Annotated in this window: 187 protein-coding genes, 5 tRNA genes, 1 pseudogene and 3 riboswitches (1 of these 196 cut by a window edge); of the genes and pseudogenes, 111 read left to right on the top strand and 82 right to left on the bottom strand. The window is 45.4% G+C overall.

Annotation, left to right across the window (positions count from 1 at the left end; all coding sequences use genetic code 11):
- Window positions 1-121: 121 nt before the first annotated feature.
- The 39 genes from SHAL_RS18835 (at window position 122) to SHAL_RS18640 (ending at window position 38,778) form a co-directional block, all read left to right on the top strand.
- A tRNA-Gly gene (locus tag SHAL_RS18835) sits at window positions 122-197 on the top strand.
- A 48-nt stretch (window positions 198-245) separates the two neighbouring features.
- Window positions 246-321: transfer RNA gene (locus SHAL_RS18830), tRNA-Gly, on the top strand.
- 47 nt (window positions 322-368) lie between these two features.
- Window positions 369-444: transfer RNA gene (locus SHAL_RS18825), tRNA-Gly, on the top strand.
- A 47-nt stretch (window positions 445-491) separates the two neighbouring features.
- Window positions 492-567 (top strand) — tRNA-Gly (locus tag SHAL_RS18820).
- A 14-nt stretch (window positions 568-581) separates the two neighbouring features.
- Window positions 582-657: transfer RNA gene (locus SHAL_RS18815), tRNA-Gly, on the top strand.
- A 615-nt stretch (window positions 658-1,272) separates the two neighbouring features.
- On the top strand, window positions 1,273-1,728 hold the full coding sequence (locus SHAL_RS18810) for a hypothetical protein (RefSeq protein ID WP_012278700.1): 456 nt from the start codon (window positions 1,273-1,275) through the stop codon (window positions 1,726-1,728).
- Between the two features lie 206 nt (window positions 1,729-1,934).
- Window positions 1,935-3,413 (top strand): bifunctional ADP-dependent NAD(P)H-hydrate dehydratase/NAD(P)H-hydrate epimerase, encoded by a 1,479-nt coding sequence (locus SHAL_RS18805; protein WP_012278699.1) that lies wholly within the window; start codon window positions 1,935-1,937, stop codon window positions 3,411-3,413.
- 90 nt (window positions 3,414-3,503) lie between these two features.
- Window positions 3,504-3,971: a tRNA (adenosine(37)-N6)-threonylcarbamoyltransferase complex ATPase subunit type 1 TsaE gene (gene tsaE, locus SHAL_RS18800; protein ID WP_041416587.1), complete on the top strand. Its 468-nt coding sequence runs from the start codon at window positions 3,504-3,506 to the stop codon at window positions 3,969-3,971.
- Window positions 3,955-5,277 carry an N-acetylmuramoyl-L-alanine amidase gene (locus tag SHAL_RS18795; protein ID WP_012278697.1) on the top strand — a complete coding sequence of 441 codons (1,323 nt, stop codon included), beginning with the start codon at window positions 3,955-3,957 and terminating at the stop codon, window positions 5,275-5,277. Before tsaE ends, SHAL_RS18795 begins: the two co-directional genes overlap by 17 nt.
- A gap of 17 nt (window positions 5,278-5,294) precedes the next feature.
- Complete coding sequence (mutL, locus tag SHAL_RS18790) at window positions 5,295-7,208, top strand: DNA mismatch repair endonuclease MutL (RefSeq protein WP_012278696.1); 1,914 nt, start codon at window positions 5,295-5,297, stop codon at window positions 7,206-7,208.
- Window positions 7,198-8,124 (top strand): tRNA (adenosine(37)-N6)-dimethylallyltransferase MiaA, encoded by a 927-nt coding sequence (miaA, locus tag SHAL_RS18785; RefSeq protein ID WP_012278695.1) that lies wholly within the window; start codon window positions 7,198-7,200, stop codon window positions 8,122-8,124. Before mutL ends, miaA begins: the two co-directional genes overlap by 11 nt.
- A 93-nt stretch (window positions 8,125-8,217) precedes the next feature.
- Window positions 8,218-8,496, top strand: a complete 279-nt coding sequence (gene hfq / locus SHAL_RS18780; RefSeq protein WP_012278694.1) for an RNA chaperone Hfq — start codon at window positions 8,218-8,220, stop codon at window positions 8,494-8,496.
- A gap of 20 nt (window positions 8,497-8,516) precedes the next feature.
- On the top strand, window positions 8,517-9,812 hold the full coding sequence (hflX, locus tag SHAL_RS18775) for a ribosome rescue GTPase HflX (RefSeq protein WP_012278693.1): 1,296 nt from the start codon (window positions 8,517-8,519) through the stop codon (window positions 9,810-9,812).
- Between the two features lie 49 nt (window positions 9,813-9,861).
- Window positions 9,862-11,007 (top strand): FtsH protease activity modulator HflK, encoded by a 1,146-nt coding sequence (gene hflK / locus SHAL_RS18770; RefSeq protein WP_012278692.1) that lies wholly within the window; start codon window positions 9,862-9,864, stop codon window positions 11,005-11,007.
- A gap of 3 nt (window positions 11,008-11,010) precedes the next feature.
- Window positions 11,011-11,889 (top strand): protease modulator HflC, encoded by an 879-nt coding sequence (hflC, locus tag SHAL_RS18765; RefSeq protein ID WP_012278691.1) that lies wholly within the window; start codon window positions 11,011-11,013, stop codon window positions 11,887-11,889.
- A 412-nt stretch (window positions 11,890-12,301) separates the two neighbouring features.
- Window positions 12,302-12,892, top strand: a complete 591-nt coding sequence (gene petA / locus SHAL_RS18755) for a ubiquinol-cytochrome c reductase iron-sulfur subunit (protein ID WP_012278690.1) — start codon at window positions 12,302-12,304, stop codon at window positions 12,890-12,892.
- Window positions 12,892-14,106: a cytochrome b gene (locus tag SHAL_RS18750; RefSeq protein WP_012278689.1), complete on the top strand. Its 1,215-nt coding sequence runs from the start codon at window positions 12,892-12,894 to the stop codon at window positions 14,104-14,106. The genes petA and SHAL_RS18750 overlap by 1 nt, the downstream gene beginning before the upstream one ends.
- Window positions 14,106-14,801 (top strand): cytochrome c1, encoded by a 696-nt coding sequence (locus SHAL_RS18745; RefSeq protein ID WP_012278688.1) that lies wholly within the window; start codon window positions 14,106-14,108, stop codon window positions 14,799-14,801. The genes SHAL_RS18750 and SHAL_RS18745 overlap by 1 nt, the downstream gene beginning before the upstream one ends.
- Before the next feature lie 109 nt (window positions 14,802-14,910).
- The gene (gene sspA, locus SHAL_RS18740; protein WP_012156731.1) at window positions 14,911-15,540 is read left to right on the top strand and encodes a stringent starvation protein SspA; all 630 of its coding nucleotides are present in this window, start codon (window positions 14,911-14,913) and stop codon (window positions 15,538-15,540) included.
- On the top strand, window positions 15,540-16,010 hold the full coding sequence (locus SHAL_RS18735) for a ClpXP protease specificity-enhancing factor (RefSeq protein ID WP_012278687.1): 471 nt from the start codon (window positions 15,540-15,542) through the stop codon (window positions 16,008-16,010). The genes sspA and SHAL_RS18735 overlap by 1 nt, the downstream gene beginning before the upstream one ends.
- 491 nt (window positions 16,011-16,501) lie before the next feature.
- On the top strand, window positions 16,502-18,538 hold the full coding sequence (locus SHAL_RS18730; RefSeq protein WP_012278686.1) for a TonB-dependent receptor plug domain-containing protein: 2,037 nt from the start codon (window positions 16,502-16,504) through the stop codon (window positions 18,536-18,538).
- Between the two features lie 9 nt (window positions 18,539-18,547).
- The gene (locus SHAL_RS18725) at window positions 18,548-19,546 is read left to right on the top strand and encodes an ABC transporter substrate-binding protein (protein ID WP_012278685.1); all 999 of its coding nucleotides are present in this window, start codon (window positions 18,548-18,550) and stop codon (window positions 19,544-19,546) included.
- A complete protein-coding gene (locus SHAL_RS18720) occupies window positions 19,537-20,583 on the top strand; it encodes a FecCD family ABC transporter permease (RefSeq protein ID WP_012278684.1) in 1,047 nt (348 codons plus the stop codon). The genes SHAL_RS18725 and SHAL_RS18720 overlap by 10 nt, the downstream gene beginning before the upstream one ends.
- The gene (locus SHAL_RS18715) at window positions 20,583-21,893 is read left to right on the top strand and encodes an ATP-binding cassette domain-containing protein (protein WP_012278683.1); all 1,311 of its coding nucleotides are present in this window, start codon (window positions 20,583-20,585) and stop codon (window positions 21,891-21,893) included. The genes SHAL_RS18720 and SHAL_RS18715 overlap by 1 nt, the downstream gene beginning before the upstream one ends.
- Before the next feature lie 29 nt (window positions 21,894-21,922).
- Window positions 21,923-22,615, top strand: coding sequence for a hypothetical protein (locus SHAL_RS18710; RefSeq protein WP_012278682.1), 693 nt, complete (start codon window positions 21,923-21,925; stop codon window positions 22,613-22,615).
- A complete protein-coding gene (locus SHAL_RS18705; protein WP_012278681.1) occupies window positions 22,612-23,436 on the top strand; it encodes a hypothetical protein in 825 nt (274 codons plus the stop codon). Before SHAL_RS18710 ends, SHAL_RS18705 begins: the two co-directional genes overlap by 4 nt.
- Entirely contained in the window at window positions 23,433-24,221 is a 789-nt protein-coding gene (locus SHAL_RS18700; protein WP_012278680.1) for a DUF3450 domain-containing protein, read from the top strand. Before SHAL_RS18705 ends, SHAL_RS18700 begins: the two co-directional genes overlap by 4 nt.
- Window positions 24,221-25,678, top strand: a complete 1,458-nt coding sequence (locus SHAL_RS18695) for a MotA/TolQ/ExbB proton channel family protein (protein ID WP_012278679.1) — start codon at window positions 24,221-24,223, stop codon at window positions 25,676-25,678. The genes SHAL_RS18700 and SHAL_RS18695 overlap by 1 nt, the downstream gene beginning before the upstream one ends.
- Window positions 25,665-26,183, top strand: coding sequence for a MotA/TolQ/ExbB proton channel family protein (locus SHAL_RS18690; RefSeq protein ID WP_012278678.1), 519 nt, complete (start codon window positions 25,665-25,667; stop codon window positions 26,181-26,183). Before SHAL_RS18695 ends, SHAL_RS18690 begins: the two co-directional genes overlap by 14 nt.
- Window positions 26,176-26,577: an ExbD/TolR family protein gene (locus tag SHAL_RS18685; protein ID WP_012278677.1), complete on the top strand. Its 402-nt coding sequence runs from the start codon at window positions 26,176-26,178 to the stop codon at window positions 26,575-26,577. Before SHAL_RS18690 ends, SHAL_RS18685 begins: the two co-directional genes overlap by 8 nt.
- The gene (locus tag SHAL_RS18680) at window positions 26,577-27,218 is read left to right on the top strand and encodes an energy transducer TonB (RefSeq protein ID WP_012278676.1); all 642 of its coding nucleotides are present in this window, start codon (window positions 26,577-26,579) and stop codon (window positions 27,216-27,218) included. The genes SHAL_RS18685 and SHAL_RS18680 overlap by 1 nt, the downstream gene beginning before the upstream one ends.
- 2 nt (window positions 27,219-27,220) lie before the next feature.
- Window positions 27,221-28,507, top strand: a complete 1,287-nt coding sequence (locus SHAL_RS18675; RefSeq protein ID WP_012278675.1) for a tetratricopeptide repeat protein — start codon at window positions 27,221-27,223, stop codon at window positions 28,505-28,507.
- 72 nt (window positions 28,508-28,579) lie between these two features.
- Window positions 28,580-29,152, top strand: coding sequence for an anthranilate synthase component II (locus SHAL_RS18670; protein WP_012278674.1), 573 nt, complete (start codon window positions 28,580-28,582; stop codon window positions 29,150-29,152).
- Window positions 29,153-29,503: 351 nt separating this feature from the next.
- The gene (locus SHAL_RS18665; protein ID WP_012278673.1) at window positions 29,504-32,008 is read left to right on the top strand and encodes a S9 family peptidase; all 2,505 of its coding nucleotides are present in this window, start codon (window positions 29,504-29,506) and stop codon (window positions 32,006-32,008) included.
- 184 nt (window positions 32,009-32,192) lie between these two features.
- Window positions 32,193-33,335: an HDOD domain-containing protein gene (locus SHAL_RS18660; protein WP_012278672.1), complete on the top strand. Its 1,143-nt coding sequence runs from the start codon at window positions 32,193-32,195 to the stop codon at window positions 33,333-33,335.
- Between the two features lie 659 nt (window positions 33,336-33,994).
- Entirely contained in the window at window positions 33,995-35,212 is a 1,218-nt protein-coding gene (locus SHAL_RS18655) for an aspartate aminotransferase family protein (protein ID WP_012278671.1), read from the top strand.
- 133 nt (window positions 35,213-35,345) lie between these two features.
- Complete coding sequence (astA, locus tag SHAL_RS18650) at window positions 35,346-36,365, top strand: arginine N-succinyltransferase (RefSeq protein ID WP_012278670.1); 1,020 nt, start codon at window positions 35,346-35,348, stop codon at window positions 36,363-36,365.
- Between the two features lie 9 nt (window positions 36,366-36,374).
- A complete protein-coding gene (gene astD / locus SHAL_RS18645) occupies window positions 36,375-37,835 on the top strand; it encodes a succinylglutamate-semialdehyde dehydrogenase (protein ID WP_012278669.1) in 1,461 nt (486 codons plus the stop codon).
- A gap of 142 nt (window positions 37,836-37,977) precedes the next feature.
- A complete protein-coding gene (locus SHAL_RS18640) occupies window positions 37,978-38,778 on the top strand; it encodes a DUF1338 domain-containing protein (protein WP_012278668.1) in 801 nt (266 codons plus the stop codon).
- Between the two features lie 160 nt (window positions 38,779-38,938).
- Here SHAL_RS18640 and SHAL_RS18635 read toward each other — a convergent pair whose 3' ends face one another.
- The 4 genes from SHAL_RS18635 to crp form a co-directional block, all read right to left on the bottom strand.
- Window positions 38,939-40,264 (bottom strand): ATP-binding protein, encoded by a 1,326-nt coding sequence (locus SHAL_RS18635; RefSeq protein ID WP_012278667.1) that lies wholly within the window; start codon window positions 40,262-40,264, stop codon window positions 38,939-38,941.
- Window positions 40,261-40,935, bottom strand: coding sequence for a response regulator transcription factor (locus SHAL_RS18630; RefSeq protein WP_012278666.1), 675 nt, complete (start codon window positions 40,933-40,935; stop codon window positions 40,261-40,263). Before SHAL_RS18630 ends, SHAL_RS18635 begins: the two co-directional genes overlap by 4 nt.
- Before the next feature lie 109 nt (window positions 40,936-41,044).
- Window positions 41,045-41,380 carry a PepSY domain-containing protein gene (locus tag SHAL_RS18625; protein WP_012278665.1) on the bottom strand — a complete coding sequence of 112 codons (336 nt, stop codon included), beginning with the start codon at window positions 41,378-41,380 and terminating at the stop codon, window positions 41,045-41,047.
- Between the two features lie 83 nt (window positions 41,381-41,463).
- Window positions 41,464-42,099, bottom strand: a complete 636-nt coding sequence (gene crp, locus SHAL_RS18620; protein ID WP_012278664.1) for a cAMP-activated global transcriptional regulator CRP — start codon at window positions 42,097-42,099, stop codon at window positions 41,464-41,466.
- Window positions 42,100-42,553: 454 nt separating this feature from the next.
- Here crp and SHAL_RS18615 point away from each other — a divergent pair, with 454 nt between their 5' ends.
- Window positions 42,554-43,336, top strand: coding sequence for a tetratricopeptide repeat protein (locus SHAL_RS18615; protein WP_012278663.1), 783 nt, complete (start codon window positions 42,554-42,556; stop codon window positions 43,334-43,336).
- A gap of 664 nt (window positions 43,337-44,000) precedes the next feature.
- Here the strand turns inward: SHAL_RS18615 and SHAL_RS18610 are convergent.
- The 3 genes from SHAL_RS18610 to SHAL_RS18600 all read right to left on the bottom strand — a co-directional run bounded on the left by SHAL_RS18610 (window position 44,001) and on the right by SHAL_RS18600 (window position 46,269).
- Window positions 44,001-44,888 (bottom strand): phosphoribulokinase, encoded by an 888-nt coding sequence (locus SHAL_RS18610; protein WP_012278662.1) that lies wholly within the window; start codon window positions 44,886-44,888, stop codon window positions 44,001-44,003.
- 152 nt (window positions 44,889-45,040) lie between these two features.
- Complete coding sequence (locus tag SHAL_RS18605) at window positions 45,041-45,295, bottom strand: YheU family protein (protein ID WP_012278661.1); 255 nt, start codon at window positions 45,293-45,295, stop codon at window positions 45,041-45,043.
- On the bottom strand, window positions 45,289-46,269 hold the full coding sequence (locus SHAL_RS18600) for a hydrolase (RefSeq protein ID WP_012278660.1): 981 nt from the start codon (window positions 46,267-46,269) through the stop codon (window positions 45,289-45,291). The genes SHAL_RS18605 and SHAL_RS18600 overlap by 7 nt, the downstream gene beginning before the upstream one ends.
- Window positions 46,270-46,436: 167 nt before the next feature.
- Between SHAL_RS18600 and SHAL_RS18595 the strand changes: the two genes are divergently transcribed.
- On the top strand, window positions 46,437-46,955 hold the full coding sequence (locus tag SHAL_RS18595; protein WP_012278659.1) for a hypothetical protein: 519 nt from the start codon (window positions 46,437-46,439) through the stop codon (window positions 46,953-46,955).
- Between the two features lie 48 nt (window positions 46,956-47,003).
- Window positions 47,004-48,599 carry a GMC family oxidoreductase gene (locus SHAL_RS18590; protein WP_012278658.1) on the top strand — a complete coding sequence of 532 codons (1,596 nt, stop codon included), beginning with the start codon at window positions 47,004-47,006 and terminating at the stop codon, window positions 48,597-48,599.
- Between the two features lie 226 nt (window positions 48,600-48,825).
- Here SHAL_RS18590 and SHAL_RS18585 read toward each other — a convergent pair whose 3' ends face one another.
- Together SHAL_RS18585 and SHAL_RS18580 are read right to left on the bottom strand one after the other, a co-directional pair.
- Complete coding sequence (locus SHAL_RS18585; RefSeq protein WP_041416580.1) at window positions 48,826-49,281, bottom strand: TIGR02444 family protein; 456 nt, start codon at window positions 49,279-49,281, stop codon at window positions 48,826-48,828.
- A 108-nt stretch (window positions 49,282-49,389) separates the two neighbouring features.
- Window positions 49,390-51,300: an ABC transporter ATP-binding protein gene (locus tag SHAL_RS18580; protein ID WP_041416578.1), complete on the bottom strand. Its 1,911-nt coding sequence runs from the start codon at window positions 51,298-51,300 to the stop codon at window positions 49,390-49,392.
- Between the two features lie 153 nt (window positions 51,301-51,453).
- Here SHAL_RS18580 and SHAL_RS18575 point away from each other — a divergent pair, with 153 nt between their 5' ends.
- The 3 genes from SHAL_RS18575 to dbpA all read left to right on the top strand — a co-directional run bounded on the left by SHAL_RS18575 (window position 51,454) and on the right by dbpA (window position 54,327).
- Window positions 51,454-51,672: a YheV family putative zinc ribbon protein gene (locus SHAL_RS18575; RefSeq protein WP_012278655.1), complete on the top strand. Its 219-nt coding sequence runs from the start codon at window positions 51,454-51,456 to the stop codon at window positions 51,670-51,672.
- 163 nt (window positions 51,673-51,835) lie between these two features.
- On the top strand, window positions 51,836-52,531 hold the full coding sequence (locus SHAL_RS18570) for a DUF3313 domain-containing protein (protein WP_012278654.1): 696 nt from the start codon (window positions 51,836-51,838) through the stop codon (window positions 52,529-52,531).
- A 386-nt stretch (window positions 52,532-52,917) separates the two neighbouring features.
- The gene (dbpA, locus tag SHAL_RS18565; RefSeq protein ID WP_012278653.1) at window positions 52,918-54,327 is read left to right on the top strand and encodes an ATP-dependent RNA helicase DbpA; all 1,410 of its coding nucleotides are present in this window, start codon (window positions 52,918-52,920) and stop codon (window positions 54,325-54,327) included.
- A 205-nt stretch (window positions 54,328-54,532) separates the two neighbouring features.
- Here the strand turns inward: dbpA and SHAL_RS18560 are convergent, their stop codons facing one another.
- Window positions 54,533-56,011 (bottom strand): DEAD/DEAH box helicase, encoded by a 1,479-nt coding sequence (locus SHAL_RS18560; protein ID WP_012278652.1) that lies wholly within the window; start codon window positions 56,009-56,011, stop codon window positions 54,533-54,535.
- Between the two features lie 334 nt (window positions 56,012-56,345).
- Here SHAL_RS18560 and SHAL_RS23680 point away from each other — a divergent pair.
- The 4 genes and pseudogenes from SHAL_RS23680 to cydC all read left to right on the top strand — a co-directional run.
- Window positions 56,346-56,411: pseudogene (locus SHAL_RS23680) on the top strand (DUF3565 domain-containing protein); the annotation flags it as partial.
- Between the two features lie 289 nt (window positions 56,412-56,700).
- Complete coding sequence (locus tag SHAL_RS18555; RefSeq protein ID WP_012278651.1) at window positions 56,701-57,048, top strand: DUF3622 domain-containing protein; 348 nt, start codon at window positions 56,701-56,703, stop codon at window positions 57,046-57,048.
- A gap of 368 nt (window positions 57,049-57,416) precedes the next feature.
- Complete coding sequence (gene cydD, locus SHAL_RS18550; RefSeq protein ID WP_012278650.1) at window positions 57,417-59,213, top strand: heme ABC transporter permease/ATP-binding protein CydD; 1,797 nt, start codon at window positions 57,417-57,419, stop codon at window positions 59,211-59,213.
- Window positions 59,210-60,949 carry a heme ABC transporter ATP-binding protein/permease CydC gene (gene cydC / locus SHAL_RS18545; RefSeq protein WP_012278649.1) on the top strand — a complete coding sequence of 580 codons (1,740 nt, stop codon included), beginning with the start codon at window positions 59,210-59,212 and terminating at the stop codon, window positions 60,947-60,949. The genes cydD and cydC overlap by 4 nt, the downstream gene beginning before the upstream one ends.
- Before the next feature lie 93 nt (window positions 60,950-61,042).
- Here the strand turns inward: cydC and SHAL_RS18540 are convergent, their stop codons facing one another.
- The 6 genes from SHAL_RS18540 to SHAL_RS18515 form a co-directional block, all read right to left on the bottom strand.
- The gene (locus SHAL_RS18540; protein WP_041416116.1) at window positions 61,043-62,923 is read right to left on the bottom strand and encodes a methyl-accepting chemotaxis protein; all 1,881 of its coding nucleotides are present in this window, start codon (window positions 62,921-62,923) and stop codon (window positions 61,043-61,045) included.
- A gap of 99 nt (window positions 62,924-63,022) precedes the next feature.
- On the bottom strand, window positions 63,023-64,903 hold the full coding sequence (locus SHAL_RS18535) for a methyl-accepting chemotaxis protein (protein WP_012278647.1): 1,881 nt from the start codon (window positions 64,901-64,903) through the stop codon (window positions 63,023-63,025).
- 353 nt (window positions 64,904-65,256) lie between these two features.
- Complete coding sequence (putA, locus tag SHAL_RS18530) at window positions 65,257-68,451, bottom strand: bifunctional proline dehydrogenase/L-glutamate gamma-semialdehyde dehydrogenase PutA (protein WP_012278646.1); 3,195 nt, start codon at window positions 68,449-68,451, stop codon at window positions 65,257-65,259.
- Between the two features lie 538 nt (window positions 68,452-68,989).
- On the bottom strand, window positions 68,990-69,535 hold the full coding sequence (locus tag SHAL_RS18525; RefSeq protein ID WP_083758346.1) for a TIGR04211 family SH3 domain-containing protein: 546 nt from the start codon (window positions 69,533-69,535) through the stop codon (window positions 68,990-68,992).
- A 192-nt stretch (window positions 69,536-69,727) separates the two neighbouring features.
- Complete coding sequence (locus SHAL_RS18520) at window positions 69,728-70,996, bottom strand: inorganic phosphate transporter (RefSeq protein WP_012278644.1); 1,269 nt, start codon at window positions 70,994-70,996, stop codon at window positions 69,728-69,730.
- A gap of 24 nt (window positions 70,997-71,020) precedes the next feature.
- Window positions 71,021-71,701: a TIGR00153 family protein gene (locus SHAL_RS18515; protein ID WP_012278643.1), complete on the bottom strand. Its 681-nt coding sequence runs from the start codon at window positions 71,699-71,701 to the stop codon at window positions 71,021-71,023.
- 232 nt (window positions 71,702-71,933) lie between these two features.
- On the opposite strand from SHAL_RS18515, the gene SHAL_RS18510 reads away from it, so the two are divergent.
- The gene (locus SHAL_RS18510; RefSeq protein ID WP_012278642.1) at window positions 71,934-73,421 is read left to right on the top strand and encodes a CYTH domain-containing protein; all 1,488 of its coding nucleotides are present in this window, start codon (window positions 71,934-71,936) and stop codon (window positions 73,419-73,421) included.
- Between the two features lie 109 nt (window positions 73,422-73,530).
- Here the strand turns inward: SHAL_RS18510 and SHAL_RS18505 are convergent, their stop codons facing one another.
- From SHAL_RS18505 to SHAL_RS18470, 8 genes are all read right to left on the bottom strand, one after another.
- On the bottom strand, window positions 73,531-74,343 hold the full coding sequence (locus SHAL_RS18505) for a potassium channel family protein (RefSeq protein WP_012278641.1): 813 nt from the start codon (window positions 74,341-74,343) through the stop codon (window positions 73,531-73,533).
- A 58-nt stretch (window positions 74,344-74,401) separates the two neighbouring features.
- The gene (locus SHAL_RS18500; protein ID WP_012278640.1) at window positions 74,402-74,731 is read right to left on the bottom strand and encodes a hypothetical protein; all 330 of its coding nucleotides are present in this window, start codon (window positions 74,729-74,731) and stop codon (window positions 74,402-74,404) included.
- A 118-nt stretch (window positions 74,732-74,849) separates the two neighbouring features.
- A complete protein-coding gene (locus SHAL_RS18495) occupies window positions 74,850-75,500 on the bottom strand; it encodes a hypothetical protein (protein ID WP_012278639.1) in 651 nt (216 codons plus the stop codon).
- A gap of 11 nt (window positions 75,501-75,511) precedes the next feature.
- Window positions 75,512-76,201, bottom strand: a complete 690-nt coding sequence (locus SHAL_RS18490; RefSeq protein ID WP_012278638.1) for a PspA/IM30 family protein — start codon at window positions 76,199-76,201, stop codon at window positions 75,512-75,514.
- Between the two features lie 12 nt (window positions 76,202-76,213).
- Entirely contained in the window at window positions 76,214-76,627 is a 414-nt protein-coding gene (locus SHAL_RS18485) for a YjfI family protein (RefSeq protein WP_012278637.1), read from the bottom strand.
- Between the two features lie 91 nt (window positions 76,628-76,718).
- The gene (locus SHAL_RS18480; RefSeq protein ID WP_012278636.1) at window positions 76,719-78,446 is read right to left on the bottom strand and encodes a polyamine aminopropyltransferase; all 1,728 of its coding nucleotides are present in this window, start codon (window positions 78,444-78,446) and stop codon (window positions 76,719-76,721) included.
- Between the two features lie 130 nt (window positions 78,447-78,576).
- The gene (locus SHAL_RS18475; protein WP_012278635.1) at window positions 78,577-79,476 is read right to left on the bottom strand and encodes a DUF350 domain-containing protein; all 900 of its coding nucleotides are present in this window, start codon (window positions 79,474-79,476) and stop codon (window positions 78,577-78,579) included.
- Between the two features lie 13 nt (window positions 79,477-79,489).
- Window positions 79,490-80,449 (bottom strand): hypothetical protein, encoded by a 960-nt coding sequence (locus SHAL_RS18470; protein ID WP_012278634.1) that lies wholly within the window; start codon window positions 80,447-80,449, stop codon window positions 79,490-79,492.
- A gap of 351 nt (window positions 80,450-80,800) precedes the next feature.
- On the opposite strand from SHAL_RS18470, the gene glnE reads away from it, so the two are divergent.
- From glnE to SHAL_RS18455, 3 genes are all read left to right on the top strand, one after another.
- On the top strand, window positions 80,801-83,674 hold the full coding sequence (gene glnE, locus SHAL_RS18465) for a bifunctional [glutamate--ammonia ligase]-adenylyl-L-tyrosine phosphorylase/[glutamate--ammonia-ligase] adenylyltransferase (protein WP_012278633.1): 2,874 nt from the start codon (window positions 80,801-80,803) through the stop codon (window positions 83,672-83,674).
- Between the two features lie 260 nt (window positions 83,675-83,934).
- Window positions 83,935-84,618 carry a DUF4347 domain-containing protein gene (locus SHAL_RS18460; RefSeq protein WP_012278632.1) on the top strand — a complete coding sequence of 228 codons (684 nt, stop codon included), beginning with the start codon at window positions 83,935-83,937 and terminating at the stop codon, window positions 84,616-84,618.
- A 172-nt stretch (window positions 84,619-84,790) separates the two neighbouring features.
- A complete protein-coding gene (locus SHAL_RS18455; RefSeq protein ID WP_012278631.1) occupies window positions 84,791-85,231 on the top strand; it encodes a hypothetical protein in 441 nt (146 codons plus the stop codon).
- A gap of 319 nt (window positions 85,232-85,550) precedes the next feature.
- Here SHAL_RS18455 and SHAL_RS18450 read toward each other — a convergent pair whose 3' ends face one another.
- Window positions 85,551-87,560, bottom strand: a complete 2,010-nt coding sequence (locus SHAL_RS18450) for an ATP-binding protein (RefSeq protein WP_012278630.1) — start codon at window positions 87,558-87,560, stop codon at window positions 85,551-85,553.
- Between the two features lie 740 nt (window positions 87,561-88,300).
- On the opposite strand from SHAL_RS18450, the gene SHAL_RS18445 reads away from it, so the two are divergent.
- The 3 genes from SHAL_RS18445 (at window position 88,301) to SHAL_RS18435 (ending at window position 90,302) form a co-directional block, all read left to right on the top strand.
- The gene (locus tag SHAL_RS18445; RefSeq protein WP_012278629.1) at window positions 88,301-88,807 is read left to right on the top strand and encodes a hypothetical protein; all 507 of its coding nucleotides are present in this window, start codon (window positions 88,301-88,303) and stop codon (window positions 88,805-88,807) included.
- Window positions 88,794-89,306 (top strand): DUF3592 domain-containing protein, encoded by a 513-nt coding sequence (locus SHAL_RS18440; RefSeq protein WP_041416111.1) that lies wholly within the window; start codon window positions 88,794-88,796, stop codon window positions 89,304-89,306. Before SHAL_RS18445 ends, SHAL_RS18440 begins: the two co-directional genes overlap by 14 nt.
- Window positions 89,307-89,591: 285 nt before the next feature.
- Complete coding sequence (locus SHAL_RS18435) at window positions 89,592-90,302, top strand: hypothetical protein (RefSeq protein ID WP_012278627.1); 711 nt, start codon at window positions 89,592-89,594, stop codon at window positions 90,300-90,302.
- A gap of 123 nt (window positions 90,303-90,425) precedes the next feature.
- On the opposite strand, the gene SHAL_RS18430 is transcribed toward SHAL_RS18435, so the two are convergent.
- From SHAL_RS18430 to dsdC, 3 genes are all read right to left on the bottom strand, one after another.
- A complete protein-coding gene (locus tag SHAL_RS18430; RefSeq protein WP_223296212.1) occupies window positions 90,426-91,181 on the bottom strand; it encodes a leucine-rich repeat domain-containing protein in 756 nt (251 codons plus the stop codon).
- A 187-nt stretch (window positions 91,182-91,368) separates the two neighbouring features.
- Window positions 91,369-91,638 carry a hypothetical protein gene (locus SHAL_RS18425; protein ID WP_012278625.1) on the bottom strand — a complete coding sequence of 90 codons (270 nt, stop codon included), beginning with the start codon at window positions 91,636-91,638 and terminating at the stop codon, window positions 91,369-91,371.
- Between the two features lie 110 nt (window positions 91,639-91,748).
- The gene (dsdC, locus tag SHAL_RS18420; RefSeq protein WP_012278624.1) at window positions 91,749-92,693 is read right to left on the bottom strand and encodes a DNA-binding transcriptional regulator DsdC; all 945 of its coding nucleotides are present in this window, start codon (window positions 92,691-92,693) and stop codon (window positions 91,749-91,751) included.
- Between the two features lie 254 nt (window positions 92,694-92,947).
- On the opposite strand from dsdC, the gene dsdX reads away from it, so the two are divergent.
- On the top strand, window positions 92,948-94,285 hold the full coding sequence (gene dsdX / locus SHAL_RS18415) for a D-serine transporter DsdX (RefSeq protein WP_012278623.1): 1,338 nt from the start codon (window positions 92,948-92,950) through the stop codon (window positions 94,283-94,285).
- A 22-nt stretch (window positions 94,286-94,307) separates the two neighbouring features.
- Complete coding sequence (gene dsdA / locus SHAL_RS18410) at window positions 94,308-95,630, top strand: D-serine ammonia-lyase (RefSeq protein WP_012278622.1); 1,323 nt, start codon at window positions 94,308-94,310, stop codon at window positions 95,628-95,630.
- A gap of 195 nt (window positions 95,631-95,825) precedes the next feature.
- On the opposite strand, the gene SHAL_RS18405 is transcribed toward dsdA, so the two are convergent.
- From SHAL_RS18405 to SHAL_RS18380, 7 genes are all read right to left on the bottom strand, one after another.
- A complete protein-coding gene (locus tag SHAL_RS18405; RefSeq protein ID WP_012278621.1) occupies window positions 95,826-96,542 on the bottom strand; it encodes a hypothetical protein in 717 nt (238 codons plus the stop codon).
- A gap of 10 nt (window positions 96,543-96,552) precedes the next feature.
- Complete coding sequence (gene parM, locus SHAL_RS18400) at window positions 96,553-97,566, bottom strand: plasmid segregation protein ParM domain-containing protein (protein WP_012278620.1); 1,014 nt, start codon at window positions 97,564-97,566, stop codon at window positions 96,553-96,555.
- 155 nt (window positions 97,567-97,721) lie between these two features.
- The gene (locus tag SHAL_RS18395; RefSeq protein WP_012278619.1) at window positions 97,722-99,344 is read right to left on the bottom strand and encodes a M16 family metallopeptidase; all 1,623 of its coding nucleotides are present in this window, start codon (window positions 99,342-99,344) and stop codon (window positions 97,722-97,724) included.
- Window positions 99,344-99,673: a hypothetical protein gene (locus SHAL_RS23505; protein WP_223296211.1), complete on the bottom strand. Its 330-nt coding sequence runs from the start codon at window positions 99,671-99,673 to the stop codon at window positions 99,344-99,346. The genes SHAL_RS18395 and SHAL_RS23505 overlap by 1 nt, the downstream gene beginning before the upstream one ends.
- Before the next feature lie 37 nt (window positions 99,674-99,710).
- Entirely contained in the window at window positions 99,711-100,820 is a 1,110-nt protein-coding gene (locus SHAL_RS18390) for a M16 family metallopeptidase (protein WP_223296210.1), read from the bottom strand.
- Window positions 100,821-100,967: 147 nt separating this feature from the next.
- Window positions 100,968-102,548, bottom strand: coding sequence for a nitric oxide reductase transcriptional regulator NorR (gene norR, locus SHAL_RS18385; protein WP_012278618.1), 1,581 nt, complete (start codon window positions 102,546-102,548; stop codon window positions 100,968-100,970).
- A 352-nt stretch (window positions 102,549-102,900) separates the two neighbouring features.
- Complete coding sequence (locus SHAL_RS18380) at window positions 102,901-105,195, bottom strand: nitric-oxide reductase large subunit (RefSeq protein ID WP_012278617.1); 2,295 nt, start codon at window positions 105,193-105,195, stop codon at window positions 102,901-102,903.
- 755 nt (window positions 105,196-105,950) lie between these two features.
- Between SHAL_RS18380 and SHAL_RS18375 the strand changes: the two genes are divergently transcribed.
- Both SHAL_RS18375 and SHAL_RS18370 read left to right on the top strand, forming a co-directional pair.
- Complete coding sequence (locus SHAL_RS18375; RefSeq protein ID WP_041416574.1) at window positions 105,951-106,394, top strand: DUF6789 family protein; 444 nt, start codon at window positions 105,951-105,953, stop codon at window positions 106,392-106,394.
- Between the two features lie 122 nt (window positions 106,395-106,516).
- Window positions 106,517-107,044, top strand: a complete 528-nt coding sequence (locus SHAL_RS18370; RefSeq protein WP_012278615.1) for an RNA polymerase sigma factor — start codon at window positions 106,517-106,519, stop codon at window positions 107,042-107,044.
- Window positions 107,045-107,442: 398 nt separating this feature from the next.
- Here SHAL_RS18370 and SHAL_RS18365 read toward each other — a convergent pair whose 3' ends face one another.
- The gene (locus SHAL_RS18365) at window positions 107,443-108,369 is read right to left on the bottom strand and encodes an LpxL/LpxP family Kdo(2)-lipid IV(A) lauroyl/palmitoleoyl acyltransferase (protein WP_012278614.1); all 927 of its coding nucleotides are present in this window, start codon (window positions 108,367-108,369) and stop codon (window positions 107,443-107,445) included.
- A 100-nt stretch (window positions 108,370-108,469) separates the two neighbouring features.
- Here SHAL_RS18365 and hldE point away from each other — a divergent pair, with 100 nt between their 5' ends.
- From hldE to SHAL_RS18350, 3 genes are all read left to right on the top strand, one after another.
- Window positions 108,470-109,900 (top strand): bifunctional D-glycero-beta-D-manno-heptose-7-phosphate kinase/D-glycero-beta-D-manno-heptose 1-phosphate adenylyltransferase HldE, encoded by a 1,431-nt coding sequence (gene hldE / locus SHAL_RS18360; protein ID WP_012278613.1) that lies wholly within the window; start codon window positions 108,470-108,472, stop codon window positions 109,898-109,900.
- Window positions 109,901-109,940: 40 nt separating this feature from the next.
- Window positions 109,941-110,831: a hypothetical protein gene (locus SHAL_RS18355; RefSeq protein ID WP_012278612.1), complete on the top strand. Its 891-nt coding sequence runs from the start codon at window positions 109,941-109,943 to the stop codon at window positions 110,829-110,831.
- Between the two features lie 95 nt (window positions 110,832-110,926).
- Window positions 110,927-111,403 carry a TetR family transcriptional regulator gene (locus tag SHAL_RS18350; protein WP_012278611.1) on the top strand — a complete coding sequence of 159 codons (477 nt, stop codon included), beginning with the start codon at window positions 110,927-110,929 and terminating at the stop codon, window positions 111,401-111,403.
- A 322-nt stretch (window positions 111,404-111,725) separates the two neighbouring features.
- On the opposite strand, the gene SHAL_RS18345 is transcribed toward SHAL_RS18350, so the two are convergent.
- The 4 genes from SHAL_RS18345 to SHAL_RS18330 form a co-directional block, all read right to left on the bottom strand.
- Entirely contained in the window at window positions 111,726-113,114 is a 1,389-nt protein-coding gene (locus SHAL_RS18345; RefSeq protein ID WP_012278610.1) for a MipA/OmpV family protein, read from the bottom strand.
- 180 nt (window positions 113,115-113,294) lie between these two features.
- Window positions 113,295-114,677 carry an NAD(P)(+) transhydrogenase (Re/Si-specific) subunit beta gene (locus SHAL_RS18340; RefSeq protein WP_012278609.1) on the bottom strand — a complete coding sequence of 461 codons (1,383 nt, stop codon included), beginning with the start codon at window positions 114,675-114,677 and terminating at the stop codon, window positions 113,295-113,297.
- A gap of 6 nt (window positions 114,678-114,683) precedes the next feature.
- Window positions 114,684-114,959 (bottom strand): NAD(P) transhydrogenase subunit alpha part 2, encoded by a 276-nt coding sequence (locus tag SHAL_RS18335; RefSeq protein ID WP_012278608.1) that lies wholly within the window; start codon window positions 114,957-114,959, stop codon window positions 114,684-114,686.
- The gene (locus tag SHAL_RS18330) at window positions 114,959-116,146 is read right to left on the bottom strand and encodes a Re/Si-specific NAD(P)(+) transhydrogenase subunit alpha (protein ID WP_041416571.1); all 1,188 of its coding nucleotides are present in this window, start codon (window positions 116,144-116,146) and stop codon (window positions 114,959-114,961) included. Before SHAL_RS18330 ends, SHAL_RS18335 begins: the two co-directional genes overlap by 1 nt.
- Window positions 116,147-116,491: 345 nt before the next feature.
- Between SHAL_RS18330 and SHAL_RS18325 the strand changes: the two genes are divergently transcribed.
- From SHAL_RS18325 to SHAL_RS18300, 6 genes are all read left to right on the top strand, one after another.
- Window positions 116,492-118,300 (top strand): assimilatory sulfite reductase (NADPH) flavoprotein subunit, encoded by a 1,809-nt coding sequence (locus SHAL_RS18325; RefSeq protein WP_012278606.1) that lies wholly within the window; start codon window positions 116,492-116,494, stop codon window positions 118,298-118,300.
- Window positions 118,301-118,383: 83 nt separating this feature from the next.
- The gene (gene cysI, locus SHAL_RS18320) at window positions 118,384-120,081 is read left to right on the top strand and encodes an assimilatory sulfite reductase (NADPH) hemoprotein subunit (protein WP_012278605.1); all 1,698 of its coding nucleotides are present in this window, start codon (window positions 118,384-118,386) and stop codon (window positions 120,079-120,081) included.
- Window positions 120,074-120,844: a phosphoadenylyl-sulfate reductase gene (locus tag SHAL_RS18315; RefSeq protein ID WP_012278604.1), complete on the top strand. Its 771-nt coding sequence runs from the start codon at window positions 120,074-120,076 to the stop codon at window positions 120,842-120,844. Before cysI ends, SHAL_RS18315 begins: the two co-directional genes overlap by 8 nt.
- A 726-nt stretch (window positions 120,845-121,570) precedes the next feature.
- The gene (locus tag SHAL_RS18310; protein WP_012278603.1) at window positions 121,571-123,295 is read left to right on the top strand and encodes a hypothetical protein; all 1,725 of its coding nucleotides are present in this window, start codon (window positions 121,571-121,573) and stop codon (window positions 123,293-123,295) included.
- Window positions 123,296-123,399: 104 nt separating this feature from the next.
- Window positions 123,400-123,822: a DUF3010 family protein gene (locus SHAL_RS18305; RefSeq protein WP_012278602.1), complete on the top strand. Its 423-nt coding sequence runs from the start codon at window positions 123,400-123,402 to the stop codon at window positions 123,820-123,822.
- Between the two features lie 121 nt (window positions 123,823-123,943).
- Window positions 123,944-124,492, top strand: a complete 549-nt coding sequence (locus SHAL_RS18300; RefSeq protein ID WP_012278601.1) for a peroxiredoxin family protein — start codon at window positions 123,944-123,946, stop codon at window positions 124,490-124,492.
- A gap of 125 nt (window positions 124,493-124,617) precedes the next feature.
- Here the strand turns inward: SHAL_RS18300 and SHAL_RS18295 are convergent, their stop codons facing one another.
- The 3 genes from SHAL_RS18295 to SHAL_RS18285 form a co-directional block, all read right to left on the bottom strand.
- On the bottom strand, window positions 124,618-125,478 hold the full coding sequence (locus SHAL_RS18295; protein ID WP_012278600.1) for a PA4780 family RIO1-like protein kinase: 861 nt from the start codon (window positions 125,476-125,478) through the stop codon (window positions 124,618-124,620).
- 96 nt (window positions 125,479-125,574) lie between these two features.
- A complete protein-coding gene (locus SHAL_RS18290; protein ID WP_012278599.1) occupies window positions 125,575-127,092 on the bottom strand; it encodes a hypothetical protein in 1,518 nt (505 codons plus the stop codon).
- Window positions 127,093-127,173: 81 nt separating this feature from the next.
- Window positions 127,174-128,139, bottom strand: a complete 966-nt coding sequence (locus SHAL_RS18285; RefSeq protein WP_012278598.1) for a phospholipase A — start codon at window positions 128,137-128,139, stop codon at window positions 127,174-127,176.
- A 413-nt stretch (window positions 128,140-128,552) separates the two neighbouring features.
- Here SHAL_RS18285 and cobA point away from each other — a divergent pair, with 413 nt between their 5' ends.
- The 5 genes from cobA to cysC all read left to right on the top strand — a co-directional run bounded on the left by cobA (window position 128,553) and on the right by cysC (window position 134,247).
- Complete coding sequence (cobA, locus tag SHAL_RS18280) at window positions 128,553-129,374, top strand: uroporphyrinogen-III C-methyltransferase (protein WP_012278597.1); 822 nt, start codon at window positions 128,553-128,555, stop codon at window positions 129,372-129,374.
- 26 nt (window positions 129,375-129,400) lie between these two features.
- A complete protein-coding gene (gene cysD / locus SHAL_RS18275; protein ID WP_012278596.1) occupies window positions 129,401-130,309 on the top strand; it encodes a sulfate adenylyltransferase subunit CysD in 909 nt (302 codons plus the stop codon).
- Between the two features lie 48 nt (window positions 130,310-130,357).
- A complete protein-coding gene (gene cysN / locus SHAL_RS18270) occupies window positions 130,358-131,797 on the top strand; it encodes a sulfate adenylyltransferase subunit CysN (protein ID WP_012278595.1) in 1,440 nt (479 codons plus the stop codon).
- Window positions 131,798-131,799: 2 nt separating this feature from the next.
- The gene (locus tag SHAL_RS18265; protein WP_012278594.1) at window positions 131,800-133,524 is read left to right on the top strand and encodes an SLC13 family permease; all 1,725 of its coding nucleotides are present in this window, start codon (window positions 131,800-131,802) and stop codon (window positions 133,522-133,524) included.
- Window positions 133,525-133,629: 105 nt separating this feature from the next.
- Window positions 133,630-134,247: an adenylyl-sulfate kinase gene (gene cysC, locus SHAL_RS18260; RefSeq protein ID WP_012278593.1), complete on the top strand. Its 618-nt coding sequence runs from the start codon at window positions 133,630-133,632 to the stop codon at window positions 134,245-134,247.
- Here cysC and SHAL_RS18255 read toward each other — a convergent pair.
- Entirely contained in the window at window positions 134,244-135,104 is an 861-nt protein-coding gene (locus tag SHAL_RS18255) for a TIGR03899 family protein (protein ID WP_012278592.1), read from the bottom strand. The two genes, cysC and SHAL_RS18255, sit on opposite strands and share 4 nt — an antisense overlap.
- A gap of 792 nt (window positions 135,105-135,896) precedes the next feature.
- Between SHAL_RS18255 and SHAL_RS18250 the strand changes: the two genes are divergently transcribed.
- From SHAL_RS18250 to SHAL_RS18220, 6 genes are all read left to right on the top strand, one after another.
- Entirely contained in the window at window positions 135,897-137,321 is a 1,425-nt protein-coding gene (locus SHAL_RS18250) for a porin family protein (RefSeq protein ID WP_012278591.1), read from the top strand.
- A 33-nt stretch (window positions 137,322-137,354) separates the two neighbouring features.
- Entirely contained in the window at window positions 137,355-138,503 is a 1,149-nt protein-coding gene (locus tag SHAL_RS18245; RefSeq protein WP_012278590.1) for an imelysin family protein, read from the top strand.
- Window positions 138,504-138,653: 150 nt separating this feature from the next.
- On the top strand, window positions 138,654-140,318 hold the full coding sequence (locus SHAL_RS18240; RefSeq protein WP_012278589.1) for a di-heme oxidoredictase family protein: 1,665 nt from the start codon (window positions 138,654-138,656) through the stop codon (window positions 140,316-140,318).
- Window positions 140,319-140,536: 218 nt separating this feature from the next.
- On the top strand, window positions 140,537-141,070 hold the full coding sequence (hemG, locus tag SHAL_RS18235) for a menaquinone-dependent protoporphyrinogen IX dehydrogenase (protein ID WP_012278588.1): 534 nt from the start codon (window positions 140,537-140,539) through the stop codon (window positions 141,068-141,070).
- 17 nt (window positions 141,071-141,087) lie between these two features.
- The gene (locus SHAL_RS18230; RefSeq protein WP_012278587.1) at window positions 141,088-141,618 is read left to right on the top strand and encodes a cytochrome b/b6 domain-containing protein; all 531 of its coding nucleotides are present in this window, start codon (window positions 141,088-141,090) and stop codon (window positions 141,616-141,618) included.
- 1,321 nt (window positions 141,619-142,939) lie between these two features.
- Window positions 142,940-143,953, top strand: a complete 1,014-nt coding sequence (locus SHAL_RS18220; protein ID WP_012278586.1) for a glycosyltransferase family 4 protein — start codon at window positions 142,940-142,942, stop codon at window positions 143,951-143,953.
- A gap of 81 nt (window positions 143,954-144,034) precedes the next feature.
- On the opposite strand, the gene SHAL_RS18215 is transcribed toward SHAL_RS18220, so the two are convergent.
- The gene (locus SHAL_RS18215) at window positions 144,035-144,694 is read right to left on the bottom strand and encodes a thiol:disulfide interchange protein DsbA/DsbL (protein ID WP_012278585.1); all 660 of its coding nucleotides are present in this window, start codon (window positions 144,692-144,694) and stop codon (window positions 144,035-144,037) included.
- A gap of 484 nt (window positions 144,695-145,178) precedes the next feature.
- Here SHAL_RS18215 and SHAL_RS18210 point away from each other — a divergent pair, with 484 nt between their 5' ends.
- The gene (locus tag SHAL_RS18210; protein WP_012278584.1) at window positions 145,179-146,009 is read left to right on the top strand and encodes a hypothetical protein; all 831 of its coding nucleotides are present in this window, start codon (window positions 145,179-145,181) and stop codon (window positions 146,007-146,009) included.
- Window positions 146,010-146,060: 51 nt separating this feature from the next.
- Here SHAL_RS18210 and SHAL_RS18205 read toward each other — a convergent pair whose 3' ends face one another.
- Both SHAL_RS18205 and SHAL_RS18200 read right to left on the bottom strand, forming a co-directional pair.
- Window positions 146,061-146,579: a hypothetical protein gene (locus SHAL_RS18205; RefSeq protein ID WP_012278583.1), complete on the bottom strand. Its 519-nt coding sequence runs from the start codon at window positions 146,577-146,579 to the stop codon at window positions 146,061-146,063.
- A gap of 60 nt (window positions 146,580-146,639) precedes the next feature.
- Window positions 146,640-147,392, bottom strand: coding sequence for a winged helix-turn-helix domain-containing protein (locus SHAL_RS18200; RefSeq protein ID WP_012278582.1), 753 nt, complete (start codon window positions 147,390-147,392; stop codon window positions 146,640-146,642).
- A 455-nt stretch (window positions 147,393-147,847) separates the two neighbouring features.
- Between SHAL_RS18200 and SHAL_RS18195 the strand changes: the two genes are divergently transcribed.
- A complete protein-coding gene (locus SHAL_RS18195; RefSeq protein ID WP_012278581.1) occupies window positions 147,848-148,669 on the top strand; it encodes a cytochrome c3 family protein in 822 nt (273 codons plus the stop codon).
- Between the two features lie 10 nt (window positions 148,670-148,679).
- On the top strand, window positions 148,680-149,216 hold the full coding sequence (locus tag SHAL_RS18190) for a hypothetical protein (RefSeq protein WP_012278580.1): 537 nt from the start codon (window positions 148,680-148,682) through the stop codon (window positions 149,214-149,216).
- Window positions 149,217-149,373: 157 nt separating this feature from the next.
- Here the strand turns inward: SHAL_RS18190 and SHAL_RS18185 are convergent, their stop codons facing one another.
- Complete coding sequence (locus SHAL_RS18185) at window positions 149,374-150,666, bottom strand: lipopolysaccharide biosynthesis protein (RefSeq protein WP_012278579.1); 1,293 nt, start codon at window positions 150,664-150,666, stop codon at window positions 149,374-149,376.
- A gap of 246 nt (window positions 150,667-150,912) precedes the next feature.
- Between SHAL_RS18185 and SHAL_RS18180 the strand changes: the two genes are divergently transcribed.
- From SHAL_RS18180 to SHAL_RS23335, 3 genes are read left to right on the top strand one after another with little or no spacing between them, the layout of a single operon-like run.
- On the top strand, window positions 150,913-151,512 hold the full coding sequence (locus SHAL_RS18180) for a hypothetical protein (RefSeq protein ID WP_012278578.1): 600 nt from the start codon (window positions 150,913-150,915) through the stop codon (window positions 151,510-151,512).
- A 41-nt stretch (window positions 151,513-151,553) separates the two neighbouring features.
- Entirely contained in the window at window positions 151,554-152,447 is an 894-nt protein-coding gene (locus tag SHAL_RS18175; protein ID WP_012278577.1) for a 3'-5' exonuclease, read from the top strand.
- Window positions 152,447-153,223, top strand: a complete 777-nt coding sequence (locus SHAL_RS23335) for a DUF3465 domain-containing protein (protein WP_012278576.1) — start codon at window positions 152,447-152,449, stop codon at window positions 153,221-153,223. Before SHAL_RS18175 ends, SHAL_RS23335 begins: the two co-directional genes overlap by 1 nt.
- Before the next feature lie 27 nt (window positions 153,224-153,250).
- Here SHAL_RS23335 and SHAL_RS18165 read toward each other — a convergent pair whose 3' ends face one another.
- Together SHAL_RS18165 and SHAL_RS18160 are read right to left on the bottom strand one after the other, a co-directional pair.
- The gene (locus SHAL_RS18165) at window positions 153,251-153,466 is read right to left on the bottom strand and encodes a ribosome alternative rescue factor ArfA (protein ID WP_012278575.1); all 216 of its coding nucleotides are present in this window, start codon (window positions 153,464-153,466) and stop codon (window positions 153,251-153,253) included.
- Window positions 153,467-153,649: 183 nt separating this feature from the next.
- On the bottom strand, window positions 153,650-154,714 hold the full coding sequence (locus SHAL_RS18160; RefSeq protein ID WP_012278574.1) for a permease: 1,065 nt from the start codon (window positions 154,712-154,714) through the stop codon (window positions 153,650-153,652).
- A 208-nt stretch (window positions 154,715-154,922) separates the two neighbouring features.
- Here SHAL_RS18160 and SHAL_RS18155 point away from each other — a divergent pair, with 208 nt between their 5' ends.
- The 3 genes from SHAL_RS18155 to SHAL_RS18145 all read left to right on the top strand — a co-directional run bounded on the left by SHAL_RS18155 (window position 154,923) and on the right by SHAL_RS18145 (window position 160,778).
- Window positions 154,923-155,816: a hypothetical protein gene (locus SHAL_RS18155; RefSeq protein ID WP_012278573.1), complete on the top strand. Its 894-nt coding sequence runs from the start codon at window positions 154,923-154,925 to the stop codon at window positions 155,814-155,816.
- A 367-nt stretch (window positions 155,817-156,183) separates the two neighbouring features.
- Window positions 156,184-157,566 carry a Na+/H+ antiporter NhaC family protein gene (locus SHAL_RS18150; RefSeq protein ID WP_012278572.1) on the top strand — a complete coding sequence of 461 codons (1,383 nt, stop codon included), beginning with the start codon at window positions 156,184-156,186 and terminating at the stop codon, window positions 157,564-157,566.
- 377 nt (window positions 157,567-157,943) lie between these two features.
- Window positions 157,944-160,778 carry a TonB-dependent receptor domain-containing protein gene (locus tag SHAL_RS18145; RefSeq protein ID WP_012278571.1) on the top strand — a complete coding sequence of 945 codons (2,835 nt, stop codon included), beginning with the start codon at window positions 157,944-157,946 and terminating at the stop codon, window positions 160,776-160,778.
- 190 nt (window positions 160,779-160,968) lie between these two features.
- Here SHAL_RS18145 and SHAL_RS18140 read toward each other — a convergent pair whose 3' ends face one another.
- Window positions 160,969-161,835 carry a LysR family transcriptional regulator gene (locus tag SHAL_RS18140; RefSeq protein WP_012278570.1) on the bottom strand — a complete coding sequence of 289 codons (867 nt, stop codon included), beginning with the start codon at window positions 161,833-161,835 and terminating at the stop codon, window positions 160,969-160,971.
- A 100-nt stretch (window positions 161,836-161,935) separates the two neighbouring features.
- On the opposite strand from SHAL_RS18140, the gene SHAL_RS18135 reads away from it, so the two are divergent.
- Complete coding sequence (locus tag SHAL_RS18135) at window positions 161,936-163,003, top strand: HlyD family secretion protein (RefSeq protein WP_012278569.1); 1,068 nt, start codon at window positions 161,936-161,938, stop codon at window positions 163,001-163,003.
- Window positions 163,004-163,048: 45 nt separating this feature from the next.
- Entirely contained in the window at window positions 163,049-164,110 is a 1,062-nt protein-coding gene (locus tag SHAL_RS18130) for a DUF2955 domain-containing protein (RefSeq protein ID WP_012278568.1), read from the top strand.
- Between the two features lie 66 nt (window positions 164,111-164,176).
- Here SHAL_RS18130 and SHAL_RS18125 read toward each other — a convergent pair whose 3' ends face one another.
- Window positions 164,177-165,427: an MFS transporter gene (locus SHAL_RS18125; protein ID WP_012278567.1), complete on the bottom strand. Its 1,251-nt coding sequence runs from the start codon at window positions 165,425-165,427 to the stop codon at window positions 164,177-164,179.
- Window positions 165,428-165,527: 100 nt separating this feature from the next.
- Here SHAL_RS18125 and SHAL_RS18120 point away from each other — a divergent pair, with 100 nt between their 5' ends.
- Together SHAL_RS18120 and SHAL_RS18115 are read left to right on the top strand one after the other, a co-directional pair.
- A complete protein-coding gene (locus SHAL_RS18120; protein ID WP_041416106.1) occupies window positions 165,528-166,316 on the top strand; it encodes an AraC family transcriptional regulator in 789 nt (262 codons plus the stop codon).
- Window positions 166,317-166,458: 142 nt separating this feature from the next.
- Window positions 166,459-166,986, top strand: a complete 528-nt coding sequence (locus tag SHAL_RS18115) for a hypothetical protein (RefSeq protein ID WP_012278565.1) — start codon at window positions 166,459-166,461, stop codon at window positions 166,984-166,986.
- A gap of 72 nt (window positions 166,987-167,058) precedes the next feature.
- On the opposite strand, the gene SHAL_RS18110 is transcribed toward SHAL_RS18115, so the two are convergent.
- Complete coding sequence (locus SHAL_RS18110; protein ID WP_223296209.1) at window positions 167,059-167,439, bottom strand: DUF2541 family protein; 381 nt, start codon at window positions 167,437-167,439, stop codon at window positions 167,059-167,061.
- Window positions 167,440-167,862: 423 nt separating this feature from the next.
- On the opposite strand from SHAL_RS18110, the gene SHAL_RS18105 reads away from it, so the two are divergent.
- On the top strand, window positions 167,863-169,164 hold the full coding sequence (locus SHAL_RS18105; RefSeq protein ID WP_012278563.1) for an NAD(P)/FAD-dependent oxidoreductase: 1,302 nt from the start codon (window positions 167,863-167,865) through the stop codon (window positions 169,162-169,164).
- Window positions 169,165-169,339: 175 nt separating this feature from the next.
- Here SHAL_RS18105 and SHAL_RS18100 read toward each other — a convergent pair whose 3' ends face one another.
- Window positions 169,340-169,636: a hypothetical protein gene (locus SHAL_RS18100; RefSeq protein ID WP_012278562.1), complete on the bottom strand. Its 297-nt coding sequence runs from the start codon at window positions 169,634-169,636 to the stop codon at window positions 169,340-169,342.
- A 384-nt stretch (window positions 169,637-170,020) separates the two neighbouring features.
- Here SHAL_RS18100 and SHAL_RS18095 point away from each other — a divergent pair, with 384 nt between their 5' ends.
- Window positions 170,021-170,626 carry a toxin-antitoxin system YwqK family antitoxin gene (locus SHAL_RS18095; protein WP_150102110.1) on the top strand — a complete coding sequence of 202 codons (606 nt, stop codon included), beginning with the start codon at window positions 170,021-170,023 and terminating at the stop codon, window positions 170,624-170,626.
- A gap of 47 nt (window positions 170,627-170,673) precedes the next feature.
- Window positions 170,674-171,858, top strand: coding sequence for a toxin-antitoxin system YwqK family antitoxin (locus SHAL_RS18090; RefSeq protein WP_150102109.1), 1,185 nt, complete (start codon window positions 170,674-170,676; stop codon window positions 171,856-171,858).
- Window positions 171,859-171,963: 105 nt separating this feature from the next.
- Here SHAL_RS18090 and SHAL_RS18085 read toward each other — a convergent pair whose 3' ends face one another.
- Entirely contained in the window at window positions 171,964-175,551 is a 3,588-nt protein-coding gene (locus tag SHAL_RS18085) for a hypothetical protein (protein ID WP_012278561.1), read from the bottom strand.
- Between the two features lie 430 nt (window positions 175,552-175,981).
- Between SHAL_RS18085 and SHAL_RS18080 the strand changes: the two genes are divergently transcribed.
- The 3 genes from SHAL_RS18080 (at window position 175,982) to SHAL_RS18070 (ending at window position 183,194) form a co-directional block, all read left to right on the top strand.
- Entirely contained in the window at window positions 175,982-177,817 is a 1,836-nt protein-coding gene (locus tag SHAL_RS18080; protein ID WP_012278560.1) for a carboxypeptidase-like regulatory domain-containing protein, read from the top strand.
- Window positions 177,818-178,122: 305 nt separating this feature from the next.
- Window positions 178,123-182,643 carry an SslE/AcfD family lipoprotein zinc metalloprotease gene (locus SHAL_RS18075; protein WP_012278559.1) on the top strand — a complete coding sequence of 1,507 codons (4,521 nt, stop codon included), beginning with the start codon at window positions 178,123-178,125 and terminating at the stop codon, window positions 182,641-182,643.
- 212 nt (window positions 182,644-182,855) lie between these two features.
- Window positions 182,856-183,194, top strand: a complete 339-nt coding sequence (locus SHAL_RS18070) for a zinc-ribbon domain-containing protein (protein ID WP_041416101.1) — start codon at window positions 182,856-182,858, stop codon at window positions 183,192-183,194.
- A 136-nt stretch (window positions 183,195-183,330) separates the two neighbouring features.
- On the opposite strand, the gene SHAL_RS18065 is transcribed toward SHAL_RS18070, so the two are convergent.
- The 10 genes from SHAL_RS18065 to SHAL_RS18020 form a co-directional block, all read right to left on the bottom strand.
- Window positions 183,331-185,373 (bottom strand): S9 family peptidase, encoded by a 2,043-nt coding sequence (locus SHAL_RS18065; RefSeq protein WP_012278557.1) that lies wholly within the window; start codon window positions 185,371-185,373, stop codon window positions 183,331-183,333.
- A gap of 289 nt (window positions 185,374-185,662) precedes the next feature.
- The gene (locus SHAL_RS18060) at window positions 185,663-186,322 is read right to left on the bottom strand and encodes a DUF2076 domain-containing protein (protein ID WP_012278556.1); all 660 of its coding nucleotides are present in this window, start codon (window positions 186,320-186,322) and stop codon (window positions 185,663-185,665) included.
- Between the two features lie 326 nt (window positions 186,323-186,648).
- The gene (locus SHAL_RS18055) at window positions 186,649-187,896 is read right to left on the bottom strand and encodes a NupC/NupG family nucleoside CNT transporter (RefSeq protein WP_012278555.1); all 1,248 of its coding nucleotides are present in this window, start codon (window positions 187,894-187,896) and stop codon (window positions 186,649-186,651) included.
- Between the two features lie 44 nt (window positions 187,897-187,940).
- Window positions 187,941-188,516 (bottom strand): NAD(P)H-dependent oxidoreductase, encoded by a 576-nt coding sequence (locus SHAL_RS18050; RefSeq protein ID WP_012278554.1) that lies wholly within the window; start codon window positions 188,514-188,516, stop codon window positions 187,941-187,943.
- Window positions 188,517-188,950: 434 nt separating this feature from the next.
- Window positions 188,951-189,442 carry a hypothetical protein gene (locus SHAL_RS18045; protein ID WP_012278553.1) on the bottom strand — a complete coding sequence of 164 codons (492 nt, stop codon included), beginning with the start codon at window positions 189,440-189,442 and terminating at the stop codon, window positions 188,951-188,953.
- A gap of 227 nt (window positions 189,443-189,669) precedes the next feature.
- Entirely contained in the window at window positions 189,670-190,149 is a 480-nt protein-coding gene (locus SHAL_RS18040) for an aminoacyl-tRNA deacylase (protein ID WP_012278552.1), read from the bottom strand.
- A gap of 233 nt (window positions 190,150-190,382) precedes the next feature.
- Window positions 190,383-191,108, bottom strand: a complete 726-nt coding sequence (locus tag SHAL_RS18035; protein ID WP_012278551.1) for an amino acid ABC transporter ATP-binding protein — start codon at window positions 191,106-191,108, stop codon at window positions 190,383-190,385.
- Complete coding sequence (locus SHAL_RS18030; RefSeq protein WP_012278550.1) at window positions 191,101-191,781, bottom strand: amino acid ABC transporter permease; 681 nt, start codon at window positions 191,779-191,781, stop codon at window positions 191,101-191,103. The genes SHAL_RS18035 and SHAL_RS18030 overlap by 8 nt, the downstream gene beginning before the upstream one ends.
- Window positions 191,782-191,788: 7 nt before the next feature.
- Window positions 191,789-192,526: a basic amino acid ABC transporter substrate-binding protein gene (locus SHAL_RS18025; RefSeq protein ID WP_012278549.1), complete on the bottom strand. Its 738-nt coding sequence runs from the start codon at window positions 192,524-192,526 to the stop codon at window positions 191,789-191,791.
- Window positions 192,527-192,979: 453 nt separating this feature from the next.
- Window positions 192,980-194,944, bottom strand: coding sequence for a M4 family metallopeptidase (locus SHAL_RS18020; RefSeq protein WP_012278548.1), 1,965 nt, complete (start codon window positions 194,942-194,944; stop codon window positions 192,980-192,982).
- 442 nt (window positions 194,945-195,386) lie between these two features.
- On the opposite strand from SHAL_RS18020, the gene SHAL_RS18015 reads away from it, so the two are divergent.
- Window positions 195,387-196,268 (top strand): hypothetical protein, encoded by an 882-nt coding sequence (locus tag SHAL_RS18015; RefSeq protein ID WP_012278547.1) that lies wholly within the window; start codon window positions 195,387-195,389, stop codon window positions 196,266-196,268.
- Window positions 196,269-196,449: 181 nt separating this feature from the next.
- On the opposite strand, the gene SHAL_RS18010 is transcribed toward SHAL_RS18015, so the two are convergent.
- Window positions 196,450-197,283: a leucine-rich repeat domain-containing protein gene (locus SHAL_RS18010; protein WP_012278546.1), complete on the bottom strand. Its 834-nt coding sequence runs from the start codon at window positions 197,281-197,283 to the stop codon at window positions 196,450-196,452.
- A 496-nt stretch (window positions 197,284-197,779) separates the two neighbouring features.
- Between SHAL_RS18010 and SHAL_RS18005 the strand changes: the two genes are divergently transcribed.
- On the top strand, window positions 197,780-198,454 hold the full coding sequence (locus SHAL_RS18005; RefSeq protein ID WP_012278545.1) for an RDD family protein: 675 nt from the start codon (window positions 197,780-197,782) through the stop codon (window positions 198,452-198,454).
- 100 nt (window positions 198,455-198,554) lie between these two features.
- Here the strand turns inward: SHAL_RS18005 and SHAL_RS18000 are convergent, their stop codons facing one another.
- The 5 genes from SHAL_RS18000 to SHAL_RS17980 form a co-directional block, all read right to left on the bottom strand.
- Complete coding sequence (locus tag SHAL_RS18000; RefSeq protein ID WP_012278544.1) at window positions 198,555-201,965, bottom strand: M66 family metalloprotease; 3,411 nt, start codon at window positions 201,963-201,965, stop codon at window positions 198,555-198,557.
- Window positions 201,966-202,068: 103 nt separating this feature from the next.
- A riboswitch (cyclic di-GMP riboswitch) is annotated at window positions 202,069-202,156 on the bottom strand.
- 715 nt (window positions 202,157-202,871) lie between these two features.
- Window positions 202,872-203,213 carry a TM2 domain-containing protein gene (locus tag SHAL_RS17995; RefSeq protein ID WP_012278543.1) on the bottom strand — a complete coding sequence of 114 codons (342 nt, stop codon included), beginning with the start codon at window positions 203,211-203,213 and terminating at the stop codon, window positions 202,872-202,874.
- Window positions 203,214-203,781: 568 nt separating this feature from the next.
- Window positions 203,782-204,777, bottom strand: coding sequence for an adenosine deaminase (add, locus tag SHAL_RS17990; RefSeq protein WP_012278542.1), 996 nt, complete (start codon window positions 204,775-204,777; stop codon window positions 203,782-203,784).
- Between the two features lie 90 nt (window positions 204,778-204,867).
- Window positions 204,868-204,967, bottom strand: a riboswitch (purine riboswitch).
- A gap of 166 nt (window positions 204,968-205,133) precedes the next feature.
- Window positions 205,134-205,382 carry an HP1242/YdcH family protein gene (locus tag SHAL_RS17985; protein ID WP_012278541.1) on the bottom strand — a complete coding sequence of 83 codons (249 nt, stop codon included), beginning with the start codon at window positions 205,380-205,382 and terminating at the stop codon, window positions 205,134-205,136.
- A 301-nt stretch (window positions 205,383-205,683) separates the two neighbouring features.
- Window positions 205,684-208,965, bottom strand: a complete 3,282-nt coding sequence (locus tag SHAL_RS17980; RefSeq protein WP_012278540.1) for a mechanosensitive ion channel domain-containing protein — start codon at window positions 208,963-208,965, stop codon at window positions 205,684-205,686.
- Window positions 208,966-209,510: 545 nt separating this feature from the next.
- Here SHAL_RS17980 and gfa point away from each other — a divergent pair.
- Window positions 209,511-210,110, top strand: coding sequence for an S-(hydroxymethyl)glutathione synthase (gene gfa / locus SHAL_RS17975; protein WP_012278539.1), 600 nt, complete (start codon window positions 209,511-209,513; stop codon window positions 210,108-210,110).
- A 447-nt stretch (window positions 210,111-210,557) separates the two neighbouring features.
- Window positions 210,558-211,298, top strand: coding sequence for a hypothetical protein (locus SHAL_RS17970; RefSeq protein ID WP_012278538.1), 741 nt, complete (start codon window positions 210,558-210,560; stop codon window positions 211,296-211,298).
- 186 nt (window positions 211,299-211,484) lie between these two features.
- Here the strand turns inward: SHAL_RS17970 and SHAL_RS23330 are convergent, their stop codons facing one another.
- The 11 genes from SHAL_RS23330 to metH form a co-directional block, all read right to left on the bottom strand.
- A complete protein-coding gene (locus SHAL_RS23330; protein WP_012278537.1) occupies window positions 211,485-211,631 on the bottom strand; it encodes a hypothetical protein in 147 nt (48 codons plus the stop codon).
- Between the two features lie 236 nt (window positions 211,632-211,867).
- A complete protein-coding gene (locus SHAL_RS17965; RefSeq protein ID WP_012278536.1) occupies window positions 211,868-213,106 on the bottom strand; it encodes a RidA family protein in 1,239 nt (412 codons plus the stop codon).
- Between the two features lie 243 nt (window positions 213,107-213,349).
- Window positions 213,350-213,973, bottom strand: coding sequence for an urease accessory protein UreG (ureG, locus tag SHAL_RS17960; RefSeq protein ID WP_012278535.1), 624 nt, complete (start codon window positions 213,971-213,973; stop codon window positions 213,350-213,352).
- A 115-nt stretch (window positions 213,974-214,088) separates the two neighbouring features.
- Window positions 214,089-214,772, bottom strand: coding sequence for an urease accessory protein UreF (locus SHAL_RS17955; protein WP_012278534.1), 684 nt, complete (start codon window positions 214,770-214,772; stop codon window positions 214,089-214,091).
- A gap of 3 nt (window positions 214,773-214,775) precedes the next feature.
- A complete protein-coding gene (gene ureE / locus SHAL_RS17950) occupies window positions 214,776-215,294 on the bottom strand; it encodes an urease accessory protein UreE (protein ID WP_012278533.1) in 519 nt (172 codons plus the stop codon).
- Window positions 215,295-215,371: 77 nt separating this feature from the next.
- On the bottom strand, window positions 215,372-217,075 hold the full coding sequence (gene ureC, locus SHAL_RS17945) for an urease subunit alpha (protein WP_012278532.1): 1,704 nt from the start codon (window positions 217,073-217,075) through the stop codon (window positions 215,372-215,374).
- Window positions 217,076-217,077: 2 nt separating this feature from the next.
- On the bottom strand, window positions 217,078-217,395 hold the full coding sequence (locus SHAL_RS17940) for an urease subunit beta (protein ID WP_012278531.1): 318 nt from the start codon (window positions 217,393-217,395) through the stop codon (window positions 217,078-217,080).
- Window positions 217,396-217,421: 26 nt separating this feature from the next.
- Window positions 217,422-217,724 (bottom strand): urease subunit gamma, encoded by a 303-nt coding sequence (gene ureA, locus SHAL_RS17935; RefSeq protein WP_012278530.1) that lies wholly within the window; start codon window positions 217,722-217,724, stop codon window positions 217,422-217,424.
- A 95-nt stretch (window positions 217,725-217,819) separates the two neighbouring features.
- Window positions 217,820-218,737, bottom strand: a complete 918-nt coding sequence (locus SHAL_RS17930; RefSeq protein WP_012278529.1) for an urease accessory protein UreD — start codon at window positions 218,735-218,737, stop codon at window positions 217,820-217,822.
- 247 nt (window positions 218,738-218,984) lie between these two features.
- Complete coding sequence (locus SHAL_RS23325; protein ID WP_086020040.1) at window positions 218,985-219,155, bottom strand: hypothetical protein; 171 nt, start codon at window positions 219,153-219,155, stop codon at window positions 218,985-218,987.
- A gap of 217 nt (window positions 219,156-219,372) precedes the next feature.
- The gene (gene metH / locus SHAL_RS17925) at window positions 219,373-223,155 is read right to left on the bottom strand and encodes a methionine synthase (RefSeq protein WP_012278528.1); all 3,783 of its coding nucleotides are present in this window, start codon (window positions 223,153-223,155) and stop codon (window positions 219,373-219,375) included.
- 240 nt (window positions 223,156-223,395) lie between these two features.
- On the opposite strand from metH, the gene SHAL_RS17920 reads away from it, so the two are divergent.
- From SHAL_RS17920 to SHAL_RS17890, 8 genes are all read left to right on the top strand, one after another.
- On the top strand, window positions 223,396-224,043 hold the full coding sequence (locus tag SHAL_RS17920; protein ID WP_012278527.1) for a histidine phosphatase family protein: 648 nt from the start codon (window positions 223,396-223,398) through the stop codon (window positions 224,041-224,043).
- A 427-nt stretch (window positions 224,044-224,470) separates the two neighbouring features.
- Window positions 224,471-224,623: riboswitch (cobalamin riboswitch) on the top strand.
- A gap of 129 nt (window positions 224,624-224,752) precedes the next feature.
- Window positions 224,753-225,682 carry an ABC transporter ATP-binding protein gene (locus tag SHAL_RS17915; protein WP_012278526.1) on the top strand — a complete coding sequence of 310 codons (930 nt, stop codon included), beginning with the start codon at window positions 224,753-224,755 and terminating at the stop codon, window positions 225,680-225,682.
- The gene (locus SHAL_RS17910; RefSeq protein ID WP_012278525.1) at window positions 225,675-226,730 is read left to right on the top strand and encodes a FecCD family ABC transporter permease; all 1,056 of its coding nucleotides are present in this window, start codon (window positions 225,675-225,677) and stop codon (window positions 226,728-226,730) included. Before SHAL_RS17915 ends, SHAL_RS17910 begins: the two co-directional genes overlap by 8 nt.
- Before the next feature lie 67 nt (window positions 226,731-226,797).
- A complete protein-coding gene (cobT, locus tag SHAL_RS17905; protein ID WP_012278524.1) occupies window positions 226,798-227,826 on the top strand; it encodes a nicotinate-nucleotide--dimethylbenzimidazole phosphoribosyltransferase in 1,029 nt (342 codons plus the stop codon).
- A 123-nt stretch (window positions 227,827-227,949) separates the two neighbouring features.
- Window positions 227,950-228,090 carry a hypothetical protein gene (locus SHAL_RS23320; RefSeq protein ID WP_012278523.1) on the top strand — a complete coding sequence of 47 codons (141 nt, stop codon included), beginning with the start codon at window positions 227,950-227,952 and terminating at the stop codon, window positions 228,088-228,090.
- A 216-nt stretch (window positions 228,091-228,306) separates the two neighbouring features.
- Complete coding sequence (locus SHAL_RS17900; protein ID WP_012278522.1) at window positions 228,307-229,086, top strand: adenosylcobinamide-GDP ribazoletransferase; 780 nt, start codon at window positions 228,307-228,309, stop codon at window positions 229,084-229,086.
- The gene (gene cobU, locus SHAL_RS17895) at window positions 229,083-229,613 is read left to right on the top strand and encodes a bifunctional adenosylcobinamide kinase/adenosylcobinamide-phosphate guanylyltransferase (RefSeq protein ID WP_012278521.1); all 531 of its coding nucleotides are present in this window, start codon (window positions 229,083-229,085) and stop codon (window positions 229,611-229,613) included. Before SHAL_RS17900 ends, cobU begins: the two co-directional genes overlap by 4 nt.
- A 72-nt stretch (window positions 229,614-229,685) precedes the next feature.
- Window positions 229,686-230,686 carry the 5' portion of a cobyric acid synthase gene (locus tag SHAL_RS17890; protein ID WP_083758345.1) on the top strand. Its footprint extends 541 nt past the window's final position, so only the first 1,001 of its 1,542 coding nucleotides appear in the window; it begins with the start codon at window positions 229,686-229,688; the stop codon falls past the right edge of the window.

The raw sequence follows: 230,686 nt of genomic DNA, 5'->3' as shown, positions 1-230,686 counted from the left end.
CAACTTTTCGAAGAGTGAAAGACTTTACGATTAGATTGAAATGCAACATTAGCTCAGTTGCTAAAGGAATCAACGATACCTTTAGTTCATGTTTACAGCTAAGCAGCAGTAAAAGATTTATGCGACATTAGCTCAGTTGGTAGAGCGATACCTTGCCAAGGTATAGGTCATCGGTTCGAACCCGATATGTCGCTCCAAATTTAAACTTATGGGAACACCAAGTCCGGTAAGTAAAAAAGATTTACGCGACATTAGCTCAGTTGGTAGAGCGATACCTTGCCAAGGTATAGGTCATCGGTTCGAACCCGATATGTCGCTCCAATTTAAACTTATTGGGAACACCAAGTCCGGTAAGTAAAAAGATTTACGCGACATTAGCTCAGTTGGTAGAGCGATACCTTGCCAAGGTATAGGTCATCGGTTCGAACCCGATATGTCGCTCCAATTTAAACTTATTGGGAACACCAACTCCGGTAAGTAAAAAGATTTACGCGACATTAGCTCAGTTGGTAGAGCGATACCTTGCCAAGGTATAGGTCATCGGTTCGAACCCGATATGTCGCTCCAATTTAAAGATTTATGCGACATTAGCTCAGTTGGTAGAGCGATACCTTGCCAAGGTATAGGTCATCGGTTCGAACCCGATATGTCGCTCCAATCTTCCTCCTCGAAATTCCTGATTAAATCTCAGCTGCAAATATTAATAAAGATAAAAAATGTTTATGCGACATTAGCTCAGTTGTGCTCGTAGAAAATGTTGATACCTCTTTTTTTGCCAAGGTATAGACCTGTTTGTTTAAAGAGCTGGCTCGAACCCACTCTCATTAAAATCAAAAGCTCGCTCCAATCTTCCTCGTAGAAATTCCTGATTAAATCTCAGCTGCAAATATTAATAAAGATCAAAAATGTTTATGTGGTATTAGCTCAGTTGTGCTCGTAGAAAATGTTGATCCCCTTTTTTCCAAGGTATAGACCTATTTGCATAAAGTGCTGGGTTCGAACTCATTCTTGTTTAAATCACTCTCGTTTAAATCAATGGCTCGCTCCAATCTTCCTCGTAGAAATTCCTGAATAAATCTCAAACCCAATCCAAACCACGCACGCCCATTACGTGATCGAGCGCTAGTTTCTTTAATAATGTCTAAACTAAGCGGTTTTGGTTTTTCTAAAGTTTGACAGTGTTCAAATATTGAGTCGACTTTTCATACCATAATTATCAAAGACTAAAATTTAGGCAAGTCACATAGAGTGGCTGATTTAGGAGAGCGATCAATGCGTATTCAACAACTCAGTGAACTTTTAGGTTATGTTGCAACATGCCGCATAGAAATGGCGCAGCTTTATAAGCGTTTACATACTCAAGCTGACTCTTCTCGAGTAAAGTTAATGTTAGAGTATTTTCAACAGCATGAGCGACACACCGCTGAGAAGTTAGAAAACTATATCGATGAAGCGCCTAAGAAAATTATTGATACTTGGTACAAAGATATTGTATTTGAAGATTTTATCGCTAATTGCCACCAGTTAACCTTGCCAGCGAGCATGAGTGAAGACGATGTATTAGAGCTGCATCTTGGTCTGGATAATCGTTTAATAGGCCTGTTAGAAAAAACGGCTAACTCTTCGGCGACTACTGAAACAAAAGGTGCGTTAGAGGATTTAGTGAGAGTGGAAAAAATTCAACAACAACGTCTAGTTCATAGCACTATTCGCATGGATGATATCTAACGGCTTATATCCGCTTAGCAATTATTCGCTTGGCAATCAGGCACCGGAAGGTGCCTTTTTTGATCGAATTTATTTACAACTTGCATAACTATAATTGTGGCAGATCAAACTTAGGTCATCTATTCGCTGTTATCGATTCATTTGCACTTAAGCCAAGGCCTTTAATCTACTAGATTAAATACAACCCATACATTAGGAACTGAAATATGAGTGAGCGAAACTTACAGACAACGCCTTTATTTCTAGCTGAGCAGATTAGAACAGCTGAAATTAATGCTGTTAATATTGGTAACGTGACCTTATATCAATTGGTTGAAAGAGCTGGAGCTGCTGCTTTTCAGTTGATAAGTGAAAGGCAAGCAAATGCAGATGAAATACTCGTTCTCGCGGGCCATGGCAATAACGGAGCCGATGCGTATGTGACGGCGGCCTTGCTATTGGAGGCTGGTTTTGACGTTATCTTGCAAGCAAGCACAGCGACTCGTCCAAGCGAAGAACTAAAACAGGCTATCCAATGCTTCATCAAGTCTGGTGGAGAGATCTGTGAGTTTAGTGAATCACAGATTGAACAGGCTGGGGTTATTGTAGATGGCTTGCTAGGAACTGGAGTTTGCGGAGAGCTAAATGCTGAGCTGGCAAACATTATTAATGCGGTAAATAGAAGTCATGCATGGGTGCTGAGTCTTGATGTTCCGTCTGGGCTTAATCCTGACGCGGGCAACTATACAACCACAGCAATAGAAGCGAATACCACTTTGACTTTTGCTGGTATTAAACAAGGCTTACTTACAGGAAAAGCCCGCCATTGCTGCGGTGAGCTGATCCTTGCTGAGTTAGGGCTCGGTGAGTTTTTAACTGTATCGAGTGCACAGCAGATGAGCTGTCAAACGCTGACTAATGCTTTTTTACCCCGCCGTAGGGATGCTCACAAAGGTGATTGCGGCAAAGTGTCGATAATCGGTGGCGACTACGGTATGGCTGGGGCGGTGCGGCTTGCGGCTGAAGGGTGCCTAAGAAGCGGAGCGGGTTTAGTTACCGTTATTTCAAGGCCTGAGCACCAACTTGTCGTGAGTGTAAGTCGACCAGAGCTGATGTTTTGGGGTTGTGAACTGGTCGACATGGAAGTTTACCTAAAATTAGGTTGGGCCTCAGTATTAGTCATAGGACCAGGGCTTGGGCTCAGTGATTGGGGTTATAACTTACTTAAGGCGGTTGATCTTAGTGATAAGCCCTGCGTGATTGATGCCGATGGTCTCAATCAGCTAAAGACAATGCCGATGACGGGCAAAGACTGGGTGCTGACGCCTCATCCAGGTGAGGCGGCGAGGTTGCTGGATCTGAGTATTACAGAAGTTGAGCAAGATAGGTTTAACGCCGTTAGGCTACTGCAGCAGAAATATGGCGGAGTGATTGTACTCAAAGGCCCTGGAACAATTATCTACAATGGTGACAAGTGTATTGTGGCTCCAGTGGGAAATCCAGGCTTAGCCAGTGGTGGTTGCGGTGATGTGCTTGCTGGTGTGATTGGTGGACTAATGGCGCAGGGGTACACGAGTATGGAAGCGGCTTGTCTAGGAGTTGTGATCCACGGAGATGCAGCTGATTTGGCGGCGAAATCAGGTGAGCGAGGCATGTTAGCTAGCGATTTGATGCCTTATATTCGTCAGTTAGTTAATGAAATCTAGTTTAGAAACCTAGATGATTAGGTTAAAGTACTGCATTCTACGCCCAATTTTATTTAGGACGCTTTTCGATTCAGAATGAATACGCAATCAATGATATTAAATTTAAATGATGAACAAGAAACAGTAGATTTAGGGACAAAGCTTGCAGGTCTTATTACTCCTCCTTTAACTGTTTATTTAAGCGGCGATCTTGGTGCGGGTAAGACGACCTTTAGCCGTGGACTTATTCAAAGTTTAGGGCATCAAGGAGCAGTAAAGAGCCCGACCTATACCTTGGTAGAACCCTATGAGTTAGATGCGTTAGACGTGTATCATTTCGATCTCTATCGTTTATATGATCCTGAAGAATTAGAGTTTATGGGGATCCGTGATTACTTTACCTCGCGCAGCTTATGTATCGTAGAGTGGCCTGATCGCGGCCATGGTTTATTACCCCCTGCTGATATACATATCCATATTAAATATGTTAATACTGGACGACAAGTCGAGTTACAGGCGCTTTCTTCTGAAGGTGAAAAAATATTAGCGGCCCTAAATCATAATGATAATAAACAGTAATATATTTAGACTTTTTTTACTTCTTGTTAGTTTTGGTGCTTCATTTTTTGCGCAGAGTGCGAATAAACTCGACAGCGTAAGAATTTGGGCTGCGCCAGAGTCGACGCGTATCGTATTCGATTTGAGCCAGTCTCCAGATTACAGCTATTTTACGCTGACAAATCCTTATCGCTTAGTCGTCGATTTAAAAAAGTCATCTAATAAAGTGGACTTAAATAAGATTAAAAACAACAGCAAATTGGTCAAAAAGGTGCGTAAGAGTACGCCACCGGAAAAGGGCACTTTGCGTTTAGTTATCGATCTCGTTAAGCCAGTAAAAGCCAATCTATTTGCACTGCCTGCAACAGCCCCATACGGTAATCGTTTGGTAGTTGATTTAGATAGCGGTGGTTCAACAGCTAAAAAACCTCCGGTGAGTAAGCCAAAAAATCAATTACGAGACGTGGTTATTGCGATTGACGCTGGTCATGGTGGTGAGGATCCCGGCTCTATTGGACCGACCGGCATATATGAGAAAAAGTTAGTATTAGAAATATCTAAAAAAGTTGCTCAAAAGATTAATGCGACACCAGGCATGCGAGCGGTTATGACGCGTACTGGTGACTATTTCGTTAACTTAAATAAGCGCTCTGAAATTGCTCGTAACAGTAAAGCTGACCTGCTGATTTCTATCCATGCAGACGCTTTTACCTCGCCTCAGCCTCAAGGTGCCTCGGTATGGGTATTGTCTATGCGCCGTGCCAACAGTGAAATTGGTCGCTGGTTAGAGCAAAAAGAGAAGCATTCTGAACTGCTCGGTGGTGCTGGTGAGATTATACAAAATACTGATAATGAACAGTATCTTGCGATGACTTTATTAGATATGTCGATGGACCGCTCTATGGCGATTAGCCATAACATCGCTGGAGATGTGTTATCTAATCTAGGGCGGGTGACAAAACTACATAAGCATAAGCCTGAATCTGCGAGCTTTGCTGTACTCAAGTCGCCAGACATTCCGTCTATTTTGGTCGAAACAGGGTTTATTTCTAACCCGAGGGAAGAGCGCCTATTATCGCAACGAGATCATCAAAATAATGTCGCCAAAGCCATCCATAAAGGCGTGATGAAGTATTTTGAAGCCAATCCTCCTGTGAATTCAATGTTGGCAAGTAAGAGCAGTGTTGAGCACAAGGTTTGCAGTGGTGAATCGTTATCCGTTATTGCCCATCGTTATCAGATCTCAATAAACAGTTTGAAGAAGGCAAATAACCTTAAATCAAATAGCATTCGAATCGGTCAGAGACTGATTATCCCCAGAGCTTAGGCTGTTAAGAGTAAACCATGGCTATAGAAAAGTTACCGCCTCAATTAGCAAACCAGATCGCTGCGGGCGAAGTGGTTGAGCGTCCTGCATCTGTCATCAAAGAGTTAGTTGAAAATAGTCTTGATGCAGGCGCAACACGAGTCGACATTGAGATAGAAAAAGGCGGTAGTAAGCTTATTCGGATCCGCGATAATGGATCCGGGATCCCGAAGGCGGATCTCTGTTTAGCACTTTCTCGGCACGCAACCTCTAAGCTTAAATCCCTCGACGATTTAGAGGCCATTTTAAGCTTTGGTTTTCGCGGTGAAGCCTTAGCGAGTATTAGCTCTGTTTCTCGTCTTATCTTAACCTCACGCACGGCAGAGCAAGCTGAAGCATGGCAAGCCCATGCAGAGGGAACAGAGATGGCGGTTAAAGTCCTGCCAGCTGCCCATCCGGTTGGCTCAACGGTAGAAGCGGTCGATCTTTTTTTTAATACGCCAGCTAGACGCCGCTTCTTAAAAAGTGACAAGACAGAGTTTACTCATATCGATGAGTGGCTAAAGCGTATTGCTTTGGCGAGACGAGATATCCATTTTACCCTTAAACACAACGGTAAAACGGTTCGAAATTATCGGCCAGCCAATACTGAGAGCCAGTATATCCAGCGTTTAGCTCTAGTTTGTGGTAAAGCATTTGCCGAGACTTGCCTGCGGATTGAATGCCAGCATAATGACTTAAGTTTGAGTGGTTATCTGCAATCACCCAGCTCCGCTAATGGGTACAGTGAAACTCAGTATTTTTATGTCAATGGTCGTTTAGTAAAAGACAGGCTAGTCAACCATGCGGTTCGTCAAGCCTTCGCACAGTATGCAGAAGGTGTCTCACCCGGTTATGTGCTAATGCTGGATCTTGATCCACACCAGGTCGATGTTAACGTGCATCCAGCTAAGCATGAAGTACGTTTCCATCAGAGCCGTTATGTGCATGATTTTATTCTGCAAGCGCTGCAATCTGCGATCTCTCAATCTATGGAACTAGCGCTCAATAATGAGCCAGAAATACAACAATCGCCTGATAGACAAGTGAGTCCGACTCGAGGAGCGGTAACTGCGCCCCTGTATTCTGAAAGTATTGAGCGTAAACCATCGGTTTCTTATGACGTGCGTGATAGTCACTCTGTTACTAATCAAAGGGATTATTCGAGCGGGAGTTCAAGCTACCGAAGTCCGCTGAAACCCTCTGCTCGAAATGGTGATGTTAGTTTACCCTCTCAAAGCAGTATTCGAGCTTATGGTGAACTGCTGAGCACACAAAGCAGTAGCACGCACAGTGATCGTGTTCTAAGTACTCAGCAAAATAATTATGCAGTCCGCTCTCCTGCAGGGAACCAAAATGGATTGGCAGCTTCTAACTCGCATGCGGCGAGTATGCCAGCGGTTATAGCGGGTGAATTTTGGGTGTTGGTTAGGGACGACAAAATATCGCTTTTAAGTATCTCTATGGTGGCAAGGGCAGTGCTAAAAGCTGAGATAGCAGCTAAGTTTTCACAAGGGCTAGTTGGTCAGCCATTATTGATGCCTGTCGCCGTTGCAGTTGATGATGATTGGTTAGCGATTATAGAAAATCGAGAACAGTTACTGCGAAAATTAGGAATTGAACTATCTATTCGTTTGGGGCAGTTGATTATTAAGAAAGTGCCCCCATATCTAAGAAACAGTCAATTAGCTGTTTTGATCCCTGAGTTATTGCAGTGGATTCAATTAGAATTACCAAGTGACGCTGCGGTTGTTAAGTGGCTTGCTGAACAAGGTGCGAACCGGTTTACCTCTGCAGGTGAAGCGTGGTTTGGCCTAAATGCCTTGCCTGATGATGTGCAACGCGAGCTTTATAATTTATCCCAAGATTTACCTTGGGAACAATGGATGAAAGAAAATCAGAGTGACCGATAATAAATCACAAAAAGTTATTACCTTAATGGGCCCTACTGCCTCTGGTAAAACCGCATTAGCGATTGAGCTTGTTAAGCAGTATAACTGTGAAATTATCTCTGTGGATTCAGCATTGATCTACAAAGAGATGGATATCGGCACCGCTAAGCCAGATGCTGCCGAACAAGCAGCCGCTCCCCATCGACTTATTGACATTATTGATCCGGCAAAGAGTTATTCTGCGGCGGACTTTAGACGCGATGCATTGGCTCAGATTGAAGATATTTTGAGTCGTGGAAAGACGCCATTGCTGGTCGGCGGTACCATGATGTACTTCAAGGCTTTGCTAGAGGGGTTGTCACCGCTTCCGGCGGCAGATGAAGTGGTTAGAGCGCAGATAGCTTGCGAAGCACAAGAGTTTGGCTGGCAAGCACTGCACGATCAATTAAGAGAAATAGATCCTGTTTCTGCTGAGCGAATTCATCCCAATGATCCACAGCGGCTCGCTAGAGCGCTGGAAGTCTATCGCATAAGTGGTCAGTCGTTAACTGAGTTAACTAAAACTAAATCTGAAGCATTCCCTTACGAAGCGGTGCAATTTGCGATTGCACCAAGTGACAGAAAGGTGTTACATAGAGCTATAGAAACTCGATTTAAAACCATGTTAACACTAGGGTTTACTGCTGAAGTTGAGCGTTTAAAGGCTCGAGGTGATTTGGATTTAGACCTGCCCTCAATGCGCTGTGTAGGATATAGGCAGTGTTGGCAGTATTTAGATGGTGAAATTGACTATGAAACTATGGTTGAAAAAGCTATTGTTGCTACTAGGCAATTAGCCAAACGTCAATTAACATGGTTACGCGGTTGGCCTGATTTAATATGGCTAGAAAGCGGAGCTGAAGATAATCTTGCGACAGTAATGCGACATAGTCGCTAGCTTATTAGCTGCCGCTGTATAATACTAAAACCAAAGATACAGTTTTATCGTATTAGAATAACTATTAATTTTAATTAAAAAGGAAATTAGAAAATGGCAAAGGGGCAATCTTTACAAGACCCATTTTTGAACGCATTACGTCGTGAACGCGTTCCAGTATCTATTTATCTTGTTAACGGCATTAAGCTTCAGGGGCAAGTTGAGTCTTTCGACCAGTTTGTTATTTTGCTTAAAAATACAGTAAGCCAGATGGTTTACAAGCATGCCATTTCTACCGTGGTACCTTCGCGTCCATTTAACGTGAGCAACCACCAAGCGACAAATGCTCAAGCTGGCTTTAACGCACAGCATGACGATGGCGACGACAAGTAATTTGTTAAGGAGATTGCTTTTTGTTTGATCGTTATGAGGCGGGAGAGAAAGCGGTACTTGTCCATATCGACTTTGCAGATGAGAAAAACCGTGAAGACTTAGATGAGTTGAAGCTTCTAGTTGAATCGGCTGGTGCTCAGTCTATTGGAGTGATCTCTGGAAGTCGCCGCTCACCTGACCGCAAGTTTTTTGTGGGTTCAGGTAAGGCTGAAGAATTAGCTGCGATGGTTGCGGCAACGGATGCCAATGTTGTGATTTTTAATCACGCATTAAGTCCAGCTCAAGAGCGAAATCTTGAGCGGCTGTGTGAGTGCCGAGTGCTCGACAGAACGACTTTGATCTTGGATATTTTTGCTCAAAGAGCGAGGACATTCGAGGGTAAGTTACAGGTGGAGCTAGCGCAATTGCGCCACATGTCAACGCGCCTGATCAGAGGCTGGACGCATCTAGAGCGTCAAAAAGGTGGTATTGGTCTTCGTGGGCCCGGCGAAACTCAATTAGAAACCGATAGGCGTCTATTGAGAGGCCGGATCAGCACGATCAATCGTCGTTTAGCAAAAGTTGATAAGCAGCGAGATCAGAGTCGTAGAGCACGACAACGAAGCGATATGTCAACCGTGTCTTTGGTGGGTTACACCAACGCAGGTAAGTCGACGTTATTTAACGGATTGACGACATCTGATGTGTACGCTGCAGATCAGCTGTTTGCGACGTTGGATCCAACACTGCGTAAGCTAGATTTGCCGGATGGTGCGGTTATTCTTGCCGATACCGTTGGCTTTATTAGGCATTTACCCCATGATTTAGTTGCAGCTTTTAAGGCAACACTGCAAGAAACACGACAGGCAGATCTACTTCTGCATGTTGTCGATAGTGCAGATGAAAAAATGGGTGATAACTTTAAGCAGGTTCAAAACGTGCTTAAAGAGATCGATGCTATAGAGATTCCACAGTTGATCGTATGCAATAAAATCGATCTATTGGATGAGGTAAAACCTCGCATCGACTACGATGATGAGGGGACACCGATTAGAGTCTGGGTTTCTGCTCAGCAGCACAAAGGCTTGGAATTAGTTGAAGAGGCGATAAACCAACTTGTTGGTAAGGCGATTCTGGAGCTAACCTTGCAAATCCCAGCTTCGGCGGGGCATTATCTCGGTCAGTTTTATAAACTGGATGTAATACAGCAGAAAGAGTATGACGATCTGGGGGACTGTATTATTTCTGTTCGCTTGTTGGAGGCCGATTGGCGCCGACTCGTAAAACAGAGCCAAGGTGAAATAGAGACTTTTGTCGTCGACCCTGTCGTCGCATAATTAAGTATTTTAGTAATCTCGTTTATTTCATACACTTATGGAGTACTAAATGGCTTGGAACGAGCCCGGTAACAAGGGTCAAGACCCTTGGGGAAATAAGGGTGGTAATGATAAAGGACCACCAGATCTAGATGAAGTTTTTCGTAATCTTTCGAAGCGCTTCGGCGGCAAAGGCAATGGTTCTGGTGGCAGCGTTAGCGGTGTCAGCTTAGTCATAGTCCTTGTTATTGCCGTTGTTGTATGGGGCCTATCGGGTTTCTATACAATAAAAGAAGCTGAGAAAGGGGTAGAGCTCCGTTTTGGTGCGTATATTGGTGAAGTTGATCCAGGCCTTCAATGGAAAGCCACTTTTATTGATGAAGTGACACCAGTAAACGTACAAACCGTTCGCTCAATTCCAGCTTCAGGAAGCATGCTGACAGCCGACGAGAACGTTGTTCTTGTACAGCTTGATGTTCAGTACCGAGTGAATAACGCTGAAAATTATTTGTATAGCGTAGTTGATGCAGACGCGAGTTTGCGTGAAGCGACAGACAGTGCGCTTCGCTATGTTATCGGCCATAACACTATGGATGATATCTTGACGACTGGTCGAGATAAAATTCGTCGTGATACATGGGATGAGATTGAGCGAATTATCAAGCCTTACAAACTAGGTATTATGGTTGTTGATGTGAACTTCTTGCCTGCACGTCCGCCAGAAGAGGTGAAAGACGCCTTTGATGACGCTATTGCAGCACAAGAGGATGAGCAGCGCTTTATTCGTGAAGCTGAAGCATACTCACGCCAGTTAGAGCCAAAGGTTCGTGGTACTGTGCAGCGTATGGATCAACAAGCAATTGCGTATAAGCAAAAAGTAACCCTAGAAGCACAAGGTAAGGTAGCTCGTTTCAATCAGTTACTACCTGAGTATCAAGCCGCACCAGAAGTGACTCGTGAGCGTATGTATTTTGATACGATGCAAGAGATTATGAGCGGTACAAGTAAAGTACTTATTGATGCTAAGAATAGCGGTAACTTGATGTATCTACCGTTAGACAAGCTGATGCAGAATAGCCAAGCGCATAAGTCTGCAAGTGCTAAGAGTAAACCGGCAACGTCTGTTATGTCAGTTAATAGTACAACTCATACTAACAGCAGTATTCCTCTTGATGGTCGCCCATCTCGAGGTGAACGTTCGTTGGGGAGGAACTAATTGATGGGTAGATTTACAGCGATAATCGTAGCGGTACTTATTGCGATCTCTTTATCTTCACTATTAGTTGTGAATGAAGGCGAGCGTGCCATCGTTTCTCGATTTGGTAAGGTACTAAAAGACGACGGTGTGACGCGTGTTTATGCTCCAGGACTTCATTTGAAGATCCCGATGCTTGATAAAATTAAGTATATGGATTCACGAGTGCAAACTTTGGATGGCGCAGCAGATCGCTTTGTAACGTCAGAGAAAAAAGACTTGATGGTCGATTCATACGTGAAGTGGCGCATTAAAGACTTTGAACGTTATTACCTTTCGACTAACGGTGGTATTAAGGCTAACGCTGAAACCTTGTTACAGCGTAAGATCAATAACGATCTTCGTACCGAGTTTGGTCGCAGAACCATTAAAGAGATTGTTTCTGGTAGCCGTGATGAGCTGCAATCAGATGCGCTTAAAAATGCTGCTGAGAGTGCTAAAGACTTAGGTGTTGAGGTAGTTGATGTGCGAGTTAAGCAGATTAACTTACCAGCAAACGTCAGTACCAGTATTTACCAGCGTATGCGTGCAGAACGTCAAGCTGTGGCTAAAGAGCATCGCGCTCAAGGTCAAGAGCAAGCGGAAATTATCCGTGCGAAGACTGACGCAAGTGTGACTATTCAGACTGCAGAAGCAGAGCGTAAAGCTTTGACTATTCGCGGTGAAGGTGACGCAGAAGCAGCTAAGATTTATGCCGATGCATATACTAAAGATCCTGAGTTCTTTAGCTTTATGCGAAGCTTAGATGCTTATAAAGCAAGTTTCTCTGGTAAGAATGACGTTATGGTGCTTGAGCCTGATAGTGAGTTCTTCAGATATATGAATAGTTCATCTGGAAAGTAGTTATTCTAAAGTTTTATAAAAAAGGTCTAACGCAAGTTAGGCCTTTTTTTATGCCTGTCTGATTTATGTTAGCCACTATTGTTTATTCCTAGCTCTTCAGTAGACTCAGTCCTTATCATCAGTAAAAATCAATAAATAGGTGTAAGTTGCTAATTTAGCAGGAGTTGAATAAGAGCTTTTAGAATGTTCTGCTAACGAAAATGACCATTTTTGTTGGTTGTAATGCATGCTTTTCATACGGAATAGGCATTAAAAGCAACATAGTTAACGAAGTTAAGTGTTTTAACTATGATCTGGCTCAAATTTTTGGCTATAATGGGCTGCTTCTCAAATTCGGATTTGAATTTCGGTTTAAATCTGCTTTGAAAAAGATAATAAAACAAAAATTCCAACACTCTCTGGAGACAAGTGGATGAGCAATGCGCCAGTCGATACCGGACGTCGCAGATTTCTGACCGTAGCCACCGCCGTAGTTGGTGGTGCTGGTGCCGCTGCTGTAGCGGTTCCGTTTATAAAGTCATGGAATCCGAGTGCCAAAGCGAAAGCTGCAGGTGCGCCGGTAGAAGTAAATATTAGTAAAGTAGAGCCAGGTCAACTTATTCGAGTTGAGTGGCGTGGTAAGCCTGTATGGGTTGTTCGTCGTACGCAGGAGATCTTAGATGGTCTACCAACACTCGATGCTCAGCTTCGCGATCCAGACTCTGTTGAACCACAGCAGCCTGCATACGCTCAAAACTCTGGACGTTCAATTAAGGCTGAGTACTTCATAGCCGTTGGCTTATGTACCCATCTAGGTTGTTCTCCAACTTACCTACCAGACACGTTTGGTGAGCAAGTAGAAGGGGTTGCCTCTGGCTTCTTCTGCCCTTGTCACGGTTCTAAGTTTGATATGGCTGGTCGTGTGTTCCAAGGTGTACCAGCACCATTAAACCTAGTTATTCCTCCACATCAATATATTGATGATAGCACCGTAATTATTGGTGTTGATACAGGAGCTGCGTAATGGTTAAGAATATTATTAACTGGATTGATGAACGCATTCCAATGACCGCGACGTACAATCGTCACGTCGGTCAATATGCGACACCAACCAACTTTAACTTCTGGTACTTCTTTGGCTCACTGGCCATGTTAGTACTGGTAAACCAGCTACTTACCGGTATCTGGCTAACAATGAACTACGTACCGACTGCTGAGGGTGCGTTTGCTTCAATTGAATACATCATGCGTGATGTTGAGTACGGTTGGTTGCTGCGATATATGCATTCCACCGGGGCCTCCGCTTTCTTTGTGGTGATCTATCTTCATATGTTCCGTGGTCTTATCTACGGCTCATACCAGAAACCTAGAGAGCTGTTGTGGCTATTCGGTATGCTTATCTTCCTCGTGTTGATGGCAGAGGCCTTTATGGGTTACCTACTGCCTTGGGGACAGATGTCTTACTGGGGTGCACAGGTCATTATCTCATTGTTCGGTGCAATCCCTGTTATTGGTGATGACCTAACATTGTGGATCCGTGGTGACTTTGTTGTGTCGGGTGCGACTCTAAACCGTTTCTTTGCATTGCACGTTATTGCGCTGCCGCTTGTACTTGTGGTTTTAGTATTCCTACACCTAATCGCACTACATGAAGTGGGTTCAAACAACCCAGATGGCATCGAAATTAAGAAGAACAAAGATGAGAATGGCTGGCCAAAAGATGGTATCCCATTCCACCCTTACTACACAGTGAAAGATATCATGGGCGTTGCTGGCTTCTTGATTGTCTTCTGTTATGTATTGTTCTTTATGCCTGAAGGCGGTGGTTACTTCCTTGAAAAGCCAAACTTTGAAGCGGCTAACCCAATGAAGACACCAGAGCATATTGCGCCAGTTTGGTACTTCACACCGTTCTACGCAATCTTGCGTGCTATCCCAGACAAGTTAATGGGTGTTATCGGCATGGGCTTAGCTATTGCAGTACTGTTTGTATTGCCATGGTTAGACCGTTGTAAGGTTAAGTCAATTCGTTACCGCAGCATGATCCACAAGGTGAACATCAGCCAGTTTGCTATTTCGTTCCTAGTATTGGGTTACTTAGGTGCGGTGCCAGCTACGCCTGCACTGACAATTGCTGCACGTATCTTCACTCTAACTTACTTTGGTTTCTTCTTATTCCTATGGGTTTACAGTAAGAATGAAAAGACTAAGCCGGTACCAGAGAGGTTGACACACTAATGAAAAAATTACTGATTGCATTAGTTGCATTGGTGCCAACCTTGGCTATCGCAGCCGGGGGCGGAGCACCTCTAGAGCAAGCTAATATTGACCTGAATGACCAGGAGTCTTTACAGCGTGGCTTGGATCTATTCCAAAATAACTGTGCAGGCTGTCATAGTACTCAGTATCAACGTTATGAGCGTGTCGCAACAGACTTAGGCATTCCGCTTGACGAGATGCGCGCCAAGTACTTACCTGAAGGCGCCAAGATTGGTGAGTTAATGGAGATCGCCATCCCAGATGCTGATGCAGCTAAGTGGTTCGGTGCTTCACCTCCTGACTTAACTTTGGTTGCCCGAGTACGTGGTGAAGATTGGATTTACTCATACCTTAAGGGTTTCTATAAAGATGAAAGCCGTCCTTTTGGTGTGAACAATACTATTTTCCCATTGGTAGGTATGCCGCATGTACTTGAAGGCCTACAAGGTCTTCCTGTTAAACAAGAAGATGGAACGTTAGTTGCTACTGGCGGTGCGCTATCAGCTGAAGAGTATGATCAAGTGGTAAAAGATATCACTGGATACTTGGTTTACTCTGGCGATCCTATCAAGCTTGAGCGTGAACGCTTAGGTTGGTGGGTGATGGGCTTCCTATTTATTTTCTTTGTTGTGGCCTACCTCTTAAAGAAAGAGTACTGGAAAGATGTACACTAACCCCAAATAAAGGTTAGAATGTATTATCCGCAAATTGTAAACGGGGAGCCTTGCTCCTCGTTTATGTTTGCATTTTTTGCTTTTTATTTGTGAATCCCGGAGGGTATCAATGGCTGTTGCTGCCAACAAACGCTCAATCATGACCCTGTATTCAGGTGCAGACGACCTTTATAGCCATCAAGTACGTATCGTGCTTGCTGAGAAAGGTGTAACCGTTGATGTTCTACAGGTTGATCCTAATGAGATCCCTGAAGACTTGATCGAGCTTAACCCGTACAACACAGTGCCAACTTTGGTAGACAGAGAGCTAGTGCTTTATAACTCTCGAATCATTATGGAATACCTAGATGAGCGTTTCCCTCATCCTCCACTAATGCCTGTTTATCCGGTTTCACGTGGTCAAACTCGTCTTTGGATGCACCGCATTGAAGAAGACTGGTATGCGCTTGTTGAGCGTATCAGAAAGGGTGACCGTGCTGATGCTGCTCGTAAAGAGCTACAAGAAGGCCTAACTGCTATTGCACCAATTTTTGGTGAAGTGCCTTACTTCATGAGTGAAGAATTTGGTCTAGCAGATTGCTACCTTGGCCCATTATTGTGGCGTTTACCTGTACTAGGTATTGAGCTTGATAGCCGTACAGCTAAAGATATCAAAGCTTACATGACACGTCTTTTTGATCGTGAATCATTTAAGGCTTCTTTAACTGAGACTGAGCGCGAAATGCGCATGGGTATCTAATGAAAGAGCTAACCCCGAATCGTCCATATTTATTAAGGGCTTATTATGACTGGTTGATGGATAACCAGCTAACGCCCCATGTTGTTGTCGACGCTTACGTGCCAGGCACTCAAGTACCACAACAATATGTTAAAGATGGCCAGATTGTACTTAATATTACCGAGAGTGCTGTAGGTGGACTACAGATCACTAATGAGTTTATTGAGTTCAGTGCGCGTTTTGGCGGTGTTCCTCAGCAAGTACTTTTGCCTATGGCTTCTATCGTCGCTATCTATGCCCGTGAAAATGGTGCAGGTACGGTTTTTGAACTTGAAGAAGCGTATCAGTTAGATGATGAGAACGAAGAGGAATCAGGGCTTTCAGTAGTACTGAAAGAACCTGAACCTGTAGTTGAAACTAGCGAACCAGAACCCGACAACGTTGAGGCTAAAGAGTCAAAACGACGCGGTCATTTAACCTTGGTTAAGTAAGTTTTAGTTTTATGAAAGCCAGTCTTTAGACTGGCTTTTTTGTGCCTGATTTTTATTAATTCTATTCGCTATAAAGTCGTTATCAATAGTCAATCGTGCGTCACAGTTCAATATACGTGGTTATTTTCCTCCTATCTCTACCTCCTAGAACATCTCCACAAAACTAACCGCTAACGAAGCTGTAAAAAAATCAAGTTTAGCAATTGCTGCATTAGCTTGTTAAAACAAGATGTTGCGGATTTATTTCAACCCGAGTAGACATATTATCTCGCCAACTTGTCCTGTTGCGACTATTTGTCCTTTGTGACTTGTAATTATATGGTGTTGTGTCGTTATTGGTTTTTTATTGAGTGATTGGTGTCTAGAGTTGAGTTTTGTAAATACTTATATCGTAAGATTAAGAATAAGATATGCGCGAATTTTCGGTGAAGCAGGTTCTTTATTGGTGTTAAAGGCTTGTGATCCCTACAACGAGCAGTTCGGAGTCTTCGGTGATCAAAACAAGAAATACTAAAATCGCAGTCATCATCAGTAGTTTGTTGGCATGCCAATACGCAGTGGCCAGTGATACAAATGACGTGTTCTCTCTCGGTGAGATTGTTGTTTCAGAGGAAACAGGCGTTAGAGATATCGCAATCAATAACACCATGACCGCAGAGCAAATTGAGCTGATAGGCGCAAAAACGGTCGCCGATGCACTCGACTATATACCTGGCGTACATGTAGCTCAATCAAGTAAGGGCGAGAAGTTTCTGACTATTCAGGGTTTTGAGCAAGATAAGGTGCTTATTTTGCTTGATGGTGTGCCTTACTATGAAACTAACTATGGTCAGTTAGACCTTAACCAAATACCTGCCAACATCATTGCAAAAATTGATGTGGTTAAAGGTGCGTCATCAGTGCTTTATGGTCCAAATGGTATGGGCGGTGTAGTCAACATCATCACCAAGAAAGGCCAAGAGGGGGTTAGTGGTGATCTACAAGCGTCTTTTGGTCAGATGGGTCAAAATTACCAGTCGGGTACACTTAGCTTAGGTAAGAACGGCTTTAGTCTATTTGCATCTGTCGATCACCGTGGCCGTGATGCGATGCGGATGTCTAATGACTTCGAACCAGTACTGTCCGATGTGAGAGACAAGTATGGCGACTTACCAAAGCAGATGATCGTTGAAGATGGTGGTAAACGTGAAAACTCGGCTTACGAGTCGACTAATATCTGGGTTCGTGGTGGTTACGCTAACGAAAATACCGAACTATTTGCCAGTGTATTTAGCTTAGACTCAGATCGTGAATTGCCCTATAACACCCGTAACAACAAGGTATTTAGTGACTTTAGTAGCTTTGCCGATATCTCCGAATATAAAGATACGGGGATGGATTTAAGTGGTTTACACCGCGTTAATGATTGGCTCACTGTTCGTGCATTAGGCTACTACCATATGCATAACGATAGTTATGACTCCTATAGCAATCCAGAAAAAGACGTCAAATTAGCGACCAGTAGCTTCAGTGACTACACAGCAGGTGGCGCCTTGTTTACCGATATGGTGTTAGCCGATTGGAACAGTTTAAGCCTGTCTGTAAACTTCAAGAATGATGTTCATAAGAAGAAAAATGTCGCATATATAGACACTGACCGTTCCCATGCTTATGAGCGCTCTCAACTCGATACCATTAGTTTGGCTGCTGAAGATACCATGACATTTGGTGCGCTAAATGTGGTTGCAGGTATCGCATGGCATAAACAAACGGTTGTTGAAGATCGTGACTACGATGCTGCATCGGGTGAGGATGGTTCAGATACTTTAGATCCTATGTTAGGTATGAGCTACACCTTAGATAATGCAGGTTTAATCTACGGTTCTATTGCGCAAAAAACTCGTTTCGCAACCTTTACCGAAATGTATGACGATACGGGAGCACGTCACGACATTAAACCGGAGCGTAATACGAGCTATACCTTAGGTTGGAAGAACGATTTTAGCCATCAGTTATTAAACAGTATCGATATCGGTCTGTTTTACCATGATGTCAGCGATAAGATTGTCTCTACCTATATGCCTGATCCAACTGATCCAGATTGGGATCTAGAAGTTTATCAAAACGTGGGAAGCTCAGAGTTTTACGGCATCGAGATTAGTACCCAAAGTCAGCTGAGTGAAAATATCAGTTTATCTCTAGATTACACTTACACGCATGCTCGCAATACCACTGATGATCGTGATTCTGACTACTTCCGTGATATTCCAAAGGACACCGTGACTGCGATTGTTAACTGGTATCAACCTTGGCTAGATATCGACAGTAATCTGCGCGTTCGTTACCGCACAGATATTCTGATTGATGATCGCTCTGATGAGTGGGAGTCTGAGACCTTAACGATTGATATGGGGATTAATAAGTCGATTACACCGCAGCTCTCTGCTTACGTTAATCTTAATAACCTACTCGATGAGTCACACTACGAAGGATACGGTCAGCCAAATGAAGGCCGCTCTTATGAAGTTGGCGTAAAGTACCGCTTCTAAGGATTAGGAATGTTTAACAGACTATTTAGTGCTGTTGTCATTCTCCTTAGTGGTCTTTCAAGTGTATCGGCAGCGCCGATACACTTGGTCGATCAGCAAGGCCGCGAGGTGGTGCTACAAAAGCCTGCCACGCGGATTGTGACGACCTTCACCCCAGCAAACCTGTTCTCCCTGAGTCTTGGGCTTGCGGATCACTTGGTTGGCATCGGTGGCAGCACCAAACACTCACCGTTCATCAATCAACTTCTCGCGCACCGCGATCCCTTGGTGATCGGCAGCCGCTCGGCCGGTACCAGTTTAGAAACCATTGTAGCGCTTAAACCTGACTTGGTCTTAGTGTTTGGTAAGAAAGACGGATATCGACTCGCTGACCGCTTAACCTCATTAGGTATTGCTAGCTTAGTGATTCAACCGGAAACCTTTGAAGATGCTCAGGCTGTTCTCGAGTTACTCGCTAAGGCGACAGGGACTCAAGATAAAGCGGCCAAGATAGCAGCTGAAAACCAGCGCTTGGCAGATATCATTCGTAGCGGGCTTGCAGGTTTGACCGATGAGCATCGCCTACGGGCTTATTATGCTAACAGTTCCGATCTCTACCGCACCGCGAGTGAGCAGATGTTTCAGCATCAGTTGATGGCAGTTTCTGGCATCGATAATGTCGCAATGGGGGTGCCAGGCTTTTACCCTAAAGTGAATGCAGAGCAGCTATTGTTATGGCAGCCACAACTGCTGGTGCGTGAGTCTAATGATTCGACCAAAGTGGACGAGCAGTTAGCTAAATCTCTAATGACCCAGCTAGCTAAATTGCCACAAATCAAGATCCCAAAGGGAAGTTTTTGGGATATGCCGTCACCGATGGCGATGGCGGGGGCGCTCTATATTGCCGTGAATGCTTACCCTGAGCGATTTAACAATATCGATCTGGACGCTGAAATTGCGCACTACTACCGAGTCGCTTTCGGTGATGCTTGTCTATCGCCTCTGCATGAGATGAGCAAATGTCAGTAGTAAAAGGCTTTTCCTTACAGCCGATCCAATGGACTGGAATTGCCATTGTCATTGCCCTGATAGGTCTTTGTGCCGGGCGCTTCTCGATTGATCCAATTGATCTGTTTAGTGCGATTCAAAAGCTGCCATCTGTGCTCAGTAGTCTGATAATGACCGGACAGGTTCCCGATGATCTGACTCAAGAAGAACGGGTTATCTTACTTATTCGTTTCCCGCGCTTACTCACCGCGCTGATTGTCGGTGCTGGGCTTGCTGTTTCTGGTGCTGTGTATCAGGGGGTATTTCGTAACCCACTTGTCTCTCCTGATATTCTAGGGGTGGCGTCTGGCTGTATGTTCGGTGCTGCAATGGGGTTGATTTTACCCGGTAGCAGCTGGCTTATGGTGCAGCTGCTAGCATTTGTCTGTGGTTTATCTGCAGCTTGTGCCGCCATGTTTATGGCTAAACGCTTTGGCAGTAATAGTCTGTTGTTGATGATTATGACTGGGATTATTGTCGGCTCAATATTTGGCGCAGGTTTGACCATGTTAAAAGCGCTGGCCGATCCTTATGGCGAGCTGCCTGCTATCGTATTTTGGTTAATGGGCTCTCTCTCTGTTAGCAGCTGGAGTACGGTTGCTCAGCTGATTATTCCAGTGGCTCTTGGTTATGGGCTTATTCACACTTTACGCTACCGTCTCAACGTGTTGTGTTTAGGCGATCATCAAAGCCGCAGTTTAGGGGTTGAACCTGCGAGGCTGCGCTTGGTGCTAATCGTTATCAGCTCCTTTATCGTCGCCTCATGCGTCGCAACGGTAGGGCAGGTGGCATGGATTGGCTTAGTGGTGCCGCACATGGTACGTACCTTCACTGGTGCTAACAATATGCGCTTAATTCCTATTTCCACCGCAGTGGGAGCCATGTTTTTACTGTTAGCCGATAGCGTGGCTCGCGCGAGCTTTAGCATGGAGATCCCTATTGGCATCGTGACCTCATTGGTTGGCGCTCCACTGTTTGCTTTCCTGCTATTTCGTTTCCGTCAGGGAGGGGCTTACTAATGCTGGCAGTTAATAATATTAGTTACTCAGTCGGTGAAAAATGCTTGCTAGAGGATGTCAGCTTTGAGTTAGCCTCTGGCGAATTCTTAGCTATTTTAGGTGCCAATGGTGCGGGTAAAACCACATTGATAAACTGTTTATGTGGTTTGAACCAGCCTAGCGAAGGTGCGGTACACCTCAACTCGCGTGCTTTAGATAAGATGAGCCGCGCCGAAATTGCGCAACAGATGGCACTGGTGCCTCAGCAGCAAGAAACCGCTTTTGCCTTTACTGCGCTAGAGATGGTGGTGATGGGGCGAACGCCTTTTCTATCAACTTTTGAGTCCCCCTCTGAGCAAGATATTAATGATGCTAAAAGAGTGATGCAGCTTCTTGATGTAGGGGGGCTCGCGAAGGCGGATTATAACCGCTTATCTGGCGGTGAGCGCCAACTGGTGTTACTGGCCAGAGCCCTATTTCAGAGTGAGCAGTTACTGCTGCTTGATGAGCCCACTAATCACCTCGATTATCGTAATAAATTTCAAATTTTATCTCAGGTTAAGCGCAGTTGTATTGAGTCCAATACGGCTGTTATCGCCATCTTGCACGATCCAAATTTAGCCCAGTTGTATGCCGACAAGGTGCTGCTATTGGAGCATGGCAAGGTATTGGATTATGGCGAGCGAGCAGCGGTTATGACCAGCAAGAACATCAGTCGTCTTTATGGCTTGGCAACCGCCAGTTATCAGGTGGCTGAGCAGGAGTTTTTTATGCCACAAAATGTATTGGGATTAAGCCAGAGTAACGTGCTCATCATTACCGGAGAGAGCGGCAGTGGCAAAACGACAGCCTTAGCCACTTTTATCGAGCAGTGCCAGCAGAATCAAATTCAGCTTAAGGGGATGCTTTGTCCCGGGGTGATGAAGGATGGACGGCGTTTTAGTAGCGACATCGTTGATATTGCCACCGGCGAACGTTGTCTTTTTGGCCATCGTACTGGTGTGCTCGATAAGAAAACCGGGACCCGCTTCACCTTTACCCAAGAGGGGATAACGCTCGGCAAGCAGGCGCTCGATCATAACCATTTCCATCAAGATGATATCTGTATCGTGGATGAGATTGGGCCTATGGAGTTAGGTGGCCAAGGTTTTGGCAAGCAGATAGCACCGCTGCTCGCAGTGACTAATAGTCGGCATATCTGGGTTGTACGCCCAAGTTTAATTGAGCAGGTGTGCCGCCACTGGTCGTTACACAAGCCAGAGATTGTTGATGTGGAAGACCTCAGCTTGCCACAGAAACTAATGCAGTTTGTTAGCGCCAAGGGGGAATGAATGAGTAAGAATTTAGGTGATCAAAATAAATGAGTGACATCAGTTTTAAGCAGGCTAAAGAGTTTGAGCAAGGCTCGCTCGCAGCCCGTTTGGCTAATATAGTGCTGTTAGCGCTAGCTGTGATGACGTTGGCCTTAATTAATGCCAATAGTCTGCTGTTTCCTAGTAGTAGTGTCACCATCTATCTAGTGGTTAGCGCCATTGTGAGCTTAGTTTCCTTATGTGGTTTGTCGATACAAAGCCGCTTACAGGCAAATTATGTGTGGGCAGTCTGCTTTATTGCCTTGCTGCTGCTCGGATATAGTCAAACGCTGGAGCCGCCAACAGGCGATAGTGCCATGCTAACTTCGCTATGGGCGCAGCTATTTTTTCTATCTCGCCCGATAGCGCTTGGCTTAGCGATTGCCGCATGCCTTGGATATCTATTGCATGCATTTTGGCGCGACACTCGTTTAGAAAGCCACAGTCATCTACTCAGCTTATTGGCCGGAACGGCTTTTCTTGGCGGTGAGATTGCTGGCAGTTACTGGGCATTTATTGGCTGGGGCCGCAGCTGGAGTTGGAGCGGTCATTTCTTCTTCTCGGCGTTAACCTATCTATTATTCATTCTGGTATTTCACCTACCTAAAGCCTGGTTCCCTAATGGGAAGGGGTTGGCTATGGGCAAAGCTGCGGTACTGGGCTTTATCTGCATATTGATGTTGGGGTACCGCTTGTTATGAGAATGAACTGGTTATTTTCGATGCGCCTCGCCTTCGTGCTGCTAATGCTCCTATCACTGTGGTTCGCCATAGGCGTAGCCATGAGTGAGTATGAGCTCTATCGCCAAGTGTTAAGGGCGTTAAACGATCTGCCTATGTCGCAGTGGCTACAAAGCTTAACGGCGGCGCCCGTTGTTGGATTCTGGTTAGTAGGCCTATTTGGTTTGATGTTCCTATTAGGGTTGAATACCGCCTTGTGTTCTTGGCGCGACCTACTGCCTACTTGGCGTAACAAGCGCTGGCGTAGCCCGCGGATCATGATGCTGCCAATTCATATCCTGACCTTACTGGTTTTTATATTCCATGGTGTCGATCTGGTATTTGTCCATGGTCACGATAGCGCAGTACTACATCAAGGCGAGCGTTTCAATAGTGGTCGTTATCAGATCAAGTTAGTTAACGTCGACTACCGCGATGATGTCAGCCTAATCACCGAAGATGAAACGGGCTTTAGCCCGGCAGGGCGGATCACACGTCGTAGTGTCGAACAGTTCGATCCTCGTAAAAATACGGCCTACTTTATTGTTCAAGATGGTGAGCAAAAGATCAGTGGTGATGCGGAATTTATGCGGCCCTTTAGATGGAAAGATCTGTATATCACAGTGACAGACTTTAGGGTCCCTCACCAAGAAGAAGCGCTAGGGGTGCAGGTCAAGGTACTTGCTGTACATAACCCGCTAGTGAATTACTTTTTTGCCTGTTACGGCTTGCTATTAGTGAGCTTATTACTGCAAGGGCTGGTGTTTTGGCGCCGCTCAATTAAAAAAGGAGGCCGCAGATGATAGGGCGTATTTATTACGGTTTGCTCACTCTTTGCTGTGTATTGCCTCTGGCAGCTTATGCATCAGAGGCAAATGATGGCAAGCAGCCTACTGCTAACTTAGCTCAGCAATGGCTTGAGCAGATTAAGCTACCTGTTGTGAAATCGGTGCAGCTTGGAGAGGAGGCCGCCGCATGGCAGCAGCAAAAAGCGCAATCTCTGTCACAACAGCAACAAGATCTCGGTGAGCTTTATTGGACCGAGTATCAGGTGCAAAAACAACAAAGGTATCTGGCCTCACTGCAGGCTGAAGTCGCACAGTTGCAGCAAGATATCGCCACTATCACAGCGCTTAAACAGGAGTTAGAGCCGCAACTGGAGATCTGGTACGCCACGTTGGAGCGTCAAGTCAGTGCTGATCTACCTTTCGACTATGACGAGCGCAAGCGGCGTTTAGCGTTTTTACGTAGTGCGATGGATAGCAATGAGTTGCCATTAGCCGAGCGTTTTAGGCGCATGCTCGATGTGATTACTATCGAGGTGGCTTACGGTTATAGCCAGCAGGTAGCACAAGAGATCATCGTTATCGATGAGCTGCCTGTGCAGGTGAATCTGCTGCGCTTAGGCCGCCTATCTTGGTTCTATATGACGCCTGATGAACAGCAGCTCGGCTGGTTTGATAGTCAGTCGCGCCAATGGCGAGCTCTACCTGTCAATGAGCAAGGAGACTTAAGGTTAGCGATGGCAATAACGTCGAATAAACAGGTTGCCCAGATAGTTAACCTGCCATTAGGAGCGCAACAATAATGAGAGCAGTGATTTTAGTCTTGTTGTTATGCGTATCGACATTGGGCTTTGCACAAAAGTCAGCTACACAAGAGACAGCTTCTGTAAAAGGATCTGCAGAATATCAAGCTCTTGAGCGGCGAGTTGACCAGCGAGCCTCTGAGGTAGAGCGACAAAACTTGCTTTGGAGCAGCAACTTAAAGCAAGAGATCGATGAAGTTAAAACTAATCAGCAGCAGTTGACTAAGCGTTTAAAGACTAAGCGTGGTCAACTTGAGCAATTGAATCAACAGCTGATTGATTTAAATCAGCAAAAGCAAAGTCTCAGCCAAGATTATCAGCTTGCTGTTGATGATATGAAGCTGGTTCAAGGCGCCTATCAAAAAGCACTGAGTAGCCTATCGCAACAGTGGCAGCAGAGTCCTACTCAGTTTGCTGCGCCTCAACGGCTGGAAAACTTAACGCTTGCCAAGGCGAGTTTGGGATTCCCAAGCTTGACCCAGCTTAATGAGCTTGTCGGCTACGCTGTCGATGATATGCAGATGACGGCGAAAGTGCTAACAGCCAAGGCGCCGATTAGCTTGGGTGATGGCAGCGTAACGGAGCAAGAGTTACAGGTATTTGGCGGCTTAATGGCGGTGACTAATAATGAACAGCCAAGCTTTATCGCCTTTACAGAAAAACTACCCATTGCCATATCACCTGTCGATTCACAGATCAGTGAGCAACTAAAGTCTTGGCTTGATAAGCAGGCTCAGCTATTGCCGCTGGATTTAAGTCAAGGACGAATGCTGCCAAGTCTGGCAGAGAAACAGAGCCTGACAGAGTGGGTCGAAAACGGCGGAGAGGTGCTATGGCCGATCCTTATCTTAGCCGCGTTGGGATTAGTGGTAGCGCTATGGCGGGCAGTAATGCTGTTTTACTGGCGCCCGCTAGCTCAGCTTAGTGACAAGGATGGCACTCAAGTTGACCTGCAAGCTATTAAGCTGCAACTTTCAAATATGACAAGGGTGCCAGCGGCCAGCGTACTCGCTAATGCAATCACTAGCTCAAGCACTCATTCAAGCACTAACTCAAGCACTAACTCAAACAACCGAGATGGTGGTGTCGAGGCGATGGATCAACGACTGAAGCAATTGATGCTAAAGCAGATGGCACAGTTTGAACGCGGGCTTGGCTTTATTGCACTGCTGGCGGCAATGGCTCCGATGCTGGGGTTACTCGGCACCGTATCTGGCATGATTGAAACTTTTCAGTCTTTAACGGAGTTTGGTAATAGCGATCCTAAGTTGTTATCTGAGGGGATCAGTAAGGCTTTGATCACCACTCAAGCGGGATTGCTGGTGGCGCTACCTTTGCTATTACTACATTACCCACTTAAACGCCGTGCTCAGGCGCTTAGCTTGAATATGGAGCAGCAATCAGCCCTGTTACTCGCCCTTAATCTTGAGCGAGGTGGCGAGTATGTCACTCGATAGCTTACTGTTTTCTGTCCGGCAGTTTGGTCATGCCATTCTTGGCTTTATTGAGCTGGGTGGAGTGGTGATGTGGCCGCTGTTTGCTTGCTGCCTATGGATGCTGTGGTTGGTGAGCCGGGCTCTATTTAAAGACACGGGAGACTATAGCAAGGCTATGCTTGTGACGACTCGACATGATTGGCTTAATCAGCGTCTGAGTCTATTAGCACTAAGACAGATACAAGCGCAGCAGTATGCGGATCTACAAGGGGTGAAGCTATTGGCCATGGTTGCGCCGCTATTAGGCTTGCTGGGAACCGTTAGTGGCATGATTGCGATGTTTGATGCTGGAGCCAGTTATGGCTTTCATGATCCGGCAGTGATTTCGGCTGGGATCTCTATGGCGATGGTCACCACGCAAACCGGGCTATTTGTTGGCTTAAGCGGCGCGCTGTTGGCCTTTTTTTGGCAACGAAAGCTAAACCGTGTCGATACCAATCTGTTAGTGGGAGGCAAACATGCTTAGCGATCGTTTCAGACAAGATAAAGACCCTGAGATCAACATGACTCCCATGCTCGATGTGGTGTTCATCTTGCTGATTTTCTTTATTGTGTCGACTAATTTTGTGCAGCAATCATCGGTAGAGATTAAACGCCCTCAAGCCAGTACCGCGACTAGCGTCGATGGCAGCCCGATTGTGGTGACTCTCGATACCACTGGACGAGTCTATTTTGAGTCAAAAGAGATAGATATCTATTACCTACCCGGTAAGCTACAGCAGATCGCCAGTCAAACGCCTAAGGCAAAGTTGTTGGTTGTTGCCGATACCAACTGCCCAACAGGTGTCACTATCAAAGTGTTGGATATTGCCAAGCAGGCTGGGATCAGTTTTAGCTCTGTGGCGTCAGAGATCCGCTAATGAATAGAGGACGCGCTCATCAAGTGTTGGTTATCTCTGTGCGGTTAATACTGTCAGTTGCAGTGACAATATTGCTCTGTTATTACCTGCCTAGCAGTCTCAATGATAATCAACCAAGGCAGTTCTTTAATCAGCAAGCGAAAGAGCTGGAGCTGCCCTTGCTTCCTCCTGAAAAACCTAAATTACCGACGCCGAAAGAGGTGCAAAGCAAACCTGTGACAGCAAGCGCTGCAACGCCAGTATCCAGCAGTATACCGATTATGCCATCGGTTGCAGATATGCCGCTGCAGGTGCCGGTTTTGGCTATTCCAACACTTAATGGCTTGAGCTTGCCGAGCATTGCGCCTGTGATAGCAGGCATAAAGGATGTGGACAAAGCCCCCGAACTTCTGCGTTTTATTCAGCCTAAGATGCCAGTGGCGGGGCGCAAGTTTAAGGGAGGCGGTAGAGTGCTTTTACGGCTTATCGTTGAGGCGGATGGCGTCGTGAGTCAGGCACAGGTGCTAGAGGCTAAGCCCAAGCAAGTGTTTGACCAATCAGCAGTAGAGGCGGCGCGCAGATGGCGCTTCAAACCTGCAGTTTTGTCTGGTGAAGCGGTGAGGGTCTTTGTTGATGTACCAATTAACTTTAAGGTTAGTTAACGATGAATAACTTAAAATTATCGATGCTGTTGATACTGTTTATCTCACCTTTTATCTCTTCTCTTAGCCATGGGCGAGAATTAAATGCTAGCCCTGGACGAGATTTAAATCGATATGAGTCTGGCCTACTCAATAAAGCGAGTCCACTACTCGAGGACAATGATTTTAATGCAGCGTTAAAGCTGATATTACCACTGCTTGAGCAACCTGCTCCACACCAAATCGTATTTCAATATGTGTGTAGAACTCTCGCCGATAGCGGAGCTGAAGCCAAGGCGCTAAATTGTTGGGAGCGAGGCTACGAGCTTTACCCGCAGCAGAGCAATATCGCGGTCAATTTAGCCCATGGACAGTTACAGGCTGAGCAATATGAGGCCGCTATCGCTACTTTAGCACCGTTGAAATTGTCGACTCTAGATGAGCCTATTTTGGCGCAGGTTCGCTATATGCAAGGCTACGCTCATTATCAGTTAACCCAATATCAAGCGGCGGTAGAACTCTTGCTCTCTTCAGACGTGAAGCTCCATTGGTGGCCAATCATTAGTTACAGTCAGCTGGCGTTGGAGCGGTGGCAAGGCGCTAAAAGTAGTGCGCTGCAGTGGCTTGCTTTTGAGCCTGATAACCGCACCGCTTGGCAAGTATTAACCCGCAGTGAGCTTGGGTTAGATAATAAGCTTGAGGCTGCACTGGCAAGCGATATTGCCGCTCACTTAAGTGGTGCTAGAGGAGGTCGCAGGCTGCAAGATAGCATCGGGTTGTTTGGCCAGATCAAAGCTTATAATCTCGCGGCGAACTGTACCTCACAAAATAATACTGATGATGTTGCTCACCAAGGCTCTGATATAAAGGACTTTGACTCACAAGCTTTTGCTTGTGCCCAATATGCTTGGTTATCGGGACGATATGATGAGGCTTTAGCTTTTCTACAGGGTTTTAATATCGACCACTTAATTACAGATAAGGATTTAGTTGATGACTTCTATCTGTTACAAGGCCAGTTATTTGCCGCGTTAAAACAGGGCGATAACGCTCGAAAAGCATGGGGGCGGGTGGGGTTGCAAGCCCTGCCGTTAGGCACTGCGGCCGAGATAAAACATGCTCGTCAGCGACGTAACCAGCAGCAGGGACAAGCTTTACTGTTAATTGGTCAAAGTTACTGGCTAGAGCAGCAGTGGCCGGAGGCACAAGCGAGTTATCGAAAGCTGGCACAAACTCCGGGGTTTGAAACGCTAGCGACGGCTTTTGGCCAACGTTTAGATACATTCGTACAGCTAGAGGACAAACTCTGATGATCCAAGGTGATGGCTGTGGTAGCATCAGCGCCCAAATCACCCACATTGATATAGGTTCTTGGATCTTTTATGATCTTAATGATCGACAATTACGACTCATTTACTTTTAATCTGGTGCAGTATTTTCAGCAGCTTGGGCAAGAGATTGTGGTTAAGCGCAACGACGAAATCAGTCTCCAAGATATTGAGGCTTTAGCACCGAGTCACTTAGTGATCTCACCTGGCCCTTGTACGCCAAACGAGGCGGGTCTGTCGTTATCAATTATTGAACACTTTGTTGGCCAACTGCCAATCCTTGGGGTTTGTTTAGGGCATCAGGCGATTGCACAGGTATTTGGTGCGAATGTTATTCGTGCTAAGCGAGTTATGCATGGTAAAACCAGTGCCATAGCGCATACCGACAGTGGTTTATTTCGTGGTTTGAATAACCCGCTAACCGTCACCCGTTATCACTCTTTGCTGGTCGATAGTGTACCCGAGGGCTTTGCTTTAGATGCTTGGTTTGACGATCCTGTTTATGGGCGAGAGATCATGGCGATGAGTATGCCTGCTAAGAAGATCTATGGTGTGCAGTTTCATCCGGAGTCTATTCTGACCGAACAAGGCCATGAGCTGTTAGCAAACTTTATCCAAATCACCTAAATCGGCATTATTCGGGTATATCTGGGAAGAACCTAGTATGACGTGCAGTTTCATACTTAAGCCGAGCATCTATCCTGACCGAGCAAGGCCATGAGCTGTTAGCAAACTTTATCCAAATCACCTAAATCGGTATTATTCGAGTATATCTGGGAAGAACCTAGTATGACATGCAGTTTCATACTTAAGCCGAGCATCTATCCTGACCGAACAAGGCCATGAGCTGTTAGCAAACTTTATCAAGATCAGCTAAACGCTACCATCTGTTACAAAATTTACTGCTTTTTCAGATAATCACGTTGCCAAAGTGTGGTATAAAAGTCCGCAAAAATACCAATAATAAAGGGATGGATAATGAAAAGCGTCATTCGTCATGTCGGCTTTAGTGCACTATCACTGGCAGTATTAGCGGGTTGCGGTGCAACCAGCGTTTCTCCTGACCAAGCTCAAGCAGCTAATCAAAGTGCCAACCATATAGCGAGCCAAACAGCTCAAGTCGCCTTATCGGCGCCTCCTCAAGTAGACCAAGCATTAACGTTAAATCAGATCATGGCTAATCCTGACTGGATGGGGCTATTTGCTAAAGGGGCCTATTGGAGCGATGACGGTCAGTCAATCTACTTCGCTAGACAAGCTCATGGCGCACCGACTAAAACCTATTATCAGCAAAATATCGATGGTACAGCAGCAAGTGAGCTGGCATTAAATCAGCTGCACAGCGCCGATCAACGCCGTGGTGTGTTAAATAATGACAAGAGCCGTAAAGCTTATATCTACCAAGGCAACTTATTCGTAAAAGATCTTAACAGCGCTAAGGTGATGCAGCTGACTCGCCAGAACACCGCGATTGACGGTGTGCGCTTTCTAAACAATGGTGATATCGCCTACTGGCTGGGCGATAATATTTTCAAAATTCATCAAGACTCAGGTTTGGTAGAAGAGATCGCCAATATCAAGATGGCGGCGGAGCCGAAAGGGGTTCAAGCACCATCGAGTTATATCGCCAAGCAGCAACATCGGCTAATCCAGTATGTTGCCATGCAGCAAGATAATGCCAAGGCGAAACAAGATTATAAGACTGAACTTGCTAAAGTCGATCCGACGATATCGGCCAAGATCTGGTATCTAGGCGATAAAGAGGTCGTGACCAACCTAAGCCTGTCTCCAGATGGCCGCTACGTGCTCGTTGCGCTAAAAGATAAAGATTATAGCTGGCGAGCAGAGCACGACATTATGCCCAATTACCTTGGTAAAGATGGTTATGTCGATGCCGTTCCTGCTCGTGCCCGTGTCGCAGAAGATAAGGATCCGGGTGAGCGTCTAGTGCTGCTTGATCTCAATACCCATTCAAAGAAAGACATTACTATCGAAGGCTTAACAGGCTTTGATGAAGATGTACTCGCCGCAGTTAAGGCTGAGAACGCTAAAGCAAAAGGTGACAGTTACAAGAGTGAGAAAGCGCCACGTAACTTACAGTTGATGCAAGACTGGGGCTGGTCACAGAGTGCGATTCAGTGGACAGATTCAGGTGACAAGGTCGCTGTGATGTTAGAAGCGGTCGATAATAAAGATCGCTGGATAGCCACAGTAAACCTAGATAAGGGCAGTTTAACCACCCAGCACCGTTTGCATGATGATGCTTGGGTTAACTACAACTTTAACCAGTATGGTTGGCTACCTAATAGCGATAGCTTGTACTACCTCTCTGAAGAGACTGGCTTTTCACACATCTATCTAAAAGAGCAAGGCGAGAAAGCTAAGGCTCTGACTCAAGGTCAGTTTGTGGTCAGTGATATCACATTGGGGCCTAAGGCTGAGTTTATTTACTACAAGGCCAACAAGACCCACCCAGGGATCGACAACGTTTACCGCGTAGAAATAGCCACAGGTAAAGATGAGCAACTCACCGAGTGGCAAGGTCAGCTTGATTACACCCTTAGCCCAGATGGAACTGCGCTGCTATTAGATGCATCGACTCGTATCCAACCTGCAGAACTATTTGTGCAGCCAATTGGTGGTGAACTTAAGCAATTAACTGACTACACCAGTGATGCATTTAAAAACTACGCATGGCAAGCGCCTGAGGTGGTAGCTGTGCCTTCAAACCACGGTGCAGGTGAAGTTTACGCTCGAGTATATCTGCCGCAAGGTTATAGTAAAGACAACGCAGACAAGTATCCTGCGGTGATCTTTAACCATGGTGCAGGTTACTTGCAAAATGCGCATTACGGCTTTTCCGGTTACTTTAGAGAGTTCATGTTCCATAACTTACTTGCTCAACAAGGCTATGTGGTGATGGATATGGATTTCCGTGGCTCAAAAGGATATGGCCGCGATTGGCGCACAGCCGTGTATCGTCAAATGGGCACTCCTGAAGTTGAAGATCTCAAAGATGGTGTTAATTGGATGGCGACTAACGTCAACGTTGATGCGGGTAAGGTCGGCACTTATGGTGGATCTTACGGCGGTTTCTTAACCTTTATGGCGCTGTTTAATGAGCCTGAGCTATTCCAAGCTGGTGCTGCGCTACGTCCTGTAACGGATTGGGCACATTACAATGCGCCATACACATCAAATATTTTAAATACGCCTGATGTTGATCCAATCGCCTATGAGCGTAGCTCGCCGATTGAGCATGCACAGGGATTACAAAAGCCATTGCTGATTATGAGCGGCGTATTAGATGACAACGTGTTCTTCCAAGACAGCGTGCGATTAGTGCAGCGTTTGATCGAGCTTGAGAAGCCGATGTTTGAAACGGCTATCTATCCGGTTGAGCCCCATGGTTTTCGTCAGCCATCGAGTTGGTTGGATGAGTATCGCCGCATTCACAAGTTATTTGAACAAGAGTTGAAGTAGTTAGCTTTTAAGTGATTGTGATATTAATTCCAATCACATATTTAGTGCGATTGGTATAACTAAAGGACTCCCCGGTCTATACATTCTGGGGAGTCCTTTTTGTTTGTTTTAAGAACAGTTTTAGCAAAGTTATCGATAAGTGGTTAAACTGGTCACATATTAATACTGGGAGATGGATATAACAGTGGCAATTTCGGTCGCAGGCGGCGTTAAGCCTGCACAAATCATAGAGATAGAGCATCGACTACTAAAGCAATTAATAGTCGGTCGCGGCAAGTCTATTAGCATGGACGATGAGCTTAATGCCGAATTGGAAGATGATGCTAATAAACTTGAGGTTGAACGCGAGGCTATTCGTGCAAGGATAGCTAAACAGAACCAAGACAAGGCCGTTTTTGAGGCTGTTTCTAAGCAATTGCTAAGCAGTGTTAATACCACTATTGAGCATCAACTCTCATCTCCTGAGCAGGTGCTGAAGCATTCAAAGCTCGATGAGAAACAGATCACCTTGCTAGAGTTATTATATTCAGAACGTGTCGACTTAATGCAGATTAAGCCATTAATTATTGCGTTACCTTGGCTTGAGCGTGATCTGGTGAATATAGTTAATAGCCCGGCATTTAGGCATCGAAGACCCAGTTCATCAGATGTACAAGTAACCGATGTTAAGTTGGTACTTAACTATATCGGGGTTGAGAACCTACAAGCATTAATTCCCTATTTTTGTCTTAGGAACTTGATGCCAACGGGACAACCACAGATGTTGTGGTTAACAAGAAAACTGTGGCGTTACAGTGTTGTCGCCGCGATAGCCGCTCAAACTTTAGCCGCCTTACACGAGAAAGCGCCAGCATTTATTTATAGTTGCAGTTTGATGAGTCAACTGGGAACTACCTGCGTGATTAACCAATGTGCAAAGACATTTGATGACATGTGGGGGACTTGGCTCAGAGAAGCGAGCGCAAGCCGCGATAAAGAGCTTTATGATGCGGTGATGGCAACAGAGTTTCCTGCGAATGATGTTTACCAACAAGTTTTGGCTCATAGTCGCACTCTTAATTGGCAACTCTTGAGCCTGCTTAAATTTGATGAAATCCGTTTAACCAAAACCTTTAAGCGTATTGATACCAGCCTAATATACGCTGAACTGGATGAAGATTCGGCGTTAATAGAGCGCGCTAATTGCTATGCTATGGTCTATTTATTAAAAGAAGCTGGCAACATTACCCCCGCAGAATCTCGGTTAATGTTTGATTATTATCAGCTCTCGGAGCAGGAGCAGATCCGTTTGAGTGCGCAACATTTCCGTAAGCTGACACTGTTTTAACTATGCTCATTTCGCAAACTGCTGATTGATGATATCGAGCGAATAGATTCGTTTTGGCTAGCTTTTGGACGAGTGAGGTCGTTAAACCATCCGATTGGGTAATAAACTTGTTTAAATTGATAGTTGTTATTCCCGTTTTGGATGAATTCTCAGCTAAGTTGTAATACCTATAGCTTGGATTTTTGAGTGATTTTTGTGTGCTTTATGCAATATTGAGCAGAATAAGAATGACAAAGTTGGAGTTTCAATAAGGCGGATACAATCCGTCTAGCCTTGCAAGGCCTATTGTTAATCAATTTAAACGGGCATTTAGTTGGCAATAATTCATATAAACGTTAACTAAACTAGCCTTTAAAACCTATTTAGTTATTCATTAACTTTGAATAACTAGTGCTTTTTGGCGCTAGACAACTTTTTTATGACTATTTATGCTTAAGGCCCCGCTATATCCGCTTTGTTAATTCTAAAACTCAAATCTTTATGCAGAGTTTACGCATTTAGGTTACCTGAATGTTGTTAAAAACTGGCATTCTGATCACATTTTAGCTAATAATGTCTTCCTAGTTAGACAAACAATCGCCATGTCACCTACAAAAAATAAAGACATTGAGCGGAATACGACCGGCTAAAAGGTCGATAATGACAAAGGATGAGAAGGAATGAGCGTAAATATGAATCTTACACGTGCCCAATTTGACGAAGTAATGGTGCCTAACTATGCGCCTTCAGCGGTTATTCCAGTCCGTGGCGAAGGTAGCCGAGTTTGGGATCAAGAAGGTAAAGAGTACATCGACTTTGCTGGTGGTATTGCGGTTAACTGTTTAGGTCATTGTCATCCTGCTTTGGTTGGCGCGCTAAAGACACAAGGCGAGAAGCTTTGGCATCTTTCTAACGTGATGACTAACGAGCCAGCTCTTGAACTTGCGACCAAGCTTGTTGAAGCGACATTTGCCGAACGCGTTTATTTTGCTAACTCAGGTGCTGAAGCGAATGAAGCAGCGCTTAAGCTAGTACGTCGTTATGCCATGGATAAGTTTGGTGCTGAAAAAGATCAAATTATCGCATTCGATAAAGCCTTCCACGGCCGTACTTTCTTCACCGTAAGTGTTGGTGGTCAAGCGGCATACTCAGATGGATTTGGTCCTAAGCCGCAGAGCATCACACATGTGCCATTTAACGATATTGAAGCATTAGAAGCCGTATTTTCTGATAAGACTTGTGCGGTAATGATGGAGCCACTGCAAGGTGAAGGTGGCATTATTGATGCGGATCCTGAATTTTTAAAAGCGGTTCGTGCGCTTTGTGATAAGCATAATGCACTGTTAGTTTTTGATGAAGTTCAAACTGGTGTGGGTCGTCTCGGTGAACTCTATGCGTATATGCGTGGCGATGTCGTTCCTGATGTACTGACAACGGCAAAAGCACTCGGTGGTGGTTTCCCTATTGCTGCGATGCTAACGACAAAAGAGATCGCCGCTCACCTTAAGATCGGTACCCATGGTTCTACCTATGGCGGTAACCCGCTAGCTTGTGCTGTGGGTAATGCGGTAATGGATGTGGTGAATACGCCAGAAGTATTGAACGGCGTTAAGCACCGTGAACAACTGTTTCGCGATGGTCTAAATAAGATCAACGACAAGTATGATGTATTCTCTGAAATTCGTGGCCAAGGTCTATTGATTGGTGCAGTCGTCAACAGCAAGTATCAAGGACGCGCAAAAGAGTTCTTGGTTGCAGGCATTAACGAAGGCGTAATGAGCCTTGTTGCTGGTGCAAATGTTGTTCGCTTTACGCCTTCTCTAGTGATCCCTGAAACCGATATTGCTGAAGGTCTAGCGCGCTTTGAGCGTGCAGTCGCTAAAGTTGTCGAAGCCTAAAAGGCATACGGAGTGTTATCACTGATAGCGCTCCTTTTTTGTCTTTAGGATAACTTGACCGTTTATTGAGCAGTGCTTGTCATATATTGGTAAGGCTGACGAACACGGCAAGTGATAGCGAGGAGACTCCTAGATGTTAGTTATACGTCCAATCCGATCGACTGACTTTAAAGCGCTATACCAAATTGCGGAAGAGTCAGGGCATGGATTCACATCTCTACCGGTAAATGAAGATCTATTGAGGAGCAAAATTGCTCGAGTAGAAGAGTCGTTTACTAAGCAGATCGATAAACCTTTCGATGAAGGTTATTTGATGGTGCTAGAAGATACCGAAACCGGCGAGGTTGTCGGTACTTGTGGTATAGAGGCTGCGGTAGGCATGGTTGATGCCTTTTACCACTATCGACTGGGTACTGAGGTTTACCACTCTGAGCAGATCGGTGTGCGTAATGAGGTCGAGACCTTAACCCTTTGCCACGATTACACTGGCGCTGCAGAGCTTTGCACGCTTTTCTTACGCGGCCACTACCGTAAAAATAATAATGGTCGCATGCTTTCAAGAAGTCGTTTTTTGTTTCTTGCTCAACATGCAGAGCGGTTTGGCGAAACCGTCATTGCAGAGATGCGTGGTGAAAGCGATGCCGATGGTAACTCCCCTTTCTATGGGTGGTTGCAAGAACACTTCTTAGGTATCGATTTTGTGCAGGCCGATTATCTTTCAGGCCTTAGCCAAAAAGCGTTCATGGCAGAGATGATGCCTAAGAATGCGGTCTATGTATGCCTATTGCCAAAAGAAGCGCAAAAAGTGATTGGTGAAGTTCATGCTAATACCCGCCCAGCGCTTAATTTGTTGCAAGCGGAGGGCTTTAGATGCCGTGGTTATGTTGATATTTTTGATGGTGGACCTACGGTTGAATGCCATCTACATGATATTCGCTCTGTGCGTGAAAGCCGTTTACTGACTATCACCATAGGTGCAACACCAAGTGACGCCGAAAGCTATATCGTTTCAAATACTCAATTAGCGGATTACCGCGCTACCACTGCCAACTTAGCCGTAGTCGACGACTGTGATGACGTGATCTTAGATGCACAAACCGCGGCAGCCCTTATGGTTGCAGATGGTGAGCAGATCCGCGTATTGCCAATGTAGGAATAGAAAATGACACAATTTATTGAAGGTAAGTGGGTTGCAGGTTTAGGTCACGAAGTGACATCAATTAACCCAGCCAACCAAGAAGTGATTTGGAATAGTAAAACAGCCACTCCAGAGCAAGTATCTCAAGCAGTTGATGCCGCGCGTAATGCACAATTTGACTGGTTTATGCTGGGCTTTGAAGGGCGTCTAGCCATTGTTGAAGCTTACCGCGATCAACTGGAAGCCAACAAAGCCGAAATGGCTGAGGTGATTGCCCAAGAAACGGGTAAGCCGCAGTGGGAAACGGCGACAGAGGCGGGCGCGATGATAGGCAAGATAGGCCTTTCTGTTGCGGCTTATCATAAACGTACTGGCACAAGTGAAAGCGAGACTCCAGCGGGCCGTGCAGTATTACGCCATAAGCCACATGGTGTTGTTGCTGTGTTTGGCCCCTATAACTTCCCTGGTCACTTACCAAATGGTCACATAGTACCAGCGCTGCTTGCGGGTAATACCGTGGTGTTTAAGCCATCAGAGCTCACGCCAAAAGTTGCAGAGCTGATGCTTAAACTATGGGAAAAAGCGGGTCTGCCAGCTGGCGTGATTAATCTAGTTCAAGGTGAAGTTGAAACGGGTAAGGCGCTTGCGGCTCACCCACAAATTGACGGTCTGTTCTTTACTGGTAGCTCGCGTACGGGTCATATCTTGCATCAGCAGTATGCCGGCGATCCAGGTAAGATTTTGGCATTAGAGATGGGCGGTAATAACCCACTTATCATCAAAGATGTCGCCGATACTAAAGCCGCCGTTCATGACATTATTCAGTCTGCGTATATTTCAGCAGGCCAACGTTGTACCTGTGCACGTCGCCTCTATGTCGAAAAAGGTGCGACAGGTGATGCGCTACTTGAGCAACTTGTTGCAGCAATAAAGCAGATTAAAGTCGGTCCTTGGAACGCACAGCCACAACCATTTATGGGGTCAATGATCTCTGAAACGGCTGCAAAGGGCATGGTAGAAGCGCAGCGTAACTTGCTGAACTTAGGTGCTAACTCACTGGTTGAGTTGACTCACATTGAAGCCGGTACAGGCTTAGTTTCTCCAGGTCTTATCGATGTGACAGGCGTCATCGAGCTACCAGACGAAGAGTACTTTGGCCCACTATTACAAGTGGTGCGTTATAGCGATTTTGATGAAGCTATTAAGCTTGCTAACACGACTCGCTATGGTCTTTCAGCTGGCATTTTGGCTGATAGCCGTGAAGATTATGACTACTTCCTTGCACGTATTCGTGCGGGTATCGTCAACTGGAATAAGCAGATCACTGGCGCGTCAGGTGCGGCACCATTTGGTGGTGTTGGCGCATCGGGTAACCATAGAGCAAGTGCGTTTTACGCCGCTGACTATTGTGCCTACCCTGTCGCTTCTGTTGAGGCCGACGCGGTCAGCCTACCAGCGACATTGAGTCCAGGTTTGAGCCTTTAAACTCAAGCAAAAAATTAAAAGGGAAGCGCTCGGGGCGCTTCCCTTTTGTTTATAAGCAAGTTGTATCCCTAAAATGTGTAACGCCGCGTGACTTAAACAAACTAAATAAATAGCTAAGTACGTAGGTGTAAAAGGAGTTGTAATGCACACGAATGTAAACGCACTATTTGAAGCACTTTGGCAAGACTATATAGAAATGACTCCCTCGGCGGCTAAAGTTCATCAACTATTGTCTAAAAATGGTGCGATCATCAACGATCATATTGCGCTGCGAACTTTTAATATTGCCAAGGTTAATCTTGAGGTGTTGGCTGCGCACTTTGAGTCTATCGGCTATGTCGCCAGTGGTGACTATAAATTTGAGGCTAAGAAGCTTAACGCTAAGCATTTTGAACATCCGGACAGCACACAGCCGAAGGTGTTTATCTCTGAGTTGTTAGTTGACGAGTTTAGCGAAGAGCTACAAGCGACGGTTAATGGCTTGATTGAGCAAATCGATCACGCAGCAACCACGGCTGATAACTTCTTGTACTCAGGCCGTCACTGGCAGCTTGATACTAAGACCTATGAGGCGCTATTAGCTGAGAGTGAATACGCAGCTTGGGTGGCAGCTTTTGGTTATCGAGCCAACCACTTCACAGTATCGATTAATCACCTACCTGATTATGAAACTATATTTGAAGTTAACGATGCCTTAAAAGCGGCAGGCTTTGTATTGAATGCTGCGGGCGGTGAAGTAAAAGGCAGTGCCGATGTATTACTTGAGCAATCATCGACCATGGCAGATAGGATCCCAGTTAGCTTCTCAGACGCAGTAGTTAACATTCCTAGCTGTTTTTATGAATTTGCTCTGCGCTATCCTCAAGCAGACGGAAAGCTTTATACAGGCTTTGTGGCGACTTCTGCGGACAAGATCTTTGAGAGTACTAATGTTAATGCCTAGTATTAATGCCTAATGCCTAATGCCTAATGCCTAATGTCAGTGCTTAGTGTGAATCGTTAGTACAAAGCGCTAGCAATGAACGCCTTGTATCTTGTAATAAAAAACCGGACTAAAATCCGGTTTTTTATTGTCTTAAAGCCCTTTAGCCTTAACTTAACCTTTAGAAGAGTAACGTAACTTTCAGCCCCGATAGGCTCTGGCTATGTTCAAACTTGAGCTCAACTTTGTACTGCTCAGCAATATCCTTAACAATTGACAAGCCTAAACCGTGGCCCATCGTCGCCTCATCGAGACGTTTACCTCTGTGGGTCAGTTGTGCGAGCTCTTCTGTTTGTACCCCAGGACCATCATCTTCAATGGTCAATTTGAGCTGCTGATCTTGGTGACTAATACAGACCCTGATCTCTGAGCTTGCCCATTTATAAGCGTTATCGAGTAGATTACCTAATAGCTCCATACCGTCTTCACGGTGCATCGGCAATCGAGTAATCGCGCTGGGAATATCAAAGCGGCAGTGGATAGACTTAGTGCGGTGAACCTTATTAAGGGTTTGGGCTAGATCTTCGATATCTTTTGGCAGCTGCATCTGCGCTGCTGGTAGCATGTCGCCAGTGATCCGTGCCGCTGCCAGTTTTCGCTCAATCATCTTATGGACTAAATCGAGCTGCTTTTGCATGGCTTCAGCTGAGTCTGGTTCTTTTAAAAATAGGGCCTCAACCTGCTGCTGCATAACTGCCAGTGGTGTTTTAAGGCCGTGACTCAGGTTACCTAAGTTATTGCGACTACGCTCTATCTGCTTACTGGAATAAGTAAGCAGTTCATTATAGTTTTTGGCTAATGGTTGTAGCTCAAGTGGAATAGAGTTGAGGTCGAATGAGGAAATTTCACCTTCACGTAATTTTGCCAAGGTGTCTTTCATTTGATTTACGGGTTTAAATGATTGACGTAGGACCAAGAAAATACCAGTGATCATCGCTAATAGCATCGCCAGATTCACGATAAGTTTGGTGCCGTAAACTTCGGAGAAAACTTTACGGCCAATACTCAAGTCTTGTGCAACAGTCAGGGTGGCGTTGAGTCCCGATGTTTCTGATTTCAGACCAATAGACAGTAATTGGATATCGTGATTTTGCGGCCCTTTCGTCTGCCAGGCTCGTGTTTCACCTTTCTCAAGATCGACGACTTCGAGTCGTTGATCCCACAACGAACGGGATCTTAGTTCTTGTTCGGGTAGATCCAATTGATAGTAACGGCCGGAATAGACCGGGCGGTAAAAGCTAGAAAGTTGGGTTTCATCGATGCTAAATGAGCCATCTTCGAGATGTGTCGCGAGCAGGACTTGCTGTAAGTCTTCCTGTAATCTGGCGATAATAGAGTCGTGAAAAGCTTGGCGTAGCATGGACTCAAAAAAGATAATGCCGACGGCAGTCGCTATCACCACTAAGCCTGTTAACCACAGGCTTAGTTTAGTGCGGATTGATATCATTGAGCGAGGCCGTGAAAGATATATCCTTGACCGCGACGAGTTTCAATAGCCGTTTTACCGAGTTTTTTACGTAGGTGGGTCACATATACTTCAACCACATTACTCTCTTTTTCATCATCAAACTGATAAAGCTTGTCGGTAAGCTGCGCTTTCGATAAGAGTTTTTTAGGCGACATAAGGAAGATTTTTAATAACCTAAACTCCATTGCGGTAAGTTCATATGTCTGCTCGCCGACAGTCACAGATTGCTGGCCTTCATCGAGTGCAACGCCTGCATAGGTTAACTGTTTATTCGGTGTGTTGGCCTTACCGTGGGCACGTTGAATGAGTGCCTGAATACGTACCAGTAACTCCTGAGTATGGAAGGGTTTACCAAGGTAATCATCCGCACCTGAGTTGAAGCCTTCGACTTTCTCGTGCCATTGGCTACGGGCCGTTAGCATAATGACTGGGGTATGAATACCTTGCTCTCGCCACGTTTCTAGTAGCTCCAAACCGTTGCCGTCGGGTAAACCAATATCGAGAATGACGCAGTCGTAGTTGGTTTCTTTGATTAGGTAATCAGCTTCACTGACTTTATCTGTTGTATCAGTAACATAACCAGCTTGCTTAAGTTGCTTAATAAGCTCTTCTACTAACAAGGTGTTGTCTTCAACAAGAAGTAATTTCATAGGGTGCTCTCAATGGTGCCGTGTAAAGTGGCAGGCGATTTACAGAGTTAATTCATGTTAACCCAAAAGTATCACCTCGGTGCAATAAGATTTGATTTTTAAGCCATTATTACAGCTTTTCTGTGTTACAGCTTGCTGGAAGTTGGGCTGGTTTAGCGAGTTGGCCTGTGCTCGCATCGAGCACTAGATCTACTAGCTGTCCTTTTAAGGTTCGAATCTGAACCTCATAACGCCACTTGCCTTGATGTTGATATAAGTGAGCATCAATAAGCTTGCCATTACACATGGCTTGAATACTGTTGAGAGTGACATCAAGAGAGAGGATTTGACCGCTGTTAACTAAGGTTTGTGCTTCGTAGTGCTGAACTTCAATTTTTTGATTAGCGACCGCTGCAGGCTGGTGTAGCATCGCTGCCAAAAGGCATAGATATAATGCTAGTTTCACACTGAACTCCTAATAAAAAAAATGGCCTGAGATAATCTCAGGCCACTTTATAGAAGCTGTCTTAAACCGAGCTTAATACTGGCTTAGCGCGTTCCGTAAACCACGATAGTTTTACCGTGAGCTTGAATAAGGCTTTGCTCTTCAAGCATTTTTAAGATTCGACCCACAGTCTCACGAGAACAACCAACGATTTGGCCAATCTCTTGACGAGTGATCTTAATTTGCATGCCATCAGGATGCGTCATCGCATCTGGCTGCTTAGCAAGGTGAAGCAATGTCTGTGCAATTCTTCCAGCAACATCAAGGAAAGCAAGATCACCTACTTTTTGACTTGTGCTATGCAGACGGTAAGCCATCTGAGATGAAAGCTTCATCAGAATTTCAGGGTTAACTTGGATTAATTGCTTGAACTTCTTATAAGAGATCTCAGCAATTTCACAAGCTTGCTTAGCGCGAACCCATGCAGTACGTTCAGCTTGTTCTTCAAACAAGCCAAGCTCACCGATGAAGTCACCCTGGTTTAGGTAAGAAAGAATCATCTCTTTACCTTCTTCGTCTTTAATCAAGACAGCTACAGAGCCTTTCACTATGTAGTAAAGCGTATCAGAATCTTCACCAGCGTGGATCAAAGTACTTTTGGCTGGATATTTATGAATGTGACAGTGTGATAAAAACCATTCCAAAGTTGGATCTGGTTTTGGCTTTCCAATCAGAGCCATGCCTATGTTCCTCGGCTGATTTACATTAAAAGTAAGAATATGCTAATTAAGTATCTTACGTCAATTAAGTGATTAAAACCTTGATAGAAGTCTTACTTTAGATCGACTTAACCAAAGCTGAATAACCATTTAGATATAGGGTATTTTGATACATTAGTGATATATGTCAACTGAATCCGCTACTAAGCCTGATTGTTGAGTTAACAATTAGGCTTGTATCACATCTTGTTACAATCATTTTTATCTCGAATGAATGCTGGGCTGGATTTCTGCGTGTATTTATTGCCTCAAATTGCGAAATATTATCGATGTAAAACAATTCTCATTAGCAACCCGGAGTTATTTGCACTCGACTTTTTGACCAACTTCTGGCTAACTTGAGACAGAATAATATAAAAAGACGGTAGCTATTTTCTTGTTCACAGTCATTTTTAATGCGTTGTAGGAGCCCTTCATGAGATGTAGACCTTGGATTTTAAATACTGTGGTGGTCTTTTTTTTAGCTTTAAGCAATGGGGCTAGCGCGTTCTCTATTCCGCAACCTCAAGGCGCCGAAGAGGCAAGCCGTTTAGCACACATACAACTAAAAGCGACCCAGGGGGATGAAGATGCACAATATCTTTTGGGTTTAATGTACTTATCTGGTCGTTTTGTCGCACAAGATAGAGACTTGGGAATGCAGTGGCTCACCGATGCTGCCGAGCTTGGACATGTAAAAGCACAGCAGACTATCGCTGATTTAGCATTTGAAGGTAGCTTGATTAAGCGCGACATATCGACGGCAGAGCTGTGGTATAGCAAATTGAGTCAGCAGGGAAATAAGTGGGCTAATTTTAGACTGGGTTTTATTTATGCTGCTGGTGGCCAAGGGGTTGAGCGTAACTGTGGTAAGGCAGTCGATCAGTTTAATGCGGTAGGGGATATGGCTTCCCTAGGTAATGTTGCTTGGATTTTGGCGACCTGTCCAGAAGCGCAATATCGTAATGGCAATAAGGCGCTAGAGTTATCACTTGCATTGCTGGAGTCAAATGAGCAAGACCCGACAAACTTAGATAACCTTGCTGCCGCATATGCCGAAATAGGTGATTTTAACGCCGCTATCTCGACTCAGCAAAAAGCCATTAAAGCGTTAGATTTAAGTGCAGATCAAAGTAAAACGGCTGAGTTTAAGCAACGTTTAAAAACCTATCAAAACTATGAACCTTATCGTGAAGTATTACCGTTAATTGGTAATTAACTATGACTGGTAGTTGATAGCACTCATGAATAGAAAGCTCCTAAATAGGAGCTTTTTTTGTAGCTAATAAATCTAAACATCCTCAATCTAGCCCGCATATAACGCTTTCTTTAGCTTAAAAATTTTGGAAGAGGTCAGCTAGCAATCCCAAGGAAACAAACAGATCAAGCGTGAAGGTGGAATTTACTTTGGAGTTTTAAGGTTAGAAAGGTCAGTCAGAAATCCCAAGGAAACAAACAGATCAAGCATGAAGATGGAATTTACTTTGGAAATTTGCTTTGAAGTTTTATTTTAGAATTTAAGGTGGGTCAGTTAGCAATCCCAAGGAAACAAACAGATCAAGCGTGAAGGTGGAATTTGCTATTTAAGTTTCTAAATTTTGTTTTTGAATTAAAAAGCTAAGAAGAGGTCAGTCAGCAATCCCAAGGAAACAAACAGATCAAGCGTGAAGGTGGAATTTACTATTTAAGTTTCTAAATTTTGTTTTTGAATTAAAAAGCTAAGAAGAGGTCAGTTAGCAATCCCAAGGAAACAAACAGATCAAGATGGGGGAATTTACCTCCAAGGGACTGCTAACTTATCGTTCTTTCGCCTGAAATCCCGATAAGCGCAGTCTACATAAGCAGGCTTAAACTAAACTTAATAGTCCGTGACTTAGCTAAAGTTACTCACCTTCTTGGGCAATAAGCTGTAGTCGCTTATCCATCAGGTCTTTTACCAGTGGGGTTAGAATTAACTCCATCGCCAATGACATTTTTCCACCAGGTACTACGAGAGTATTGACCCGAGACATAAATGAGCCTTGGATCATTCGTAGATAATAGGGGAAGTCAACATTTTTGATACCACGAAAACGGATCACCACAAAGCTTTCATCTAACGTAGGAATGCTTTTTGCGCTAAATGGATTTGATGTATCAACCGTTGGTACACGCTGGAAATTGATATGAGTACGAGAAAACTGTGGTGTCATATGATTAATATAATCATCCATGCTACGCACAATCGAGTCCATCACTTTTTCACGGCTATGACCGCGCTCTGAGGTGTCTCGAATAATTTTTTGGATCCACTCAAGATTGACGATTGGCACCATGCCTATGAGCAGATCGACATGCTGAGCTACATCGCAGCCATCGGTGACAACCCCACCATGTAAACCTTCGTAATAAAGCATGTCGGTATTTTCTGGCAGAGGGTGCCATTGGGTAAAGGTGCCGGGCATCTGGTTAAATGGCACTGCTTCATCGAAGGTGTGTAAGTAGGCTCGCGTCTCACCTTGTCCGGTATTACTGTAATCGCCAAAGCACTGCTCTAAGCGGTTGAAGTCATTGGCTTCTGGACCGAAATAGCTAATATTTCGATTCTCGGTCTTCTCTTTGCGGATCATCACCGCCATTTCTGGGCGGGTGAAATGATGAAAACTATCACCTTCAACAATCGCGGCGTTGATACCTAGTTGCCTAAAGATATGGTTGAATGCGGTTGTCGTGGTCGTCGTGCCTGCACCAGAGGAGCCAGTTACTGCAATAATAGGATGTTTCGCTGACATTTTTTTACCCAAAATATAGATAGTTAACTATCACTTTTACCTTCGCCTATTTAGGCTAACTATAGTGACTACTGGTAAGCAGATTGCGGTTTAGTATCTTAAGTTATACGGACTCGCTGCGTTTAGGTCAATCTATGACCTAAACGTGAGGCTTAATCGCTATCCACCTCTTGATACACGACATCTTCTTTACGCCTTATGCCGATGGACTCCTCTTCTTCATTGTATTCAACGACCAAAATACCCTGCTTGAGTGCAGCTTTACACTGGATAGTTGCTTTATCCATGCAGTGCTCGCCATCGCCAGAGAAGCTGCCATCTTCCACCTGGCTGATTAAATATTCTTTGATGAGGTTGTCAAAAGTTTCGCTAGGTAACTGAGTTAAAGACTCATAAGGCACTAACATAAGGATATTTCCAATGAGGTTAAAAAATTCAATACACGTTTTTCAAGATAATATTGGGGGCGCCACGGACTTCCTCCATCGATAAACCCCACATGGCCACCATTTTCGTGCAGTTCATATTGCACTTGCTCAGATAGCTGAGACTGAGATGGGATCACCGCATGGGTCATAAAGGGATCGTCTTTAGCATGCATCACTAAGGTCGGGTTAGTGATCTGGCTTAAGTATGGCAAGCCGCTAGCACGAGTATAGTAATCGTGGACATCGGCAAAACCGTGTAATGGCGCAGTGATCTTATCATCGAATGCGTAGAAGGTAGTGAGTCGATTAATCTCGCTCTGACTAATTGGCATCAGGGGCGCGAGTTCAGGTCTTGCCACTTTACCGCGCATCTTCTGCTGAAGCTGCTTGATAAGGTAGCTTTGGTAGAGCTTAGAGAAGCCTTTTTCCAATCGGTTGGCGCAGGAGCCCAGCTGCAGAGGGGCAGAGACTGCAACACCTCGGTCAATTAAGCTGTTATCTTGCTGTTCACCTTGATATTTGACCAATACATTGCCGCCTAAGCTATAGCCAACCGCGAGTAAGCGACAGTTAGGGTGTAGAGTCTTTAAGTGACTCAAGCTGGTTTGCAGATCTTGAGTATCACCGCTGTGATACCCCCGAGGGAGTCGGTTGAGTTCGCCGGAGCAGCTACGGTGATGATGTACCACTGTGCATAGGTTTAACGCCTTACTGGCTGCGAGCATACGGCGTGCGTAATGGGATTGTGCACTCCCCTCTAAGCCGTGAATAATCACCAATATGGGCTGTTCATCTCTAGGTGAACCTTGCCAATCGAGATCAATAAAATCACCGTCGCTAAGCTCTAACCGTTCACGCCGCAGTTGTGGTCTGTCCACTTTAGTGAGTACTGGCAAAATCGTCTGGATATGGGGATTTTTGGCCCACCAAGGGGGAGAAAATATCTGGCTCATAGTAATTGGCTATTGCTGAAAATTAAAACGTATGTTTAATTGTTATTGTCAACAGAGTGTAACATAGATTTTGAACCGGTATTTTTATTCGCTTTGTTTGCCGCTGTCAGTGTCTGGGCAGTGATGTTTGGACGCAGTGAAATCAATAATAGGAGTGAGAGGACGCGATGGAGCGACGTACTTTTATCACGACTGCATTAGCCGGAACAGCATGCTTGGCGCTGGGAGTTAATTATTGCTCGTCGGATTATGTCAGTGTCAATAAAGAGCTTGATGACAAACATCGTTTGTTATTTAGTGTTCTTGTGCCGGTATTTTTAGATGGCGCCCTGCCAGATGTTGCTACATTAAAACGCGACGCGATAAACCGTACCTTAGATTCCATTGAACACACCATCTCTATCCTCCCTCAAGAAAGCCAAGCTGAGCTCGAGCAGCTGCTCGAAATGCTTGAAGGGCGCTTAGGTCTACTGATTTTGACCGGTAGCATGACCCCCTTGATGTTACGTAACCAGCCTGAGCTGATTGAGATGCTACAAAGTTGGCGTACAAGCTACATGGACATGATGGTTACTGCTTACCAAGGATTGCGAGAATTAGTACTGGCGAGTTATTACTCCAGCCCTGACCACTGGAGTCGATTGCATTATGCTAAGCCGACGTTCCTTGAAGATATGAACTCTTGAGGATATGAAGTGATGTTATTAATAAACACTATGGGGAAGGGGTAGCTTGTGGCCATTGAAGATCCAATCGTAATTGGCTTAGATTCAGGCTGGGCACATATAAATGCCTCTAAGCTCACCGAAAACCAATCCTTAGAGGCCGATGTCGTCATTGTTGGTAGTGGCGCGGGCGGCGGTGTCGCGGCAGAAATTCTGACAGAGGCAGGCCTGTCGGTGATTATCGTCGAGGGGGGGGCGCTTAAGTCTTCGAAAGACTTTGTCATGGAGGAGCGAGTCGCCTATCCCGACCTCTACCAACAAGCGGCGGGTATGAAGACCACAGATAAGGCCATTGGCATATTTCAGGGGCGCGCGGTGGGCGGTTCAACTACGGTTAACTGGACCACCTCTATTCGCACACCTGAGCCTGCTCTTGAATATTGGGCCAAAACGAAATCCGTTACAGGCCTTTCTCGCTCAGAGCTTGACCCTTGGTTTGAGAAGATGGAGCAGCGACTCAATATCAGCAAGTGGGCCTATGAGCCTAACCGTAATAACCAAGCATTAAAGCAGGGCTGCGAACAGCTCGGTTGGGATTACACTGTGATTAAGCGCAATGTGCTTGGCTGTTGGAATACGGGATATTGCGGCATGGGCTGCCCGGTAAACGCTAAACAGTCCATGTTGGTCACCACCATCCCCGCGGCCCTCGAACGTGGGGCCACATTGGTGAGTCAAGCTCAAGTCATTAAGCTTGAGTATCACAACGACAAGATTTTTGCGGTTAAAGCCCAAGCGGTCGACAAAAAGATGAAACCCTTGCCAGTCGAAGTCATGTTTAAGGCTAAGCATTATATCTTGGCCGCAGGTGCCATTCATACGCCGACCATCATGTTACGCTCTAAACTTCCCGATCCACATGAGGTTATAGGTAAGCGTACTTTCTTGCATCCGACCTTGTTGAGTGGCGCGGTGTTTAGCGACCCGATTAATGGCCACAGCGGTGCGCCTCAGTCTATCTATTCCGATGAATTTGTCTGGCAGAATAGCGCCGATGGTGAGCTAGGCTATAAACTCGAAGTCCCGCCAATTCATCCGATTTTGATCGCCTCAAAAACTATTGGTTACGGTAAAAGTCACGCACACTTGATGGAAAAGTTTAATCAATTACAGGTGACTATTGCCCTAGTGAGAGATGGCTATCATGAAAATAGCCAAGGCGGGCAGGTCAAGCTAACCGAGTATGGCAGCACCTTAGATTACCCGCTCACCGATGCATTTTGGCGTGCAGCAAGGCGAGCCTATGCCAGTATGGCCGAGCTGCAGTTTGCCGCAGGCGCGCAGCAAGTACTGCCGATTAGCGAGGGGATGCCCTATCTGTCGAGCTGGAAAGAGGCCAAAAAAGCCATTAAGGATATGGAGCTGGCGCCACTTAAAACCGTTGTTGCATCGGCGCATGTCATGGGCGGCTGCCCTATGGGAGAAGACCCAAAATTATCTATGGTTAACAGTTTCGGCGAGTCTCACTATTTCGAAAACTTATCGGTGATGGACGGCTCGATATTCCCGACCAGCTTAGGGGCAAACCCGCAGCTATCTATCTATGGCATTACCGCAAGAAACGCGACTCGGCTAGCAGAGAAGCTTAAGCCCAAACCTAATTAATCAACAGAAAACATGAACCCAGCACAAACTGGGTTCTTTGCTTTAAAAGCGATAAACCACGAAGTGTTTACTTCATTTGCTACACAGAGGACACGAAGAAAAGAAAAAGCTCGAGGTTGCTTCTCTTCGTGGTCCACTCTTATCTTTCGAAGTCATCGAATTTTCTCTGGGTAACTTGCTTAAGTGAACGGTATTAGATCCATTGACTCGCTTTTTTATTGTGATGCTAGTGACCTCGTAGTGAGAGGTAGTCGTGGCTATCGAGGTCAAATAGGGATAAATAGTGGCTGAGGTTATCGCGGGTGTCGGTGCTTGTTTGCTGTTCAAGCTGCATCGATTCAAGCGCATTTAAAATCATCGCCTGAGATTTACGCTCTAGCATTAACTCTAGGCTTAACATCTGTTGATATTCCTCTTTGTTGAGGCTGGTTTTGCCTAGGCGTCTTAATTTTCGGTAAGGTAATAACAGTTTTTGTTCCCATACAAAGACGTCTTGCTGTAATTGAGCCCAATGCGCTAGTGTAAGCCTTTGATGCTGTTTATCGAGCCAAATCGCTAATAGCAGTAGATTAACATTGAGCTGGTGGTCATCTTGTAGCTGCAAACACAGGCTTTGATGCTGCTCGTAGATGACATCACAGTCGTGCCATAAATTGGGTGGGAGGTTATTTGCTGATGTCATCAAATCTAATTCTTTACGTTTTTGCTGAAGATTAATACCGATTATTATGGCAAATAAAAAGGGAAGCAATGCTTCCCTTTTTATTGATTGGTATAAATATGACTTTACTTAAATTTCAGCGTGAACACCTTGTTCAATGCTTTCAATTTCTTCTTGGATCTCAAGCCATTCCATTTCGCTTTCTTCAAGTCCTTGAGTCAAAGCGGTTCTATCGGCTAATACTTGAGTAAGCGTAGCCTTATTCTCGGCATCATATAGGCTGATATCAGCCAGCATATCTTCCAACTCTTTTAAGCGGTCGTTGGCTTTTTGCTGCTCTTTTTCTAGCTTAGCCTGTACTTTTTTAAGTGGCGACAGCTTTTGTCTAAGCTCGGCTTCTAAGCGTTTTTGCTGCTTTTTATCTTGAACAGGCTTGCTCGCGTCGCTGTCTTCCTCTTTGCCTGCGGTTTTTGACGCATCGAGTAACCACTGATGGTAATCATCTAAGTCACCTTCAAAGCTTTTGACTTCACCTTGGTCGACAAGATAATAGTCACTACAGCTTAAACGCAATAAGTGTCTATCGTGTGAGACGATAATCATTGCGCCTTCAAAAGTCTGTAGTGCCATGGTCAGCGCATGACGCATCTCTAGGTCTAAGTGGTTGGTCGGTTCATCGAGTAGCAATAGGTTAGGGCGCTGCCATACTAAAAGTGCTAATACTAAACGTGCTTTTTCGCCGCCAGAGAAAGGTCTAACTGGCGCTAAAGCCATATCACCATTGAAACCATAACCACCAAGGAAGTTACGTAGCTCCTGCTCTTTAGTCGTTGGAGCCAGGCGCACCATATGCTGTAGTGGTGAGTCATCTAAGCTTAAAAATTCCAGCTGATGCTGGGCAAAATAGCCGATATTTAAGCCTGGATTGGTTTCATACTTGCCTTTCATCGGTGACAGCTCACCAGAAAGTAGCTTTACCAGCGTCGACTTACCCGCACCGTTGCGACCCAATAAACCGATGCGTGCACCGGGAACAAGGTTGAGGTGAACCTTCTTAAGGATCTCAGTTTCACCGTAACCGATAGACACTTGCTCCATTGTTACCAGTGGATTAGGTAGAGCTTCAGGCTCTCTAAAAGCCATATGGAACGGACTGTCAGCTTGTGATGGCAGTAGCTCTGCCATACGTTCAAGCGCTTTTAAGCGGCTTTGAGCCTGCTTAGCCTTACTGGCTTTATAACGGAAGCGGTCAACAAAAGACTGCATATGAGCGCGCTCTTTTTGCTGACGCTCAAATGCCACTTGCTGCTGCGCCATACGTTCGGCACGGACACGCTCAAACGAGGTGTAGTTACCTTTGTAGTAGTTCAGCTTGGTGTTTTCGACATGGACGATCTCATCGACAATGCCATCAATAAAGTCGCGGTCGTGACTGATAAGAATTAGCGTACCTTGATAAGCCTTAATCCAGCCTTCTAACCAATACATGGTGTCTAAGTCCAAGTGGTTGGTTGGCTCATCGAGAAGCAGTAGATCTGAGCGACATAGCAGCGCTTGGGCTAAGTTAAGACGCATACGCCAACCACCCGAGAAGCTCTTTACTGGATTGCGTTGCTCTTGTTCGCTAAACCCAAGGCCGGCGAGTAAGCTTGCGGCGCGTGAATGTATGGCATAGCCGCCAATCGCATCAATTTTGCCATGTAAGAGTGCAATTTTATGGCCATCGTCGGCTTCTTGGGCTGCATGTAGCTGTGCTTCAAGTTCACGATATTCACTATCTCCATCAATCACATACTCAATTGCCGCAACGTCAAGTGCCGGTGTTTCCTGTGCCACGGTGGCCATCTGCCAGCCGCTAGGCATAGTAAACTCACCCTTATCGAGGCTGATTTTGCCTAAGATAAGCGCAAGTAATGAAGACTTGCCGCTGCCGTTTGCTCCTACTAGGCCGACCTTGTGGCCTGGATAGACGGTTAATGAAGTTTCATCGAGCAAGGTTTTCGAGCCACGAACGAGTTGAGCTTGAGTGATGGTGATCATTGAAGTCGGCTTTAAGTCAGAGTAACAGCAAATATTGGGGACAGATAATAGCCTAGAACCCATGGTTACTTCTATGGTGGATCCTAGAAAAGTACGGTCATAACGCTGCTTTTATGGCAAAATGTTGGACATATCTGTAAAGGAATTTAAATCATGATGATAACAACAAATACAACTAAAAAAGTGAAGAAGCGTTTTGTTGCTGGCGCTAAGTGCCCTAAGTGTCAGGCAAAAGAGTCAATCGTGTTATTTAAAGAAAATGGTATTGAAACCGTTGAGTGTGTCGAGTGTGATTATCGCGAGCAGCAAACGGAAAAAAAAGTGACTAAAAAGGCGACGGGTGCAGTCATCGGCGTGTTTAACCCGGATTAGTGCTTAATAGTATCTCTTTATTTTTAGACTTTGCTTCTAAAACGGTCTTTAACTAGCGAGTTGTACACCTGTGTGTTCTGCTGTTTTTTTATTTGAAATCGTGTAAACTTTGTTCTTTAGCGCTAACAATACTGTCGGCGTAGAGTTTAAGCGAGTAACAATAATGATGGTCACACGATTATTTATTCTGAGTATGACTCTGTTATTAACGGGCTGTGGAGTCGTTCAGGATTACAGAAACTCACAGATGTTTAGCTCATTCGATGACTTTAGACCTGGCCCTGAAGGTGGTAGCGATTTGGTTTGGGCACAACCAGGGATAAAAAGTCTCAAAGATCTTAATCATATCCTCGGCCAATACGACAATGTTATCGTCGATCAAGCTTGGTTGGTGTTAGATGATAAGACTCGATACGATAATTTAGATGATCAAGATATTGTTGAAGTGTCGCACTACTTGGTGAGTAAGATTAAAAACAAAGCCAGTAAACGCTTTAACGTCATAGAACAAGAACAGCTTAGTAGTGATAGCGCTAAAACCTTAAGAGTCAGTGTGGCGCTGACCAATATTGAAACTCCTAATCCGATTTTAGCCGTTACCAGCAGTCTACTGCCTTTTGGCCTTGGGATCTCGAGTATCTCGAAGGTGGTGACAGGCGAACATACCAATGTAGGTAGCGCAACGATAGAGCTTATGATCAGTGATGCGCAAACGGGTAAGCCCATCGTTGCCGTCATTGACCGAAAAGCGGGTAGTAAAGACTTTAGCACCATGATTGATTCAACTGATGATGCAAAAGATGCCGTCGACTGGTGGGTTGAGCGTTTAGGCTCGACTTTGCGTGGCGAAGCACTCTAGAACAATCATTTGTCGGTAACATCCTCTGTTATCCCTCTCTGTCCACATTCGTCCCTCTGTAAAAGCTGGTTCAATTGTGCCAGCTTTTTTTATGCGCTTTTTACACGAAAATGAAACGCGGCTGTATCCGTAACAGGGGCAAAGCGGAGTAAATTAGGCATATTTAACGCTAATCCTTATTCGATATGCTGCAACTAAAAGAATAACTGCTACAATAGCGCGCTATAATTTATAGCGATAGAAAACGACAACTTTTGCTCCTGATGGTTTGGAGCCTTGTCACCATGATTTTATCACTGCAAGCGTGATTTGATGAACCTGATTAAGGTATCGAGTCCTAGAGGGGAAACGGCCCTAAACAGCAGTGAATACTTAGGAAAGATACTTTGACTCAATCAGTCCCAAATACCGATGGCCAAGCGCCATTCTCAAGCCTTAACCTTAAGGTTGAGTTACTCGATAACCTAAAAACGATGGGTTATGAGTCGATGACGCCTATTCAGGCGCAAAGCTTACCTGCCATTCTTAATGGCGAAGATGTGATTGGCCAAGGAAAGACGGGCTCGGGTAAGACGGCAGCGTTCGGTTTGGGCTTACTGAACAAATTAGACGTTAAACGTTTTCGTATTCAGACTTTGGTTTTGTGCCCGACCCGTGAACTTGCCGATCAAGTGGCAAAAGAGATCCGCACGCTTGCTCGTGGCATCCATAACATTAAAGTGCTGACTCTTTGTGGCGGTGTGCCAATGGGTCCACAAATTGGCTCGTTAGAACATGGCGCGCACATCATTGTTGGTACTCCAGGCCGTATCATCGATCACTTAGATCGCGGCCGCTTAGATCTAGAAAACGTACATACTTTAGTGCTTGATGAAGCCGACCGCATGTTAGAGATGGGCTTTCAGGTTGAACTTGAAGGCATCATGGAGCGCATGCCAATAGAGCGTCAGACGTTACTATTTAGCGCAACATTCCCTGAGCAGATCCAGTCTATTGCCGATAAGATCATGTTCAAACCTGTCATGGTTAAAGTGGCTTCTAGTCATGCAACAAGTACGATTGAACAACACTTCTATGAAGTGGGTAATAATAACGATCGCATGCGTGCGCTAAAGTTATTGTTACTGCAATACCGCCCTGAAAGCGCGGTGGTATTTTGTAATACCAAGCGTGAAACGAAAGATGTTGCTGCCCAGTTGAAGAATGACGGCTTTAGCGTTGTTGCTCTACACGGTGATTTAGAGCAAAGAGATAGAGACCAAACCTTATTGCAGTTTGCCAATAAGAGTGTGTCTATCATGGTGGCAACTGATGTTGCTGCGCGTGGTCTTGATATCGACGCCCTCGATGCGGTAATTAACTATCATGTTGCTTATGACACTGAAGTACATATTCACCGTATTGGCCGTACAGGCCGTGCGGGTAGCAAAGGTTCAGCGCACACTTTTTATAGTGACGAAGATGGCTACAAGATTGCGTTACTTGAAGATTATTTAGAGCGCGATATTGTTAACGAGGCACTACCGCCTGAAAATCTGTTAGATACCTTCCCGGTACAACCTGTAATGATCACCTTACAAATTGATGGTGGTAAAAAGCAGAAACTACGTCCTGGTGACATTCTTGGCGCATTGACTGGCGAAGATGGTATTGAGGGAAGTGAAGTCGGTAAGATTAAGATCACCGATATGCGATCTTATGTTGCTGTTAACCGTAAAGTGGCGAAAAAAGCCCTGCATAAAATTACCAACGGCAAGCTAAAGGGCCGTTCATACCGTGCATGGGAAATGCGTTAAACGCATTTTACTTCAGGTATAAAAAAGCAGCGCTTAGGCGCTGCTTTTTTGTGCCTGGAGCACTTATGCCAAGACCCATGGATGGCTAGTCTTGGTATTTGTGTTTGGAACATTTATACCAAGGGCGCTAATACAAAAACCGATGGCTAGTCTTGGTATTTGTGCCTGGAGCACTTATGCCAAGACCCATTAGCTGGTTTAGCGCTTAGCTATTTTGACTTGGCTTATTGGCGCTTCTATTAGCATTGCTGTTATTAGCGTTAGGGCGACGTTGACGTCGAGGCTTACTTGGTTGTGAATTCGGGCTTGGCTGGTGGCCGCGAGCCATTTCACCACTACGTTGACCGTCTCTATGTTCAGTTTTAGCACCATCGTTGCTGTTTTGGCTATTAGTTTGGCCATTGCTTTGACGGCGTTGAGGAGGTTTGTTGCCAGCTCCACCTGAATTTGGGCTGCGAGAGCGTCCGTTACCACGACTTTGATTACCACTGTTGCGTGGACCTTTATTCTGGCCATGAGACTTACCGGTCAGATCGGTTTCTGGCAAGCTGTGAGTTGGCTCAAAACCTTCTACTGGGCGTCGCTCTAAGTTCTGTTTGATCAGTAACTCAATATCACGCAGTAGCTTAATCTCTTCACTGCTAACTAACGATACCGCATGACCGGAAGCACCTGCACGGCCGGTACGACCGATACGATGTACGTAATCTTCTGGAACATTTGGTAAATCAAAGTTAACAACTTGAGGTAGCTGGTCGATATCAAGGCCACGTGCAGCAATGTCAGTTGCCACAAGTACTCGAACTGCTCCACTCTTAAAGTCAGCCAACGCTTTGGTTCTTGCGCCTTGACTCTTGTTGCCGTGAATTGCAGCTGCAGTAATACCTTTCGCCTCAAGGTTTTTGGCAAGACGGTTTGCACCGTGCTTAGTACGGCTAAATACCAATACTTGTTGCCAGTCATTTTGTTTAATGAGTTCAATTAAGACGGCTACTTTCTGGCCATGATCGACTGGGCAAATCCACTGTTTTACCGTGTTTGCTGTTGCATTACGTGGCGTGACAGAGATCTCAACAGGATTGTTAACTAAGCCTTTGGCTAGTTGACGAATGTCATCAGAGAAAGTTGCAGAGAACATTAGGTTCTGACGCTTAGCGGGTAATATTGCTAATATTTTCTTGATATCGTGAATAAAGCCCATGTCTAGCATGCGGTCAGCTTCATCGAGTACTAACACTTCAAGCTGGCTAAAGCTCACTGCACGTTGATTGTATAGATCGAGTAAACGGCCCGGTGTAGCAACTAGGATATCAACGCCGCGGTTAAGTTTAGTAATTTGTGGGCCAATGCCAACGCCACCAAATATTACCGCAGATTTTAGAGGTAAAAACTGGCCATAGACTTCAACACTCTCACCAATCTGAGCGGCTAACTCACGTGTTGGTGTTAATACCAATGCGCGTACTTGTTTTGCTGGCGCCTTAGTGCCTTTTGAAAGTAGCTCTAGCAATGGCAGGGTAAAGCCTGCTGTTTTACCTGTACCAGTCTGCGCAGCGGCCATCACGTCTTTACCTTCAAGTACGGCTGGAATTGCTTGTGCCTGAATAGGTGAAGGAGTGTCATAACCTTTGTTGGCAACGGCTTTCAAAATTTGGGCTGATAAGCCCAGTGAGGCAAAACTCATAGATAGGTCTCATTTCGGCTGCGAAATAGGCGTTAAAGTACGACTGGCAGCGGTTTTAGGGGGCCTGCGGATGCTGGCGGCCGTGCAGCTTACAGGATCTGCTTAAAAAGCGCTAATTAATAAGCAATCACTGACTAAATAATCAAGCCTGCTAATCTTACATGGAGTATGGCACTAAATGGGTTTTAGGCTTGAGGTATTGGGGGGGATTGATAACTGTTACGCACTGAAGTTAGTTAATTTTGAAAAAAAACATCGATTGTGTGATTTTTGGGCGATTAAAAGATGTTGTATCAGCGCTGCATGTGTTAATCTCGCGCCCCTGCATTAGGTTGCCGATTTGTCTTGCCGTCATACTCAGCATGTTCGCCATCGTCCTCCATGGGAGCAACGAGGCTGAGTAACAGAGCAAGAGGGCAGAAATGCCATGCTTGGTTATAAGCTCAATTGTAAGCTATGTGCATTTAGAGTCGGGAATGAAGTAAAGCGTATGGCGATGTAAGGTGATCATTGGCTGTGCGGATTACAAACAGAATTATGAACGTGAGAGTGATGTTTAGAACGTTGCTCTTGCGTATTGATTGAGCCCACCAATAACGTTGGCGATTTGACCTATATTTAATAGGTTTGCTCGGCCCAATAGTGTGTTTGGCTCAAGTATTAGAATTATTGTTAGGATAAAAAGTAACATGACACAAACTAAGAAGTATGATTTTCGCGTAGTAGCAGATGGCGCAACTTGGACTGGCCAAATCACTCGTCGTCAAACAGCGAGAAAGATTGTCGTTTCTAAGAGCAAGAAAGGTTTTGCTACTGAAGCTGAAGCGCAAGCTTGGGGCGAGACTGAGCTTAAGTCATTCTTAGAAAACTTGATTAAGCGTAACGAGCGTAAAGCTAAGGCACGTGAAGAACGTAATGAAGCTGCTGATGCTAAAGAACTTGCAGCAGAGGTGTGGCGCAGTGCACGCGATTCTGCAGAGTCAAGCCGTGACTTTGATGAAGATAACTCAGATTACGAGTCTGACGCAGAACGTTAATTTGACTATCTATAGCGATGTATGTCGCTAGTTGATTTAGCGGGTTCTAAATCAAACTTTAAACCGCAGTGAGCCAGGCTTAGTGCGGTTTTTTTGTGTCTGAAACGCTATTCTTGTCTATAGCCCCTCCCTTGATTTATTGATCTAGCTCAATTTTTGTGAGTCCGATAACATTTACATCAACGGCAGTTTATTCTGCGATTAATGCCTGCGATACTCAGGCAGTATTGAAATGCATTCTTATTTTTTGCTGCAAACGCAATTGAACTTAGGCTTTGCGTCAAAGTCTTTAAATAACCTACAGAACGCCAATTAGCAGAGATGCAAAGCATCAACTCATTCCCTAGTTGCCCTTAGTCTGGAATCACATGGATAAAACAGTAGAAAAAAAGCTTACTCAATGGCTAAAACTGCAGAAAAAAGCTTGTGGCTTTTATCTGAATTTGTCGGTTTTTTTCGGTGTATTAACCGGGCTAAGCTTGATGTGTCAGGCGTGGCTTATCGCAACCGTTCTACAAGGGATCATTATTGATGATCTGCCTAAGTCCGATTTTATCGAGCACTTTTGGGCACTGCTACTACTGACGGTTGTGCGTGGGGTGTTAGCCTTTGCACGAGAGCGTGCCAGTTTTCAGGCGGGTGCTAGGTTAAGAGTACAGATGCGCGCCGCGGTGCTCGATAAGTTAGCGCTACTCGGGCCAGCCTTTATAAAAGGTAAGCCCGCGGGAAGCTGGGCCAGCATAGTGCTGGAGCAAGTAGAAGATCTACAAGATTTTTATGCCCGTTACCTGCCACAAGTGGTGCTGGCGGGCTTCATTCCATTGATAATCTTGGTTGCGGTATTTCCTATCAACTGGGCAGCGGGGCTTATTTTATTGGCCACAGCACCGCTTATCCCTATGTTTATGATTTTAGTTGGCATGGGGGCTGCCGATGCTAACCGTAAGAATTTTAGCGCGCTAGCACGTTTAAGCGGCCACTTTATGGATCGGTTAAAAGGCTTATCTACCCTCAAGTTATTCAACCAGGGCGACAAAGAAGCCAAAGTTATTAAGAAGGCCTCAGAAGAGTTTAGAGAGCGCACTATGGCTGTGCTGCGCATGGCATTTTTAAGCTCTGCGGTACTGGAGTTTTTTGCTGCGGTATCTATCGCTGTATTGGCGGTTTACTTTGGTTTTAGCTATTTAGACCATCTGAACTTTGGTCATTATGGCGTTTCAATCAGTTTGTTTACCGGTTTGTTTGTGTTGATCTTAGCGCCAGAGTTTTATCAGCCTCTCAGAGACATGGGCACTCATTATCACGCCAAAGCACAGGCTATTGGCGCGGCAGAAGAGTTGATGGCCTTGCTCGACCACCCAACCGAGCAACAGGTTGGCGACAAGCAAATTAATGACAAGATTGAGATTGAAGCTAAAGACTTATCTGTCTATAGCCTAGATGGCAGTTTGTTACTCGGACCTGTTAGTTTCCAGATTAAAGCTAATGAACATGTCGCCATCGTTGGCCCAAGTGGTGCCGGTAAAACTAGTTTGCTCAACGCCTTGCTCGGTTTCTTGCCGTATCAGGGACAGCTTAAAATCTCAGGGATAGAGTTAAGAGAATTAGCACGCGATGATTGGCGCAAGCATCTGGCATGGCTCGGGCAAGAGCCGCAGCTGTTTCATGGCAGTTTGCGTGACAATGTTGCCATGGGGCGAGAGCTATCTGATGAGGCTATTTATAACTTGTTAGACAAGGCACAGATTTTAGATTTTGTTCAGCAGCAACCCCTTGGATTAGCGTATCCAATCCAAGAGCAAACAGCAGGGCTGTCGGTTGGTCAAGCGCAGCGAATAGCCCTTGCTCGTGCACTGGGTCAACAAGCTAAATTGTTTATTCTCGATGAGCCAACCGCTAGCTTAGATAGCTTAAGTGAGCAAGCGGTACAATCGACACTGACCCAAGCGATGCAAGGCGTGGCGTGTGTGATGGTCACCCATAGGCTAGAGAACCTGAGTGCAATGGATAAGGTTTTGGTGATAGATAACGGTTTAATCGTACAGCAAGGTAAATATAACGAGCTTGTCACTCAGCTGGGCACTTTTAAGCAGATGCTTGATGAAGCGACGAGCCTGAGCGAGTTTGATGTTGGCTCAGCAGAGCTTATGGGAGATAAGTCATGAGAGCGCTATTGCCCTATATCAAACGCTTCAAAAGCCAATGGTTTATGATGTTTATTGGCCTGTTTTTAAGTGTGACTACGTTAATGGCCGGTATTGGCTTGTTGTCTTTGTCGGGCTGGTTTTTATCTGCCGCAGCGGTCGCAGGTTTAACCGTGTTAACGGCGCAGACTTTTAACTACTTTTCGCCAGCAGGTGGAGTGCGCTTTTTATCGATTGTACGCACCGCAAGCCGTTATGGTGAGCGCCTCGCAACACATGAAGCTACCTTTAGCTTGCTGACGGATTTACGCTGCTGGGTATGGAATAAATTACTGCCACTTAGCGCTAAGAATCTACAGGGCGTTCGTCACGGCGATCTACTTAATCGTCTAGTTGCTGATATCGATACCTTAGATCATTTGTATCTTAGGTTAATCACGCCGTTAGCGGCATCGCTATTGATGATGCTGGCCTTATACTTCTTTGTGGGTCACTTCGACCCAGAGCTTGCCCGCACGCTATGTAGCGTATTGCTTGCAGTTTGGCTATTGCTGCCAATGAGCTTCTATTTCCTCGGGCGTAAACCTGGTATCGCTCAGTTAGAAACCAAGCGAGCGCTGCGAGTACAGTTACTTGAGTACCTACAAGGGCAAGCGGAGCTCACTCTGTTCGGCGCACAAAAAGTCTATAGAGACAGGCTTAATCAAGCACAAAGCCTGATGATAAATAGCCAAAATGTGATGAATCGAGTCACCGCACTAAGCCAAGCGTGTTTGATTTTGTGCCATGGCTTCGCAGTCGTACTTATGTTGTATTTAGCGGCCTCCGGTGTCGGCAGTTCTGTACCACCAGGGCCCAAGTTGGCGATGATGGTCTTTTTAACCATGGCAACCATAGAGATGATGATGCCGCTAGCTGGCGCTTTTCAGCATCTGTCAGCCTGTACTTCTGCGGCGACAAGGCTAAATGAGGTGGTTGAACAAACGCCGAGCGTGACCTTTAAATCAAGCCAGACGGCAGAAATATCAGCAGGAAACATTGAGTTTAACGATATTGAGTTTGGTTATGCCGACAATCAAGCTGTGCTAGATGGGCTAAACCTCAAGATCCCTGCGGGTCAAAAGGTGGCGTTACTTGGGCAAACGGGTTGCGGTAAATCGAGTCTATTATCTTTACTGACTAGAGAGTGGTTGCCAAATAAAGGCCAAGTTTGTATTGATGGCCTTGATGCAAGCGAGTATACCGAGCAACAACTGCGTCAATCTATGTCTGTGGTCAGTCAGCGTATTTATCTGTTCAGTGGCAGTTTACGTGACAACTTAGCCTTAGCCATTGAAGGGGCAACCCGCAAAGATGATGATAAGCTAATTGCCGTGCTGCAAAAGGTTGGTTTACAGAGTTTGTTGCAAGCTGAAAAGCCCTTAGATACTTGGATTGGTGAGGGCGGTAGGCAGCTGTCCGGTGGTGAGCAGCGCCGTATCGGTGTGGCTAGAGCCTTGTTACGTGATGCGCCAATCTTACTACTCGATGAGCCAACCGAAGGTCTAGATAAACGCACCGAGCGTGAAATTTTACGTCTGTTATTCGAATTCGCCGAGGGCAAGACCATGTTGATGATCAGCCACCGCTTAACCGCCATGAACAAGATGGATGCGATTCATTTAATGGAACAAGGTGCGATTCGTGTCAGTGGCAATCATAGCCAGTTACTCAGCTCAGATGACTATTACGCCAGCTTGTACCAGCGTTTAGGCTAATTGCAATCGACGAAGAGTGTACTGAGCCTGAGTCGAAATGAAAGCGAATAAAAAGCCCTGAAGTCTCAGGGCTTTTTTTATTGAGGGCTTGGCTTAGATCTTAAAGCGAGAAACTCGCTCACTTAAGCCACTTGAGGTCTGCAGCATCTGCTGGGCATTATCGCTCACCTCTTGGGTTTGCGACGACAATAGGTGGGAGGTATCGCTAATCGCTTGAGTATTGCGACTAATATCGTCCGAGACTGCACGCTGCTCCTCAGCTGCACTGGCGATCTGTGTCGCCATATCGGTAATTTCGGTGATTGAATCCGTGATGCACATTAAGCTTTGCTTTGCCTGATTGGCAAATTCAACACTGGTATTAGCGATATCAGTACTTGATGACATCGAGGCGACAGCTTGCTGACTGTTCTGCTGCAAAGTGGCGATCATCGCACGGATCTCTTCGGTTGAATCTTGAGTACGATGACTCAGTACCCGAACTTCGTCGGCCACTACGGCAAAGCCTCTACCCTGTTCTCCTGCCCGCGCCGCTTCAATGGCAGCATTGAGTGCTAGCAGGTTCGTTTGTTCGGCGATAGCCTGAATGGTTGAGAGGATCTTATTGATCTCGGTGGCATTGCCCTCAAGCGCCGATACCACTCGTGAAGCGTCATCCAGTTGTAGCGATAGCTGTTCGATAGACTCGCTATTTTTGCTAATGACCTCATTGCCATCGATGCAAGCTTGGGTTGATACCTGCGCCGCGTTGGCTGTCATCTCAGCATGATTGGCCACTTCAGCCGCAGTAGCCGACATCTCATGGATCGCGGTGGCAATCTGATCGAGATCTTGATGCTGGCCATTGACGCCATTACTGGCTTTTACCGCGATATCAGATGACTCATGGATCTGTTTGATGAGCTGTTCAGTGTCATTAGAGATCGCTTTGATCATCAGCTGTAAGCTTTCAAGGAACCGATTCATATGACGTTCAAGCATGCCTATTTCATCGTGACGGTGAGCAGAGAATCGCTGGGTTAAGTCACCATCACCATTGGACAGGGTCTCGATGGCACTGGTGAGTTGCTGCAGCGGTTTAAACATATGATTGACGATCACAGAGGCGATAATCAAAATCATGATGGCAAGAATAATCACCGCAATCAAAGACTGCTGGATCTGTTCCGTTATCGCTTCATAGGCAAGCGCTTTATCTTCGACTAAGCCTAGGGTCCAGTCGGTCCCCTGTAGCTTCGTTAAACGTAATAGCTTTTCAGTGCCGTCTTGCCACTCTAGGGTCGTGATGTCGCCGCTGCTTTGCAGAGTCGAGATGTTTGAGTGAGTCAGGCTGCGAGCAAAGCGGCTCGCATCTTGTTGGGCGTAGCTGCCATCTCTAAAGGCGAGAACTTTGTTGTTTTCATCGAGCAAGAAAGCAAACCCCGAATTGGCAATATTCACAGCGGCTACCTGCTGGGTGATGTAAGCGATACTGAGGTCTGCTGCCAGCACGCCATTGATTTCCCCATTAAAGCGTTTGGCCAAGGTCACTACGGTATCACCAGAAAGATCCACATAAGGCTGGGTGGTGATGATCTCATGGCTGTTGTAAGCACCTTGATACCAAGGACGAGTCCGGCCATCAAAGTCTGCTGGGATCTCAACACTTTTATTGCCAGAGATCACGAGCCCACTTTCTAAGCCCATATACAGGTTGATAAAGCCGCCGGCTTGGATACTTAGCGTAAATTCACCATCATCGCTACTGCCACTCCTTAAGCGGGCCTCATTGGCATCGATAATATGTTTCTTACTCTCTAACCAGCTGAAAATATTATTGTTGAGCGCTTCGGATTGTAGTGCGAACCGAGTCGAGATGGCTTGTTCGGTTTGCAGCTTGAGTTGCTTGCTAGCGATAAGGGCGAGAGTTGTCGTTATTGTTACTATCACGACTAAAACGGCGAGTTGTATCTTGTGCTTAATTGTAAGGTTCATTTTTATTATCATTTATAAAATCAAGTCGAACGAGCATCAATCTATAAAGCCCTACAATTTATAGGGCTTTATTTATAGAGCTTTAACGACAATTAAGGGTTAAATTTTGAAGCGCGATACTCGATCGCTTAGCTCTCCAGAGGTTTGCAACATCATCTGTGCGTTGTCACTGACCTCTTGAGTTTGATTCGATAGCTCATTTGAAGTATCGCTAATCGCCTGGGTATTACGGCTGATATCCTCAGTAACCGCGCGTTGCTCCTCTGCGGCACTCGCAATCTGAGTCGCCATATCGGAGATTTCAGTGATGGAGTTGGTGATGCGCTCTAGGCTATCTTTTGCTTGGTTAGCAAAGGTCACACTCGACTTGGCAATATCGGTACTCGATGCCATCGAAGAGACCGCCTGCTGGCTATTTTGTTGCAGAGTGGCGATCATCGCCCTGATCTCTTCGGTAGAATCTTGGGTGCGATGACTCAGTACTCGTACTTCATCGGCCACCACGGCAAAGCCGCGGCCTTGCTCTCCGGCTCGTGCCGCTTCGATAGCAGCATTTAAGGCAAGTAGATTCGTTTGCTCGGCAATCGCTTGAATGGTTGATAGGATCTGGTTGATCTCGGTGGCGTTCTGTTCGAGAGCGGAAACTACCTTGGAGGCGTCGCCTAGCTGCTCTGACAGAAGTTCGATAGAGTCGCTGCTCTTAATGATAACCTCATTACCCTCAACACAAGCCAGAGTAGATACTTGCGCCGCATTAGCGGTCATTTCTGCATGGTTAGCCACTTCACTTGCGGTTGCTGACATCTCATGGATAGCCGTAGCAATTTGATCCACGTCTTGATGCTGACCATTCACGCCTGCGCTGGCTTTAGATGCGATGTCTGAAGACTCATGGATCTGCTTGATTAGCTGCTCGGCATCGCTAGAGATCGCTTTAATCATCTGCTGCAGGCTCTCAAGGAAGCGGTTCATGTGCGCTTCGAGCAAGCCTATTTCATCTTGTTTATTCGCGGCAAATCGTTGGGTAAGATCGCCATCGCCTTTGGATAAGGTTTCAATTGCATCAGTGAGTTGCTGCAGCGGCTTGAACATCTGGTTAACGATGAAAGACGCGATAACCAAAATGATGAATGCAAGCACTGCAATCACCATAAGCTGATTGATCACTTGCTGCTCAATCATTTGATAAGCAAGGTTTTTATCCTCAACTAAACCCAGTGTCCAGTTAGTGCCCTTTAGATGGGTCAAACGGATAAGCTTCTCTTTACCGTCTTGCCACTCGATAGTGTTGATTTCGCCGTTGTTGCGAATATTATCAATGTTTGATGGCGTCAGTGTTTGTGCGAGACGGCTGGCATCTTGTTGAGCGTAGCTACTATCTCTAAAGGCGAGGACCTTATTGTTTTCATCCAGTAGGAAGGCGAAGCCTGCGTTCTGGCTCTGCAGGTTATTAATCTGCTCTGTTATGTAACCGATACTCAAGTCGGCAGCGATAACACCGTTCATCGCACCATTAAAACGCTGAGCTAATGTCACCACTGCAGCGCCGGTAATATCGATATAGGGTGGGGTGATGATCATCTCATGGCTGTTATAAGCCTGAGTGTACCAAGGACGAGAGCGAGGTTCATAATCGTCTGGCCAAGGCTGGCTTTTATCACCAGAGATGATATCGCCGGTATCAAAGCCTGCATATACGTCGATAAAACCGCCGCTATTGATAGATAACCATAACTCTCTATCGCTGTCTAAGCCCTGTTTTATACGGGATTCGTTAGCCTTAACGATGCGCTTCTTATCTTCTAACCAGCTGAAGATATTATTACTTACAGCTTCAGCTTGCAGCTGGAAACGAGCTGAAATTGCCATCTCAGTATCTTGGGTGAGTTGACGGGTTGAAAGCGTTGCCAAGGTGGTACTGATGGCAAGGATCGTCACTAAAACGGCAAGTTGAATTTTGTGTTTTATCGTAAGGGTCATTTTATTTATCACTAATAAAATTGCGTTTAACCAGCCTATTAGGCTAAGAAATCATACAAGAGTAGAGTAAACGAGAGCGTGAAAACCGCTGAATTATAGAGCAAATGTTTTAAGCATGTATATCAATATCATGATAAATGAGAGGCTTGTCTCAAATAATAAAGTACCAGTGCGTACTCATGTGTTTATTTCGTTAAAGAGGTGGATTTAATACATGAAAACTCAAACTTGTGAATTAGCTTTTAGGGGAAAAACTTCAATCCAAGCAACCAGCAAAATAAAAGCCGACTGCAATACAATCGGCTTTCTAGCAAGTTCATATTTCAGCGCACCTTCGCGTGCGCTCGCTAGCGCTACTCCTCGCTATCACCGAGTGATAGCAAGGTTGCATTACCGCCAATCGCAGTAATATTGTTGGTGCGGGTCTTTTCGGTGACAAAGCGAGTCAGGTAGTGTGGGCCGCCAGCCTTTGGACCTGTGCCCGATAGGCCCTGTCCGCCGAATGGCTGTACGCCAACAACCGCGCCAATCTGGTTACGGTTAATATAGACGTTACCCACATTCACTCTACTTGCAAGGTCGAGGGCGTGACCTTCGTTGCGGCTGTGGATGCCTAAAGTCAAACCAAAACCTGTCGAGTTGATCTCATCGATGACTTTATCAAGCTCAGACGCCTTGTAACGGATCACGTGCAGGATAGGGCCGAAATGCTCTTTATCCAGCACCTTGATAGAATCAATCTCTACCGCAGTCGGTGCCACAAAGTGACCATTCTCGGTGCCCGCTGGCAACTCTAGCTGATTTAGCAAGGTGCCGACCTGCTTAATATGGTCGATATGGGCATTAAGGTTCGCTTTGGCGGTGGCATCGATAACTGGGCCAACGTCGGTTTTAACTAAACCGGGATCGCCAATGCTCAACTCTTCCATTGCCCCCTGCATCACATCGAGTACCCGGTCGGCTATATCTTCTTGCAAGAAGAGTACGCGAAGGGCTGAGCATCGCTGGCCTGCGCTGGTGAATGATGAGTCAATAATATCGTGAACCACTTGCTCTGGCTGTGATGTTGAATCGACCACCATGGCATTTTGGCCACCCGTTTCAGCGATAAGTGGGATGATAGCACCCTCACGCATCGCCAATGTACGGTTAATTAGCTTGGCTGTGCCCGTAGAGCCAGTAAAGCAAACGCCACCGATACGCTCATCGGCAGTAATCGCGGCACCGACTGTGGCACCGGTACCGGGAAGGAACTGTAGTACTTCTTTAGGAATGCCCGCCTCGTGAGCGAGCTGAGTCGCTCGGTAACCAACGATCGATGTTTGCTCGGCTGGTTTTGCCACAACAGTGTTACCAGCCGCTAGAGCTGCAGCCACTTGTCCTATGAAGATAGCTAATGGGAAGTTCCATGGGCTGATACAGACGAAGATGCCACGCCCTTGCAAGAACAGCTCATTGAGCTCACCCGTTGGGCCTGGAAGCAGCTCAGGCTTAGCCATCATCTTCTTAGCTTGAATGGCGTAATAACGGCAGAAATCCACGGCTTCACGCACTTCATCGATACCATCTTGAATACTCTTACCCGCTTCACGGGTGCAGAGCACGATGAGTTCTTCACGATTCTCTTCAAGTAGATCGGCAAGCTTTTGTAAGGCACTAGCACGCACTTCTACTGGTGTATTGCACCAGTTTGGGAAGGCGGCCTTAGCGCTTGCAAGGGCTTGTTCAACCGCTTGGTTGTTAGCAAAAGCAATTTTACCCACCACTTGTGTGGTGTCGAATGGACTCACTACCTCTTTGGTTTCGCCTGCTAGGGTCTCACCGTTAACCAGCGGGCCCGCATTCCAAGTGGCGTCTTTAAACTTGTCTAGTGCAGCGAAGAACGGCTCTGATTCAGAGATGATGTTCATATTGAGTCCCTTGGAGTTTTTACGCGATGGGCCAAAGATATCGGCTGGCTGAACAATCTTGTTATTTGAAAGTGTCTTGTATTTTTTCAAGGTCGTCAGTGGGTGAACCACGAGAGACTCAATTGGCACCTTAGGGTCGACAAGCTTATGAACAAATGAGGTGTTAGCCCCATTCTCTAATAAGCGGCGTACTAGGTAGGGGAGTAGTTCTTTATGTTCACCGATAGGGGCATAGATACGGATCCGGGTCGTAGGACACTCGGCCAGCAGTGTATCGTACAGCTCTTGGCCCATGCCATGTAGACGTTGGAACTCGTAGAGGCGATCACCTGCCATATCCATGATCACGGCAACCGATTGGGCGTTATGAGTAGCAAACTGTGGGTAAATGGCCCCGCGAGTTACATCAGACAGTAGGTAGCGTGCAGAAGCGAGATAAGATACATCGGTACCCGCTTTGCGGGTAAACAGCGAATAGCCAGCTTCACCATTTTGCTGAGCCCATTTAAGCTCACTATCCCAATAGGCGCCTTTAACGAGTCGTACCGGGATCTCATCACCTTGATCTTTTGCAAGACGGGTGAGCCAACAAAGTACAGGTAAGCCACGCTTTGCATAGGTTTGAACAATGATACCTAGAAGTCCCCAACCTTTAGCGGCTTCTGAGTTGTAGAGCTTTTTAAACAGCTTTAGGTGGAGTTCGAGTCTATCCATCTCTTCGGCATCGATAGAGATCCCGACGTTTAAGCTACGACCCTGCACAATAAGCTTGATCAGTGTGTCATACAGCTCGCTGAGCACTCTATCTTCGTTTGCCACTTCGTATCTTGGATGAAGCGCCGATAGCTTGATAGAGATGGTTGGGCGTGGAGCCTGAGTTTCATCATAGTTCAGAGCGCCAAGAGCGGCGATTGCTGAAGAGTACTCAGTGAAATACTTGTCGGCGTCAGCTTTCGTCAGAGCGGCTTCGCCAAGCATATCGTAACTGTGGCTATAACCAAGCTTACGGTTAGCTTCACTGTTTTTGAGGCCATCTTTGATACAGGTGCCAAGGACAAACTGTTTACCCATGATCTTCATCGCTGCAAGCATGGCTTGACGGATAACGGGTTCACCGACTTTATTGACTAAGCGATTAAGTAGACTGCTTGGCTTACCGTCAACAGCTTGGTCTAGCTTGACGATTTTTCCCGTTAGCATTAAGCCCCAGGTTGATGCGTTGACTAGAAGGGAATCACTCTTGCTTAAATGTTCGTCCCATTTAGCGCCCGATAGCTTATCTTCAATTAGCGCGTCGGCAGTTGCCGCATCTGGAATACGCAGTAGCGCCTCGGCAAGACACATTAAAATAATGCCTTCCTGTGTCTCTAGGCTGTATTGCTGCAGGAAGGCATCAATACCCACCATTAAGCCTTTTTTGTCATATTGGCGAACTTTGGCTACCAAATCATGAGCTCTTTTAGTGACGCGTTGGATCTCGTCATCACTAGAGGGCACTAGTTTGATTAGTTCAGATAGATATTCATCTTCATCGACTATGTAGTTATTGGTGATGACTTGAAACAGCTCATCGAGGTTAGCTGAATCATAATGACCTGCTAGAACTTCACTCGCTTTGAACATAGTAATCGCTTCCATCTGGGCCACAGGGGCTGATTGCTTGGATAAGGTGTCGCGACAAAACCTTTGTTATTTTTGTATACAATCTAAGGCCTCCGCGCGCCGATTATAACCACAAAATGTGACGCGTGACAATATTGCCATATTTATTGTGATTAGCGTTTGATTTTGGTTTTTTAGAATGAGTACTAGCCCATATGCTGTGGGCGATTGGGGAAGATTAAAAATAACACAGCGTTTTAATCAGAACGGCTTTATATGCGGTTTCACTGAATTATTACCAGCGATTATTAGGCTTACGCTGTGGTGCTGTGGTCAGGCTGCTTTTAGAGGCAGGTAAACTAAGATGATACCGAGCCGTAAAGTATCTGCAGCAATAGTGAATGACCTTACTTCCACTGCTTCCACTGCTCGCCGTGTGGCTAATCGTGAAGTGTGACTATTCGTTAAGTGTGGTTAATCGGGAAGTGCGAATACGGATAACAGGCAATAAAAAAGCCCGTGTATGGCTAACACAGGCTTTCATGTACGGTTTTGCTTAATTACAACTGAGCGATTACCAGCGATTCTTAGGCTTACGCTGTGGCTTAGGTAAGTAAACTAAGATGATACCGAGCAGTAAACCACCGATTGCAATAAAACCACCTTGCTGCCACATCTCGAAACGCTCGTTCTTCTGAATATTGGCTAACTTTGCTTTAGCGCTATCGCGTTCGTTACTCGCGCTGTCTAAGGCTTTCTGAGCTGTTGCAAGTTGAGACTTCACTTGGCTAAGCTCTTGAGCATTGCTGTCGCTACTGCTTAAGGCTGTTTCTAGCTCGGCTTTAGTCTGCTTAAGCTCGGCTTGAATTGCTGGAAGCTGCACACGAAGGCTTGGCTTGGCGCTAAGCATTTTAGTTTGGATCCAACCCTCACGATCTTTATGGTCGACTACTTTTGTGAAATCGCCTTGGGTTTCATTTAATGAGGTTACCTGTTGGCCAGCTTCAATGCTGCCTAAGATACGGAACTGCGTTCCAGGTCCACCATGAAGGTAGATGTAAACATCATCTGAGATGTAGCGCGTTTGGTTTGCAGCAAGCAAAGAAGGGGAAAGTAGCATCATTCCCGCAATAATTAGAATTCTTAACACTAATCGATTCTCATCTACGAAATATAGCCCACATGCTAGGGATTTAAAGGGGGTAATGCAAGTGGCAAAAGAGTGATAAAACGCAAAAGGGAAGTTTGATACAAAAATTATCAAACTTCCCTTAAAATTACGTCGTTTTTGTAAAGCGAATGTTACTCAACCTTAGTTGAAAATACCTTTAATCATGAAGAAGAATATGATTGAAAGAGCAGCACCAGCTGGAAGGGTAACAACCCAAGAAACTACGATGTTACGAACAACACCCATGTTAATTGCTGCAATACCGCGAGCCATACCTACTCCCAGAACTGCACCCACTAGGGTTTGTGTCGTTGAGATAGGAAGACCTGTACCAGACGCAATAACAACGGTTGACGCTGCTGCAAGCTCTGCAGCAAAACCACGACTTGGTGTTAGGTGAGTAATGTTCTTACCGATGGTCTGCATTACACGCTGACCAAAGATAGCAAGACCCAGAACGATACCGACAGCACCTAGTGGTAGGATCCACCAGACAAGTGGAGCTTTACTGCTGATCACACCGCCACTTTCTACAACTGACACTACAGCTGCTAGAGGGCCAATCGCGTTAGCTACGTCGTTAGAACCGTGAGCAAATGCCATACAACACGCGGTCACAACCATTAAGATAGCGAATACTTTCTCAACGTTACCGAACTGTGTTTGACGATCCGCTTTAGAGTCCATCTTAAGACGTTTAATCGCAATCATACCACCGATACCGACCAACACAGCTAGTATCAATGATAAGCCGTACGCTTCGACATTACTAAAATCGAGGCCGACATGCTTAAGGCCTTTCTTAACGGTTACTAGCGACATAACGAAGCCAGCAAGAGCCATATAGAAAGGAACGTAACGCTTCGCGTTCTCTAGTGGATTATCAGTGTTGAAAATGAGCTTTTGCACACTCTGGAATATTATAAAGGCGATAAAGCCTGATATTGCCGGGGTGACGACCCATGAACCAACGATACCACCCACTTTACCCCATTCAACAGCGTCACTACCAACACCTACAGCGGCGAAACCAACAATGGCGCCGACAATAGAGTGAGTGGTCGATACAGGCCAGCCCAGTGCCGAAGCAAAAATGAGCCAAATACCTGCAGCAAGCAATGCTGAAATCATACCGTAAACTAATAGTTCAGGAGATTGAGTGAAGTAAGATGAATCGATAATGCCATTACGGATCGTGTTGGTTACTTCACCACCAGCAAGATACGCACCAGCAAACTCAAATATCATAGCGATAATAATCGCTTGTTTAATTGTAATCGCATTCGAACCTACAGAGGTTCCCATTGCATTGGCTACGTCATTGGCGCCAATACCCCATGCCATTAAAAAGCCAAATAGCGCCGCAATACCAATAAGCCACGGGCCGTTGGTGACTAATACATCAACCATGTTGTTACCTTGATAATCTTTTGATTAGACGCGAGCTAACATTAGCTCTAAGCGAGAACCGACTCGTTCGGCAAGATCTGCCAAGTCACCAACCCACTCAATTATCTTGTAGAGGAACATTACATCTACAGGGTTTAATTCAGATTCGATGGAGAAAAGCTGTCTACGGATCTTAATCTGTAAATCATCAGTATCTTCTTCGATAGAATCTAACTCTGCGATCATTTTAGCGACAAGATCCACTTCACGGCCTCTGAAACCTGTTTCTAACAGATCATCGAGTTCGTTAATTGCTTCTTTAGACAGCGAGACTGCATCAATGCAGCGCTGTAAATAAGCAATAAATGGCTCTTGAATTACTTGAGGTAGCTCTAATTGTCGGCCAATGACGCGGCCGGAAATGTCTTTTGCTTTGTTAGCAATCTTATCTTGCTGGGTTAGTAGCTCCAGTAAGTCAGTGCGCTCGACAGGCATAAACAGACCGCCAGGCAGAGTTAAGCGGATCTCACGTTTTAGTGAATCTGCTTCTTGCTCTGCGAAGCTTATTTGCTTACGCAATTGAACGGCTTTGTCCCAGTCTCCTGCGACAGTAGCTTCAAAAAATGGGACAAGTAATGACGCACAGTCGTATACTTTGTCGATATGCTCTTGAAGAGGCTTAATTGGCGATTTTGCAAACACGCCTAAAATAGAGTTTACTGGCATTGCCGTGTACCTATTTTGGTTATTCCACTATTGGAAAAAGCGGGCGCATGTTAACCCAAGCGGCCGCGTAAGAAAACTGTGTTTTTCGATTTAGATTAACAGTTTTTTATTCTAGCTAGTTATATCCTAACTGCAAAGCGGATCCTACGGTTGTATTATTGCAGAAATATTACAGTGTGTAACTTTAGTGACAGTTTGATTAATTTTTGATGACAAGGTGAATAATACATCGATGGAAGCCGAGATTGAACTCAAACTTTTCTTTAATGAAAATAATAAGAAAAGCCTTATAAACCTGCTAGATAGCTTACCTAATTGCGATGCTAAAGGTATAGAAAAACTGACAAACAGTTACTTTGACACCCCTGACCTGACCTTAAGAAAGTGGGACATGGGACTGCGAGTTAGGGGCGTTAATCAACATTTAGAGCAAACAATTAAAACAAAAGGTCAGGTTGTTGGCGGGATCCACTCTCGACCTGAGTATAATGTTGATATAGATCAAAAATTTCCCCAATTAAATTTATTCCCAACTGAAATTTGGCCTGAACAGGAAAATATTGAGCAAACACAGTCGGCACTTTACTGTTTGTTTCATACTGATTTCGAGCGTCAGCGTTGGCATATTTTTGTCGATGACAGCTTGGTCGAGGTCGCCTTAGATATCGGTGAGATCCGTGTTAATGAAGCCGTAGATCCTATTTGTGAATTAGAATTTGAGCTATTAGCGGGTGATACCAGCGCGTTATTAACGTTAGCTGGTATCGTGAGCAGAGCAGTACCTGTACGTTTGGGCAAGGCCAGTAAAGCGCAGCGAGGTTACCGTTTAGCGGGCCAATCTAGCGCAGAAACTATTGATGCACTTAAGTTTATCGAGATTGAACCCCACCAGAGCCTAAAGCAAGTGGCCATTAACCTATTAACTCTGGGATTAGATCGTTGGCAAACCATAGAATCTATGCTGCTCGATCCTGAGCAAAATCTATTAGCATTGCCCATATTGAGTTATCGATTGCGGGCGTGTATCCGTTTGCTGAAAAGCACGCTAAAACAGTTCGAACTGCTTGAAGACTCTTTTCAAGCGGATTTTGATTGTATTGAGCAGCGACTCAATTTTATTGAAGAGGCGTTGAGTTTATACAGCATCATTGATGATGACGCGGCACTGATTGCTAAGTTACCTCAACAGCAAGCCTTGGTCGATGTCGCCTTGGTTAGCTTGCAGCAGTTAGATATCATCGGACATCTGGAGCAATTGCTGGCTGATATTTGCTACGGTAGGTTGCAAGTTCATTTGGTCGATCTATTGACCCAGATCGGCGATGGCCAAGTGAGCATTAATCGACAATTAGCACTCAGACACTTTGCTAACCAGATGCAGGAGAACTCCTGGCAACGGATCTTAGATGTGATGCCACTGGATAATGACTTAAGTAGCGCCGATTATCTCTCAGTTGCTAAGGCGCTAGATGACAGTATTTTTGTTGGTGTGGCCTATGGCGAGCTTTACTCAGAGAAGTCTCGTGATCAATTTAGAGCACCTTGGCAAGATTTAGCGTTAGGGATCCGAACCTTAGCCGCTTATCGTCAACTAAAGCTGATTAGTGAGATTGCATACTTAGATATTACAGACTGGCTCGAGAACAAAGAGCAGAGTTTAGTGCAAGCGATGGAATTTTCGCGCCGCAGCGCGATGAAAAATGAGCCCTATTGGCGCTAATCGCAATTAGTTTAACGATGTCATTCAGTTGAAAGAAGTGATACTCAACAACAAGCCCACGTGATGTGGGCTTTTTGTTTTTACGTTATTTTAGCTTTATAAAAAGAGCTTACGGTTGCTCAGGCTTGTCATTGTTGACTTGTTTAATCTCTTGTTTCAGCTCGGCTATTTCCGCGAGTAACATCTGTTGATTTTTCTCCATCCTAATCAAGCTAGTATTGAGTTCAGAGCGTAACTCCTCAGTGTGACTATCGAGTTTTTCTGTTTCATCAGGCGACACAAAAACAGATGCCATATAACCTGAAATGACCCCAAAAAAGCTCACGCCACAGACAATAACAACGGCACCAATAATGTGGCCCGCAGTCGTTACAGGGTAGTAATCACCATAGCCGACGGTAGAGATAGTGACTAACGCCCACCAGACCGCGCTTTCGGCGGTGTCGATATTGGCGCCTTCAACACCACTCTCAACAATCAGTACTAATACAGACGAGAAGGTTAAGATGGTGATAAGTGCAACTAACAAGCTAGCAATGGTGGCTTGCCTGCGCTGTTTGAGCATGGGAACGATAAGCGAGCGAGTCATACGGATAAGCCGCACAACTCGCAAAATCTGGAATAGACGCGCCATTCTAAGGGCTTCAATGGCGGGGATACTGGCGATAAAATCGATCCAATGGCCTTTTAGGTAGTCGGTTTTATCGCTTGCTTTAAAGAGTTCGTAAAAGAAATTAGACATGAAGATAAGGCAGATACTGAAATCTATCATAAACAGCAAGCGCTTGGTTTCCTCGTTAACTCGACCAAACGTGAGTACGAGTACCACAACCACTGACAGCAGAGATAGCAGCATCATCGCGAGCTGAATTGGAGTGGGAGGCGTTTCCGGCTGCAGTAGCCAGCGCTTTTTATTTGCCATGGCTTAGATCCATCTATTTCGGTACCACTTACTTTCCAGATGGCACCTGAGTTTGTGCCTATTTATCAGCACTAAATTGTATTAGATCATCTAACACATATTTCTTAATTTCAAGTTGTTGCTCTGCAGAGAGGTTATATTTCTCAGCTAAAATTTCATAATCACTGGGGCTGAGCGATACGGTTAGGCGCGGGCGCTTAGGCCGTTTAGTCACACTTAATCCCAATATTTCTCTGATCTGATCAGATGGGCTCACCCCTGCATCGAGCGCTGCTTTACGAATGGCATACTGGAATTTTTCATCCATATCGAAGGCAATTTGCGTCGCTTTGGCTGCTTTTTGATTTTGTTGCCACTGTGCGGGTAAGGTCTTTTTTTGTTTGGTCATGGGTGCGGTACCTGAATTTTTCATCCGTAAAATAACATGCGGAGTATGGCTTATGCTACCACTCACCGGAGCTGAAACAAAAAATGGCTCTAAAACAGAATGTTTTAGAACCATTAGTTTATGTGCCAGGCCAATATTCTCGAATATCAGTCAGTGGACGGTAGAGGGTTAACATGACATCTGTTTCGCCTCCTTCATACACTTCTATATCGACAGCCTTGTCTTCATCATCGTCTAGTAGTTGATAAGACTCAAACGCGTCGCCAGTAGACCCGTCCGCGTCTTGCGGCGGTCTTAGGCCACGGTAGTCTTGGCGATGGAAATAGCCAAAACTGCCTGACGTCACCTGATGATAGTGAGGTGATAACCACTGCTCATAATCATTCAACTCAGCTGACAGCGTTTGTGTATCAAGCTCGGCTTTACCAGCTTCTTCGAAAATGTCACTAAACTGATCAAGATCGAAAAGTTGTTCAACTAGGCCTCGATTCACTTTAATCGAGAGGGCTAAGTAAGTTTCATCGTCTTCATCGAGACTGAGAAAAATAGCATCACCACTATGGCCCTTTAACACCCATTCAGTTTGTTGCTTACGCTGATACTCGTAAGTATTCACCGCTTCAACTCGCAGTTGCTGACCACGAAGTTGTGGTGGCAAGGCAAAACTGTCATCAAGGGAGATCATATCTCCCTTGTTGAGTTTTGATGGGTGGTCGAGTTGACGTTTAGGTTCCTCTTTTTTGCCAAATAGGCTGCTTAGAAATCCCACGTCAGTCTCCTTTAGCCTTTACGTGCTTTAATGCGATCAAGCACAGCATTTGCGTTAGACTTCTGCTCACCAATACCCGCTTGGGCTAGTTTGTCATGCAGTGCCTTGTCGCTATTCTCTTCCGCTAAGGTTTCAGAAGCCTTTAGACGGTCGTCAAATGACTGCTGACGTGCCTTGATGCGCTCAAGAGAATCTTTAGCGTTAAGCAGCTTTGAGTTGCTGCCAGCAAACGAGTCGGTAATCGTCGCCGTCGCTTTCTGTACGCTTTCAGTGGTCTTAACCATAGTCAATTGACGTTGGTAATCAGTCAATTGGCGTTCAGTTTTACGCACTAGCTCTTTTAGACGAGTCGCATGGGCGCTAAAGCTGTCGTTAGCAGACTGTTGATCTGCTAGTTCTTGATCAAGCTGTGCAATCTTTTCAGCCACTTCAAGTGCTAGAGGCTCGTTACCTTTTTCAAGGGCTTGAGTCACATAGCCTTCGTGCTCTGCTACAGAGCGCTTTAGGCGATCGACTTCACGGCTAGCTTGCATCTCTTTTGCCATCACTTCCGTTAAGTCACGCTTAGCTTTAGTGAGGTGTTTTTCTGCATCACGGATCTCTTGTTCAAAAATACGTGTAGAGTTTGCATCAACGATGCCTTGGCCAACTTCAGTAGCGCCGCCACGGAAGGCCGTAAGAATTTTGTTTAGAATGCCCATAATGTGGCTCCTTTATTTAAGGTAATCGACAAGTTCGTCGATAACTTCGAGACAGTTATCAGAAAGTACTGATAGTTCTTGTTCTATCTCTTGCATGCTTGAGTGCACAGATAGTGCGCCGTAGACCACGTATTTATCGTCAATTTTGGCAAACGATGACAGTGGCATTGGAATGTTGAGCTCTAACATGGTCTCAAACATCTCGCTGCGGCGCTCTTGATTTACTTCGTCCTCGCCCCATAAATAACTGATGCAAAGGATCTGGTTGTCCGTTACCGATACAAATACCGGGATCTCTTCTCGGCCAACAACATTAACTTGTAAAACTTCCACGTCACCATTAATTGGATAACAATCAAATTGAAAGCCAGTATGGCTGTTGTCGCCAAGTTCATTTAGGTGGTTGGCAATTGTGTGGATATTCATATTTGTCCTTATTGACATATTATGTCTGTGATTAAAGATAACACCGCGACATAATATGTCAAGTGCTATCTTTACGATTCAAAAATAAACTCTACTGATTTTCTAACCAAGCCTGCTGATGGTATTGATACAGCTGGCTTGAACCTAAAACATTGGGCTTAATCTCTGGCTTGTCCTGGTAAAAATTCCCCGGAAACTCAAAGGCGGCATGGATTAGACCTGGAGTTAGCCAAGGATCGTCAACGGGCAGTTGCTGCACACTTTGTAGCCTAACTCGAGCACTTTTACCACCTAAGGTGGCAATGCTCCAGCCCCATTCACCAAAACTAGGTACGTTATGGTGGTACTGATCGACATTAAATCCGGCAAGCTCCAAAGTCTTGCCGACAGAGATAAAGGCATTAGGGGCATGATAAGGTGACGTCGACTGTATGGTTAAGGCAGCGTCATTGCTCATTAGTTCCTTAAGCTTTAAATAGAAAGCGTCGGAATAGAGCTTGTTAAGGTCTGGATGGCTAGGGTCGGGTAGGTCGACAATAATGGCGTCGAACTTCTCCTCTTTCGCCAGCAGTTTATCGACACCGTTAAAGGCATCGTCATACATAATTCTTACCCGTGGGTCGTTAAGCGCATTCTGGTTGAGTGCCAATAGTGCCTTACTCAAATTCTCAGGCATATCACTCGATGGTTGCTTAAAAAGATTAACCAATTCGCTGTCTAGATCCATCAGGGTGACTTGCTTAGGTTGCCACTGCAGCACTTGAGTTAAGCCAAGACCATCGCCGCCGCCAATGATTAACACCTTGTCGTGACGAGCACTGGCCGCCATGGTCGGATGTACTAAGAATGAGTGGTAGATATGCTCATCACTGCTAGAGAACTGCAAGCGACCATTGATATACAGTGAATGCACAGGCCCTAGACCGTTGCCTCTTAAACGCTCGGTAAAGGTCAGCTGCTGAAAGCGAGTCGCCTTGGCATAAACCACCTTGTCTTTATAAAGCAGATTATTAAAATTCTGCTCCCATTGAGGACCATGTAGGGCTAGCAGTACCAAAATCCCGGTCGCGATAAAATGACCCACTAACAGTAGCTTTACATGACGAATTTGATGCCAGAAGCGCCAGATAAAGATAAAACCAGCTAGTAGATTAAAGCTCGCCGTGAGCGCCGCCGCCAGCTGAATATCGATCGCCAACATAAAGCCGACCCAGATAGCCGCGCCAATACCTGCGCCAACATAGTCTGCGCCATAGATGGTGCCGGCGTTGTGCATTAGGTGCGCCTCAGACAAAGCTTGGCGCACCCTTGCGATCAGTGGGATCTCCATGCCTATCATTAGGCCGAGCAATACGCCCCACACATAAGGCAGATATTCGCTAAGTTTTTGTAAGGCACCAATAAAGCCGCCATCGGGGAGCTGATCTGCTGGCAGGCCTAAGGTATTCGCAATGATTAAGGGTAATTGCTGGCCAAAGCCAATAACGGCGGCGGTGATTAAGATAGCCAGTGAGCCACACAGGGCAACACACAGTTCTAAAACGGCAAAACCGGTAAAGGCGCAGCGAATTTTACGGGCGGCAAAAGCGCCGACTCCCATAGAGACGATCATGAGGCCGATCATGGTGTAAATGGCGGCTTCGAGCGCGCCTAGAATACGTCCGGCATAATGTGATAACAGGTATTCATAAATCAGGCCGCAGCCCGCGAGCACGGCCATAATACCGAGTAGTAATATATCATCGAACCAGCCGAGTTTGCCTGATTCTATGGTGTCATTATTGGTTGAAGTCGTCGTGCTGCTTGAGTCGGTTTGCATTGGGTGTCAGTTGCTTATTGATTAGAGATAGTTTGTATTGGAGATATTTTTTATTAGAGATCGTTTTTACGGATGATCGCGAAATAAGATAAGAGAAAAGGGAGCGTATCAAGCGCTCCCTTTATCTCATCTAAGCCATCAAGGCGGCGAGGATAATCGCGATAGACACGCTAATAGCCATCTCGACGAAAGCCAGACCGATGTTATGCTGCTTTTCAACTTCTTCGCATAGGTTGATCTTGGCCAGCACCAACTTTTTAATCAAGGTGATCAGTAGTGATAGAGAAAGTAGCATCACCACAGAGAAGATTAACCAGCCGATTAGATTTGCCACATAGGCGTGTGGGTCAAAGATAATAAAGTGGCTAGCAGCATTAAAGCTAAATGCCATGGCAAGCATATAGCCGCTATGGCGAATGGCCAATGCCACATGTCCTTCGGCGATAGCCTTTTGCATCGATGCACCTTGGTTACGCTTGGCATAGCGGTTCTCACGGCCACGAGTCAGCAGTACTAACATCAGCTGTGAAATAACAAAGACACTAAAAATAGCAATAAAGGTGTAAACGGTAAGATCTTCTGCCCACATTAATACCGAGCGAATAATAATCGCAGTGGCAATCGCGGCGCTCGCATCAACAATCGCAACAGAGACATTGCCCTTGATGATTAAGGCATTTTTATCAATATCGTTTAGCGCAATTTTATCATGTAAAAAACGACCGAGCTTAATCAATACCAGACCAAACAAACCGTAGGCCGTCATGCCAATGGCTTCAACCAAGTACGACTCGGCGGCTTCACCGGTAATCGCCCCCGTTAGTACAATACCTAGCGCCATTACTGCGCCGGCAGTACTAATACCAAAAGCAAAGTTATCGTTTTCAGCCAGTTCGTGGCGACTATTGACCTTAATCGTCCAGCCTTGCAGGTAACGCATTAATGTTAAAAGCAATACTGCAATGGCGATATCGATGACCAGAATAATCAGTAGATCGAGAGTGAGGCCATAGTTTTCTAAAAATGTCATAAAAGTTCCTTAATTATTTGCCTCGGCGAACACCGCGAGTGGTACGACTGCTGGAATTACGGAAGCTGCTGTCCTTAGAGTAGTTAGAGCGGAACTTGCTCTTGCTGCTCGCAGTGCGTCCTGTTGAACTGGCTTTTGGGGTACTGCTACTTTGTCTCGAAAGGCTCGTTGAGCCGGTACGCGACTTGGCGTAGGGGCTATCAAACTTACGACCTTGAGAATTAAACTGTTTCTTAGTGCGCTCATAGGTTTGAGTCTGTGCTCTAGCCTGTTTTGGCGAGGTGTAGCGGTAGCGGCCAACATCGTTGTAATAGCTATAGTTACGGCGACTCGACCAGCGATCGTAGCCAATTGGACCGCGAGTCAGGTTAGAGAACATGGAGTACATGCCGTACCAAGCCCAAAATGACATGCCATTAGAGCCCGTTTGCCAGCTACCGTAAGAGGGGTTACCCACTAACTGACTACCCGCGCCAAAGTCTTCGGCGCCATTAGCAAGCGCTGCGGCTTCACGGCTAATGGAGTTCACCCTTGCGAGCGCGCCATCAGACATGTCAGCGACCACGTTGAGGGGATCTGACAGCATATCGTTGTACAAGCTTGGATCGGCTGCTTGGTAGAGGTTTTCAACTTCAGTCAGCTGCTGATCGAGATCGATAAAATTGGCTGGATTTTGAGATTCAGTCAATCGCCGCGTCAGCGAGGTAAACATCGGGCCACGGTTAGTAGCGTCGGTGGCAAGCTCGTTGAGCAGTGGGCTTAAGTCTGGTTTTTGCCTTTCCAATACTTGGGTGTATTGTTTGAGCAAATTAGCATTACGTACCTGACCGTCGCTCAGCATAGTGCTCAGAGTATCGAGGCGTTGCTGAGTCAGCTGCTGATACTTTGCAATTTGCTCTGGTCTATCATCGCCACATCCTGCGAGGGCGAGTGCCAGTATGACGGTGAGAACGCGGGTTAGCATTCCTGCCATAGTTTCTCCAAATTCGATTGTTTTGCTTAAAGTGGCCAAATCACTATCACCAAATGCGAGGATATACTGAGCCAAAAGGCTGGTATTATCTTAGCTTATTAAGCCATTATTCACTTGCTGGAACCTTGAATTAACAAGAGAAATAATTGGGTCTTACGCATTTGTTACGGCTTGAGTATAGTATTGCCTATTAGAGCATAAAAATACTACGGATCCTGTTTTCATGGCTCAGTTAGATAAAATAGTCTCAACAGGCCAACATAAACGCCAAAGATTGCTCACATTTATTTACGCTCTATCTATATCATTAACGACATAATATGTCGACATACAAAATTGTTAGGGATTATTATGCGCACGGCTACACTGGGTAATAAGCTTGTCAGCACTCAAATGGCTGAGACCGCAGAACGATATTGGCAAAGACTCACTGATAGCGCCGAGGATATGCTAGTCACTCTGACAGAAGAGCAGCGACATGAATTAAAACAGGTTTTTGCGCTAAGTGATTTTATTGCAACCCAGCTGTGTCGCCACCCCCACTGGATCCCCGCATTATTTAAGCATGCACTGCATAATATTGAGCGCCAAACATTCGATGGTGAACTGGCTAACTTACTCGAGTCCGCTACCGATGAAGAGCAAGCCAAACGTATTTTGCGTCAATACCGTAATCGGCAGATGGTGTGTATCGCTTGGCGTGACTTTCTTGGTTACAGCGAATTAGCAGAATCATTATTAGATCTATCCGCCTTGGCCGAGGCACTCATTATAGCGGGTCGAGATTGGTTATATCGCGAGATGTGCGCCACGCTCGGTACTCCAAGCGATAGCCAAGGCAAACCACAGAAGTTACTCATCTTAGGGATGGGCAAGCTCGGTGGTCGTGAGCTTAACTTCTCGTCAGACATTGACCTTATCTTTACCTTTGCTGAACACGGTGAAACGGTTGGGGGAAGGCGTGCATTAGAAAACCAGCAGTTCTTTATTCGCATGGGCCAGCGCTTGGTTAACTTGCTCCACCAAGTCACGGTTGACGGATTTGTATATCGCGTCGATATGCGCCTGCGCCCCTATGGTGAAAGTGGTCCATTAGTGGTTAGCTTTAGCGGGCTGGAAGATTACTATCAAGAGCAGGGCCGTGATTGGGAACGCTATGCCATGATAAAGGCGCGAGCACTAGGGCCTTGGACTGCCGACTCTGACGAGCTGCATGATCTGCTCAGACCGTTTGTGTATCGCCGTTATTTAGATTTTTCGGCGATAGAATCACTGCGCAAGATGAAGGGCTTGATCACCCAAGAGGTTCGCCGCCGTAAGTTGACTGACAATATTAAACTCGGCGCCGGTGGTATTCGAGAGGTCGAATTCGTGGTGCAGAGTTTTCAGCTTATTCGTGGTGGCCGCGAGCCCACATTAAGGCAGCAGAGCCTGTTTGCAGCCATTGATACTCTGTACCAGCTAGGACAGCTGGAGTACTTGGCCGTCGATGAGCTAAAAAATAGCTATGTGTTACTGCGCCGGGTTGAAAACTTATTGCAAGCGATAAACGATGAGCAAACCCAGACATTACCTAGTGAAGCGCTTGATTGGCAGCGTTTATGCTATGCCCTCAACGCCGATACCGAAATGGATCTGCGGGAGCAGATTGAAATGGCCATGAGACAGATCCACAGCCATTTCCTGGAAACTGTTGGGGGTAATATTCATGAGGATCAAAGCGAGACGTGGACTCAGCAGTTATGGAGCGCCTATGAAGATGAGCATGCGCTCTCAATTTTAGAAGAGCAGGGGATCGATGATGAAAAGCTTTGGCCGCTGCTTAACGGCTGGCACGAGACTGTGGCGCGCCGCACTATTGGTCCAAGGGGGCGCGAAACCTTAGACAAGTTGATGCCTAAGCTATTGTCAGAGTTTACCTCGGTGGCAACTCCTTCGAAGGCATTTGAGCCGGTGTCAAAGGTGCTGGATCAGATCTTAACGCGTACCACCTATCTTGAGCTCTTGTGTGAAAACCCAGGGGCAAGGCAGCAGCTCGTTAGTCTTTGTCTCGCCAGTCCATGGATTGCTCAGCAGCTGGCGAAGTTTCCCATGCTGCTCGATGAGTTGATCGATCCTGCCCAGCTGTATGACACCACGCCGTTAGACGATTACGGCAGTGAATTGCGTCAATATCTGCTGCGTGTGCCGGAAGATGATTTAGAGCAACAGATGGAAGCGCTACGTCAGTTTAAGTTATCACAGCAGTTAAAGATTGCCGCAGCAGACGTGACAGGGGTGTTGCCAGTGATGGAAGTGAGCGATCACTTAACCTTCTTGGCCGAAGCGATTATCGAGCAGGTGGTGCATCAGGCGTGGGCACAGGTCAGTGCTCGTCATGGTGTACCAGAAAACCTTAAAGATAATGAGATGGGCTTTGCGGTTGTAGGTTACGGAAAAGCGGGTGGCATTGAGCTCGGTTACGGCTCAGATCTTGACTTAGTCTTTTTGCATAACGGCAGTCAAGTCGGGCTGACCAATGGTGATAGAGCCATCGATATCGGCCACTTTTACCTAAAGCTGGCCCAGCGAGTGCTGCACTTTTTCTCGACCCGTACTAACTCTGGCGAGTTGTATGAAGTCGATATGCGCCTGCGACCCTCTGGCGCGTCGGGGTTATTGGTGAGCGAGATAGAACACTTTGGTGATTACCAGCGCAGCGATGCCTGGACATGGGAGCATCAAGCCTTAGTCAGAGCACGTTTCATGTTTGGTGATACTGCACTGTCTATGCGCTTTAATGAACTCAGGGCTGAGGTGTTAGAAAATGAGCGTGATATGGCCATCTTGGCAAAAGATGTGAGAGATATGCGGGTTAAGATGCGCGATCATCTTTTAAAAGTCGAAGCGGGCATGTTTGACCTTAAGCAAAGCAGTGGCGGTATTGCCGATATTGAGTTTATTGCTCAATACTTAGTGCTGGCACATAGCAATCAACATAAAGCATTGTCGTTTTGGTCTGATAACGTGCGTATATTTGCCGAGCTTGCTGAACTTGAGCTGTTGCCCTTAGATAGTGCGCAGGCGTTAACTCAAGCCTACTGCCATCTGCGTGATGAGTGCCATAGGTTGACGCTGCAGCAGAAGAAAAGCGTGTTACCCATTGATGCCGTCAAGTCCCATAGTGAGCGGGTTGAAGCTATCTACCACCAGATCTTAGGCGAACAACTTAAGCGAATAACTTAAGCGAATAACTAGGCTAAGCATTAGCCCAATAGTTAGCGCTAGAGTGAAATCTCATCCCCCGCAGCGACCCTGTGGGGGATTTTTTATGCTCGTGAAAACATAAAGCTAATGGCAAATTGCATTGCAGATTAAGACTCGTACAGCATCAAAAGGGATAGCTGTTTTTTCCTATTTGTAAGTCTCTGAATTGAGGTCATAAGTTAACTTGGTTTGTTATATGCAGGTGTTAGATTATTCAGTCTTCTAGCTCGGTGCTCGTTATGAACTCGCTCAAGCAGATAAGCCGCTACACCACCTTTAACGATAGTTTAACAGGGATAAATATTTTTAAGGCTATCTCGCTTAGTGCCGTACTCGCTAAATCTAAGATGGCTTATATACGTGAGTTGCCACTCTATTGGCTGCTACTACTGTGTTTACTGCTATTTGTTAATGATGCCTTAGCAGGAGAAGACCTGCTCAAGGTAACGAAAATGCCAAGTGCTTTAATTAATTCAAAACCTAGCGCAAACTTGGTCATATTAGACTGCTCTGTAGAGCCGATAGAGTCGTTACTATCAGCCTTTAGAGGCGATTTACATCTGCTTATTCTAGAGGAGGATGTCGAGCCGTTTGAGCAGATAAACCAGGCGCTAAGTGCAGAGCCTCTCTATTCAGATGTTACCATCATAGCCAAGGCCTCAAGCTCAGCCATTTACCTTGCAGGTCGATGGATTGATAAACATTACCTAGTCGAACACCAAGCTTCACTCGGGCAATTTAGTTCTCAATTTACCCACGGTAGTAAAATGTTGTTATACACGACCAACCTTACTCCTACTCATGCAGGGGAGGAGTTTGTTGGCATATTAGCGAATATGACGCAGATGAATATCGATGTTATTTATATGAAGCCTCATCAGCAAGAACCATTATGGGTGAATCGTTCCACATTTAGCTTCTAAAAATGGGGGCACAGATCAACCTTGGCAAGATTAGGGTTATAGGCGCACTATTTGGGGATACGTTTTGTATCAAATTTTCGACAAAATTTACTTTGACGCTAGCGGTTTCCTGCTTACTATCTGCACTAGTATATCCCGCTGTTGTAAAAGGGATTAATTAGAGGATGGTTTGATGACTTCTGTGAGTGCTAGTGTCAGTGCTAATGTGAGTGCGACCGTGAGTAATGCCGTGGGAAATGCGCTGGTTAATACACCGGCCAAGGTTGCTAATGAAACAGCAACGGCAGCGACTCAAGCAACGCCTTTACCGAATGTGGGCGCTAGTACCAATGTTGCTATCTCGGCAGATGCTCAGCAAAAGCTTGCCAATGAGCAGGTGGCAGGCAAAGCCGACGGCGCTTTGCCTAAAGCTGATGGCTCTCTACCTAAAGCTGAAGGCTCTGTGCCGAAAGCTGACGCAGAGGAAGATGGCGACTTTGAGTCGTTTGTCTTTGGGGCGCTTGGGCTCGATCATCCAGAAGAGATCGATGAGAATGGCGACCCATCATATTCGGCAGGCCAATATGTTAAGGCCGCAGCCACGGTGGGTGGCATGATTGCCATGTTTATTTAGACTTCGTCTAAAAACTGTTTTTTTATCAGGCTGCGCCTGAGCTTTAAGTTAGACTGCGTCTAACGATTAAAGTCGTGAGCTTCCAGCTCACACTCGGCCAAGAAGGGGTCAACAGCAACCCCCTCTTGGATCTCCCCTGCCGCCCCAGACGAAGTTGTCTCCCTCGTACTTATGGATAAATCGCTAACGCTTCCGATGGGGCATCCTGCCCCGCGAAAGCTACGCCGACATCCCTGTCGGCCTCACGCGATTTATTCCAACGTACTTCGGCAACTCCGATGGGGAACTGGTGTTTTCTGTTAGTTTTCGAGTGGTTCAATTAGGCTGATTTCTGTTGAAGATCCGAGATTATGTCTTTAGATGCTTCATTTTCGTATGAGTCCCGATTTGTTTTCAGCTTTTCTAATAGGTAATCATTGGTTAGTTCAAAGTCCTTGGTAATCGTTGCCCAGGTTTTTACATATCCTTTCATTGTTGGCGCATGAAATACTAAACCTGTTTCGTTATGGCTTTGGCAGGAGTTCCAAGCTAGATTAATACCATGGTCACTGGAAGATACTTTTCTACCGACCAAGATGAATTCAAAGCGCATATTTTGAGAGCTAAATCCAGGGTGTGCACTAATAATTTCAGAGTAGTCTTGGAGCTGTCGTAAATGTGTCTTGTTTAGCGCTACGCTTGGTCGCTTTATCTCAATGATTGTACATTTAAAGTATGGTTTACCATTCTCGTATTCTTTTTTTCTTCTGGCTAAGAAAAGGTCTACTTGACGGCGTACTCCTTCAACTTGAAGCCCTTCACTAATGTCTATTGGATCTAAATCTGTAATATTAAGGTCATCTAATTTGCTAACTTTCTCTCGAAGATTTATTGCGATCTTTTGGAAGTCATCTTCTTCCGCGCCAATGAGAGAGTATTGTTCGCCAAACAACCAAGTATTCGCCTCAATAATTTTTTGGAGGTGAGGAGTTTCTAGTACTTCTTGGTATCGTTCAAGTATTAGATATTCTAATTTCTTTACAACATCTTCTCGTCTTTGAAGCATCTCTATCGTGCTTACAATGTTTTCCAAGGTTGTTTTATTTATTACGTTGTTAAGTCTATTCAGTTTTTCCTCATCAAGCTCCATTACACTCTCTAATATGGACATGAGAGAGTCATTTTCATTAGACACAATTAAACGGTCTAAAAGAGATATTATAATTTTTGCTGCTTTTAACTTTAAATTACTGAAAGTACTTGGTTCTGCAAGCCATATTTCTTTAATTATAGACTTAAGGTTCTTTCTTCTCCATTTAGCATCTATATCATTAAGGTTTTGATACTCAGGGAAAAAACCATCCTCTTCATATTTTTCAATCTGTTCGTCAATTTGAGCTGTGAGGAACTCTGTATAAATTTCAAGACCAACCATTTTAATGTGATTAATTAGCTCACTGTATGCTTTAGATCTTGGTCCAGCGGGTTCTTTTCCGTCATTATTACCATTAAAATCTAGAGTTAATGGAACTGCTTCAAATCGATTTATCCAATTTGATTGGACATAGGTGCTAAGGTAAAAGCCTGATTTTTTATTAAACGAAGTGTTGCCACTATATTTGACTCTGCCATCAGAATTTACAAAGTAAAACTTGGACTTTTCAGAGCCCGGTCTCTGTTGCCAACGAATAAGTGAAATGTCAAATTTGTCATCTTCAAATTCAAATGTTTTGGTATGTAATTTATGTGAGGGAACTTTGACTTCAACATCATTAACAAAGAGCTTCAAGTTTTTGTTCAGAGCGAGTCGCCAACCAAACTCACATTGGAGCTTAGAAACTAGTTTGTCATTTTCAGGTAAGTTCTTCTCGAATCTATTTAGCTCTACATAAGTACCGCTGTCCGACTTGATGAGCTCATGCTTTTGTTCGCTTGTGGATAATCGACTTAAGTTATAATGAACTAAGTCATCACTACTGATTGAAATTTGTATATCTTTACCATTACAACGCGAATACCAATCGGCTCTATCGCAGATCAGATGAAAAGATAAACGACCACGACCATGCGCACCCTGAGTGTTGTTATCATTTGCTTTCTGAGAATCATTAAAGCAAGAGAAGTGTTTGTGCTTATCTTCTGCATTAATACCTACACCATTGTCTAAAACTACAACTTGGTTAGTACCAATGTCACCCTCTGTAATGACATTTACAGTAGTTGCCTTTGCATCAAACCCATTTGCCACTAGTTCAAATATGACTTGTTCTGGAGTATTAATGTACTTCTTGAAGTGCTTTTTGATACCACTTGAAGTTATGTTAGTTGTTTCAACACTAAATTGATTCATGCTCAATCCCTTGACGCTTTTAATGGCGTTACATTTTGCAGTATAAATAACATCTTGTTTGTTAAAGAAAAAGCTTTTTTAAGAATAAATAGAGTCAGCTTTCTATATCTTATGTTAGGAAGTTAGTTTAACGCTCTGAAATGTGGGGGCTGGGTAAACTTTCCTGATCTCCTCTATCTTGAACCTAAATCAATCGCTAGTTGGTGAGAATTAGCTGACAGAGAACACCTAATCCCCATCGGAGTTGCCGAAATACGAAGATGACTCTTTACCCAAAATAATGCCGTGGAACCATCATGGATGATGGTTCAGGCTCGGGGGGACATGGCCGCTCTTTGGCATCCATGCCATCGCGGCATTTGTGAGTCCATTCACATCAGATGTCCCATCTGAGCTGTTAGGCGATTTTTATTGGAGTATGAGGATCTACAACTTCGTCGGGGCGGCAGGACTCTTTATGAAAGAAATGGGCAAGAGGGGATTGCTGTTGATCACCTCTTGGCCGAGTGTGAGCTGGAAGCTCACGACCTTAGTCAGGCGTAGCCTGATATGTGGCCAAGCCACGACCTTTATCAAGCGGAGCTTGATTGCATTGCCTTAGGGATACCTTGGAGAGTAAGGCTTAATACCAGAGAATAAAACTAAGATGTATTACAGCACGACTTTCTAGAGTCGCTTTAGTCTAATGCCGTGTTATCTAATGGCGTGTTATCTAAAGTCGCTGTAAATAAGGATTTATAATGGACTTTTCAAAGTGCTCTTCACTTGCACCGGTGCGTTACAGTTACCTAGCCGCGGCGGTAATTTATCTGCTTAGCTGGATTTGGTTGCCTGCCGCGACCTTGTGGATAGCCTTGCTTGGCTGGGCAGGATTTCGCTGGCGTAACGTGAATACCCCTCATTTGAAACAAGCTTATTGGGTTCTATTACAGTCAATATGGCTATACCTAGGGCTGCATTTAGCGGCCTTTGCCTCGTTTTGGGGAGCCAGTAGATTTAATCGTGGCGGGCTGTTTTCAACTACCGGAGCTGAAGAGTTTGGCTATCTGCTTGGCTTGGGTTTTCTGGGGGCGCTATTGCTGATTATTGGCACGCTATGGCCACTGATTCGACTAGTGAAAAGCTATCGAGCCTTGATGGCTATTAATGAGGCCTGTAACGGGAAAAGTAGTGAGGATTGCAGTGTGGATAGCAGCGAGAAAAGTCACGTGAATAGTAATAAGGTGAATAATAGTGAAGCGGTTTAAGCTGTCGCAGGTTTCAAATTTAATGTGGTTTATGTTTATCCTGTTCTCTTTTGCTGTGGGCCTGGCAACGTATGTAGTGCATCAGTTTCATGCTTCTTTTAATTGGCCAACGACTAAAGGGATGGTGGTGAATAGCTGGATCATTGAGCGCTACCATGAAAGAAGCGGCGCCGACTCTCATTACGAGGTTGCTATCGAGTATTTCTATGCTGTTGACGGCAAAATCTACCACAAGAGTAATAAGACCGACATCACTGGTGCCATCCCCGGTTATTCTTGGGAGGAGGCCGAAGCCTTGGTGGCAGAGTTTCCTAGTGACAAGAAGATCCAAGTGCACTATAACCCCAGCAACCCAGATACAGCGGTTATCAAGCCAACAATGCATCTGTTTATGATTGTGGCTTTGGCGGTGTTCTCTTTGATATTAATACCCGTCTGTTATCTGATGTATTTGCAGATGACCTCTGACCGTGACAGTTTTATCGTTCGTAATGTGTAACTGATTTTATTCTAACCGTTCGCCGATGTGTGAGGCATGGATGACGAGGCTTCCTTAATAGTACATGGAGGCTTTCGCGCATTTATGCATGTAAAATGTAGCGTTATTGATATGACTCTTATCAGACTCAATTTGACTTCTCAAAGTGTGATTTTCGGCGTATTTGAATACGCCAATTTCCCCTAACAAGAGCGTATACTGGCATCAATAATCTATGAATCGCTTGTGGAAAATGCTAGCGAATTAGCAGGTTAAACTATTAATGAAAGGAATGTGTTGTTAAATATGGCGTTTATAATTAAAGATACCAAATTGAATGTAGCTGAAACCGATATCTTCCATGATGAAGCTGGTTATGCTGCATTTCCAACTGCTGAGTCTGTGGTTTTTGACCGTGAGAAATTAATTCCAATTGGGTTGTTGTCATTCAATATGTTTGATGCAAGCATTGACGACAAAATACTCATTGCACTACCTAATCTGCAAGGCATTCCCGATGGTGATTATGGCCCAATCACCTATTCGTATATTGATGAGCAACAAGGCTGGTGCTTAGATGACGAGTACGCCAATGATGATACGCTTGAGGAGCAAGACGAGTACTTAGACAACTATCAGCAAGCGCAGGACGAATTTGCTGCCAATAAGTGTTTGATGCGTCGTGACAAAAAGCTGCCATTAATCACTTTGGGCGGCCAACCTAGATTTGGCCAGAATTGGGCTTCATGTTTATATAATGAACTGGCAAAGAACCCAGAGCTGGATCATTACTATGAAGTGACCTGCAGCCTTAATCATCCTGAATTTGAACATATGAGCACTCGCGATATCGTTTATCTGGATCAGAAAGACAATAAAGAATATACCTTCATAGGCAGCTTTAAAGATGAAGCTTACTTGGTCAGAGATAGTGAGTACTTGGGCTTTGCCGGTGAGTTTATGGTGTTTTACCAGCCAGAGTTAAAGAAAGTCATGCTAGTAGCTGAGTACGATTAACTTGAAGTTGTTGTAGATGGTATAACAGGGGACAGTTACTTCTCTGCTGTAAACCTTGTGAGCAGTAAGCTCACAAGGTTACGCGCAATCAGATGTTAGGTGTGCGCGCAGCAATGCTTTAGCTTATAAGTCACCAAAGACTTCGAGCCACTCTTCGTCAGTGAGTTCTCTGGGCGGTTTTTTGTTGCCAAAGCCTTTGATAATCCTGCCCCTTAATGGGTTATCGGTAAAAGCGTCATTACCCATGTAAGTGACCGAAGTCGGAATTAATACACTGGTTATGGAATTATCTGCAAACGCTTCTGAACCTATGTCAGTTACAGAGTCAGGAATTGTGATGCTTTGAAGTTCATTCCCCCTAAATGCGCCTAAACCGATTTCAGTCACGGAATCAGGAATAGTGATGCTGGTTAACGCATTAAATTGAAACACTCGATCATTAATTTTAGTCAATGAATTTGGCAGGCTCAGCTGAGTTAATGCATTTTTGGCAAATGCTCTTTCTACAATTTCAGTCACTGAATCTGGGATATCCACGCTGGTAAGTGCGTTTTCAGCAAAGGCCTTGTAACCAATACGAGTCACAGAACTTGGGATCACTACCTCGGTAAGGGCGTTACGCTGAAATGCGCCTTCGCCGATTTTGGTCACAGTATTAGGAATAACCACGCTGGCGATTTGGGTCTCTGGCGCCTCTTCGAATTCTTCGCTTAACTCCTCAACCTCTGAAAAAGCATAATCCCAGATCTCAGTGACGGCTATACCGTCAAAGTTATCAGGGATAATAATATGTTTATGCTTGCCCTTGTAAACATCAATCCGGCCTCTGCGTTTATCAAACGATACGTCATCTAATGTCAGAATATAGGGCTGGTTCACGGTTAACTCTCTCTTTGTTTTAGGGGCATTTGTTTGAGGGGGAGGGCTTGGTGTTGCCACGGTTTGATGCGCTGAGCTTTCTTGTAAAGAAAGCCCAAGCAGCATGGCAACTAAAACGCCAATTAAAATGCCCTGTAAAATGTTAGAGGGCTTGATACCAAGGAGGTTGATACCAAAGACGTTAATATCAGTCTTCCATCCAATCCAGATTTGGCATCGCATCTAAATGCTGGTTGTAACGCTTTTCGTTGAATGAGGCGTTATTTAGCATCACATCGCTGACTTCAATCGCTAGCGCACACGCCATCCATTGAATCGCTTCTTCGCGAGGCGTGCCTGTCATCACCAAACGCATTAAGGTCTCTTTGACCTTTTTAGGCTCGCCATCGGCGATCTGATTTTCGACTGTTTCAATAAGGGTTTCTTCAGTCATGTAGCTGTCTTGCTGGTTGTCCATTTTTACGACTCTGTAATGTAATTGGCGCTATTATGCCGCAAGCTTGCTGTGAGCAATAGATTTGCCATCGAAATATTCGAGCCTTGCTAGCAATAACGAAAGGATCTGCTTTACTGCGAAGCCAAATCAGCTTGTTGTTTTAGCCAATCCACAAACAACTTTGCCTTGGGGTTTAACTCTTTATCGTGTGAAGCCACATAATAGGTTTGTTCACAAGTGACCTGCTGGCCTGCAAAGGGAGCGATCAGCTCGCCTCGATTAATGCGTTTACTCACCAGCTGGCCTCGTCCCATGGCGATACCGGCATGATTCATGGCGGCGATAACGGCTAAATCTGAGCGGTCAAAGCCGATTGAGCGGTTGTCTTCAATGCTAAGGCTCTGCTTATCGGCCCAGTACTTCCATTCATCGCAGTCTGAGTCATATTCCCAGGCTTGGTTGTCGTGCAGCAGGGTGCAGTGGCTTAAATGCTGCGGCTTGCCGATAAGGTCATGCTCGGCGGCGTACTCGGGGCTGCAGACCGGCATGATGGTTTCATCCATCAAGTGTTGGCAAAACAGTTTGCTGCGGGGGCGATTGTCGTAGTAGATCGCCAGATCAATATGAAAGCTGTTGAAGTTAACGTTCTCATTGCCGGTCAAAATATTGATTGAAATAGCCGGATATTGGCGGCAAAAATCGGCAATCTTAGGCACCAGCCAACATTGTGCGATAGAGGGGCGAGAATAGACGGTCAGCTTACCCGACACCTCTTGATTCTTAATCTCGAACACTTCCTGATTCAAGCTTTTTAAGCTGTCTTTCAACTTTGAAAACAGTCGCTTGCCATCTTCTGTTAACTCGATTCTGCGATGAAAGCGACTAAACAATTTAAAGCCTAATTCATTCTCCAGCGCGGTAATTCTATGACTCACGGCTGAGGGGCTAACACAAAGCTCTTCTGCGGCGAGCGAAAAGGATTGGTGGCGAGCCACCACTTCGAAGGTATGCAGTTTTGCCAGCTGATAACTGCTAAGTAAACGGTTTCTGCTGAACAGATCTTGTTGGGAATACATGACTAACGTCTCAAATTTCGATGCGAGTATTTTACCCTAAGGCGCTTTTTAGCGCCGATTACATCAACACAGTTGAAGCTTGGGTCATGTAAAAGCCACTTTTGTGACACCTGAATGCTTGTTGCCACAATCTGGCTCAAGCGAAGCGCGATTTATATCTTTTGTCAGCATTTCATTGATTGGCTTTAATAGCGCCACTTTCTATCGCTTGTTTCGATAGGTTTTTAACTTCTTTCAACTCATAGAGATATACAATGGAATCACAGCTCTGGATTATCGGTACTCTGCTTAGCAGTATCTTGTTGATTGTCATCAGCATCGTTAAGTTCAAGTTGCATCCTTTCCTTGCGCTCTTGTTAGCCAGCTTCTTTGTTGGCGGCATGATGGGCATGGCGCCACTTGAAATGATCAAGGCGATGGAGTCAGGTATTGGCGGCACATTAGGCTTCTTGGCTATCGTTATCGGTCTGGGTACCATCTTAGGTAAGATGATGGAGATCTCTGGCGCTGCCGAGCGAATAGGCATCACCTTGCTAAAATCGCGCTACTTAAGCCCTGACGTCATCATGGTGTTAGTCGGCCTTATCTGTGGTATCACCTTGTTCGTTGAAGTGGGCGTAGTACTGCTTATTCCACTGGCATTCTCTATTGCACGTAAAACCAATACCTCCCTGCTAAAGCTCGCCATTCCACTATGTACCGCCTTAATGGCCGTACACTGTATTGTGCCGCCGCACCCTGCTGCATTGTTTGTGACTAACGCGCTCGGCGCCGATGTTGGCTCTGTTATTATCTGGGGTCTGCTAATCGGTCTTGTGGCTTCTTTGATTGGCGGTCCACTGTTCCTTAAGTTGTTTGGCGATAAACTGCCACACTTAAGCGTGCCAGCTGAGTTTAGTGAAGTCTCTGCTCGTAAAGAGAGTGAGTTGCCATCACTTGGCACTACCTTGTTCACTATCCTTTTGCCAATCATTTTAATGCTGGTTAAAACCGTGGCCGAGCTGTACATGGAGCCGGGCACAGCCCTGTACACCACGCTTGAGTTTATCGGTAACCCAATCACCGCGATGTTTATCGCAGCATTTGTGGCTTACTACCTGCTAGGTCTTCGTAACAAGATGACTATGGCTACCTTGCTGACTAAAACCGAAGATAGCTTTGCCTCTATCGCTAATATCTTGCTGATTATCGGTGCAGGTGGCGCGTTTAACGGCGTACTGAGTGGCAGCGGCATGGGCGACAGCTTGGCGCAAATTCTGGCTAATCTTGATATGCACCCGGTGCTACTCGCTTGGTTAGTTGCCATCATCTTGCATGCGGCGGTTGGCTCGGCAACGGTAGCTATGATGGGCGCAACCGCGATTGTGTCACCACTGTTGGTCCTTTACCCAGACTTAAACCCCGTTATCGTGACCTTGGCAATCGGCTCTGGCGCAATCGGCTGCACTATCGTTACCGACTCATTGTTCTGGCTGGTTAAGCAGTACACTGGCGCTACGATGAAACAAACATTTATGTATTACACCACTGCAACCTTTATCGCCTCACTTGTGGCATTGGCTGCGACCTTCGCCTTGTCTTACGTAATTTAATTCTGATAGTGGATTTGAAACAATGAATACTGCACAACTGATAAAAGATTTTCCTTTGCTAAGTAAGCTTATCAAGCTCGAAGAAGTCAGCTGGTTTGAGACTAAAGCGACAAACTTGGCTGAAGCCTTACCTTTTGTGGGATTGAACGGTGATGACGTAGCCGATGCTAGTGCGCGTTTACAACGCTTTGCACCATACCTAGCGCTAGCCTTCCCAGAAACCGCTGCATCTAACGGCATTATTGAATCTGAAGTGGTGGCCATTCCAAAGATGAAGCAAGCGCTAGAAGCCAAGTACGGCCAAGCGATTGCGGGTCAGCTGATGCTTAAAAAAGACAGCCACCTACCCATTTCAGGCTCTATCAAGGCGCGCGGTGGTATTTATGAAGTGCTGACCCATGCCGAGAAGCTGGCGATTGCCGCAGGTAAATTGCAGGAGTCTGACGACTACCAGATGCTATTTACCGATGAGATGAAGAGCTTCTTTAACGGTTACAGCATCGCAGTAGGCTCGACGGGTAACTTAGGTATGTCTATCGGCATCATGAGCGCTAAGCTTGGCTTTAACGTTAGCGTACATATGTCTGCCGATGCCCGTCAGTGGAAGAAAGATAAGTTACGTAGCCACGGTGTGAATGTATTTGAATATGAACAGGATTATGGCGTTGCTGTTGAGCAGGGGCGTAAAGCGGCTGAATCTGACGCTAACTGTTTCTTCATCGATGATGAAAACTCGCGCACGCTATTTTTAGGTTACTCGGTTGCCGGTGAGCGTTTGAAGGCGCAGTTTGACGCCGCAGAGATTAAGGTGGATAGCGAGCATCCGCTGTTTGTTTACCTACCTTGTGGTGTAGGCGGTGGCCCTGGCGGCGTGGCGTTTGGTCTTAAGCTAGCCTTTGGCGACAATGTACATTGCTTCTTTGCCGAACCGACGCATTCGCCTTGTATGTTACTGGGTGTACACACGGGTCTGCATGATGAAATCGCGGTACAAGATTTAGGTATCGATAATGTCACTGCAGCCGATGGCTTAGCGGTAGGGCGCGCATCAGGTTTTGTGGGCCGCGCCATGGAGCACATGCTTGATGGTTACTACACCTTAAGTGACCAGCACATGTACGACCTGCTTGGCTTATTAGCTAAGAGCGAGGGGATTGAGCTTGAGCCGTCAGCCCTTGCGGGTATGCCGGGCGCACTTAGAGTGAGCGGCGATAGTGACTATCAAGCGCGTACGGGGCTAACACCTGAGATGATGAGCAATGCGACGCACGTAGTGTGGGCGACGGGTGGCGGAATGGTGCCAGCGGTTGAGATGGCAAAATACCTAGCGCAATCGGCGAGCTAATTGTTCATAGGGTTAGTAGAGTTAGATTGCTAACGCCAAAAGAGCAGAGCTTGTTAGGCCGATTTTATTCGGCCTTGGCTCTGCTTTTTATTGGCTATACTTTTTACTCGCTAAAGAGTGCATCGAGTAAGCCAAAAAAAATCCACCCTAATGCGGTGGATTTCTATTTTTAACGCTTTATTAGTGCCGAAAACACTACCACAGCCCTTTAGATTTTACCCGTCTGGCTCGCTCAAGTTGAGTCTCTAAGCTGAGAGTGTCATCATTCGCAGAGTTATTATTAGCAAGAGCAGTAACAGAGACTTGGGCTAATTGGCTAGATAGGTTTTTCATCTGAGTCATTAGTTTATCTTGGCCCTGCTTAAGTTGATCAAGCTGGGTGCTAAAGTCTGCCTGATGCTGCCCATTCTCTGAGGTTGCAGCAGAGTGACTTACTGTAGTGTGAGTGAGCACACTGCTTAGCTGTTCCTGCCCTTGTAGCATTAGCTGTTGTAACTGCGCTAACTGCTGCTCAATCTCAGTTAAATCTACAGCCTCTGTTTGCTTGACTGGTAAGCTCGCAGCGTTAAGCATGGCGCTCAGTTTTTGCCACTGCTGCTCAGACAACCCATTATCTTCACTCGTTTCTAAAGACAGACCCGCTGCGCGAACTTGGCACGCTAAGGTTTGGCTGTTCACCTTGTCTTGTAACAATGTTTGGGTGAGCATGGACGGCAACTGCGGCGCCAATTCATGCAGGAATAACCCCGACAGATAGAGATCGCGATGAAACTGAATACGGCGCTGCTGCACGATATCAGTCTCATCATTACGATCTTTTTCCTGCTGCTGCCAACACCTTAGTCTTTTTATGGCGTAGCTGTGGCTGTCGTAGAGTTCAGGCTCTAGACCCACATTGAATCGAATGCGCATAAGTGTCCTTTTAAGCCGCGTCGCTTGGCTCTGCTGCATGGTAGCAACAGATCTCGCGTGATAACGCTTCTTGAGGATCTTTCACCATAACAATTTTATCGCCCAGCGACGGATACGCATCACGAATCGCGCTTTCAATCAGCATGGCGCCGCCACCCACTAAGTAGATGCGGTTCGGGTTGCGGGTGAAGGTTTTAGCTTCATAGGCCACCGCCGCGCCGAGTTCGGCAATCTTGTCTTCGATACGCTCTAGCACCCAGTCGACCTTGCTGATATCGTTGATCACCTCTTCAACAAACTCACGGTTATGACGACGCTTAATTAGCTCGTTAGCCACCAAGTAACTGGCGTCGCTGTCTGCCGCTGATAAGGCTTTTCTCGCCGCATTGGTCACCATAGATACGCCAATCTCAGCATTACCATACACAGCCGACACATCGTCAAATTCGCCAACAATCACGCCCATATCTAGGGTGGTACCGCCGCAATCGATAACTAGAGACTTGGCAAACTCATTAACGCCTGAGTCCATCAATGTGGTCAGCACAGCTGGTAGGCTTTCTGGTAATACTTCAACGTCGACAATAGTAAATAGCTCGCCCTTGTTAAGGGTGATTTCTCGCATTAAGTTGGCTTTCTTGCGAGCGATATTTTCTTCGTTCTTCTGGCAATCGTCAGCTTGGTAATACTCGGTGATAGGTAGAGTGACCAAAATGCTCACCGGACCGGGCTTCACGCCAGTTTGTAGCAGGGCATGGTGTACTGATAATAGGTTTAGGTCATCATATTGAAAGGCAACGTGGGTCGTCGAAAGCGCCTTATCAGATGTGGCATCGTAGGTGTATTTAGTCGATGCGATTTGGTAGTTAAAGACTTTGCGGTCACTAAGCAAAGCCGCGCTCTTCCAGTCCTTACGAAAAGAGTTAGGTGAGGTAACGCTACGAACTTGGCCGTTGTCAATCCAGCTGATTTTTACGTTGGTAGAGCCATCATCGATAGCAAATTTCGTCATGCTCGAATGCATTACAGTTCCTTAAAATAAACCCAATTTTGCAAGTTAATGCGACCACAGGATTGAAGAACTGAAATCTATTTGTGATTTATTTTTTAAGCCTGATACTTGAGTTGCAAACTTAGCGGTTTATCGCCTAAAAAATCATCAGCTAGCTATCATGTTGTTTAATCGACACTGGCCTCGACAATATTCCACTCGGGTAGCTTCTTTTTAATGTCGTCGCTTATTTTGGCGGCGTCGCCTCTAATCACGATATAAGGCGCGTTGTTAAATACCGAGGCGGCAATCTGTTGCAGCTGCGCTGGCGTGAGGTTTGCTAGCCTGGCGGCCTCTTGTTGCTGCCGCTCTGGTGTATATCCGCGAACTAACTGCTTAATACTATCGAACTCTACGGCGCGAAAATTGGCTTGGCGCAGCATCTGCTGGCTAGTGAGATAGTTCTTTAAGGCGCTGACCTCGGCAGCTGATGCGGGCGTTTGGGTTGCCAATGCTAAATGATCTAACACGCCGCTGATAAAGGCACCTGAGTGTTCAAGCTTAGTGCTGCCATAAAACTTCAGCGTACGTGATAACGGGTTATCGAAGCAGCGCCCATAAATGCCGTAAGTTAAGCCGCGCACTTCACGTAGATCATAGTAAAGCCGTCCTGAAAAGCTGCGACCAAGCCAGCTGGCCAGTAGTTTGCAGTCTTGAGTCGATGAGAGGTGACGATTGCTGGCATCCAGCGGATAGCCGATCCTCACTTGAGTCTGCACGCTGCCGGGCGCATCAATCAGATACAAGGTTTTATTGCTATTGCTTAGGCTTACCAGTGGCTTAGCTTGCGCTAGGCTTGCTGTGTCGCTAGCTGCATTTTTAGAGGGGGCAGCATCTTGTGCTGGGAGCGCATTTTTAAAGGCGTCTTGCTGAAAAGCTATCACTTCAAACTGCTTGGCGAGTGCGGCGCTAAACTCCTTTTCAAGGCTGTTGTTAGCACCAAGCTCAAGGCTGTTATTAGCAAAAAACGCCCAATTAGCTTGCGCCAAAATGGTGTCTCTGACGCGGTTGAGTTTGGCTAAATTCAGCTTGTCGGCAAGGGTTTTATCGTTGAGTGATTGATTGTAAACATGTTGCTCACCGAGAATTTTCTTAGCCCACACATTATCGATTTCGGCGCCGCTATAGGCGTTGATATGTTTAGCCAATTTTAGCTGTCTGCGCACATTGGCTATGTCTATTTCGTCAAAACTGCCTACTTCATCAAAACTGCCTGTTTGGTTAATGCTAGCGGCTTGCCAAAACTGCATCAATAGCTTGGTGGCTAAGCTTGGCGAGTCGGGGCAATCGATACTAATGGTCAGGCTGTGCATACTTGGACGAATACTCAGACTCTCGGCGCAGGCCAGTGTTGATTGCTGTACTAACCAAGCCCTCTTCTCCTTAAAGGCCTGCACTAATACATCTAAATTTGCCATCGGCAAGTTGCTGTAGGCCACTAAAGAGAGATGGTTTAGGCCCGATAAGGTGTCATCAAACAGGTATAGATCAAGTTTAGGCGTGACAGAGACTGGTTCAGAATAGGGCAACTCTTGATAATTAAGCGACGTAATCTCTGGTGCGCCCTGTAACTTATCAAATACTGGTAACTGCGGTTCAGCGGTTGGGGTAAATGTTATCTGGGTTTGCTGGCAGCCCAATAGACTGAACATTACGCCCAGCAGCAGTGTGCTACACGCCAGTGGCTTCAGATATGGCTGCATCTGTTGTTTCAACTCTTGTTTCAGCTCTTGTTTCATATATGGCTTCATCACATCACGCTCTCTTCAAGGCTGTCGGTCATCCCCTTAGGCAAAAATTCTAAAATCGACTTAGTGGCGCGAATATACCAAGGCGGAAGCAGGTCGAGGCGGACGCTATTTTGGCTGAAATAGCGTTGGGTAATAGCTTGTAGTTGTGCCGGGGTAACGGCGTTAATTCTTTGCCAAGGCCCGGTCAGTGGATGAAGCTTATCTTGTGGCGCAGTGGCCGAAAGCGCCTTTGCCAGTTGTGACTGCGAGTCTAAACCAGATAACGCCTTATTGAGCCAAATTTGCTTTAACTGACAAAGCTGTGCATCGGTTATCGGCTGCGCAGTCAAGGTGTCGATTAAGTCCTGTACATTTTCAGTGAGCCTATCAAGCGAAGTGCGCGCGCGGCACTAACACCAAGTTAGTCATGCCGTGGTGGGTCATGGTTAACGGAATGGAGTAACTTAATAGTTGGTCTGGATCGGTAAGGCTAGTGGCTTGAATGAGGCTGGCTTTGTTTTGAAACAGATAGGCCTCCAGTAGCGCAATCCCCGCTGCATCTGCTGAATTTGAGCCAGCGGTGTGCCAGGCAAAGAGCACTGCTGGCCAAGGGCCGCGTTCATCGATGATTTCGCCATGCACAGGCTTTGGCGTTATCTTAAGGTCGCTCAGCTGCGCCTGTTCGATTTTTGGCGCTTGCCAGTCGCCAAACTGCTCATCTATCCAAGATTGGGTTTGTGCGGGAATATCGCCAACCAAGCTTAACTGCATGGCGTCGGGGCGATAATAGCGCTGATGAAAGGCGTTTAGGCTATCGGGCGTGGCCGCTTTGACATCGGCAACACTGCCTATTACCGCATGGCCATATGGCGTGCCCTCAACTTGTGACAGTAAAAACTCCATCGCTTTGCGCACATAGGGCTGATTATCTATGCTGGTGGCCATCTCTTCGAGCACCGCTGCTTGCTGGTTTTTTACCGTGGTCTGGTTCAAGCTTGGGTAGCGAAAGCGGTCGGCTTCAAGCCATAAACTCAGCTCGAGTGCCTGAGAGGGGATCGTCAGGTAGTAATTGGTGAAATCAAAAAAAGTACTGGCATTAAACTGACCGCTTAAGGCGCTCATGGTCTGAGTATAACTGTCGCCGGGGGCATGTTTACTGCCCTTAAATAGCATGTGCTCAAACAGGTGGGCATAGCCGGTTTGGCCTTTTACTTCATTGCGCGACCCAACATCGAACTGGCTCGCAATAGAGACGGCCTGAGTGCCATTAATCGCGAGAGTGCGCAGTTGCAGGCCATTATCGAGCTGTCGATATTGAATTTTCTGTTCGGCATCAAATAGCGGCTTGGCGAGTGTGCTTAGTTCACAGGATTTAGGGGAGAGTTTATCTTGCGCACTCGCAGGAAAAACGACAACTAACAGTGACAGGGCTGCAAAAGTGCCTGCGGCGACATGGGACTTATTAGCTGTAATGCAGCTTGCTATTAATCGCTTCAATTTAGTCTCAATTCCTTTTAAACCTCTTCAACATCCAGTTCAAGCATTCATCAACATGATAATTTATATCAGCTTAACTGCGCTTACCCTAACCCTAACTTATATCAACTCAAATGGGCGGTTCCCTCGCTCAGAATGGAGATATTGTCATTTAATGCCGATGCGCTTGGCAAGGCGGTGCAGGTTGCCTGAGTCGACATCTAGCGCCCTCGCCGTAGCCGCCCAGTTATTACCGTTACCGACTAATGCTTGGCGAATATATTGTGCCTGAAATGCTTCGGTAGCTTGCTTAAGAGTTTGATTATTTGTTTGATTATTTGTTTGGTTTTGGCCTTGAGCTATCGCCACGCTATGGCTGGCTTTTGTTACGGTTTTAAATGCGCTATCAAGCTGAGGTGAGTCTTGCCCTCGCAGATCAAAGTGCTGCGGGGTGATCACTGCGGTATCGGACTGGGACTGAGCTCTAGATAATACCGCGGCGCGGCGCAGCACATGTTCGAGTTCGCGTACGTTGCCCGGCCAGTCGTAATTATTTAATAGGCTAATGCTGTCAGGGCTCAAGCTTAGGCTCTTTAAGCCTAATTTTTCTCTGCTGCGTTCGACAAAAAATCCGCTTAATAAAATCACGTCGCCTTCACGCTCGTTTAGCGGTGGCACAAGAATCGGAAATACGCTTAAGCGGTGATAAAGGTCGGCCCTAAAGCGTCCGGCCAAGACCTCCTGCTTAAGATCTTTATTGGTGGCGGCGATGATCCGCACATCCACTTTTAAGCTCTTATCTGAGCCAACCTTTTGCAAGTCGCCATACTGCAATACCCGTAATAATTTTGACTGTAATGATAGCGGTAACTCGCCTATTTCATCTAAAAATAGTGTGCCGTTATCGGCAATTTCAAATTTACCGCTACGGTGACTAATCGCGCCAGTAAAGGCACCTTTTACATGACCGAATAACTCACTTTCGGCGACGGATTCAGGCAGCGCGGCACAGTTGAGGTAAACCAGCGGTTTGTTTGCCCGAAGAGAGTGCAGATGGATAGATTTAGCAACCAGCTCTTTACCGGTTCCGGTATCGCCTAAAATTAAAACGTTAAGATCGGTACTGGCCACCACGCTAAGCTCATTTTGCATCGCTTGCATGGTGGGTGACTGACCAATAATTTCAACTTCACTGTCGCTGCTATGATTAAACGATGATGGCTCTTGCGATTGCACCGCCTGTTTCTCTAGCTTCTCGATAAGTAGTGCATTATTGAGTGACGCCGAAGCGATAGCGCTGAGTGTGCGCAGCTCTTTATCGCTAAAGCTGTTGAATTGCTCTGGGTTGAAACCATCGATAGTGACAGCACCGATGAGCGCGCCGTTGGCGACCAAGGGTAGGCCAATACAGGCATGCACCATCAGATGGTCTTCTTGATGGGGTATGAGTCCATCATAAGGGTCGGGCAGTTCACTGTCGGCAGGAAAGCGCACCACGTCACCTGCGCGAGCAATGGCTTCAAGGCGAGGGTGCTCCGATAGAATAAAGCGTCTGCCGAGCACATCTGGGCTTAAGCCATCGATAGCTAGCGGGGTGAATTGTTTACCACTAAATTGCAGCAATGCCGCCGCGTCACAGTGCAAGGTTTGGCGTATGGTATCTAACAGACGAGAGAAGCGGTCGTGGTCGGACAGGCCTGAGGTGATATCCAGTGCGATACGAGTCAGATCGCTTTGATTAAGGGCCATGGTGCTTCTCCATTGATTAATCGGCAAATACTGTTATCTCGCTTAGTGCTGAGCTTGAAGTTAGTAATGCTGTCTTTTTTACAGTATCAAATTCTGCTGTTTATATGTCAATTATACAGCCTTTACTTGAGTTGAAAGCCCATAAGGCTAAGAGTTTGGGTTGGCGACCTTCAAACAGGGCTGATTTAAACCTGATGAAGAGATGCAAATAAAAATAAGGGCCTCCATAAAGAAGCCCTTATTACTGAAGTATAAATAGCTTTAATGAAGCATTTTCGTTAGTGACCTAGTCACGTTCATCCCAGTCTTTACCGTCTCTGCTTTCCCTATGACCTAGCATCTTCTTTAAAACCTAAGCCTTTGCTGATACTTGTTCATCATCAATCACAGTTAGCGCTTTTTTCTTAGCGAGTGCTTTTTTGATGATATCGAACAGGAACCAGCCCATGAAGATGCCGCCGAAACTGAACAGTACGTCACCCGGCATACGCATCCAGACTAAGGTCTCAACTAGTGGGCTGTGGATCACCTCTGGTGAGCGAGCAAACCAGTAACCGTGGTCGATAACCGCAAAGAACTGCACGATTCCCACGGGGAGTAGCGAGATAAACACCATGGCGGCTAAGCCAATATTCATGGTCCAAAATGCACCTTTCAGTAGCTTTTCATTCCACTGCATCTGACCCGTTAGCCCGCGTAGACAGAATAACATCAGTCCCATACCTAGCATGCCATATACACCCATAAAAGCGGCGTGGGCATGAGTAGCAGTAGTGTTCAAACCTTGAATAAAGTACAGCGCGATAGGTGGATTAATTAAGAATCCAAGTATACCTGCACCAACTAAGTTCCAGAACGCGGTGGCGACGAAGAACATAATTGCCCACTTATAACGGATCATCCATGGGCTTGCTGCGCGTAAGCGGTAGCTTTCAACCGCTTCGAATCCAATAAGTGCTAGCGGTACCACTTCAAGGGCCGAGAAGATTGCGCCCCAAGCAATCACTGATGTTGGCGTGCCGGTAAAGTATAGGTGATGCAGGGTGCCGATTAAGCCACCAGTTAAGAAGATAACCGTGGCAAATAATACTGCAGCGTTAGCGCTTCTAGCGCGAATAAGCCCTAGGCGTACTAGCATCAGAGCGATGACAGAAGTAGCAAAGGTTTCAAAGAAGCCTTCAACCCACAGGTGAACAACCCACCAACGCCAGTATTCGGCAATGGCTAAGTTAGTGTGTTTGCCCATAAACAGGCCGGCACCGTAGAACAGACCAATGGCTACACATGAGGCGTATAGCACCCAAATGACCGGACGCATCTCATTTTTCACTTTGAGCGCTGGGCGCATTGATGCCGTCACCAGCGCTAGCCAGATTAGTAGACCTGCTAGCAGCAACACCTGCCATATGCGGCCAAGGTCGATGTATTCATACCCTTGATGACCAAAGAGGAAATTCATATCCAGATCGAAGTACTGCTGCACGCCAATCCATTCACCCGCCATCGAGCCAAGCACCACAATCACCAGCGCCACCCAAAGCACATTAACGCCTAAACGTTGGTACTTAGGTTCGTAGCCTGAAAGTGCAGGAGCAATATAAAGCCCTGTGCCCAGCCATGCGGTCGCAATCCAGAATACGGCTAGCTGAGTATGCCAAGTTCGGGTAACTGAATAGGGCAGAATTTCTGCAAGGGGGATACCATAGAAGTTTTGCCCCTCAACCGCGTAGTGTGCGGTGATACCGCCCAGCAATATTTGCAGTAGGAACAGGCCTATAGCTGTGACAAAGTATTTACCAACGGCGCGTTGAGACGGTGTAGGCTTGTTGTAAAACAGTGGATCTTGCTCTGCAGGTGTTGGCAAGCTCTCGTGTTTACCGGCGGCGTGATACCACACTAGCGCGCCAATACCTGCAATCAAGGTAACGATACTGAGAATCGACCAAACCACGTTGTCAGAGGTTGGGGTATTACCAATTTGCGGGTCAAACGGCCAGTTATTGGTATAGGTATAATCAGCATCGGGTCGCTCAGTTACCGCAGCCCAAGCGCCCCAAAATAGGAAAGCATTTAGCTGTTCACGGCGCTCAAGATTTGGCACCGTGCCCTCTTTCATCGCATACTGTTCACGCAACGATGACAGCTTAGGGTCATCACCAAACAGTGCAAGATAATGCTGCTCAACCTGTTTAATTGCTGCGATGCGCGTCGCTGACAAACTAATTTCAATTTCACCATTGGCTTTAGTGATGACACTATTTTTGCGAATATCTTCACGCAGCGCCTGTTCAAGCCCCGCCTGTTGCTGAGAGTCAAGTTTGGCAAACTCGGTGTTAAAGCGTTGCTTAGCCGTAATATTTAACCACGCCTGTGCTTCATGGTGCAGCCAGTCAGCGGTCCAGTCGGGTGCCACGTAGGAGCCGTGCCCCCAGATAGAACCCAGTTGATGCCCCCCCATAGAGCGCCAAACCAGTTGACCTTGTTCCACATCGTTTTGACTAAATAGTGTTTGTCCTTGGTTATCGACAAAAGCCGTCGGGATAGGTGGCTTTTCTCGATAAATTTCACTGCCGATACTCAGTAGTACAGTGAAGGATGCAATTAGCACGAGTAGTAGTGCGATTGCGGTTATTCTTTGTTTGCTCATATTTCCTCTTAGCGCAAATTTTTTTGATACAGGCGAGCCCTGTTATAGCTAAACTTATGCCAGTTTTGTTAATCTTTGTTTTTAAAGGTTTTATCATGAAATTAGGTTTTGGTGGGTTTTTTTTGTTGTCATTTTGACTGTGTTTCAGCTGTCTATTTGATAACGTTCTTTGTCGAATTGACATCTAAGGGGGAGGGGAGAATTAAGAAATCAAGCTGCGCTTGATAAAGTAGAGAGTTAGACTGCGTCTAACAACTAAGGTCGTGAGCTTCCAGCTCACACACGGGCAAGGGGGGGACAACAGCTTCCCCCTCTAGCATCTCCCGCGCCGACGAAATTACATGCATTAGATACGGGCCTCGTACTTATAGATAAATCGCTAACGCTTCCGATGGGGCATCCTGCCCCGCGAAAGCTAGCCTGACATTCATGTCTGGACTTACGCGACTCTGGTATATAAAGCGTTTTCAACGCATTTCGGCAACTTCGATGGGGAAATGGTGTTTTCCGTTAGTTTAGAGAGGGGAGGTCCTGTGTTTATCTATCTTAGAAATTTAATCTGATATTGGTTTTACATTACTCATTGAAAGTATTGTGTTTAATTTTTATCTCGTTTCTTGAATCCATTCTAAAACTACTTATTTGAAGTTTATTTTTAATCTTGCGAACCGTTTTCGTGCTTCAGCGCCTCTTAATAAATATGTCGTGGTGTTGGAGCAATGCCACATTCTAAAAATAAACAGAGTTATAAAAGTATGAATAAATATATTAGTTCAATGATCGCAGGATTTGTCGCCACCATCGTATTGTCACTTTTGATGCTTATGAAGCAAGCAATGGGGTTAATGCCTGAGTTAAACCCAATCATGATGCTTAGTAATATGGCGCATATGAAAATGGGTCTGCCAGAGTCTATGGTGGTTGGCTGGATGGCTCATTTTATGATTGGCACCTTTGTCTGGGGGCTTACATTTTCGTTACTGTTTAAAGTATTACCAGGTAGTTGTGCCATTAGTAAAGGCGTCGCGTTTTCAGTATTGGCGTGGTTTCTTATGATGATTCTGCCAATGCCTATGTCAGGTGCTGGCCTATTTGGAGTTAATTTGGGAATGATGGCACCAGTGATGGCACTTGGAATGCACTTAGTCTGGGGTGTGGTGTTGGGATACGTATATGGACGTTTAGTCAGTAAAGGCTAATAAGCGATATTAAACTAAAATCAGTAATGTCGGACAGTGATAATACTTAAGCTGTAATGCAGCACTGATGAATGACATTATATTTAATTAATATATTGATATAGACATCAATAGGGTAAATTATGAGCGTAGCTGCTAACAACCGAAATGATTTAATTATGGCCGCACAAACAGGAGACACCAAGGCTCTGACTCGTTTGTTAGCCGTTTGTCAGCCAGACGCTCGTCGTTATGCTTATAAGCATTGCCATGCTAGTGATGTTGATGATGCGGTTCAAGAATCATTGCTAATTATCACGCGTAAAGTTGGCGGTCTTAAAGCCGCCGCAGCTTTTTCCTCTTGGTTATTTACCGTGATTAAACATGAATGTCGAAAACTCTCATCTAGAATGTTCAAACATGAACCTTTACCTGATGAAGTCGCTGAGGAGTTATTGTTATGTCGCTCTGACCATGAGTTAAGAGTTGAACTTATAAAGGCATTTGAATCATTGCCAATCCATTATCTTGAAGTGGTATTGCTCAGAGATTTTGAGGAGTTAACAATTACTGAAATGGCAACACGATTAAATGAGCCGACGGGGGCGGTCAAAAGTCGCTTGCATCGCGCACGTGAGCTAGTCCGTGAATATATGATTGCACCAGACTAAATAGCCTAGCTTGTTCGCAATAAAAGGGGTTAAGGATGACATTTGTCCATAAGACTAAGGCTGTACAGCTATTCCTATCTGTTAGAAAAGGATTGTCTCTTTAGCCATAACCAAAAGCTGAAAGGATATATTTTTTTACAGAAAACATTCTTTCCCATCGAAGTTGCCGAGATCATTGAAGAGCTCTTGTAAATAGAAAGTCGTGAGCGAGGCATGGATGCCGAGGTTGCCTTAGGTGAGCCATGGTCTTTCTAGTGCATCCATGCACTTAAAGACATTCTGACTTCCTAACTATCAGATGGCGATTCAGAGGCGATAGCGATTTTTGAAAATAAATGAGGATCAACAACTTCGTCACGGCGCAGCTTGATACCTTTAGCTTTGCTAGAACCTAGAACCTATTTATACAACGAAGCATCACCCTTATTCGGCCGTGTCTTAAACCGTCTATGTAACCACATATACTGTGACTTATTGCGGCTAATAATCTCTTCGATAATCTTATTACCGCGCTTAGCATCTTCAATCTCATTCTCGCCGGGAAAATTTTCTAGCGGCGGCTGAATTTCAATATTGTAGCCGGTGTCATCACTATTTCTCTCGACGAAGAAAGGTAACACTTTGGCTTTACCAAGCCTTGCTAAGGTGGTGGCGCCGGTAATTGTAGCGGCTTCGGCAACATTGAAGAAGGGAATGAAAATAGCGCTTGAGCGGCCAAAGTCTTGGTCGGCGGTATACCAGATAACATTGGGCTCTCGCAGACTACGTACCATCTGGCGTAGGTCGCGCTTGGGCACTAAGGCCTTATTCGAACGTAGACGACCTTTAACCTGCAGGTACTCCATCACAGGGTTGTTGTGGGGACGGTAGACACCAACACCGGGCTGGAACTGACCGAAAATTCGAGCGCCCATCTCTAGCGGCAGGCAATGCACGGCAAATAGAATCACCCCCTGACCACTCGCTAATGTCTGCTCAACATACTCTTTGCCCTTAATGGTCATGTGCTGCTGAATTTTTTCATCAGACCACCACCAAGCATTGGCGGTATCGAAGATGGCTTTACCGGTTTGCTCGAAGTTTTGCGTCAGTAGATGCTGTATTTCACTCTCAGTCATATCGGGAAAACAGAGCTCAAGGTTGCGTCTTGCGGTCTTCACTCGACTAGCAACCAATTTCATCCCGAGACGGCCAATTGCAGCGCCCATCTTCATCTGAATTCGAAGTGGTAATAGCTGGGTTAAACGCATAAAGCCCACGCCTAACCATATGAGCCAATACTTGGGATGATAAAGGTGAGATGTAAATTGAGCTTTTTCGACCACGTAATACTCGAATGCATTGAAAATTTACTCATTATTCTAACTCAAAAGTGATTAAAATTAGGTACAATCAGAATTAAATTTTGTGAAAGATATAGGCGTTATGAAGATTTCTCTGCCAGCATTTGAAAAAGCCAAAGTTCTCGTTGTCGGTGACGTGATGTTAGATCGCTATTGGGCGGGGCCTACAGCGCGGATCTCACCAGAAGCGCCTGTACCTGTCGTAAAGGTTGAGCAACTTGAGGATAGACCCGGCGGCGCGGCGAACGTGGCGATCAATATTGCGACTTTAGGTGGCAGTGCAAGCCTTGCGGGTATTGTCGGTGAAGATGAAACCGCTGATGCGCTGACCTTGGGTATTCAAACCCTTGGGGTTGAGCCTAACTGGCATAAAGTGGCGGGTAAGCCGACCATCACTAAGCTACGTGTGATGTCACGTAACCAGCAGTTACTGCGTTTAGACTTTGAAGAAAGTTATACCCAAGCTGAGAGTGAGGCGCTGCTTGCTAAAACGCTACCTGAGCTAGATAAGGTCGACGTGGCAGTGTTATCTGATTACGCTAAAGGCGCAATTATTTCTCCACAAAGCTTTATCCAAGCGGCTAACGCTAAAGGCGTAAAAGTGTTAGTCGATCCTAAGGGCAGCGACTTTTCAAAGTATCGCGGCGCTTACCTGCTGACGCCAAATATGAGTGAGTTTGAAGTGGTCGTCGGCAAGGTTGAGTCGGAAGCTGACTTAGTGGCTAAGGCGCAAGGCTTGTTAGAAGCTTATGACTTTACTGCCATGCTAGTGACTCGCTCTGAAAAAGGCATGACCTTAATTACTCGCGATCAACCTGAGCTACATATTCCTACCGTGGCTCGTGAAGTTTTTGATGTCACTGGTGCGGGTGATACGGTGATTTCAGCATTGGCTACCGCGATTGCTGCGGGTAGTGACTTGCCACAAGCCTGTGCTATTGCGAACACGGCGGCGGGCATTGTTGTGGCTAAGCTTGGCACATCGACAGTGACCCGACTCGAGCTTATCGAAGCGTTATCTTTAAGCCATGGTGAGACAGGTTTTGGCGCGGTCAGTGAAGATCAACTTGCCTATGCTCTTGAGCAGGCAAAGCTTCGCGGTGAACGTGTGGTGATGACCAATGGCTGTTTTGATATCTTGCATGCTGGCCATGTGAGTTACCTGCAACAGGCTCGCGCCTTAGGCGATCGCTTAATTGTAGCGGTTAACACTGACGCTTCGGTTAAGCGCCTTAAAGGTGAAGGACGCCCTGTTAACACCGAAGATAGACGTATGACAGTACTTGCCGCGCTTGCATCTGTGGATTGGGTGGTACCCTTCACTGAAGATACACCGCAACGCATCATCTCGCGCTTACTACCTGACTTACTGGTTAAAGGTGGCGATTATAAGGTGGAAGATATTGCTGGTGGCGCAGAGGTGATGGCTGCAGGTGGTCAGGTCAAAGTGTTAGGCTTTGAAGATGGCATCTCAACCACGGCGATTATCCAAAATATCATGGCTAATCAGTAACCATTGATGATTAGTCGATAGTTAGTGACGATAACCCCAAATGATAAGCTCGCTCGCCGCGACGGTTGCAACGACTTCTGCAACTGCAATTTTAGCTACACATATGGTAGCGGCAGACATGACAAGTGGCTTTTTATGGACCGATATCGGCCCTAAACAAGCCCTTGTTTGCGAGCTACATCAGCTGGAAGCCTGCGCTGCACAGCTTCCTCCATCTGCGCGTAATCAACTTCCTACTCGGCTCAACGACTTAGAGTACCTGCTCGGTCAGCGGGGTGCTATGGTGCTGCCTCTACGCCATGCTGATATTGCCGGCTTAGTGATCACCGATTTTCGCTCGTTGCCTAACCAGCAGACGATTAACTGGGGCGTAGGTCATTTCGCTTTGCCGCTTAAACAGCAGGCGCTGTTGACTTACTGGCACGAGCTTGGCCATCTGTATGCCATTGACGCGTTAAGCCGTCCGGGGCAAACGATCACCAGCCCCTATCAGCACGAGTGGTTGGCGGACTTGTATTTAGTTTGGCGTATTGCGCGTGAGACTCAAAGCTTTGAACTGGCTTGGCAGCAGTACCATCGGCGTAATCTAGCCGTGATGGCAGACAGCGAGTTTATGTCTCACTGGTCGGTCCCCGTGTTAGCGCAGGTACTTGAGCGCTATTCGGTCGAGCAGTTGCAGCAATTTTCCCATTTTCATCAGTTTTGGGCTGATGTTTCCCCTAAATTACAGCTGCATGACACCGATACGCTTAATGAGTTTTCAAGCCTTATTCAGCGTACTTTCGGGGCGGGAACGGTACAACCTTTGCCAAGCTATATGTATTGGCGCAAACCTAAGTTGGGCGAATATTTAAAGCCAACGCTGGTTGAGGTGATGGGACAAAGTGAAGCCACTGACTGGCTTAGCTCGCAGCAGATGACGGCTGAGTGAGAACTGAACGACAGCTGAACAGAACTTATTGATTTAGGAATTCATGAAATGCTTTTGCTAGAGTAAGCCCATGTCGATTTCAGTGAAGTGCTCTTATGGCAAAACGTTCAAAAATCCAAACTAAGCAAACCGTACAGCAGATCCTTGATGAGGCGATGAAGCAGATTTTGGATCTGGGTTATGATGCCATGTCTTATTCAACGCTGTCTGAGGCAACAGGCATTAGCCGCACAGGGATAAGCCATCATTTCCCCCATAAAATCGACTTTCTGAAACAGCTAGACTCACGCATTGCTAACCTGTTTATCGAGCGTTTAGATTTCTCCTGTATTCAGTCGTTGCAAACATCTTGGAAAAACGCCCTAAAAATACCCTATTTTAGGGCGATAATAAGATTGTTCTTCTCTATCTGTGGTTCTAATCAAGTGGATGTAGAGCGTTATAAAGCCATTAGCTTAGCCAGTGACAAAGCGCTGAGTGAGCTCGGCGAGCAGGGACGTTTATTGGTGAATGCTCTAGTTGGACAGAGCGCATTAGCGCTATTTGGCCAGCCCAATGAGGTTAATCGCTAATAATTCGTCACTATCAAGGAAAGGCCGCAATAGCAGCAATGCCGGTAAGTTAGGCTCAAACTTGATTAATAAACAAAAACTAAGAACCCTGCATAAGCAGGGTTCTTTGCTTTAAAAGCGATAAATCACGAAGCGCTCACTTCGTTTGCTACACCGAGGGCACGAAGAAAAGAAAAAGTTCGGGGTGGCTTTTCTTCGTGCTCTTCGTGTCCTTCGTGGTCCATTCTTATCTTTCGAGGTTAGCAATTTTTCTTTGGGTCACTTCCTTAAGTGAACGGCATTATCGTAATAGCAGCTTTTTATAATCAACATTAACTTAATATTAGAAGTGCCACTGTAGGTAAACACTCTGATAGTTACTGCCACCGCTAATACGGCCGAAGGCAGAGCTCGACTCGAAGATCCCCGATCTATGGTGGATGCTATAACCAAACCACATGTTGTCCATCTTGGCCGAGTTAAAAACATCTCCTACATTGACGTCGAGCGAGAAGTCTAAGTAGTTAAGTAACTTCGAGGGCTTATAGTCTTTTTGATCCAGCTCGCTTCCCTCAATATGGGTCACGCTACTAACATAGGACAGACCTTCTGCCACACCGAGTCTAAAGCGTGGGCCCAGCTCGAAGGTGTAGAAAGCCTTAACTGCAATCACTGCCTCGGCAAGATTATTTTGTACCTCTGAACTATGGTGCCAAACTAGGCCCGGAGTCAGGTACAGGTCGATAGGCAGGTTAAACAAGCTATCGGTCAGCTGTGTACCGTAAAATGCTGAGGTCATCTGGTTGTTGTAAGGGTCGGTCTTAGTCTGCCATTTCAAGATGGCATTAAGGTTCGATGGTGTTGCCCAACCGTGGGCGATACGCAGGTATTCGCTGCCCTCTTTGCGCTTAGTTGGCGCAGGTTGCGCCGAGTATTTTTTGCTATTGGGCTCTGGGAAGAAACCGAAGCCAAAGAATGACTCATACTGAAAGCGATTATTAATGGTTGGCAGATCATAAACATCATCTTCAAGGCGGCCAACGCCAAATTGGCCGAGCAGGTATAAGTTACTAATCACATGGTAGCGCGCTTTGACGCCGGCATTGAAACTCACACCACCACCAACTTCATATTGGCCTAAGCCATAGTAGTAGTCATTAAAGTCGGCACTTTTCCATTGGAATTCGGCGTAGGGTTTGACCTTCCAGTCACTGGACTCCCAGGTGTATTGAGTGCGGCTGTAGCCGTAACTGCGTTTGTTTGAGTCGGATAAAAAGGCTAAGTCGAAATCCCACTCATCTTTAACGAAGCGGTACTGCAGACCAAAGTCAAAGGCTTGCGACTGTGATTCGTTTTGTAACTCCTTGGGGATGTCGACAAAACGAAAACGAGTGTAGAGGTTGACCTGATGATTATCGTTTTTCCAGATATGGCCCGCCGCTTCCATACCATTGATATAGAAATAATCATTCTCAAAATAGATTAGAGGCAGGGTGTCGTATACCTCATCCTCTTCCGTAGCATAAGGAATATCGCCGCGGCGCATACCAATACCGATCCCCCAGTTATCGCTCCACTGGGCGATGGGTTCTTCGATAGCCTCTTCATTAAGCTGAACTGGAGGTGGAGGCATCTTAGTCTCAGATTCGCTACTGTCGGCGGCCTGCACAGTAGTCATTAGGGCGAGAAGGAGTAGGCTAAGAGACAGTGGTGTCAGTATCTTGAGAGTCATATTCTTTTTCTTTTAGCGCGGGTATTGGGATCTAGAGTACTGGTTTTTAACCATGAATTACATAGTTTTAACATGGATGGGTTAAATAGAGCTTAATACTCTTGTTGAGTAAAAATAAGTTGAGTAAAAAGAAAGGCCGCATTAGCGACCTTTTAGATGTAGAGCAGTTAAAGCTTAGCCTTAATCGGCTTCTTTTAAGCTTTGGGTCAGTTCAACAATGGCTTTCTTACCATCACCAAACAACATCAAAGTGTTATCCATGGCAAACAGTGGATTAGGTAAGCCTGCAAAGCCAGGGCTGAGTGAGCGCTTAACCACAACCACGGTTTTAGCTTTATCAACGTTTAGAATAGGCATGCCGTAGATTGGGCTGCCCTTATCTTCACGTGCCATCGGGTTGGTTACGTCATTGGCGCCGATAACGATAGCCACATCAGTTTGTTCAAACTGTGGATTGATCTCATCCATCTCAATCAACTGCTCGTAAGGCACTTCGGCCTCAGCCAGTAACACGTTCATGTGACCCGGCATACGACCCGCAACAGGGTGAATCGCATAAAGTACCTGTGTGCCACGCGCTTCCATGATAGAAGCTAACTCACGCACGGCGTGCTGTGCCTGCGCCATGGCTAAACCATAACCCGGAACAATCACTACGCGCTCGGCGGTTTCTAGTAGCATGGCGACCTCTTCTGGTGAAGAGGAGGTGACTTTACCAGCATAAACTTCATCAGCATCAATGGTTTCGCCGCCTTCGGCCATCACACCAAATAGCACGTTAAACAGTGAGCGGTTCATCGCCTTACACATGATTTGCGTCAGAATAATACCCGATGCACCCACTAAAGAACCCGATATAATCAGTACGGTATTGCCGGTGATAAACCCTGTGGTTGCCGCCGCAATACCTGAATATGAGTTAAGTAGGGCAATAACCACAGGCATGTCTGCGCCACCGATAGGCACGACCAGCAGCAAACCTAACACCAGTGATACGGCAACTAAGGCGTAGATCAGGTTAGTGTTGCTTGGGTCCATCACGATAGCGATAGCAAGACCAATGGCACTGATAAGCAAGAGTGCGTTAAGCACCTTGTTACCCGGTACCTTGATTGGGTTACCCGAGATAAGCTCCTGCAGTTTGGCGAATGCAACAAATGACCCCGATAATGTGACCGCACCAATTATCACTGTCGCTGCAATAGAAACGAGTGCTACGGTATGGGTCGCCGATTGTGGATCAATAAAGTTAGCTAGGGCAATGAACAGTGACGCGCCGCCACCAAAACCATTGAGCATCGCCACCATCTGTGGCATTGAGGTCACTTGGATCTTGGTCGCCATAACCGCACCAATCGTGCCACCCAGTAACACACCGGCAATAATCCACTCGTAGCTTAAAATGCTTTGGTCAAACAAGGTGACCACTACAGCAATAAACATACCGAGTGCAGAAAGTTGGTTTCCTCTAACGGCTGTACGTGGTCTCGTTAGACCTTTAATACCTAAGATGAATAAGCATGAAGCTACCAAGTAGGCGAGGTAAATAATCGTCGTACTCATAGTGGCTTATTTCCTTTTAAACATCGCTAACATGCGGTTGGTTACCATGTAACCGCCCACAACGTTGATAGTGGCAAGTACGACGGCAATAAAGCCTAATACGTTAACTAAGATCCCACCGCCAGAACCCGCTGACAGTAATGCGCCGACTAACGAGATCCCCGAGATCGCATTAGAACCCGACATTAATGGCGTATGTAAGGTGGGCGGAACCTTAGTGATCATCTCAACGCCCAAGAATACCGCGACCACAAATAGGGTTAGTAACAATAAAATTTCCATTATTTAGCCTCCGGTGCAGATTCGCTTGTGGTTGCTACCAATTCAGGTAAGCCTAAAAGCTCGCGTAAACGCGAACTGGCCACTTCGCCTTGGTAGGCAACCACGGTGTCTTTGATGATCTCATCTTCAAAGTCGAGATTAAGCTCACCCTCTTTGCTGACAAGTAACTTAAGCAAGTTTTCAATGTTAGTGCCGTACATCTGGCTGGCATGATTTGCTGCCGAGCCAGGTACATTTGATGGCCCAAGAATGGTCACACCTTTGTAAACCACCTCTTTATCAAGTTCTGTTAGCTCACAGTTACCGCCAGTCTCGGCGGCAAGATCGACAATAATGGTGCCTCTCTTCATACCATCGACCATCTCTTTGGTGATGAGAGTTGGCGCTTTTCGACCAGGGATCGCAGCGGTAGTGATAACGATATCTTGCTGGGCAAGTACGTTGGCCATCGCTTGTTGCTGACGCTTAAGGAAGTCATCAGATTGCTCTGCTGCGTAGCCCCCTTTGGTTTCGGTGTTTTCGGCTTCAAGATCAAGCTCAACAGGCTTAGCGCCTACCGAGATGATCTGCTCGCGAGCGGCTGGGCGAATATCATAAGCCTCAACCACAGCCCCTAAGCGTTTTGCGGTGGCGCAAGCTTGAAGGCCTGCAACACCCACGCCCATGATAAAGGCACGAGCAGGCTTTAAAGTGCCTGCTGCCGTCATCATCATAGGGAACAAACGCGGCGCTTTATATGCGGCGAGAAGCACGGCTTTATAGCCCGCGATAGTTGCCATTGACGACAAGATATCCATGCTCTGTGCGCGAGTAATTCGTGGCACAAGCTCAAGTGCAATTGCGGTTGCCCCCGTTTCTGCGATCGCTTGGGCATTTTCTGGATGCGCTAACGGATCCATCATGCCAATCACAATTTGCTGTGGTTTGATAATCGCTTTTAACTCTGCAAGTTGCTCATCTTTAGCGTTAACAACGGTGATGATGTCGGCATCCGTTAAGACTTGTTCACGAGACACAATCGATGCACCTGCTTGGATATAATCTTCATCAGTAAAACCAGCATTATTACCAGCGCCACTTTCAACAAGAACTTGTAGATTATTTTTAAGTAGTCGAGCCACATTGGCAGGAATAATCGCAACGCGACTTTCACCTGCGTGACTTTCTTTGGGTAGACCTAGCTTCACAAAGGTAAACCTCTCAGTTGAGGACATTCGTAGGAACAGATGTCATTTATTTTTTAGGGTGCTTATTGTGGCGGCTCTACATTTAGACACAAGCGCATATTTTTCAATATCCAATTTTCAGGACTTATTAGACTTAAAAGTTTGCGCTGCAGCACACTTTTCAATGGAAGTTTGCACTTAAAGCGCCTGTTAAAAATGGTTTGTTTGAACTACCTATTACTTTTGTAGCTTAATTTCTGAACTTTGTATATTCCAAAATCGAATTAAAAATTATCTTTTATTCTTTTTTTCTTTTTCCAGGAGGGGATAAGCTTGCTGACATTACACTGATACAGGGCCGTTTCCATGTTGTTAAAAGAGCTTTCATCACTCGCTTCGCCGCTATCTGCTGGCCAAGTGGATAAGTTAAAGCAGCTCACTGCAGAGCTGAGTGCCGTGCAACTTGCTTGGGTGAGTGGCTATCTTGCTGCAGCATCTGAGCAAGGCGTGGCGGGTGCGCCACAAGTCGGGGGGAGTTCTGAAGCTAGTTCGCAACCGGGTAGCGAGCAAACTATCAGCATACTTTACGGCAGCCAAACGGGTAATGGTCGTGGCATTGCTTCTGAGCTTGCCGAAAAAGCACAGGCACAAGGCTATGCGGTCAACTTAGTGTCTATGGGGGAGTATAAGACACGTCAGCTTAAGCAAGAGAGCTTATTGCTATTAGTGGTCAGTACCCATGGTGAAGGTGAAGCCCCTGATGATGCCATCGAGCTGCATAAATTTTTAAGCTCTAAGCGCGCCCCTAAACTGGATAACCTAAATTACTCTGTGTTGGCACTGGGGGATTCGAGTTATGAGTTTTTCTGTCAAACGGGTAAAGATTTCGAGTCTCGTCTTAACGCATTAGGCGCGACGGCCATTGCGCCATTGGTTGAGTGTGATGTTGATTACGAAGAGCAATCACTGCAGTGGCAAGCGGATGTCCTAGAAGCGGTTAAACCGTTAGTACAGAGCAGCAGCGCAAGCGTAGTTTCAATCGCCAGCACTCAGGCTGTGACTTCAAGTTTTAGCAAACAAAAGCCTTACACCGCAGAGCTACTCGTGAGTCAAAAGCTGACGGGGAGAGATTCTGATAGAGATATTCGCCATGTTGAAATTGAGCTGGGTGAATCGGGTATTCAATATCAAGCGGGTGACGCCTTAGGTGTGTGGTTTACTAACTCACAAGCTCTAGTGACTGAGCTGCTTGAAACATTAGCGCTTAATGGTGATGCGCAAGTGACTATCGGTAAAGAAACATTAACTTTGCGTGATGCACTGACAAATAACAAAGAGCTGACGCAACTTTATCCGGGTTTAGTGACTGGATGGGCAGAGCTAAGCAAAAGCGGTGAGTTACAAGCAATCAGCGCCGATAAAGCCTTAACCCGTGAGTATGTGAATAACAACCAAGTGGCTGACTTAGTGCGTCGATACCCAGCGTCTGTGACCGCCGAGCAGTTTGTCGGCCTACTGCGCAGTATTACTCCAAGACTTTACTCTATCGCCTCGAGTCAGGCTGAAGTGGAGTCTGAAGTGCACTTGACCGTGGCACTGGTTGAAGATGAACGTGACGGCGTCACTCGCTTTGGTGGGGCATCTCAATTCCTCGCAAGTGCCGAAGAGGGGCAAGAAGTGCAGGTGTACGTAGAGCCTAATCATCACTTCCGTTTACCTGAAAACCCAGACACGTCAGTGATCATGGTCGGCCCCGGTACCGGTGTGGCCCCTTTTAGAGCCTTTATGCAAGAACGTGCAGCGCAAGGGGTAGAAGGTAAGACTTGGTTGTTCTTTGGTAATCCCCATTTCGAGCAAGATTTCCTCTATCAAACTGAGTGGCAGCAATACCTGCAATCTGGTGAGTTATCTCGAATCGATTTGGCCTTTTCTCGCGACCAACAGCATAAGATTTATGTGCAGCACAAGATCGTCGAGCAGGGTGAGGCGTTGTGGCAGTGGTTAGAGTCTGGCGCACATTTTTATCTCTGTGGTGACGCCGAGCGTATGGCCAAAGATGTGCACCAAGCGCTGCTAGATGTGGTCGTTAAATACGGTAATAAAACTGAACAGCAAGCGGCCGAGTACCTAGAAGAGTTAAGAGCGGCTAAGCGTTACCAAAAAGATGTCTACTGATTTAAACAAGCAAAGCAATGATCAGCGACGCTAGGGTTTAACTGGCGCGAGAGCAGAAAAGAATTTGAAGAGAGTACCTTGCCATGAGTGAGCAAAAGTTAGCAGTAAATGAATACCTAAAAACCGACAGTGATTACCTGCGCGGTACGATCCAACAGGGTTTGAATACCGCAGTCACCGGTGCATTTAGTGAAGGCGATCAACAGTTGATCAAGTTCCATGGTTTTTACCAGCAAGACGATCGCGACCTGCGTAACGAGCGAAAAGAGCAAAAACTAGAGCCTCTATATAGCTTTATGTTGCGTGCTCGTGTGGCGGGTGGCGTATGTTCGCCAGAGCAGTGGTTAGCGGTCGATAAAATTGCCTCGAACCTGACAAGCGCAAACAGTATCCGTTTAACGACGCGTCAAACGTTTCAGTATCATGGTATTCCCAAGCGTAACCTGAAGACGATCATTCAAGATCTCGACAGAGAAGCGTTGGACTCTATCGCTGCATGTGGTGATGTAAACCGCAACGTGATGTGTAACCCAAACCCCGTTGAGTCTAAGCTGCATCAACAAGCTTATGCTTATGCAAAACAGCTATCGGATAACATGTTGCCACATACCAAGGCTTACGCCGAGATCTGGCTCGATAACGAGAAGCTTGTGACCACTGAGGGGGAAGAGGTGGAGCCGGTTTACGGTCAAACCTATCTGCCACGTAAATTTAAGATGGCGGTTGCCGTGCCGCCAGATAATGATGTGGATGTTTACACTAACGATCTGGGCTTTATTGCCGTTGCCGAAGGTGATGAGTTAGTAGGCTTTAATATGGTAGCGGGTGGGGGCATGGGCTCGACCCATGGTGAAGTCTCGACCTTCCCACGCTTGGCTGATGACTTTGGTTATATTAAGGCCGAAGATTCCTTAAAGTTTGCCGAAGCGGTGATGACGATTCAGCGTGACTGGGGTAATCGTGAAAACCGTAAGTTATCACGCCTAAAGTACACCATAGTGAAGCATGGGTTTGAGACCTTTAAGGCTGAAATCGAGGCGCGCACAGGCATTAAGTTTGAGCCTAGACGTGATGTGGTGATTGGCGATCGCGGTGACCGTTATGGCTGGAAGCAGGGCGTCGATGATAATTGGCACTTAACCCTGTTTATCGAAGGCGGCCGTGTTAAAGACTTACCGGGTCAGCCGCTGCAAACAGGCCTAAGAGAGATAGCAAAAATTCACAGAGGTGATTTTCGCATGACCTCAAACCAGAATATGATAATTGCTGGGGTAGCGAGTGCAGACAAGGAGCAGATTGAAGGCTTAGCAAGACAGTATGGCTTACTCGGCAAGCTTATCACCGAAACACGTGGCCACTCTATTGCCTGTGTGGCATTGCCAACTTGCGCACTGGCGATGGCCGAAGCCGAGCGTTATTTCCCCGACTTTTTGACTAAGGTTGAGGCGCTGCAACAAAAGCATGGTTTCCTCGACCAAGGCATCGTTATTCGTATGACGGGTTGCCCTAATGGCTGCGCTAGACCCTTTGCGGCTGAAATTGGTTTAGTGGGTAAAGCGCCTGGTCGTTACAACCTCTATTTGGGCGCCAGTTTTGAAGGTACACGTCTGAACAAATTATATCGTGAAAATATCCAAGAAGCGGAGATCCTTGACCAATTAGATACCCTGTTTGCACAATATGCTTCACAGCGCCAAGCGGGTGAAACGTTTGGTAACTACACCGTGCGTAGCGGCGTTGTTGCGGCTGTAAATGATGCGGCTAAGGACTTTCATGGTTGATACTCATAATATTGCTGATCCGGTGATTACATCAACTGCGCTCAAGGCGTTATTGAGCGCGCCTAAAGTAGAGCAGCAAGCAGAATTAAAGCGAGTCAATGAGTTTTTGGCTCAGCTGACACCGATTGAGCGGGTGCGCTGGGGATTAAATTACTTGCCGGGTAATCATGGGTTATCGTCAAGTTTTGGGATCCAAGCGGCGGTAATGCTGCATATGGTTAGCGCTGAAAAAGCGGATATCCCAGTGCTGCTCACCGATACCGGTTACCTCTTTAGCGAAACCTATCAATTTATCGATGAGTTGACCGCAAGGCTATCGCTTAATCTCAAGGTGTATGCATCGCCTTATAGCGCTGCGTGGCAAGAGGCGCGCTTTGGTAAGTTGTGGGAGCAAGACCTAGACGGTTTGGATAAATATAACCAGATCAACAAAGTTGAGCCTATGCAACGAGCCTTGGCTGAGCAAGAGATTGGCACTTGGTTTGCCGGGTTGAGGCGTTCTCAATCGAGTACTCGTGAGGCTCTGCCGATTTTGGCGATTCACGGCCAGCGCTACAAAATCCTGCCAATTATCGATTGGAACAATAAACAGGTGCATGAGTATTTAACCGAGTTTGAACTGCCTTACCACCCATTATGGGAGCAAGGTTATGTCTCTGTGGGCGACACCCATTCGAGTAAGCCGCTAGAGCTGGGAATGAGTGAAGAGGAGACGCGTTTTAATGGATTAAAGCGTGAATGTGGTCTGCACTACGATATCTAATCTTGCAGTTAGAATGGCTCAGGTTATCGAGTTGCTAAGTGGCACAATCGTACCACTTGCGGCGCATGATTATAATGTTGCATGCAAAATGCCATTTTTTGTAAGCTGGTGTTACTAAAGGGGTTTAGTTCTTTAGTATTAAACTTTGTTTATTTTTGTACATTTTTACTCACAGCGTTATGCACAGCTATTTTTTTGGGCTATAGTTTTAGATTCCCGTAGATGGTTTTAGGGAACTGTTCTGTGTCGGCCTAACTGGGTCACGCAAGATTTAGTCTTCCACTGATTGGATGTCAGGCTTGAATGTTAGGCTTGAATGTTAGGCTTGAATGTTAGGCTTGAATGTTAGGCATCTAAATCAGCTAAATATTGCAGGCAGAGCTGTCAGTAACCAGATAAACCAAGCTCGATTCTTGACGCCAAGGGGCGCGAGATCCGAGTGCTTTGATTGGCTTGCTAGCGCCTGCTTATCAAGCGAGTTGTCCTCAGGTAGCCTTGTTATGCAAGGTTGCCTGGGGTTTTTACGTTTTTAGGGCTGGCATTTGTTTTATTTACTCAGTCTACCTTCGCGCTTGCTTCGCTGTATCGCACTGACTTTTCGTTTTACCTCGTATCAACTTCTTATACTGATTGGTATTAATCATTAACAATGTTGTAGTATTAATTCTGCAACATCTTGCGCCGCTTTTTTTACTGGATTAATTGAATTATCAAATGGAGTTTTGAATGAATAAGATGCTTATTGCTGCAGTGGTTGTCGCTGCGGGTGCTGGTGGATATTGGTATAGCCAGCAATCAACGCAAATGTCGACAAGCGATAACGCTGTACTAAGCTATGTGCCAGCGGATACCCCGATTTTTTCTGCTCAGTTGCAACCTTTCCCAATCAAGTCTTATATCAACTCACTTTCTGAGGCCTACAGACAGTATCCTGTTGGGGCCTTAGATGAACTCAAACAAGAAACCGATCCTAGAGCAAAGTTCTTATTAAGCCTTGCAAAGTCATATATGGCGTCGATGAAAGACGGTAGCACCTTTATTCAAACCTTTGGTCTTGCTGAAAATATTCGTAGCTATTTCTATACGCTTGGCTTGATGCCTGTGATTAAAGTGGAAGTCGCAAATGCCGATGCGATTTGGGCACTGCTCGATAAAGCGGAGGCTGAAAGTGGCTTTACTCATACAAATGCCAATCTGAAAGGCGTCGATTACCGTAGTTATCAGCTCACAGATGAAAGCGAAAAAGAGCATGTTAATTTGATTTTTGCAGTCCATGATGGCCTGTTAACCTCAACAATAACCACCTCATTGAGTGAAACTGTGTTACTGGAAACTGCGCTAGGCGTGACGCCAGTAGATAACTCAATTGTCGATGCGCATATTATTGAAGAGATCATCAAGAAATATGGCTTTATGAACGAAGGTATCAGCTACATCAATCATAAAGAGATCGTGACGGCGTTAACCAGTACCGACGGAAATCAACTTGCGGGTCAGCTATCTAAGCTATTTGAAATGCTTGAAGAAGACCCTCTGGTAGAACTTAGAACGCCAGCGTGTCAGCAGGAACTGGCATCGATTGCAGATAACTGGCCGCGGACTGTGGCTGGTTATGATGAGCTTAAAGTGACCGATAAAGAAAGCACATTTGGTTTTAGAACCGTAGTAGAAAGTAATAATCTAGTGCTGCTAAATGCCTATCAAACCCTACGTGGTTATATTCCACCTTATGTACAAGACACTGACAGTAATGTGTTTACCTTCGGACTTGGAATTGATGTGAATCAGATGGTGCCGTCATTAACGGCCATTTGGGACGACATGTTAACGCCTGAATACCAGTGTGGACCTTTGGCTGAAATGCAAGCTCAAATGAGCCAGCAGAGTCCGGGGATGTTAGGCATGTTTACTGGCATGGCAAATGGCGTGAAGGGGGTAGGAGTGTCGCTTATCGATTATAAGATCAGTGACGACTTAGATAATCCACAGCTTGAAAGTTTAGATGCGGTAGTGAGCCTGTCTGCTGAAAACCCAAGTATGCTATTTAACCTTGTGAAGCCTTTTGCACCTGAGTTGGCCAATATTCAGCTATCAGCTAATGGTAACGCAATAGATCTTAATACGATTATCCCAATGCCTGCAGAAGTTAATATCTCACCTAAATTGGCGATTAAGGGTAATCACTTGGTGTTGTTTGCAGGTGATAAAGGTGAAGCGATAGCTAATAGCTTAGAGACTGATCTTTTAGTCAATAATGGCTTGATGGTGATGTCTGCCGATTACATGAAGATGTTTAAGCCTCTGCTGACCTTTATTGAACTAACGGGCGAGCCTATTCCTGAAGATCTAGAGATGATGAAAGACTATGATATGCGCGTTAAGTTTAGTCTAGATATCGACCAGAAAGGCTTTGAAATCGACTCTCACATGAACTCGCGTTCAACTGAATAATGCATCTATACTGATTAGTATTATGCCATAATGAGCAATCGCAAGCGTCAGCCCATCAAGGCTGACGTTTTTATTTACCAATAGCATTGTTGTTTGGAGTCAAGATGACTGAGCAGGTCGTTTGTGGGGTATTTTTAAAGGCCAATGAAGTGAGACTGGTTACCTTGTCGGGAACGAGGGATACTCATCAAGTTATCGCGCCTAAGGTGAATAAATTTAGCTTAGTGAAAAACCCGACTCAAGTAGAAACTCGTGAGTTTATCGCGCTAATCAAGACCTATATCAAGGAGCATAATCTTGATAAGTTAGTGCTCAACCGACGTGCGACAACTGGCCAAGGTGCGGGTGGAGCAGGCACTTTTTTAATGGAAGGTGCCATTTTAGCCAGCGTTGAGGTCGAGGTTGAGTTTGTTCATCCCGCAACACTGCGAGCCACCGATAAACGCTGTAGTGAGCTCAAGTTGCATAGGCCTAAAACGGTCGATTTAGGTAAAGCCTACGACTTAGCATTTGAGTGCATGAGCTAGAGGCGAGAACAGGCGGCTTATAATAGAAGGCACAGGTAATAAAAGAGGCTGGTAATTACAAACGCAGGTAATAAAAAACACTGGTATAAAAAACAGGGATAATTGATAAGGCGATAGGACTATGATTAAACAGCTTTCAAAATTTGGATTTATAGCGTTATTACTTCTACCATTGAGCGCTCTGGCAACAGATCTTAAAGTCGGTGATATGGCGCCTGATTTTAAGTTACAGGCAACCGATGGTCATTTTTATCAACTCAGTGATTACAAAGGTAAACAGACTTTAGTTTTGGCTTGGTACCCCATGGCCAATACCTATGGCTGCACCTTGGAATGTAAGTCGTTAGTCGAAAAGGGTCACCTAATTCGTGAGTATAACGCCGTGTATATGATGGCCAGCGTGGATGATTTAGAGGATAACCAAGCCTTTGCCCGTGAGCAAAAAGCCGATTTCCCAATGCTTAGCGATCCTAGCAAAGAGACCGCTAAGGCATATGATGTGCTTAATTTTGTTCGCGTTGCGAGCCGGGTGACATTCTACATTGGCACTGACGGTAAGATTTTAAAGATTGATGAAGATATCAATGCTAAAACCGCAGCCGAAGATATCGCCGCGAATTTGGCTGAACTTAATATTGAGAAGGAAAATCCTGAGTCAACAGCTCCTTGAGGGCAAAGGACTTTAGATGAATAGAAAGGATAGATTCAAAAGCCCTGCAATGGCGACATTGCAGGGCTTTTTTATTTGGTATATATCAGCTATTAATGGCAGTAGTCTGCATAGCTAGATAGCGATTAAAACTCATCTTCCGTTTCAGCTTGGATCCGCGCTTTTCTATCTTGCTCCTCTTCAAACGCGGCTTGGATCTCGGCCAGCACAGCTTCAATATCGGCGCTTTGCTCGCTCTCAACAAACTGACCAGTTAACTCAGTCTCTGGTGACAACTTACCAGACTCGAACTTTAGCCACATCTCTTGGGCATATTTACTGCTCAGCAGTTCTGGTGCAAACTGACCATAATACTGAGTCATATTATTCACATCACGTAGTAGCATGCGTTTAGCGTTATTGTTTGCTGCGGCATCGACCGCTTGTGGCAGATCAATAATCACAGGCCCGGTATGGTCTAGTAACACGTTAAACTCTGATAAGTCACCGTGAATAAGACCGGCACAGAGCATACGCTGCACATCTTTCATCACCATGGCGTGGTGCGCTATGGCCATATCGGCGCTCAGAGTGACATCGTTAAGTCGTGGCGCGACATAGCCAGCTTCATCGGTGATAAGCTCCATTAGTAGCACACCATCGAAACAGCCATAAGGCGTAGGCACACGTACGCCAGCATTAGCTAGACGAAACAGTGCATCGACCTCGGCATTTTGCCACGCCTGCTCTTGTTCTTGGCGTCCGTAGTTAGATCCTTTCTCCATCGCCCTTGCTCGACGAGAGTTGCGACCCTTACGTCCTTCGCGGTATTCGACGGCTTTCTTAAAGCTGCGCTTATCAGCTTCTTTATAAATTTTGGCACAACGAACATCGTCGCCACATCTAACTATGTATACATCGGCTTCTTTGCCGCTCATTAATGGACGAATGACTTCGTCAATTAGTCCTTCATCAACCAAAGGTTGGAGTCGTTTTGGGGTTTTCATTGGGCCCTTATACCTTAGTTAGCCTGGTGATGGAATGAATTCGCTTATTATCATAGAAAAAAATGACATTAATCAGCATTTGCTAGCAGATAATCGCTAACGTTTGGCTGGGGAAACGATTGCGACAGTGCCCTTTAATGGCGCTAAGGATCGGTCTAATCTCTTGGCTGCGATAAGTTCAGCAATATTATTGTCTTCAAAATCGAGTTGATTGAGTTGTATTGCAGGGCCAAGGCCAATACCCGAGATCAGCTGACCGGAAGGCGCATATACCACAGCCTTACTAAATTGCACCTCAATGCCACTGTTGGGCAAAGTCACATGATAACGCGGGCTTAGGCTTCCACGGGTGGTTTCACCAATGAGCTCGACACTTGGCCATTGCAGTGAGGCGAGGGCAATCCATTCGCATTCTAGCTCGCAACTAGAATCAACTAATAAGCTGAGACGGTGAGTCTGCTGCTGGCTTTTATCATCCACTCTTGGATTATATCGACGTACTAGGTAATCGCTAAATGCTGATGTTGGACCCTTACGAGTATCAAACCCTTGGTTATTTAGCGCTGCTTGTTCAAAAAAGCTTAACTTTGACATCGGTATGTAATGCCTCGGCAGTTGATCGGCTCTAGATGTCGCAAAGCGCTTGTATTGTAATAAGCCGATACTTTGCGGCTTATTTTGTTGAGAAAACTGGCTAAACAGCCAAGCCATAAGCAAGGGTTGCGGCTGCTTAATTGCGCGGATATCGATAATAAGCGGCGAACCATGCTCGGTGCTTAGTTGCGCTAATTGCTTTGAGAGCTCAGTGATGGTGGTTAAATCTATATTTGTGCTTAGGCGGACTACACCTTGGGGCTTGCTCGCTTCTAGGCTATTAGCTTCTAAGGAATTAGCTTCTAAGGCATTAGCTTCTAATGGCGTTACCTTTGCAGCATGCCGCTGGTTTCGTGTTAGCTTGAGAGGGTATTGCAGATTAGCTTCCCCATTACTCAGAGTTATTAGGGTTTCATCTCTATCACTAAGGCCAATATCGAGCCTTAATCTTGCGATCTGTCTTATCCAAGTGCTTTGCGCCTGAGTCGATAGTTTTATTGAGTCGGCAAGATAGCCCTGGCTTGCCTCAACCCAGCGTATCATGGGGAGTCCATCGATATGCGTCAGGTAAGGAAAATCTGGCTCAAGCATTGCTCCATCTTGGTAAAATGCGTGCCAGTATTGGCCATCAAAGCGTATCTCTATTGGGAGTTGCAGCTGACGGTTAGTGTCGTACACGCCGTTTATAGGCCGCTGAGCTGAGGCGCCGGGGTCGTTAAGTTGACTCAGTAGCTGTAACAGTTGCAGCTCTAATCGCGCAGCATCATTGCTGTTAGTCGCTGACTGCAGCAGTGCGTGGCTTGCCTCTGTGATAGCGGTTACACGCTCAGGCTCCATGGCGGCAAAGGCTGAGTGCTGCTTAATTGCATCAATAAAGGCGTCAATATCTTGCCGATACTGTCTGTGATTTAGGGTGGTTATGCTTGAGCTGGAGGGGAGAGATAGGTAGATGAGTTGGGCACTACTCACGCAAATGAGTAGTGCGAAAATGCTAATGGTACCCTTATAACTCAAAGTCATAACCATCCCTGTACAGGCAGGCTTAAAGCGCTTTACTTAAAGCCTGCTATAGACGTTTTTGATATCGAGCTAAGTGATCGACTACAAGATGTCGTTAATCGAAACCCCGATACCTATGCGTTGGTTATGTACATTGTAGTCGATCAAACTTTCACCGTAGCCATTAAAATATTGAGTATAAAGTCTTAAGTTACCCAGAATAGGATAGCTCCAGGTGAACTCCAGTGCGCCATAGTTAGGCTTTTGAATGTAGTTACGCACCATAAGAGTAAATCTATGCTCATCGAGGCCGTATACGCCAGTGAGCTCTAGGTTACCCATATAATCGGTAATATCTGGGTTATCATCGCCCTTTGGAGAGTCAGGAGTCTCTTTTTCATCTTCAGGAATACGCCACCATGCTCTAGCTTCGAGAGCAAAGGGGCCATTATCGAATACCATCATGCCGTACAAACGGTTCCAACTGCGGGACTTAGGCCCTGACTGGCCATTGGATTGATGCACGGCGCCAAAGCCCCAAAAAGAGTTTTTCAGCGGTCCCAGTTGCCAGTCATTGGTAAAGATCATGAAGATCTCTGGTTCGTGATTGGTTTCTCTAAACGGTGAGGAGATATCTTTGTTGTATACCTGCCAATAGGATTGGTTGGTGTAAGCCGCGAACAGGTGGCCGTTGTCACCAAAGACATTGTGCCAAAGTGGAAACTTAAAGCTGATTTGAAACTTGGCTTCCATGTTATCTAAGGTGAAGGGATGCTCGGCGGCTTCATCTGCAAAGGGGGCCATATTGGGTGATTTGCTATAGGTCACCGGCAGAATATAGTTCACTTTATGGGGCGTAATGACGTAAGGAAGCTCACCAGTCGCGCTTTCTTCCGAGATCCGTTTATCAACCAGAGACACCTTTGTCTTAGGCGTTACTTCAATACTGATTTTACTTGCTTCAGTTTCGCTTTCTTCACTCTTGCTGGTTTGAGCCTCGCTCTGAGCATAAAGGCTAAAAGAACAGCACAAGCCTGAGGCTAAGAGTAGCGCAGCAAATTTGTTCATCGTATTCCCTGAATTTATCTAAGCAATTTTGTCTTCTTATGTGCAAGATTCTACCTAGCAGAATGTTGCATTAACAGTTGTTTAGCAAATTAGTAACTGAGTGGCTATCGTTTTTGCTTTGGAGTAATTTGGAACAAGCTCATATTTCTTAATCCAAAATAGTGTCCAGATTAGATCTAAATGCAATAACTTAGTGCTAAAAATCACCCTAGTGTTAACTCTGCATAATAAACTAATCACCTAAATGAATTTAACGCTTTTTATACAAGGCGTTACATAAGATAGCCCCACTTCAATCTAAGCCCGAACACCTCTTAAATAACTAAAAGTTATAAAAGGTAATAAATATCTATTTATTATGGAATAAGCAGGCGGCTATATTTCACTGTAACGAATTAGAGTGAGGTAGCGTGATGGAGATTGTAGCTTTACCCGGTCAAGCCGCTGTAGGGAAAGTATGGCTAGTGGGCGCAGGCCCTGGTGATGTCGATCTACTGACGGTAAAAGCCTATCGCGTACTGCAAAGTGCCGATGCCGTGCTCTACGATGCGCTGGTCAGTGATGAAATCCTCGCGCTTATCCCAAAGCATGCCGAGAAGATCGTTGTGGGTAAGCGTGCGGGTAAGCATAGCGCCGCGCAAAGCGAGATTAATCAGCTATTGGTCACTAAGGCCTACACCCGTAAAAACGTGGTGCGCTTAAAAGGGGGGGACCCCTTTATTTTCGGTCGCGGCGGTGAAGAGCTAGAAACCATCGTGGACGCTGGCGTCGAGTTTGAAGTGGTCCCAGGGATCACGGCGGCAAGTGGCACCGCTGCTTATGCCGGTATTCCGTTAACTCATAGAGATTATGCCCAAGGGGTGAGCTTTATTACTGGCCACTGCAAGCTTGAGAGCCGCCCAATGGATTGGCAAGGTTATGCAAACCCGAACAATACGTTAGTGATCTACATGGGTATTTTAAATGCAGGGCTCATAAAACAAGGTCTGCTCAATGCGGGCCGAAAGCCACAAACACCCGTTGCTATCGTATCGAAAGCTACGACTGTCGAGCAGCAAACCTTTATCGGTAACCTAGATAACCTTGATGAGCTTGCCAGCCACCCAGATTTGATGATGCCCGCCTTAATGGTCATTGGCGAGGTCGTCGAGCTCGCCGATAGCCTTAATTGGTTTACGCCTAAAACACAGAACAGCCAGCTCAATGATCCTGAGTTAGCCGAAATAACAAAATAATTGATTGAAGAATACGGAGAATTAGCATGGCCGCGAAAGAGTTAAGCCATTTGCAACAACTGGAAGCTGAGAGCATTCAAATCATTCGTGAAGTGGCGGCTGAGTTTGATAATCCAGTGATGATGTATTCCATCGGTAAGGACTCTTCGGTGATGCTTCATCTGGCTCGCAAAGCATTCTACCCAGGAAAAATCCCTTTCCCTTTGCTCCATGTCGACACCGACTGGAAATTTAAAGAGATGATCGCCTTTCGTGATGAGCAGGCGAAAGAGTTTGGCTTTGAATTACTGGTTCATAAAAATCCTGAAGGCTTAGAGATGGGGATTAGCCCCTTTGAGCATGGCAGTGCTAAGCACACTGACATCATGAAGACTCAAGGGTTAAAGCAGGCGCTGAATAAGTACGGTTTTGACGCCGCTTTTGGGGGCGCACGCCGCGATGAAGAAAAGTCTCGAGCGAAGGAGCGCGTCTACTCGTTTCGCGATAAGCACCATACTTGGGACCCTAAGAATCAGCGTCCAGAGCTTTGGCGTACCTATAATGGTGCGGTGAATAAGGGCGAAAGCATTCGTGTGTTCCCGTTATCTAACTGGACTGAACTCGATATTTGGCAGTACATCTATCAAGAAAACATCCAGCTAGTGCCGCTCTATTTTGCCCAGAAACGTCCCGTTGTAGAGCGTGATGGCATGATGATTATGGTTGATGACGACAGAATGCCGCTCGCTGAAGGTGAGCAGCCCAAACAGGAGCTTGTGCGTTTTAGAACCTTAGGTTGTTACCCATTAACCGGTGCGATGCATTCAGAGGCTGACACCTTAGAGAAGATCATTGAAGAGATGCTACTGACCCGCTCGAGTGAGCGCCAAGGGCGGCTTATCGACTCAGATCAGAGTGCATCGATGGAACTGAAAAAACGTCAGGGCTATTTTTAAGCGTACCCATCCGTGATGAATATGGACTAAGAATTCGAAGGAATTATTATGAATCAAGCAGTAGATAACAACGCGCGCCTGGCGGCAGAACTTGAAGATTTAGGGGTAAAAGAATACCTGTCATTGCAGCAGCATAAAGGGCTATTACGCTTCTTAACTTGCGGCAGTGTTGACGATGGCAAGAGTACCTTGATTGGGCGCTTGTTGCATGACAGCGCCCAAATTTATGAAGACCAATTGGCGAGCCTTAAAAATGATAGCGCTAAAGTGGGCACCACAGGTGAAGAGATCGACTTAGCACTGCTGGTTGATGGCTTACAAGCGGAGCGTGAGCAGGGCATTACTATCGATGTGGCTTACCGTTACTTTTCCAGTGACAAACGTAAGTTTATTATTGCCGATACGCCGGGTCATGAGCAGTACACGCGTAACATGGCCACGGGCGCCTCTACCTGTGATTTGGCCGTGCTCTTAGTCGATGCGCGCTATGGCGTACAAACTCAAACTCGTCGTCATGCATTTATTGCATCACAGCTAGGTATTCGCCACTTTGTTGTTGCTATCAACAAGATGGATCTACTCGGGTTTGATGAGAAAGTCTTTAACGACATTCAAGCCGAGTTTGCAGCCTTTGCCGAGCAGTTAACTGATATCGATATTCGCTATGTGCCGCTGTCAGCGCTTAAAGGTGACAACGTGGTTGATGCCAGCAGTCAAACCCCTTGGTATAGCGGCGGTACGCTGTTAGAGCTGTTAGAAACTATCGATACTCGCCGTGAGCTTAACAGCTTACCTGTACGTTTCCCGGTGCAATATGTGCAGCGTCCCGATCTCGATTTTCGTGGTTTTTCAGGCACGTTAGCATCGGGTGTGATTAACGTCGGTGACGAGCTGGTGGCTCTGCCATCGGGCAAGCGCAGTAAAGTTGCCAGTATCGTGACCTTCGATGGCTTGCTTGAGCAAGCGATTGCAGGCCAAGCGGTGACCTTAACTCTTGAAGATGAAATTGATATCTCAAGGGGCGATCTGTTATCGCAAGTCGATAATCCACCTGCACTGGCTAACCATGTTAGCGCCGATATCGCTTGGATGGATGAAAAGCCACTGCAGCTAGGCCAGCTTTACGATCTTAAAGTTGCAGGTAAAAAGCTGCAAGCCAGCGTGGTAAAAATTGAATATGTTGTCGATGTTAATACCTTAGAGTGCAATGACAGCAGCAGTATTTGCCTTAACGATATGGCGCGAGTCACACTTGAGTTTAATGAGTCGATTGCTATCGACCCATACAGCTTAATCCGCGATACCGGCGGCATGATCTTAATCGATCGCTTATCTAACGCGACTGTTGCAGCTGTGATGGCTGTATCGAGCAGCAAAGTGCAAAAAACGGCTCAGCAATACAGTAAATTTGAACTGGAGCTGAATGCATTAATTCGCAAGCAATATCCTCACTGGCAAGCGATAGATATTAGCAAGGTTGAGGGCTAGCTATGGCCGATTTGTGGGTGTTGTCGTGCATATTATTTGCCTTAGTCGCCGCCTTGATGGCGGGGCTATGGACACCTGCAGCGCTATTTTTTATTGCGTCGTTAACCACCTACTTGCTGGGAATGGTCGAGCTTGAAACGGCACTGGCAAGTTTTACCAATGCCAGTTTAGTCACCCTAGTGCTGCTGATCATGTCGACGGCAGCGCTAGAGAAAACCTCATTACTGGGCAAGTTAAGCCAAGTGGTGGGGCGTGGCTCGCTCGCATCGACCATGGCTAAGCTAGGTTTCTCGACGGCGATATTATCGTCGTTTACTAACAATACCGCGGTGGTGGCCTCACTCATAGGTGTGGTGCGCCGTAACCAAGCCCATGCGCCAGCTAAGCTGTTACTACCCTTATCTTATGCGGCAATTCTAGGTGGAACGCTAACGCTTATTGGCACCTCGACTAACTTAATCGTCAATTCATTTGTAGAAAACGCAGGCCTAGTACCTTTAGGCTTCTTTGAGTTTTCTATAATCGGCATTGTTATTGTTATCTCGGGCGTGGGTTTATTGGTGTTGTTAGCTAACTGGTTACCCGATAGGCGGGAAGAGTCTGCTGATGAGACCCTGCCGTATTTACTCGAAGCTCGGGTTGCTAAAGAGTCACAACTGATAGGCCAGAGCGTACAAGATAATCGTTTGCGCGCGCTTAAAAAGCTGTACTTAGTTGAGCTTGAACGCAGCGGAATTCGTATCTGTCCGGTACCGCCGCATTTAGTCTTGCAGAGTGAAGATGTGCTGCGCTTTAGTGGCGCGGTGGAGTCGGTTGAACTGCTGCATCAATTTGATGGCCTTGAATGGTTTGGTAAGCAACAGGCTAAAGGCCAAAACTTGATTGAAGCGGTATTGGCTCCTAGCTCAACCCTTGTTGGGCGCTCATTAAAGGAGTCTACCTTTAGAGAAAAGTTCGATGGCGCCGTTTTGGCAATTCGTCGCGGGCACCATCCACTTAAAGGCGGTTTAGGTGACATAGCGCTGCAAGCGGGCGATGTGTTGTTAATCACCCCAGGTGATAGTTTTATCAGTAATACTAAGTTGGCATCAGAGTTCGCCGCGGTGAGTGGCCTAGATTTAAGTGTTAGGCTGGATTCTCGCCGTAGCCATTGGGTGCTAGCGGGTTTTTTAATTACCATCTTAGCGAGTTTGACCGGTGTTTTGCCTTTAGTGAAGGGACTGCTTCTGCTGTTGCTGAGCTATATCGCTATAGGTGCGGTTAGCCTATCTGAGCTAAAGCGTCGTTTTCCGTTTGAGCTGGTGGTCATCGTTGGCAGCGCATTAAGCTTGGCGAACTTGATGCTATCAACCGGACTTGCCGATGATATCGCCTCATTTATTTTAGGGGCGATTAATGGCTACGGGGTATTTGCGGCGTTTGTGGCGGTATATTTGATGACCTTGTTGCTGACGGAGCTGATCACCAATAATGCCGCTGCGGCGCTCTCTTTTCCGGTGGCTTATGCTATCGCGCTCAGTTACGGCGTCGATACTCGGCCGTTTATTTTAGCTGTGGTGTTTGGCGCCAGCGCCAGCTTTATTTCACCCTACGGTTATCAAACTAACTTAATGGTTTATAACGCGGGTAATTATCGTTTTAGTGATTTTGTTCGATTGGGCTTACCGCTGTCGCTGTTGTATTCAGCAATTGTAGTGTTATTAGTTCCGTTGTTTTTCCCATTTTAAGCTTGTTGTGCAGTTCTTTTATGTACAGTTCTTTTATTTACAGTTCTTTTATGTGTGCCTCTAAGTTGGCTACGTATTGTATAGATTAAGTTTTTTGGAGTTTTTATGTCTGATATCGTTTGGCACCAGCATAGTATTGATAAGCAGTCTCGGGCAGATCAGAAAGGACAGAAGCCTATCTTATTGTGGTTCACCGGCCTGTCAGGTTCTGGTAAATCCACCTTAGCGGGTGCGCTTGAGCGTGCATTATTTGATGCCGGTTTTCACACTTACCTGCTTGATGGCGACAATGTGCGCCATGGTCTATGCAAAGATCTCGGCTTTAGCTTGGATGATCGCGATGAGAATCTTCGCCGCGTCGGCGAGGTTGCCAAACTCATGGTTGATGCAGGTCTTGTGGTGCTGTCGGCCTTTATCTCACCAACGCGAGCAGAGCGCGAACGTGTGCGAGCCCTGTTCGATGATGGCCAGTTTATTGAAGTGCATGTATCGACGCCAATAGAGGTGTGTGAAGCCCGAGATCCTAAAGGCTTGTACAGCAAGGCGCGCGCAGGAGAGATTAAAAACTTTACCGGGATCTCGGCGTCTTATGAAGTGCCAACTGCTGCCGAGTTAATCATAGATACCAGCAAGGGCGACTTGGCAACGCAAGTGAGTGCACTGCTAGATTATTTAGCGGCGATTCAAGTTATTGACTCCGAAAAGCTTAAAAAAGCGATTTAATCAATCTTAAAGTCATGTGAAAACAGGGCTTTCATCGCCTTGATATAGCTTTTGTCGGTATTGAAGTGAATCAACTGTGCCAACTCATCACCTGTGGGAGTAAAGCGATAATAGCTAAAAAATAGCTGTCCGCTTTTGGGCGTCAATTTGAGTTTTAGATCGCTGAGGGAAAAGTTAATTGGCGTCTTGCTGCTAAGCAGTCCGGTTTCTAATTCGCTGCGATGTAAAATTCCCGCCTCGACTAAGGTTAAAATATTGGAGTAGGGCAGGCCAAATTGCGATAAGCCGATACTGGTGGCGGTGGCTTTTTTAAAAAACTGCCCCAGCCCACGAGCATGTTTGAAGCCGATAATAAGCTTAAGTCGAGTCTCGTTGTTCACCAACACCGACATGCCTAGTGCCTTTTCTAAGATTTGCGCCTCTTTATGAGTCAACTGTTTCAGCGTGCTTAAGGTGCGCAGACTAAAGTGGCCGGGAGAGGTGATTTCATTGGCTAAAATTCTGCCCCATAACTCCTGCATCTTACGGTTATGAATTTGCTCGGCTAGCTGAAAAAACTGGTGTGCCCAATCGGGGTCAAGATCCACTCCGGTCACATCGGAAGGGGTGTGGCTAATAGCAATCTTGTAGATGGTTTCAAGATTCTCTTGATATTGGCTTGCCTGCTTTTGCGCCCTAAAGGCGGCGCGTTCGCTAATTGAGGCATTGCTGGCGCGGTAGTCATCTTCACTGGCTAAACCTAGCATACGACCCAGCAGTAACGCCTTTTTTCGGGCAGAGACATCTGCGGCTTTACTACTGTCTTTCGTCGAACTTTTCACCGCATTGTTAGTTGTGCTTGTTACCGTTTCAACCATGGTCGTTTGTTTACCGTTTACACTGGGTACAGGGTATTAATATGCTAACAGTTCATGTCACTAGCCTGCTAGCTGTATTGTCTATTGAGCTTGCCAAAAATAAGATGCTTGGTAAACATTTATGTTAATACCAATCAGTATAAAGATTTGGTCGCTCAGCGAGAATTTAGCGGTTATGAGGCAAGGCAACGAGTGAAGAGCATAGTTGTTCTACGGTTAAGCTCCCTCTTGTTCCTTAAGAGTCACAGCATCAGAATCGCTAAAACTCGCCATTCTGGAGCGTTTTTGGCTGCCTACTTCTGCGTTGAACTGCTTCACAAGGGAATAACCATTCTTTCAGCTATTCGCCTTGAATTAGTTTGCCAAAAAACGCTCTGAGTAGATCAACTTCTTATACTGATTGGTATTGGTATCTGCTTGATTGTCTATCAGTTTGTAGAGTTTGTCGTTGTTGTCACTCGCTAAGAGGGATATTTTGCGGCTTACTTCTCATTAGCGGTTCCCGGTATCAACCGCGGCTTCAGCCCCAAGAATCTCAATTGTAACCACTCCTTCTTGGTGTAAGTACTTACTACCTCGACTTCCTTTTTACTGTTAAGGATTTTCTCCCCGGCTGTGCCAGCGACATTTGTTGCTGCGTGGGTTCTAATGTGTGTTTTTGTAGGTTGAATTGTAAAGGGGCTTGTAAAGATTAATGTAAATCATTCTCATTTGGGTTACTTTGTCCGCGAATTTAGGGGAGCTGATTAATACCGATTGGTATACAGCGCAGGATCAGAATGAGAGCCGTTTATGAAATCTATTTCGAAGCATGCCAAATTGAACATGTTAGCGATGGCCATCGCGAGTGTATTTAGTGCTAACGCTATGTCAGCGACCGAACCTGAGGCATTAGCCGCAGCGATAGCCAAGCAAGAAGCTGAGCTCACTGCACTAAAGGTTCAGCTGCAACAATTGGCAGAGCAGCAACTCTTGCAACAAGAGCTGCAACAAGTTAACGCTGAGCAAGCTGAAGTGGCTCAGCAACAAGCTATGCAAACAGCTAAAGCATCAAGTACAGCGAGTCACTGGGATAAATTTTCGTTTAAGTCATACGGTAGTGTGATTTATACCAGTAACGAGTACTACGACAATGTACAGGATACGTCTCCGGAGCGCCGCAGCCGTTTCGACCTTGAGCGGATCGTGACTGAGTTTGGCTACCAGTTCAATGATGAATGGGACATGGAAGTTGAAATTGAATATGAGCATGGTGGCACTGGCACATCGCTAGAATATGACGGCTTCGATGAGTTTGGTGAGTTTGAAGCCGAGGTTGAAGCGGGCGGCGAAGTGATGATTGAAAAAGCGCAGATCCGTTATCGTCCAAGTGATGCCTTTGGGGTTAAATTTGGTAATATTCACCTACCTATCGGCCTTGGCAGTACCTTACATAAACCGAGTCAATATTTAACGGTTCAGCGTCATAAAAGTGAAGCTGCAATGCTGCCTGCTGTTTGGAATGAGAACGGTATCGGTATCTTTGGTGAGGTGGCTAACTTTCACTATCAAGCCCAAGTTGTTAGCGGCTTGAACTCTGAATATTTCCGTACCTATGACTGGGTGGCTTCAGGCCATCAAAAGCGTTTTGAGCATGTTAATGGCGATGATCTCGCTTATGTGGTTCGCCTAGATTATGGCAACTTTAAGACCGGCTCAGCCATTGGCGCCTCATATTACTATGGCAACACCAGTGGTAACCGTCATAAAACCAACAAACTAAGTGCAGACGGTACGGTTGAGATCTTATCCGTTGCGGGGGCATTTGTTGAAGGGCCGTGGATCTTACGTGGCCAATACCTCTATGGCACGTTGAGTGATAGCGACGCCATCACTCAAGCTAACAAAACTACGCCAGGCCTTAAGCCGGGTAACTTCGCCCAATTGGGCTCAAAGTCTGAAGCCTTCTTCGTTGAAGCAGGTATTGACCTTGGCGAGCTGACTTCAGTGCCTATTACTGTATTTGCCAATATTGACTACTCAAATCCACTAAAAGAAGTAGAAACCGGTATCGCTACAAAACGTTATGAAAACACTTGGATTAGCGCCGGCATTAACTACTTCCCTATCCCTGAGATCGTAATCAAAGCCGAAGCTGGCGTACAGCAAGTGGCTGTGTCGTCTATTCCCGATACCAACTTTTTCGCTTTAGGCGTGGGTTACCAATTCTCACTTTAATTTGAACAGATTACATAATAAATGGAGTTTTTTATGAAACACTTTACTCACTCAGCGCTAGCCGTCGCCCTCATTTCAGCCCTTAGTGCGTGTGGTGGCTCAGGTTCTGACGATACCCCTGTTGTTGTACCTGAAACTGGCTTTACGTTTTCAGCTACAGAGATGGTGACTAATCTAACCGATGATGTGATTGTTGCAGGTTATTCAAATCTTGCCCTGCGCGGCGCGGCTATGCTTCAAGCGACTCAGACTCTGGTTGCCACACCGACTCAAGCCAACTTGTTAGCCGCTCAAGAAGCGTGGAAGGCCGCTCGTCAGCCGTGGGAGCAGGGTGAATCACATATCTTTGGCCCTGTTGACTCACTCGGTATCGACCCACACCTTGATAGCTGGCCGCTAAACACCACTGACTTAACAACAGTGCTGGCTAATAACACGGGTTTTGATGCTGATACCATTAAAGGTTGGAATGACGACGTGCAAGGTTTCCATACAATGGAATACCTTCTGTTTGGTGATGGCGTTGCTGATAACACTAAAACGATTAGCGAGCTGACAACAAACGAGCGTGATTACTTAATGGGGCTCGCTGAAGTCTTTCGTGATTACACCAAGACCCTCGATGACGCATGGCTTATCAGTCATGACGGCCAGAGCGGTAAAGCTTACGGTGAATTACTGAAGAATTCTGGTGCCGATGGCAACACCTTCTATAGCTCAGAAGTGGGCGTGGTAGAGGAGCTAGTTAACGGCATGATCGGCATTGTCGATGAAGTGGGCAACGGTAAGATTGCCGATCCATTTGGTGAGTCAATCGATAAAGCCGACACCTCAAAAGTAGAATCACAGTACTCTTGGAACTCATTAACAGACTTTAGCGATAACATTATTGGTGTGCGTAATGTTTATCTTGGTGAGCTAGAGGGCAATGCCGATAAGCAAGGGATTATCGATTTCGTCAACGCGGCAAACCCAGCACTGGCAACACGAGTTAAGACTGAAATCGACGATGCTATCACTAAAATTAACGCAATAGCGGGGGCGAACAATATGCCATTCCGTCAGGCGATTTCTGATAGCGACGGACGCGTGCGTATTCAATCGGCAGTCGATGCACTGACTAAGCTACAAGCGAGCTTAGAGTCAGATGTTCTTCCCCTGCTTAAAGAGTGGAATATTTAAACCGAGAATATGCGAAGGAGGCCATTGGGCCTCCTTTTTAATTAAATAATTCCCTTGATTGTTAAGTGGTTAATTTCTTTTGTTATGGCAGGGAAACGCCAGAGCAATGGGTACCAAGCTAACGATATTAAACAGTGTGTGGAACAGCAGATGACGGACAAACACCCCCAACCAAACAGATCGCAACAAAACAGTCATGTCGGCTTTCGAAAAAGCTTACTTAGCAGCTTAGTCTTACTGAGCGTGGCAAGCTTAACTGCTTGCGGTGGCTCTGGTGATGACACGCCAAAACCTGAACAAAAAATCTACCCAGCCTATACCGATATTCGCGCCAGTGGTGGTGATACCACAACCTTTGATGCGTCAGAGTCAGGCCATGGCTTCTCAACTCCCGCACCGAACTTGAGCGCAGATGAATTAGCACTGCATCTTGAGGGGGATTTAAGTTTTGAAACCGCTTTTACCACAGCGCCTAATAGTGCCCATCCAGAGCTAGATGGCCTAGGTCCAGTATTCAATAACGCAGATTGTAACTCTTGCCATCAGCGCGATGGTCGTAACTCAACCCCTATCGTTCCGGCTGGCAAGTCTCGCATTAAACTCGGCTCAGAGGCTGGAATATTTTTAAGGATCAGTAAGGCTCCCAATGAACCATGCACCATAGGTACAGCTGCAAATGATTACTGTGCGCCGATCCCTGTCCCAGATTTTGGTGGGCAACTGTTCCATCGCGGGGTATTGCAAGCCCGCGATGACTGGCAGCAGAATCAGTTTATTGGTCAGGCCGATGTCTATTTGTCTTATGAAACTAAGCAAGTTATCTATAGTGATGGCAGCAGTGTGACGCTGAAGAAGCCAGTGTTCGATGTGGAAAACCCCTATGATGCACCAGGTGAGACTAAGGCGAGTAGTAACCTGACCTCTAACTTGCTGCAAGATGATGTATTGATGGGCTGGCGTAATGGTATGCCAGTGTTTGGCTTAGGTTTGCTCGAAGCCATCCCTGAGGCAGATATTTTGGCCAATGTGGATGCAGCGGATAGCAATAATGATGGTATCTCGGGCCGAGCTAACTTTGTGTTTGATGCCGTTAAGGCGAAGGCGGGTGACAGCAACCCAGTGTCACTTGGGCGCTTTGGCTGGAAGGCTAATACACCAAGCGTACGAGTGCAGTCATTAGGCGCGCTACGCGGTGATATGGGGATTACTAACCCACTGTTTCCTGATGAAAGTATTGCTGGCACTGCGCTGCATAATTCTTACTTAACTCGTACAGGGTTTGTCGATACGGGAGCGGGAGTCGATGGAGAGCCTGAAGCCAGTGCCGAATTTAGTGATTCGGTGGTGTTTTACGCCGAGACTCTAGCGGTACCGGCTAGACGCAATGTGGAAAATAGTGATGTACGTGAAGGCGCTAGACTGTTCGAGCAGCTTAATTGTAGTGGTTGTCATACTCCAAGCTTTGTAACACAGGCCTCTGGTGATATTGGCGGCTCAGAGATGATTGCAGGCCATAAGAGCCAAACCATCTATCCCTTTAGCGACATGTTACTACACGATATGGGCGATGAACTTGCCGATGGGCGTCCTGATTTCTTAGCCGATGGTAATGAGTGGCGTACTCGCCCATTGTGGGGAATAGGTCTGACTCAAACCGTGAACCCTCAGGCTGGTTTTTTACATGATGGCCGCGCAGCGACATTAGAAGAGGCGATTTTGTGGCACGGTGGTGAGGCAGAGAAAAGTCAGCAAGATTTTATGGTGCTAACGGCTGAGGAACGAGCCCAAGTTATTGATTTTTTGATGTCACTATAATCACAAAATGCATAACTGAAACGCGCTCAGTAAACGCAAAAACAGCGGGACTTTCTCTTTTGAGGAGCTCCGCTGTTGATTTTGTGAGGTAGGTAAAGCTAATTCGATTTATTGCACCGCACCTCGTGATCTGTTTCATGTAATCTTCTAACTAAATCACCTATGATTTATTTATTAATTTTATTCTCTTTCAATTTTGATCTTATAGGAGACGTCTGGTGAGCAAAATTCTTATCGTTTATTCAAGTGTACATGGCCAGACACGTAAAATTTGCGGTCATCTGGAAGACAAACTGAAAGCGGTTGGCAACTGTGTCACGGCTGTCAATATTGCCGATAAAGTGGACTTAGGGGAATTTGACAAGATCATTATCGGGGCGAGTATTCGCCACGGCAAACATAATCCTGCTGTTTATGATTTTATTGACGCTCATAAGGCCGAACTTGAGCAGAAGCCGAGTAGCTTCTTTTCGGTTAACTTAGTGGCGCGTAAACCACTAAAAAATACTGCAGAGACTAACCCTTATATGCGTGCATTCTTTGAAAAGTCGTCTTGGGTTCCCGATTTGGCAGAAGTGTTTGGCGGTAACTTAAATTACCCTAGCTATGGCTCGATGGATAGAAGCATTATCCGCTTTATTATGTGGATCACTAAGGGACCAACTGCAGCAGATACCAATATTGAATATACTGATTGGAATAAGGTTGATACCTACGCCGACAGTATTCATCAGTTGGCGGTTACGGTTTAAAAAGTACAGGACGAGATATGGCACAGTCGACGTTTAAACGCTTAGCGAGAAAGTATATTGATTTGCAGCATGTGCTAATCATTATTACCAGCGCCTATCTTATTTTTACCAGCGGTTGGATCTTGATTGGTCGCCGTCTACGCCCCAATGCGACGTTTTGGGATCAGAGCCATGTTTACCTCGGGCTTGTCGCCGCTTTCTTGTCGATCACTTTTCTTATTACTACCTGCCTTAAAGGCAAGTGGCGTCAGTATTTTCCTTGGCTAGTCGGTGACTTTGCACAGCTTAAAACTGACATCCTAGGTTTTTTTAAGGGCAAGCTCCCCATTGCCGGTGGTCGCGGTTTATTTAGCGTCATCGAAGGTGTTGGCATGCTGCTGTTTTTGGCTGTCGGTGTCACCGGTATAGCCTGGTTTGCGACTCAAGGTAGCAGTGATGCGCTAATGTGGCGCGGTTATCATATTCATCTTGCGCAGGGCTTTATTGGCTTTATTGTTGTGCATGCCATCTTTGCCTGTTTGCATCTGCTGGACTTTATTCGAAACTAACAATGCCAGTTTGAATATAAAGTTGGTTAGCCTTTTAATGAAGGCTAATTACATTTTTCTTTGATTGTTGCTACAGGGTAGCTAGTTCTGGATTACCACTTCATGGCTATTATTCGCCTCCAGCGGGGTATGTGCAGATACTGCTGAGGCACGGTGAGTAAAGCGAAGCTTTGGGCTACGAACGAGAAGCATGGATGCTGAACTGGCTATTAGATATGGATATCGTTGCAAGTACGTCCATGTAAGCTCAACGAAAACGTCCCTGTTTTCGATGGCCTCAACCGCATCTACACTGGATAATTGGTGCATTTATTTAGCCGTGGTGGTTCGATTTCTAAATTGAAAATGTCCAAAAATGAGTTGAACGAAGCCCTCCGCGGTTGTGTTCACCAAGCGAATTAGAGAAGCAAATTCGATGAGATGAATGCTGAGGTGTGAATACGGCAGTGACCTTCGACAGCAGGGAAGCTGTCGTAGAGGCTATAGGGACACTTCTTACGAAATCAAAAGCCGCGCCGTGTCACTGAAGTGTTCGCACATTCAGCAACAGGCTATAAATCTAATGAAAGCCATCTCATTTAGTGGAACAAACTTTTGTCCAAAATGAGCTAACTTGCGTTGAACATGTAGGTAAGTATGACTTTTCCCAAATCACTAATTTTACCACGAAGCGCAGCGCTTTCACGGAGGTCACGAAGAAGATCGTAGAGCAAAAGATCAAAATGTTTGATGACGAGCCTTTTACTGTTGCTTTTGTTCTAGCTGTTACTTTTCTTCGTGTAGGGTAGCGCTCCGTGTCCCAATAACATCCGTGTTTAACGGCCAGTTCGCTATCCCTTATTAGCACATGGCTTCGCCATATTCGCCGTGGTAAATGGATTTTGTCCAAAACCGTTTCAGCAATAGTGAGAATTAACAGTGATCACCAATATCTAAGTGGGCTAATTCGCAGAGATGAATAGTCAGATGTCGGTGCGGCTGTGGGCTTAGGTTTCAAGGTGAGGTATCTCAAAGAGATACTCTTCGAACGAGAGGTATTGATGCCGAACTGGCCGTTTAACAGGGACGTTATTGGAAACCGCAGAGCGGCCAGAGAGGGCTTTATAGCGTCCCACAGAAGTAGTGACATGTGAGCTTACTACGAGCCGTTGCCTTTCTTCGTGTCCTCTGTGGCCCTTTGTACCTTGTGGTGAACTGCTTTTGCCTTTTTTGCTAAAGCAGGTAGGGTTACTGAGTAAAACAATGCTTTTAAATGAGCTAGTTTTTCTTTAACTTAAGTAAAAAGGAACTTATCTCCTTCTTTACTATGTAAGGACTCGCTTTGCGGCCAACCATAATTCATTTGATCGATGATACTAAGCTTGGTGGCGTTAATCTGGCGCTAGAGAGTCTGGCGGCCTCCAGATTGAATCAACTATTTGCATTTAAGTTAGTGCATCGACGTTTTTCTCGTCCATCGTTTAGGCGTTATACTGCCGATATTATTCTGCTCCATGGCGCCGTTAGTTGGCGTAAACTTCCTGCTTTTTTAGCGCTTAAGCTTGCTAATATCGGCACTCCAATCCTCTATCAAGAACACCATTACAGTAGAGAGTTTGCTCGTTACTGTGTGAAATCCCCGTGGCGTTTTCGTCTTATGCTCAGGCTGGGTTATGGGCTTATGGATAAGGTCTTGCTGGTGTCTAATGCGCAAGCAGACTGGTTGGAAGAGCTTAGAGTGTTACCTAAAGAGAAGATGGCTCGAGTCGGTCAAGCTAAAGAGCTGAGTCGGTTTCTTTCATTGCCGGAAAAAGCTGTCGTGACACCATTGATATTATTGGCCTACGGGCGTTTAAGTCAACAGAAAGGCTTTGAGCTGCTGATTAAGGCGATGGCAAAACTGCCCAGTTACAGAGTCAAACTGATATTGGCGGGAGAGGGGGAGTTGTTACCCGTATTGTCGGCGTTAGCTAAGCCGTTAAGTCATGTTCATTTAGTTGGTGAGGTCCTTGATGTGCCTAAGTTTCTTGCTGCAGGGGATGTGGTCATCATACCCTCCCGCTGGGAGCCATTTGGCTTAACCTGTTTGGAAGCCATTGCAGCGGGAAAAGGTGTCATCGCAGCAAACATAGATGGGTTGAGTGATCAGTTAGCTGGCTTACAGCAGCAAGGCAATGGCTATCAAATTATTGATGAGCTAACTGTGGCGGGCATTGAAAGCGCCATTAACCATGCATTAAGTGGTGAACGGCTCAAAATCAATGCCGCTCAGCGTTTATCTAGTGCTCAAGCTTGGGAGTCGGTATTAGAACGCTGGCAACAGCTGTTAGAAGGGCTACTCAATCGCCGAAAATGATGTTTACAGACTGTACAGAGAGTGGATGAACATTAACAAAAAAGGCGCTAATTAGCGCCTTTGGGGAGTTATCAAACTAGCTTATGACTTGTGCTCAAGTGCAAGGTAGTTCATTAGGTCGATTAGCTCGCCTAGTGTACGGATGGAGCCCATGTTAATCGCGTACTTGTCGTTCACGATGAAAGCAGGAACGCTTTGTACTTTAAATTCACGTTGCTGTGTACGCCATAGTGCCAATTTCTCATTGGTTTCTTTGCTGTCTGCTGCTGCGTCATATTGCTCAGCAGTTACGCCAAACTTAGCAAATACCGCTTTGATGTCATCACGGCTCTTTAGCGGCTCGTCATGCTTGTGACCTGGTGCGCTGTGATCATGCTTCTCACCATTATCGCCCTGGATCACTTTGAACATAGCGTCAGTTAATGGCTTTTGGTTATCTAAAGTTTGGATAACCGCAAGAGAGCGCATCACTTCTGTATTAATATCAGTGTTAGCAAAATCAACGTGCTTGCTGTCAAAGGTAACTTGTTTGTTCAAGTTAGCTTTGATGTCTGCCATGTACATTTTTTCCATGTTGAAACAGTTACCGCAGTAGAACGAGTAGAACTCAGTCAGTTTTGGCTCGCTGCTTGGTGCTTTATTTGAAACAACAGTGAAGTGCTTACCTTCAACAAATTGTGCTGCAAAGCTGCTCAGTGGAGCAACGGCGAGTGTTAAAGCTAAAGCAATATGTTTAATCAAACTAGTGTCCTCTAGGTGACGTCAGTATAAGTAGTCAAGCGATAACGAATAATACAAATATTATTCATCCGTTACAGCAAATTACATTGTTGTTAAGAATAAAACCAGATGCTTAATTATGACTGAATTTGCAGGCTAATACATGCTTTAGAGTGTGACCCATATAGTGATTTTAAGCGGAAGCTGCAGTTTTCATTTTAAATTTTGCCAAGCTTCACAATCTCAGTGAAATTTTAGAAAAAGTTAGCCTTCTTGGGGAACTTATTGGCTTTATTAAGCGATAGTGATTGAAATACTGAGATTGGACTGTAGCTTCAAGCTTATGTATTTAGCGGAAATTAATAAGCTTTTCGATAACATCATGACTAATATTAAACAGATTATCTTATCTATCTATGTTAGCTTTTGATTAAATTTAGAGCTTTGTGTCTATTAATCAATAGCTTCTTATATAAAGTCTGAGTAAGCCTTGGGGGAAAGGGACTTGAACAATCAACTGCACTTATTTATTCCTGCGCTAGCGCTTGTGGGAGCTGGGCTAACAACCAATGTATATGCGACAGATTGGCGCATTGCATTTGGTGGCCAAAATACCATCGTCGATCAGGCTGACTCACATACACTGGGTGCACATGCTGGCTTTTATGTCGCGCACCAAACCGATTCTGAACTACTTTGGCAGGGCGAGTTCGATATATTTATCGATGCAGATCACGACAAGCTGGATCCCGACCATATTCCAATTTGGTTCCAGAGTGCATTCTCGGTCGATGGTAACTTGTACCATTTTTCTGAGGTGATGAACCTACAGTGGCAGGTGACGCTAGAGGGCAAACGTAATACGGTCAGCTCGATAGAGAAGCAGGCTAAACTCTTCCCCGGTATAGTGGCAAGATACAATAGCGGTCGGGTTTATGCGGGCTTTGAGGTTGCTGCAGGTTATTACATGTTGGAGATTGACGATGATGTGCCAAGAGAGCGAGGCTATGATCGTGAAGACTTTCAAAATAAAACAGGGGCCTACTCTGTCGCTTTCGACACTCGCTTACCATTGGGTGACGCCTTCGATATCTATGCCAAGGCGCAAACGTGGAATGATGGCAGTGATTGGTTGGAAAACAAGGTTTCAGGTGTGCTGAGTTACCATTTGGATAACTGGATTGAGGATAGCAATATTCGGCTAAGTGTGGAGCATAGCGAATATAATCTCGACCCCTATGATAATAGAGATAAGACTTCGCCCGATTACTTAGCTATTCTGCCTTGGGATAGAGATACCTTAGTGAGGATCTATGTCGATATGCCTTGGGGATAATCGATTAAAATGAAAGCCACCTAAGCAAGGTGGCTTTTTAAATGTGGAGTGCTAGTTAACTAGACGACAGCCGCAAACGGTATTACTTGGCTGAAATAGCACAACGGCAAAATCTTTATTTTCATCTCGTTCCAACACCTGAACACTCAGGTTATGCATGCCTTTCTTATTCAGATTTAGACTGCTGACATAGGAGAGATACTTGTAATGCTCCGGCGCTTGCTTGAGAGCGGAGTGAGGATACTCTTGCTTGGTTTTGACTGAAATATCATAAAGCATATTATCAAGATCGACGCTATTGACCTGCCCTTGCATCGAAACTGAGCCAGCAGAATTACCATCTAGGTCAAAGTAGCGATAGTTTATCTGCGCCTGCCCCTCTTTAGAAAATAGGTCAACCAATAGATAGTGTTTGCTGTCTTGCTCCGACTGTTGTCGATTGAACAGTTCTGAGCTACAGCTGAGCATAAAGCTTGGTTGATTTGCGGTAAGTTTATATATTACTCCTACGCAAACGAGCAAAATGATTAGCATCATGATGTTAATAGCCCAGCGCCATGGTCGGCTCATTATCAGTTCCTTTTGTACTGCGTTGTTATTCTATTTCTACGGCCCAGAGTGTTGTATCTGTTAATCACAAATGTCCACTGCTTGCAGCCATTGTTGATTAATGAATTGTCTGGGTTGACGTAGATCGCTAATTTTTAAGTTACGAATAACAGACTGACCAAACTGCTCACCACGAAGGGTGATATTGAGTACCTGCTTATCGTGAGATAGAGACAGATATACATTTTTCCAACTGGTGAGTTTGCATTGACCGAAACTCTGCTGCATCGTCTGGCCGAGCTCGGTTAATAAGCCGTTGTTGGTTTTAGAATGGGAGTACAGGATAACATTGACAGTTTGCCCTGATAGGGTATCGACACTGCGAACCTGTAGAGGCTTAGGCGATGCTGGAGATTGGCTTTGTGAGTCAATAAATAGCCATCCACAACTTAATAGCAAGGCGATACAGCACGCAGATATTGCTACTATTTTAGTCGAAAACCGCTTTTGACTTGAGGCAACTTGGTCATTCTTACGGCTACGATGATGGCGCAACAGGTAGCCTTGACCTTTTACTGTCTCGATAAGCGATTCATATTGTGGGCCTAGAAATGAGCGTAGTGTGAATACGGCTCTTGTGACCGAGGAGTCACTTAGTGGTGGCTGCTCACCATTACCCGCTTTTAATAGCACTTTAGCGACGACTTTCCCTTGGTACTCAACTAATAGAGTCAAGACTTGCAGCTCGGCCCTTGGTAGGTGCCAAACATCGCCGCTCTCTGTATTGATCAGCTCTTCTTTATCAATATCAAATTTGCAGTGCCCCAATCGCATCTACGTCGCCCTGTTAGAACTATCTATAAGCTGAGTCTATGAACTTAAACTAATGAAGTCTGTGATCCTGATGCTTAAGTTCTGCCGTCATGGCAAATTTGAGTGTTATGCAGGGGTTAGTATGGCTAAATGAGAGGTTAATCACACAGATTCATACAATTAATTAACTTGCTGAAACATAAATACTACCGCAAATGTCCATGAATAATGTGCTATCGGTCACAGAAGTGTTGGTTTTGTAGCCAGTGCTGGCTAGGCCGTAAGCCAACGCTAGCTCTAATGATTGATATTTTTACACTCCCGCTTCATCTGTCATAAATCACATTTTTATTTTCCACACTTCTTAAAGTTAAGCCATCGAGTCGTTATCCAAAAATTTGAACTCGTTTACTAACCGTAATAGGCCATGAGGCTTATGACCAAAATAAAATAATGATGGATATAGGGTGATTATTATGAGTATTAATAGACGTCAGGCGTTAACCAAGATTATCGGATTAAGTACAGCTGCTGCTGGTGCCGCTTTGGTAGGCACTTCTGCATTTGCAGCCACCGATGCAGATGGTAACTATCGTTTAGAGATGGGAGAGAAGCTTAAGTATGTGCCGTTAGATGCGATGGCAACGGCGAAGCTTGCCTATGAAACGGGTGGTGGCTGTATGCATCAGGTGTTCCATTCTATTGTCACTATGCTAGCGCAATCAAGCAGTGTCGATGCCGACAAATTTGCCACTATTCCAACGGCTCTTGCGGGCTATGGTTGGGCGGGAATCGTCGGCCAGGGAACCATCTGCGGTAACCTAAATGCGGCAGGCATGTTGATCAATATCTTAGATGACATCAATGGCCAAAATAGTGCGGTGATCGGTGCATCATTCCGTTATTACGAAACTCAAGACTTACCCCTTTCATCAGATGAATTTGTCGCTGGCATCGGCTCAACTGCAGAAAAGAGCCTAGAAGTGGGCGCTACATCTATCGCTAATAGTCCTCTGTGTCACTCCTCTATCAGTAATTGGTCTGCTGCTTCGGGTAAGGTCTTTAAGGAGAAGGGCGAGCGTTGTAAGCGCCTATCGGCCAGCTTGGCCTATCACATTGTAGAGTTACTTAACCGTGCACATGGTGGCGAGGATATTTCTCTTCTACCTGAAGCTAAGCCTTCTGCCGAAACACAAGCCTGTCAGTCTTGTCACGGTGTAGAAAGCACTATGAGCACAGCAGCTAGTGTGAAGGCAGATATGGAATGTACCACTTGTCACACAGGGCACTTTAACTAAGGAGTAAGCTATGAAAGTCAAATTACTGAGCGCGCTGTTGGCAAGCTCGATGCTCTTGCTTGGCTGTGGAAGTGACAATGATAATGATGATGTCACTGAGCCGCCGGTAGTCGTACCGCCGCCAGTTGAAGATACTATCGATATCGATGATGCTAGTACGGTTTTAATGAGCCTAGGCAGTTTCGATGCCGCGACGGGAGCATTAACCTTTAGTCTTAAAGACGCTGATAATAAGGCCATCACTAAGGCGACCGATTACGATATCTTCTATTTTGGTTATCCGGATCTCGCTTCACCTTCAACAAAGGCAAAAGCTTGGAAACGCTGGCATGTGACGCAGAGCTATAAGTGTGACACTAGCATCGATGACGAGTGTGTAGGGGTATTAACTGAAACTGCGACCAAGGGACAATACACCTTCGATGCCATCGATCTCGATCTTGAAGGTAAAGCCGCAGCAGGAGCGGTAGCTTTATATAAAGTGGCTATTCAGATCCATGGCGCGCAGACCAGCAATGAGATAGAGCTTATTGCTGCCGAAGAGTAGTACGTATCCGTATGTGTGTCTTTTGCTATTAGAAAGCAGCTTAGATAAGTATAAGCACCCTGCCTAATCTCAATCTATGCAGGGGGGGAGAGTCCCCTAGATTGAGTTAAGCCTTCAAAGCCGTAACAAAACCTCTGAGTTACGGCTCTTTTTATTTCTACTCACTGGCTAACTTTGGCTCATTCTCTAACTCATTAAATTGGTGTTGTTTAAGTAGCTTGCGTTCAATAATGCTCGAGGCGATAAACATAGTTAAATAGCCACTGCCTAGGGCCAATATGACCGCGACAACATTGTCGGTAACTAATCTGAGCAGATAAAACATAATCAAAAGCGTTGCTACACCAAGCAGGCGGATCAGCAAACTTTGCAAGAATAACCCATGGGATTTGATGTAGGCGATCTGGTAGGCATTAAGCATCATAAAGCCAAAAAAGAGTGCGAAGTGCATCAAGATGGGGGCTGCCTTTGCGTATGTTTCTGGAAACACCAGAGCGACTAGCTCGTCACTAAATAGCAGTAACCCAGTCAGTAGCGCAGCACTTACCCCTAGGCTTAGCTTGAAAAACCACTTACGGATCTGTGCGATCTGCTGATGCTCTTTGTTTTTTAAACATTGAGCTAACTCGGGCAAAATATAGCGATAAACGGGGAAAACAAACAGCATGGTTAAGTAGGCTATCATCGGCCGCACAACTACTTGGAAGTCGCCGAGCTCATCGATGGTGAAGTAGCCAATCGTCAGTAGCACTGTGATATAAACCATCAAGATGCTGGCTCCCACCTCCAGTGATGACATTACGCTCTTTTTAACAAAGTTACGCATATCAGGGGTAAGTTGAACCGGTGCTAATGGTGTGGTGGCAATCAGCTTTCTGCGCTTTAAAAACATATAAGCGGCAGCGGCTAAGTTGGATAGCATTAAGCTAAAAAATAGTGAGGCTGTCGGGGTCTGTGCTAAGAGGTAGTAGCAAACCAGAAACAGTATTATCTGTACTAAGGGTTCTATCCAGATCGTTTTATTGGCGATGTCGTAGAGTCGATACATACCAATTTGATTGGTAAAGTATACTTTAAAGCCCATCCCCAAGATAATTCCCACTAACTGAATATATTCGACATCGATATTGAGTTGATGTTTGATATAGGGCAGAACTAATCCCCAGGTAAACAGCACCATGATAATCAGTGAGTAGCGGAAGATATTGGTGATATCACGATCGTTTTTGGTTTTCGAAAAGCTCACGACCATCGAGGCACGAAAACCACTCAATAAGATAAGCGACATGGAAACTATGTCGACGACAGTATGGTAGAGAGCTAGGTCCCCCTTTTCGACCCACTGGGCTAACCAAATTTTAAATGCTAGCCCAAGAGACATGCTCGCGAATGTGGCCCAGATAGCGTTGGTGAAGGCGTGTTTAGCCCGCTCAAAAGAAGACTCTGTCATGATGTTGCTTAACTCCATAGGCGTCGGCATATTCTGTGGCGGTAAATACTAGCCATTAATCTTTGATGCGTCAGTTCTGTTGCTGAAAGCTGTGAACTTGAAGATGGAATGTATTATTAGCATGACGAGATCCCATAATCGCTCTCGGAGGCTAGCGAGGCTATTGATTGTGATTATGAGTCTTGTTTACTCTTAGTCATCATCTTGAAATATACCCTTTATGTATAAATGGATTACGGAGCCCACATGGCGCTATGTCTAAATTTGTTCTCATTACCGAATGGACACATTCAATTTTTAAAACACAATCCGCAAACCATCCAAGCTTACCTAATGGGGCAAGCGCCAGAATTGGAAGCTGAAGTTGCAATTAAGCAGCAATCTTTATTGAGTAAGCTTGTTAGGGGGATTAGTGGCCGAAAAGCATTAGAGCTGCCGCGGGATTGGCCACAGGATGAGATTAAAATGATAGGGCCTAATGTTAACCATAGAAACGTCGATCTGTACCATTATATTCTCAACGATACTGAGGAACGAGTAAAAGGTGCTGGGAGTTTATTTCAGACTTGGCTAGATATTCATAATCACGACGCCATCAAAATGGATCGCTGTAATGAATCCTTTGCGTTTGAAAGTTATGCCTTAGCTGAGTTATTTACCTTGTTATCTAAGTTAGATGAGCCAGTTGTTAGGGGCAGGTTTGATGCTTGGCTACTTGAATATAACCCCGATTACATTCCCAAGGAGTCTGAATACCTTGAGATGATCCAGGGTTGGGAGCACTTTAGAGTAAAAGTCCATGAGGCTATGGAAGTAAATCATGGTTTAATGTGGGTTACACTTTGAGCCTGCGCGAACGGGATAAGCATGAGATATAGAGTAAATCGATGAGTCTATTTAAGTTTGGTTTAGCGGCAGATAAATCCGCGACGATTCGCAGAGAGTTAGGCAAAGATGCGGCGGCTTATTTTAAGGCTATGCAGGCTGCTGAAGAAACCTTTTTTCGCTCTATCACCACAACAGAGAATAGATTAAAACTCGATTGGTTACAGCTGCGTACTCGCTTAATTACTCGAGTCGACGACAGCGAGCTCTCTCGGTTAACAGATTTCAATGTCGAGCTCATTCAGAATGTGTCTGCAGAGCAAGATGGTCAGCCACGACAGATCTCGGTGGTAACGCTCGATTCGCTGCAGATGGCGATTGCCGATATTGAGGCGCAGTCTTGGATAGGTTTCGATACCGAAACCGCGGCTACCTTTGAGAAGGGACGGCGCAATACTAACCCCATTTCATTAATTCAAATAGCAACCGCAACACATTGCTATCTGTTTCGAATGCAAGCGATAAATATTGAGCCATTTAAGGTGGCGCTCACACCAGTAATGAGCAATGAACATCTGCTTAAAATTGGTATTGGCCTGAGAAGCGATATCAATGGAATGAAGCGAGACTTTGATATGAGTATTGCGGCGATGCTGGACTTAAATTGGCTGATGAATCAACTTGGGGCGCCTAAGCAACTTGGCACACAGCAGGCCGCTGCAACAGTTTTAGCGTTAAAACTACCCAAAAGTAAAAAGGTCACATTATCGAATTGGAGCAAGCCACTAACAGAACCCTTGAGTGAGCTGCAGCTGCAGTATGCGGCGGCAGATACCTTTGTAGCATTGGATATTTTACATGCAGTAACAGCACAAGTTGCCCCTTATCAGAGCTTATGGCCACAATCGCTACAGCAACGTTTAGCTGAGTTAACGATGAGAAGAGGGAGCGTTTGATGATACATAAAGGTCAATTAGTACGATGGAACGATGCGAAAGGCTTTGGTTTTATTCGTATCGAGCAGGCTCATGATATTAATCAACCTGCTAACGCCAATCATGAAGTGTTTATTCATGTGTCGGCGCTAGGCCTTATCCCTCGGCGTCCTTTGGTGGGAGATACCCTGTTTTTTCAAATACTGACGCAAAAGGATGGTAAACAGAGGGCGGTAGAAGCTCGGATTGAGGGAATGGGTGGCTCATCGACTCAAAAAACGCTCAAACATAGTCAGCCATCGCAGCACCGAAAGTCAGTCAACGGTGTGTTATATCGTATTGCGATTATGCTGGTGGTGCTGGCTATTGCAAGCTTTACCTATAACCGCGTGTTCGCATCGACGACTAATTTACATGGGGCGACAACGGGTTTAGCAGGACCTGTATCTGCTGAGCAGGATAATAGCACAGGAGTATTACAGCGCGCATTTGAGCAAGGGCTGAGTAACCTTCAGGTTCAAAGTAGAGGCGTGGTAAGTAAAGTTCTAGCTGATGATAATAAAGGTAGTCGCCATCAACGATTTATTTTGACATTACCACACGGTCAGACCGTTTTAGTCGCTCACAATATTGATTTAGCACCGCGAATTTCTGATTTAAATGTAGGTGATTCCGTTGAGTTTTACGGTGAATATGAGTGGAACAAACGCGGTGGGGTAGTGCACTGGACCCATCATGATCCACAAGGACGCCATATCGGTGGTTGGCTTAAACATAATGGCCAAACTTATCAATAGCTTTATGCGAAACAGTGACTCTTGTAGTTAATGTATCGCGAATGCCAGATAGTCAAAAGGGGCAAAGCCCTTCAGCTTTTGCCCCTTCTGTTGTTTGCGGTTGTAAGACCCTTTACCTTTCTTTGGTTTTTCAGTACGCGTTCTAAATAGCGAGCTGGTAACGATTGCCTTTAAGGCGTTATCTTTTATTACGCCGCGGCCACTTTCGTGTTCGATATGCGTTTGCTGGTGATGTTTTGCCATCATATTCTCCAATGGGCTGAACTAATAAAAACACCGCACAGACAAAGTTAAGTAATTGCTAAATTTGTCATTGCGGTGCGATTATACGTCATTTTTTACTGACGACCAGTTTTTATTGTTTGTTTTTTGAACGCAAAAGCTCGCTCTGCGGACAATGAGCTATTGGACATTAAGCAATAAACATTAAAATATTAGTGTGTACAGGTAACCAGCACTAATCGCCATACCTAAAATCACGGCTAAGAATGCGGCAATCATCTGATTCTTAAAGATAGACTTAAGCAGAATCACCTCGGTTAAACTTGCCCCCGCGCTACCAATAATCAGTGCCATTACCGAACCGAGCGCCATTCCTTTTGCGACTAACGCTGAGCTTAACGGGATAACCGCTTCTGCACGAATGTACAGCGGAATACCAATCACTGCAGCGATGGGAATCGCATACCAAGTGCCTTCGCCTGCATATTTTGCGATTAGTTCAGTAGGGATAAATCCATAGATCAGCGAGCCCACGAAAATACCCAGCATCAAATAAGGCAGCACTTGCTTAAAGTCTTTCCAAGTTGAACGCCATACGCGCATCCAGCGATTGTCTTGTTTTACCGTAGCGCTAGAACCACAAGTTGAAGCCGTTGCTGTTGATTCCCCACATGAACTTACCGCAGCAGGAACAGAGCAGCAACTTGTGGTTGCTGCAACAGCTGGTGCAGGTGTTGAACAGCAACTTGTGGTAGCTACAGGCTTAACTTCATTTTTAGGCTTTGCACAACAGCTGCTAGATGCGCTAGCCGCTTCATAAGCCTCAGGCTTAACGTAGCGCTCAAACCCTAGCTTCTCAAGAGTGTAACCCGCTATTACCGACACACTCATGGCAACGACGAAATAAAACAGCGCCACTTTAAAGCCAAAAGTCACAATAAACAGACCGATGATAATCGGGTTTAGCAGTGGGCTTGAGAACAGAAACACCATCATAGGACCAAAGCCTGCTTTTGCTCTTAATAAACCCTTTAAGAAAGGGATAGTTGAGCATGAGCAAAATGGCGTAATAGAGCCAAGTAAGGCGGCAATAATGTAGCCTTTACCTTTCTTCGAGCTCAAAATAGATTGGATCTTTTCTGGAGGAATATATTCCTGCAGTAACCCCACGATATAACTAATTGCGATGAATAATAGGGTTAACTCTGCTGCAAGGAATAGAAACATTCCGGCAGACTCTTTTGCCATTGTAATGATCTCAGGACTCATTATATTTACCTTCGTGTCTTTTGTTTGTTATTTCTGGAATAGTCGAAATAACCGGGTTGGGCAAATAATAGTCTTATTTGAAAAGGTGTCAATCATTATTTCGGTAAATGTGGAAATGACAGCGGTGACGCCACAGTGCTAAGTGGATGCTTGTCGCCGTTGTGGATATTCTCTATGATTAAAAAATAATGCAATTTAGGACGTTAGCATGCTGGATGCGATATGTTTATTCGATGAGTCGAATCCTATTACTTACTCTATATTTAAGTTTCAAAAGCTCAGCGATGCCGACATAGAGAAATATCGGCAAGCATTGATGTGTCCCGCCTGCGCTGGTAAAGCTTATTATCGAAAAGCCTCTAAAGATGGCAAGGCGGCCTGTTTTGGTTCACGCTATCACCAAGCTGATTGTCGTGAGTTCAAACCTTCGGCAGCTAAAGAGCGTGAAGAGCAGCATGCTATTGAAGTGAATCAATTATTGGTTGATAGCGATGCGATGATGATTGACTTTAGTCGTCAGCCGCGATCATTAAAGTCCAGAGCTGAGCGCGAGACACAGACACAAAAACAGGCTCCAATACAAAAACAGGCACAAACAAGTCCAGAGCTGCTGTCGGTTAGCTCATCATCCGACCGAGTTGCGGCTCATTCCTCAAATGTTGAAAAGCGGATCGCCAGTGAAGGCCTAGAGAAAATATTGCATAGTTTAATGCGTGGTAGTGAGCTTGCAGAGTCAGAACTCTGGGTCTATACCGATGAGAAGTACCGTTGGCGAGCCAAGAACTTGTTCGTTAACTTTGCCGATGCAGAGCCGACCGAAACGGGGGCCCCACGCATGTATTGGGGGACGATTTCTCATGTCGATAAAGAGTTGTTTTGGTTAAACCCTGCCGATAGCAAAGAGGTTGGTATACCTATCGATAAAATAGTTGAGCCATTAAAGCTAAGATTTGGTTTGGACGAGCGCCGAGATTTTGAGGGCGCGACGATGATCTTATTTGGTAAGTGTTTTTGGAATAAAGCGAAAAACCGCAAGATTATTCAGTTATGGGGTAATGATATCAATCGGATCTTTATTTCTAAGCCTGAAGAGGAGGGGTAACATAATTGACCTAAAGTGTATCTGTCTTTGCCTGAATCGGCTGCGAAGCTGTAGTTTTTATTGTCGAAGTTTAGGCTGGTTTGTTATTTGATTTCATTGTATTTAACCACTCTGATGCCGCTGCTCAAACCAACTTCTTCCATGAGCGTTATAAAAATTCAGTAAAATAGGATATTTATTATTGACTCAGAGGCAAATGGGGATTATTTTCTGCGCGATGTTTTTACTAGGGCCCCAAAAATTGCCCGTAAAATTAAGGGTATCGGCAGGTCCCTCAAAGGTAAAGCAGCAATTAGACTCGGCAAATAGTTGCCTGAGTTTGGTGATTAATTGCCATTTTGGCACTTTATTATAAGGACCTTAGCGCATGTCTGAGCCGACAGCCTTAAGTCTTATCCCACCTGTGGTGGTATTGGTGTTAGCCATTGTGCTACGCCGCCCAATCCTCTCTTTGATTATCGGTGCATTAGTCGGTCTGGCCATGTATGAGCCCGCTAATATATTGACTAATTTTGCAGATACCTCTTTGTCCGTGATGGCCGACGAAACTATCGGTTGGTTAATTTTAGTTTGTGGTGGCTTCGGTGCCTTGATTGCTCTGCTGGTTCGCACTGGTGGTTCAATGGCGTTTGGTCGTCTAGCATTGAAGTTTGCTAACGGGCAAAAATCATCGCTGTTTATGACCTTTATTCTAGGCGTTGTTATTTTTATCGATGACTACCTAAATGCCTTGACGGTCGGCTCCACCATGAAGCGCGTCACAGATAAATTTAAGGTATCTCGTGAGATGCTAGCTTATGTGGTGGACTCCACGGCCGCGCCCATATGTGTGTTAGTGCCTCTTTCGACTTGGGCGGTATTTTTTGGTGGTTTGTTAGTTGATAACGGCATCGCAGGCGAGGGTCAAGGAATAGCCGTTTATATGCAGGCGATCCCTTACATGCTTTACGCGTGGTTAGCCGTGGCTATGGTATTGCTAGTGATCTTAGGTATCGTGCCGGCTTTTGGTCCGATGAAGAAAGCGCAAATAGCCGCAGCTCAAGGTGAACCAGCGATTAAGCAGATGGACTTAGATGAAGTGCAAACCTCTGATGAATATGCACTAAAAGCCATTGAAGATGAATTTAAGCAAGCCGATGATGGTGGAAAACTGCATAATTTCTTCGTGCCAATAATATTATTGGTGGGTTTTACCGTCTATTTCGATATCGATGTACTTAAAGGCTTGATTGCAACTCTTGCGGTGACATTGCCGTATTACGGGCTGCAGAAGCTGATGCCATTGTCAGAGATGATGGAGCAGATGATCGATGGCTTTAAGAGCATGCTACCAGCCATTGGTACGGTTATCGCGGCATTCATCTTTAAAGATGTGTGCGATAAATTAATGCTGCCACAGTATGTTATCGACAGCCTCAGTCCGTTTATGACGCCGCAATTGCTGCCTGCTGTGGTGTTTTTAAGTATGTCTATCTTGGCGTTTGCAACAGGCTCAAGCTGGGGGATTTTTGCGGTATCGATTCCAATTGTGATGCCACTGGCGCAAGCGGTCGATGCCAATATTCCACTGGTGATTGGTGCATTGTTATCGGCATCATCTTTTGGTAGTCAGGCGTGTTTCTACTCCGACTCCACAGTGCTAGCAGCACAAGGCTCTGGCTGTAACTTAGTCAGCCATGCCGTCACTCAGCTGCCTTATGCGTTGATTGCTGCGGGTATGACCTTTATCGGCTTTTTGTGGCTGGCGTAAGTTGTTAGCTTAAATAGTCACAGACGTAATCGCTTATAAAGCGCCTGTCATCTGAAGGGGTTGCACATTATGTGCAGCCCCTTTTTTATTTTGCCTCTGTATAGAGTCTGTCACTTTTCTAGGTACAGAGTAAGCAATTCAGGAATCGTAAGGATAAATGATGAAATACTTAACTAGTCAGTCTTTTAACTTGTACATATGTTAGTAAATTTAACTTTGCGCAGCGATTGGTAACAAAAATGCGACAAAATGTTGACTCATGGAAACAAACCTGTAAATTTATTGCTTATCTAGGGGTAGCAACCTTAGTTTAAAAATTAGAAAACTCAACAAATTTGAATGAATTGAGTACGCAATTAACAAAGGGAATGTTGAATATGACGTCAATAAGCAGTTTATCTAAAGCTGTAAAAGTTGCATTACTAGCAACGACAAGCGCAGCGTTAATGACAAGTGCTGGGGCCTATGCTGAAGAGCAAGAAGGCGATAGCATTGAAAGAATCGAGGTGACAGGCTCGAAAATTAAGCGAATTGGTGAGCTATCTCCAACTCCTATAACCGTCATTACTGGTGCAGATATGATGGATATGGGTATCACTAACGTTGCTGATATCTTGAATAAACTTCCATCATCTACCGTTGGTATCTCTCCAGAGACGTCTAACAACACTATTTTTGCTAACGGTCTAAACCAAACAGACCTACGTGGCCTAGGTAGCGACCGTACGCTAGTCTTGGTCAATGGCCGTCGTTTTGTTGCGGGCTCTAATGGTAGCTCGGCAGTCGATCTGAACACTATTCCTACAGCGATGGTTTCTCGCATTGAAGTAATCACTGGTGGTGCATCTGCTGTATATGGCTCCGATGCGATTGCTGGTGTAATTAACATTATCACTCGAACCGATGTTCAAGGTGTTGAGCTTGATGTCTCTTATATACAACCAGAACAAAGTGGCGGTGAAGAGGGACAGTTCTCGTTAACTGCGGGTGGTAACTTCTTAGACGATAAACTGTCGACAGTATTTAACTTTACTTATGCGGAGCAAAAAGAGTTACGTCCAACCGACAGAGACTTTTTAGATAATCCTGTAAACAGTATTTATAACCCTGATACATCTGAAGGTGCACCAGCTCGTATTGAGTACATTGGTCGTAAGCCACTATCATGGATCAATGAAGCGGGTACCTTCTTTGCTGGTGACGGTGGCCAATATACTTTTGGACCAGATGGTGCAATGAGAGAGTTTGATTACGGTGAAGGACTTATTCCTGGTCCTGGTAACAATGCTAACTACTGTGGTCCAAGCTGTGAAGGTTATGATCCCGTTGATTACGGTTTAATTCGTACACCGCTAGATCGTAAGGTATTTACGCTAAATACTGACTATGAAATTAATGATGAGCACAAGATCTTCACTGAAATCACCTATGTTGATTATACATCTAACGGTGAAAGCACGCCGGTATTCCATACATGGAATCCTGTCATGGCTGATAATGCTTTTCTTCCTGAGGAAACAAAGCAGTTAATGGCTGATACAGATATGGAATACTTCAACCTCTACCGTATCGATGGTGAGTTTGGTAACCGTACTTATAACCAAGACCGTGAAACAATGCGTTTCTTAGTGGGCCTTGAAGGCGTGATCAGTGATGATTGGGATTACTCTATTCACGCTCAACGTGGTCAGCTAAAGGAAACCACGTTATGGAAAGGTCAGATATGGGATGAGCGTTATGAGCAAGCTAAAGATGCTATCTTAGTTGATGGTGAAATAGTTTGTCGTGATGTCGATGCTCGTGCAGCAGGGTGTGTACCTATGAACTTACTTGGTGTAAACCAAGCAAGTCAAGAGTCTATCGACTGGGTGGGCACAAGTGCTGGGCAGACAGCTAAGACGACACAGACTAGTGCCGGTCTAATTGTTAGTGGTGCGCTATTTGACCTACCAGCGGGTTACGTCAGTGCGGCATTCAGTGCAGATTACCGTAAGGAAGAGTCTGAAACTAATCCAGATCAAGCACTAATCGACGGTACAATTTTTGGTAACAGTGCTAACCCAATGAAGGGTGAGTATGATGTTACTGAATTTGCAGCTGAATTTAATATTCCATTACTATCAGATATGTTCCTCGCACATGACTTAGCTCTTGATCTCGCTTATCGCTGGATGGATTACAGCACTGCGGGTCAAGATGATGCTTGGAAAGTGGGTTTAAACTGGGCTCCAATCGAAGATCTTCGTCTTCGTGCAACACGTTCAAAGTCTGTTCGAGCGCCAAATATTGGAGAGTTATTTAGCCCTGCAGGACAAACATTCGAAAGTTTCACCGACGTTTGTGACAAGATCAACGTGGAGCTAGGTCCAAATGATAACCGTAAGGCAAATTGTCAGGCTGCTGGTTTACCTCAAGGCTGGAACCCATCTGATTCTTGGTACTTGAGTAATCATGCTGGTAGCAATGCGGGTAACCCAGATCTAAAGGCTGAAACGTCACACGATTACACTATTGGTGCGGTTTATACACCTAATTATCTTGACGGTTTCTCTATCACAGTAGATTACTGGGCATTTGAGATCTCTGATGCAATTGAATACATCGATGTCAGTACAGCAGTTCGTTATTGCTACGACTCTGAGTCACTAGATAACGTATATTGCAGTCGATTTACCCGTGATGCAGCGACAGGTGATATTGTCGATTTCGTTCAAAGCCCTGTTAACTCTGCGTCGTTTGACGTTAAAGGTGTCGATATTGAAAGCCAATATGACATTCCAACTGATAGCTTTGGTGACTTTAAAGTTCATGTTATTGCAACTTATCTAGAGCAGTGGCAAACGAACCCGACGGGTTTTGCTGATGACCTACAGGTTGACGTAGGTGAATACACAGACCCACGTTGGAAAGCGATGTTTAGCTTAGGCTGGAAGTATGATGCACTAAGTCTAGAAGCACGCTCTAACTACCGTCATTCAGCCGTTGCGAGTAACGACTGGAAGCCTGAGAATAACAACTATAACGATATTCCATCGAGTACTATTTGGGACTTCACGGGTTCATATGCCTTTAATGATGATCTAACTTTACGCTTTGGTGTATTGAATGCATTTGATCTTGCGCCACCACGTAACCCATATGTATACGATGGCGCAGGTTATTACGACACTACGGGTCGTGCATTCTTCCTAGGTGCAAACTATAAGCTTTAATATTAAATAATTAGTCAGTCATATCGTGCTGTAAAAAGCATTGATATTAATAAAAGCCAGTAGCGATTCGTTACTGGTTTTTTTATTTTTATAAGCGGTATGCTTAGCGTTCAATCAGTATTTAGAGTCGGTAGAGCAATCGCTGTCGAGCTTGAAAGACAAGCCATTGCTTCTGGCTAAGTTATCCCCTCTAATTTAACTTAAAGGCATCTCTAAGCAGTTTGATTAAGGCACGGGTCTTTTCCGGTAAAAATTGCCTAGATGGATAGATTAAGGTGAGCTTGATCTCCGGCAGCTTCTCGTGAGTTAAAATCGGCAGTAGCTCACCGGACTTAAGTGAGTCTTTGAGTAAAATGGTCGGTAGTAATGCAATGCCTTTACCTGTAGTTGCCATATGCTGGATCAAGCGCAGATCATCTGAGCAAAGTCTCAGGGTAAGATCATCGGGGAGGGATGCTTGGTTGTAGCGACTGACCATTAACGGGTGTGCAAAAAGATCACTGAGGGCATTAATTGGCGCGTGGCTTTGTAAGTAAGCGTTTGATGCGACTAAGCTGCTTGGAAAGCGTAGTAGCGCCTGCTGGACATAGTCCTCATTTTTCACCTTTACCCCGTCGGGTAAGATTTGAATATCGATATTGTCTCGCTTGAGATCGATGCTCTCTTGACAGTGCAACACCTCTAATAAAACATCAGGGAACAGCTCTAGGTAGTTCTCTAGCAATAGAGTAAACATGTTTGAGGTAATTAGGGCTGCAGGCACTGCGACTCTTAACATACCTTGCAAGGATTTCTGCTGATTAGTTAGCAGCTTCGCTGCTTGAGCAACGCTTCCCAAAGGCTGATTGATCTGCTGGTAGAGTAGTCGGCCATTCTCGGTTAACTCTATTTGTCTAGTGGTGCGGATAAGCAACTGACAGCCCAATGCCTTTTCGAGTTCCTGTAAGCGCCGACTCACTTTCGAGCGTTGCAATGAGTGTTGCTTTGCCGCGGCGCTTATTCCGCCGTGTTGGACGGTTAATACAAACAGGTGTAGATCATCCATGCTAACGTTCATTGTCCTACCTATAGGTTGTAAGTGCGCTATCTGCCATTCTATTTAATCTAATTAGCAATATCTATAATACTTGTCCCTCAGATTGACCTTGGACCTATTCATGCAAACCGCAGAACATGCTTTTCGTCGCTGGATGCAAAGCTTGATTATTATTTTCATCTTCCTTATTGGTTATATCGTGATCGCCGATCGCTATGTACCGTTAACGACTGAGAGTCGAGTCCAAGGTTACGTGATCCAAATCGCCCCGGAAGTAACCGGAACTGTCACTGCGGTTGAAGTGCATAATAATCAGCAACTGAAACGGGGTGATAAGCTATTTAGCATCGATGCGCGTAAGTATCAGCTTGCGATGGAGAAAGCTCAGCTGGCGCTAGAGCAGGCACATGAGCAAGAAGATGCTATGTACGCCAAGGTGGAGGCGGCAGAAGCAAATGTCGCCACTAATCAAGCCGCTTTCGATAATGCCAGTAGTGAGTATCGACGGATCAGTCAGTTGGCAAAGCAAAAGCTAGTCTCGGTCTCTATGTTAGATAGTGCTCTGGCAAACAATAATGCATCAGGGGCTAACCTACGTGCTGCTCAGCAGGATCTACGGGCATTAACCGTGCAGCTCGGCAGTCAACCAGGGCAGAGCAGTGTTGTGCGCGCAGCCAAGAATAGTTTGCAGCAAGCAGAGCTGGATCTTTCCCACACTCAAGTGTTTGCACCAAGTGATGGGGTCGTGACAAATCTGCAGTTGGAGGTAGGCAGTACAGCCAATAGTCATATGCCGCTACTGACCTTTATTCCAACCGATTCCCTCTGGATTGCAGCTGATTTTCGTGAAAAAGCGGTGGCTCGGATAGACAAGCAGTCAAAGGCGCTAGTGGCATTCGATGCCTTTCCGGGAAAGGTATTCTCACTTGATGTGCAAAGCCGGGACTTTGGTGTGGCGGCGGCGCAGCAAAGTCCAAATGGACAACTGACCCATGTTGAGACCAACAACCGCTGGGTACGAGATGCCCAGCGAGTCCGAATTAATTTAACCAGTCAAAGTACTCTACCTCAGCCGCTATTTGTCGGTTCTCGTGCCACGGTGGTGATCTATCCAGAAGATAATAGCGGGTGGGCTTTGCTTGCTAGGAGTCAGATTAAGTTGGTGAGTTGGCTTCACTATATCTACTAATTTTTCTGTTATTTTATCAACGATAGCCTACTAGGAAGCCTTATTGTGCAAATTAAGACTTTGAGAAAAACCCAACGGATCTGGTTTGGCTGTGTGTTTGGGCTGGCGATTACCTTGGTCTTTAGCTGGTCAAATGGCATGTTCGCCGCGCTATTACCTATGTTTGTATTAACCCAAATCGATAGATGGAATGGCAGCATCATAGTGCAATTAATTCTGGGGGTAACTTGGGTCTGTGTGCAGGTCAGCTTTATTGTTGGCTTTTTTCAACCCTATCCATTGTTAATGACTGTAGCCGTGGCGATTATGCTGATGTTTAAGTGCATCGCTATGACACACAAGAGCAGCTATCTTTTTGGCTATATCGGATTGTTGATGGGTTCTATTCTACTGAACTTTGGCAGTTATCAGGGCTTCGATCTCGAAGACTTTGTGATGGGGCTAATCGCTTCTGCATTGTTGACGGGGCCGATTGTGGCCTTAGCCTTGTATCTGTTTCCTGATCCAAGCATTAAGCTGCCTAAGGCGAGCTTAATGCAGCCCCGTGAGGCGCAAACTCATATCGATAATCAACGAAAAGATCATATAGGTATGGTGCGTCAAGCCGCGCTAGGCTGGATAATCGCCATGGCGGCATTTATCTTGTTTCAGGTGGCAGCTCTCAATGACTCCTTGTCGGCGCAAGCCTCAATCCTGATTGTGCTGGCTCCCATGACTTTCATCGGCTCGATGGCGGTGGCTAAAATACGCATTATTGGCACTTTTCTTGGCTGTTTAGCTGGCATGTTACTGCAGCTAATCTTGTACAGTTTGGCTAATAATATGCTGCTTTTTCTGCTGGGGTATGCCATTGCTGCAGGTCTGTTTTGCCGATGGCTGGCTATTGGCAGGATAAAAGCAGGCATCGGCTTCTCGGCGATGTCGGCGTTAACCGTGCCGCTAACAAGCGCGTTTGTCCCCGAGCAGCAAGATGCCTTCTTTTCTATCTGTTACCGCTTTAGCTCAATTGTGGTAGCTGTGGTAGCGACCTCTTTGGCTATCTGGGTTGTGCATCACTTCTTAGTGCGGATTATTAGAAACAGGTCTTTGGTACGGGGGACTCCATAAGAATGTTAAATTACTTTAGTCTTAGGGAGTAAGAGGGGCTCGCTGTCCCCCGTTTTAGGCGACATATTAGGAGAGGTTTTCCTCTAATGTGGCATTACGGTTATGAGCCGCAGGTTCGATTAACTCATCTTTTGCCGCTAATAGAGAAAACGCACTCCATAAGATGGCACAGATTGCACATAGGATCAGTGGCAATTGCCAGCTTGCAGTTTGCTCGTGTAACTCACCCATGATCATCGGTCCTGTTGCCGCAAGTAAGTAACCTAAAAACTGTGCCATGCCTGACAGAGTCGCAGCTTGGTGTGCACTTTCGGTGCGAAGGCTTATTAAGGCCAGCGCCACGATAAATCCACCACCAGCACCAAAGCCAAATAGCATCGCCCAAATCATGGCAAGCTCTGGCTTAAGTAATAGCCCCATGATGCCAATAAATGCCATCAGGGTTAAGCTAAAGCTGAGTAGACGTTTGTCTTTAAGTTTACTCATAAACGGAATTAATATTAAGGCTGGCACCGCAGTAAACAGCTGTAGAACGCCGTGAATGACGCCTGCTTCATGATGGTTAAAACCGTTATCCACTAAGATGGTGGGTAGCCAGCTGATGAAGATATACATCAAGAAAGAGTTTAAAGCCAAAAAAAGAGTGATCTGCCAGGCGCTACTATTACGCCACAGGTAGCTGTGGCTATCGAGTGTTTGGGTATCTTTGCTTGGGGCGGTGTGATTACGTATCTGTGGTAGCCATACTAAGATAGCGATAAGCGGGAATATCACTAGGCCACCTAAGGAAAATGCCCAAGTTGGGATCACACTTATCGACAATTGATTGGCCATATCTGTCAGTGGTATTGCTAAGCTGGCACTCATTGCCGAGCCTGCACCCATCATCAATACATACATAGAGGTCATGGTGGTAATTTTATTTGGGAAATCGCGCTTCATTAAACTTGGCAGTAGCACATTAGCGAAGGCGATACCGGCACCGATGACCACCGTGCCGATAAATAGTGCACTGGCCGAACCGAGCGAACGACCCACTAGACCGATAAGAATAAACAGCAACGACAACATCAATGCCAGCTCTAGGCCGCATTTACGACCAACTTTTGATGCGATAGGCGAGAAAAAAGCAAATGCCAACAAAGGCAGAGTGGTTAACATTCCAGCCTGTGTTGCAGACAGATTTAACTCGGCTCTAATGGCATCGAGTAGTGGGCCAACCCCTGTAATTGGGCTGCGTAAGCTGATGGCGATTAAGAGCACACCAAGTAGTAAGAATGCACTGCTGGCAAAACGAGAAGGGTGCGATAACGTCACAATAGGCTCCTTTAAAGTCGTGAAAGTGCGCTAGCTTACGCTTCTAATTGATTGCTGTATTGGGCTTTAGTGACTCTATATAGCTAAAAACGGTCATTATATGAAGTTTGATGCCCCATCATTACCCGAATTCGATTCAGATCATTTTCCTCAGCGTGTGGTTGCATTGGGATTGGTTGGCGATAAGGAAGATGCAGAGACACCGTTTCATCAACATCGAAAGTGCCAATTGGTATTGGCACTGAATGGTTTTGTGAAGTGTAAAATTGATGACGCTATCTGGATTGTGCCACCTAATTGCGCTGTGTGGATCCCAAGTCAAGTGCCTCACAGCAATCAAATATCTAAAAATGCCAATGTATGTATGCTATTTATTGATCCTGATGTTGAAGGCATGCCTGTTCGTAGTTGCACCTTGTCAGTGACCCCCTTGATCAGAGAGCTAATCGTGCACTTAACGGCACGGGAGCAGGGTTATCAGCAAGGTAGTGCTACTGATAACTTGGTTGGTGTGCTTATCGAGCAGCTGCGCATTATGCCAACACAGCATTATGACTTTCCTATTCCGGCAGAGCCTAGGCTCAAATCTATCGCGAATGCATTAATCGCAGCACCTGAAGACAGACGCACGGTAGCTCAATGGGCGAGTCAGTTTGCAATGAGTGAGCGCACGTTAGCGAGGCTGGTTAAGAGTGAAATCGGCATTACATTTGGTCGCTGGCGTGGGCAGCTGCACATCGTTTTAGCATTACAAAAACTGGCAACGGGGGACTCTGTACAGCGAATCGCCGAAGAGCTGGGTTATGAGTCGGTCAGCGCATTTATTACTTTCTTCAAGAAGACGTTAGGCCAGTCACCTAAGCAATACATCAGGTTGAAAGAGCTATGAGTTTTGTCACTAATATATAGTCAGTGTAGCTTCGTGAGTTAATGGTCTATTGAAGATTAATTAAGTTTAAAAGTCGGTATTTAATTATCTAGGTATACTAGTGGCAGTGGTTGTTTAGCCTTTGATTTATTGGAGTATATAAATGCAGTTTAAGACAGTAATAGTTCCTGCAGCGTTAGCTATTGGCTTAAGCGGTTGTGGATATTTTGGTGGTGACGAAAACCAGCAACTAGAGCAAGCTTGGCTGGCTAAAAATGAGCAGTTACAGCAGGTGATTGAGCAGATCCGCAGTCAAGGTATCGAAGCTGTTGCCAGTGGTGCCGAGGCCGGCAGCGTTGCCTCGTGTGTCGCCAGTAAACTAGAAATGGATCCTGTTGGTGAGCTAGTTAATGTTGAGGGGGCATTGGTCGAGTCGGCAAAGATTACAGATCTTCTTAGTGAGCTAGAAGGTTTAATGGAGCAAGATTTTAGCTTGGAGAATATGTCGAGTCTTCTGCAGAAAGGCGCCGATGCCGCAGCTTACGCAAAACAAATTATTGCCGACCAAGGTGTTGAGCAGGGCTTGCAACATTTACAGCAGATGGCGACTGCCAGCCAAGAGTTTGCCAGTCAAGACTTAGGTGCGCACTTCCAGCAGTTGTTATTAGAGTGCCAGCAGCAAGCTAATTAATCGTTAGTTTGTAACCGTATAGTTTGATAAAAAATGACCACATCAATGTGGTCATTTTTGTTTTGAAAGCGATTACTTTTTGCGGCCCAATACTTTTACGCCAGCCTTTGAACCGTCAGAGTTACCGAAGACTTCAAGCTTCTTTACACAGCGAGGGTAGGCAAACTTACGCCAGTCGGTGTATTTGTTTTTCTTTAGATCGCGATAGAAGCGAATTGTCTTTGTTTGACCATTGTTGAAGGTCACTTTGATTTTTTCTAAATGTAGATCACGCTCAGCTTTTACGCGGATAGCATCGGTTTTACGGCAAATTAGTAGTGGGATTTTTGCGCCGTGATCGCCGCCGCCCAATAAGATGGTACGACCTAGAGTGATCTGCTCATCGGCCATAGCGACATTGCTTACTGCTAACATGCTGGCAGCCATCATCAGGCCTGCCACAAAGGATTTCATGTTCATATTTTCGGAAAGTGGTTTTAAAGGGCGGCTAAATTAGTCTTTTGTTCGCTTTAGCGCTAGCAAATATTGAATGAATTTAGATCTAGCTAACAATTATTTGAGAGTAACAGCACTAAGCCTGCTCGGCTTTTCTCGGTAGTCATCTATGAGCCTGCTAGGGCTAAAAGGTAGTTGTTGTTTTGTTTTATATTTAATGCGGCATTCCTGTGAAACTGTGTTGGTCATGCTGTTGCTGAATTTTTATTTGCCAGTTAAATCAACTGACATTTATCAAAAAACCAGATTTATTAAACGTGACTTGGGTCATGTTTTGGGTCAACATAGCAGCCGCTAAGTAAGTGCACGTTAATTTAGCATCTTGTTCTATTGAAGCCTAAATGGGGTTTCAATATTTGACCTTTATAGAGGAATGAAGTGATGAGATCGGCAAATCCAAAAATTGTGATTGTAGGCGGTGGCGCTGGTGGTTTGGAGCTAGCGACTCAATTGGGTCATAAGCTAGGCAAGAAAAACCTAGCGCAAATCATCTTAGTCGATAAGAACCGAACTCACATTTGGAAACCATTACTCCACGAGGTGGCTACAGGATCTTTGGATAGTGCGCTTGATGGCGTGGTTTATTCTGCCCACGCGGCCAAGCATGGTTATCAATTTCAATTGGGGACTTTTTGTGACTTAGATGAAGCGAATCAGGCGATTTCAGTCGCACCTATTTTAGATGAAGCGGGTAAAGTGCTATTACCTGAGCGGCAGATCCAATACGACAAACTGGTTATCGCTATTGGTAGCATCAGCAATGACTTTAATACCCCTGGTGTTACAGAAAACTGCTTCTTTTTAGATTCTCACCAGCAAGCTAACCGCTTTCATCACGCTCTGTTAGATAGCTTTACCCGAGTGCATCAGTCGGAAACCCTTAACGAACTTAACATTGCCATTGTCGGTGGTGGTGCAACAGGCGTTGAGTTATCTGCTGAACTGTACCATGTTACCGATCTGCTCAAGGTTTACGGTTTGAGTAAGATGACCGCCGACAAACTCAATATTCACTTGATTGAAGCCGGTGAGCGTATACTGCCTGCCTTGCCTGAACGCATTGCCACTTCTGCAAGACGCGAACTAAGTAAGCTAGGCGTAAACGTGATGGAAAATACCCGCATTAGTGAAGCGACATCTGCAGGCTTTGTTACCTCAGAAGGTGAGTTAATCGAAGCCAATATTATGCTGTGGGCTGCGGGCGTTAAAGCGCCAGACTTTATTAAAGATATCGGTCTGTTTGAGCTTAACCGTGTTAATCAAATTATGGTTAAACCGAGCCTATTAAGCACCGTTAGTGATGATATTTATGTGATAGGCGATTGCTGTGCATGCCAACAAGCCGATGGCAGCTTTGTACCGCCAAGAGCACAATCTGCTCATCAGATGGCGCAGTGTGTTGAGACAAATATTCTTAACGAGCTTAAAGGTGAGCCGCTTGTAGATTACGTCTATGTAGATCATGGCTCATTGGTTAACCTATCGCGCTACAGTACGGTCGGTAGCTTGATGGGCAACCTGACTAAGAACAGTATGTTTGTCGAAGGTAAGATTGCTCGCCTAGTGTATATCTCACTCTACCGTATGCACCAACAAGCGATTCATGGCACGTTAAAGACCATAGCGTTATGGTGCGCTGAAAAGCTAATGCGCGTAGTGCGCCCAAGAATGAAGCTGCACTAATATTTAGGGCTGGGCTAGCATTTAGAAGGGCTATTAGCATTTCGTAGCGGTAGGAAAGTTTACAAGCTGTGCAGAAATTAAGTTAATTCAAATAATAAAAGGGAAAGAGCTTCCCTTTTATTATGTCGAGACCGCAGTTCAGCAGATCTCTATTTTGATTCAAACTAACAATGGCTTAATTGTTTGACGCTGTATCGTCTTTATCGGCGTCAAATGTCGCTTCAATTTGTTGCAACTCTTGCTCTTGTCTAAGTTTAAGCTTTTCTTCTGCTGTCAATTTCACTTCATTGAGCAGAGCTGTTTGTCTTTGCTTGAGTTCATGTCTCTCTGGCTTAGTCAGAAACTTATAGGCTTTTGCATTGGAAAGTGCGTAAGCGACAACATCTTCGCCCTTGGTTCTGCGCTCATCTACCCGCTGTGAAAAACGTTCATTATCTCGGGCTTTGCGCTGTTCGGCATTTAATTTTTTCATATCTCGTATCCTCATTAGTTAATCTCGGTAGGATTTCACTACCCTCAGTCAAACAAATGAGATTGGTTGCACATTCATAAAGCTGATGGGGGATTTTAGCATAATATGTATTGTAAGCCCCATGCTATCTAGTTTTAGCTCTGTTTTAGGCTCTGAGTAATAAGTGACTAAGTTTTTGGTTTGGTTACTTGGTATTTTTGGTTTTTTAGTGTTTTTGATTTAGTCACTTGATTTAGTCACTTGATTTAGTCATTTGGTTTTATTGCTTATTCTTATTGAGTTGAGCATCATTTGTGAACCGCTACACATAAAGCGTACTGATATAACCCAAATTTAACGTTTTCATCTAGCATGCTCGTTATCTTTTTAGTGGCCTGTGAATTTATGAAAATATTAACTCTTATTGCCAGCGTTACCGCAGCTTTGTTGCTGTCTGGTTGCAGTGATAAACCAGCTCAAATTGTGTGTGATACCTTCAATACGTGTTTCAATTTAAGCTTGGGGCAGGCAGTGAAAGAGACACAGGCTAATCCCGAATTCAGCCAATTAAAAGTGGTTGTGGCGGTGGATTATGACGCGGGTGGCGAGGTGCACACTAAGGTGAGCGAGTCCAGTGGCTCTGCTGAGTTTGATGCCATTGCTAAAGAGCAGTTGCAGCGTTCAATGGAAGCGCTACTTGTCGTTATGGAGACACTGCCCGAATCGGAGCGTGAAAGAGGCGATAGCATTCATATCAACTTTTCCATCAAAACTGCAGATTTTCCGGTACCTCCTAAGGTAGAACCTAAGCCTGTGTTAGAGGAGAACTTTTATGAAAATGGTCAGCTGCAGAGTCGGGGCTATAAGCTTGATGGCGATAAGGTAGGTCATTGGCAGATATTTTTTGATGACGGCAGCTTAAGATTCGATTCTCACCATCCTAGTGGTGTGCAAAAGATGTTTTCTGAAGATGGCCTACTCCTAGAAGAGGGTATTTTGAAGATGGGGTAAAGCAGGGGACGTTCAAGAACTATGACTTTGATGGTCACTTGGACACTTTGCGCAATTACTTAGATGGCGAGTTGATTGGTGTGAATGAGCGCTATTTTAAAGATGGCGGGCTAGAAGAAAAGACGTTGTTTGATGTCGATGGTAATGGCATGCATCAGGAGTTTTGGCCTAACGGGGCACTTAAGTGGGAGACTGCGCTGGTTGCTCGGCAACCTACTGGAGAGCAAAAATATTTCGCCGAAAATGGTGCACTCATTGTTGAAAAGGCCCTAACTGAAGCTAAGATCATGCAGCAGTCTATTATTGATAAAGATTACGACACTTATATGCGCTTTGCCTTTAGCTACGTGATTGAGTATGCCGGCGGTGAAGCTGCATTTAAAAGGGGGATGGCTGCTTTATCGCAGCAGTTGTTGAGTGAAGGTATTAAGCAGGTCTCGACGATATTCAACGGGCCGACAAAAATGTTTCTGCAAGAGGAGGAGGAGGACGAGTATTACGTTTACTTGCCTATGGAGATCAATATGAGCACGCCTATAGGCGATGGTGTTGCAGAGACGGCTTTGATTGGGCTCTCTAAAGATATCGGCCAAACCTGGAAATTTGTAGAGGCTTCCATTGGCCGCGAGGAAGTGCTTGTTTTGCTACCAAACCTGCCGGATGCGCTTGAGATCCCGGTTTTCCCAGAGCCTAGATTGATTAATGAGTCACAGACGACTTTAGCTGCTCAGCAACCGACAAATGAGCCAAAATACCTCGACGAAAATGGTGACCTCATTGTTGAAAAGGCGTCAGCTGCTGCTCAGGTCATGAGGCAGTCTATTATCGATAAGGATTACGACACCTATATGCGCTTTGGCCTTAGTCACGTGATTGATAACGCGGGTGGTGAAGCTACATTTAAGCGTGGAATAGCGGCAATGATGGAGCAGCTGCAGAGCGAAGGTCTTAAGCTTGAGTCGACAGCATTCAACGGGCCAGCAAAATTGTTTCTGCAAGAAGATGAGTATTACGTTTACCTGCCTATGGAGAGCACGATGAGCACGCCTATAGGCGATGTGCTTGCTGAGTCGGCTTTGATTGGCTTTTCTAACGACAGTGGCCTAACTTGGAAGTTTGTTGAGGGGCAAAGTGGCCGTGAGGAAGTGCAATTACTGCTGCCAAATCTGCCGGATGAGCTCGAGGTCCCGGCCTTTCCAGGTCCTAGATTGGTTAATGATAAGGCCGATTAACTAGCATTGGTATGATAAAAAGCGCTAGCAAAAATGGACTAGCGCTTTTTAGTTACATCATTGAGGTGGTAAAACTCATTAGTTTAAGGATTTTATCTAAGTGGATTAACTCAATGCAGCCTCAACCTTGTCACGGATTTTTCGTGATTTCTCCTTGGCGAATAGCTTCATAAATTCAGTGCCATCTGTTTGCTGTGCAAGAATATCCACTAAGGCTGCTTTGGTTTCAATATGCAAGAATGACATCAGTGGCTTGATTTCATCTCGGCGCGCCATGGCGGCAATATACTCGCCCATACATGGGCGGTAGTTTTTAATCATATACAGCAGCAGAAACTCACGCTTGACGTCATGACTAAATAGCCAATCTAGCAGCGCTTGATACGCAGCCTTTTCATAGCCATCTTCATTACATGTTAGGCGCGTGGCTAAATCCATTTTGCCTTGCAAGGCAAGTTGATCCATATAGCCATCGACAAGTCCATCACAGAACACCTTGTAGGCTAGGTAGCTATGGTTTGCGAGTAGTGCCACTAAGCGGCTGCTACGCTCATCATCCAGTAACCACACATATTGGCTTAAGGCATGGCTACGGTATTCTTCGAGATTCGCCGTGGTTTCATAGCTGACATATTGATTAAATTGCGGCGCAAACTCATCATAACTCAGCTCGCCTTGCAGATATGCCCATAGGTTTTGGTTGACTGTGTTTTGGCGCTCTTCTGGGCTAGGTAAGTTTTTGACTGCATCAATAACGCTTTGGGCGTCTACCTTGTCGTTAAGGATTAACACCTCACCGCCGAGGTAGAGGTTGCCTTCTCTAACGGTGTCTTTGTCAGCCACTAAAACCTGTAGCTCACCGCCAACCTGCTGCAATATCTCGCAGCATATCCAATTCATTCTATCGTTTCTGCGGGTGTGACTCAGTTCGGCATCAGGATGCAATGTCAGTGGTAATCGTAACTTTTTAGGTAGCTCACCTGCGTCAGCGACAAAGCCAGAAAAGAGGACGTTGTCACTAAACCTGCTGCCAATCACCTCTTCCCACGAGTTGCTATTGAGTTTTATGAAGTCACTTAAGCATTGCTTTAGCTCATTATCGAGTGCAAAAGGCATGCTTGGAAAACGCATCGCCACATGCTTATGAAAATCTAGCTTTATTGGTTGATAGCTGTAATCGAGTCCGCGCAGTAATGCCATGGCATCATGGCGTCTTGCTGCTGCCATCATGCTCTGTTCTATAATTGCTGAGTCCTCAACGACCAGCTCACCTATTAACTCCACTAAGTTAAGGTAATCATCCCTGCGAAATTGGTTATAGCTAAACTGCTCAACTTGATAAGCAAACGTGAAGGCTTTATCTATGCCATGGCTGTTAAGCATGTCGAAGAAATTGCTTTCATCTAATGGCGAATCGAATCTGTGCTCATGTTCGCTAAAGGCTTTAGCGATAACATGCACAACTCTAATAGGTGCCATGGCGATCAGCAGTTGCCAAATACGCTCTGCAATTTTGGCTTCGGCGATATCAAGTTGCTTTAGCCACAAGCAAATCAGTATTACGCGTTGATAGTCATCATCATAATCATCTAAAAACTTATAGCTTTTCTGCATTGGACTAATTTTAGGGAAGTACAGAAAGGCTTGGCGGCAGATATCTTGGCTATAAAGATGCTGGTTTAACAACTCTATCATCTGCTGTTGGTTTAGCTCGGGTGTTGCCTCGGTAAAGTAAGCTTTGACCTGTGCTTGTTCGCGGTCGTTTAAGCCTTTTTCCGTAAAGGGACCATCACCTAGAAGGTCGGCATTTTCTAGCATCAAGTTTAGTGCACGCTTAAACACGCCATTTAGCTTTGCATGTAACGCTTGGCTGTAGTCATCATTGTGGTTTTGCTGTTTATCTTGCACTAGTAAGTAAGCGCAAAGGGCATCGATACCCAGCTCATCTTCTGGCCAGTCTTGGCAGTCTAAACAGGCGCGATTTGCAAATAGCTCATCAGCTTGTTCAAGCATTTCTGCAGAAATCTGGTTGTAACCTATGTCGATAAATTCATCTAGTAGGCTTTCAAGGGCCTTTTGATCCGTTCTGCTTACAGCAGAGTTCAGCTTTGGTGTAGCGTCGATAGGCATGAAACGAGCGTAATAGTCTTCAACACTGATAATCGCTTGATACTCTGACTCGCCAGTAAGCAAGTCGCACATTTCGTCATTAAAGGCTTGCTGGCCAAACAAGCGATAGAATAGATCGACAAAACGCAGCATGGTTTGCGCGTCGCGTACTCGGCTCTCTGGTTGAGTGTTAGCCGATGCGATTTCGGTATGGGTATCAGCATGAGCATGAGCACTGACTCGGCTGATAAAGCCATTGCTTGCAGCTTCGCTCATGTCCTCATCAACTTCTAGCAGTAAGTCTTTTGCGAGGCATTGCAGCACCTCATGGAAGTTGTCGCGCACATGGTCAAAGTCGTCAATATCCCAGCAAGAGTCTTGAATGGCTTCATATAAGGTTAATGCGTGCTTTTCGCTATGGGGGACGATGTTAACGTGCTCAATATCATTGAGGATCTCAGGGTTTGCGCCAGTGGAGATGTAAGACAGCAGGGCATGGCTATTTTCAAGGCTCAACAAGAACTCGCTGACCATCTTAAGTCCGCCTAGATACTTATCGCGCGCTTGCTCACGATCGCTGCGTTGACGAATTCGTTCTTTCTTGCGAGCAATGCTGCCAGCATAATAACAAAGCGTGCCATTAAGCTCTCGCTTGAGCTGGTTTTGCAGATCCATGGCCTCATTCTCAAGGCTATCATTAATAAAGTGCTCGGCTAGCTTAGTACTCATTGCTTCACTGTCTTGACCGCAACAGTCAGCAATCAAGGTGGTAAATAGATTGAGAATAGGATTTTGCTCTTGCAGCGAGTCGTGTTGGCTATCAACTAGTGCAGGTTGGCTATAAAAACGCTGCTTAACTAACTCAATAAAGCGTGGGTATTTATCTGGATTGGCTTTTAAATAATCACCAAGGGATTGGTATCTTGGAGTTGGTTGTTCCCAATCGCTGCCGTAAAAAGCGAATCTAAAGCTGTGATTGTCACACCAGATAAAGGCGTTAATCATCGCCTCACACCAGCCATGCAGCTCCACTAGACTGAGTAACATATCTTCATAGCCGTTTGCATGTTCATCATCCCAGTATGGGATAAAAAACTGTGCTAAATAAATTGCATCATTGGCGTCTTTGGCCGCCATCATATAAAGCGGTTCGGCGCCAAATAGTCGAGTGTCATCGAGCCACATGACACTGGTATCGTTTTCAAAGCGTGCGTAATCAACCATAGCTTGCGCGGTTTTACGCAGTTGTGGCTCTAGGGATTCATGTTCAAGCGCGAGGGCAAATAATAGGGTTTCAGACAGATACAGTTGGCGTTCATCACTCACAACATAACTACTTCGTTGACCACCATCTGGATTAAGACTTAGCGCATCCATAGTCAGTTGTTTATCTTGTAGCATCTCTAGTTGCAGGTGCTCACGCGTGCCGCTGCTGTTATCCATAAATACTAAGTTGAATCGACCGCTTTTATCGAAGGCTTGATGAGCTTCTAGTTTGGCTTGATAGCTTTGTAAGGCCTGCTCGATGCTGGCCGGGTCGTGGCGGTTAAATTCGATAACTTGTAAGTGGTTAAATGCGTCCATACTCATGTCCTATTAACGCTGAATCAAATCCACTGGCTGTGGTGATACGGCTAGATTTGCAGGGAGCATAACCGATTTCTTTTTTGAGAATAGTCGTTTAGGTTATGGATTTTGTGGGGAGCGTGTAATGTGTGATGGCATTAGCATAATGACTAACTAAGTGTATAGAAGTTGAGCTGATGGTTTTAGGCTAAAAATGACTTATCTGTTTCTAATATAAAGATTTAAGTTTGTTTGGTATTTTTATTAAATTTACCTCCCTAAATTGCATGTCTGCGTATATACTCCCGCGCGAAATTAAGACGCTATTGCTGATTAGCGATAGTTTAAACATAAAAATCTTATTTATTTAAACCTTACATCAAGCTTGCCAGTTGCGGAGTTTCCTCTGTCATTACGGGCAGTCTATGTTGTTCTGTGAATATGAGTCATGATGAAAAAAGCAATATTATTTCCTTTAGTTGTTAGTGTGGTTGCAGCCTGTGGTGGCGGTAGTGAAGGCGATAGCCAAGCCTCCGGCGTTCAAGTGTTAGGGACTGTGGTAGCCGACGCCTACTTATTTGATGACGATGCCATCAAGCGCGTTAACTCTCGTCGTGGCACAAATTACAGTGCAGAAAATGGTGAGCAAGGAAAGTCAGATTTAGATACATGGCATGTGTGTGGCGCGGCTTATAACAGCTTGGTTAATCCAAGCTTATATAACCAAGATCTCGATAAAGATGGCGTAGCAGATACCAACCTAACTGACGATGAAGGTAACCTTTATTACAATATCGATCTTGATGGCGATAAGGTTGCTGAGCTTAATCTCTTGACTGATAGAGAGGGCATTTACCTTAACGTCGACATGAATTGTGATGCCAAAGCCGATACCAATCTCGATAATAATCTAGATGGTATTAGCGATCTTAATATCGACGTCGATGGCGATATGCAGGCCGACCGATTAATCGATATCGATGGTGACGGTAAACCTGACTTCTCTTATACCGACAGTGATGGTGTATCACTTGCTGGTGTAAAGGTACAACTACAAGGCAAATATGGTGAGTTTGAAACCATAACAGATGATAACGGACAGTTTTCTTTTGAGCGCATCCCTACAGGCTCTTACACCTTAAAAGCGGATGATGTTGCTCTTGATGGTTCAAATATTTGGACGCGTACTCTAGTTGAAATTGAAGAGTTTGATGACTCTATTGGCGCGTTCAGAATGCACCAAGATCCGATTATCACTCTGGTTAATGTCAATAATGAATCTCATAAAAAAGGTTTCTGGCAGGACTTCTCTTGGTATTCAAGTGATATTGAAACTGAATACGCGATTGGCGATACAGTTTGGGTTGAGGTGACGGTTGAAGATCCTAATCAGCGTCCAGTAACAGCAAAATTTAGCGCTGATCTAGAGACTGGTACTGAAGAAGTCGTTGCTGGCGACGGCGTGTTTAAGTACCAACACCAAATCAGCGAAAAGGATGCTGAGGAGTATATGGTGTCTATTATGGCTGAACTGAGTAACGATGACGGCTTTTTCGGCCTAAATGGCATGACTGATGTTATGTTTGGCGCTCAGTTTATGATGGCGGATTATATTGAAAGCGAAGAGCTAGAAGTCGAAACCGTCACCGTGGGGGATGAAGTTTTTGATAACCCACCAGACTCAACTTATATGCTAGTTGAAGTACAACAGCCAATTGCCATCGATGGCAGCGTACAGATAGATGTAGAGGTGACAGGCCCTGATGAACGTATCGCAGAGTTTTATGTGGTAGGAATTAAGGATGGTTTTGCTAAAGTACCGAAAGGTGACAGTTTCCTGTTTGAAGCTGATACGGCTTATCCGCAATATATATATGAGATCCAATATAAAACTTATAGTGAAGCCCCTTTTGAACACGAAGAGGTGGTTATTAAGATCCCACTAGACACAGACCGTAAGCCTGCGAAGGTTGATGGTTTGATGATTGATGGCATCGTGGCAACGGATGTTATGGCTAGGGTTGGTGAAACTTATCAACTAAAGGCGCTTTATACCGATCCTCAAGATGATGTAGTGCAGTGCCGTTTTGAAAAGGCGGGTAATCATAGCGCGTTAGATAGCGTGATTAGTGATTGGGGCGTCTGTGAGGTTGACTATACCTTTAAAGCAGAAGATGCCGTTGACCAATTTAATATCCGTGTGTTAGTGCGTAATAGTGACGGTATTATTACTTGGGATAATTATGACGATCTTAAGTGGTATGAAGTTAGCGTGACTAAATAATCGTCCATTATCCAGTCCCTAAATAAAAGAAGCTGCCATATTTGGCAGCTTCTTTTATTTAGCTCAAGCCACCGAGTTAAGAGGGGGGATTTATACCAATTGCATTAAGTATCTGTTCATTCCGTGCTTTGAACCCTTCACTTCAATAGATAAAAATTCCGCATTATTAATGCATCAGCCTCAACAGTCCCGGATAAAAATGTCGACTTAAGAGGGTATCTAGATAATCGCCATTCTAAACATACAAGTTTCACTAAGTGAGTTTCACTCATAGCCAAAGCTCGTTAGTTTTCTTTAGGAATAAAATGAAAAAAACAATTTTAACACTGACGTTATTAATACTGATTGGAGGTTGTGGTGATGATGAACCTGTTGCGCCGTCGATCCCCTTAATTCCATTGGAGCCATCGACGCCAGTGGTTCCCTCTATTCCACTAGAGCCATCTACACCGATTAAACTTGAAATTAGCGTGTCACTAGACGGAACATTACTATTGGGGGAGCCTATTCGTTGTAATGACCAAAAGCCTAATGGTTTTGAAATCGAAATCGGCGACACGGTTTCTTGTCTCTATAACAATATGCCGCTACTAACATTCAGTGACGTGAGAGCGGATATAGCACGAGCAGCAGCGCCAACTGAGCGTAAACAATTGCTCTTAATTGATGCCGATGAATTTATCGAACACCCTGAAAATGCATCGAATGCTCAAACTCTGATTAAGACCATGGGAGTTGTGCGGGGCGGGCAAATCGATATAGAGCTATCGACATTGCAGGCATTGCAGTTTGAAAATAACTACCTCAATAATTTATCCATGGCTGAGGAGGATTTCAAAAACTTGCTAGAGCAGCAAGCCAACGATGCTCAAGCTGACAAACTCCCCTCTACCCATCTTCCCGACATAAAGCCTGAGGTGAGTACTGGTACATCTACGGATTTAAATGCTCACTTTGTCGCGGCCGATGCAGAGGCGGCATACCAGTATAAGCCTGAGCAGAATATTCTATCCACTGCGATACTGACTGACAGCCAAGGCAAACCTGTTGCGGGTATTACCTATTTCAGCCGCAGCAGCCGTGGGATTACGGACTTAGATGGTTCGTTCCAATTTTCTTGGGGCGATAGCGTCAGCTTTGGCATCGATACTTTTGAGCTTGGAGAGGTTCGCGGTAATCAGAAAAGTTACACATTGAGTCAGCTTGGCGAAGGTAATAACGGCCTCAATGCCGAGGCGTTAGTGTTACGTTATGCCACAAGCCAAGGGCAAGCTTGGCAATTGCCTGCGCGGGTTGCTGAAGTCTTTGCTAGGTATCCTAACGTGATAAATGAAATCATCTCTTTATCTCTAAGTAGTCAAGAGAAGGTGTTAGATACGGGTAATGGAGAGCAAATAATCGCTGCCAAATTTAGTAAACAATTTGAGTTAGGGCTCGCCAGAGATATTGATAGCGTGTTGTGTGACATCAACTGTCAACAAACAGCTAAAGCAAGAGAGCTATTACCTGAAGTGCAATCTGAGGGCGCAGACATTGTTAGAGCCTTAAACAATGTCACCGATGACAGTGGTCAGATTCTAGCTGACATTCAGCGTCTATGGGGCACAACATCTGATGCTGGTTGGAATAAAGTCAGTGCTTTTCATGTGTTTCATGACAGTACCAACTTTTATGGCAGTACAGGTAATGCTCGTGGTCAGGCTACCGTTAATATCGCTAACAGCGCTTTTCCTGTGATGATGGCCCGTAACGATAATAACTACTGGATCCCTTTTGGTGCTAACAAAGCGTGGGATAAAGATACCCTCGCGTATATTACCGAAGCACCATCGACAGTGGTACCTGACAAGGTCAGTGGCGAAACCGCCACCTTTAATCTGCCTTTTATCAGCATTGGTGAAATAGGTTTAGGCAAGATTATGGTCATGGGTAATGCTCGCTATAACTCAGTGCTAGTTTGCCCTAATGGCTATAGTTGGAATGGTGGCATCGACGACAAGAGCCAGTGCCGAGTCGCTAGTGACAGTGATGATATGAAGCACTTCTTCCAAAATAGCCTCAAATATCTGACTAATGGCAAGTCTGGCTACAGCGTTGGTACCAACATGCCCTACGTTTATTTTAAGCGTGGTGGTCAGGTAACAGGTGAGCAAGAACCTTTTATCATCGATCCTGTCTTTGGTGTGACGACTGAGCAGGTGGTAAGTTTTGCAGGCATTGACCCGCAAACTATGCCGCTACTCATCCTCAATGGTTTTGAATACACTATTAATACCAGCGGCAGTCACTATACTCTGCCGATGCAAGCCGATACGACTCAGCCAAAGTTGACTCAAGATGATGTCACGGCGTTAATTGATTACGTCAATAACGGCGGCAACATCATGATTATGGAGACTCTTGCTGGTACCAATAATACGGGCGCCTTGTCGCGTTTACTCGACAGTGCTGGTATTGCCTTTGGTATGGGAGGCTCAGTCGTTGCTAATGGTAACGGCCCTAGTGGTGGATATGCCGATCGCGTCCGTAACCAGCGTGGTGATGGGATCTGGATCATTGAGCGTTATGCAGCCGTAGAAGGCGAAGATGGCACACCGACATCTCCTTATATCATTAACCAAGCCGACGGCAGCGTAGATTGGCTCTATAAGCAGCAGAGTAAGCCTGATGATAAACCAAGTCTATCCGTTGCCAAATGGGTTGAGACTGATGAGGATGGAGTTGAAACGACTCACACTGCGTTTATTGATGAAAGCCAAACCGATGATCTCAATGCGGCTAAAGCGCTCATCTTGTCTGCTTTCACCAAGTCAGATGGCTCGCCTGCCTATCAGGAGTGTACCAACCCCAATTTTCATTATGAGATCAACTGCCTTGAATATAGGCCCGGTAACAATATCCCGGTTACCGGAGGCATGTTTGTCCCTCGGTATACACAGTTAGAACTGGGTGATGCACAAGCTCGCGCCATGGTAAAAGCGGCTGATTTAGGCACCAATATTGAACGCTTATATCAACATGAGCTCTATTTCCGCAGTCGAGCTCAACAAGGCGTACGCTTATCGAATGTTGATCTCAACCGTACCTATCAAAATATGACGGTATGGTTGTGGAACAATCTCGATTATCGCTATGAGTCAGGCCTTGATGATGAGTTAGGCTTCGAGCGCTTTACTCAGTTTTTAAACTGTTATAGCGACAATCGGGCTCAAGGCGGCACTCACTGCCCCGTTGAGTTGCAACAGCAGATGTTGTCATTGCAGATGATCCTCGGTCAAGAGAGTGGTGAATACAAAGGATACATGAATCCGAGTTATCCTTTGAACTACATGGAAAAACCACTGACTCGTTTGATGCTAGGCCGCTCTTTCTGGGATCTAGATATTAAAGTTGACCCACGTCTGTTCCCAGGGGAAGCAATGGGCTCTCAAGGTGGAGGACAAGTTACATTCGACTTGAGTCATAACACTGCTGCCTGGTTTGCCGGAAATCGTCAACCTACAGGGCAATGGGCTGTTGCACAGCAGTCGTTTACCGTATCGGTTAATGGCAGCGCAGACCCCGTTACCATTACTGTGGCTTTGGCCGATGATCTTACCGGGCGCGAAAAGCACGAACTTGGCCTTAAGCGACCACCGCGTATGACTCAGTCATTCACACTAAACTCAGGTGATATTGGTAGCAGCTACAGTTTAACGTCACCCTATGGCGGTTTAATTTATGTCCAAGGTCAAGGTAGCCAAGAAGGACATAATGTAACCCTGAACTTTACTGGTAGTGTCGACGCGCCGCTTTATCAGTATGATGGTAAAGGCGGACAATGGCTGAATCCGCTAGATTCCCCTGCGCCTATTGGTGAAGTCATATCTCAAAGCTTTGTTTATACCGCAGCTAAAGCCAACCTTAACGCGGCCAATTACAACGGCAGCCCAGAGCAGTTTGCTAAAGAGCTGGATACTTTTGCTGAGGATATGAATAACTTCTATAGCCGCGATGAAGCGCTACAAGGAAATCTAAACCGTAAAGCGACCGATAGTAGTATTCCAACTAATCGTCATCACTTTGTTAATGACATCGCTATCAGTATCGGAGCGGCCCACTCAGGTTATCCGGTGATGAATGCAAGCTTTAACGCTGAGAGTCATAACCTTGCGCTCACACCGTTAAACTCTTGGTTGCTATGGCACGAGGTTGGCCATAATGCTGCTGAGGCACCGTTCAATGTCGATGGTGCGACGGAAGTGGTTAACAATCTGCTCGCGCTTTATATGCAAGATAAACATCTCGGCAAGATGAGTAGAGTTGAGCAGGATATCCGCATCGCACCTGATTTCGTCGCATCTGAAAATGGTCATGCTTGGGCTGCGGGCGGCGCGGGTGAGCGTTTGGTGATGTTTGCTCAGTTAAAAGAGTGGGCCGAAACTGAATTTAATATCGATAATTGGTATTCAGAAGGGGTTTTACCCGCTTATTACGATAGCGCAACAGGTTTGCAAGGCTGGAACCTATTTAAACTGATGCACCGTTTAACCCGTAATATTGATGACAAGCAGTTTGTGCTCAAAGGCGATAATCTGTGTCATCGGCAAGAGGGTATAGGTAAGAGTGATCAGCTCTTACTCTGCGCCTCTTATGCGACTCAAATGGATCTCAGTGATTTCTTCCGCGCTTGGAACCCGGGAAGCAAAGCCTTTATTTATCCTGGTGACCTAACTCCTCAGTATGAGGGGGGGATCTCTGCGGCGGGATTAGCAAAAGTTGCCGCATTAAACTTACCTAAGCCAACACGCGATCCACTTCAAATTGACCGCATTACCGTGAGATAGTTTACTGTCAACCTCATACTAATCTCATACTAGTATTAGTAAGTAAGTATGTGATTGGTAAAATATTGGGGGCAGAGTTTGCCCCCAAATATTAATCGTCGATTGAACCCTTCTACAATTTCTTAAGATCATATCTACCATCCACATAGATGTGCTTTCTTTATGCTGATGGGTATAAGCTGTTTACGCGTAGTGCTTACTGGAGATTAATCATGTTGTTTCTTATTGGCATGGACAAAAAGTATGAGTTGATAGAGCCTTCGATAACTTGCAACTGCTTATGCTGTGAACAAGAAACACCATGGCGTTTGTACAAGGAAACCGAGTGGGCCTCACTGTTTTTTATCCCGGTTTGGCGCTTCACTCCTGACTACCTGCTGGTTTGTGAACTATGCCAATATGAGGTGAAATTGGCGCGGCCATTAGGCAAGAAACTGGCACTTTCTGAGTCTTGCGATCAGGCTTTGCATCGCAGCATTTTACATAGCAAGGTAGAGGCATTCGTCGCTGAGCATCAAGGTGCAAACAGTAAGGCTAGCAACAACGTTTGATTCGAATGAGTAAGGGGATGTTGATTAATTTATTATAACTCAGCAGTTTGGCTTTGATTTCGCAAATAAAAAGGCTGCCTAAATTGGCAGCCTTTTATCTGTTTGTTTATCGGTATTTAATTAAGCTACCAATCGATTAGCGTCCGCCTGGCTCGGCGAAACGTGTCATCCAATCTTCCACTTGGTTATACCAATAGATAGAGTTGTTTGGCTTCATGATCCAGTGATTCTCATCGGGAAAATAGATCATTTTCGACTCCACACCGCGAGTTTGTAGGGTGCGAAATAGCTCAAAACCTTGGCCGACAGGCACGCGATAATCGAGCTGACCGTGGATCACCAAAGTTGGCGTGTTAAAGTTCTCGGCAAAGTAGTGCGGAGAGATAGCCTTGTAGATCTCAGGCTTGTCCCAGTAGCTACCAAAACGAGTACTGTGCACCGAGAAATCTGCCGCCATCTGTGAGTACATGTTGTAAACGGCAGCATGAATTAGCAAGGCGTTGAATGGATGCTCTTGGCCTAGAATAATTGAGGATAGGTAGCCACCGTAACTTGCGCCACCTGCCACCATACGCTCGCTGTCGATCCACTCTTTGTCTTCAAACCAATCTGTGGCTTTAAACACATCTTCAAGTGACTTGTTCTTCCAGTCTGGGTTGATGCTATCGGCAAACTCTTGACCGAAGCCACTGGAACCATGGAAGTTCGGCCAAGCGGTGACATAGCCCCAAGAGGCAAAGGTTTGTGCATTCCAGCGGTAATGGAACCCATCGGTGATCGCACTGTGTGGGCCACCGTGAATAAGCATCATCAGCGGGTATTTCTTACTACGATCAAACCCTGGAGGGTAGTGCACCCACATCTGAATGTCCTGATCGTTATAGCCTTTGTAAGTTACCGACTCATAGGTACCCATGTCGACTTCAGCTAGAATGTCATCATTAAAGCTATCTAAACGCGTGGTCTTGCCATTACGCGGGTTAATAGTCACGAGACGTGCTGGGTATAGGAAGCTGTCGTTGGTGGTGACAATCGTGCCGTCTTTGGCCATCACAGGCTTACCAAAGTTAGTCTGTTTGGTAATGGCTTTTACCTTGCCGTTTTTCGCGTCGATATGATAGATGCGGCTGGTGGCAGCATCATCGATGGCGGCATAAAAGCCTTTGCTGTCTTTAGTCCAACCAAAGCGTGATACCGAGCGATCCCAAGTGTCGTTAATCACTTTTGGCTGACGCTTTTTCATGTCCATTAACACTAGACGCGAGGTATCGGCGTAGAAGCCGTGAATTAACTGTTGAGTAAATGCCAAGGTTTTGCCGTTAGGGCTAAACTGCGGATTGCTATTTGGCGCTTCGTTATCTGGGGTTAGATTTTCAGCTTTGTTGCTACCAATTTTAGCTAAGAAGATATCAATCTTAGGGTCAACTTCGCGGCTCTTAAGCGAGGCATCCCAGCCGTTAGCGGTAAAGGCAATCCACTGCTCATTTAGGTCAATATCGTAGCTAGAGGCGCTTTGTGATGAGCGCGGTAACTGCTGCTTTAATGGCTGAGTAATGGCTTCAATCTCGCCGCCAGTGGCTGGAATACGGAACACGTGCGCCTGACGGTCCTCATCAATCCAGTGATCGAAACTTGAGTAAGGCAGTTCATTCCATTGGTGCGCCGATACCTTGTTGTCTTTGTCGGCTTTTAGTTGGGTAGTCATCTCATCCCAGTTCTTACCTGGGAAAATACGGCTAATAAAGTAGATGTGTTTACCGACCCACTTCATGCCGTATACGCCGCCTGGCACATCAGTTAGCTTTTGTGCTTCACCTGGGCCATTCATAGGTAGCAGGTAAACTTGGCCCGCTTCATCTTCATCGCGTTTGCTGATAAAAGCCAGTGTGTTGCCATCGGGCGAGAACGTCGGTTCGCTAACCCGTAGGCCTTTTGCTGTTAATGCACGCTGAGTTGAGCCCTCTTTGTCAAACAGCCAAAGCTGGGTCGAGCCTTTATCTTCAGGTACATCATATTGAGTCACAGGCGCGATAATACGATCGCCTGACGGTGAAATAATTGGACTGCCTATACGGTTGAGCTGCCACAGCACATCAACCGAAAGCGGTTTGTTTTGCTCTGCAAATGCTGTTGCCATCGGCATTAGCAGACACAGTAACAGAATCCCGGCTTTCTTCACGAGTGGATCTCCTTGAGAACAATTTGTTTGAGATATTTTTTATTAGTTTTAGCGCTGCAAATTGCAGGCGAGCTAGTATAGCCATGAATATTGAGTAAAGGATATGAATATCAATAGGCTGTAGCAGATAGTTACAATTGGGTACAATGCCAGTACGGGGAGGTTTGAGCTTGTTTGAGGGGGGAGGGGAAGTGACTTGTCGCCTCTATATTGAGAGCTCAGTGCTGGCCGAATAACAGGGTATTCGCCCAACACCGAGTGAATGGTTTTTACATCTGGTTACGCAAGATTAAAAATCTTCGTCGTCACCGCCGAAGTCGCCAAAGCCGCCATCATCAAAGCCACCAAAGCTTTCATCACCGCCAAAACCACTATTAGCAAAAGTGTCTTCGCTAGCATACTCAGAAGCAAAGCCTGAGTTGTCATCTAAGAAGCTTGAACCTGTGTCTTCAGGCGCTGCGGTATCCGCTGCCGCTGTTTCAGTTGGCGCTTCAGTTTCAGGAGCTGCTTCTGGTGCAACTTCTGGCGCCGCTTCAGCAGTAGCTGTATCGTCGCCAAATAGTGCGTTGCTGATTAGGTTGCCTGCAACCATACCAGCAGCTACGCCCGCAGCAGTTTGCATAAAGCTACCAAAAGCACTTGGCTGACGCACTGGCTGTGGCTGCACTGGAGCTGGGTTAGTACCGCCCATCATGCGGCTTAATGTGCCACGCTCAGATTCTTTTCTGAAGTGTTCAACCTGACCCTCTAAAAAGTCACTCTTTGACTTAAGCTCTTTAAGCGCCATCTCTTGCACGATTACCGCTTGAGTTAGCTTGTAAACGATATCTTCTTGAGAAGCGATCTCTTGGCCGATTAGGTTTTCGGCTTCAGCGTCTTTTGGCTTGTTTGGGCTAGCCTTTATTTTATTGGCTACGTTTTGAATCAGTTCTTGTTCTTGTGGAGTCATGTCTTAAATTCCTAAATGTAAGGATACGTCTTTACGTATTTGATGTGCATCCTAGCCTAAGGTTCAACGTGAATGTACAACTAATAAACTCATACCTTATCAAAAGCTTAAATAACTATCAGTTAACAACAATTAACAAACAAGCCACTTTAAAAACTCACAAAGATTAAGATATTTTTATCTAAAATGAAGCTGACTTGAGCGAGTGGAGGAGAGGGATGGGAGAGGATGACAGGGGGAGTGAGGGAGAATTAAGTGATAAAAAAATGCTTACTCCCTTGAGAGTAAGCATTTTTAGTGATGATAACGCATGGGCTAATGAAGTCTTAGAAAGACATAAACAAGCCAACAACAGTCGCTGATAATAGGTTAGCAAGAGTGGCGGCTAACAGTACTTTCATGCCTACTGAAGCGATATAGCTAGACTGCTTAGGGATCATGGTGCTTAGCGCCGCGACCACCATGGACACTGAGCCGATGTTAGCAAAACCACATAGGGCAACAGTAATGATAGCAACAGATTTTGGTGACATCACTTCACCCGTGGCAGCAACCACTGTATCGCCTGAAATATAAGGAGCAAAACCTGCGTAAGCTACAAATTCGTTTAGCACTAGTTTTTGCGCGATAAAGTTACCCGCAACATTGGCCTCAACCCAAGGGACACCGATTAACCACGCGATAGGCGAAAATGCATAACCCATTAATAGCTCTAGAGTCACGTCTTTAAAGCCAAACAGTCCGCCTGCCCAGCCAATCATGCTGTTTAGCATGGCCATTAAGCCGATACAGGCAATCAAGATGGCACCTACCACCGCGGCAATTTGCATACCGGCAATCGCGCCTTTAGCAATCGCATCGATAAAGTTAGATGGTTTTTCATCATCAGGCAGTGCAGGTACATCATTAACAGGTTGCTCTGTTTCTGGGATAATCAATTTAGCAAAAAGCAGGCCTGCAGGAGCACTCATAAAGCACGCCATAACCAGATATTTAACTTCAACGCCCATACCGGCAAGACCTGCCAATACCGAACCGGCAATCGAGGCTAAGCCACCTACCATGATGGCGAAAATTTCTGATTTGGTAAGGTGTGGGTGCCAAGGCTTAACAAATAGCGGCGCTTCAGTTTGGCCACATACCGTGTTGGCGATAGCGTTCATCGATTCAGCTTTAGAAGAACCAATCATCTTTTGTAGTCCGCCACCAAGCACCTTGACCACAAAGCCCATGATGCCCATGTAGTGCAGCAAGCTAACTAATGATGCGGTGAAGATAATGGCAGGTAGAACTTGGAAAGCGAAGATAAAGCCCAAGTTTTCAACTTGGAAGGTCACTAAGTTACCAAACACAAAGCTAATGCCTTTGGCCGCAAAGCCAAGTACATTGGCGACACCGTTTGAAACGGCCAATAGCACGCTAGCACCAAAGCTGGTGGCTAGTACAAAGCCTGCAATGGTCAGCTGAATAATCAGCGCACCACCGACTGTGCGCCAGTTAACTTGTTTTTTAGCATTACAGAAAAGGTAGCCTACGATAAGTAGGGCTGTGATACCTAATAGAGATTGCAACATAATGGAGAAACCTATTCGTGAATATGATTAATTCAGTGAGTTAATTAAGTTGGTTGATTCAGTTGATTGAATAAGCTGGTTAAGCGTTCAACATGCTGTTGAGCTAACTGCATTACCGTGTTTTGATTGCCCCCCTCATCAACCGTGGAGTTCATTTCAAAGGTGATAACCGTATCGACAATCTCCATCTGTGCGGCCTTGATAGGATGTACAGCGGCTTGTAGGTACTGTTCTAACGGCAGGAAGTTAAACTCGCCCGCTTGATATGAACTTTCTGTTGCACCACAGGTGATAGATAAAATCACCTTCTTGTGTTTAAGCTTGTCTCCTTCGGGGCCGAAGGCGAAGTTATAGGTGAAGACTTCATCGAACCATAGCTTCATTAGAGCTGGGTAGGTTGACCAATAGAGTGGGAACTGCAACACGATGATATCGGCTTGTGTCAGTAACGCTTGTTCGGCTTGAACATTAATTCGATAGTTTGGGTATATCTCATCGAGTTTATGGATCTTAAACAGACTTGTTGTATCGAGTCGCTTAAGGATTTCGCTGTTAGCAACGGAGCGACTGAGATCGGGGTGACCCGAAATCAGCAATACCTTGCTGTTGATGTCTTTCATTTTTTCTACACTTAAAATTAGTCAAAAGTAATGTCAAAGTGCTCACAGTCTCCTTAGAAATCGATGTTTCTAGGATGCCTATATATTGATAAAAAGTTTTATAAAACAGCTTTTTAAACAGCAGTATAAAACGGCTGAGTAAGCGTTATATTTTAGGTCTAAATCTGCGGCGCGCTAATATTACATAGCAGCTTGATAAAGTAGATTAGCTTGAGTCGATATTGGTATTAGAGTCACATTTAACAGCGATGTTGAGTGTGGTGAATGAATAGTTTGAATAAAAAACTGTGAAATATGGGGAGAGAGTGAGCAATAAACCCTTGTTTAACAACTCATTAATTAGTTTGTGGTTAATTGTGGTTAATAGTACTTGAATCCGGTTAGGGACATTCATCGAGAGTTATAGGTCGTCATCGTTAGGTAAGGATTGGGGGCTAGTTAGACTTTCTTCTTAACGAGATATCGCCGCTGATAATGTTAGCTCGCTCTCCCGTCAGACTGACCAGTTTTGCTTCTATGTGCATCGACATCGGGAATTGGCTATCGGGCTGCTTAATGATGACTTCAGCATAGGTACGATAGCGGTTAGAAAGAAAGTAATAGGTTCCCTCCCACTCACAATCGAAGTAAAAATGTGGCTCACTGAGATTGATATTCTCTAGACGATTTTTAGAGTGTCTCAGATAGTTATCTGTGGTGATAATGCTGCAAGTATTATTAGGGTTGCCATTACCAAATTTGAAAATAAGTGCTGACTTGTCTTTAAGCTTACCTTGAGTACCGCCTAGGTATTTGTTGAGCTCAATCGTTGTCGTACTTGCTGTCGTATTCGCAACAGCATTTACCGCTGTATTTATTGGGGCGGTAGCCTGGAACGGTGTCGATATAAACAGTAGTAATGGGGAGATATAGAGCAAAGTACGCATGATTTACTCCTTTTTTTTTCCTATGTTTAATGCGATTTTCTAATATTGTTTTTGATAAACATACTCTTAAGTTGTCAGGAGTAGACTTGATTATGGCTGCTTTAAAAACGTAAGTCTAGAAGCTTCATTTGTGGAGAAATAAGTTTGGTTACAGCAGAGAGGGGCTAAAGCTGAGGGACAGAAAGTGTCTCTGTCCCATTTACTTAGCGTTTTTTCGCAGCAGAAATTTAGTGAATGCTTTGGTGGCTGAATCGTAAGTGCTTGGCATCTTTTATCAGCCTGACAAAATTTTCTCTGCTCATATGAACTAGACTGTTGTGATCGCCCGCCTCAAAATAGATCTCCTTAGCTTCGACTAACAGATCGTCGTAAACCGTCTCTAGGTTGTAGATCTCACCTAAAGAGGGGATAGCGCCTTTTTGGCAGTCACCAAACATCTCGTAGACCTCTTTCTCCTCAATTAAGCGCAGATCTCGGTTGAGCTTGTCTCCTAATGTTCGCAGGCTAACTTTATGATTGGCAGGCAATACCGCCATCACTCTGCGACCTTCATGATCCTCTAATATCACCGCTTTGGCGAGCTTCGATGGGGGAATATTGGCCGCTATTGCAGAGCTTAACGAGCTAAAACTATGGGGGTGAGGCACAAGCTCGTAGTCGATTTTGTTGTCATGCAGGTATTCATTTAATCGGGCTGAAATAGACATAGTGTTACCTCTTAAAAGCCAAATGACGCTATCTATGATTATAGTTCAGAGGTATCGAAATAGACCGAATAGTGCGAGCTGCTAAGGATAGATATTGGCAAGAGATGATGACATTGCAAGGGGAGCCGTTGGTGGCCGCCCCCTCACAAATAACCCAGAGTTAAGTCTGTTATCTAAGCATTCTATTTAAGTGCTTTTTTTAAAGTGCTTTTTTTAAAGTGCTTTTTAAGTGCTTATCTCAGTACTTTACTCAAGAACGCCTGAGTTCTGGCCTCTTTAGGATTGCTAAATAGCGCCTCGGGCTCGCTGTTTTCAACGATAACGCCGCCGTCCATAAAGATGACTCTGTCAGATACATCTCGCGCAAAGCCCATCTCATGGGTGACAATCACCATGGTCATCCCTTTTTGCGCCAGCGATTTCATCACATCGAGGACATCACCCACCATCTCAGGATCCAGCGCCGAGGTTGGCTCATCAAACAGCATCAGCTCGGGTTTCATTGCCAGCGCTCTGGCGATGGCGACTCGCTGCTTCTGGCCACCCGATAGGCTAGAGGGGTAAGCATCGGCTTTCTCTTTTAGGCCGACTTGTTCCAGCAGGGCCATGGCTTCGATATCGGCTTGTGCTTGCGTCATTAGCTTTAGCTTTACAGGTGCAAGGGTGATGTTCTGTTTCACCGTCTTATGGGGAAACAGGTTAAAATTTTGAAACACCATGCCTACTTTTTGTCTTAGCTTGTCGACACAAGCTCCTGCAGCCGATATCGATTGGCCATCGATGATGATTTCACCCTGTGTAGGTTGTTCAAGCAAGTTGATACAACGCAGGAAGGTACTCTTGCCGCTACCTGAGGGGCCAATAACGCTGACGACTTCGCCATGGTTAATCTGCTCACTAATCCCCTTTAGCACTTGGTTATCGCCAAAGCTTTTATGTAAATTATTAATCTTAATCACTTTGTTTTAACCTCGTTTCGAATCTAGACAGAATAAAGGTGAAGATATAGGTCAGTAGCAGGTAGATCAGTGCGCAGGTAAATAGCGGTACACTGTCTTCGAAGGTACGGCTACGGATGATCTCGCCGGCACGCATTAGATCTACGCCGCCAATAAAGCCAATCACAGCGGTTTCTTTGAGTAACACGATAAACTCGTTACCTAGCGATGGCAGAATATTCTTAATTGCCTGAGGCAAAATCACCTCTTTCATGGTCGCTGCTTGTGATAACCCTAGCGAACGTGCCGCTTCCATTTGGCCTTTATCGACGGCTTGAATACCGGCTCTAATGATCTCAGAGATATAGGCACCACTATTAAGACCGAAGGCAATTACTGCAGCGGTGATCTTATCCACATCCAGTGCGGCTAGCACAATAAAGTAAAGGATCACTAACTGCACAACTACTGGTGTACCACGAATAACGCTAACATAAAAATTGGCGGGCCAGCGCAGGTACCACTTCGATGACATCTTCATCAAGGTGGTTGCCACCCCGAGAATTGAACCGATAATCATGGCGAAGAAGGTCACAATCAAAGTAACTTTAAGGCCATTCAGAATAAGATAAATTCCGATTAAGCCATCTTCGCCTATGGGGGTAAAAAGTGAGGTGTTAATTGCATCTATCATTACCGGCTCACTTCATATGCTTGTTAACGATGGCGTCATAGCCACCGTTTTGCTTCATGGTGCTTAAGCTGGTGTTGATGCTGTTTAGTAGTTCAACTTTATCTTTAGCCACGGCAAAGCCGTAAAACTCTGGTGAAAAATCCAGTTCAACCATTTTTAGCTGTGGATTCTTCTCCAAAAAGCTGATGGCGGGTTCGCTGTCAAACAACACCAGGTCAACCTTGGCATTTTTTAGCTCCATCACGGCTTCGAAGCCTGAGTTGAAGGCGGTCACCTGTTGGCTGTAGCTTTTCGCCATGATGTCGCCTGTCGAGCCAAGTTGTACCGCGATATGCTTATCTTTAAGATCATCTAGGCTATTGATGCTGTTGTTATCTTTATTGACCAGCACCATCTGGGTGGCTTCATAGTAAGGCTCGGAAAAGTTAACACTTGCTTGGCGCTCTGGAGTGATGGTCATGCCCGAGGCGATAAAGTCGACCTTGCCTGCATTGAGCGCCACGATCAGCGAGTCAAAATTCATGTTTTCCACTTTTAGGGTTTTGCCTGCATCTTTCGCTATTTGACGAGCTAAATCGATATCGAAGCCCATTATCTCATCGCCGCTAGCGCCACCTACATATTCAAAAGGCGGGAATGAAGCATTGGTGCCCACAACAAGTACATCATCACTCTTACCGCAGCCTGTTAACATTAATGCGCCTGTTAAACCTAAGCTTGCTAAAACCAATACTGACTTCTTCATTTTTAATTCTCTTAATCAAAATACTCAACTGGCATCGACTATAAACGGATGTAAAACAAAAGCAATGTTTATGCGATATTTTTGATTAAAAATTCAAGTAAAAACGGTGTGATTGATTAATGATTAATCCGCAAGCCTGTTTGTTAACACTAATTTAACAGTGTTTTGCGCTTAATTCCGATTTTCACTTAGTATTGAAAGTAATTTGGTGTTGAATAATAATTCATTTTAGGTCGGGTAAGGTTGAGTGCGAAATACTTGTTAAAGTTAATGGGGAGAGCCGTTTTTAATAATAGTGTTTGTCAGGTTAAAGGCGATGAGGTTCGAGCTTTTTAGAAGGAGTCATGTTGGCTACAACTCAAGAACATGCCCAGCTAGAACTGGGCATGTTTATACCAATTAAATATGTGATTGGTATTAGTATTAGTATTAGTATGGAACATTGGTACAGGCTTATTTACGACAGGTTCGGGATCCCGGCTTGCCGCCACAATTACCAGAACAACATTCGGAGCCTAGACTACAGCTGCTACCTCGAATAGCGCAGCTTCCACCACCATCATCGCTATTGATTAAGCAGGTGAGTGATAGGCTGCTATAAGAGGCGTATGCGTGAACCGCAGCATTGAGTGTTGTAGCATCACTGGATGGCGCGCCAGTGGTGCAGGATTCGTTCGAATCTTCTGAGTAACTACCACACTCGTTATTATTACTGTTTGGATTCGCTTCGGCCAGAGCATTAAAGCGCAGGTAGAGGTCAGCATCACCATTGCTGCACGAGGTAGAGCAGGTTACGGTTTTACCCGCGCTAACCCCCTCTAAGAAGTAATGCTGGATCTCACCAGAGCTGGCGCTTTGATCATTCATTACGACCTTGTCGGTTAGCTCAATCGGCGTGCTGGATTCGGGAGGAGTATTGCTAGGGACCCCAACAGCATCCCAAGCGAGGTGTATAGATGTCTGATGATCGCTACTAAGCTGGCCTCCATCGAAGAGTGCTTTAGCTTGGAGAGCCGTACAATAACGGGCGGAGGCAAAGTTTGAGCTTGGGGTTAAACAGTTGATATTAGCTGCATAGAAAATGGCAGCAGCATCGTCAAAGCCTATGCCTGTGACGGTCACTTCAGGTGTTTTGTTGCGTGGGTGTTGGCCGCCATCGACTAGAAGTTGAAACGCGAGGTTCGCAATGCCTGAGTTCCAATGCACACCACCGTTATCGGATGAGCCTGTATAGCGGTCGGGGTAATAGTCATAATCCCCCATACTTGCCGGGTCGGCCATATTTCGCAGTGCGTCCCCCGGGGCTCCTGGCGTATAGATATCCTCACCAATAAGCCAGATATCACTACCCGCAGCCCCCTCTTGACGGTCGACCATGGCACCAAAGATATCTGACCATGCCTCATTGAGCGCGCCGGACTCATTTTGATAGATAAGTCCTGAAGAGCGTTCTGTCACGCCGTGGGTAAGCTCATGAGCAACCACATCGGCATCTTGCGACAGGGGAGCGAAAGTCACCCCGTCACCATCACCATAGGTCATCTGACTGCCGTCCCAGAAGGCGTTATTATAGTTACGGCTGTAATGTACTCGTGACTTTAAGGTCATACCTGCATTATCGATGGAATCGCGACCATGGTTATTTAAATAGTAATCATAGGTGGCGATGGCATAGTTATGAGCATCATCGATTGCCTGATCGCCGCTAGAGATAGTGTCTGAGCTGGTCGAGACGCTTCTACAGCGTCTTGTTTTCTGGTTACAGTCTTGAGTAATGAGCGAGCGGCCATACATAATTTGCGGATGCCGAGCGGCGACTTTACCGGTAATGGTATCGACAAATACTAAGTCTCGCTGGGGTCCCTCATAATTGACATATTTAAAGCTTGCCTTCCAAGTCAGGTGACCGAGTCCATCGCGACCAATCACATAGTTAAGTTCAGGGGGGCTAGTGCGAGTGCCTTTGATGTTGGCCTTATTAAATGCGTCACTGGCTTTAATGTTTGGCTTAGTGGGGAGGCCTGCGCTAGGAATAAAGTCTCCATTTATAGCGTAAATAGAACCATTGGCATCGGCGTGAACCACCATGCCTGCACCTGCAACGGGTAAGCCGTTGAGCTGCTGCTCGAAACGTATATGGACTCCGCCTGTTTTATCTTTCATGACTTTGGTCGCGGTCATCTCTTCGTCGCCATCGGCAGCAAATTTCTCGTTTAATAGTCTATTTAGTGAACTCTTAGCCGAGGCGTGCAAGCTAGCTTTTGAGGCGGTGTTAAGACTTCCTAGATCACCAGTGACTAATATTGGGGGATTGGCTTTGCCTTGGACTTTCTTCGTATCTTGAGCGCCCGCAAAACTTGTAAATAACACAGCAAGCAGCACTAACAATAGAGTGAACGAACGGAGTTTAATTGACATGAACCTTGCTCCTTTCTGGGTGATAGGGTGGGGCATACATGACTCTATATATACGTATTTACATAGCAGTAGCATCTGTTTTTAATCTAGCTAATGCCGCTAACAGAGCTCTTAATAGCTAGAGCCTTAGGGTATTCGTCTAAGGGTATTAGTATAGTCAAAATCGACGCCCTCCCAGTATTCCTCGTCGCTTTAGATATATTTCGTTGGTTAATCAAATGCCTACTTACATAGGAGACTTTTCAGTCTTTAATTGTTTTTACCCATATGATTTTAGCTATAGCGAGAAAACTCTTTTCCTTTATTTTTAACGATATTTAGTCGTCTTAAATAAGGTCGGGTTCTGTTTACTGCAGAGACATGAGTTGTACAAAAAAACAATTAAACCAATAACTAAAGTAATAGTTAGCACATATACTGCTATCAGCTAAGGCCATATATTATGAAAAAATTTTTACTCTCTACATTGTGCGTTATCTCACCTTTTGTCTATTCATCCACTGAAGCGGTTTACCTGCACTATGACGAGGTGTTGGATGGTGTAACCGATTTCCAAAAACAGCTTAAGCTGAATATCGACCTGTCTGGAAATACCGTCATCGGAAAAACGGAGGCTGGAGCATTGATTTCTGGAAACGTTGAGAACACTAATAGCCAGTATATTGGCTCGGGTGAAAAACCAAGATTCCAGTTTGAGATCCACAATGGTGAAACACGTAACTGGTATTTTGGTAACGTCAATGGCAAGTATTGGGAAGGTGTGTGGTTTGGTGCAAATGGTGAGAAAGGTGATTTCTCCTTGTATACCGATTTGCTGACTAAAGAGGTGCCTCAGTTTGAAAATATCATTGCCTATTATGCCGATGAGGTGTTTCAACTGGGAGGCAACAACACTCATAACAGCCTGAATTCAAGCTTCTTGATTGACTCAGATAATCTTGAACCTCACTTTATCAATGACGAGTACTTCGATACCAGCAACGGCTTGTTTTTGCAGGCTGATGTGCGTGATGGCAACTTGCCTCTCTCTTTTTATATCGATTATAAAAAGCCTATGCCGATGAAAACTTTCCGTTTAGGTTCGTTTAACAATGGTGAAGGTACAAGGCTGCGCACATTTAGCTTCGATATATGGAAAGATGGTGATTGGCAAACTGTAGAGAACTTCGAGTTTGCGCCGATTTATGCGCCAACTTATCAAAGGCAGGAGTTTAGTTTACCGCGTACGGTTTATGCGGAGCGCATTCGTATTTCAGCGACGGCAACCGATGATTATACCGATGGCAGCAAACTGTTGATGTGGGGGCTTTCTTTTAAGCGTTAGTCTTTTCTGTATCAGGTGCTTATGAGGTTGTAAGAAAAAGTTCGACACTTGGTGCAAGTGCCGGACTTTTTATATCAATCTCTATATATCAATGTCCATACATCTAGGTTTTGATATCAACACTTCTCTATCAAGAGGCCTTAATCAAGACTCCTTAAATCAAGAGGTTGAGCGTCGATAGTTATTCGCTAACCTTAACGCCTTCATCGGCTTCATAGTCACTTAAAGATGGGTTATTACTGATATCTAGCTCAGTTAGTGGATTCCCCGTTGCCCAAAGAGCTCTCAGTTTTGGATTGTGGCTAACATCGATAGTGGTGAGTCTATTGTCTGTCAGATGTAACTTAGTCAACTTTGGATTATGACTTACATCCAGCTGTGTTAACGGGTTATACATCAGGGCTAAACTGTTGAGCACACTGTTTTTGCTGACATTAACTTCGGTGAGTTGGTTGCTCGTTAAGCCCACTTGGATTAATGCTGGGTTGTGGCTAAAGTCCATTGAGGTGAGTCGGTTCTCCTTTGCCCAAAGATATGTAAGCTCAGGATTTTGGCTAAGATTCAACTGAGTCAGTTGATTGCCAACCACACTGATATCAGTCAGCTTTGGGTTATGGCTAAGATCGATATTAGCGATTTGGTTGAAGCTAATATTGAACTCTTTTAACTGAGTATTTTTACTCACATCGAGTTGGCTCAGCTTAGACTTAGTGATTGAAAGCTCGCTAAGCTTAGGGTTGTTGCTCAAGTCGACCTGAGTCAATTGTGGGCCCGATAACCAAAGTACTTCAAGTGCCGGAAAGTGGTTTAGTTCATCGGCGTTATTCACCTTAGCTTGACGGCAGACAAGCTTGGTAATAGCTGCGGGATCTTGCAGCTTTTGCGCTAATACGCAGCTTTTAAAGTTACTATCTTGGAACGGAATATCGTTAACATTTTGATAGTCTGCTGCGAAGCAACTGCTACTAACAGCCAGAGCGAGAAGAGTCATGGCTAGCGGTTGTTTGTAATCCATTTTTAAGTCTAATCCTTTGTTGAAAAATTGGGGAGTCGTAATAAAAATCTGTAACGCGAGATTTAAATATTACCTTTGTGAACAATAGGGTACAGCGACACAGGTCACCGATTACTGAAACTAATAATGCAAGTTAAGATTATATAAAGCTACAATTTTAGCTAGACACTATATAGATAAAAGGGCTACGCTAACTGGCTAAATAAAAAGCCAATAAGCTTAAAAAGGAAGATGCTACCGAAGTTTTTAGGTAGTCAAAATTTGCATCAGGAAGATGAAGCCGCTCAAAACCAAGTTAATAGATAAGCGCTCTGCTTATATATTGAACCTCATCTCATATTGCAACGCAGTAAAATGCTTATCGCTCCTAATTAAGCTTATAAACAACAGACAGTTGGTAATGTTTAAAAGGCAATTCTAAGTCTAGCCATTACCATTCAATTTCTGTGTTTTTTATCAAAGCTGATGTAATGCCTCAAAGGAAGAGTACGATTTTATGGATAAAATCCCCGACTATGCTTCGTATAGTTATGATGAGCTACTTGATGTAGAGCAGCATATAAATAAAAAGCAGTACCCAGAACGTTATGCAGAGATTATAAGGCTCATCAATGATCCTCGTTATCTAAAAGAGGATAAACAGGAATGTGAGCGTCGTGATCAAGTTAGTAAATACTCGACTTTTTGGCCGCGTTTCTGGGCGGCTATGCTCGACGGGATCTTGTTCAGTGCGTTACTTATCGGTCAATGCTATCTATTTGGTGTTGAATACGATCAGCAGAACCATTTTCAACAAGCCATTCATGGCATGCAGCTTTGTTTCTACATCATCCTAATGCACGGTTTCTTCGGCCAGACAATTGGAAAAATGTGCTTAAAGGTTAAGGTCTTGAATCATGATGACGAGACTAGAATTGGGCTTAAACAAGCGCTCCGCAGAGAGTCGGTTAATTTCGCCATTAATGCATTCTGGTTAGGCTTACTGTTATATATCGGAGTGACCGTTGGGCTAAATGGCAATATTTCAGATTCACTCATTAACACCGTGATTGCATTCGGCGTATTGGCATTTATTTGGGATATTTCAGAGTTTATTACCATGTTATCTAACGAAAAACGCCGTGCACTTCACGACTATATAGGTAAAACAGTTGTAGTCAGAATGCAGTAATAAAGAACACACTCAAAATTTGAAGCCAGTTGCTGTAGCAACTGGCTTTTGATTATAAGGGTTATATATTTAGCTCACTTTAATGCGAAAGCTTAACTCTTTACTTATAGGTGTATTGGGCGTGACCACTTGAGAATACCCAGTTGTAGCCATTTGACCACTTTATACCTGATGCCTGCACACATTGCCCGCCGTCATTAATAAAGCCCGCACCGTAGAACCCTGAGCGAGTGATACTGCAAAGATTTTGCTCGCTGCCAGTTTTAGCCTTAATCTGCTCGCCAGTATGTTGCGGGTTCCACATTGATAACCACTGGAACTGGTTTAGTTTAGACTCAACGCGGTTCTCACTACCATTTTGCACCACGGTGATCTCGTCGCCGCCGGTACAACGGTAATCATTAGTAACTAACTGTTCAACAAAACCATGCACTGTTTGTGTGGTGCCATCAATATCAAGTTCGAAACGACAAACTGGCAACCTAAGATTATTGACTTGCATGGTTGCTAGGTTGTTTAGATCACGCTTAGTTAAGGTGTTGTAGTTCATCTGTGCGCTGTGATCAAACCAACCATTACCCATCCCTGTATTTAATACATCATAACCATACTCTTGCCCTAAAATAACGGCTTCAGGCAGTGATTCTAATCCAGTGTCTAGTGATGGTGTTAATTGATCCAGCTGATGTACGCCCTCATTATCTTCACAATACAGGGTTACCTGAGCTAATTCCTGCAGGGGTAGATTAATATGGAATTTGTTGCTTTCGCTGCTATTTAAACGCTGGCCCGGTAAGTCATAAGAAACAAATTGTCCTTGCTTATCTAATACCTCGAGGCGGCACACATTGTTGTGACTGTATTGTACTTGCTCGGTTGGATTACGCCAAATCGTGTAGGTCCAATCACGATTATTACTGTGCTTAATCCCTGGGATTTGTGAACATTTATCACCTTGTACAAAGCCTGCGCCATTATGACTAGGATTGTTGATATCAGTTAATAGACAAAGATTAACTTCGCCAATCTCTGGTGTCGGGGTGTAAACAATCTGGCCTCTACCTAGTGGGTACAACAGTGAATAGTCACCTGTAGCCGATACCATCTGTTGTGACTGGCCATTAATGCTCCAGTGCATATCATCACTGGTTCGGCAGTTGTTGTTAGTGCTATCAACATGACCTACCAAGTTGACATTATCACCTGTAGTTGTAGTAAAGCTAAACTGGCATAAGCGTTTGTAATTGCCATTATCAGCAAGGGTTTTCCATGTAGTTAATGCTAATTGTTCTTCAGTTAAACTTTGATAATGATGCCATCCACCCGTTAATGTCTGCCCTGAGTCGATAGGCGTGTATTCTGTAGCGTTAGGTAATTGGAAGGTATTGCCATAGTTGCCGTAGAGCACTGGATAGATCTGACTCGGATTGAGTCGCATCGGATCGTAAATTCCCACTAGAGTGGTAACTTTTATACCCGTTTGCTGCGCAGCAAGTGCATCAGACTCTACATTGAGGTAGCTTTGCTGCTCTTGATCCCACTTTACGTAATAGCTTGTGCCATCTGGAGTTTGGTTGTAACCATTATTAAGCCATGCTTGGGTGCGCCTAGCTTGCATTGGGTGCTCATAGGTATAGTTACTCACTAACCCCATTTTTTGATTCTCACCGCCAGCTTGGGCATCACGCAGGAAGCTAAATATGTCCAGATAAGGAGGGGAGATCTCGCCGCCAAGATTTAACTCTTTAGCAGACCCACGCCAATTGATATTGCCGATAAAGCGTTTAAATACAGCATCCCAACCCCAGCCGCTTTGCATATCATGCACAGAGGCCATACTTGGATAGTGCCCTAGGCCGTAGTTATGTCCTAGTTCATGGGACCATTCGTTACCTGTAGTTGATTCGAGGGTAACAATCCCACCACCGCCACTGCCACCGTGTACAACCGTTTCCGTTTGCCCTGTTTCGGCATCGATATAAACCCCCACATTGGTATGAGCGGTAATGTGATTGAAGTGACGATTATAAGCCTGTGAACTGCCAGCTGTGGCAGTTATGCCTACGTTGGCATTGTTAATACCTGTTGAAATAAGCGCTTTACCTATGGCCTCACGCATATCGCCGCCGTGCCAGCCACCATCAGTCTCGCTGCGCTCGGTATAAACTTTACCATTTGGCATGGTGACTTTTTCAAAATATGCTGAGGCGTATTGGCCGACGATTAATTTAGACACTGGAATTTTTTGGAAATAATCCGCGGCATGTTCAGCTGTGTTATTGGCCATAGTGTTGCGACCACGAGGCTGGGTTAACATACCCATATCGATATTTTGGATGATTAGCTCTGGTGCACCACCAAACTCAATATTTTGTTGAGACAGCTCAGAGTGTCGACCATGGTTATCAACAAACTGCAGTGATAAGCCGGGTTTTATCCAATTCCATTTTAACGGTAAGCTCCACAAATTGTGGCCAAATATTACCGTTGGACGCCCCTCAACTGCATATTGATCGGTTTTCGGTTGGTTAGCTGGAGGCAGCATTATTTGACGGGTAACCAATTCGCCATCTTGATAAATCTCAACCCACATTTGGTTTATGTCATCTTGTTGTGGGCTCACCAACAACATCGCTTCCCGGCCAATAACGATATCTGGGGCACCCAAATCCTCATTGCCAAACGGTGCCGTAATACTGTGACTCTGCATAAATGAAACATGTGCAGCAATATTACCCTCAAGGTGGTTTAAGTTGCGAGTTCCATCATGAAAGCCCACTTTTTCTTTTTCCGTGATGAAGTTAAATGCCTCAAGCTCAATACAAGCTGTTGTGTTACAGGCCTGAATTTGAACTTGGTATTGGGTTTCAGGCATAAGTTGGCTGAAGAAGAACTCAGGTTCATTTGCAGTAAACAGCTGTGGAGCCATTTTGCTATTTGTTTGCGTCAAACTGATTTTATAATTATTGCCTGCAACATGGCCCTGCCAAGTAAGCGTTGCACCGAGATCAAACACCCCTGAAAGTTCAACATTAGATATAGTCGGTGCACTTATGCACTCTTTGTTCTCAAAGCGCATGACTTGTTCCGTTGAGAACATTTGATTTGGATTATACTCAATAAAGCAGCCGTCGGTTGAGCTGCTCATGCTGCCGAATTCATCATGGATAAAGTAAAAGCCATGGTCGTTATTCATAACGATGTCCCATTTCTCATCAAGGAAAGGGAAGGTATCGTAATATGGGGCCAATGCCTCAGCACCACCATAAGGAAGTGGAAACTTAGGGTAATTATTTTCGTGTAGTTCAAAACGATGATTATTATAAACAATATAACGTTTATTGTTTTCTTCAATCACCCCATCGCCACTCATGCCGCGCTGTTTCATACTTGTGATAATACTGAAGGTTTGCTCAGCGGATTGCTGCATATTGATTTGTGCTTGTGCCGACAACGGCAGCAGCGCGCTGGTAACAAGCAGTGCTAGAGAACGAACTTTATTTTGTAGCATTAAAAAATCCTTATTGAAGTAGATAAATCAATAAGGCAAAACGCGTAAACATGACCTGTCGCTCATCAACAACTACAGAGAGCTGTTTGAGTAGCAAGATACCAATGGCATCCCCGCTATCATAGGTACAATTGACCCTTAGACCGGTGGTTTTGCGTCCCAGTCTTTCAACTGGTTTGCCTTTTCGCTGTAACAATTGTGAATTACTGTTGCGCGAATGTATTGGTAACGGCTTTGTAGTGCAATCTTTATCTTGAAATTGTTGGTTACTTGCTTTGTTTGTGGTCGATTTGTTTGCGATAAGATGGGCAGAGCCTTAGCTTGCGTGAATATAAAGATTATATCTTGGTACGTTACGCCTCTATAGTTGGGCGAAAATTAGGAGAGAGGAGGGGGACCAATCAGTATAATAAAGTGATCTACTCAGAGTCTTTTAGCATCCGATGAATAACGATGCTATTCACTCGCTGCGACCTGTATGTTCCCGATATTCATAAGACATTTCTTTTCACTGACCCATAGGGATATAGAAAATGACCTTAAAGGGGATGGACAGCTTAACACCATGGTGATCAGATGCTGCGAATGCCCCTTGTTCAAAGTAGAAGTGCACGACTATATGGATATAGGAGGATGAGTAACGCAGCAGCTGATACCTAGGATCAATTAATGACCTTGCCTCAAAAGTGCTAAACGCTCGCTGAGCGGTCAAGTCTTTATACTGATTAATATTACTAAATAGCTTGCGTAGTTATGGGCTTATAATTGTTTTTAAATAGTGAGACAGAGTAAGCTTTTTAATCTTAAATCCAACTCCGCCCAATAAAAAAGACAGCCTAAGCTGTCTTTTCCTAAATCTTTAAAAACGGTGAGGGCGTTTTAGCAGGTGCTCACTTAAAAAACGGTTTAAATCCCCTGTGACACTCTTTTGCAGTAACGCTGCTCAAAATTAAAGGGTGTCATCTTCAGGGTGCGGACCGCATCGACCCAGCCAACGACCATAGGCACCAGTGTCCAGCTAAATGCTAAGTATAAGCTACCCTTTAGGTGCTGACCTAAATAGAACTTATGTAGCCCCAACCCACCTAGTAGGAAGCTAAACCAGATGGCAAGCTTCTGATTTTTGATGCGCATATCAGGATCGACTCCAGCCAAGGATTCTAGCCCTTGTGCTGCATAACATTGGGGGCAAGAGATTGAATTAAGGTCGATTTTATGGTTGCACTGTGGGCAATCTATGTTCTGCATTGCAAACTCCAATAGTCAATACGGCTGATATCTGGCTAATACCTCATTATGCGTACAAGTGTGCGCCGAAACATAGGTACCTAGTTCACAAAATTAAAATAAAAGCGTTAATTTTGGTCTTGTTGAGTTTTGCGTAGAGGAGAAAAGGGGGGAGCTTAAAAGTTACGAGAACAATTTTAAGTTTCGATTCAGCTCAAATTAGTCTGAGTTTGGGCTGTGCTGGTTCTATCTATATGGAGATGGTGTTATAGCTAGCAATTCCACTGAAGAGTATATGTCTTTGGTAATCGATTAGTCAGTTACAATGATAACGATACTAATGGCGTTATAGATGAAATTAAAATCTATACTCATTCGCCCACAAGCTTTAGAGCCGTGAGCTACGATATCTTTTAATCGTTAGCTTATCTAAGTGCTGGGAGGCTATTGTCAAAAGCCCATAATAAAAGGCTATTAACATCAGTTAATAGCCTTTTCTGTAATACCGTTTGGCTCATTATTTTAGCTAAAGCGCTAATCTTAAAGCAGTAGTCTTAAAGTGCTAACTTTAAATCAGTAGCCTTAGGTTTTAGGCAATAAATTTCAATAGAGACTGTTTTACTTCGTCAGACGCAAACGCATTTTCAACACTTATCTTATAGATCTGAAAGTAGTCTTGTTCGCTTAAGTTAAACTTCTCCGCCGCTAGCTGTAGCTCTTTGGTCATTGTGGTATCAGACACAGTACGGTTATCGGTGTTAATGGTGACCAGTAGACCATCACGGTAGAAGTCACCAAATGGGTGGCTCTCTATGTTTTCAACCGCTTTGGTTTGTACGTTACTGCTAGGGCAGGCTTCGAGTGCTACCGCCTCAGCTCGTACTAACTCATAAGCATCTTTATGGTTATTGATATGAATACCATGGCCGATCCGTTCGGCACCCAGAAGCGAGATTGCATCATAGACGTTCTGACCGACGCCTTGTTCACCCGCATGAATGGTGATCCGGTAGCCTTTATCGAGGGCATACTTGGCGTAAGGAATATACTCGTGGCAAAAACCTGGCTCTTCACTTGCCGCTAAGTCAAACGCCACCACGCCTTTGTTAAGGAATGTAGCGCCGGCATCGATAACCTCATTGATATCATCTTTTGGTAGTACCTTAATGATAGAAAGGATGTAGTTACCCTTAATATCATAGAGGGCTTCAGCCCTGTGCATACCTTTGACGACACTGCCAATAATTTGCTCGAAGTTAAGCCCTTGCTTGCGATGAAGCTGTGGCCCAAAACGTACCTCTAGGTACTTCACGTTCTCTTTAGCGGCATCTTCAAATAGCTCGAACGATACACGTTCAAGCGCTGCCTCTGTTTGCATAACCGATACAGGCAGTGCAAAGCGAGTCAGATATTCATCAAGGTTAGGGCAAGATTCTGGCGCCACCATCAGGGATTTGATGTCGTCAACGTTATCGCTAGGAATGTCAATGCCTTGAATTTTGGCAAGGTCGATAACAGTTTGCGGGCGAACGCTACCGTCTAGGTGGCAGTGAAGATCGATTTTGGGTAGCTGTAGATAATTCATGAAGCTCTCCTTTATTGAGTGATTAAACCAATCTAGCAAGTAAGCGCTCAAACCATCGCACAGCAATAGTGAACAATTACTAGGTTAGTATTCATAAAGTAAAGTCTTCATAATCAAGAGTTTAGGGCTCTTGGTAGAAACTCTCAAACCATATCATTGAGATTATACGAAGCGTTAACCGCTAATTTTAGCACTCATTTAGTCATTTACGGAAGAGATCCGTAAGAAATAAGACCAGAGTGTATTTTCATCAAAAAAGCGTCATTGAGTGGGCTAGGGGACTGATAGGTTCAAGCTATAAGCCAAAAGGGAGTTAAGGATTCATCCTTTTGGCTCTCTGTTAATAGACCAAAAATTTATTCATCGTGATGGGCTTTGAGTTTTTGAAATAAGGTATCTTTTAAGTTAGCGCGGGTCAGTTTTAGCTGATGCATATGTTCATCATCGGTTGGGCTACCGGCAATTTCTAACTGACGAATATCATAATCGAGGAGGTGGTACTGCTTGGATAATTTGTCGAACTCTTCATCGGTATAATTCAAATAAACAATGTCTTGTTTAAACTCAGGGAAGTCGAAAATAAGCGCATGATTCTCATTTAACATAGATGCTCCTTGAAATACTGAACTGAATTACTGAACTGAAATGGTGAACAGAAACAATTTATTTTGGAACTGCTTCCACTATAGCACTATGAACTTTAGTAAAGGGAGAGCTTTGATGGTTTTAGCGATAGTAAATGGTAAAATAATGAACGAACATCACTCTTACTCTTTGATGCCAAAGTCATACATCCCACAGTTAAAACAGCAATAGCAGAGAGATAGGCATCAATCATAAAGGCGGATTAAAATAGATAAGCCACCTCACTTTTGAGTGTATAAAGTGTTGACTCAAAATAGAAACTCATGAGTCTGTTGGTTTTGGTGGCCAATCACGAACATGTAAATCCATTTGCGGGAAGGCAATTTCAATGTCGTGTTCTCGGAACAAGCGATCAATGTTCTTGTTGATGATATGAACCGTTGATAGGCGCAGCTCAATCGCGGTGATATGCACTCTTAATTCAAAATCCAGACTGCTTGCACCAAACGATAGGAACACCACTGAAGGTTGGGGATCCGGTAGCACCAATGGGTGCTCATCGGCAATTTGATACAGCAAGGTCTCTACTCGATCGATATCAGAGCCGTAGGCCACTCCAATAGGTATTACGATTCTGGTCATGGGACTCGTCAATGACCAGTTAATCAGCTTCTCTGTAATAAAGGTTTTATTCGGCACCACTATTTCTTTGTTATCCCAATCAATAATGGTGGTTGCACGGGTCTGAATTTTACTGACGGTTCCCGATAAATCATTAATCGTGACAATATCGCCAATTCGTATAGGCCGTTCAAATAGGAGGATTAAACCAGAAATAAAGTTGGCGAAAATTTCTTGTAATCCAAACCCCAAGCCTACACCGAACGCGGCAACCAACCATTGCAACTTAGACCACTGAAAGCCCAGTATCGAAAATACCCCCATTAAGCCACCCATTAAGATCATATAGCGTAGCAGGGTTGTCACCGCATACCCCGTGCCTGGTGCCAACTCAAGACGACGCAGGATCAGCAGTTCTAAGATTCCCGGTAAGTTACGCACTCCGACAAGAGTCACGATTAATGTGACCATTGCATAAAGCAATGATTGCAGAGTCACATCTACTAGCTTCACGCCGGTTTCAGTCACTTCATTAACCTGCCATACCACAATATTGTTTAACCAGCTGGTCATCTCCAATGCGCTTGACCATAGAGTTAACACCGCAACGACTAAGCCAATTAATGACAAACCGCGCAATAGAGTTAGCGACTGTTCACTTATCTGCTCACTCGCTAAACTGCGCTCTTCCACATCAGGAATGGTTTCTCTCAGCTCGGTAATTTCGGGTAATTCATCCGCTTGCTCCTGCTGCTGAGCGATCAACTCTTCGCGATGTGCTAACAGGCGTTGATAGTTGAGTTGCCTATGCTCTAGTTTTAACCATCGCTCACCCATTTGGTAGGTAAGCAAAACAGCTAACACCACGTAAAGCGTTAGCTGTTGGTAGATAAGTAAAACCCATGATGCGATATAGAGTCCCATCACGGCCATCGTGATGATGACGATAAACGAACCGATAATGACCAAGCGAAGCAGATACAAAGAGAGGCCTTGATTGAGAGGCGAAGGTAACGTGGAAGGTAGATTATTTCTCTTTAACAGCGAAATAAACACAGTCATCATCGCCGCCATTAGTAATAGAAACAACACCCGCGAAATTTCCGCTTCATTGGTGCCAGAAATCAGTTCTGCCATAAAAATACACAGTAGCAAAATGACAAACGGCCAGCGAACTTGATGACTTCCTTTATGTAAGTAACTACAAATTTGATCTGGCCAATTTAGGTGTAAAGGCAATACGCCTTGCTTATAGCTCAGGGCATGGATTAACTCGACGACAAATAAAGCTGATGCACTGGCAAAAATGAGTGTGGTGACCTCATTGGAGGTAGAGACTGGCCAAAACCAATATATTCCCCAAGCAGTTATTGCATACCAAATAGGTAAGATAAGCGCGCATAAAATCGCTAATGAGAACAACGAAACGGTAAAGTGAAAACGGTCTTTAAGTGGGTGGCCAAACACCTTTTGCAGCTCATCTTTACGCCGTGCTGCATATCGATTGAGTCGAATCATCATATAAACCAGCAGACTGGTGTAAAGGGCGAACAGAGCTAAAAACGATACTGACTGTTTTTGTGTACTCTTATCGAGCATCTCTTTAAATGGTGTTTTCGATCCAAACCAGATCTCTGCATTAAAATCTGTTAGGTGCTGCCAAATAGGTACGTTACTGCGTGTCCATAATTGTTGCTGTTTTAAGAAAGTTCGTGCCTTCTCCACTGCTTGAGCGTATTGGTCTTTGGCTAACTTTAACTGACTTAATGCCGAAATGAGTTTTTCATAATCCTTTGCTAATTGAACTAATAACTCATTCAATAACGTGGTTACCTTGTCTGGCGCTTTATCGCTCGCAGGCTCTCCGGTCGCCGTAGCTTGCAGTGCGAATTTATTTGTTTCTTGCCCGATCTCATATTTTCGAATATGGGCTTTGGCAATGATATCTGGGATATATTGAGTATCCACTTTAGCTGGTAAACGTTGTAGTTGTGCCCGAATTGAAGCGCCAAAAGCGGTACTATTACGTAACCACGCCAAGTTATTTTTTATTAATCGCTGTTCATCCATCAAACTTCGCTGCTCAGCTTCAACTTTCTGATAGGAGATACGAGCTTGATCGATCTCTGCCAGTACTTGTTCTAACTCAACAGTGTAAGCTTTGAGTTGTTCTATCTGCTGTTGATTTTCAGCTCCCTTTAGCGCCGAATCCTCACTAATCTTCCTTGCTTGTTCGATCAGTGTTTTAACTGAAGCTTGCTCAACACGTGTCAATTTATCTTGTAATTCAATCAGTATTGGTGAGGCTGTTTGAATTTTTTTATTCAACAATTGTTGCTCTAAACCTAATAATTCAGTGCGTTCGTCTAAACTCTGTAATTGAGCGGAGGTAACTTGTCGCTGAAGCTTGAGCGTGGTTAAGTTGCTTGATTCGAGCCACTGATCTAACTGACCGTCGGTATCACTTTTAATGATTGAGGCTTTCTCTATTTCTCGATCGATTTGCGCCAGTGACTGCGGTAATGTCGTACTTGCATTAATCAGTTGCTTGTTTTTATCGCTATTGGATTGAGAGGTTGAGCGCCATTCTGTAACCGCCGCCTGTAGTGTCGCGATAGATTGTGAAAGGTCGTTGTACTTAGTCTTATGGAGAACATTAAAGATATCTAGCTGCTCCACGTCGTTTATTTTTTTAAGTAAACGCTCTCGCTGCACAGGGAACTGGCTGATAATGTTTCGATATTCATCTCGGGTGGCTTTCTGCTTTTTGTAGCCATTAACTCGAGAAAGTAGGGTCTCATATTGACTAATTAAGGCTTCATTTTTTGGGGATTCACTATTAAGACGAGCGATTTCACTCTTTAAAAAATTGACGTCAGGTAAGGTTTGACCGTTTGACGGTAAGGAAAAAAGCATCACCAACAAGAATGGGTAAAGCCACCATAGCCGACCTTTTTTATTCAATTTGGTTTTTCGACTCACTTCCCTGCCACCTTTGTAGGAGTTCCACAGGTTAAGTGTATACGCCTCGTCAAAACATGCTGGTTCCATTGTAAGATTTAGTCGAGATACCTCCATTGTGCTGCTCACAGCTAGATTGAGTCAGAGCTCCACAAGCATGCTATTAAATTCGTCGGCAGCCGTCAGAGTCGGCTCTCACTTATTTGCTAATAGTCACCGCTGAAAAACGAAGGCGTAAAAGGCAGTGTTGATATGCCTTTGCTGATAAATTGCGGGATTATCACAATGAAAATAGTAAAGACCGGTGATAACTATCTTGAAAAATACCAGATGGAATCAGTGCCAAATTAGTGTAATTTTTGCAGTTTGGTAATAATCTTTTACCTTAAAGCCGTCTTATCATTTCTTTGCATCTGCATATACTTGCACCCCATTCCAAGCCCGTTGACGATAATCATGCTTAATGAGTAGCTAACTCATTAAGTAATAATTGGAGTCTCTCAATTAAAATTTTGAGACTAATAGCTCAACGATTTCAGTTGTTAATTATTCTGTTTGTATTGATTATGATTTCTAAAATATTAAAACTTTTTCTGAGAAAAAATAGTACCAAGGTATTAATTCACCCATCTGTTGATAATAATATTTTCCCTATATTGTCCGGTTTTAGTGGTGGTTCGTTAACGTGTCACTGTAAGAGCAAGCCTGTTACTGTAAGGCTAAGCGGTCAAACAGCACATAACCATGTATGCGGCTGCTCAAAGTGCTGGAAGCCTAAAGGTGCTTCATTCTCTCAAGTTGCAGTGATTGGACGTGATAACGTTAAGATAACTGCAAACGAAAGCAAATTAGTCGTGGTTGATGCTGAAGCAGCCATTAATCGTTATGCCTGTAAAGATTGTGGCGTACATATGTATGGCCGTATTCATAATGAGGCCCATCCATTTTTTGGTTTAGACTTTGTCCATACAGAGCTAAGCAAGCAATCAGGCTGGGCACCAGCAGAATTTGCTGCATTTGTGTCATCAATTATTGAAACAGGCACCAACCCTGAAAATATGCCTGCGATCCGTGAGCGTTTATTGGAGCTAGGGTTAGAGCCATATGATTGCTTATCACCAGATCTAATGGATGCGATTGCAGCACATGTTGCTAAAAAAGCTTAATTAGCAATCAATAGTTATTCGTAGACTCTAGATTAAAAAAGCCCCAATCATAATAATTCTCATGATTGGGGCTTTTTGTTGGACAGATGATTGTTCGCCCACTTTGCTTCGTAAAAAATTGACCTCTTTGTGATGAAATTAAATAGGCATAGGCAGGTGGTAACTCAATGTGAGCAAGTGCATTCGATTGGAATCATTTTATTTCATTCGAGGGAGCGTGCTACCAAGTTGATACGGCAATCCATCGTAAAATACTACTTGTCTTTATATACAATGGCTTGACGTGATTTGAGGCTAGAGCCCACAGCTAATCAGGTGTTAAGGAATTTTACAGGTAAATAACTAGCACCTATAGTTAATGCACAATGTTGTCTATATTTGAACCTGATGTCTATATTAGTTATGCCGATGATATATAGAGAACGGGTTTATTGAGTGGAGCGGTATATGGCACTTCATAAAAGTAAGGCGGAGCTCTTTCCCTTACTTCACCTGCTTGATGATTTTAGCCACTTCCAACTACAAGATGGCTTTATTCAAACATTAGCTGAAAAAGATCTGCGCCTGCGGGCACCTTCCGCCATCGAGCTAGATGAGTCATCCGTTATACCTTGCGTCAGCATTTATGATGATTCACAGCCTGAAAACACCACCGCGTTACAGCAATACTTCTGTAGCAAGAGTGCAGATGATAATGCTGCCATCGAGCAAGTTTTCAACACTCTAAGCCCGGTAAGCCACCTATCGGAGAGTCGACATAAAAGACACTATCGCTTGGTCGCTTTCGCTGAAGAGGAAAAGCGAACGCCAGTGGCTTTTGTGACTTTTAATGTTGGCTTACTCGACTCTTGGTATTCAGATGATAATACCTGTCATGATCGGCAAATTGGTGGCTGTTGTTATTTGCTGTACGCCTATGTGGTACCAAAGTGGCGTCACTTAGGTGTGGGGAGTTGCTTGTTTCATCTTATCTCAAATCTATTCTGGGCTCAGTTACAGTTTATTGATGCCCAGGCGAAGTCGCATAATTTAACTATGGTGCCTTTGATTTATGAGAGTGAAGCAGCCAAAGGAGCCGAAGGCTTGTTGAGTCAAGTGGCGATGAATATTAATCAGTATGAGGCTTTATCATTAATCAATGATAAAGCCTCCACGATTATCAAGCCTTGTATGAGTAACATTTCATAGTTTGACTCTTTGCTTTAGAGCTTCTGATTTTAGAGCTTGGGTCACCAAGCTCTTTATTTTAGGCCTGTGGCCACCGAGCAAACAAGTTTGTCCTCCCGTTCTGGGCTGACCCTTTACTTTAGGCCTATGGCCACCGAGCAAACAAGTTTGCCCTCCCGCTCAAGGCTGACCCTTTTGGATCACTCTTTATTCAGGGTCATAGCCATGTTCATAGCCATGTTCATAGTTATGAGCATAATCATGCATAGGTGCTAAGCAACGCTCAATTTCCTTAATACTCATCCTTTTACGCTCAGCATAATCTTCTACTTGATCGCGACTAATATCGCTCATCTAAAGTCGCGTGATTTAAGGTCTGGCAGTAGAACATATCGCATCGTTTTAGGTATGTTTCGAGTAAGCGAGTCTGACTAGCTGGTGTATGTTTTAATACGAGTAATCAATTGCTTGCTTCTTATGTTTAGAGAGGGAATAAAGCCCCAATTCAAAGCTACTTCAACATAGTTAGAGAAATAGGGCTTTATGGATGTATCGATGTATCGAACGATGACTCGCTCAATAAGTGCTTATTATGCTTGCGGCGGTGTGCCTTCACAGTTAGAAACAACAGCGTCAATTTGTATTAAAGCATCCATAGGGATAGCAGATACACCAACGACAGTTCTTGCAGGAAGATCGCAGTTAAAGAATGTCGAATAAACTTGGTTTACAGCATCAATATCGACAATGTGTTTTACTTGGATATTGATTTTAACGATATCGTCCATCACGTGATCAACACTTTCTACAATAGCCTTGATATTGTTCAGGCATTGCTCAGTCTGCTCTTTTACACCACCGGCTACTATTTCACCATTTGTTGGAACTACAGGTAATTGACCTGAAATATGGTTGTAATGTGAAAAAGCGACTGTGTGTGAGTATGATGCTTGTGGTGCATTTTCGGTATTGCTGGCTTCTATAACGATGTGACGTGTATCTTCTGGAGCTTGTGGTGGTGTTCCATCGCCGTGCGACACAACGGTATCTATCTGCACTAAAGCTCCCATAGGCAAAGCTGCAGCGTTAACATAGGTACGTGCAGGTACGTCATTTTTGAAAAATGCTGAACAAATTTCATTTACTGCTTCTATATCCGCAATATCTTTAACGAATATTGTTGTTTTAACAACATCGCCCATCACATGGTCGATACTCTCTAAAACTGCTTTAATGTTATTTAAACACTGCTGGGCTTGCTCTTTGATTGCGCCTTTTACCAATTTACCCGTAATTGGGTCGATAGGTAATTGAGCTGAAAGATTGTTGTAATGAGAAAAAGCGACAGTTTGTGTTGATATCGCACTTATTGGTGCATTTTCCGTATTTCTTGACACTTTTATCAGTGCACATGGCGCTTGTGGTGCTGTACCTTCACCGTTTGAAATAAGTGCATCCATTTGTACTAAGGCGTCGCTCATAGGTAGCGCTGCAACGGCGACTACCGTGCGTGTCGGCGTGGAGTTGGGAAAAAATTTGGCATAGATTTCATCAATTACATCAATATCTTCAATATTCATAACGAAGATATTGATTTTAACCATATCGTCCATCACGTGCCCGATACTTTCCACAATGGCTTTAATATTGGCTAGGCATTGCTCTGTTTGATCTTTTACATTGCCAACTACAATATTTCCCGTTTTAGGGTCTAGAGGTAATTGGGCTGAAATATTGTTGTAATGAGAAAAGGCGACAGTTTGTGTAGATACAGAATTTTGGGGTGCGTTATCTGTATTTCTTGAAACTTTTACGATGTCATTACTCATATTGGTATTTTTCCTTTTTGATTTTGTTAAGTAGATTTCCGTTTTACGGTGAACTAGGTGATTATCAGATTGAATAATCACCGATGTTTAAATAAATGTTGGTGTTTTTCCCTTTATTTTTTACATTCGTTCAGCAGCATCATGATGTTCACTTTGCAGCAGAACTCAGTAACCGGGCGGGGCCCTAATAAGAAAGTACGCTACGCCGAGCGACTTGCTGTTTGACCTAATTAGTCAGTGAATTTATATATTCAACATGCCTGCAGTTTCGATAAAGGTAAGGATCTCTGGTACGCCCTTACCGGTTTTCATATTGGTAAATATGTAGGGCTTTTCAGGTCGCATCCGTTTGGTATCTTGATCCATTACCACTAGAGATGCGCCAACATAAGGGGCGAGATCGATTTTATTGATTATGAGTAAATCTGAACGGGTGATCCCTGGTCCTCCTTTACGAGGGATTTTCTCACCTTCAGCGACGTCAATCACATAAATGGTTAGATCGGCTAACTCAGGACTAAAGGTCGCGCTTAAGTTATCGCCACCACTTTCAACAAATACTACGTCCAAATTCTTATGTCGTTTTGCCAGCTCTTCTACGGCAGCCAAGTTCATCGAAGCATCTTCACGAATGGCTGTATGTGGGCAACCACCCGTTTCTACGCCGATAATACGGTCAGCATCTAGTGCTTCAGCGCGGGTTAAAATCTTGGCGTCTTCTTGGGTGTAAATATCATTAGTCACAACTGCAATTTGGTATTTATTGCGCAGCGCCTTACATAGCACCTCTAACAGTGCTGTTTTTCCTGAGCCTACAGGCCCACCGACACCGATCCGCAGTGGTTGCTTATACTCTAATTCAGTCATTATTTATTCCTAATTACGATTAAGGTGCATGTAAAAATACAGCCTTTAGTGACATGTCTAAATGTTTCAGCCCACATGCTCGCAAGCTGAATTTTATTTGTTCAAAACCGAGCAGCTATGAGCGAAATAGCCGAGTATATTGGTGCTCATGGCGGCAACTGGCCATGACTTGTGCTGGTGTAAAGCTGCCAACCTCTTGATCCGTGATGAGTAGTGCTTTCTCTACAGCAGCTGGGATGTTTTCGGCTAGTGACATTAATAGTTGCTGTCCAGCACTTTGCCCTAATGGTACTAACTTGATCCCAACCACCACTGCGTTTTCAAGCCAGCTCCACAAGTATCCCCCTAGTGCTTTATCTAACGGGATCTGCCATTGATTAATCCCTAAGGCAAAAGCTGCTAATTGGCTTGTTTTCACCATGGTGGTTAACTCTGAAGTTAGCGCTATGCCTAACTTTGGTAGTAAGCGCACAAAAGCAATACCACGTTGATGCTCCTCCAGCCGCAACTCTTTGGTCTCGCGACTTGCGGCAAGGTAGTTACACCAAGCTTGTGCTTGAGCGTAATCGTTAGCGGCTAAATAGCCTTGAATACGCACTAAAACTGGTAATTCAAGACACGTTAAGCTCTCTAGCATCTGACTTTTTAACCAGTTTTCTAATTCTGTTGCCGTGGTTACCCAGCCCTTGTCAATTGCCCACTCTAAGCCTTGAGAATAGGTGAAGCCGCCAACGGGCAGAGAAGGGCTAATAAGCTGATAGAGTCGTAGCTCAGGTAACATGCAATGTGCACTGTACATAGATTAGTGCTCATGCTTATGAGGGTGACCATGTGCATGTTCATGACTGGCTTTTTCTAAACTATCGTCGTAGGCATCACCATGTGAATGGCCACCGGTAGTACCACCGTATGCTCCTGCTTCAGGTTGAAATGCTTCATTCTCAACGGTTACTTGTAACCCAAGCCCTATAAGCATCTCATCTAAAACATAATCATGTTGATAACGACACCATCCGGCTTCAACTTGAAGTGGCACATGGCGATTACCTAAGTGGTAACACCCTTTAGCAAATAGGGTTGGATTGTCGCTGCGTGCGGTAGAAACTTGCTCTTTTGCGGCAACGACTTCAACAACAAAACCATCGTCAGTCGATAGCAAAGAACCGTGATGCAAAATATGTCCTCGAGGGAGTAACAAACCGGCATCTTGGCCATCTTCAAGGACGATGCGCAGACGGCTTTTAGTACGCTGCACCATAGTTAAACAAACCTTTGCATCCACAGAAGGTACTTCGGTCAATATCTGGGTTAACTTAATCATTTTTGCCTCTTCAATAAGTTCGACTTGGCCGTCTAATGGCTCGTTCGGTAAGGGTTAAAATAGGAAGTAAAACAAACTTAAAACAAGAAGTAGCGCTGTGCCATTGGTAGCTCGGCTAACGGCTCACATACCAAGGCCATACCGTCGGCCTTTACCACATAAGTTTGTGAATCGAGTTCAATCACTGGGGTATAGCTATTATGGATCATGTCTTTTTTGCGAATATTGCGGCAGCCTTTGACCTCTCCAATAAGGTGAGTCAGCTTAAGCTTTTCTGTAATACCCGCTTCAATTGCCGCTTTTGGCAAAAAGGTCATTGATGTTGCTGCTCGTGCTTTACCTGTCGCCGCGTACATTGGGCGGTAATGCACAGGTTGTGGGGTCGGGATTGCACCATTGATATCTCCCATTGGTGCATAAACGGCTAAACCTCCTTTCAATACTAAAGCAGGTTTTACTCCAAAGAACGCCGGATCCCACAATACGATATCCGCAAGCTTTCCCTTTTCAATCGAGCCTACCTCATGACTAATACCATGGGTGATGGCAGGGTTAATGGTGTACTTGGCCACATAACGTTTAAGGCGTGTATTATCCGATAACTCAGAATCCCCCTCGAGCGGTCCTCGCTGTAATTTCATTTTATGAGCGCATTGCCAAGTACGCATCGCCACTTCGGCAACTCGTCCCATTGCTTGCGAATCAGAACTCATGACTGAGATCGCTCCTAAATCATGCAAAATATCTTCGGCGGCGATGGTTTCGCGGCGAATACGCGATTCGGCAAAAGCGACATCCTCAGCTATAGCGGGGTCTAAATGATGGCAGACCATCAACATATCTAAATGTTCGTCAACGGTATTAATGGTGTAAGGCATCGTTGGGTTTGTTGACGCTGGGATGATATTAGGCTCACCCACAGACTTAATCACATCCGGGGCATGTCCACCGCCAGCACCCTCGGTGTGGAATACGTGAATAACACGATCGCCAATGGCTTTAGTGGTTGCTTCATAAAAGCCACCTTCGTTTAATGTATCTGAGTGAATGGCCACTTGTACGTCCATCTCATCGGCCACCGTCATGCAGGTATCGATAGCGGCAGGCGTTGCACCCCAATCCTCATGGATTTTTAGACCCATTGCACCGTTTGCTATTTGCTCACGAATCGCATCAGGATTGCTGACGGTGCCTTTACCAAATAAACCCACATTGATCGGTAGTTCATCGGCAGCTTCTAGCATACGATGCATGTTCCAAATGCCAGGCGTTACAGTGGTTGCGGTTGAACCTGCTACAGGCCCTGTACCACCACCGATGAAGGTTGTAGTTCCTGCGCATAAAGCTTCTTCAACTTGCTGGGGGCAGATAAAATGCACATGAGTATCAATCGCCCCAGCAGTAATAATCTTGCCTTCTCCCGCTATAGCCTCAGTGCCTGCGCCAATAACAATATCTACGTTTGGCTGCACATCAGGGTTTCCAGCTTTACCAATACCGACAATACGACCGTGCTTGATACCTATATCGGCTTTGACTATGCCCCAGTGGTCGAGAATAAGGGCGTTGGTGATCACTGCATCGACGCAATCTTTGCTTAACGCTTGGCTTTGACCCATACCATCGCGGATCACCTTACCGCCCCCAAACTTTACTTCTTCACCATAAGTTGTGAGATCTTGTTCGACCTCTAACATTAACGCGGTATCCGCCAAGCGAACTCGGTCGCCAACGGTTGGCCCAAACATATCGGCATAGGCCTGTCTTGAAATCTTAGCCATGCTTACTCCTTAATTTTTCCCATAACTTTTCCATCAAAACCTTGAATAATACGCTTACCTGAATAGGCGACTAGCTCTACTGTTCTGCTTTGACCAGGCTCAAATCGAACGGCCATTCCTGCAGGAATATCTAAACGAAAACCCAAGGTTGGCTCGCGATCGAAGCTTAAAAATTCATTGACTTCGTAAAAGTGATAATGCGAACCAACCTGTATCGGTCTATCACCAATATTTGCTACCGATAAGGTATATTTGTCGTAGCCTTGATTAAGCTCTATTTCACCAAGAGCCTTATTTACAATGATTTCACCAGGGATCATGTTGTGGTCCTCTAATAACGTCAGTTTTAAACAATAGGCTCGTGAATCGAAACCAACTTAGTGCCATCTGGAAACGTGCATTCCACTTGTACGTTATGCACCATCTCAGGAACCCCCTCCATTACCTGGTCAGCGGTTAACACTGTACGACCATAATTCATTAAGTCAGCCACGGTGCGACCATCTCTAGCACCTTCCATAATGGCACAGCTAATTAATGCTACTGCTTCGGGATAGTTCAGTTTTAAGCCACGGTTCAAGCGGCGCTCAGCCACTAAACCCGCGGTGAACAACATCAACTTATCTTTTTCTCTTGGGGTTAACTCCATGACTTATCTCTCTTTCAAATCTATTTGTTATCTCAATCACTATGGCGATAATTTTATTGGTTTTATCAACCTAGACTCACTAAGCTCGCCCAATATTAGGTTGACCAAATTCTAGGTACTTCAGGGAGTTCCCCAAACCAGTGCAGGCGAACGCAGCGCCAGATTTGCACAAAGCTCGCCATCATAGGTTCAGTTTGTTGGCCTAGAGCACGCACCACAATTAAGCTATCTTCTGCTGTGCTTGTTAATGACATTGCACTACTTGTTGACGCGCTACCTATCTCACTGCTACCGAGTAAAATCTCACTACCAAAACGGAGTTGTTGCTCGTCGATAACCTGGTTAATTTTATCGATTAGCTCAGGTTCAATAGGGGTGATATAAAGACTTCCAGACATGGCAAAATTTCGTAATGCCGCAGCTTGGTCGATGTGACTTTGGCTTTTGACGCGTAGCGTTTCCGCCAGTAATACACGGTGATCTCGATGAATAAAGGTTTGTCCTAATACTTGGCCGTTATCAAAAGTCTCTGCCAACATGGGACGACCAAAACATTGCATTTCCCAGCCGATAAACCGAGCATTAGTCGCTAAATTAACTTGAGTCAGTAACTTACAATTAGCCCCAGGAAAGAAAATGTTCTCCATGGGTAACCATTCAAGTAAACCGTCTTTTGCTACGGTTAACTCTTGGCTTTGCCATGCTTGTTCACCGTTACTACGATAAAATTTAGTCGCCCCAGGGGTCGTCAATAAGGCGTGTGCTTGAGTACCAACATCAATATTAAAACTGAGCTGATCGCCTCCCACCACACCACCAGGTGGGTGTAATAGATAGGTATGACAAGCAGCACCTTCAGGGTAAAAGGTTTTTTGTACCGTTAAAGGACCAAGTTGATGTCGTTCTAAAAGACGAGTTTTTTCACGCTTGATACCATATTTAAGGCTCAACTCTGCACGCCAGCCAAAATGAGACTCTGGGCGTTTATAGCTAACGCTTTCGGGGATATTCATCAATCAAATTTATCCAAAATAATGAAGGCAAATTTGCAAGCCTACACATCACATCCCCACTGAAGTGAGTATGTAAATTAAATAAAGATTTTAGAAAAACACGCGCAACGAGACTGCTCAATCAACGTAAAGTTGATGAGAATTTAGGCGTAAACCTAAGTTAAAGGCAGCAGTAAAACCCAAACTATTAAGTGAATGATCGGCTGCGAGCGCTTTTAAAACCTAATGAATAAAAAGTTGCGAATATTTATCGTTTCGAACGAAGCCAGACTGCACCACAAGCGATGATAGCGACAAGTAAGATAAGTGGCGCAACATCAGACAAGTGATGGAATAAACCAACAGAACCGTGACCTGGATGTGCCCATGAAACAGAAGGGATCAATAGCATGATCAATGTAGGAAGAAGAGTCTTCATTGTGTGTATCCTGAAATAAATTGTGGTAAGCAGTGTGGAGGAAAGAACATTCCTCCTGAGAAGAGAGCATAGTAAACCTTTTTGGTCTGAAAACTGTGACGTAGATCGCTAGATGGGCGATAAGTGAGAATAAAAGCGAGTGCTTTGATTTTTTCCCGTGGTGAGCGGACAAACAAGTTTGCCCGCTCACTCAAGGCTGTCTATTTTGGATCATTCCTTACTCAGGATCATAATCCAAAACAGGGGCTAGCCAGCGCTCAGTTTCCTCAATGCTCATGCCTTTACGCGCCGCGTAATCTTCTACCTGATCGCGGCCAATATTGGTCACGCCAAAGTAACGCGATTGTGGGTGGGAAAAGTACCAACCCGACACCGCAGCAGTTGGGTACATAGCATAGCTCTCGGTGAGCCTAAGGCCGATAGTTTCATCAGGCTTGAGCAAGTCCCAAAGCAGGCCTTTCTCGGTATGATCTGGACAGGCTGGATAACCTGGTGCCGGACGGATCCCCTTGTACTTCTCTTTGATAAGCGCCTCGTTATCAAGCGCTTCATCGGCGGCATACCCCCAAAACTCTTTACGCACTCGTTCGTGCATATGTTCGGCAAAGGCTTCGGCTAAACGGTCAGCCAGAGATTTGAGCATAATCGCGCTGTAGTCATCATGTTCGGCTTCAAAACGCGCGATATGTTCGTCGATGCCGTGCCCAGCAGTCACCGCAAAACCGCCCATGTAGTCGGCGACATCAGAGTCTTTTGGCGCAACAAAATCGGATAAACAGAAGTTGTGGTTGCCAACTCGTTCTATCTGCATCCGCAGGTGGTGCAGGGTCATTATCGGCTTCTCGCGAGATCCATCCGTCCCATCGGCAGAGTAGAGCTCAATATCGTCATGGTTAACGCTATTAGCAGGGAATAGACCCATCACGGCTTTAGCGGTTAGCCACTTTTCACTGATAATCTTATCTAGCATTTTTTGTGCATTGCTATACAGCTCACGGGCCTCTGTGCCCACGAGTTCATCATCTAAAATACGCGGAAAATGCCCATGTAGCTCCCAGCTGCGGAAAAATGGCGTCCAGTCGATGCGCTCGACTAAGTCTTCCAGTGGATAGTCATCAAATACTTGGCGGCCTAACTGGTTTGGCACAAATGGCGTGTAGTTTTGCCAATCGTGCTGGCAGCGGTTTTCACGTGCAGCTTCGATAGAGGTGATCACCTTTCGCTTAGTCTGTGATAGACGCTTTTCACGCATCACGTCATACTCTGCGTAGGCTTCGTCGATGGTTGCTTGGCGAGTATCGTTATTGATAAGCTTTGACACCATAGGCACGGCGCGTGAGGCATCGGCAATGTAGATGGCACCTGTTGGCGAATGCGGCGCAATTTTGACTGCAGTATGAATTTTAGAGCAGGTCGCGCCGCCAATAATCGATGGAATAGTTAAGCCCGCCTTATGGAAAGCCTTTACGTTATGCACCATCTCATCGAGACTTGGGGTGATAAGCCCCGACATGCCGATGACATCGACGTTTTCGGCTTTAGCGACTTCGATGATCTTCTCAACTGGCACCATGACGCCCAAATCGATCACCTCATAGCCGTTACAGGCGAGTACCACGCCAACGATGTTTTTACCGATATCGTGCACATCGCCTTTTACCGTGACCATGAGAATTTTACCGTTAGACTGGCCTGGGACTTTTTCGAGCTCAATATAGGGATTTAAGTAAGCCACGGCTTTTTTCATCACTCGCGCCGATTTTACCACTTGCGGCAGGAACATCTTGCCCGAGCCAAAAAGATCGCCAACGATGTTCATGCCGTCCATTAATGGCCCTTCAATCACATCAAGTGGTCGAGTTGCCGCCGCTCTGGCCTCTTCGGTATCTTGGTCGATAAAGTCAGTGATGCCTTTGACTAGCGCATGGGCCAGACGTTTATTCACATCCCAGCCGCGCCATTCTAAATCTTCTTTCTTAATGGTTTGGCTGCCATCGCCACGATACTTCTCGGCGACGTCTAATAACTGTTCAGTGTTGTTTGACGGGTCACCATTATTATCAACCGCAGTGCAGAGCAGGTTTTGTACTACCGCTTCGACTCTCTCTTTTAATTCAGGGTCGATATCATCATAGATTGCCAGCTGCCCGGCGTTAACGATACCCATGTCCATACCCGCTTGAATAGCGTGATAGAGGAAGACGGCATGAATCGCTTCACGTACTGGGTTGTTGCCACGGAACGAGAAAGAAACGTTCGATACTCCGCCCGAGACCATCGCGTGGGGTAGGGTACGTTTGATCTCGCGAGTCGCCTCGATAAAGTCGACCGCATAGTTGTCATGCTCATCGATACCAGTGGCGATAGCGAAAATATTCGGGTCAAAAATAATGTCTTCAGGTGGGAAGCCAACTTTATCGACCAAGACACGATAAGCGCGGGTACAGATCTCAATTTTACGCGCCTTGGTATCGGCTTGGCCGACTTCGTCGAAGGCCATGATGATAGCGGCTGCGCCATAACGCTTTACCAGTTTAGCCTGTTCGATAAACTTCTCTTCACCCTCTTTGAGCGAGATAGAGTTGACGATACCTTTACCTTGAATACACTTTAGTCCCGCTTCAATCACCTCCCATTTAGAGGAGTCGATCATAATCGGCACGCGAGATATATCAGGCTCGGAGGCGATGAGATTGAGGAATTTTTGCATCACCTCAACGCCATCAAGCATGCCCTCATCCATGTTGATATCGATGATCTGCGCGCCGCTCTCCACCTGTTCGCGGGCAACCGATAGCGCCTCTTCATATTCGCCAGTCTTGATAAGACGCAAAAATTTAGCCGAACCGGTGACGTTAGTACGTTCACCCACGTTTAAAAATAGCGAGTTGTCATCTATGGTCAGTGGCTCAAGCCCGGACAGACGACAGGCCACGGGAATATCTGGGAGTTTACGGGCGTTATGTTTAATTACTGCATTGCGTATAACGCGGATATGATCCGGTGTGGTACCGCAGCAGCCACCGATAATGTTTAAAAAGCCTTCCTCTGCCCACTCTTCGATAACATCGGCCATCTGTTCTGGGCTCTCATCGTAGCCACCAAATTCATTTGGCAGGCCGGCGTTCGGGTGTGCTGAGACGAAGCATTCAGAAATTTTTGATAGCTCTTCCACGTAGGGGCGCAGCTCTTTTGGCCCAAGAGCACAGTTAAGGCCAATCGAAAGTGGCTTAACGTGACGCAGTGAGTTGTAAAAAGCTTCGGTGGTTTGTCCCGTTAGCGTGCGACCAGAGGCATCGGTAATGGTGCCTGAAATCATAATTGGTAGGCGGAAGCCTTGAGTGTCGTACACGGTTTCGATGGCAAACAACGCGGCTTTGGCGTTAAGGGTATCGAAAATGGTTTCCACCATGATGATGTCGCAGCCACCAGCAATCAGGGCATTGATAGATTCAATATAGGCTTCAACGAGCTCATCGAAACTGACATTACGATAGCCAGGGTCGTTGACATCTGGGCTGATAGAGCAGGTGCGGTTGGTCGGGCCTAAAACGCCTGCAACATAACATTGGCGCCCCGTTTCAGCTTCGACTTCATTGGCCGCTTCTCGGGCAAGGCGCGCACCTGCCAAGTTAATTTCGGCCGAGTGAGCTTGCATGTCGTAATCGGCCATGGCGATACGCGTAGCATTAAAGGTGTTGGTCTCGATGATGTCAGAGCCTGCTAATAGGTACTCTTTATGGATCTGTTTGATGGCACCCGCTTGTGTGAGCACCAACATGTCGTTGTTGCCCTTTACATCGCAATGCCACTCTTTGAACTGCTCACCGCGAAAATCGGCTTCATCAAATTTGCGATCTTGGATCATGGTGCCCATCGCACCATCGAGGATAAGGATCCCATCAAGAAGCTTTTGGGTAAGGACTGCTAAAACCTTGTCGGCAGTGTCTTGAGTATGTGCTACTGCGCTCAAGGCATGTGTTGGGGTACAGGTTGCCATAGATAATTCCTACCAGTTCGCAAAGTCATTTTTTATGTATGTAAATCATGTCCGCTATTTTCATTTAAGGCCTCTTCGTGATTGAGTGGCCATTTATTTTGTTTGGACATTTATACGTATAGACGTCCATAATACGTGAGAGGCGATAAAAAGTGCAAGTGCTAAAGCATGATACTTTTTCAGCATTAAAACCCAATGAATTTTAACTAAGTGTCTGATAAATAATGAAGGTGTGCGGGGATGATGCAAACCACTAAGGTGATTTTACTTCGACATGGTGAATGTGAGGGCGGCAATATTTTACGCGGTCAAGTCGATGTGGCCTTAACTGGGCAGGGTGAACAGCAGATGCGAAAGGCGTTTTCTGCGCTGAGTTTAGTATCGTTTCAGTCTGAAGCCGAGCCAGAATTAGCGGCACCGCAAGCGCCTGAAGTGGTGTTGAGTTCACCGCTTATTCGCTGCGCTACAATGGCAGGGAGGTTTGCACTGTTAAACCAGTTACCTTACTCAGTCGAAGCTGGGTTTAGAGAGCTGAATTTTGGCGACTGGGATGGACAAACATTTGATACTCTCTATCAGAACTATGCTCATGAACTTGATAACTATTGGGCTAATCCTTGGTTATTACCACCGCCCAATGGCGAGTCGATGCAGGCGTTTGAGTCTCGTATCGATACGGCTTGGCAGACGATGCTTAAGCAGCATCAAGGTAAGCGCGTACTGCTGGTAACTCACGGCGGCGTGATCCGTCATTTGATGGCCAAAGCGTTAGGTGTCAATCAAGCAGCGGGTTTTTATACTTCGCTTAAATTGTCCTATGCCGCCACGGTAGAGATTGATGTTTTGCATGATGGCGAGCAGCAGTACATGACCCTTAATTGGCGGTAAAGAAGGAGCTAGGGTTAAGAGAAGATTCTAGGTTTCAAAGAAGGTACTAGCTCATAGGAAAAGCAGGTCCTAGGAAAAGCAAAAACGGAAAAGCTGAAACGAACGGCCTGTGGCCTAGGGAACGTGACTGCGTCACTCACAGAACGCTGCGCTTACGGGAAAGATTAGAGGATATCGTTTCTTGTAGGTCGGGCTTTAGCCCGTCAGAAAAGCAGAGCGACCTGCGGCCTTTTGAGCGTGACAGCGTCACTGACGGAAAAGATTAGACAATATCGTGTCCCTGAAGCTGATTTTCCTCGCTCCGAATTGAAGCGTGTACCAGTAATGTAGCTAGATAAGAAAAAGCTCAGCACGCAAGTGCACAAAGGCGTGTTAAACTGCGGCGTTATCTTATTTGACGTTGCACTAATGCGCTAAAGTTAGCGTTAAATAAGAATGAAAGTTAGGTGCTTAACGGCATAAAGGGAACCGGAAGCTGACTGCAAGCAGTGGCTTAGTCCGGACTGTACCCGCAACTGTAGGGAAGCTTAGCCGTAGCGCTGCTTCTAAGTCAGATACCTGCCTAACTGATGTTGTTCAGTACGTATCAATAAGTACGTGTTGATAATTAGAAGTGTATCCATATACACATAAACTCGTGCGGGCGACTCGAGGGAGACAAGAAAGTGAAACTAAAGACAGGGCTTAGAGGCTGGGTCGAATGCCTCTCATGACAAAATGGGCTAGCATAAACAATCCTAGTACCCAAACCGATTTGGACGCAAAAACAGTGCTGTCGGTGAAAGACTTGAGCTGGCAGCTAGGTGGTAAAGCGATTTTATCGGGCATTGAATTTAGTCTAGCTGAAGGCAAGATGCTGGGGATTATTGGCCCTAACGGCGCGGGCAAGTCGAGCCTGCTGCGCTGCTTATACCGCTTTATTAAGCCTACAACAGGCTGCATTCATCTCTTTGGCGACGAAATTAACACCTTGTCGGCTAAGGCGTTTGCACAGCAAATTGCCGTGGTGCTGCAAGATACTCCGCATCATTTCGAGATGACCACTGCGCAGCTTATAGCCCTTGGGTTAACGCCTCACAAAAGTGCATTTGATTTTACCGGTCGCGCCGACCGCGCAGTGATAGCGCAGGCGCTTGAAAAAGTTGGCCTACAAGATAAAGCCAATCAAGCCTACGAGAGCCTATCTGGCGGCGAGAAGCAGCGAGCCTTGATTGCTCGTGCTGTAGTACAACGGCCTAAGTTACTTATTCTCGATGAGCCGACAAATCACTTAGATATTCGTTATCAGATCCAAACCTTAGAGTTACTGCGCAGCCTCAATATCACAGTCATCACCTCTATTCATGATCTTAACCTTGCCAGCGCGCTGTGTGATGAACTATTGCTGCTTGATAACGGTCGAGCCATAGCCTGCGGCTCACCTAAAGCGGTACTCACCGAGCAGCGGATCGCCGAGGTGTTCGATGTGTGCTGTCAAATTAGGCCGCACCCTCAGCATGGGAATCCACTTATCAGTTATTTCTATGGTTACGAGGCTGTCTCGGCAAACGGCGTTCATACAACCGCTGATATAAAGGCGGGTGTTCAAGTGAAAGCTGAAGCTCTGGCTCAAATGAAAGTTGGAGACCCTGATGAGTAAGGCCACAATCGCTAGCAACCCGCTAGCAATGACTTGTCGTCGCCGAACTGAGCATCTAGTGCTACTTATACTCACTTTTGTGGCATTGCTTACCCCGTTTGCGGCTACAAGTTTTGGTGCCGCCACTATTAGCGCTGTCGATGTGCTGAATGTGTTTAGCCATAAGTTATTTAATATCGGCGAGCCTATCGGCGTGAAAGAGCGGATTATTTGGGAGCTGCGTTTACCGCGAGTGTTACTGGCATTTATCGCCGGGGCAGGGCTGTCGATTGCGGGCAGCGTACTGCAAACCGTGACCCGCAATCCTCTGGCTGACCCTTATCTTTTTGGGATCTCCTCTGGCGCTTCTTTTGGCGCCGTGGTGGCTCTTACTCTCTTTAGTCAAAGCATGCTCTGGCTAAGCCTGCCTGTTGGCGCCTTTATTGGTGCCAGCCTTTCAGTGGTGATGGTACTCAGTCTATGCGGTCGTAACTTAAGTACTCAGGTCGAGCGGATGCTACTTTCTGGGGTGGCGATCTCGTTTATGTTTGGCGCAATGGCCAGCCTAATGCTGTACTTCTCTAGCCCACAAGCAGCGGCATCGGTACTATTTTGGACTTTAGGTAGCTTTGCTAAAGCGAGCTGGCAAGGCTTGTGGTTGCCAGCGGCTGTCGTCATCGTTGCCACCCTAGTTATCTTGCTGAATAAGCGCCAAATAGTGGCCATGCGTGCCGGTGATGAAACCGCCCATACTTTAGGGATTAATGTTGGGTTTTTGCGGCTTAATATGTTGCTATTGTGCTCGCTTATCACCGCAATCTTAGTCGCAAATTGCGGCGGAATTGGTTTTATCGGGCTAATGGTGCCCCATACCGTACGCTTGCTGTTTCCTGGGCGATACCCTCTGCTATTAACGGCGCTACTGGGCGGACTATTTTTGGTTTGGGTCGATGTGTTAGCGCGAACTCTGCTGAGTTACCAAGAGCTGCCAGTGGGGATCATTACCTCGGTGATGGGCAGTATTTTCTTTTTATTTATTTTAGGTAGTCGCAGTGCCAAGCGCATCTAGCGAGCCATTGTAATAGTGATCGTTGTACGTACAACTCAACCTTATTAAGCGGTTAAGGGAATCAAATATGTTCGATATTAAACTAATAAATACTGAATTTGACGATGTCATTCAGCAAAAAATTGACACAAAAACCAAACCCTTGGGCGCTCTGGGCGACTTGGAAACCTTAGCGCTGCAAATCGCCCGTGTACTCGGTAAAGATAAACCCCAGATCCGTAATCCAAAGATGATGGTATTTGCGGCCGACCACGGCATTGCAGATTCTGGCGTATCGATAGCACCGAGTGAAGTGACCACACAGATGGTGGTTAACTTTATCAATGGCGGTGCGGCGATTAATGTATTTACTCGTCAAGTAGGTTTTGACTTAGAGGTGATAGATTGCGGCATCTTAAAGCCGATTGAAAATCTAGAGGGCGTAATTGACCAGCGTTTAGGTGCGGGCACAGGGCCCATTCATAAACGTGCTGCCATGACCTTAGGCGCGGTGAAACAAGGCTTTAAGATGGCTACCGACAGAGTCGAGCTACACCATCAAAACGGTTGTAACTTAATCGCCTTGGGTGAAATGGGCATTGGCAATACCTCGTCTGCGGCGGCAATTATGGCTGCGCTAACTGGAATGAAGGCAGAAGATTGTGTTGGCCGAGGCACAGGCATCGATGCGACAACCTTTAAGCGCAAGAAGATGTTAGTCGAGCAAGCTCTGCTTATGCACCACTGTGAGCTTGATGACCCAATGCAGGTTCTGGCCTGTCTCGGCGGCTTTGAGATTGTGCAGATGACAGGCGCTATGTTGGCCGCTGCCGAGCGTAATATGCTGGTGATTGTCGATGGCTTTATCGCAACTGCAGCGGCATTAGCGGCAATCAAGATTAACCCCAACGTGCGTGAGTATATGATTTTCGCTCATCAGTCAGATGAGAAGGGCCACGTTATGATGCTGGAATTCTTGCAAGCTAAGCCGTTGTTAAAGCTTGGCATGAAACTGGGTGAAGGCACGGGGGCGGCATTGGCGCTCCCGCTTATTCAAGCAGCGGTGAATTTCTATAATGAGATGGCCAGCTTTGCAGATGCAGGGATAGAGATTTAACTGCTGAAACAAGCTAAGACGGTCAAAGCCAAGACGGTTCAAGCCAAGACGGTCAAAGCTAAGACGGTTCAAGCCAAGACGGTCAAAGCTAAGACGGTCAAAGCTAAGACGGTCAAAGCCAAGATGGTTCAAGCTAAGACGGTTGAAGCTAAGACGGTTGAAGCTAAGACGGTCAAAGCTGAGCTGGAACAGCCTATTTGTTCTTCTGTAGGTTGGGCTTTAGCCCATCAACCTTGGTTTTATATAAAGGGCTTGTCGGCATAAATACCGACCTACAGGGAAAGATGATACAGGCTATGACGAAAGAGTTGAAAAAGATTGGAAGGCTATAGCTTTTTCGACAGGTTGAAGACCGTTCGTCTTTGCTCTATTCGGCTTTTAACCGTCTCTGCTCTCTCTGACTCTAATCGTCTTTGCTTTATCCGGCTTTTATCGGCTCTCCCCGTCTTAGCCTTATTCGATTTTTTTAAGGATTTTTACATGCAACTTTGGCAAAAACAGCTCAATCTATTTTTTATCGCAATGGGATTCTTTACTCGGATCCCAATGCCGAAGTGGATTGAGGTTGATGCAGATAAACTCAATAAAGCGAGCCGCTACTTCGGTTTAGTGGGCTTGCTGGTGGGGGCAATTAGTGCTGCGGTTTACAGCCTAATGCTGTATTGGGTCTCGCCCTCTGTTGCGATCGTGTTTGCCATGATAACCAGCGTGTTAGTCACGGGTGGCTTTCATGAAGATGGTCTTGCCGATACCGCTGACGGTCTTGGTGGCGGCTGGACGGTAGAAGCTAAACTTAACATCATGAAAGACTCACGCCTTGGTAGTTATGGCGCGCTGGCTTTGGTACTGGCCCTGCTACTCAAGTGGCAATTGCTGACAGAGTTAGCCCTGTTTGACCCGAGCTCTGTGAGTCTGGCGTTAATCGTTGGGCATTGTTTGAGCCGAGTGGTGGCAGCGAGTTTTATCTTTTCAGAGGAATATGTCAGTGACACTGATACCAGTAAGAGCAAGCCTTTGGCCCAGCAGCAGGGGATCAATGAGTTATCGATCTTACTGGCCTCCGGCGTGTTGGCACTGCTGTTAGTTGGTTTAGTGCCTGCATTAGTGCTGATTACGGGTCTTGTTATTGTGCGTTACGGCTTTATTAGATTGTTTCGAAGCCAGATTGGTGGCTATACCGGAGACACACTTGGCGCTGCCCAGCAAGGCTCGGAGCTTAGCTGTTATCTATTATTACTCATCTTAGGAGTCAGCTGGTGATCCATCTGGTATTAGGTGGTGCTCGCAGCGGTAAGAGCCGCTTCGCCGAGGCGCAAGTAGCTGAGCTGCAAAACAATGTTGATAGCGAGTGCTTCTATTTTGCCACCGCGCAGGCGCTCGATAGCGAAATGGCTCAGCGTATTCGTCACCATCAAACTCAGCGTGAGTCAGATACTATTAATTGGCGTGCCATAGAGTGTCCGCTTGAGTTAACTGCCGCCTTAAAGGTACACGCTAGCGCAAACAGCATCATCTTGGTTGACTGTCTGACTCTGTGGTTGACTAATCACTTACTAAAACCTGAAGACGACTGGCAGCTGGTTAAGGCGGGATTTTTACAAACTTTGACTGAACTGCCGGGCAACGTGATTTTAGTCAGTAACGAGGTAGGCTGTGGCATAGTGCCACTGGGGGAGTTAAACCGCCGCTTTGTTGATGAAGCGGGCTGGTTGCATCAAGAGATAGCGGCAATTGCAGACAGAGTCACCTTAGTGACTGCTGGTTTGCCTCTGTGTTTAAAAGGTTAGGAGAGTGCCAAAGTGACAGTAAAAGTGGCAGTAACAGATAACAATAACGCCAATAATCTAACTAAAGTCTTAATGGTCCAAGGCACTACATCGGATGCAGGTAAAAGCACTTTAGTGGCAGGCTTGTGTCGGCTGTTTGTCAGGCAAGGTGTAAAAGTCGCGCCGTTTAAGCCGCAAAATATGGCGCTAAATAGTGCCGTGACGATTGATGGTGGTGAGATAGGCCGAGCTCAGGCACTGCAAGCTGTGGCCTGTCATCTTGAGCCACAAATTGATTTTAATCCTATTTTATTAAAACCCAGTTCAGATACTGGCTCACAAGTGATTGTCCACGGTAAAGCCTTGATGAAGATGGAAGCCGAAGACTATTTTGGCAAAAATGCTGAGGGCTATCGGGTTAAGGCCATGGCTGCAGTGCGTGAGTCATACCTGCGTTTAACTTCTGAGTACGACATGCTGCTGGTGGAAGGGGCTGGGAGTCCGGCTGAGATTAATCTGCGAGAAGGTGATATCGCCAATATGGGTTTTGCCGAAGAGGTCGATTGCCCGGTGATTATTATTGCCGATATCGATAAGGGCGGCGTATTTGCCCACTTGGTGGGTACCTTGGCTCTTTTGAGTGAGTCGGAACAGGCGCGAGTAAAAGGCTTTGTGATTAACCGTTTTCGTGGCGATGTGAGCCTGTTGCAAGGCGGGTTAGATTGGCTAGAAAGCTATACAAACAAGCCTGTGCTAGGAGTATTGCCTTACCTGCACGACCTGCATTTAGATGCTGAAGATGCATTAATTGCCGCGCCAGAAAAGTCCAACGACACCAAGCTTAAGGTGTTAGTACTAGTACTGCCGCGGATCAGTAATCATACCGACTTTGATCCCTTAAGACTCAATCCACAGATAGACTTCAATTATGTGTCGTTGCAGACCCAAGCTCAAAGCCAGTCTCAAAATCAGTCTCAAAGCAAGCAAGCCCTGCCGAGCGCCGATCTAATTATTATTCCTGGTAGCAAGAACGTGCGTGCCGATCTTGCGTTTATCCGTGAGCAGGGCTGGGACTGTGCGATTGACAAACACCT

It is taken from the genome of Shewanella halifaxensis HAW-EB4 (assembly GCF_000019185.1).
Classification (GTDB): domain Bacteria; phylum Pseudomonadota; class Gammaproteobacteria; order Enterobacterales; family Shewanellaceae; genus Shewanella; species Shewanella halifaxensis.
The sequence above is the reverse complement of the archived record's forward strand: the minus strand, read 5'-3'. Positions and strand labels throughout refer to the sequence as shown.

What these genes read in the sequence shown, in the direction of transcription:
- SHAL_RS18810 (WP_012278700.1), top strand. Translation starts at nt 1,273, where the DNA reads ATGCGTATTCAACAACTCAGTGAACTTTTAGGTTATGTTGCAACATGC.
- SHAL_RS18805 (WP_012278699.1), top strand. Translation starts at nt 1,935, where the DNA reads ATGAGTGAGCGAAACTTACAGACAACGCCTTTATTTCTAGCTGAGCAG.
- tsaE (WP_041416587.1), top strand. Translation starts at nt 3,504, where the DNA reads ATGATATTAAATTTAAATGATGAACAAGAAACAGTAGATTTAGGGACA.
- SHAL_RS18795 (WP_012278697.1), top strand. Translation starts at nt 3,955, where the DNA reads ATGATAATAAACAGTAATATATTTAGACTTTTTTTACTTCTTGTTAGT.
- mutL (WP_012278696.1), top strand. Translation starts at nt 5,295, where the DNA reads ATGGCTATAGAAAAGTTACCGCCTCAATTAGCAAACCAGATCGCTGCG.
- hfq (WP_012278694.1), top strand. Translation starts at nt 8,218, where the DNA reads ATGGCAAAGGGGCAATCTTTACAAGACCCATTTTTGAACGCATTACGT.
- hflK (WP_012278692.1), top strand. Translation starts at nt 9,862, where the DNA reads ATGGCTTGGAACGAGCCCGGTAACAAGGGTCAAGACCCTTGGGGAAAT.
- hflC (WP_012278691.1), top strand. Translation starts at nt 11,011, where the DNA reads ATGGGTAGATTTACAGCGATAATCGTAGCGGTACTTATTGCGATCTCT.
- petA (WP_012278690.1), top strand. Translation starts at nt 12,302, where the DNA reads ATGAGCAATGCGCCAGTCGATACCGGACGTCGCAGATTTCTGACCGTA.
- SHAL_RS18750 (WP_012278689.1), top strand. Translation starts at nt 12,892, where the DNA reads ATGGTTAAGAATATTATTAACTGGATTGATGAACGCATTCCAATGACC.
- SHAL_RS18745 (WP_012278688.1), top strand. Translation starts at nt 14,106, where the DNA reads ATGAAAAAATTACTGATTGCATTAGTTGCATTGGTGCCAACCTTGGCT.
- sspA (WP_012156731.1), top strand. Translation starts at nt 14,911, where the DNA reads ATGGCTGTTGCTGCCAACAAACGCTCAATCATGACCCTGTATTCAGGT.
- SHAL_RS18735 (WP_012278687.1), top strand. Translation starts at nt 15,540, where the DNA reads ATGAAAGAGCTAACCCCGAATCGTCCATATTTATTAAGGGCTTATTAT.
- SHAL_RS18725 (WP_012278685.1), top strand. Translation starts at nt 18,548, where the DNA reads ATGTTTAACAGACTATTTAGTGCTGTTGTCATTCTCCTTAGTGGTCTT.
- SHAL_RS18720 (WP_012278684.1), top strand. Translation starts at nt 19,537, where the DNA reads ATGTCAGTAGTAAAAGGCTTTTCCTTACAGCCGATCCAATGGACTGGA.
- SHAL_RS18715 (WP_012278683.1), top strand. Translation starts at nt 20,583, where the DNA reads ATGCTGGCAGTTAATAATATTAGTTACTCAGTCGGTGAAAAATGCTTG.
- SHAL_RS18710 (WP_012278682.1), top strand. Translation starts at nt 21,923, where the DNA reads ATGAGTGACATCAGTTTTAAGCAGGCTAAAGAGTTTGAGCAAGGCTCG.
- SHAL_RS18705 (WP_012278681.1), top strand. Translation starts at nt 22,612, where the DNA reads ATGAGAATGAACTGGTTATTTTCGATGCGCCTCGCCTTCGTGCTGCTA.
- SHAL_RS18700 (WP_012278680.1), top strand. Translation starts at nt 23,433, where the DNA reads ATGATAGGGCGTATTTATTACGGTTTGCTCACTCTTTGCTGTGTATTG.
- SHAL_RS18695 (WP_012278679.1), top strand. Translation starts at nt 24,221, where the DNA reads ATGAGAGCAGTGATTTTAGTCTTGTTGTTATGCGTATCGACATTGGGC.
- SHAL_RS18690 (WP_012278678.1), top strand. Translation starts at nt 25,665, where the DNA reads ATGTCACTCGATAGCTTACTGTTTTCTGTCCGGCAGTTTGGTCATGCC.
- SHAL_RS18685 (WP_012278677.1), top strand. Translation starts at nt 26,176, where the DNA reads ATGCTTAGCGATCGTTTCAGACAAGATAAAGACCCTGAGATCAACATG.
- SHAL_RS18680 (WP_012278676.1), top strand. Translation starts at nt 26,577, where the DNA reads ATGAATAGAGGACGCGCTCATCAAGTGTTGGTTATCTCTGTGCGGTTA.
- SHAL_RS18675 (WP_012278675.1), top strand. Translation starts at nt 27,221, where the DNA reads ATGAATAACTTAAAATTATCGATGCTGTTGATACTGTTTATCTCACCT.
- SHAL_RS18670 (WP_012278674.1), top strand. Translation starts at nt 28,580, where the DNA reads ATGATCTTAATGATCGACAATTACGACTCATTTACTTTTAATCTGGTG.
- SHAL_RS18665 (WP_012278673.1), top strand. Translation starts at nt 29,504, where the DNA reads ATGAAAAGCGTCATTCGTCATGTCGGCTTTAGTGCACTATCACTGGCA.
- SHAL_RS18655 (WP_012278671.1), top strand. Translation starts at nt 33,995, where the DNA reads ATGAGCGTAAATATGAATCTTACACGTGCCCAATTTGACGAAGTAATG.
- astA (WP_012278670.1), top strand. Translation starts at nt 35,346, where the DNA reads ATGTTAGTTATACGTCCAATCCGATCGACTGACTTTAAAGCGCTATAC.
- astD (WP_012278669.1), top strand. Translation starts at nt 36,375, where the DNA reads ATGACACAATTTATTGAAGGTAAGTGGGTTGCAGGTTTAGGTCACGAA.
- SHAL_RS18640 (WP_012278668.1), top strand. Translation starts at nt 37,978, where the DNA reads ATGCACACGAATGTAAACGCACTATTTGAAGCACTTTGGCAAGACTAT.
- SHAL_RS18635 (WP_012278667.1), bottom strand. Translation starts at nt 40,264, where the DNA reads ATGATATCAATCCGCACTAAACTAAGCCTGTGGTTAACAGGCTTAGTG.
- SHAL_RS18630 (WP_012278666.1), bottom strand. Translation starts at nt 40,935, where the DNA reads ATGAAATTACTTCTTGTTGAAGACAACACCTTGTTAGTAGAAGAGCTT.
- crp (WP_012278664.1), bottom strand. Translation starts at nt 42,099, where the DNA reads ATGGCTCTGATTGGAAAGCCAAAACCAGATCCAACTTTGGAATGGTTT.
- SHAL_RS18615 (WP_012278663.1), top strand. Translation starts at nt 42,554, where the DNA reads ATGAGATGTAGACCTTGGATTTTAAATACTGTGGTGGTCTTTTTTTTA.
- SHAL_RS18610 (WP_012278662.1), bottom strand. Translation starts at nt 44,888, where the DNA reads ATGTCAGCGAAACATCCTATTATTGCAGTAACTGGCTCCTCTGGTGCA.
- SHAL_RS18605 (WP_012278661.1), bottom strand. Translation starts at nt 45,295, where the DNA reads ATGTTAGTGCCTTATGAGTCTTTAACTCAGTTACCTAGCGAAACTTTT.
- SHAL_RS18600 (WP_012278660.1), bottom strand. Translation starts at nt 46,269, where the DNA reads ATGAGCCAGATATTTTCTCCCCCTTGGTGGGCCAAAAATCCCCATATC.
- SHAL_RS18595 (WP_012278659.1), top strand. Translation starts at nt 46,437, where the DNA reads ATGGAGCGACGTACTTTTATCACGACTGCATTAGCCGGAACAGCATGC.
- SHAL_RS18585 (WP_041416580.1), bottom strand. Translation starts at nt 49,281, where the DNA reads ATGACATCAGCAAATAACCTCCCACCCAATTTATGGCACGACTGTGAT.
- SHAL_RS18580 (WP_041416578.1), bottom strand. Translation starts at nt 51,300, where the DNA reads ATGATCACCATCACTCAAGCTCAACTCGTTCGTGGCTCGAAAACCTTG.
- SHAL_RS18575 (WP_012278655.1), top strand. Translation starts at nt 51,454, where the DNA reads ATGATGATAACAACAAATACAACTAAAAAAGTGAAGAAGCGTTTTGTT.
- SHAL_RS18570 (WP_012278654.1), top strand. Translation starts at nt 51,836, where the DNA reads ATGATGGTCACACGATTATTTATTCTGAGTATGACTCTGTTATTAACG.
- SHAL_RS18560 (WP_012278652.1), bottom strand. Translation starts at nt 56,011, where the DNA reads ATGAGTTTTGCCTCACTGGGCTTATCAGCCCAAATTTTGAAAGCCGTT.
- SHAL_RS18555 (WP_012278651.1), top strand. Translation starts at nt 56,701, where the DNA reads ATGACACAAACTAAGAAGTATGATTTTCGCGTAGTAGCAGATGGCGCA.
- cydD (WP_012278650.1), top strand. Translation starts at nt 57,417, where the DNA reads ATGGATAAAACAGTAGAAAAAAAGCTTACTCAATGGCTAAAACTGCAG.
- cydC (WP_012278649.1), top strand. Translation starts at nt 59,210, where the DNA reads ATGAGAGCGCTATTGCCCTATATCAAACGCTTCAAAAGCCAATGGTTT.
- SHAL_RS18540 (WP_041416116.1), bottom strand. Translation starts at nt 62,923, where the DNA reads ATGAACCTTACAATTAAGCACAAGATACAACTCGCCGTTTTAGTCGTG.
- SHAL_RS18535 (WP_012278647.1), bottom strand. Translation starts at nt 64,903, where the DNA reads ATGACCCTTACGATAAAACACAAAATTCAACTTGCCGTTTTAGTGACG.
- putA (WP_012278646.1), bottom strand. Translation starts at nt 68,451, where the DNA reads ATGGAAGCGATTACTATGTTCAAAGCGAGTGAAGTTCTAGCAGGTCAT.
- SHAL_RS18525 (WP_083758346.1), bottom strand. Translation starts at nt 69,535, where the DNA reads ATGCTACTTTCCCCTTCTTTGCTTGCTGCAAACCAAACGCGCTACATC.
- SHAL_RS18520 (WP_012278644.1), bottom strand. Translation starts at nt 70,996, where the DNA reads ATGGTTGATGTATTAGTCACCAACGGCCCGTGGCTTATTGGTATTGCG.
- SHAL_RS18515 (WP_012278643.1), bottom strand. Translation starts at nt 71,701, where the DNA reads ATGCCAGTAAACTCTATTTTAGGCGTGTTTGCAAAATCGCCAATTAAG.
- SHAL_RS18510 (WP_012278642.1), top strand. Translation starts at nt 71,934, where the DNA reads ATGGAAGCCGAGATTGAACTCAAACTTTTCTTTAATGAAAATAATAAG.
- SHAL_RS18505 (WP_012278641.1), bottom strand. Translation starts at nt 74,343, where the DNA reads ATGGCAAATAAAAAGCGCTGGCTACTGCAGCCGGAAACGCCTCCCACT.
- SHAL_RS18500 (WP_012278640.1), bottom strand. Translation starts at nt 74,731, where the DNA reads ATGACCAAACAAAAAAAGACCTTACCCGCACAGTGGCAACAAAATCAA.
- SHAL_RS18490 (WP_012278638.1), bottom strand. Translation starts at nt 76,201, where the DNA reads ATGGGCATTCTAAACAAAATTCTTACGGCCTTCCGTGGCGGCGCTACT.
- SHAL_RS18485 (WP_012278637.1), bottom strand. Translation starts at nt 76,627, where the DNA reads ATGAATATCCACACAATTGCCAACCACCTAAATGAACTTGGCGACAAC.
- SHAL_RS18480 (WP_012278636.1), bottom strand. Translation starts at nt 78,446, where the DNA reads ATGCAAACCGACTCAAGCAGCACGACGACTTCAACCAATAATGACACC.
- SHAL_RS18475 (WP_012278635.1), bottom strand. Translation starts at nt 79,476, where the DNA reads ATGACATTTTTAGAAAACTATGGCCTCACTCTCGATCTACTGATTATT.
- SHAL_RS18470 (WP_012278634.1), bottom strand. Translation starts at nt 80,449, where the DNA reads ATGGCAGGAATGCTAACCCGCGTTCTCACCGTCATACTGGCACTCGCC.
- glnE (WP_012278633.1), top strand. Translation starts at nt 80,801, where the DNA reads ATGCGCACGGCTACACTGGGTAATAAGCTTGTCAGCACTCAAATGGCT.
- SHAL_RS18460 (WP_012278632.1), top strand. Translation starts at nt 83,935, where the DNA reads ATGAACTCGCTCAAGCAGATAAGCCGCTACACCACCTTTAACGATAGT.
- SHAL_RS18455 (WP_012278631.1), top strand. Translation starts at nt 84,791, where the DNA reads ATGACTTCTGTGAGTGCTAGTGTCAGTGCTAATGTGAGTGCGACCGTG.
- SHAL_RS18450 (WP_012278630.1), bottom strand. Translation starts at nt 87,560, where the DNA reads ATGAATCAATTTAGTGTTGAAACAACTAACATAACTTCAAGTGGTATC.
- SHAL_RS18445 (WP_012278629.1), top strand. Translation starts at nt 88,301, where the DNA reads ATGGACTTTTCAAAGTGCTCTTCACTTGCACCGGTGCGTTACAGTTAC.
- SHAL_RS18435 (WP_012278627.1), top strand. Translation starts at nt 89,592, where the DNA reads ATGGCGTTTATAATTAAAGATACCAAATTGAATGTAGCTGAAACCGAT.
- SHAL_RS18425 (WP_012278625.1), bottom strand. Translation starts at nt 91,638, where the DNA reads ATGGACAACCAGCAAGACAGCTACATGACTGAAGAAACCCTTATTGAA.
- dsdC (WP_012278624.1), bottom strand. Translation starts at nt 92,693, where the DNA reads ATGTATTCCCAACAAGATCTGTTCAGCAGAAACCGTTTACTTAGCAGT.
- dsdX (WP_012278623.1), top strand. Translation starts at nt 92,948, where the DNA reads ATGGAATCACAGCTCTGGATTATCGGTACTCTGCTTAGCAGTATCTTG.
- dsdA (WP_012278622.1), top strand. Translation starts at nt 94,308, where the DNA reads ATGAATACTGCACAACTGATAAAAGATTTTCCTTTGCTAAGTAAGCTT.
- SHAL_RS18405 (WP_012278621.1), bottom strand. Translation starts at nt 96,542, where the DNA reads ATGCGCATTCGATTCAATGTGGGTCTAGAGCCTGAACTCTACGACAGC.
- parM (WP_012278620.1), bottom strand. Translation starts at nt 97,566, where the DNA reads ATGCATTCGAGCATGACGAAATTTGCTATCGATGATGGCTCTACCAAC.
- SHAL_RS18395 (WP_012278619.1), bottom strand. Translation starts at nt 99,344, where the DNA reads ATGAAGCCATATATGAAACAAGAGCTGAAACAAGAGTTGAAACAACAG.
- norR (WP_012278618.1), bottom strand. Translation starts at nt 102,548, where the DNA reads ATGGCCCTTAATCAAAGCGATCTGACTCGTATCGCACTGGATATCACC.
- SHAL_RS18380 (WP_012278617.1), bottom strand. Translation starts at nt 105,195, where the DNA reads ATGAGCAAACAAAGAATAACCGCAATCGCACTACTACTCGTGCTAATT.
- SHAL_RS18375 (WP_041416574.1), top strand. Translation starts at nt 105,951, where the DNA reads ATGAATAAATATATTAGTTCAATGATCGCAGGATTTGTCGCCACCATC.
- SHAL_RS18370 (WP_012278615.1), top strand. Translation starts at nt 106,517, where the DNA reads ATGAGCGTAGCTGCTAACAACCGAAATGATTTAATTATGGCCGCACAA.
- hldE (WP_012278613.1), top strand. Translation starts at nt 108,470, where the DNA reads ATGAAGATTTCTCTGCCAGCATTTGAAAAAGCCAAAGTTCTCGTTGTC.
- SHAL_RS18355 (WP_012278612.1), top strand. Translation starts at nt 109,941, where the DNA reads ATGATAAGCTCGCTCGCCGCGACGGTTGCAACGACTTCTGCAACTGCA.
- SHAL_RS18350 (WP_012278611.1), top strand. Translation starts at nt 110,927, where the DNA reads ATGGCAAAACGTTCAAAAATCCAAACTAAGCAAACCGTACAGCAGATC.
- SHAL_RS18345 (WP_012278610.1), bottom strand. Translation starts at nt 113,114, where the DNA reads ATGACTCTCAAGATACTGACACCACTGTCTCTTAGCCTACTCCTTCTC.
- SHAL_RS18340 (WP_012278609.1), bottom strand. Translation starts at nt 114,677, where the DNA reads ATGAGTACGACGATTATTTACCTCGCCTACTTGGTAGCTTCATGCTTA.
- SHAL_RS18335 (WP_012278608.1), bottom strand. Translation starts at nt 114,959, where the DNA reads ATGGAAATTTTATTGTTACTAACCCTATTTGTGGTCGCGGTATTCTTG.
- SHAL_RS18325 (WP_012278606.1), top strand. Translation starts at nt 116,492, where the DNA reads ATGTTGTTAAAAGAGCTTTCATCACTCGCTTCGCCGCTATCTGCTGGC.
- cysI (WP_012278605.1), top strand. Translation starts at nt 118,384, where the DNA reads ATGAGTGAGCAAAAGTTAGCAGTAAATGAATACCTAAAAACCGACAGT.
- SHAL_RS18315 (WP_012278604.1), top strand. Translation starts at nt 120,074, where the DNA reads ATGGTTGATACTCATAATATTGCTGATCCGGTGATTACATCAACTGCG.
- SHAL_RS18310 (WP_012278603.1), top strand. Translation starts at nt 121,571, where the DNA reads ATGAATAAGATGCTTATTGCTGCAGTGGTTGTCGCTGCGGGTGCTGGT.
- SHAL_RS18305 (WP_012278602.1), top strand. Translation starts at nt 123,400, where the DNA reads ATGACTGAGCAGGTCGTTTGTGGGGTATTTTTAAAGGCCAATGAAGTG.
- SHAL_RS18300 (WP_012278601.1), top strand. Translation starts at nt 123,944, where the DNA reads ATGATTAAACAGCTTTCAAAATTTGGATTTATAGCGTTATTACTTCTA.
- SHAL_RS18295 (WP_012278600.1), bottom strand. Translation starts at nt 125,478, where the DNA reads ATGAAAACCCCAAAACGACTCCAACCTTTGGTTGATGAAGGACTAATT.
- SHAL_RS18290 (WP_012278599.1), bottom strand. Translation starts at nt 127,092, where the DNA reads ATGACTTTGAGTTATAAGGGTACCATTAGCATTTTCGCACTACTCATT.
- SHAL_RS18285 (WP_012278598.1), bottom strand. Translation starts at nt 128,139, where the DNA reads ATGAACAAATTTGCTGCGCTACTCTTAGCCTCAGGCTTGTGCTGTTCT.
- cobA (WP_012278597.1), top strand. Translation starts at nt 128,553, where the DNA reads ATGGAGATTGTAGCTTTACCCGGTCAAGCCGCTGTAGGGAAAGTATGG.
- cysD (WP_012278596.1), top strand. Translation starts at nt 129,401, where the DNA reads ATGGCCGCGAAAGAGTTAAGCCATTTGCAACAACTGGAAGCTGAGAGC.
- cysN (WP_012278595.1), top strand. Translation starts at nt 130,358, where the DNA reads ATGAATCAAGCAGTAGATAACAACGCGCGCCTGGCGGCAGAACTTGAA.
- SHAL_RS18265 (WP_012278594.1), top strand. Translation starts at nt 131,800, where the DNA reads ATGGCCGATTTGTGGGTGTTGTCGTGCATATTATTTGCCTTAGTCGCC.
- cysC (WP_012278593.1), top strand. Translation starts at nt 133,630, where the DNA reads ATGTCTGATATCGTTTGGCACCAGCATAGTATTGATAAGCAGTCTCGG.
- SHAL_RS18255 (WP_012278592.1), bottom strand. Translation starts at nt 135,104, where the DNA reads ATGGTTGAAACGGTAACAAGCACAACTAACAATGCGGTGAAAAGTTCG.
- SHAL_RS18250 (WP_012278591.1), top strand. Translation starts at nt 135,897, where the DNA reads ATGAAATCTATTTCGAAGCATGCCAAATTGAACATGTTAGCGATGGCC.
- SHAL_RS18245 (WP_012278590.1), top strand. Translation starts at nt 137,355, where the DNA reads ATGAAACACTTTACTCACTCAGCGCTAGCCGTCGCCCTCATTTCAGCC.
- SHAL_RS18240 (WP_012278589.1), top strand. Translation starts at nt 138,654, where the DNA reads ATGACGGACAAACACCCCCAACCAAACAGATCGCAACAAAACAGTCAT.
- SHAL_RS18230 (WP_012278587.1), top strand. Translation starts at nt 141,088, where the DNA reads ATGGCACAGTCGACGTTTAAACGCTTAGCGAGAAAGTATATTGATTTG.
- SHAL_RS18205 (WP_012278583.1), bottom strand. Translation starts at nt 146,579, where the DNA reads ATGAGCCGACCATGGCGCTGGGCTATTAACATCATGATGCTAATCATT.
- SHAL_RS18200 (WP_012278582.1), bottom strand. Translation starts at nt 147,392, where the DNA reads ATGCGATTGGGGCACTGCAAATTTGATATTGATAAAGAAGAGCTGATC.
- SHAL_RS18195 (WP_012278581.1), top strand. Translation starts at nt 147,848, where the DNA reads ATGAGTATTAATAGACGTCAGGCGTTAACCAAGATTATCGGATTAAGT.
- SHAL_RS18190 (WP_012278580.1), top strand. Translation starts at nt 148,680, where the DNA reads ATGAAAGTCAAATTACTGAGCGCGCTGTTGGCAAGCTCGATGCTCTTG.
- SHAL_RS18185 (WP_012278579.1), bottom strand. Translation starts at nt 150,666, where the DNA reads ATGACAGAGTCTTCTTTTGAGCGGGCTAAACACGCCTTCACCAACGCT.
- SHAL_RS18180 (WP_012278578.1), top strand. Translation starts at nt 150,913, where the DNA reads ATGGCGCTATGTCTAAATTTGTTCTCATTACCGAATGGACACATTCAA.
- SHAL_RS18175 (WP_012278577.1), top strand. Translation starts at nt 151,554, where the DNA reads ATGAGTCTATTTAAGTTTGGTTTAGCGGCAGATAAATCCGCGACGATT.
- SHAL_RS23335 (WP_012278576.1), top strand. Translation starts at nt 152,447, where the DNA reads ATGATACATAAAGGTCAATTAGTACGATGGAACGATGCGAAAGGCTTT.
- SHAL_RS18165 (WP_012278575.1), bottom strand. Translation starts at nt 153,466, where the DNA reads ATGGCAAAACATCACCAGCAAACGCATATCGAACACGAAAGTGGCCGC.
- SHAL_RS18160 (WP_012278574.1), bottom strand. Translation starts at nt 154,714, where the DNA reads ATGAGTCCTGAGATCATTACAATGGCAAAAGAGTCTGCCGGAATGTTT.
- SHAL_RS18155 (WP_012278573.1), top strand. Translation starts at nt 154,923, where the DNA reads ATGCTGGATGCGATATGTTTATTCGATGAGTCGAATCCTATTACTTAC.
- SHAL_RS18150 (WP_012278572.1), top strand. Translation starts at nt 156,184, where the DNA reads ATGTCTGAGCCGACAGCCTTAAGTCTTATCCCACCTGTGGTGGTATTG.
- SHAL_RS18145 (WP_012278571.1), top strand. Translation starts at nt 157,944, where the DNA reads ATGACGTCAATAAGCAGTTTATCTAAAGCTGTAAAAGTTGCATTACTA.
- SHAL_RS18140 (WP_012278570.1), bottom strand. Translation starts at nt 161,835, where the DNA reads ATGAACGTTAGCATGGATGATCTACACCTGTTTGTATTAACCGTCCAA.
- SHAL_RS18135 (WP_012278569.1), top strand. Translation starts at nt 161,936, where the DNA reads ATGCAAACCGCAGAACATGCTTTTCGTCGCTGGATGCAAAGCTTGATT.
- SHAL_RS18120 (WP_041416106.1), top strand. Translation starts at nt 165,528, where the DNA reads ATGAAGTTTGATGCCCCATCATTACCCGAATTCGATTCAGATCATTTT.
- SHAL_RS18115 (WP_012278565.1), top strand. Translation starts at nt 166,459, where the DNA reads ATGCAGTTTAAGACAGTAATAGTTCCTGCAGCGTTAGCTATTGGCTTA.
- SHAL_RS18110 (WP_223296209.1), bottom strand. Translation starts at nt 167,439, where the DNA reads ATGAAATCCTTTGTGGCAGGCCTGATGATGGCTGCCAGCATGTTAGCA.
- SHAL_RS18105 (WP_012278563.1), top strand. Translation starts at nt 167,863, where the DNA reads ATGAGATCGGCAAATCCAAAAATTGTGATTGTAGGCGGTGGCGCTGGT.
- SHAL_RS18100 (WP_012278562.1), bottom strand. Translation starts at nt 169,636, where the DNA reads ATGAAAAAATTAAATGCCGAACAGCGCAAAGCCCGAGATAATGAACGT.
- SHAL_RS18095 (WP_150102110.1), top strand. Translation starts at nt 170,021, where the DNA reads ATGAAAATATTAACTCTTATTGCCAGCGTTACCGCAGCTTTGTTGCTG.
- SHAL_RS18085 (WP_012278561.1), bottom strand. Translation starts at nt 175,551, where the DNA reads ATGGACGCATTTAACCACTTACAAGTTATCGAATTTAACCGCCACGAC.
- SHAL_RS18080 (WP_012278560.1), top strand. Translation starts at nt 175,982, where the DNA reads ATGATGAAAAAAGCAATATTATTTCCTTTAGTTGTTAGTGTGGTTGCA.
- SHAL_RS18075 (WP_012278559.1), top strand. Translation starts at nt 178,123, where the DNA reads ATGAAAAAAACAATTTTAACACTGACGTTATTAATACTGATTGGAGGT.
- SHAL_RS18070 (WP_041416101.1), top strand. Translation starts at nt 182,856, where the DNA reads ATGTTGTTTCTTATTGGCATGGACAAAAAGTATGAGTTGATAGAGCCT.
- SHAL_RS18060 (WP_012278556.1), bottom strand. Translation starts at nt 186,322, where the DNA reads ATGACTCCACAAGAACAAGAACTGATTCAAAACGTAGCCAATAAAATA.
- SHAL_RS18055 (WP_012278555.1), bottom strand. Translation starts at nt 187,896, where the DNA reads ATGTTGCAATCTCTATTAGGTATCACAGCCCTACTTATCGTAGGCTAC.
- SHAL_RS18050 (WP_012278554.1), bottom strand. Translation starts at nt 188,516, where the DNA reads ATGAAAGACATCAACAGCAAGGTATTGCTGATTTCGGGTCACCCCGAT.
- SHAL_RS18045 (WP_012278553.1), bottom strand. Translation starts at nt 189,442, where the DNA reads ATGCGTACTTTGCTCTATATCTCCCCATTACTACTGTTTATATCGACA.
- SHAL_RS18040 (WP_012278552.1), bottom strand. Translation starts at nt 190,149, where the DNA reads ATGTCTATTTCAGCCCGATTAAATGAATACCTGCATGACAACAAAATC.
- SHAL_RS18030 (WP_012278550.1), bottom strand. Translation starts at nt 191,781, where the DNA reads ATGATAGATGCAATTAACACCTCACTTTTTACCCCCATAGGCGAAGAT.
- SHAL_RS18025 (WP_012278549.1), bottom strand. Translation starts at nt 192,526, where the DNA reads ATGAAGAAGTCAGTATTGGTTTTAGCAAGCTTAGGTTTAACAGGCGCA.
- SHAL_RS18020 (WP_012278548.1), bottom strand. Translation starts at nt 194,944, where the DNA reads ATGTCAATTAAACTCCGTTCGTTCACTCTATTGTTAGTGCTGCTTGCT.
- SHAL_RS18015 (WP_012278547.1), top strand. Translation starts at nt 195,387, where the DNA reads ATGAAAAAATTTTTACTCTCTACATTGTGCGTTATCTCACCTTTTGTC.
- SHAL_RS18010 (WP_012278546.1), bottom strand. Translation starts at nt 197,283, where the DNA reads ATGGATTACAAACAACCGCTAGCCATGACTCTTCTCGCTCTGGCTGTT.
- SHAL_RS18005 (WP_012278545.1), top strand. Translation starts at nt 197,780, where the DNA reads ATGGATAAAATCCCCGACTATGCTTCGTATAGTTATGATGAGCTACTT.
- SHAL_RS18000 (WP_012278544.1), bottom strand. Translation starts at nt 201,965, where the DNA reads ATGCTACAAAATAAAGTTCGTTCTCTAGCACTGCTTGTTACCAGCGCG.
- SHAL_RS17995 (WP_012278543.1), bottom strand. Translation starts at nt 203,213, where the DNA reads ATGCAGAACATAGATTGCCCACAGTGCAACCATAAAATCGACCTTAAT.
- add (WP_012278542.1), bottom strand. Translation starts at nt 204,777, where the DNA reads ATGAATTATCTACAGCTACCCAAAATCGATCTTCACTGCCACCTAGAC.
- SHAL_RS17985 (WP_012278541.1), bottom strand. Translation starts at nt 205,382, where the DNA reads ATGTTAAATGAGAATCATGCGCTTATTTTCGACTTCCCTGAGTTTAAA.
- gfa (WP_012278539.1), top strand. Translation starts at nt 209,511, where the DNA reads ATGATTTCTAAAATATTAAAACTTTTTCTGAGAAAAAATAGTACCAAG.
- SHAL_RS17970 (WP_012278538.1), top strand. Translation starts at nt 210,558, where the DNA reads ATGGCACTTCATAAAAGTAAGGCGGAGCTCTTTCCCTTACTTCACCTG.
- SHAL_RS23330 (WP_012278537.1), bottom strand. Translation starts at nt 211,631, where the DNA reads ATGAGCGATATTAGTCGCGATCAAGTAGAAGATTATGCTGAGCGTAAA.
- SHAL_RS17965 (WP_012278536.1), bottom strand. Translation starts at nt 213,106, where the DNA reads ATGAGTAATGACATCGTAAAAGTTTCAAGAAATACAGATAACGCACCC.
- ureG (WP_012278535.1), bottom strand. Translation starts at nt 213,973, where the DNA reads ATGACTGAATTAGAGTATAAGCAACCACTGCGGATCGGTGTCGGTGGG.
- SHAL_RS17955 (WP_012278534.1), bottom strand. Translation starts at nt 214,772, where the DNA reads ATGTACAGTGCACATTGCATGTTACCTGAGCTACGACTCTATCAGCTT.
- ureE (WP_012278533.1), bottom strand. Translation starts at nt 215,294, where the DNA reads ATGATTAAGTTAACCCAGATATTGACCGAAGTACCTTCTGTGGATGCA.
- ureC (WP_012278532.1), bottom strand. Translation starts at nt 217,075, where the DNA reads ATGGCTAAGATTTCAAGACAGGCCTATGCCGATATGTTTGGGCCAACC.
- SHAL_RS17940 (WP_012278531.1), bottom strand. Translation starts at nt 217,395, where the DNA reads ATGATCCCTGGTGAAATCATTGTAAATAAGGCTCTTGGTGAAATAGAG.
- ureA (WP_012278530.1), bottom strand. Translation starts at nt 217,724, where the DNA reads ATGGAGTTAACCCCAAGAGAAAAAGATAAGTTGATGTTGTTCACCGCG.
- SHAL_RS17930 (WP_012278529.1), bottom strand. Translation starts at nt 218,737, where the DNA reads ATGAATATCCCCGAAAGCGTTAGCTATAAACGCCCAGAGTCTCATTTT.
- SHAL_RS23325 (WP_086020040.1), bottom strand. Translation starts at nt 219,155, where the DNA reads ATGAAGACTCTTCTTCCTACATTGATCATGCTATTGATCCCTTCTGTT.
- metH (WP_012278528.1), bottom strand. Translation starts at nt 223,155, where the DNA reads ATGGCAACCTGTACCCCAACACATGCCTTGAGCGCAGTAGCACATACT.
- SHAL_RS17920 (WP_012278527.1), top strand. Translation starts at nt 223,396, where the DNA reads ATGATGCAAACCACTAAGGTGATTTTACTTCGACATGGTGAATGTGAG.
- SHAL_RS17915 (WP_012278526.1), top strand. Translation starts at nt 224,753, where the DNA reads ATGACAAAATGGGCTAGCATAAACAATCCTAGTACCCAAACCGATTTG.
- SHAL_RS17910 (WP_012278525.1), top strand. Translation starts at nt 225,675, where the DNA reads ATGAGTAAGGCCACAATCGCTAGCAACCCGCTAGCAATGACTTGTCGT.
- cobT (WP_012278524.1), top strand. Translation starts at nt 226,798, where the DNA reads ATGTTCGATATTAAACTAATAAATACTGAATTTGACGATGTCATTCAG.
- SHAL_RS23320 (WP_012278523.1), top strand. Translation starts at nt 227,950, where the DNA reads ATGGTTCAAGCTAAGACGGTTGAAGCTAAGACGGTTGAAGCTAAGACG.
- SHAL_RS17900 (WP_012278522.1), top strand. Translation starts at nt 228,307, where the DNA reads ATGCAACTTTGGCAAAAACAGCTCAATCTATTTTTTATCGCAATGGGA.